Genomic DNA, 220,956 nt, shown 5'->3' with positions numbered 1-220,956 from the left:
GCGATGGGCGTCACGGTGGTCTTTAATACCAACCGCGCCGCCGCCAACGCCGAGCAGACCGAAGCGGCGCTGACCTTCGCGGGACTGGGCCCGGCGAAATATGGCGAGACGCTGTTCCTCAAGGGCGATGTCGACGGCAAGTCGGGCAAGGACGGCCGCCGCAATGCGATCGCCCAGCGCTGGTGCGTGGTGGCGATGGGCGGCGACCAGCTCGGCGACTTCACCGACCTGTTCGCCGGCCTGACCCCGCCCGAGCGGCGCGCGGCGGCGGCGAGCCCGGCGCTCGCCGCGCTCTGGGGGCATGGCTGGTTCGTGCTGCCCAACCCCGTCTACGGAACCGGGCTCGGTTCCACCTATGACCAAACCTTCCCGTCGGCGACGCGCTGGACGGATCCGCAGGAGAAGCACTGATGGCCTGGACCCGCGACGACATGGCGGCGCGCGCCGCGAAGGAGCTGCAGGACGGCTTCTACGTCAATCTGGGCATCGGCATCCCGACGCTGGTGGCGAACCACATCCCGGCGGGCGTCGAGGTGACGCTCCAGTCCGAGAACGGCATGCTCGGCATCGGCCCCTTCCCGCTGGAAGGCGACGAGGATCCGGACCTGATCAACGCCGGCAAGCAGACGATCAGCGAGCTGCCCAGCTCGGTCTATTTCAGCTCGGCCGACAGCTTCGCGATGATCCGCGGCGGGCATATCGACCTGACCGTGCTCGGCGCGATGGAAGTGAGCCAAAGCGGCGACATCGCCAACTGGATGATCCCGGGCAAGATGATCAAGGGCATGGGCGGCGCGATGGACCTGGTCGCCGGCGTGAAGAAGATCATCGTGGTGATGGAGCACAACGCCAAGGACGGCAGCCCCAAGTTCATCCCCGACTGCACCCTGCCGCTGACGGGGAAGAATGTGGTGGACATGATCATCACCGACCTCGCGGTGTTTTCGCGCGCGGATCATGGCTCGCCGTTCCGGCTGATAGAGCTGGCACCGGGCGTGACCGCGGAGGAAGTCGCGGCGAAGACCACGGCGCAGTATGAGGTGGCGCTGGCCACGGCGTAAGGGGCGGGGGCGGCGCGCATCGAGAGGCGCTCGCGCCGATTGGTTCGCGACGCCCGCCCAACACCATAGTCATTGCCGCGTAGGCGACAATCCATCTGCCAAGAGGTTGGGGATAGAACCGAAAAGACCAGCGCCAAAGTATCCACGCTTGCGCGGGGATGACGCAGTAGCTGGGCCGGTCGCGATATCCTTACCGAAAGGGGCGTGGCCGCTACTGATGGTTAGCCGACGGCCCGCCTTCGGCGGCCGCCGACCATTAACGGACCTTCTGCGCCGTCCCCTGCCCATTGTGACGAATCATTCCAACGAGCTTTTGAGCGTCGGCACATATATCGGGCCAAGTAGAATGACCGGTGATCGCTTCGCCCCAATCTCCTGAGGTCTCAGCGCCAGCAAGCGCGTGAAGCTTGGCCGCAAGATCGTCAGCGACTAGGCTTTCGTCGGGGAACAGCCATAGGCCTTTTCCCTGACGCGGGTCATCGTATAGTTCGATCTCGTTGAGAAGCGTGCTCGCCGCTTCGCTAACATGTGCGGAAGTCGCTTGAGGATCCGCCAGGGTCGAACAAGCACGATAAAGATCGCGCCGTTCAGGCCACACCCACCGGTCGTCGTGCATATGCTGAACCTGAACCAACGTCCGCTACCAAGCAAGCTGCCAAGTCAATCGAATGACGCATTCTGGGGCGCTTCCGGTCAATTCGCCGGCACACCCCGGCTGTCCCCCACCTCCAGCCAGTAGCCGTCGGGATCCTGCACATAAATCTGCCGTACCCCGTCGAAGCGAAGCTGCATCGTGTGTGGCTCGCCGGTGAAGTTGGTCCAGGCGAGGTGGTGCGCGTCGAGCCACGCCGTCACCGTAGCGAGATCGTCGACATGGAGCGCGAGATGCTCGTCTCGGTTCGACGGCTTGGGGGCGGTGCGGCCGTCGAGGATGTGCAGCGCCATGCCATGGCCGAGATCGAGCCAGCGGCGGTTCTTGAGCGGGGTCGGGATGAGCCGCAGCCCGAATGCTTCGTGGTAGAAGGTCGCGCTGCGATCGATGTCGGCGGCCTGGATCGCGACATGCTCGGCCTGCGCAGGGGCGGGCGCCGCCTGCTGGGGCGGCGCGGCGAGGAGCAGCAGAACGGCATAAGGGTGCATGGGGCGACCTCTCCAATATCGTCGATCCGCGTGTCGCGGTGCGCGGAGCCTGCCAAAGCCGTGCGGGATTGGCCAGCGGCTTCTCCGGCGCCGGCCGGTGCGGCGCGGCAGGATCACCAACGCGCTACGGCGGGCGCGTGTTTGGTTGCGATCGTAACCAATGCGCGGCGTTCCGAACCAATTTTGATATGCGCGTCCGCAAAAGCCGCTTCGCGAGGCAGCCCGACAGGGTGCGAAGAAAGGTGTCGCGATGACGAACAGACCGGGCAACATGACGGCGATCGGGCAGCATTGCTGGCTTCTCGAGAGTCGTGGCGGAAACACCACCGACTATGTGGTGATGGCGCATTCGGCGCAGATCACCGGCAAGACCTTCACCGTCCCGCAGCGGGTCGCCATCCACTATGGCGTCTATGGCGGCAGCGCGCTGACGATGATGGACGGCCCGGTGCGCTTCTTCAGCGATTCGATCGCCAACAACCAACGGCATGTCACCGAGACGCGGCATAGCGAGTATCTCGCGTCCGATCTGGCCCTGGGAAAAGTCCTGGGATCGCACTGGCAGACGGGGACGACGACGGCGAGCGAGGATTATTGGGCGCTCAGCAGGCAGATGGGGAATGATCCTGCCTGGGCGCCGAACCTGGTGCTGGTGCGTAACCGCAACCGGATGATCGGCAGCGAAATCTATCTCAGCTATCTGATCGACCAGATCATGCGCGCGCGCCCGGCGGACTCGTACGCGTTCCACATCTGGGGCTGCCGCGGCATCGAAGCGGAAGCACGCTGGAAGCTCGGCAGCCAACGGTTCCAGACGCAGGCCTGAGGCGGGAGCTCCCCCGCATCTTCTCAGCGTGCGGCCACCTTCGCGTTTCGCTGCGGACCGACCCGAGCGGGCGCACGCGTACACCTTGTTGATCCTTCCGCAGGCCGAAGCGTTCTATGGGCAGGATTCAAAGAGAGGATCGCACATGAAGCCCCAGTTCCTGGCCGCACTCGCAGCGGCATGCCTCGTTTCCAGCCCGTCCCTGGCCGCCGGCTGCGTCAAGGGCGCGGCGGTCGGCGGCGTGGCGGGCCACTTCGTCGGCAAGGGCCATGCCGTCGCCGGTGCGGCGGCAGGCTGCCTCGTCGGGCATCACCAGGCAAAGGTCGCCAAGAAGCGCGCGGCGGCCCAGCACGGCTAATTCAGGCGACAATGAGGGGCGGCATCGTCGCCCCTCGCCCATCGTTCACCGCGCCGCCACCGCCGCGTCGCTGGCCAGCTTGTCGGCGCGCTCGTTGTCCGGGTGGCCGGCATGGCCCTTCACCCATTTCCACTCGACCCGGTGGGGCTTGGCGGCGGCGAGGAGTTCCTGCCAGAGATCGGCATTCTTGACCGGCTTCTTGTCCGCCGTGCGCCAGCCATTCTTCATCCAGCCATGGATCCACTTGGTCAGGCCGTCCATCACATAGCGGCTGTCGGTGGAGAGCGTCACCCGGCACGGACGCTTGAGTGCCTTCAGGCCCTGGATGGCGGCCATCAGCTCCATGCGGTTGTTGGTGGTGTGCGCCTCGCCGCCGGACATTTCCTTCTCGACGTCGCCCATGCGCAGCAGCGCGCCCCAGCCGCCCGGGCCGGGATTGCCCTTGCAAGCGCCGTCGGTCGCGATCTCGACATGCTGGAGTTCGGCGGTCATGCGATCGCCGCCAGTGCCGAGGCGTAGACGTGCGCGCGGCGCCAGAAGGCGAGCGGGTCCTTGCGCGTCACCAGCGCGTCGGCGGGGGTGTTGAGCCAGTCCCAGGCGCGCGACAGGGTGAAGCGGATGCAGGCGCCGGTAGCCAGCAGCGGCAGGATGGCACGCTCGGCTTCGGTCAGTTTGTAGCTGGTCTCATAGCCCTGGAGCAGCGCCTCGGAGACATAGGGATCGAACTTTTCGCCCGTGGAGTCGAACGCCCAGGCGGTGTGCATCACCGCGAGGTCGTAGAGCCGCAGGTCGGTGGAGGCGAAGTAGAAGTCGATTAGGCCGGTCACCCGGTTGCCGAGCATCAGGACATTGTCCGGGAACAGGTCGGCATGGATCGCGCAGGTGTCGAAGCCTTCGCGCGGCCACGCCTTGGTCACGCGGTCCAGCGCCTGGCCGATCTCGTCGTACAGGCCCGGCGCGATCTGGTTGAGGCTGGTGCCGCAGCGCTCGAACAGCGGGCGCCAGGTGTCGACGCCCATCGAATTGGGCCGATCCTGCGGGAAGTCGGCGACTGCCTTGTGCATCTTGCCCATCGCTTCGGCCGCCGCGCGGGCCTGCGCGGGTGTGGGGTGCGAGACCGAGACGCCCGACAGGAACTGGATCAGGCACGCCCGGCGGCCCTCCAGCGTGTGGATCAGCGTGCCGTCGCGATCTGGCACCGCCGGGGGCACCGGCAGCCCGCGATCGGCGCAGTGATCGAGCAGGCTCATGAAATAGGGCAGGTCACCCTGGTCGACGCGCTTCTCGTAGAGGGTCAGGATGAAGCGGCTCTTGGTTGTGTCGACGAGATAGTTGCTGTTCTCCACCCCCTCGGCGATGCCCTTGGCGGAGACGAGTTCACCGACGTCGAAGCGCTCGAGAAACGCGGACAGCGCCTCGGCCGAAACCTGCGTGTAGACGGCCATTACGCAGCCTCGAGCCCGCGCGGCAGCTTGAACACGACGCTTTCCTCCACCGTCTCGACCTCGCGCTCGGTCACCGCGAACTGCGTGCCGATCCGCTCGACCACTTCGCGCACCAGCACTTCGGGCGCCGAGGCGCCGGCGCTGATGCCGACCTTGGTCACGCCGTCGAACCAGGCGAAGTCGATCTCGGCGGCGCGCTGGATCAGCACCGCGCGGGCGCCGCCGCGCTTGGCGACCTCGACCAGCCGCAGCGAGTTGGACGAGTTCGGCGCGCCGATCACCAGCACCAGCTCGGCCTGCTCGGCGATCGCCTTCACCGCGCCCTGGCGGTTGGAGGTGGCGTAGCAGATGTCGTCGGCGCCCGGCGCCAGCATCGTCGGGAAGCGGCGCTTGAGGATGCCCAGCACCGCGGCGGTATCGTCCACCGACAGCGTCGTCTGGGTGAGGAAGGCGAGGTTTTCGGGATCGGGCACCACGACCGACTCGGCGTCCGCCTCGGTCTCGACCAGCGTCATCGATCCTTCCGGCACCTGGCCGAAGGTGCCGATCACCTCGGGGTGGCCCTGGTGTCCGACGAACAGGATGTGGCGCCCAGCCGCGACATGCCGCTCGGCCTGGCGATGGACCTTGGAGACGAGCGGGCAGGTCGCGTCGAGATAGGAAAGGCCGCGCTGCTCGGCCTTGTGCGGCACCGCCTTGGGCACGCCGTGCGCGGAGAAGACCACCGGCACGCCGTCCGGCACATGGTCCAGCGTCTCGACGAACACGGCGCCCTTGGCGCGCAGATTCTCGACGACGAACTTGTTGTGGACGATCTCGTGCCGGACATAGACCGGCGCACCATATTTCTCGATCGCGAGTTCGACGATGCGGATCGCGCGGTCGACGCCGGCGCAGAAGCCGCGGGGCGCTGCGATCAGCAGCTCCAGGGGACGCTTTTCGGTGTTTGCCATCGGGTGGAGCCTCTACGCGATTGCTTGCGCGGGCGGAAGGCGGTTCCTATGGTGCGCGCCGTTCCGGCCCCGGTCCGTGTGAGATGGGGGGCGGCTGTTCGGTTCGAAAGGTTGCCTTCCTTGTCTGTCGCCAAGTTCACCGTTCCCGCCCTGATCCTGCTCGCCGCCGGCGGATGCGCCCGCACCGGCGAAATCACCGAAGGCGGTATCAGCGCGGTCCGCACCGCCTGCCCGACGGTGGCGATTCCGGCCGGCACCGGCGATGTGACGCTGTTCGATCCCGCGACCAGCCGCGAAGCCAGCGCGATCGACGTGGTGGCGACGATCACCAACGTCCAGTCGAGCTGCGACGATGCGAGCGCGCAGGTGGTGACCAGCATCAAGTTCGACGTGCTGGCGCGCCGCCGCGATGCCGGTCCGGCGCGCGACGTTGTGCTGCCCTATTTCCTGACCGTCGTGCGCGGCGGCACCAATGTCGAGGCGAAGCGCATCGCCAACGTCACGCTGCATTTCGATGCCGGGCAGATCCGCGCCAGCGCGGTCGGCCAGGCGACCAGCAGCGTTTCGCACGCCGCCGCGACGCTGCCCGACGACGTCCGCCGCCGCCTGACCGAGAAGCGCAAGGCCGGCGCGGAGTCGGCGGCGACCGATCCGCTGAGCGATCCCAATATCCGCCGCTCGGTGCTCTCGGCGACCTTCGAGGCGCTGGTGGGCTTCCAGCTGACCGACGAGCAGCTCAAGTACAACGCGACGCGGTGACCTTGTGAACCCCCTCCCGCGTGCGGGAGGGGGCAGGGGGGGTGGGCGCTCGCTCTCCTCCAGACAATGCGCTCGCAGTAAAGGGCCTGCCATGCTCTCCTGCGCCGGTGTGCTCGCGGATGGCGGGGCCTACCCCCAGCCCCTCCCGCAAGCGGGAGGGGCGCACGTTCTGCCCAGATTTACCCGCAATCCCGATTGACTCCGACAAGCCGTCCCGCCAAGGCTCCCCGCGTCGATGCCGGGCAACCGGCATGGGCATGCGCGGGAGAGAATCCGGTTCGCCGGATCGCCGAAGGAGCAACCGCCCCGGAATCTCTCAGGCACCGAGGACCGCGCAGGCCACGACACTCTGGAAAGCGAGACGGCCTTCGAGGCTGGGCTCCACCGAAGGGGTAAGCCGGGTCCAAACCCGTGCGAAAGCTCTCAGGTTCCGTGACAGAGGGGGCGATGGTGTGGCGGGGGCCTTGGGCCGACGCGCGCCGTTGAACCCTTGATGCCCGGAGTGCCCCGATGAGCGAAGCCGCCGAAGACACCGCCACCGACCTGCCGATCGAGACGCTGCCGCTCGACGCCTGGCACCGCGCGCGCGGCGGCCGGATGGTGCCGTTCGCGGGCTATTCGATGCCGGTCCAGTATGAAGGCATCATGGCCGAGCATCTCTGGACGCGCGAGCATGCCGGGCTGTTCGACGTCAGCCATATGGGCCAGCTGCTCTTCTCGGGCGTCGAGTTCGACGCCGGTCTCGAAAAGCTGCTGCCGGGCGACGTGAAGGGCCTGGGCGAGGGCAGGATGCGCTATTCGCTGCTGCTCAGCGAAGAAGGCGGCATCCATGACGACCTGATGATGACTCGTCTGCCCGCCGACAACGCCTTCGAGATCGATGGCGGCACGATCTACATGGTCGTCAATGGCGCGACCAAGTGGGACGATCTCGGCGTGTTCCGCGAATTCCTGCCCGACGAAGTGACGATCAACCATCTCGAAGACCAGGCGCTGCTGGCGCTGCAGGGGCCGGAAGCGGTCACCGCGCTCGCCCGCGTGCTTCCGGGTGTCGAGAAGCTGGTGTTCATGACCGCCGCCGCGTTCGAGTGGAACGGCAACCCGCTCTGGGTCAGCCGCTCGGGCTATACCGGCGAGGACGGCTACGAGATCTCGCTGCCGGGCGAGGCTGCGGAAGCATTCGCCGACGCGCTCACTGCGCAGCCGGAAGTCAAGCCGATCGGCCTGGGCGCGCGCGACTCGCTGCGCCTCGAAGCCGGCCTGCCGCTCTACGGCCACGACCTCGACCTGGAGACCACGCCGGTCGCCGCCGATCTCGGCTTCGCCCTGTCGAAGCGCCGCCGCGAGGAGGGTGGCTTTGCCGGTGCCGAGCGCATCCTCGCCGAGCGCGAGCAGGGCAGCGCCATGAAGCGCGTCGGCCTGATCGTCGAGGGCCGCCAGCCGGTGCGCGAGGGCGCGGCGGTGATCGATGCCAGCGGCGCGGAAGTCGGCAAGGTCACCTCGGGCGGGTTCGCGCCGTCGGTGCAGAAGCCGATTGCGATGGCCTATGTGCCCGCGGCCCTTGCAGCGGCCGGCACCAAGATTACGCTTGTCCAGCGGGGCAAGCAGCATTCCGCGGAGGTCGTTGCGATGCCCTTCGTACCCCACCGCTATGTCCGAAAGGGAGCGTGACATGAGCCGTTATTTTACCGAAGACCATGAGTGGATCGAAGTCGACGGCGACGTCGCGACGGTCGGCATCACCGAATATGCCCAGAGCCAGCTCGGCGACATCGTGTTCGTCGAAGTGCCCGACGAGGGCAAGGAACTGAGCAAGGGCGACGATGCCGCCGTTGTCGAGAGCGTGAAGGCGGCTTCGGACGTGTACGCGCCGGTGTCGGGCACCGTCGTCGAGGGCAATGCCGACCTCGCCGAGAACCCCGCGCTGGTGAACGAGGATCCGGAAGGCGAAGGCTGGTTCTTCAAGATGACGCTCAGCGACGAAAGCGAGCTGGAAGGCCTGATGAACGAGGCCAAGTACCAGGCGTTCGTCGAGAAGCTGTGATCTGACCTTTCACCCTCCCGCGTGCGGGAGGGGGCAGGGGGTGGGCCCACGCTCTCCTCCTGACCGGGCGCTCCGTAGATGGCGGGCGCCCACCCCCGGCCCCTCCCGCAAGCGGGAGGGGAGAATCACGGGGGGCACCGAATTTCTCCTCCTCATGCGGGAGGAATGCTGGGGCGGGCCAAATCCGCCCCAAACCGAAAGGCCCGCGGATGGCGGGCGCCCACCCCCAACCCCTCCCGCACGCGGGAGGGGAGTAGGACAGTCGATGCGCTACCTGCCCCTTACCCCGGCCGACCGTCAGGCGATGCTTGGCACGATCGGCGCCCAGTCGATCGACGACCTGTTCGTCGACGTGCCCGAAAGCGCCCGCCTCAGCGGGCCGATCGCCGGCCTGCCGATGCACGCGTCGGAACTCGCGGTCGAACGCCACATGACCGCGCTCGCCCGCAAGAACATTGCCGCCGGTGAGGCGCCGTTCTTCCTGGGGGCAGGGGCCTATCGCCACCATGTGCCGGCCTCGGTCGATCACCTCATCCAGCGCGGCGAGTTCCTCACCGCCTACACGCCCTACCAGCCGGAAATCGCGCAGGGCACGCTGCAGATGATGTTCGAGTTCCAGAGCCAGATCGCACGGCTGCTGGGCTGCGACGTCGCCAACGCCTCGATGTACGACGGCTCGACCGCGTGCTGGGAAGCGATCTCGATGGCGCGGCGCGTCACCAAGCGCGGCAAGGCGATCCTCTCGGGCGGCCTGCACCCGCACTATGTTTCGGTTGCCAAGACGATGGCGCGCTTCACCGGCGACCAGCTGGTCACCGGCGTGCCGACGCTGAGCCCCGAACCCGACACGCTCGACCTGATCAATGCGATCGACGCCGACACCTCGTGCGTCGTCGTCCAGTATCCCGACATTCTCGGCCGCATCGAGGACATGTCGGCGCTGGCCGAGGCGTGCCACGCCAAGAAGGCGCTGCTGATCGCCGTCGTCACCGAGCCGGTGGCGCTGGGCGCGATCAAGGCGCCGGGCGAGATGGGCGCGGACATCGTCGTCGGCGAGGGCCAGTCGCTCGGCGTCGGCCTGCAGTTCGGCGGTCCTTATGTCGGCCTGTTCGCCTGCTCGGAAAAGCTGGTCCGCCAGATGCCGGGCCGCCTCTGCGGCGAGACCGTCGATGCCAGCGGCAAGCGTGGCTTCGTGCTGACGCTCTCCACCCGCGAGCAGCATATCCGCCGCGAAAAGGCGACGTCGAACATCTGCACCAGCTCGGTGCTTTGCGCGCTCGCCATGTCGGTGCACATGACGCTGCTGGGCGAGAAGGGCCTGCGCCAGCTCGCCGAGCTCAACCATGTCGGCGCCAGCGCCGCCGCGGGTCGCCTGGCCGAAGTGGACGGGGTGGAGCTGGTCACCGACCGGTTCTTCAACGAATTCACCCTGAAGCTTTCCAAGGAAGCGCGCCCGGTCGTCCGTCAGCTGGCCGACAAGGGCATCCTGGCCGGCGTGTCGCTCGGTCGCCTCTATCCGGGCGTCGAGGAACTCCAGAACGGCCTCGTCGTCGCGGTCACCGAAACCACCACGGAGGAGGACGTCGAGACGCTTGCCTCCGCACTCGAGGAGCTGCTGGCATGAGCACGATCAACCAGTCGGGCTGGCGCCCCACCACGCCGCAGGCCGGCGAAAGCGACGCCGCCACCTTCACCGGCAACCGCGCGCTGATGCTGGAAGAGGCGCTGATCTTCGAGATCGGCTCCACCGACACCACCGGCGTCGATTTCGGTGAGGCCCCCGCGGGCAAGTCGCGCCTCGCCGGCATGGAGCGCTCGAAGGCGATCGGCCTGCCGGGCCTGTCCGAGCCCGAGACGGTGCGGCATTACACCCGCCTCAGCCGGCAGAACTATGCGATCGACCTCGGCCTGTTCCCGCTGGGCAGCTGCACGATGAAGCACAATCCGCGCCTCAACGAGCGGATGGCGCGCCTGCCGGGCTTCGCCGACATCCACCCGCTGCAGCCGGTCGATACCGTGCAGGGTGCGCTGGAAGCGATCGACCAGCTGGCGCACTGGCTGATCACGCTCACCGGCATGCAGGCGGTGGCGATGAGCCCCAAGGCCGGTGCGCACGGCGAACTCTGCGGCGTGCTGGCGATTCGCGCCGCGCTCGACGCCAAGGGCGAGACCGCGCGCCGCATCATGCTGGTGCCCGAATCCGCACACGGCACCAACCCGGCGACGGCGGCGTTCGCCGGCTTCGCGGTGGAAGATATCCCTGCGACGCCCGAAGGCCGGGTCGACGTGGCGGCGCTCAAGGCGCGGCTGGGACCGGACATTGCCGGCGTGATGATCACCAACCCGAACACCTGCGGGCTGTTCGAGCCGGACCTCAAGGATATTTCCGACGCGGTCCATGCCGCCGGCGGCTATGTCTATTGCGACGGCGCCAACTTCAACGCGATTGTCGGCCGGGTGCGCCCGGGCGACCTCGGCGTCGATGCGATGCACATCAACCTGCACAAGACCTTCTCCACCCCGCATGGCGGCGGTGGTCCGGGTTCGGGTCCGGTGGTGCTGTCGGCGGCGCTGGCGCCCTACGCCCCGCTGCCCTTCGTCGAGAAGACCGCGGACGGCTATCGCATCGTCGAGGAAGAGAATGCCGAGGAGCATCATGCCGGCACCTTCGGCCGCATGACCGCCTTCCACGGCCAGATGGGCATGTTCACCCGCGCGCTGACCTATATTCTCAGCCACGGTGCCGACGGCCTGCGCCAGGTCGCCGAGGATTCGGTGCTCAATGCCAACTATGTGCTGCGCTCGATGGAGGACGTGCTCGACGCGCCCTTCGCCAAGACCGGCCCGTGCATGCATGAGGCGATCTTCAGCGACAAGGGCCTGCCCGAGGGCTTCTCGACCATCGACATCGCCAAGGGGCTGATCGACGAGGGCTATCACCCGATGACGGTGTATTTCCCGCTTGTTGTCCACGGCGCGATGCTGGTCGAGCCGACCGAGACCGAGAGCAAGGCAGCACTCGACCAGTTCATCGGCGCGTTCCGCAACGTCGCGACCAAGGCCAAGCAGGGCGAGGCAGCGCTGAAGAGCGCACCGCACTTCGCGCCTCGCCGCCGCCTCGACGAGACGCTCGCCGCGCGCAAGCCGGTGCTGGCCTACAAGGACGCGGCACCGGCCGAAGCGGCCGAGTAAGCCACCGACCCGTTACCCCCCGAGAGGGTCGCACACGCCGGCTGGAAGCCCCCGCTTCCAGCCGGCGTCTTGCTTTTTGGGGCCTATTGCGGTCGCTGCCGCCGCTCTGCATACAGGGCGGGCCCGCGCGCGCTGCGCCGGGCCCGCGCGGGGGGCCAGCGGCGGAAGGACGCGCCGTAGACCCTCTTCCTTGCGGATGGCCGACTCCACTCCTTCGGAAAGTTGCTCGATGCGCCTGATCGCCTGCTGTCTCCTGGCTTCCCTGACCGCCGGCACCGCGACCGCGCAACAGCGCCCGGTGCTGACCGACGCCGCCTATAGCCGCGCCGCGCACCAGCTGGCGCCGTGGACGGCGCCGCTCGTCGACCATGCGGTGCGCTCGGCACACTGGATCGACGCGCGCCGCTTCTGGTATGTCGACACCGACCATGGCGTCCCGACCATCATGCTGGTCGACGCCGCCAAGCGCACCAAGAAGGCCGCCTTCGAGACCACGGCACTGCTCACGTCGCTCAACGCGGCCGGTCTGCAGGCGCAGGACGCATCGAAGCTAACCATTGGCGACTTCGCGCCGGATCTCGCAAAGAACAGCGCGGTCCTGAGCGTCGGCGGCAAGCGCTACATGTGCGCGATGGTGCAGCCCTATGGCTGCAAGGAGTCGGCGGCACCGAGCGCCGGGCAGATCGCGGGCTATCTGGCGCAGCAGGGCCCGGCGGATGCGGTGCTCTCCCCGGACGGCAAGCGCGCCGCCTTCGTCCGCGACTGGAACCTGTGGGTTCGCGACATGGCGACGGGCGCGGAGCGGCAGCTGACCACCGACGGCGTCAAGGATTTCGGCTACGCGACGGACAATGCGGGCTGGAAGCATTCGGACCAGGCGATCGTGATCTGGTCCCCGGACTCCAGGAAGCTCGCGACCTTCCAGCAGGACCAGCGCGCGGTGGCGGACTTTTCCACCACCACGACGCAGGTCGGGCACTCGCAGGTCGACACGTGGAAATATCCGTTCGTCGGCGACAAGGAGATCATCCAGATCCAGCGCGTCTTCGTCGATGTGGATACGGCCAAGGTTATCCGCCTCAAGATGCCGGCGGAGCCGCATCGCTCCTCGCTTTGCGACGACGTGGTCTGCGGCGAGGGCCCGCAGGACATGCAATGGGCGAAGGACGCGAAGACGCTCGCCTTCGTCTCGACCTCGCGCGACCACAAGGTGGAGACCGTGCGCATCGCCGATGCGGCGAGCGGCGCGGTGCGGGACGTGTTCACCGAGACGGTGCCGACCTGGTTCGACAGCGGCTATAACGACGAAGGGATCAACTGGCGCTATCTCTCCGAGCGCGGCGAGATCCTGTGGTGGTCGCAGCGCGACGACTGGGGCCATTATTATCTGTACAATGCCGGCACCGGCAAGCTCGTGCGGCAGGTGACCCAGGGCCAGTGGAACGTCGACCATCCCATCTACATCGACGAGCGCAGCGGCAAGATGCTGGTGGCGGGCGTCGGGCGCGAGGCCGGCACGGATCCCTATTACCGCAGCGTCTATGCGGTCGACCTGAAGGGTGGAAAGCCCAAGCTGCTGACGCCGGAGAAGCAGGACCATATCGCGTTCCCGTCGAGCGACGGCCGCTATTTCGTCGACATCTACTCGACCCCGCAGGAGCCGCAGACCGCGGTGCTGCGCCGCGCCGACGGAGCGATCGTCCAGCAACTGGCGGAGGGCGACGTGACGCGGCTGAAGGCGGCGGGCTGGCAGGCGCCGGAGAGCATCGCCGTCCAGTGCAGCGACGGCAAGACGCTGTGCCACGGCCTGTTGTTCAAGCCGGCGGGGCTCGATCCCCAGCGCAAATATCCGGTGATCGACTATGTCTATCCGGGCCCGTTCATGGGTACGATCCCCTCGCGGCAGTTCTCCGCATCACAGGGCGACGCGGGCGCGCTGGCGCAGCTGGGTTTCGCCGTGGTCGAGATTGACGCGCTGGGCACGCCGCGCCGCTCCAAGGCCTTCCAGGACTATTACTACCGCGACATGGGCAAGCAGGCGGTGCCCGACCAGAAGAGCGGTATCGAGGATCTGGGCAAGCGCTATGCCTGGCTCGACCTCGACCGCGTCGGCATCTGGGGCCATTCGGGCGGCGGCAATGCGACGGCGACCGCGATGTTCCTCTATCCCGACTTCTTCAAGGTCGGCATCGCCGAGAGCGGCAACCATGACAATCGCAACTATGAGGACGACTTCTACGAGAAGTATCTCGGTCTGCTGACCACCGACGGCAAGACCTCGAACTACGACATCCAGGCCAACCAGGACTTGGCCAAGAACCTGAAGGGCAAGCTGCTGCTGGCGCACGGCCTGCTCGACGACAATGTGCCGGTATCGTCGACGCTGCTGGTGGTCGATGCCCTTGAAAAGGCCAACAAGGACTTCGACCTCGTCCTGTTTCCACGTGCGCATCACGGCTATGGTGACCAGTCCTATTACATGATGCGCCGCCGCTGGGACTATTTCGTCGAGAACCTGATGGGCGCGGCGCCGCCGAAGGAATACAAGATCGAGCGCCCGGGCAACTGACGTCCTGTGTTCGGGCCGCGACAGGCGTCGCGGTCCGGGACAGGGCGTGAAAACCGTGTTTTGACGCCGTCGTGCTTCCCCCTATGCTGCATCGCATCGATTCCCGGGGGAATTCCGCCATGCAGTTCGATACGCCGCACCTGATCCAATATGGAATCACCGCACTCGTCGTGGGGCTGATCCTCGCCTTGCGGATGCGGCGGATGGCGAAGACTCGGCCGCTAACGCTTGAACGACTGTGGATCATCCCGGCGCTCTATGCACTGCTCGTCGCCAGCCTGTTCCTGAGGACGCAGCCAAGCCTCGGCGGCTGGGCGCTGTGCGCCGCAGCGCTGGTGGTGGGCGCCGGGCTCGGGTGGCAGCGGGGCAAGATGATGCGCCTCTCGGTCGATCCGGAGACGCACCAGCTCAACCAGAAGGCGTCGATTGGCGGGCTGTTGTTCATTGTCGTGCTGATTGCGGTTAAGATGATCTGCCAGGCCGAGGGCTCGGCGCTGCACCTCGACCTGATGCTGTTGACCCAGGCGTTCGGCACGATGGCGCTGGGGCTGTTCAGCTTGATGCGCGTCGAGATGTACCTTCGTGGGCGTAGGCTGCTCGCCCAGGCGCGCGCGGCCGCATGAGCGATCGCGAGCGCAGCTGGCTCGCCCCGCCCGAAGGCGTGCGGCGCCATGCCCCCGCGACGCTGCGCAACCGCGCGGCGATCGCGACCATGCTCGGCGACCTGCTCCCCGCCGCTGGTCGCGTACTCGAAGTGGCGAGCGGCAGCGGCGAGCATTGCGCCTATTTCGCCGAGCATTTCCCCAAGCTGGAATGGCATCCGAGCGACCCGGACCCGGACGCGCTCGCCTCGATCGCCGCGTGGTGCGAGGGGCTGGCCAATGTCCGCCCGCCGGTCGCGCTCGATGCGGCGGCGAAGGCGTGGCCGGTCGCCCATGCCGATGCGATCCTGTGCATCAACATGGTCCATATCAGCCCCTGGGACGCGACGCTGGGGCTGATGGCGGGGGCGGGGCGGCTTCTGCCGCCGGGCGCACCGCTGATCCTGTACGGGCCCTATCGCGAGGCCGACGTGCCCACCGCGCCCTCCAATGAAGAGTTCGACCAGTCGCTCCGCGCGCGCGATCCCGCCTGGGGCCTGCGGTTGCTGGGCGATGTCGTGGCGGCGGCGGAAGCGCAGGGGTTGGTGTTCGAGCGGCGGGTGGCGATGCCCGCCAACAACCTCATAGTGGCGTTTCGGCGTAGCTAGCGCGCCCACGCGCCAGCTTCTGCTCGCGATAGACGATGTAGAGCCCGCTGCCGATGATCACCGGCGCGCCGAGCCAGGTCGAGAAGGTCGGGAACACGTCGAACAGCAGCCAGCCGTAAAGCGTCGCCCAGATCAGCCCCGAATAGTCCATCGGCACCACCGCGGAGACGGGGGCGAAGCGCATAGCAGCGGTGAGCGCCAGCTGGCCGACGCCGCCGACGAGCCCGGTGGCGATCAGGATCGCCCAGGTAGCGGGATCATGGGGACGGTAGTTGAAGGCGTAGATCGCGCCCAGCACCGGCACCGAGAGCAGCGAGAACCAGAACACCGTGGTGCCCGCGCTTTCCGTCCGGGTGATCTGGCGCAGCGTGATCGCGACGATCGCGACGAACAGCGCCGCCGTGAGCCCGACCGCCGCACCGAGGATCGGGATCGCCTCGCGCCCCGGCTGCACGACGATCAGCACGCCGATGAAGCCAACGATCACTGCCCCCCAGCGGTGCCACCCGGTCGGCTCGCCGAGGATCAGCGCGCCGAGCAGCGTGGCGAAGATCGGGACGGTGAACTGGAAGGTCTGCGCTTCGGCCAGCGGCAGCAGGATCACCGCGCCGAAGGTGAAGATCATGCCGGTGAGCCCCACCGCGGTGCGCCAGACATGCGCGCCGAAACGCGCGGTCTTGAGCGACTTGAGGCCCGGCCCCATCACCACCCACAAGGTCACCAGCGGCACCGCCCAGAGCTGGCGATGGAACATCGTCTCGATCAGCGAGGCCCCGCGCAGCTCCGACATTTTGATGAGCGCCGACATCGTCGACATGCAGGCGATGGCGAAGAGGCGGAGCGCCAGGCCGGTGGCGATGCGGTCGGGTCGGGCTTCGGACACGGGGCGAGCGTTACGGACAAGCGATTGGCGCGGCAACCCTTTGCACTCGCCTTTCGGTGCGTCGACTTGATTTGCGGGATTTGTTAGGCGGGTCGCGACTGCCCAACCCATGGCTGGAAAAAGGAACCGCAATGGCCTCGTTGAACAAGCTGATCTGGCTGCAACGGCTAATCGTGCGACTTCGCATCCGCTTCTACAATAAATTCTGGGGTATGGACATTCACCCGACCGTTCGGATCTCGAACACGGCGAAGCTCGACAAGACCTTCCCCAAGGGAATCCATATCGACGAATGGTCCTATGTGGCCTTCGGTGCGGCGATTTTGTCGCACGACATGACGCGCAACCTGAAGACCGACACCTATATCGGCAAGAGCTGCTTCATCGGCGCGCGCAGCCTGATTCTGCCGGGCGTGCGCGTGGGCGACGGCTCGATCGTCGCCGCCGGATCGGTGGTGACCAAGGACGTGCCCCCCAAGTCGATCGTTGCCGGCAACCCCGCGGTGGTGGTGCGCTCGGGTATCGAGACCGACATCTGGGGCATCCTGCGCAAGCCGGGGGAACCCTATCTGCGCGATGCGCTGGTCAAATAAGCGGGTCGGCCTTGGCATCGCGCTTGCGCTGGTTGTCGTGACCGCCGGGCTGGGTTGGCGCTTCGTGCCGGCGTTCCGCTGGGGCGGTGCCGCGATGGTCGGCGCGGGGCAGCCGCTCGCCGCGCTCGGCGGCACGCTGGCGGTGCCGCGCGGCGGTACGATAGTGTGCGAGGGCGACAGCCTGACCTATGGCGCGCAGCGCCGGGGCGGCAGCGTGCCCGCGATCAACGGCGCGGGGGCGAAGCGGGTAGCAACTCCGTTTCCCGAGACGCTGGCCAGGGCGCTCGGCGAGCAGGTCCGCGTCGTCAACCATGGCTATCCGGCCGATACTACCGCGATGGGCGTGCGGCGCTGGGCATCCGAGCCCCGCGCCGACCTCGTCGTGCTGATGTACGGCACGAACGACGCCAATCCCCGCGGCTGGCGGCACGCGGTGCCGATCGACGCCTATCGGGCGACGCTGGCGGGGCTGGTGCGCCGGCATGTGACGGCGGGGGCACAGGTGCTCGTCCTCGCGCCGCCGCCGGCAGGTACGGCCTATGCGGCGAAGGCGATCGCGCCCTATCGCGAAGCGGCGCGGGCGGCGGCGGCGGCGGAAGGCGTGGCGTTCGCCGATCCGGCGGCGTTCCTTCAGGGGCTGGCGGTGCCGCTCCAGGCCGACGGGCTGCATCTCCGGGCCGAGGCTGCGGCGCGAATCGGCGAGGGGATCGCGCGGAGGATCACGGTTCGCTGATCGACAGGCTCCGCTTGGCGGAGAACGCGTCACCCATCCAGCCCGCCGTCATCCCGGCGGAAGCCGGGATCCATTGGGGTCTCCGTTCCGACCGCGGCTGAAACCGAGAGGCGACTGGATCCCGGCTTTCGCCGGGATAACGTGTAGGGGCGCGTTCAGCCGAGCAGTCGCGCTACGACGACCGCGAGCGAATCCTGCCACTGCGGCGCGCGATAGCCGAAGGTCTCGGCGAAGCGCGTGCAATCGAGTCGGGAGTTTGCCGGGCGCTGCGCAGGCGTCGGGTAGCCCGAGGTAGGGATGCCGGTAACCTCGGCGGTAGGGCCGCCATGCTTCGCGCTTTCGGCAAAGATCGCACGGGCAAAGTCCGCCCAGTTGGTCTCGCCCGAGCCGGTGAAATGGTAGAGCCCGCTGGTCGTGCCTTCGCGCTGCCAGTGATCGACCACCGTGAGGATGGCCGTTGCAATGTCGAGCGCCGAGCTCGGGCAGCCGCGCTGGTCCTCGACGACGTTCAATGCGTCGCGGGTTTCGGCGAGCCGCAGCATCGTCTTGACGAAATTCGCGCCGAACGGGCTGTAGACCCAGGCCAGTCGCAGCACCGCGTGGGTCGCGCCCGAGGCCTGCACCGCCTGCTCGCCGGCGAGCTTGGTCGCGCCATAGACGCCGAGCGGGCCGGTGGGATCGTCCTCGCGCCAGGGGCGGTCGAGGCTGCCGTCGAACACATAGTCGGTCGACAGATGGATGATCGGCGCGCCGATCTTGGCGCCCGCGCGCGCCAGCACGCCGGGGCCGTCGCCGTTGATCGCCATCGCCAGCTCGGGCTCGCTCTCGGCCTTGTCGACCGCCGTGTAGGCGGCGGCCGAGACGATCAGCTCGGGCTGGATCCGCGCCACCGCCGCCTCGATGGTCTCCGGCTTGGAGAGGTCGAACTCGGGATAGGTGGTGAAGACCAGCTCGTGGCCCTGCGCCTGCTCGGCCAGCGCCTGGGCGACCTGGCCGTCATGCCCGGTTACGAGGATGCGCATCAGGCGGTCTGGCCCAGACGCTCGCCGGCATACTTGCCGGAGCGGATCGGGCCCCACCACCATTCGTTGGCGAGATACCAGTCGATCGTCGCGGCGATGCCGGTGTCGAAATTCTCCTCGGCCTTCCAGCCGAGCTCGGTTTCGAGCTTGGTCGCGTCGATCGCATAGCGGCGGTCATGGCCGGGGCGGTCGGTGACGAAGGTGATCAGCTCGCGGCGCTTGCGGCCGTCGGCCAGCGGAATGCGCTGGTCGAGCAGGTCGCAGATCGTCTCGACCACCTGCAGGTTCGTGCGCTCGTTGCGGCCACCGACATTGTAGCTCTCGCCGACCTTGCCGGTCGTGGCGATGGTCGCCAGCGCCTTGGCGTGGTCGTCCACGTACAGCCAGTCGCGGATGTTCTCGCCCTTGCCGTAGACCGGCAGGGGCTTGCCCTCGAGCGCGTTGAGGATGGTCAGCGGGATCAGCTTCTCGGGGAAGTGGAACGGCCCGTAATTGTTCGAGCAGTTCGACAGCACCACCGGCAGGCCATAGGTGTGGCCCCAGGCGCGGACCAGATGGTCGCTCGCCGCCTTCGACGCCGAATAGGGCGAGGAGGGATCATAGGGCGTCTCTTCGGTGAAGATGCCGCTGTCGAACGGCAGGTCGCCGAACACTTCGTCGGTGGAGATGTGGTGGAAGCGAAACGCGTCGCGCTTCTCGCCTTCCAGCTCGCGCCAATATTGCAGCGCCGACTGGAGCAGCTTGAAGGTGCCGACGACATTGGTCTCGATGAACGCGCCCGGGCCGTCGATCGAGCGATCGACATGGCTCTCGGCGGCGAGGTGCATCACCACATCGACCTGCTCTTCGCGCAGCAGCGGCAGGATCGTCGCGGTGTCGGCGATGTCGGCATGGACGAAGCGGTAGTTGGGCGCGTTCTCGATCGCGGTCAGCGAGGCCGGGTTGCCGGCATAGGTGAGCTTGTCAAGATTGATGACGCGCGCACCCTGGCGAACCAGGTGGCGTACCACCGCCGAGCCGATGAAGCCGGCGCCGCCGGTGACGAGGAAGGTCTGCTGCATGGCTCAGCCCTGATAGAAGAAGGGGGTGTTGAAGTCGGCGAAGGACGGCGCTTCGGCGTCCTTTTCGGACAGCACGGGCGCCACGCCGATGTCCGGCCAGGCGATGGCGAGGTCGGGATCGTCCCAGCGGATCGCCATTTCCTCGTCCTTCGCGTATTTCGCGCTGACCTTATAGAGGATCTCGCAATCCGGAACGAGCGTCATGAAGCCGTGCGCGAAGCCGGCAGGCACCAGCAGCTGGTTCCACTTTTCCGCCGAGAGCTCGACACCGACCCATTTGCCATAGGTGGGCGAGCCACGACGGATGTCGACAGCAACGTCGAAAATCGCGCCGCGCAGCACGCGGACCAGCTTCGCCTGGGCGAAGGGCGGCGCCTGCAGGTGCAGGCCGCGGATCGTGCCGGGCTGCGCCGAGAAGCTCTGATTGTCCTGCACCCAGCGCGCCTCGACGCCCTCGGCATCGAGCACCGACTGCTTGAATACCTCGGAGAAGAAGCCGCGATGATCGCCGTACTTGGGGGGCGTGAACTCGATCACGCCGGACAGCTCGTGGTGATGGACCTGGGTCATGCCGCGGCCGCCACCTTGCGGAGATAGGCGGCATAGCCGGTCTTGCCGAGCCCGGCGGCGCGCTTGACCAGATCCTCGGCGCCGAGCCAGCCAGCCTCGAACGCCACTTCCTCGGGGCATGCGATCTTCACGCCGGTGCGGTGCTCCAGCGTCCGGACGAAGGAGCCGGCATCGTGCAGGCTGTCATGCGTGCCGGTGTCGAGCCAGGCATAGCCGCGGCCCAGCCGGGTGATGTGGAGGTCGCCGCGTTCCATATAGACGCGATTGACGTCGGTGATCTCGAGCTCGCCGCGGGGAGAGGGCTGGATCGACTTTGCGATGTCGACGACATCCTTGTCGTAGAAATAGAGGCCGGTGATCGCCCAATTCGATTTGGGGTTCTCCGGCTTTTCCTCGACGCTCGTGGCGACCCCCGTCTCGGGGTCGAACGCGACGACGCCGTAGCGCTCGGGATCGTCGACATGGTAGGCGAACACATTGGCGCCGCCCTGCGAGGCCTGCTCAGCGGCGGCCTTGCAGCGCTCGCCCATCTTTTCGCCGTGGTAGATATTGTCGCCCAGGATCAGCGCGCTGGGATTGTTGCCGACGAAATCGGCGCCGATCACGAAGGCCTCGGCCAGGCCGTTGGGCGAGGGCTGCTCGGCATAGCTGAGGTTGATGCCGAAGGCCGATCCGTCGCCAAGCAGCGCCTGGAACATCGGCAGGTCGCGGGGCGTGGAGATGATCAGGATGTCGCGGATGCCGGTGAGCATCAGCACCGACAGCGGGTAGAAGATCATCGGCTTGTCATACACGGGAAGCAGCTGCTTCGAGATCGACAGCGTTGCAGGGTAGAGGCGCGTGCCGCTGCCCCCCGCAAGGATGATGCCCTTCATTCAATAATCCCCCATGGCGCGGGCAGGGCCGCAACGACTACGAAACGAGAAACGGAAGCGGGGCCGCTGTCAATCCGTTCGCGGATCGATCGCGCGGCCCCGCGACGTGCGTGGATCAGAATGCGTTGGAGTGCACGATCACCCGCAGCGTCTTGAACAGGATGGTGATGTCGCGCCAGATGTCCCAGCCGTCGATATATTCCATGTCCGCCTGGAGGCGGTTGGTCAGGTCGACGCGGCGATCGGTGGCGCCGCGGAAGCCGCGCACCTGGGCGAGGCCGGTCATGCCCGGCTTGAGCGTGTGGCGGTGCCAGTAGCGCTCGTCGATTTCCCAGAACAGATGGTCGGCAGCGCGCGAGCCCAGCGCGTGCGGGCGGGGGCCCACCACGCTCATGTCGCCGCGGAGTACGTTGAGCAGCTGGGGCAACTCGTCGATGCTGGTCTTGCGGATGAAGCGGCCGACCTTGGTGATGCGATCGTCGTCGCGGCTGGCCGAGACATTGCCGTTCGCGTCGCACAGCGTGACGCGCATCGAACGGAACTTGAGGATCTTGAACAGCCGGTTGCCGCGGCCGACGCGATCCTGCGCGAACAGCACCGGGCCCGGGCTCTCCAGCTTGATCAGGATCGCGACGAGGATCATCAGCGGCGACAGTGCCAGCACCGCAGGTACCGTGATCGCGAGATCCAGCGCGCGCTTCTTGGCGCGGTTCGGCATGCTGAGCGGGCCCTGCGACACGACCAGCGTGTCCTTGCCGTCGTACGAATCCACACCGATCGCGCCGAGCGCGTTGAACTGGGGGACGAGGATCTCGCCCTTGATGTTCATGCCCTTGAGCAGCAGCGCCCAGACCGCGCGATGCTCCTCGGTGCAGGCGACGACCACGCGATCGAAGCCGATCACGGTGGTGCCCAGCCGGTGGAGCATCTGCGGGTCGCGCGGGTTCGGCGACAGGTTGATGATGCGTGCATCAAGCGCGACCGCATCGCCAGCCACGTCGAGCGATACGCCGTCAACGATCACCAGCTCGTCGAGCAGCCGGCCGCCGGTCGCCGCGCGGACGTGGCGACGGAACATCAGCCGGCCGGTGGTGAGCAGGAACAGGGACAGCAGCGTGCCCTCGGCCAGCTGGACGCGCGACAGCGGCAGCTCGGCGGTGAGCAGATAGCTGCCGAGCAGCACGACGAAGACCGAGAAGAAGAACGCCGAGAAGATGTTCTTCACCCCGCTCACCGGGTAGCGCAGGCAGGCCAGCGAATAGGTGCCGCTGGCGAGCGCGGTGCCCAGCGTGATCGGCAGCAGGAAGACGCCGACATTGATGCCGGCGAGCGACAACCAGTTGCCGTCGCGGGTGCAGGCGGCGAGATAAAAGGCGGCAAGGATCGCGATGCTGTCGAGCAAAAGAAGCTCGATATACAGGATCATGCGGAGCGTCGACCGACGCCAGACGGGGGCAACCGAAGGGTCGATCCGGGCATGCGCCCGAAGTTGCTCTTCAAAGGCGCGCTGTGCTTCGAAAGCGTTCATGGCCTCATCGGGCTCCCTCAACGGAATCTGCACGCTGACAGCGGCCGAGTCGGCCTGTTGCACTGCATTATAATGGGACGAATCGCGATCCGAAAGAGTGGGTATCGACCAAATGGTACGTTTTCGGGACCGGGATTCAACAAGATCGCACCCTGGATTGTTGCTGCTGACAGAAGGCTAACCCGCATGAACGCGCGAAGCCCCAGCAAATATCCCTCCGAAACCGACACTATTTGCCATATTTTCAGCGGATCGCGACCTGCAGCGATCTATGCCCAGGAATCGGGCCGGATCAAGGGCGGTCTCACCTTCTACCCCTCCAAAGCAGCCACTTTCTTCGCGCATGCAGCGTGTTTTTCGGCCGAAATTGCTGCGATGCACCCCAAATTTCTCCCGGCCGGTCGCGCGGCCTTTCCGTCGAGGGTGTAGCGGCGATGGCTTAAGGATGGCTGAAAGGGGAACGGCGGGCGGAGCGGAGCCTACGCATAAACCACAGAAACATTTGGCTTAATCGAGTCTTTACCAGCCTTCTTCATCATGGCGTCGACGAGTAGCGCCATGGAGGCAGAGTTCCGGAAATGACACGCGACGAGATGCAGGCCACCCTGCAGAGCGCTTTTGCGAGCCCATCGGCCGCCGAGCGCGAGGCCGAACTGCGCGAATCCGGGCTGGTGGCGCTGTCGCTGCTGCTCGGCGTGCACAACATTGCGATCACGCCAGAACAGCTGCGCCACGCGTTGGGGCATGGCGAATCGCCGACGATCGACGACCTGATCCTGCTCGCCAAGCGCCAGCAGGGCGTCCGCGCCAAGGCGGTCGACGTGCCGCGCGGCGGCCTCGCCCGCCAGCCGCTGCCCGCGATCGCCGACGGCCCCGAGGGCTGGTTCGTGATCGGGGGCCTTACCGAGCATGGCGTGATCATCCAGCGCCCCGGTCGCGCGCCGGAGCAGGTCGACCGCGACGGACTCGATTCGCTCTGGTCCGGCACGCTGGTGCTGCTCACCACGCGCGCGGTGGTGGGTCGGCCGCTGCGCTTCGGCTTTTCCTGGTTCACCGCGCAGTTCAAGCGCTACCGTCGGCTGTTCCTCGAGGTGCTGGGGATCACCTTCGCGCTCAACCTGCTCGGCCTCGCCGCGCCGCTCCTGTTCCAGAGCGTGATCGACAAGGTGCTGATCCACAACAGCATGAGCACGCTGAGCGTGCTCGCCTTCGCCTTCCTGATCGTCTCGGTCTGGGAAGTGGCGCTCGGCTGGATCCGTACCCGGCTGTTCACCGAGACGACGCAGAAGATCGACGTCGAGCTCGGCGCGCGGCTGTTCCACCATCTCCTCGCGCTGCCGCTTTCCTATTTTGAGAAGCGGCGGGTGGGCGACACCGTCACCCGCGTCCGCCAGCTCGAGACGATTCGCGAGTTCCTGACCAACGCCTCGCTCACCGTGCTGGTCGATCCGCTGTTCACGATCGTCTTCCTCGCGGCGATGCTGTTCTATTCGCCGATGCTGTCGGTGATCGTGGTGGCGTCGCTGGTGCTCTACGCCATCGTCTCGTTCGGCATCGCGGGTCCGCTGCGCACGCTGGTCGAGGACAAGTTCGAGAAGAGCTCGGCCAGCAATGCGCTGCTCGTCGAGAGTGTTTCGGGCATCCACACGATCAAGGCGACCGCGGTGGAGCCGCACTGGCAGAATGGCTGGGAGCGCCAGCTCGCCGCCTATACCGGCGCCTCGCAGCGGCTGATCAACACCGCCAATACCGGCAGCCAGGCGATCGAGATGATCTCCAAGCTGAGCTTCGCCGCGATTCTGTTCTTCGGCGCGCAGGCGGTGATCGGCGGCGCGATGAGCGTCGGCGCGCTGGTGGCGTTCAACATGTTCGCGCAGCGCGTGTCGGGACCGGTGATCCGCATGGCGCAGCTGTGGCAGGACTTCCAGCAGGTCCGCATCGCGATCGAACGCCTCGGCGACGTGCTCAACCACCCCGTGGAACCGCGCCCCGCCTCGGCGGCGACGCTGCCGGTGCTGCGCGGTGCGATCCGCTTCGAGAATGTCAGCTTCCGCTATGCCGAGGATCAGCCGCCCGTGCTGAGCGACATCACGCTCGACATTCCGGAGGGAACCTCGCTGGGCATCGTCGGCTCGTCGGGTTCGGGCAAGTCGACGCTGGCCAAGCTGCTCCAGCGGCTCAACCTGCCGAGCAACGGCCGCGTGCTGGTCGACGAGGTCGATGTCGCGCAGCTCGATGCGTCTTGGCTGCGCCGCCAGATCGGCGTGGTGCTGCAGGAGAATCTGCTGTTCAGCCGCACGATCCGCGAGAATATCGCGCTGTCCAACCCCGCCATGCCGTTCGAGCATGTCGTCGCGGCAGCCCAGCTTGCCGGCGCGCACGACTTCATCCTGCGCCAGCCGCGCGGCTATGACACCGAGATCGTCGAGCGCGGCGTCAACCTGTCGGGCGGTCAGCGCCAGCGGCTCGCCATCGCCCGCGCGCTGGTCGGCAATCCGCGCATCCTGGTGTTCGACGAGGCGACCTCGGCGCTCGACGCCGAGAGCGAGGAGCTGATCCAGAACAATCTGCGTGCGATCTCCGCCGGCCGCACGCTGGTGATCATCGCGCATCGCCTCTCGGCCGTTCGCGGCTGCGACCGGATCATCACGCTCGAACAGGGCCGCATCGTCGAAAGCGGCCGCCATGACGAACTGCTGCGCCTGGGCGGCCGCTATGCCGACCTGCACCGCCGCCAAAGCGGCTTCGGGGAGATTGCCGCATGAACGCCGTCGTCACCATGGGTCCCCGCGGCCCGCTCGCCCGGATCCGCGGCACCGTGCTGCCCGCGCGCAGCACCGACTATGACACCACCTTCCTGCCCGCCGCGCTCGAGATCATCGAGCGGCCGGTGTCGCCCACCGCGCGTCTCACCGCCAAGGTGATGGTCGCGGGGCTGGCGATCACCGCCGCCTGGCTGGCGATCGGCAAGGTCGAGGTGGTCGCGCCGACGCAAGGGAGGATCGCGCCGATCGGCGAGACCAAGATCGTCCAGTCGCCCGAATCGGGCATCGTCCGCCGCATTCTGGTGGGCGAGGGGCAGAAGGTGACCAAAGGCCAGGTGCTGGTCACGCTCGACCCGACCATGTCGGCGGCGGAAGCCAATCAGGCCAAGGTGGCACTGCTCAGCGCCCAGCTCGAGGTTGCACGCAACCAGGCGATCGTCGACGCGCTCGACGGCAAGGGCTTCCGCTTCGTCGCGCCCGCCGGGGCCAGCCCTGCCGAGGCGGCGACGCACCGCGACCTCGCCCGCGCACGTCTCGGCCAGATCGAGGCGGCGTACGCCGGCGGTCGGTCGGACAGCGGCGCCGCCGTCTCCGCCGCCGTCGAGGCGCAGGCGCAGGTGCAGAAGCTCGAACAATCGCTGCCGCTGCTCGAACAGCAGGTCGCCGCCAATGAGGCGATGGCCGCCAAGGGCTATGTCTCCAAGCTGCGCGTCGTCGAACTGCGCCGCCAACTGATCTCCGAGCGCCAGGATCTCGCCGCCGCGCGTGCCGGTGTCGCCAAGCTCGGCCAGCAGTCGCACAGCGCGAGCAGCCTTTCGGCCAAGACCCGCGAGGAAGCCCGTGCGCAGGTGCTGCAGGATCTGGTCAAGGCCGAGGGCGAAGTGCGCGGCCGCAGCGAGGACGTCGCCAAGGCGAGCCTGCGCAGCAGCTTCCGCGAACTCCGCGCGCCGGTGAGCGGCACCGTCTCGCAGCTCCAGGTCCATACCGAGGGCGGCGTCGTGGAGGGCGTGAAGCCGCTCCTTTCGATCGTGCCCGACAAGGCGCGGCTCGAGGCCGAGGTGATGATCGACAATAGCGACATCGGCTTCGTCCGCACCGGCATGCCGGTGAAGGTGAAGCTCCAGGCGTTCCCCTATACGCGCTACGGCATGATTCCCGGCACCGTGGTGGGGATCAGCCCCGAGGCGGTGCAAATGAAGGAAGGCCAGCCGCCGGTGTACAAGGCGCGGATCGCGCTCGACCGCAACTATGTCAACGCACACGGCGCCCAGGTGCCGCTGCGCCCGGGCATGATCGCCAGCGCCGACATCGTCACCGGCAAGCGGACGCTGCTCAGCTATCTGGTCGGCCCGGTGCTGGAGACGGGGAGCGACGCGCTGCACGAGCGGTGAGGCGAGGCGGGCATGGTTCCCGCCGCCCTTCCTTTGCATCTAAGATAGAGGGACAGGCCGCCCGCGCTGCTGGCCGGGCGGCCCTCGATCTTGGGGGAAGGCATGTTCAAGTGGCTGGCGAAACGGAACGCGGCGAAGACGGATCGCGCGGGCCCGGAGCTTGATCGTGCCGGGCAGGAAAGCCCGGCCGTCGCCCCGCGCTTCGAGCCGCAGAACGACCTCGAACGCGCATTGATGCGGGCCGGCGGCGACGTCGAATATCGCGAGCACTTCACCGCCATGCTGCTGGAGGCGCCGCTGCTCTTCGCCACGCCCGAAGCCCCCGCTGAATCGGGCACGAGCGTGATCCAGGCGGGAGAAAACCTGTCGATCCTCCGTGCCCAGCGCTTCGACGGCGAAAGCTACCCGGCGCTCTTCACCTCCGAGCTTCGCGTCGCTGAGGCGTTCGGCGCCGGCACCGGCTATGTCCAGTTGCTGGGCAAGACGGCGCTGGAGATCGTCGCGGCGGACGGCGCCTGGCTCAACCCGGCCTCGAGCTACAACGTCGCCTGGCGGTCGCGCGACCTGCGCGCCATCTTGGGCCAGCCGGTCCCATGGACGGTGGAGCAGGAAACCCAGGTCCTGCTCGGAACGCCGCAGGAAACGCCCACCGCGTTGATCGCGCGGATACAGGCGATCGTGCTGCCGGATCCGCGCATCGAAAGCGCATGGCTGGCGCTGGCGCACTGGCCGACGACGAACAGCTTTTCCTGGTATCTCGACGTTCGGACCACGGCGCCGCGGGAGGAGATCGCGCCAGGCTTTGCCGGGGTCTGCGACGGCGGCGTTTCGGCCGGACGCGAGTTGGACATCCAGTTCCAGCCCCCCGGCGGCAACGAGGGCCAGGGCATCCGGATCAAGCCGCAGACGCTGCACGCCTAGCTCCGCGGGCGTTCGGGCCCTGCACCCGACTTTATGCAATCCTAACGCCGCGTGCCCCGCTTCGCTCTCGAAGCTTAATGCGGGCACTGCCTAGCTTGCGGATGCCGGCTCCATCGGGAGGCGGCGCTTGTAGGAGTGCGTTCGGCATGGCGTCCAATCTCGTTGCGGAGCCCGATCCGGCAGCCACCATCCTTTGGGTGGGGCAGGACCGGGAGGGGCATTGGCTGGTCCAGGAAAATCACGGCCTGATGGAGGGCCGCTTCGTCTCGCGCGAGGCGGCATGGCAGTTCGCGCGGGCCGAGCGACACGGCTTTCCCGGTGCCGAATGCGCCGAGGCGGGGCAGCCGCTGGTGCCGTGCATTTCCTTCGCGCCGGCCGGCGCCGATGAACGCGCGCCGCGCGTGGCGGCCTGAGGAGACGGCCATGAATCTCGCTTATGCCTATGCCGTCCCGCCGGTGCGACCCGGCGCCCCGCTTTCCACCATCGTCCGCCAAGCGCTGTGCGATGCCGCCGAGGCCGTCGCCGCGCGCGACCTGCGCTGGCCGGCGGTGCTCGAGCAGTTGAAGATGCTGCGCGCGGCGGGACGGCGGAGCGTCCGCATCGTCGATGCCGCATGCGGCGACGGGGTGCTGCTGCTGCCGGCACTGGGGCGAGCCCGCGCGCTCGGCTTCGTCGCGATTGAGGCGCGGGGGGTGGATGGCGATGTCGAGGCGCTCGCCCGTGCCCGCCGCGCGGCGGCGGCGATGGCCGACGTCGCCATTGCGGTGCAGTTCGATTGCGGCACCGTCGAAGCGGCGCTGCGCGAAGAGGCCGCCTTTCCTGCGGATATCCTGCTCTACGCCGCGGACCGATCGGAGATGGCCCGCTTCGCCGCGCTGGCGCGACGCGCCGGCGACATGGCGCTGGGCGGCCCGGCCCGGGAGGCGGTACGATGAGCCGCCAGGGCGACCGCTTGTGGCGCGGCGTCGGCGCCTTACTGCTGATTGCCGGCGGGCTGGCCGGAACGCTGACCGATATCAGCGGGCCGAAAGGCGCGGGGACGCTGCTGCTGCTCGGCTTCCCGCTCGCGATCCTCGGCCTGGTGCTGGTGGTGCAGGGCAAGCGCGCGCCGCTGGCGATCCGCGTCGAATGCAGCCGCCACCGGCACCTGCCCGAGCGCCTGCAGGCGCGCCGCACCGGCCGCCCGCCGCGCGGCTGACCCCGTCGCGTCCTCAACCAAGGAATTTCCATGTCTTTCCAGATGCGGGACGGCGTGCTCCACGCCGAAGACGTGCCGCTGCCGGTGATCGCCGATGCCGCGGGCACCCCTGCCTATGTCTATTCGGCCTCGGCAGTGCGCACCGCGGCGCGCCGCTTCGTCGAGGCGCTGGCACCGATCGCCCGCAAGCAGCTGCTCTATGCGGTGAAGGCCAATCCGCACCCGGCCATCCTTCAGACGCTGGCGGGGTTCGGCTTCGGCGCCGACATCGTCTCGGGCGGCGAACTGCAGGCGGCGCGCGCCGGCGGCATCGCGCCTGCCGACATCGTCTATTCGGGGGTCGGCAAGACCCGCGACGAGATGGCGGCGGCGCTGGACGCCGGGATCGGCCGGTTCAACATCGAGCATGAACGCGAAGGCGAGGTGTTGTCGGCGCTCGCCTGCGCGCACGGGGTGCGGGCGACGGCGCTGTTGCGGGTGAACCCGCTGGTCGATGCGCAGAGCCATGCCAAGATCAGCACGGCGCTGACCGACAGCAAGTTCGGCATTCCCTATCCGAAGGCCGTCCTGATGTACCGCCGCCTCGCCGCGCTGTCGGGGCTGAACCTTGAGGGCGTTGCGGTGCATATCGGCAGCCAGATCACCGATCTCGCGCCGCTACAGGCCGCGTATCGGCGGATCGGCACGCTCGTCGCGGCGCTGCGGGCGGAGGGGCATCGCCTCAGCCATGTCGATCTCGGGGGCGGGCTGGGTGTTTCCTATCGCGCGGGTGAGCCGGGTGCGGACATCGCCGCCTATGGCGCAATGGTCGGGCGCGAGACGCAGGGCTGGGACGTTAGCCTGTTGTTCGAACCCGGCCGGTTCCTCGTCGCGCAGGCGGGGGTGCTGCTCACCCGGGTATTGTGGGTCAAGCCGGCGCAGCCGCACCCGTTCGTGATCGTCGACGCCGCGATGAACGACCTGGCACGGCCAGCGCTCTACGATGCCTGGCACGAGTTCGTCGCAGTGCGGCCCCGGGGCTCGGAGCGGTTCGTTGCCAATGTCGTGGGGCCGGTATGCGAATCGGGGGACCGCTTCGCCCATGCGCGCGCCGTCGACCGCGTCGAGGAAGGCGACCTCGCAGTGCTGGCTACCGCGGGTGCCTATGGCGCGGCTATGGCCTCGACCTACAATGCCCGCGCGCTGGTGCCCGAGGTGTGGGTCGATGGCGATGGGTTCGACATTGTGTCGGATCGCGTGCCCGCAGCGAGGATCCGTCCGCAGCGATTGCCGCACTGGATGGACGCTCAAGGCCTGCGGGCGGCGGTGGGTCGTTGACAGGAGAAACATCGGGGCGGCACCAACGCCGCCCCAATGCGATCAGGCGCCCGCCTGATGGTGCGGTTCGATCGCCGCGGTCATCTGCGTGCCCAGCAGCGGGCGGAGTACCCGCGGGTCGAGCACCTTGACCAGCTCGCGCGCGAAATCGAGATTCGCCGCCAGCCCTTCCGCCGCCTCACTGTTGACCGTCGAGATGCGCACCAGCACGCCGTCGACGATCCAGCCCGCCATCTGGCTCTTCAGCCGCGCCATCAACTGCTCGTTGCCCGACTGGGGCAGATATTCGCCCACCCGCGCCCAGTAGAGGATCTGTTCGGTGCGGTTATAGTTGGTCGCAGTCAGCGCACGGCCCGGGATCGCCACCTTGTCGGCGATCGGGATCATCTCGGCATGGCTCTCCAGCACGGTGAAGCCGAAGAACGGATAGCAGACTTCGGGCCGGTGCAGCTGGAGCAGATCGGTCTGGGCGTTGCCATAGGCGATCAGCAGCATCACCGTGGTGCCGTCGGGCCGCGAAAAGGCGCGGCTGACCACCTGGTTGTACAGCTTGTCTTCCAGGCTGCCCTCGCGTGGCGGCGCGATCAGCGCGCCGGTATCCTCGGCCTTCCACTGGCCGAACGCCTTGGGCATCAGCGCGTCGAGCTTGGTCGCGCCGAGCAGGTCCATGCGACGACGCGGCTTGAGGCCGAGCGAGGCGCCGGCCGCGGCGAAGCAGCCGCCGCCAATCAGCAGGTCACGCCGGTTGAACATGGGACCTCCGACGCAGGAACAGCTGGGCTTGCTCGACCGCCCAGTCGATCGCGAAGATGCCGAGCAGCGCCACCACGAACATCACCATGCCGGTGGAGACGTGGAGGAAGCTCTGCGCCGCCTCGTCGCCCAGATGGTAGGTGATCAGCACCAGGATGACGATGCGCAGGATATTGGTGAGCACCGCCACCGGGATCACCAGCGCGGCGATGAACAGCGCATAGCGCCAAGACGGCTTGTTCTTGATGTAGATGTACAGCAGCGTCACCACGACGAGGCTGGAGAGCGAGCGCAGGCCCGAACAGGCATCCTCGACCAGCAGCTGATAGGGACCGACGAACAGCGTCACGCCCTGGCGGAGGATCGGATAGTCGAGCCACGACAGGAAGCTGGTCGCGGCATAGGAGACGAACTCCTTGAGCGGCGCGGTCACGCGGTCGACCGCCCAGCCCGGCGGCGGCACCAGGAAGAACAGCCACAGCACCGGAAACCAGGCGGACCGCAGGGCGCGGCCACCGAAATAGAGATAGCCCGCGCTGATCACCGCGCCGACCAGCCCGAAGGTTTCGATGCTGATGAAGTCGAAGACCCGGCCGAGCGAATAGATCGCCAGCGACGCGAGCAGCAGCAGGCCGCCGATCGCGAGATTGCCCGGCGCGCGCAGCGCCTCGATCGAGCCGCGCTGGCGCGCGAGCATCCACGCACCGGTAGCCAGGACGATCGGGCCGTGCACGCCGCCTTCGGCGCTCCACACCTGGCGGCCCAGGGTGATGAAGGTGGGGATAGCCAGCGCCAGCAGGCCGGCGATGGCGAACCAGTAGCCGCCGCCCGTCCTGCCTTGCTGCCGCTCGAGAGCGGTCGCGGTCATATGGTCCAAATCAATATCCGTTCAGCACGCAACCGACGACGTTGGTACGGTCTGCACGCAGGGTACGGGTCAGCGTGTTTACGTCGCGTATATAGCTGTTGTCCTTGCGGGCGACGATCATCGCATAACCGGCAACGTTGGCGACGCGCTGCGCATCGGCGCAGGTATTGGCCGCGGTCGTATCGAAGATGGTGATGTCGAACTCGCGCAGCAACTGCGTGGTCACGTCGCGAAACTGTTCGGACGACAGCAGTTCCTGCGGGCTGTGCTCGACATGGCCCGCCGGGATGATCGACAGCTGGTCGAGCCCCGTCGGATGAATGATCGAGGCGAGCTCGACGTCGCCCGAGGAGAGATAATCGGCCAGGCCCGGCTTGGCCGGATCGATCCCGAAAGCGGCGCCGACGGCGGGCGCACGCAGATTCGCGTCGACCAGCGCTGTCTTGATGCCGATCTGCGCGAGCGCAGTCGCCAGGTTGATCGCGATGAAGCTGCAGCCCGCGCCCTCAGAGGCAGCGCAGAGTGCCAGCGCGCGGCGCCCCTCGCGCAGGTGCTGCGCGATGATGCGGGTGCGCAGCGCGCGGATCGCCTCGGCCTCGATCCCCGTGGGGTCGGACAGGACGAGCTGATATTCGAGCGCAGCGGTGGTGTCCGGCGTCGTCGGAACGGCGCTCGGACGATCGCCTTCGGGCAGCGGTTCGGGCGTGGTCATCGCGTCCATCAGTTTACTGCAGCTCCGTGCGATTCGGCGGTTTCGCCGAGAGTTTCATGTGCGCGGCGAAGACGGGCGGAGAGCGCGGCGCGGCTCTGCACCACGCCCAGCACCGGCGCGTCGACCGCGGTTTCGAGGTCTTCGGGGCTGCGGACGCGGCGGCCGAGCAGCTCGACGAGCAGCGCGATCAGCAGGCCCAGGCCCAGGCCGAAGCCGGCGGCGCCGCCGATGATCATCGGCACCTTGGGATAATAGGGGCTGTCCGGCGCGCTCGCTTCGCTCAGCGTCGACATGCCGGTGTCGTTGCTGCTCGCCTCGAGGCGCAGATCGGCGACGCGCTGTGCGGCCTTCATATACTGGTCCTGCTTCAGCGACACGTCGCGCTGGAGCTGGGCGAGCTGGTCGACATCCTGGCGGTTGCCGAGCACGCGGGCGCGCTGGGCATTGGCCGCGCTCTGGATCGCGCTCTGCGCCGAACCGGCACCGCCGCCGGCCTGGGCGCGCTCCTGCGCCGCCGCCTTGGCATAGACCTCGCGCTGGCGCTGCAGCGCCTGGAAGGCCGGGTGGTTCGGGCCGAGATTGGTTGCGGCCTGCTGGATCTGCTGGTCGATCTGGGCGAGCTGGAGCTGCGCCGGGCCCATGCCGCCCGCCGCCACCACGGGCGCTGCGGGAACCGCTGCCTGGCCGGTCAGCTGCGAGAGCTTCTGGGTGTCGAGATCCGAGCCGGTGTCGGTCAGCACGATGCCCGACTTCTTGACGAAGGCGGTACGCGCCTCGACGGCGGCGAGCAGCGCCTGACGGGCCGATTCGGCCTGCTGGGCATACCAGTCGGCCGACTTGGTGGCCGCGGCGCGCTTGTTCGACAGCGCCTGGGCGAGGAAGGCGGTGCGGACCATGTTGGCGATCCGCTCGGCGCGATCCGGCGAGCTGTCCGAATAGGAGATCTCGAGGATGTTGCTCCCCTCGATGACGTTCGCCGAGGTGTTCTGGATGATCTGCTTGGCGAGCCAGCGACGGATGTCGCCCGTCGCTGCGGCGGGCGAGGCGTTGAACGCGGCGATGTTCGCCGGATCATTCGCCCAGCCAAGCTCGTCGACGACGCGGCCCGCGGTCGCATAGTCCTCGATCAGCTCCGTCTGGGTCTGGACATAGGCGCGCATGAACTGCGAGCTCATCACCTGCCCGGTGACCGGATCCGGCTTGAAGGTGTCGAGCACCAGCCGGGTGGTCGCCTTGTAGCGCTCCGGCAGGAACTGCACCACCAGCGTGGCGGTGGTGACGCAGACGAGGAACGCCGGGAGGATGATCCACCGACGCGCCCAGAGAATGCGGAAAAATTGTACGATATTCACTGGTGCGCCTCGTCAGCTGCCAACATTGCCTAGATCAGAACAACCGCTCGCCGATGACGATCGTGTCGCCGGGCTTGATCGGATCGTCCATCTTCAACTTGATCTCCTGGCCATCGCGCGTGACCTTGATCCGCTTGATCGAGCCGGCCGGTCCAAGACCGCCGCCCTGCGCGACCGCTCGACGGAGAGTCATGTCCGCCCGAATCGGGTATACCCCAGGCGCGTTCACTTGGCCATAAATGTAGAAACGCTCCACTTCGGGCACGAAGACCTTGTCGCCTGCCGTCACCGTGGGATCGTCGGCTGGTCCGCCCTGGGCCAACTTCTTATAGTCGAGCTTGACGCTGCTGCCGTCGGCGCGGGTGAGCATCACGAAATCGGCGGCGTCGGGCTTGAGCCCGCCGGCGCGCGCGATGATCTCCGAGACGTGGTAGCCGCGATCGACCGGCTGGAGCCCTGCCGAGCCGACCTGGCCGAGCACGGTCACATAGTTGCTGACGAAGGTGACGATATCCACGCTGACGATCGGCTTGGCGTAATACCCGCCGGCCTTGAGCAGGTCCTGGACCTTCTTGACCAGCGTGATCGCGGTCTCGCCCTTAGCCTGCACCGCGCCCAGATAGGGCAGGGTGATCGTGCCGTCGGACTGGACGCGGGCGCGGGTCTTGAAGTCGCTCTGGCCGAGCACGTCGACTTCGAGCACGTCATCGACACCGATGAGGTAGCCGGCCGGCGCTGCGCCGGTGGAAACCGGCGCGGTCGGCGTGGTGGTCTGTGCCGTCGCGGCCGGCACCTGTTGCTGCGGCTGGGCAGCGACAGGGCGCGGGCGTGCGGGGGCAGCAGGGCGGGTCGTGGCGATTTGCGCCGCGGCAGGCACCGCAAGTGCGGTCATGCCGGCGAGCGCCGAGACAAACATAAACCTACTCTTCTCGTGCATGGATACGCCCTTGTCAGAGCGCCAGCGACGTCGTGAAATTGACTCGCTTGGCGTGGTATTTGAAAAGCCGGATGCTCGATGTTCGTTCATCATAGCCCGCGCCCAGATTGAAGCGCAGGCGTCGAGTCGCATCGTACGACGCGTTCGCACCCAGGGACAACATGTTGTCGTTGCCCGAAATTGGGGCACCTGCGAACAGCGTGGACGAGTTATAGTCGCGCCACGTCTTGTTCGCGTTGAACGAAATGCGGGTGCGGGTGCTCAGGTCGTGCGAGATCGTGCCCGACAGCGACGTCATGATTTCGTAGCTGACGAAATAGATCGCCGAGGGCTGCGCCGCGCGCGATCCGGCGATCTGCACGGTGAACAGATCGGCATTGTACACCGCCGACAGATCGAAGCCGACGCCCGAGAAGTCGCTGGTGCCCGGCAGCTTCGGATCCACCTTGGTGTAGTTCACCGATCCGCGGAAGTTCAGGCGGGTCGAGACGGCGCGTTCGAGCTGCAGGCCTGCCGCATAGCTCTTGATGCCGTCGCGGCCCAGGCCGCCGCTCAGGCTCGGACGATGAATGTAGATGCTGTTCGAATAGCGGCCGAACAGCGAGATCGTGCCCAGCGAGGGCGATTGCAGGCCCAGCTGCGCGGTGATCGAATCGGTATCCGCATCGGCGTATTTGCGGAAAGCTTGAGTGTTGCGCACCTCGGTGCGCGAATAGGCGAGGGCGGGGCGCAGCCCATAGGGGCCGCCGCAGCCGATGTCGGCACTGTAGCGACGCGATTCCTCGCTGTTCTTGAAGCTGTCCGGCGCATCGAGCACGTACAGCGTCGAGAGATCGCTGATCCGCCGCTGATAGCCGAGCTCGCCATGCACCAGGCACGACGATAGGCGCTGGTCGGCGCCGCCGGTCAGCGAGATGTTCTCGCGGTTCAGCTGGGTGTATTTGTTGTAGAACCGGTATCCGACCGACCCGGCAAGATAAGTGGTGCCGGTCGCGCGCGGCAGCACGACGCTGAGGTCGAGCGATGGGGCGGCGAGCACGTCGCCGCTGTTGCCGCCGCGGCCGCCGCTGATCCGCGGGTCGCTGACCACGGCGTTGTCGTTATATTCGATCAACGCGCTGGCGCGCACGTCGATCTGCCGTCCGGCGGTGGCCGGCCGGGGCGTGAACGACGTCCGCTGTGCCAATGCGGGATGCGCCGATGCTGCAGTCGCGAACAAGGCGACGAGGCGGCAGGATAGGGTGAAACGGCCAGTAAGGCGCGTTTTTTCAGCCTTTTGAATGTCGTGTACTCGCACGATGGTCCCCCCGGGTGCTCGCTTCATTATCAATGGCCTCCAGTACAAGCAACCGGATCAACGCCCTGGCAAAGGCGCCGGAACCTGCCCTGGCCCTGTCCCCCGACCGTTTTCCTTGCGAAAAAACGTCGAGCCAAGCGCAAACTCCCATTTCGAGGCGGTGGTTGCTTAACGGCGTGTTATCACATTCGCGAGCATCTAGCGAGTTGCCGCGCGCGCTGCTAGTGCAGGTGCGAACGACGCCGGGAAGTCATTCGATTCCTGCGGCGAATGGAAAGGACATGCATGCAGACGCCATATGATTGGGTCACCATCGCGATATTCGCCGGCCTGATCGTTATCTTCCTGCAACGTTCCCAGGCCGATTCGGTTGTCCGCGACACGATGATCAGCTATTTACCACCGGCGATAGGCTGCGCTGTTGCGAACTATCTGGGGAACGAGAACTATCATGTGTTCGCGATTCTCACGATTGTACTGGTGCTTGCGTACATCGCGTTCGTGATCAAGCCGTACGAATTCATCAAGCGCCGCTGAAAAAGCGGCCGGCGATTCGCGAAGAGGATGCCCAGAGGCGCGAGCCCGGGTTCGCCCCGACTTTCGGTGGCGAAATTTTTTAAGAGGTGGTCGAGTGGCTTTAGGTTCCGCGCTGAAGTTCTTGTGGCCCTTCGGGCGCCGCGAAACGCCTGAGGACGAAGGCTATTTTCCCATTGCCGCGACCGTCGTGCCGCACCGCGATGCGCATGGTGCCAGCCGGCAGCGGCCTGACTTCCCGACCTTCCGCGCCTCTGCGCTGGATCGGCCGCTGGATCGCCGCCGCGAGGAGCGTCGGGAGATCACCCGTGCCCGCTTCGCGCTGGCGACCTATTTCACGCCGACCCAGCCGGTCGCCGATCGCTCCAGCTTCGCGGGTCGCCTGGGCGTGCTCGCGCGGCTGATCTCGGCGATCGAAAGCCAGCGCAGCCATGTCGTGCTCTATGGCGAGCGCGGCATCGGCAAGACCTCGCTGCTCCACGTGCTCGCGGACGTTGCGCGGGAATCGAGCTATATCGTCAGCTATGCGACGTGCGGCGCCAACGCCAATTTCCCGGACCTTTTCCGCGCGGTGCTGCAGGACGTGCCGCTGCTATTCCACCGCGACGTAGCGCCGAACGCCGGTGAGGCGGAGAGCGGCGGCAGCCTTGCCGATCGCCTGCCCGCGGGCAAGTTCGGTGCGGGCGAACTTGCCGATCTGTGCGCCGACGTGACCGGCACGCGCGTGCTGATCATCCTCGACGAATATGATCGCGTCGAGGATACTGCCTTCCGCCAGCAGGTCGCCGAGCTGATCAAGAACCTGTCGGACCGCGCCGCGCGCGTCCAGCTGGTGATCGCAGGTGTTGCTTCCAACCTTCAGGAACTGATCGGCTATGTGCCGTCGATCCGCCGCAACGTGATCGGCTTGCCGATGCCGCGGCTGGAGGAGAGCGAGGTCCAGGAGATGATCGCGCTGGGCGAAACCGCCTCGGGTGTTCGATTTGATCCGAACCTGACCAGAATCATCCATCTGCTCGCGCTGGGCTCGCCCTATTTCGCGCGGCTGCTTTGCCACCACGCCGCGGTCGAAGCGCTCGACCAAGGCCGTCTCACCGTCGACCAGGGACATCTGCGTCGCGCGCTCGACTCGGCCATCGTCGAGATGGAGGGCCGGATGGCGCCACGCACGGTGCTGGAGATGCGCAAGTTCGTCGGCGGGCGGTACGATCCGCTGCTCGCAGCCCTTGGCGAAGCCTCGCGCTCGGTCGATGGCTGGTTCAGTGGGCGCGCGGTGGTGGAGCTGCTCCCCGGTGCGCCGATCACACCGCAGCAGGTGGAGCAGGAGCTGGCCGGGCTCACCACCCAGCTGGGGCTCGATACCGAGATGCTGGACGGCGAACGCCGCTTCCGCTTCAGCGACGACACGCTGCCGATCTATCTGTGGTTGATGGTCGGTCGTCTGCGGCTCGACAGCGGCACGCTCGAAGACGTGCTGGCTACGGCCTGAAATTGCCGGCGAGGGGGCTTGCTGCTCCCTCGCCGCAACCGCCTCAGATCGGCAGGCCGATTGCCTGCAACAGGCCCGCGCCGCCGCGCCAGAAGCGGAGCGCGATCAGCGTCCCCAGCGCCTTGGCGCGCGCACCCTGGGTTTCGGGCGTGCGCAGGATACGCGCATAGTCGGACGGGATGAACGCCGGCTGCATCGCCGAGCGCGCTACCCAGCGCAGCCGGCCGCGCGGCTGCTCCAGGCTGAGCAGGAACAACTCGCGCTGGATACGGCGCGTCTTTTTGAGCATCGCGTTCCAGTCGGGTCGCGGCGGATGGCCGACCGAGGCGTTGCCGCAATAGTCGATCTTCATCCCCATCCGGATCGCACGGTTGCACCATTCGATATCTTCGGACACCCCGGTGCGGAAGCCGCCGATCCGCTCGAAATCCGCGCGCATCACGAACAGGTTCGCGGTAACGGTGAACTGCGACTTGCGGACATAGCTCTCGTTGTCGAACGCCAGCGCCAGCTCCACCGCGGCGCTGCCGGTGAGCTTACCTTCGGGGGGCAGCACGAACATGTGGCCGCCAAGGAAGGTGCCGGGCCGCACCATCGCCGCGCCAGCCGCCAGCCAGCCCGGCTGGGCGATGCAGTCGCTGTCGATGAAGGCGAGGATCTCGCCGCGCGCCTCCGCCGCCGCGCCGTTGCGGGCGGGGCCGGCCCCCTTTTCGGTGACCGTCACCACCCGCGCCCGGCCCGCGACCACCGTTTCGACCGCGGCGAGGCCGCAGGGCGAGGCGTTGTCGCCGACGATGATCTCGAAGGCGCCGCGCTCGATCGTCTGCCGGTCGAGCGAATCGAGGCAGAGCGCCAGGCCGTGCAGGTCGTTGTAATGCGGCAGGACCACGCTGATCCGGGGCGTGCTCATCGCTTCTTGGCTCCCCAGCCCGCGAGCAGTTCGCGCAGGCGATTGGCCAGCGCGGTCTGATCGGTGGTTGCTAGCTTGGGCTCGCTCGCCTTGGCCGCGGCAACCGCCTCGCCGAGCTTGGTTTCGTCGCGCACCGCCTGGAGCAGGCCGCGATCGGCAAAGGTCTGGGCGATCTCTTCCTGGTGATCGTCATAATGTTCGCCCAGGTCGAAGCGGCGCGGGAAGGCGACGACGCGGCAGCCGGCGCGCAGCGCGGTGACCAGCGATCCGGTGCCGCCATGACAGATCACCATGTCGGCGTCCCGCAGCAGCAGCTGGAGGTCGTCGAAGGGGATGGTACGGCGGATCTCGACGTCGGGAATGCCCGGGTCGGCCAGGTCTTGGTCGCCATATTGCAGCACCAGCTTGCCCGGAAGCCCGCCGGCGCGCTTCAGATCGAGCACCGCCTGCACCAGCCGCGGGAAGGGCAGGGTGGCGCCGACCGTGGCGAAGGTGAGCGCCTGCTTGGGCGGGCGCGGCGTGTCGAGCATCCGGAACGGATCGAACAGCTCCGCATCGGGCCAGGCCTGCTTGAGCGCGGCCGACTGGACGAAGGTGATCGTCGCCACGCCCTTGGCCATCTTACCGAAGGCAGAGGGGTGGTGGAAGCGAGCGAAGCTCTCGATATGGACGAACTTGGCGCCGGAAAGCTTGGCGAGCAGCGCGGTGAAGAACACCGCGCCGGCGCCGGTGGAGATCACCACATCGGGCTTCTGCCGGCGGACGATGCCCAGGCTCTGGCGGAAATTGCGCCACGCGCCGCCCAGCATGTGCAGCGGATGCCCGAGCCTTGCCTGGCCGAGCGCATAATGCTCGACCAATTCTACCGGATGCTTCTCGGCCAGGCTGCGGCCGAGCGCGGTATCTTCGGTGACGAAGAAATAGTCATGTTCCTTCCACACCGATTCCAGATCGAGGATCTGGCGCAGATGGCCGCCCCCGGAGGCGGCGAGGCACATCTTCAGCGGCTTGCCCGCATTTTGTTCCGTTGCGGTCGCGTCTGCCATGCCATTCCCTTCGTACCATGTGTCTCCCGGCGGGAGCCATGCTGCACTGCCAACACTATTGCGGATGCCCGCCCGCCCGAATAGGTTCAAGTAGAAGTTTGTGCCGTGCGCAATTCCGTGCCGGCGGGGAGGTTTTCATGAAGAAATGGTTCCTGGTGACGGCGGCGGCTGCGGCTGCGCTGGCCGTATCCGGTTGCGGCAGCAAGGACGGCAAGCTCGACAAGGGCCAGGTCGTCGCCAGCGTCGACGGCGACGAGATCACCATCTTCGAGCTCAACGCCGAAGTGCAGGCGTCGCAGGTGCCGCCGGGGACCGATCGCAAGCTCGCCGAGCAGCTCGCGCTGCAGCGCATCATCGAACGCAAGATCCTCTCCAAGATCGCGCGCGAGCAGAAGCTCGACAAGACCCCGGCCTTCCTGATCCAGGAGCGCCGCGCCGACGAGCTGATCCTGACGACGATGCTGCGCGACAAGATCGCCGGCGGGATCGCGCAGCCGACCGATGCGGAAATCGCCCAGTACCAGGCCGCGCATCCCGAGCGATTCGCGCAGCGCAAGATCTATAGCGTCGAGCAGATCCTGTTCCCGCCGCCCACTTCGGCCGACAAGTTCAAGCAGTTCGCGCCGCTGAAGACGCTGGACCAGCTGGCCGCCAAGCTGACTGCCGACGGCACCCAGTTCCGCCGCGCGCCGACCCAGATCGACACCGCCGCGCTGCCGCCGGAGATCATCGCCAAGATCGCGGCACTGCCTGCGGCCGAGATGTTCATTCTCCCGACCCAGCAGGGCCTGACCGCCAATGTGATCACCGCGGCGACGGTTCAGCCGCTGCCCGCCGACCAGGCGCGCGAACTGGCGCTGAATGCGCTGCGCAACGAGCGTTTCAGCAAGGCGGCCGATGCCCAACTCAACGAGCGGCTGAAGAAGGCGCGCGCGACCGTGAAGTACCAGCCGGGCTATCAGGCCCCACCGCAGTTGCAGGGTAGCGCTACCCCGCCGGCGGCGAGCCCGGCGGCGCCGGCTGACAACGCCGCGCAGTGAGCAACAAGAGGGGCGGCGCCTGCGGATGCCGCCCCTTTGTATCGGCCGCGGCTCAGCTGCGGCCTTCGTTTCCGGTGCGATAGCCGTACCACCAGCGCTGCCGCTCGCGGACGATCGGCGTCCAGGCGCGGCTCACCGAGGTGAAGCGTTCGCGCTTGCCCGGCATCATCCCCGCCAACAGCTTGCCCAGCGCGGCATATTTGAGTGCGGCGAACCACATCCCCCAGCCGGCCACGATCGCCCCGGTGGGGCTGTAATGCTTGCGGGCATAGTGCATCCGACCGATGGTCATGAACATGATCCGCCCGGCAGAGAGCGAATGGCCGCTGCCGGCGTCGTGCATCACCCGCACGCCAGGATCGACCAGCACGGTATAGCCCTTGTCGCGGATGCGTTTGAACAGGTCGACTTCCTCCGAATAGAGAAAGAAGCTCTCGTCGAAGCCGCCGATCTCGCGCCACACATCGGCGCGGACCATCATGAAGCCGCCGTTGAGCACGTCGACCGGGCCATGCGTGGTCGCTTCCGCGGGCAGGCCGCCGCGACGTAGCCGGCCGGCGGAGACCACCGAGAGCACGAAGTCGCCGGGGGTGGGTAGCGCCAGGAAATTGGCGGCGTCGAGATTGCCGGCGGGGTCGTAGGAGCGGCCGCCCCAGGCGGCAGCGTCCGGGTTCGCCGCTGCGAAGGCGACCAGCCGGTCGATCGCGCCAGGCTGCGGCACCGCATCGGGGTTGACCAGCAGCAGCAGCGGCGCGCGCGCATGGGCGGCGCAGCGATTATTGCCCGCGCCGAAGCCGATATTCCCTTCCGACGGCACGATGCGGACCTCCGGCAGCTCGGCGCGCACCAGCGCCTCGGTATCGCCGCCGCCATTGTCGATCATCAGGATCTCGTGCGGCGTCATCGGTGCTGCCGCGGCGATGCCCGACACGCACTGCCGAATAAAATCGGTCGAGTGATAGGCGACCACCAAGACGGAGACGTGCGGCGTTGCTTCGGTGCTCATGCGCCATGCTCTACCGGCAAAGCGATGCAGCGTCGACCCGCGCCAAGCGCGCACCGTTGTCGCTGCGCCCCCGGAAGGGCCAAGGGGAATAAATCTGCGGAAGGCGACCGTTAAGTATTTTTACACCACGCAATTACACCACTTATTTCATGGCCTTGTGGCAGTTTCTGGATCGAGGGAATCATGTGTCGATTTGGGGTCGACCAGTAACGTAAGGGTAGCACAACATGCCGGTTGTCAATAATCAGGCCGCGCTCGACGCTGCGATCAAGGCCGCCAAGAGCGGCGACGTGATCCTACTTGCGCCGGGTACCTATAGTTCGATCACGATGACGAACATCAATCCTGCGGCGAACATCACGATCCAGTCGCAGGACACGAACAACAAGGCCGTGGTTGGCACGGTGTGGCTCACCAATTCGAGCAACGTTACCCTGAAGGATTTCAACGTCGTCCGCCCGACGGTGCCGGATGACGACTTCGCAATCGCGAATCGCGTGCTGTCGTCGAGCAACATCACGATCAACGGCGTGCGCTTCACGGGCGGCACGGGCGATCCCAGCAACGCCAAGGGCACCGGCCTTTCGATTCGCGGCGGCACCAACAACAAGATCATCAATTCGGAAATCGATCACTTCGTGATCGGCATGGACGTCCGCGCTGTCGACACCATGCTGGTGCAGGGCAACCAGTTTCTCGACAATCGCCGCGACCACAGCAACTATTCCGAGATGAAGAACGTCGTGATCGACGACAACCTGTATAAGGGGTTGTACCCGATCAACGAAGAGCATCCCGACGCGATCCAGTTCATGACGGCTGGCCGTGCCTACGGCAACAGCAACATCACGATCACCAACAACGTTGTCCTGCAGGGCGATGGTCGTGGCACCCAGGGCTTCTTCCTGAACGACGAAACCGAAGTCACGCCGTATCAGAACGTCAAGATCGAGAACAATCTGATCTATCTGAGCGGGATGTATCACGGCATCAACCTGCGCAATGCGCAGGGTGTGTCGGTGAAGAACAACACGGTGCTCTCGGTCGCGGACGAAAAGTCCACCTGGATCCGTCTCGAGAACGTGTCGGGCACGGTGAGCGGCAACGTGACCGACCAGCTCGTCCTGGAAGGCACCAACAGCCTGACGAACACCAAGAATATCGAGCTGCTCAACGATCCTAACACGATGCGGAAGATCGCGGGGCTCAACCTCGGCAGCAAGGCCACGATTACGGGCCTGACGGTGGATGGCTATGGCTATCACACCGGCAAGAACAGCGTGGGCGCGGCCAGCCAGTTTACCAAGCAGGTCGCTGCCGAACTCGCCGCACCGAAGCCGGCGCTTGCACCGAAGCTGCTCCTCGACCTCACCTTCGGCACACAGGGCGTCCTGGATAACTCGGGCTGGAGCACCGACGATCTGGTGAATCCGCTCGGCGCCGGTCAGGTCAACAACGGCATGCTCAACGTCAGCACCGGAACGGGCATGGAACTCGTCCGCGGCACGTCGCGGCAGTTGTACAACCTCTCCGCCTTCACGTTGAACTTCGACCTGAAGCGTGCGGGCGTTACGGCCCCGGTGGGCCAGATCATGGGCATCTACAAGAGCTGGAACATCGCGCTACGTGCCGATGGCGAGCTGGTGTTCACGATGACCAACGATGCCGGCGTCACCTCGACGATGACGACCAGCGGCGCCAAGATCACCGACACCAACCTGCACAAGATCGCGCTCAGCTACCAGGCCGGCGGCACCTCGACGCTGTATGTCGACGGCAAGGCGGTGGGTTCGGCGACGATGTCGGGCAGCACCCGCAAGCAGGAATCCTGGGGTCTGTATGTGGGCAATCCGTTCACCGCGGCGTTCAGCGGATCGGTGGGCGAGATCGAGATGCGCGATACGGCGTTCAACGCGTCGCAGATCCTCGCGCTCAACGCCGGCAGCACCAACACCACCACGCCGGCAACGGCAGCGGACACGCTGAAGATGATGGTGGCGAAGGGCGTGGCAGACACCGCCGCGTCGCTGGCCGGCAGCACCGCCTGGGGCGGCGCAATGGCGTCGCCGGCAACGCTGAGCCTGACGAGCGCCTTCGGCACCAGCACCGCATCGGCGTCGCCGTTGGCGACGGCACTTGCTACCGCAAGTGCGAACGGATCGCTCTACAAGAGCACCTCGCCCTTCTCGATGCTGACCACGCCGCGTCTGGCGTCGCTCGACCTGTACCATAGCTGAGCCGGGCCGCCCCCAGGCGGCTTGCCCCGTGCGATCGCTTGTCTTAAGCGCGGGGCATCTTCTTGGGGGCGCTGGCTTTGAAGTTTGAGAACTTTCATCTGCGCGGCGTGCGCGGCCAGATGGTGATGGGCTTCGGGGTCAAGGGCTTAGGCGCTGCCACCAGCTTCCTCTTCACCTGGCTGCTCGCCCGCACGGCGGGTGCGGCGGGGGTCGGCGCGTTCGGCGCGTCGCTCACCACGGTGCAGATGTGCGTGATCCTGTCGTTGCTCGGGCTCGACGCGATCCTCGTGCGCTCGGTCTCGGTCAACCTCTCGATGGAGAAGACCGGGCGCGCCCGTGCTGCAGCGCGGCATGCGATTCGCATGGGCACTTCGGCGGGGATCGCACTCGCGACGATCATCGTGATCTTCCACTGGCAGATCGCGGTCGACCTCATCGGCAGCCCGGCGATCGCGCAGAGCCTGATGGTGCTCTCGCTGATCATCCCGATCATGGTGTATTGCCGCCTGGTCTCGACGGTGCTGCGCGGGGTGAAGTGGATCGGCCTTTCCCAGTTCATCGACGGCCCGCTGACCACCTCATTCGGCAGTCTGGTGCTCGGCGTGGTGTTCGTGCTGGGTCTGCCGGTAAGCGCGATCTTCCCGTCGCAGCTCTACCTGGTCGGCTGGATCCTTACCGCTGCGGTGGCGACCTTCCTCTATGCTCGCGCCGTGCGCTCCTGGGCACCGCATGAGCCGCTCGACGAATCGCTGCTCAAGCCCGGGTTCCTGATCCTCGTCGCCAATGCCAACAACTTGTTTACCGACTGGTTCGCGACGATCCTGCTCGCGGCGACGCACGGGCCTGCCGAGGCCGGACTGTTCCGCGTCGGCTACCAGATCGCGGCGACGCTCAAGCTGTTCTCGGCGACATCGGAAACCATTTTGCAGCCCGTCTTCGCCGTCGCCTACCGGCAGGGCGACCTCCGGCGGATCGGCCGCATCTTGCGGCTGACCATTCTGGGCCTGCTGCTCGCCTCGGCGCCGCTCGCGATCGGCGTGCTGGTCGTCCCGCAATGGATCATGCGGATCTTCGGCGCGCAGTTCACCGCCGGTGCCACCGCGATGCAGATCATGGTGCTCGGCCAGGTGTTCAGCCTGGTCTTTGCCGCCAGCGGCAGCGTGTTGATGATGGCCAGCCGTGAACGCCTCACCGTCGTGCTGACGACGATCTCGGCGGTGATCGGCACGGTGCTCGCGTTGCTGTTCATTCCGCCTTATGGTGCGTTGGGCGCGGCGGTCGCGATCCTGGGGCCGTTGCTGTTCTTGCGCCTTGCGTCCATGATGGCGGTCCGGCGCCTTGGCGTTCCGATTTTCTAAGGAGGCTTGGTTGGCACGGGCGGTGCGACGTTCAAAGACGATCCTCGGCCTCGGGGCGCTGCGCCTCGACGCGCCGTTCCGGGCGCTGCTGCGTCCGGGCCGCGACGTGCTGCCGGTCTATCATCCGCAGCGCCCCGGCTGGTCGGTCGCATTGCGCAAGGGCGCGCTGCTGGGCCTGATCGTCGTACTCGCCTTCCTCTATGGTGTGATGGCGGCGATCCTCCCGCCGGGGATGCTGGTGGGTGCGGCGGCGCCGCTCGCGCTGCTGGCGCTGCTGGTGGTCTGGGCGCTGCCGGACGCCAAGGCGGCACCGACACGGGCGCTGACCCATGCCTTTACCGCTTTCGTCCTCTTCATGATCCTGTGGCCCAACTATCTGGCGGTCTCCGTCGCCGGGCTGCCCTGGATCTCGATGCGGCGCCTGGTCGGCCTGATCCTCACCGCGCTGCTGATGATCTGCCTGTCGACCTCCAAGCCCTTCCGCCAGGGCATGGCGGACGTGTTCCGCACCTCGCCCTGGCTGTCGCGGCTGCTGATCGGCTTCATCATCATCCAGTTCCTCGCGTCGATCTTCTCGGTGTCGCCGGGCGAGACGATCGGGCGCTGGGTGAACACCACCTTCACCTCTACCGCGGTGTGCTTCACCACCATCTGGCTGTTCGGCCCGGGCGGCAAGACGGTGCCGTGGCTGGTCAACCGCCTCGCCATCGCGGTGTTCGTGCTGATGGTGATCGGCGTGTTCGAGGCGCGCGCGCAGCACGTGCTGTGGCTGGAGCATATCCCGAGCTTCCTGCGCATCGACGATGCCGTGCTGTCGCAGCTGATCCAGCCGCACATCCGCAACTGGTACCGCGTCGTCACCACCTACACGACGCCGCTCGCTTATGGTGAGCTGCTCGCACTGACGACGCCCTTCGTGCTGTACCGCATGGTCAATGCCAAGACCTGGCCGATCCGGCTGTTCTGGCTGGCCTTCGACGTGTTCGTCTTCTACTCGGCAGTGCTGTCGACTGCGCGTCTCGCGCTTGTCGGCTTCCTGGCCGCCCACGCGGTGTTCGGGCTGCTCTGGGGCCTCCACCGCTGGCGCAATGCCCGGGGCGACCTGATCGGCATTTCGGCGACGATGATGTACCCGGCGGTGCTGGTCGCGCTGGCGCTGGCGGTGTTGTTCGTGCCTGCGCTCCACGTCCGCGTGCTGGGCGGCGGTGCGGCGCAGGCCAGCACCGACGCGCGCAGCGCGCAGTTCCACATGGCGATGCCGGTCATCGCGCGGCGCCCGCTGCTCGGCTATGGCCCGGGCGAAGGCGGCGGCGCGATCAACTGGCGTACGCCCGAAGGCATTCTGACCATCGACCTCGGCTTCGTTGCACTTGCCGCCGACGTCGGCGTGTTCGGCTTCCTCGCCTATGTGGGGGTGATCCTGCTGTCGATCATCGGCCTGTTCCGTATCGGGTGGCGCGATTTCGCATCGCCGTTCCCGCCCGAATTCGCGATCGTGGTATCGCTGACGGTGCTGATCTCGACCCGCCTGGTGCTGGCGCAGGGCGACAATGATCCGCTGTTCATGATCCTGTTCGGCCTGTCGCTGGCCATGCTGTACGCGGCGCGGGGAAGGGATGCGGGAAATCGTGTGGTAGGGGGAACCAACGCGATCGGCCGGAGCGCATAACCACCGCTTCCGCCGACCGTCCGGGGGAGAAGCTTGTGATCGATGTCACGCGTAGAGCCGCGATGGGCGGCCTGCTCGCCGGTTCGCTGACGTCCGTCGCCTGTTCGGGCGAGACGCATTCCGAAAGCGCGGGGCGAGCCGGCGGACGCGGCAACGGGCTGCGGCCCGGGCGAACCTGGAACGGCACGGCGGGGAGCGGCGGCACGCCGCCCGCGCAGAGCGATGTTCCGCGCGGCACGCTGGTTCCCGACGAGCGCTTCATCGGCGGCTTCTCGGCCGCGCCGGGCCAGTGGATCCACGGCGAAGGCATCCGCATCACAGCGCTTGGCCTGCCGCCGCAGACTGCCGACGGCAGCGACATCAACTATTTCAAGGAAGCCGTGTTCTACCTGGAAGGGAACACGGCAACCGTCACCGAATGGAGCGTGAACCAGACGCCGGTGCGGCTCTACGACGGGCGGATGGTGCCGCAGGGCTCGATCGGCTTCTCGGTCGAGATCGGGGCCGGCGAGGGGCCGGTGACGGCCGGGGATGCCATCCTCTATTGCTATCTGCGCGGGGAGCACGGTCTGGAGCGGCGGATCGCGCTGCCCTTGGTGATCAATGTCGATCGCAGCCTCGATGCCAAGCGGCCGACGCGCTTCGTCGATCCCGTGGCCGGCGACGATGCCGCGGCCGGCACCCGGGCGGCGCCGTGGAAGACGATCGGCCGGGGACTGTGCGACCGCGGCGTCGGCAGTGGCGGTCTGCTGATCCTCGCCAAGCCGGGGCGCTATGTCGAGGATCTGAACGGCGGACCCGGCATGCGCCAGATCGACAACAGCCGCGTGATCGAAGTGCGGCCAGCCGACGGGCTGCGGAGCGATCAGGTGGTGATCACCCGCACCGACCGTTATCTGCCGGACGCCCGCTGGATCATCAACGCGCGGCGGGTCCATTTCCATGGGGTGACGGTGGACCTTTCCAAGTTCCCGCGGATCATGGGAGCACCCGGCACGCAGATCGGCTTTTTCGGGTGCCAGCTGCTCGACCGCGAGCGCCTCTATGGCGATCGGGATACCAAGAACCGGAGCATCGGGCTGAACATCGGCAACGGCGATCCGCGGCGCCGCGACATCTACCCCGTGCTGCCCTATGCCGGGCACGGCTTCTATCTGCTCGAAACGCTGGTCGACGCGCCCGAGCCGGCCGGTGCGCGCCTGTATCGCAACGTCACGGCTAAGTTGACGACCGACAGCCTGCAGGGCGGCCCCGGCTATGATGATGTCGTGATCGACGGCTATGACGCGGTGATCGGCGAGCCTGCCCCGGCGCGGCTGCATCTGGCGCCGGCGCTCACCGTCGAGGCGGTCGCGCGCGACGGGCAGGGCAATACCGCCATCACCGTGCACGACATGGGCGGCATGGTCGCGATGAAGCGGCAATGGGACCTCAAGGTCCGCGTCCTGTCCGGCGCGGGGACGGGCGCCGAGCCAATGCAGATCGTCCTGTCCGATCCCGGCACCCGACGCATCGTCGTCGAGGGCGATCAGGCGCGGACGGTGTCGCCGGGCGACGAGATCCTCTGCTACCAGATCTTCCATGTCGACTTCATGCAGCAGGGCGGCGTGGCCAAGCCTAATCAGCGCGGCATGCACAATCTGACCATCTTCCGCTATCGCGCCGAAGGGCCCACCGCGCAGCTGTTCCTGACGCAAGGCTTCGTGCCGCTGCTGCCCGGAACGGTGATCAGCACGAGCGGTACGGCGTTCCGCGTGGCGAGTCCCGCCGGTCAGAACGAGATCCTGCCCGACGATCTGCTCCAACTGCAGGGCGGTCCCCAATCCGGCGAGTACCGCGTCGTCAAAAGCTTCGATGCGGCAACCGGCGCGGGTGTGCTGCTGGATCCGTTCAGCGGCGACCAGGCGAACGTCCCCATCGCGCGCTCGAAGGCGATCACCGATTTCGTCATGGCGCTGTCGATCCTGCGCAAGACCGGTACGGGCTGGGAAATGGGCCAGTTCCAGCACGGCCATCGCAACTTCCTGCTCGCGCAGAACAGCTTCCTCAGCGAGCCCTATTGCCTCAGCTTCCGCAACCGGGCGCCGGCGCATGGCCACCGCAACCACGCCCAGCTCTTCAACCTTTGCACCCGCGTCGATGCCGAGACGCCCGAGCTGCCGCGCTGGGGATTGCGGGTCGAGCATGCGCACATGCTGTTGGGCAGCGCGCGCGGCAAGTTCGGGCGGGTGCGCAACGTCGCGCTCCGCTTCGAGGCGCAGCAGCGCTACGCACCCCCGCGCGAGCTGCTGCGAATGGGGCGCAAGCCGCTGATCCCGTTCGACAGCTTCGGCAATCCGGTCGACGCGGAGTCCCCGGTGGGCGCAGTTTCCGTCTAGGCGCCGCGCCCGCCGGCCCTTGCGTCGGCGCGCCCAGGCGCTAAGCGCTGGGGCATGATCAAGCACGCCCTTTCCGTCACGCGCGACGGCGATTTCGCGCAATGGTACCAGACCGTCATCAGCGAAGCCGACATGGCCGAGGATTCGGGCGTGCGCGGCTGCATGGTGATCCGGCCCTGGGGCTATGGCATCTGGGAGCGCATCCAGCGCCTGCTCGACGATCGCATCAAGGCGACGGGGCACGAGAATTGCTATTTCCCGCTGTTCATCCCGCTTTCCTATTTCGAGAAGGAAGCCGAGCATGTCGACGGCTTCGCCAAGGAAATGGCGGTCGTCACGCACCATCGCCTCGTCCAGAAGGACGGCCGGCTGGTGCCCGATCCCGAGGCGAAGCTCGAAGAGCCGCTGGTCGTCCGCCCCACGTCGGAGACGGTGATTGGTGCTGCGATGTCGCGCTGGGTGCAGAGCTGGCGTGACCTGCCGGTGCTGATCAACCAGTGGGCGAACGTCGTCCGCTGGGAAATGCGTACCCGCATGTTCCTGCGCACCGCCGAATTCCTGTGGCAGGAAGGGCATACCGCCCACGCCACGGTGGAAGAGGCGCAAGAAGAGACGCTCAAGATGCTCGAGGTCTATCGCAGCTTCGCCGAGGATTGTCTGGCGATGCCGGTGGTCGCGGGCGAGAAGCCGGAGAATGAGCGCTTCCCAGGCGCGGTGTCGACCTTCTCGATCGAGGCGATGATGCAGGACGGCAAGGCGCTGCAGGCCGGCACCTCGCACTTCCTGGGCACCACCTTCTCCTCGGCGCAGGACATCAAGTTCCAGAACTCGGAAGGCCAGTTCGAGCTGGCGCAGACGACCAGCTGGGGCGTCTCCACCCGCATGATCGGCGGGCTGATCATGGTGCATGGCGACGACGACGGCCTGCGCGTGCCGCCGATGGTGGCGCCGTGGCAGATCGTGATCGTGCCGATGCTGCGCGACCAGCCCGAGGATGCGGCGACGATCGAATACTGCAAGTCGCTCCAGGCCGAGCTGGCCAAGCTGAGCGCGCTGGGCGAGCCGGTGCGCGCGCTGCTCGACCTCAAGGCGGTGAAGGCGCAGACCAAGCGCTGGGGCTGGGTGAAGAAGGGCGCGCCGATCGTGATCGAGGTCGGCGGGCGCGACGTCGCCGGCGGCAACGTCTCGGTGATCCAGCGCAACAATCTGTACCGTGAGGACGGCAAGCTCGATTCGCAGATCATGCCGCGCGGGGATTTCGTGGCGGAAGCCGCGGCGATCCTCGAGAGCATCCAGCAGGGCCTGTATCTCGACGCGCGCGACCGGCTGGACAGCAATATCCGCCGCGACGTCACCGACTTCGACGCACTGACCGCGATGTTCGCCGATTCAGTGAAGTTCCCCGGCTGGGCCGAAGTCAGCTGGGCCAAGCCGACCGGCGCCGAGCTGGACGCGGTGGTGGAGCGGCTCAAGGCGCTCAAGCTCACCTTCCGCAACGTGCCGGGTGGTGCGGCACCGGCCGAAGGCACCTGCCTGTTCACCGGCAAGCCGGCGGTCGAGCGCATCCTGGTCGCGCGGGCGTACTGAGGTAAAGATCCTCCCCGTGCCGGGGAGGATCTCGGTTGACGCGGCGGCTGCCCCCTGCAACGACTCTGCTCCCGACCGGGGGGCGATCGATGCGGGTGGTACTGGCGACGATGAGCACGTTGGGGGACGTGCACCCCTTCATCGCGCTCGCGCTGGGCATGCAGGCGCGCGGGCACGTGCCGGTCTTCGCGGGCGCCGAATCGGTGCGCGGAATCGCCGAGCGGCACGGCATCGAATTCCATCCCATTCGCCCCGACGGCCCGCAGCTGATCGCCGATACCGGCATGGACGAGGGCGCGATCGCGCGGGCGATCGCCACGGATTTCGACTTCATCGTCAACCGCGTGCTGGTGCCCTATGCCGAGGTGACGCTGGCGGACCTGACGCCGGTGGTCGCGGGCGCGGACCTGGTGCTCGCCAGCAGCTTTTCCATCCATGCGCGGATCGCGGCGCAGGCGGCGGGGGTGCGGCTCGCCTCAGCGCTGCTCCAGCCGATCACCTTGCTCTCGGCGGAGGACCCGCCGGTGCTGACCCGCGGCGAAACCGCCTTGGTGACGCTGCGCCGCTGGTTCGGCGCGGGCGCGGTGCGGCCGCTGCTGCGGCTCGCCGAGAGGCGCTACGCCAAAGGGCTCAAGCCGTTCGCTGCACTGCGTGCGGCCGCCGGCGCGCCGCCCTTCGCGGGCAACGAGATGCTGTCCGGGCCGCTGGCGGTGGAGCGGGCGATCGGGCTGTGGTCGTCCGCCTTTTCCCTTGCGCCCGCCGACGCCCCGCTGAGCTTAGTTCAGACCGGCTTTCTCTTCTACGATGGCGGGTTCGCGGGGGAGGGGCTCTCGGCCGAGGTAGAGGCGTTCCTGGCGGCCGGGCCGCCGCCGCTGGTCTTCACGCTGGGCAGCATGGCAGTCTATGCCGAGCACGGCTTCTACGCGGCCAGTGCCGAGGCGGCGCGGCGGCTGGGGCGGCGGGCGGTGCTGCTGGTGGGGGACGATCTGCTCGAGCAGCACCGGCACCTCGCGGGCGATACGGTACTCGTGGCGGGCTATGCGCCGCATTCGCAGATCTTCCCGCGGGCCGTGGCGGTGATCGGCCATGGCGGCATCGGCACCACGGCCCAGGCGATCCGCGCGGGGGTGCCGCAGCTCGTCTGCCCGATCTTCGGCGACCAGTTCGACAATGCCGCGCGCATCGAGCGCGCCGGGCTGGGCTTGTCGCTGCCGAAGCGCCGCTACACCGCCGCGCGTGCATCCGCCGCCATCACGCGGCTGCTGGCGAGCGCCAGCATTGCCGAGCAGGCGCGCGCAGCGGGGGCGGCGATCACCGCGGAAGACGGAGTCGGGCGGGCGCTCGACGCACTGGGACTCGGCAAGCTCGGCTGAGCGAATCGAGTCGCGCAGCTAGGCGGCGCCCATCGATATCGGCTGCTCCGGCGCCGCGCCGGTCCCGTTTCGCCGCGAAGCATGGTTACCGCGGAACCGAATCGTCCCGTTCCGCGTCACTCGGGAAAGCCGATGGCGCGGGAATGGCCCTGATTGATGGTAAACGCGCTTTTCATCATCCAAATCCAACCCCATAACGGCGTAAGAGGGGCCGGTCGGGACGGCCCGATGGAGCAGAGGACGGCTGAGCGGTGACCGCATTATCACGTTTCCCGCGTTTCTTCGTGACCAGCCCGTCGCCCTGCCCGTATCTGCCCGGTCGGCAGGAACGGAAGATCTTCACCGAACTGTCGGGTGACCATGCCGGCGAGCTCAACGATGCGCTGAGCCGCATCGGCTTTCGCCGCAGCCAGTCGGTCGCCTATCGGCCGAGCTGCGCGGGCTGCACCGCCTGCGCCTCGGTGCGGGTGCTGACCAACGGTTTCGAGCCCAACGCCACTCAGCGCAAATTGCTCAAGCGCTATAGCGACCTCGAAGTGACCGCCTGCAAGCCCTGGGCTACCGGCGAGCAATATGAGCTGCTCAAGCGCTACCTCGACTCGCGCCACCCCGGCGGCGGCATGGCGGCGATGGACGAGAGCGACTATGCCGACATGGTCGAGCAGTCGCCGGTCAGCTCCTATGTCATCGAATATCGCGAGCCTTCGGTGGACGGTCAGCGCGGCCGGTTGGTAGGGGCGTGCATCACCGACCAGCAGGGCGACGGCCTGTCGATGATCTACAGCTTCTTCGTCACCGATGACGAGGCGCGGTCCGGCATGGGCAACTACATCATCATGGACCACATCCTGCGCGCCCGCGCCGCCGGGCTGCCCTATGTCTATCTCGGCTATTGGGTGAAGGGCAGCGCTCGGATGGCCTACAAGACGCGCTATCGCCCGATCGAGGTGCTCGGGCCGACGGGCTGGTCGCTTCTGGTGGACGAAGAAGCGGTGGGCGCGATGCCGAATGCGATGGCGGCGGCGCTGGCCTGAGGTGGCTGGTAGACAGTGACAACTGTCATCCCGGCGAAAGCCGGGATCCAGTCGCCTATCGGCAGCCGCAAGAGTCCAGACGTAGACCCCAATGGATCCCGGCTTTCGCCGGGATGACGTTGTTGCGGAAGCCGCGGCGCTACCGCGGCTCGCCTATTCCTCGTTCCCCAGCCGATCGACATGCAGGTCCACCGCGAGCTGTTCCTCGCCATGCCCGATGCGGTGCCCTGCCACCGCCGCGGCCCCTTCGGAATCGAGGCCGACCGCCACCCGCACATAGCCGTCGTCGGGCGACAGCCCGGTGACCGGATCGAACGCCACCCAGCCCAGCCCCTGCACCCAGGCCTCGCACCAGGCATGCGGCGCGCACTGGGCGTCGCCGTCGAGATGATAGCCCGAGACATAGCGTGCCGGCGCCTCCAGCGTGCGCGCGGCGGAGACGAACATCTGCGCCACGTCGCGCGAGGCCTCCGCCTTGCCGGCAAAGGCCTCGGCCGCGGTCAGCCCGGTATCAGGCACGTCGGGCACGCAGCGGAAGCGGGCGTGGAGTGCCTGGTTGAGCCGGTGCAGCCGCTCGATCGGATCGTTGGTGCCGGCGCTCACATCCGCCGCGAACGCCGTCAGCTGCGGGCTCGGCGCAGTGCGCGGCGTCGTCCGCAGGAACAGGGCAGGGGGCAACGGCTCGGGCGTGCCGCGCAGCACCCCGGCATTGTCCTGGGTGAGCACCTCGCCGGTCACCGCGATCTCGATCGCCTCGATCGGGCCCTCGGCGTAGAGCATGGTCACGGCGTTGCCATAGCCGTCGACCGCGTCGCGCAGCCGCGCGTCGCAATCGACGCCGACCATCCAGCTTACCACCGTCTGGTGCTGGGTGTCGCAGGGGGTCAGCCGCAGCATCTGGACGATCCGTGCCTGGGGCTGGGTGAAGCGGTAGACCGAGCGGTGTTCGACGGCGATGCGCATCAGAGGAACCGGAACTGGCGAGCGATCGCGGCATCGAGCAGCGCGTTCTCGGTGATGAAGGTCTCCAGATATTCGTGCAGCCCGCCGACGATGATGTCGGGAGTGCGCGCCTTCTGGACGCGGGCGAGCCGGGCGCGGGCCATGCGATCGGCCTCGCCCTGCAGGCCGGTGCGCTTGGCGAGCTGGCTGAGCAGCGTCACGCTTTCCTCCACACAGGCGGCGACGCTGCGCGGCAGCTCGGTACGGCTGACCAGCAGGTCGATCACATTGTCGGGCCGCAGCCCCTCCGAATAGAGCCAGCGATAGGCAGTGACGGCGGAGACGGTCTGGAGGATGGTCGTCCACTGGTCGCGATCGACCGCGCCTCCGACGCTTTCGCCGGCGGGCAGCAGCAGGTGGTATTTGACGTCGACCAGCCGCGCGGTGTTGTCCGCCCGCTCGATCGCGGCGCCGAGCTGGATCAGCAGCGTCGCCTCGTTGCGCATCATCCGGTGGATCGCGCCTTCGAAGCCACGGGTTTCCCCCTTGACCTGCTCGACCAGGTTCAGCGTCTCGGTGGCGCCGCCGGTAGAGGCGCGGTTGGCGAACAGCCACCAGGCGCGGTTGATCGCGGTCCACGCCTCGCGGGTGAGCGCGGTGCGGACGGCGCGCGCGTTGTTGCGCGCCATTTCCAGGCAGCGGGTGATCGAGCCGGGGTTGTCGGCCTCCAGCGTCAGGAAGCGCGCGACATGCGCCTGGGTGGCGGGGAGGCCGGTCTCGGCGAAGAGCTCGTCGGTATAGCTGACGGTGAGCGCGCTCTGCCATGCGGCCTCGCCGGCGGGCCGGGCGGAGAGTGCATCGAGGCGGATCGTCGCTTCCACCAGCCGCGCGATGAAGTCCGCGCGCTCGACATAGCGGCCAAGCCAGTAGAGCGCCGCGGCGGTGCGGGAGAGCATCATCATGGGCGTGCCTCCCCGGAAAATTCCTCCCCGGCACGGGGAGGGGGACCGCCGGCCGTAGGCCGGTGGTGGAGGGGCCGCGCCGTCAGGCGCGGGGGGTGGGGAAAGCGAAGGCGTACCGCCGCGTGCCGCGGCGGCCCCTCCACCATGTGCTGGCGCACATGGTCCCCCCCCCCGTTCCGGGGAGGAATGTGGGTAGCCCCCCTCATGCCGCGTCCCCCAGCAGCACGAAGCTGTCTTTGGTGCCGCCGCCCTGGCTGGAATTGACGACCAGCGATCCCTCGCGCAGTGCCACGCGGGTCAGCCCGCCGGGGACGACGCGCACCTTGTCGCTGCCGGTCAGCACGAACGGCCGAAAGTCGACATGGCGCGGGGCCAGGCCCTTTTCGGTCAGCGTCGGCACGGTCGACAGCGCCAGCGTCGGCTGCGCGATATAGCGGTGCGGCTCGGCGATCAGTGCGGCGCGGAACGTCTCGATCTGCTCCTTGGTCGCGGTGGGGCCGACCAGCATGCCATAGCCGCCCGACCCGTCGACCAGCTTCACCACCAGCTCTGGCAAATGATCGAGGACATATTTCAGCGCCTGCGGTTCGCGGCAGCGCCAGGTCTCGACATTGGGCAGCTTGGCCTCGCCGCCCGAATAGAAGCGGACGATCTCCGGCATGTAGCTGTAGATCGCCTTGTCGTCGGCGATGCCGTTACCCGGCGCGTTGAGCAGCGCGACGTTGCCCGCGCGATAGGCGGCGATCAGCCCCGGCACGCCGAGCAGCGAGTCCGGGCGAAAGACCAGCGGATCGAGGAAATCGTCGTCGATGCGGCGGTAGATCACGTCCACCCGCACCCGTCCGGCGATCGTCTCCATATAGACCACATCGTCGTCGACCACGAGGTCGGCGGCCTCGACCAGCTCGACGCCCATCGAGTCGGCGAGGAAGCTGTGCTCGTAATAGGCCGAGTTGAAATGGCCCGGTGTCAGCACGACGCAGACCGGCCGCGCGCGGCCCAGCGGCGCCACCGAACGCATCGTCTCCAGCAGCATGTCCGGGTAGCTGTCGACCGGCGCCACGCGGAAATCGCGGAACAGCTCGGGGCACAGCCGGATCATCGCCTCGCGATTCTCCAGCATGTAGGAGACGCCCGAGGGCGTGCGGGCATTGTCTTCCAGCACGTAGAATTCGTCGGCGCCGGTGCGGACCAGGTCGATTCCGCAGATATGCGCCCAAACCCCATGCGGCGGGCGGATGCCGGCGACTTCGGGGCGGAACTGCTCGTTGCGCAGGATCAGCTCGGGCGGAAGGATCCCCTCGTCGAGGATGCGGCGGGCGCCGTAGATGTCCTCCAGGAAGGCGTTGATCGCCTCCACCCGCTGGACCAGGCCCTCGCTCAGTTTCTGCCATTCGCGTTGCAGGAACATGCGGGGGACGATGTCGAAGGGGATGATGCGCTCGGCGGCGTCGCTGTCACCATAGACGGCGAAGGTGATGCCCAGCTGGCGAAACGCGGCTTCGGCCGATTGCTGCCGGCGTTGCAGCTCCTCGGGGGGCGTGTCGGCAATCCATTGCGACAGCGCGGTAAACGCCTCGCGCGGCGCCTCCGGACCGCCATGACCCCAAATCTCGTCGAACGCCCCCAGTGATCCCATCGAAGCTCCCAAACGCCCGTGTGACCGAATGGCTGCATGCTGCAATGCTTCGTTGCGCTGCACAAGCGGCGAATGTGGACGTTTGCGCGTCGGCAGATTTTAACGGCGGGTGTGGCAGAATGCGGGCATGTCGCTCTTCTTGCTCGCGCTCGCCGCCGCCGCGCCGTTCACTATCGCCGAGACGGGGCAGGGCTATCCGACGCTCGCCGCCGCCGTCGCCTCGGTGCGCGACGGCACCGCGACGATCCTGATCGCGCCGGGTACCTACCACGAATGCGTGGTGCAGGCGGGGGGGCGAATCACCTATAAGGCGGTGCAGCCGGGCACAGCAATTTTCGAGCGCACCGTGTGCGAGGACAAGGCGGCGTTCGTGCTGCGCGGGCGCGGCGCGGCGGTGGACGGCCTCGTCTTCCGCAAGTTCCGGGTGCGCGACGGCAACGGCGCGGGCATCCGCATCGAGATGGGGGACTTAACCGTCACCCGCTCGACCTTCCTCGACAGCCAGGAGGGCATCCTCGGCGGCGGGCACCCGACGGTGCGCAGCATCACCATCGATCGCTCCAGCTTCGCCGGGCTCGGCCAATGCGACGAGTCGCCGAACTGTTCGCATTCGGTGTACCTGTCGGTCGACGGGCTGGTGACGATCGCCCATAGCCGCTTCGAGCGCGGCACCGGCGGGCACTATGTGAAGCTGCGTGCGCGGCGCGTGGCGATCACCGGCAACAGCTTCGACGACAGCGCGGGGCGGAAGACCAACTATATGATCGACCTGTCCGAGGGCGGCACCGGCACGATCGCGCAGAACATGTTCGTGCAGGGGTCGGCGAAGGAGAACCGATTGGGGCTGATCGTGGTCGCGGCGGAAGCGCGGACCTATCCGACGGACGGGCTGCGGGTGGAGGACAATATCGCCGGTCTGGCGCCGGGGGCGCCGGCAGCCCCGGCCTTCGTGGCGGACGTGTCCGGCGGGCGGATCACGGTGGCGAACAACCGGCTCACCGGCATGCGCGCGTTCGAGAAGCGGTAAGCCTCTCCACCTGCCCCGGCCCCTCCCGCTTGCGGGAGGGGCCGGGGCAGGGGATGGTTGCCACTCGGGAGGACCTCGCGGCAGGAACCTCCACGTCACACCCTCCCCTAGCCCCTCCCGCAAGCGGGAGGGGAATTTAAGAGGCGTTACTTGCAGCTATCCGCCACGCCCGCATCAGTATCAAGGCACCGCCCGTCGATCTCCACCGGCACCGGCACCTTGATCAGCGCGGCGAGCGTCGGGGCGATGTCGACGGTTTCCACCGACAGCGGCTGTTCGAAGCCGGTCATGCCCTTGCGCCAGAACAGGATCGGCACGCGGCGGTCATAGTCCCAGAAGCTGCCATGCGTCGCGACATAGCCGCCCACCGGATCGAGGATCGGCGTTACCCGCGGCTTGAGCGCGATGACCAGATCGCCCGAACGCTGCGGATCATAGGAGGCGCGGGCGCGCTCCAGCAGGCTCCAGGTCTCGGGGGGCGTGTGGACGATCGGCGTCGCCTCGATCTGGGCGCGGGTGAACACCGCCTGGACCTGCGGATTGGCCGCATAGAGTTTCGCCGCTTCGGCGAGCACTGCGGCGCGCTTCGCCTGCGGCACCGACGGCGTGACATACACGTCGCCGCCCGGACCGCCGACCAGCACCGGGCCGGTCAGCGCCAGCTTGCCCGCGAGCGCGCGGCTGATGCTGGAGGTGGTCACCTCGGGGGTGACGCGCTGCTCGGTCGGCGCGCCATGCTCGCGGTGGCGTTCGGGCAGGTCGTGGCCGCCATGGTCGGCGGTCAGCACCACCTGATAGTCGACGCCCGTGCGGTCGAGCGCCTCGAACAGCCGGCCAAGCGTCTGGTCGAGCGAGAGCAGCTGCAGGCACATCTCGCTGCCTTCGGTGCCATAGCTGTGGCCGACATAGTCAGTGGCCGAGGCGCCCAGGATCAGCAGATCGGTATGGCCCTGCCGGCCGAGCTTCATGTCCGTCGCGAGCTTGGCGCCGAGCGCCAGCACCGCGTCGTCGATCTCGGGCGAGGCGCGGAACGCCTTGGCGTCGCCGGCAGCGCGGGCGAAGCGGCCGTCGCCGACCGTCTTGTTGCCGCCCACGGGAATCGCGCGGCTGCGAGCCTTGCAGAAGCCCGGCAGGTCCAGCGCGGGCTGCGCCTCGGCGATGCGGGCGGAGGTCGCGGCGTTGATCCTCGTCACCGCCTCGGGGGCGGTGCGGCCGGCATAGGACACGAAGGCCTTGCCGTCCCACCACCAGAGCTCGTCGACCTTGTGACCGCCCATCATTACCGCCGCGCGGTCCTTGCCCGCGACCGAGACGACGCGCGACTGCGGGTCGGCCTGTTTCATCCACTCGCCGAGCGTCGGCACCTTCAGATGCTTGTCGGAGACGGTGTAGTGGGTCGAATCCGAGCCCGGCACGGTCTCGTCCTCGGCGCAGTAGACGGTCTTGTCGGCGCGCGGGGCGGCGAAGTCGGTCCAGTCATTGGCGATGATACCGGTGCGCGACGGGTGGTCGCCGGTGAGGATGGTCGAGTGGCCCGGGCAGGTCTCGGTCGCGGCGTGGCTCTGATAGCCCGCCGGGAACACCGCGCCGGTCATCAGCCGGGCGAAGCCGCTGCTGAACTGGCTGCGATATTCCGCGAAGAGATCGGCCGAGAACTGGTCGACCGAGATCACCACCACCAGCTTGGGCGGCGTCGCCGGGGCGGCAGGTGCGGGCGCGCTCTGCTGGGCGAGGGCGGGGGTGGCGGCCAGCGCAAGCGCGGCGAAGGTGGCAAGCAATTTCATTCGGGGCCGGCTCCGGGCACGGGTGGACGTTGGTACACCCAGCTATTGTCGAACGCGGCGAACTGGGCAAGGACGGCGCCATGGCCCAGCTTCGTTTCGCTTTGATGTCGCTCCTGCTCCTCCTTGCGAATGTCGTCCCGGCGGCGGCGCAGGGATTCGCCAAGGGCCCGCATGTCCGCAGCGAGCTGGTGGCGGAGACGGCGACACCGAAGCCGGGGAGCGAAGTCACCCTGGCGCTGGTCTCGACCCCCTATCCCAAATGGCATGCCTATTGGCAGAACCCCGGCGATGCCGGTCTGCCCGCCGAGGCGCACTGGACGCTGCCGGCAGGCGCCACCGCCGATGCATTCCGCTACCCGGTGCCGCAGCGGCTGCTGATCGCCGGGCTGATGAACTATGTCTACGAAGGCACCTTCGTCCGGCTGACCACGCTGCACATCCCCGTCGGTGCGTCGGGCGTGCTGCCGGTGAAGCTCAAGCTCGATTACCTCGTCTGCACCGATACGCTGTGCGTGCCTGAGAAGGCCGAGCTGGAGACCAGCCTCACCATCGGCGACGGCACGATCGACCCTGCGGTGCGGGCGAAGTTCGACGGCTGGCGCGCCAGGCTGCCCAAGCCGCTGAGCACCCCGGCGACCTTCCAGGCGACGGGCGGCACGCTGCGGATCGCGGTGCCCTATCCGGCGGGTGCGGCGGCCAAAGACGTGTATTTCTACCCGCTGACCGCCAACGCGGTCGACTATGCCGCGCCCCAGACCGTCATCCGCGACGGTGACCGGCTGGTGCTGGAGACCAAGGCCCGCACCGCACCGGCGGCGCTGGAGGGTGTGCTGGCGATCGACGGGCAGGGGCTGATCGTCACCGCCAAGCCGGGTACCGTCGCGGCGGCAAAGCCGGCGGCTACGCCGTGGCTGGCCGCGATCGGGGCGTTCTTTGCGGCGGTGCTGGGCGGGCTGATCCTCAACGTGATGCCCTGCGTCTTCCCGATCCTCAGCCTCAAGGCGCTGAGCCTCGCCAAGGCGAACAACGGCGCCGGCAGCCCGCGGGCCGAGGCGCTGGCCTATACCGCCGGCGTGGTGGCGGTGTGCTTGGCGCTGGGCGGGCTGCTGCTCGGGCTGCGGGCGGCGGGGGCGACGGTGGGCTGGGCGTTCCAGCTGCAGGATCCGCGCGTCATCCTGGTGCTGCTGCTGCTGGTCGCCGCGATCGCCTTCAATCTTGCCGGGCTGTTCGAGGTCACCACGCCGGCCTTCGTCAACCGTGCGGCCAGCAACGGGCATGGCGGCGCCTTCGCCACCGGCGCGCTGGCGGCGTTCATCGCCACGCCGTGTACCGGGCCGTTCATGGCCTCGGCGCTGGGCGCGGCGCTGGTGCTGCCCTGGTTCGCGGGGCTGGCGATCTTCGGCGGGCTGGGGCTGGGCATTGCGTTGCCCTTCCTGCTGCTCGGCTTCGTGCCGGCGCTGCGGCGGAAGCTGCCCAAGCCCGGCGCCTGGATGGCGACGATGCGGCACATCCTGTCGGTGCCGATGTTCCTTACCGCGCTGGCGCTCGCCTGGGTGCTGGGCAAGCAGGCGGGCGTCGACGGTATGACCATCGGGCTGGCGGCGACGCTGCTCGCCACGCTCGGCCTGTGGTGGTCCGGGGCTCGGCAGGCCAAGGGACGGAGCCGCGCCTGGCTGCCCGCACTGCCGCTGGTGCTGCTGGCGCTCGGCGGCGTGGCACTGGTGCATCCGGCCGCGGCGGGCGGCGCCCCTGCCGCCATGGCGGGGGCCGAGCCGTTCAGCGAGGCGCGCCTCACCGAGTTGCGGGCGCAGGGGCGGCCGGTCTTTGCCTATTTCACCGCCGACTGGTGCCTCACCTGCAAGGTCAACGAGGAGGCGGTGATCGAGACCGCGGCGGTCGAGCAGGCGCTGGCCGAGGGCAAGGTCGCGGTGCTGGTCGGCGACTGGACCAATGGCGACGCCACCCTCGGCCGCTTCATCGAGGCGCATAACCGGGCGGGGGTGCCGCTCTACCTCTGGTACAAGCCGGGGCAGGACTCGCCCGAGGTGCTGCCGCAGGTGCTGACCCAGGACCTGCTGGCGAGCCGCGCCAGGGGCGGGTGAGCCCTTTCGAATTTCCGTCATCCCGGCGAAAGCCGGGATCCAGTCGCCTCTCGGTCTCAGCAAGTGCCGCGCCGGTGACCCCAACGGATCCCGGCTTTCGCCGGGATGACGCTGGTGAGGGGCGGTCACCCCCTCACCGCAGCGTCTTGATGATCCCCGAGAAATCCAGCCCGGCGCCTTCGCCTTCGACGAACGCCGCGTAGAGCTGCTCGGCGCGCTCGCCCATCGGCACCTGCGCGCCGACGCTGGCCGCGGCTTCCAGCGCCAGCTTCAGGTCCTTGAGCATCAGCGGCGCCGCGAACCCGCCCTGATAGTCGCGATCCGCCGGGGTCTCCGGGCCGACGCCCGGCACCGGGCAATAGCTCGTCATTGACCAGCTCTGGCCCGAGGAGACCGAGGCGATGTCGAAGAAGCGCTGCTCGTCCAGCCCCAATTTCTCGGCCAGCGCGAAGGCCTCGCAGGTCGCGACCATCGTCGCGCCAAGGATCATGTTGTTGCAGATCTTCGCCGCCTGGCCCGCGCCGCTGGCGCCGGCGTGGATGACGGCCTTGCCCATGTCCTCGAGGAAGGGCTCGGCGCGCTCGAACGCCGCCACCGCACCGCCGACCATGAAGGTGAGCGTGCCGGCATTGGCTGCGGCAATTCCGCCCGAGACCGGCGCGTCGACCGCCAGCAGCCCGCGCTGGGTCGCGGCTTCGGCGACGCGGCGGGCGGTGGCGACGTCGATGGTCGAACAGTCGATCAGGATCGCGCCGGCCTCGGCATGGTCGAGCAGCGTCTCGGTGTAGAGCGCCTCGACGTGGCGCCCGGCGGGCAGCATGGTGACGATCGCCTCGGCGCCGGCGATCGCTTCGGCGGCGTTGGCGGCGGGCAGGCAGCCGGCCTTCTTCGCGCGCTCCAGCGCTTCCGGGGACAGATCGAAGGCGCGGACGTCGTGGCCGGCCTTGGCGAGGTTCGCCGCCATCCCGCCGCCCATGTTGCCGAGGCCGATAATCGCTACGCGTGCCATTCAGGTACTCCCCTCCCGCTTGCGGGAGGGGCTGGGGGTGGGCGCTCCCTCTCCACAAGCGATGGTGTCGCGGATGCCGGGGGCCCACCCCCCGGCCCCCTCCCGCACGCGGGAGGGGGAGTGGTTCAGTGCCTCAACGCCCGGTCCAGTTCCCCGGACGCTTCTCGACGAAGGCGGCCATGCCTTCCTTCTGGTCCTCGGTGCCGAACAGCGCGTGGAACAGGCGGCGCTCGAAGTGCACGCCTTGCGCCAAGCTAGTCTCGAACGCGACGTTGACCATTTCCTTGTTCGCCTTCACCGCCAGCGGCGGCATCGCGGCGATCGTCGCGGCGGTCTGCACCGCTTCCTCGACCAGCTCGGCGGCGGGCAGGATGCGGCTGACCAGCCCGGCGCGCTCGGCCTCGGCGGCGTCCATCATCCGGCCGGTGAGGCACATCTCCATCGCCTTGGCCTTGCCGACCGCACGCGTGAGCCGCTGCGAGCCGCCCATGCCCGGCGAGACGCCCAGCTTGATCTCGGGCTGGCCGAACTTCGCCGTATCTGCCGCCAGGATGAAGTCGCACATCATCGCCACTTCGCAGCCGCCGCCCAGCGCATAGCCGGATACCGCCGCGATGATCGGTTTGCGGGTACGGGTGAACGCATCCCAGCCGGCGAAGAAGTCATGGCCGTACATGTCGGCGAAGCCTTGGGCCTGCATCTCCTTGATGTCGGCGCCGGCGGCGAAGGCCTTTTCGCTGCCGGTGAGCACCGCGCAGCCCTGCGACGGATCGGCGTCGAAGGCGCGCATCACGTCGAGCAGCTCGCTCAGCACCTGGCTGTTGAGCGCGTTGAGCGCCTTGGGCCGGTTGAGCGTGATCAGCGTCACCGCGCCGCGCTGCTCGACGAGGAGGGTTTCGTAGGAAGACATGGCGTTCTCCGTTCAGGGCGCCCAGGCCTGCGCGGGCGGCAGGGGGGCGAAGATGGCATCGATCGCGGCGCTGTCGACCGCTTCCGGGGTGGATGGAGACCAATGCGGGGCATTGTCCTTGTCGACGATCACGGCGCGCACGCCCTCGGCGAAATCGGGCAGGCGGCAGACGCGGGTGGCGACGGCATATTCCTGCGCCATCTCGGCGGCGAAATCGGGCATGGTGCGGCCCTCGTGGACGATCCGCAGCGACACCTTGCAGGCTTGCGGCGACTTGGTGCGCAGCGTGGCGAGGGTGGCGGAGGCCCACTCGCTGTCCTCGGCCGCGAGCGCGGCGAAGATCTCTTCCACCGTGTCGCCGGCAAACAGCCGGTCGATGTCCGCATAATGCGCGAGGATCTTGGCGATCGGCGCCTCGATCGACAGATCGTCGAGAATTGCCAAGGCCTTGTCCGGCGCGGTGGTGATCTGCGCCTTGGCGGAGGCCAGCGCCTCGGCGGGCAGATAATGCGTGGCGAGGCCGAGCGCGAGGCATTCGGCGCCGTCGAGCCGGTGACCGGTGAGCGCCAGATACTCGCCCATTCGCCCCGGCAGCCGCGAGAGATACCAGCCCCCGCCCACATCGGGGAACAGGCCGATGCCGGTTTCGGGCATGGCGAACTTGGTGTTCTCGGTCGCGACCCGGTAGCGCGCGGGCTGCGAGATGCCGACCCCGCCGCCCATCACGATGCCGTCGGCGAAGGCGACGATCGGCTTGGGATAGGTGAACAGCCGGTGGTTGAGCCGGTATTCTACGCGGAAGAAGTCCGCCGCTTGCGTGCCGTCGCCCGCGCCGCTCTCCGCGATCATGCGGATGTCGCCGCCGGCGCAGAAGCCGCGGCCCTCGGCATGGTCGAGCAGGACGATGTGGACGGCGTCGTCCTGTTCCCAGGCGTCGAGCGCGTCCAACATCGCCTGGCACATCGCGGTGTTGAGCGCGTGGAGGGCCTTGGGCCGGTTGAGGCGCAGGCGCGCGACCGGGCCCTCGATGGCGGTGAGGATTTCCGTCATGCCACCACCCCCTGAAAGTTCCGAAAGTTCCGGGAAAGCGACATCAACCCGGCTTCCTCCTGAATCCGCGCGGCGGACAGGGGCGAACAAAGCATAAACGCACTGCTGTAGGAAAGCATTTTCCGCCTCAGTCCTTCAGCAGATCGCGGCCGACGATCATCCGCATCACCTGGTTGGTGCCCTCGAGGATCGAGTGGACGCGCAGGTCGCGCCAGAAGCGCTCGATCGGATAGTCCATGAGGTACCCATAGCCGCCGTGGAGCTGCAGCGCGCGGTCGACCACCGCCGAGCCGGTATCGGTCGCCAGCCGCTTGGCCATCGCGGCGAAGCGGGTCTTGTCGGGCGTGCCGGCGGTCACCTTGGCGGCCGCGAGGTAGAGCAGCGCGCGGGCCGCCTCCAGCTCGGTCGCCATGTCGGCGAGCATGAACTGAGTGTTCTGGAAATCGGCGATCGCCTTGCCGAATTGGCGGCGTTCCTGGGTGTAGCGCACCGCCTCGTCGAGGCAGCGCTGCGCCCCGCCGAGCGAGCAGGCGCCGATGTTGAGCCGGCCGCCGTCCAGCCCCATCATCGCGATGCGGAAGCCTTCGCCCTCGCTGCCGATCAGGTTCTCCACCGGCACGCGGACGCTGTCGAAGTTCACCTGCGCGGTGGGCTGCGAATGCCAGCCGAGCTTGCGCTCCTGTGCGCCGAAGCTGACGCCGGGCATGTCCTTCTCGATCACCAGCGCGGAAATGCCCTTGGGGCCGTCCTCGCCGGTGCGGACCATGGTGACATAGAGGTCGTTTGCGCCGCCGCCCGAGATGAACTGCTTGGTGCCGGTGACGACATAATGATCCCCGTCGCGCACCGCGCGGGTCTTGAGCGCCGCCGCGTCCGAGCCCGAGCCGGGCTCGGTGAGGCAGTAGCTGGCCAGCTTGTCCATGGTGACGAGGCTGGGGAGATACTTGCCCTTCACGCCCTGCGCGCCGAACCGGTCGATCATCCACGCGGCCATGTTGTGGATCGAGATGAACGCGCTGGTGGACGGGCAGCCATAGGCCATCGCCTCGAAGATCAGCGCGGATTCGAGCCGGCCGAGGCCGATGCCGCCCGATTCCTCCGAGACATAGATCGCCGCGAAGCCGAGCTCCGCGGCGGCCTTGATCGTGTCGCGCGGGAAGACGTGCTTCTCGTCCCATTCGGCCGCATGCGGAGTGATCGCATCGGTGGTGAACTTCTGCGCCATCTCCTGGATCTGGCGCTGGTCGTCGGTGAGGTCGAACTGGTGGGTCATGATGCCTGTTGTCTCAAGCTGTCATCCCGACGAAAGTCGGGATCCATTGGGGTCGCCGATGCGGCTCTATCTTTTGCCGAGTGGCGAATGGATCCCGGCTTTCGCCGGGATGACGGTGGAGGGTGGGGTGGACAAGCTGCCGTGCGTCTACATGCTCGCGAGCGGGCGCCACGGAACGCTGTATACGGGCGTCACGTCGGATCTGATGGGCCGGATTCACCAGCATCGCGCCGGCAGTTTTCCCGGCTTCACCAAGCACAACAACGTCAAGCGCCTCGTCTGGTACGAGGTCGGCGGCGACATGGCGGCGGCGATCCGGCGTGAGAAGCAGCTCAAGGAATGGAAGCGCGACTGGAAGGTGGCTCTGATCGAGCGCGAGAATCCCTTCTGGGAAGACCTCGCGCTCGGCCTCGGCTTTCCGCCGTTGGACGATCCCGCCCTCTAAGCCGTCATCCCGACGAAAGTCTGGATCCATTCGCCACTCGGGTGCAGCACGAGCCGTGACGGCGACCCCAATGGATCCCGGCTTTCGCCGGGATGACGGAATAGAGGAGAGCGGCGTCCTCAAGCGCGTCACCCCATGGTCGGGATGACGAAGGCGTTGCTGCCGTCGGGGGCGCCGTCGGGCCAGCGCTGGGTGACGGTCTTCACCTTGGTCCAGAAGCGAACGCCTTCCATGCCGTGCTGGTTGACGTCGCCGAACGCCGAGCGCTTCCAGCCGCCGAAGCTGTGATAGGCGACCGGCACCGGGATCGGCACGTTGATGCCGACCATGCCGACATTTACGCGGGCCGCGAATTCGCGTGCGGCATGGCCGTTGCGGGTGAAGATCGCGACGCCGTTGCCGTACTGATGCTCGCTCGGCAGGCGCAGCGCGGTCTCGAAATCGGGGGCGCGGACGATCTGGAGGACCGGGCCGAAGATCTCCTCCTGGTAGCTCTTCATGTCGGGCGTCACGCGGTCGAACAGTGACGGGCCGATGAAGAAGCCCTGCTCGTGCCCCTGCAGCTGGAAGCCGCGGCCGTCGACCACCAGCTCGGCGCCTTCGTCGACGCCGGTCTGGATCCAGTTCTCGACGCGCGCCTTGTGCGCGGCGTTGACCACCGGGCCGTATTGCGCCTCGGCATCGGTCGACACGCCCACCCGCAAGGCCTCGATCGCCGGGATCAGCTTTTCGCGGAGCGCGTCGGCGGTCTTGTCGCCGACCGGCACCACCACGGGGAGGGCCATGCAGCGCTCGCCGGCCGAGCCGAACGCGGCGCCGGAAAGGTCCGCCACGACCTGGTCGAGATCGGCGTCGGGCATGACGATGCCGTGGTTCTTGGCGCCGCCCATCGCCTGGACGCGCTTCCCCGCCTCGACGCCGCGGCGATAGACATAATGCGCGATATCCGACGAGCCGACGAAGCTCACCGCGCTGATCGCCGGATGGTCCAGGATCGCGTCGACCATTTCCTTGTCGCCCTGCACTACCTGGAGGATGCCCTCGGGCGCGCCGGCCTCCAGCATCAGCTCGGCGAGACGGACGGGCACCGAGGGATCGCGCTCGGAAGGCTTGAGTAGGAAGGCGTTGCCGCAGGCGATTGCCACGCCGAACATCCACATCGGGATCATCGCCGGGAAGTTGAACGGGGTGATGCCCGCGCCGATGCCCAGCGGCATCCGCATCGAGTAGACGTCGATGCCGGGGCCGGCGCCCTGGGTGTACTCGCCCTTGAGCGCGTGGGGGATGCCGCAGGCGAATTCGATCACCTCGAGCCCGCGCTGGATGTCGCCCTTCGAATCCGCGATCACCTTGCCGTGCTCGGCGGAGAGCAGGTGCGCGAGCGCGTCCATGTTTGCCTCGACCAGTTCCTTGAAGCGGAACATCACGCGGGCGCGGCGCTGCGGATTGGTCGCGGCCCAGCCGGGCTGGGCGGCCTGTGCGGCGGCGACGGCGCGGTTGAGATCGGCGGCGGTGCCGAGCGCCACCTGCGCCTGCACGGCGCCGCTATTGGGGTCGAAAACGTCCGACCTACGGCCCGCGCCGCCGCCGGAATGGCCGACGATCACATGATCGATAACACGCATCATACTCTCCTGCGGATCGGCTGGACGCCGACTCATGCCTTGTAATTAAGTTGCGCAATGACACAGCGCATCCGGGATGTCACCCCGGACGATAGGGGAGGCTTTCGCGCGTCACCGGCTTTGGTGTACTAGGTCGCTGCAACACGTACAGGAGAGACCCATGCCGCCGATGAGCCCCTGGTCGCACACGCGCCGCGAAGGCTATGCCGACGACATCGATTTCGAGATCAAGGGCCAGGAGCTGCAGTTCGTCGAGATCGAGCTCGATCCCGGCGAAAGCGCGGTGGCCGAGGCCGGCGCGATGGTGTGGAAGGACGCGCCCATCACCATGCAGACCGTGTTCGGCGACGGCAGCAACGCCGGCGGCGGAATCATGGACAAGCTGCTCGGCGCAGGCAAAAGGCTGGTCACCGGCGAGGGTCTGTTCACCACCGTCTTCACCCACCAGGGCAGCGGGAAGGCCCGCGTCTCGTTCGCCTCGCCCGTCCCCGGCGCGATCGTGCCGCTGCGGCTGGCGGACATCGGCGGCACGCTGATCTGCCAGAAGGACGCGTTCCTCGCTGCCGCCAAGGGCGTGCAGATGGGCATCGCCTTTCAGCGCCGGGTGATGACCGGGCTGTTCGGCGGCGAGGGCTTCATCATGCAGCGGCTCGACGGCGACGGCTGGGTGTTCGTCCAGATGGGCGGCGCGATCGTCGAGCGCGAGCTGGCCCCCGGCGAGGAACTCCATGTCGATACCGGCTGCTTGGCCGCCCTGACGCCGTCGGTGGATTTCGACCTGGTCTCGGTGGGCGGCGTGCGCAGCATGCTTTTCGGCGGCGAGGGCGTGTTCTTCGCGCGGCTGCGCGGACCCGGCAAGGTGTGGATCCAGTCGCTGCCCTTCGCTCGACTGGCCGGGCGCATGCTCGCCGCGGCCAATGGCGGCGGCCACAATCGCGGCGAGGGTTCGGTGCTGGGCGGGCTGGGCGACTTCATCGGCGGCAATCGCTGAGATGGCGGACACGCCCGTGCTGGCCACCGCGCGGCTGCGCCTGCGGCCGCGGACGGTGGACGATGCCGAGGCGCTGTTCCCCAGCCTCTCCGACGCCGCGCTGATGACTTGGTGGGCCCATGCGCCCCACCGAGATGTCGCGGAGACGCGTGACAGTTTCGCCGCCAACGGTCCCGGTCGGCGCGTGTGGTCGATCACTCTGGCTGAGAACGATTGCGCCATCGGCTTCATTCCGGTGACCGAGAAACGGCCGAACGTCAGCGAGATCGGCTATCTCCTCGCCCGCGCGCACTGGGGGCAGGGGATCGCCGAGGAAGCGATCGGCGCGGCGCTAGACCAGCTCTTCCTCGCCGAAAACCATCGGCGGGTTTTTGCGGACACGGACCCGGACAATGTGTATTCGCGCCGGCTGCTCGAACGGCTGGGCTTCCGGCTGGAGGGGGTGCTGCGCGCCGAATGGGAGACCCATATCGGCGTCCGCGACACCACGCTCTACGGGCTGCTGAAGGAAGACTGGACATGCCGACCCCGCCGAACCTGAACGATCCTGCCGAGCGCGCCGCCTACAAGGCCGAGCTCAAGCAGATCGCGCGGCCGTTGCGGATGGGGGCCGTGTGGCTGGCGGTGCTCGGCGCGCTGCTCGCGGCGCTGCGGGCGAAGGTCTGGCCGATGCCGATCGCGGTGCCCGCGGCGGTGCTCGGGCTGGCCTTCTTCCTGATGGTACTCGGCATCACCGTGCGGGTGAAATACCACCAGCGGCGGATGCGCGGCGACCTATAGGTAGCGCATCCACCAGGCGTCGCTCCGGCGCTTGCGGTCGCCGAAGGCACGGGTAGCGAACCAGCACGGCACCGCGACGATCGCCGCCAGCAGCCATAGCGCGGTGACGTTGGGCACGCTCACCGGCCCGGCCACGCCCAGCGCCGCACCCGCCGCCAGGTTCAGCGCCCGCAGCAGGTAGAGGTGGAACAGGTAGAAGAATAGCGGCGCGCCGCCCAGCACCGCCAGCAGTGCCGCGGCCCGCGCCGGCAGCCGCTCGAAGGAGGCCAGCACGATCAGCCCCACGCCCAGCGTCGCCAGCACGAAATCGGCCGAGGGCGGATATTTGGTGAGGTTGACGAACTGGAGCACGGTGCCGAGCGCGTCCGCGCCCGCCTGCCAGGGGTGGAGGTCGCCATAGACGTTGGTCGCGCGCAGCAGCACGAACAGCGCCAGCGCCGCGAGGCCCGTCGCCACCAGTTTCTTCTGCCGCGCGGCAGCGTCCACCTCGCGCGCGAACCACGGCCCCAGCGCGTAGCCGAGCGCGATCACCCCGATCCACGGCAGGAGCGGATAGCTGATCCGCAGCCGCCCGCCCCAGGGCAGGTCGAAGATCGTGCGTTCGTGCAGCACCGCCCAGATCGCGTGGCAGGGTTCGCTCGAGACGTGTGAGCCGTCGAACAGATTGTGCCCCAGTACGATCGCCAACCCGAGCGCGATCAACGCGGGACGGGGCAGGTGGACCAGCGCCGCCAGCGCCAGCATCGACAGCCCGATCACCCAGATCACCTGCAGGTAGAGCATCGCTGGCGTGAGATCGAAGCCCCAGGCGAAGTTCACCACGGTCAGTTCCAGCAAGACCAGGAACAGCCCGCGCTTCCACAGAAAGTCCGAAGCCGCCGCGGCCCCACCCCGCGACTGCGCATAGAGCCACGCCGCCAGCCCGGTGAGCAACACGAACACCGGCGCGCAAAAGTGCGCGGTCAGCCGGGTAAGGAACAGCGCGGTCGGCGTCTCCGGCCCCAGCGGGTCGGCGACCGGCACCGTCGAATAGAAGGTCTCGCGGGTGTGATCGACCAGCATCAGCAGCATCACCAGCCCGCGCAGGGCGTCGATCGAGCGGATGCGGGGGAGGGCGGACACGTCCGGGGCGATGGTTGACAAGCGCTGCAACATGCTGCAGCGCAATGATACAACATCACACAAAGGGCAACCCATTTTGCGCGTGACACTCGCCACGGCCTTGCTTTCGCTCGGCGCGATCTTCCCTGCCGCCGCCGAAGCGCACGAACCCGAAACCGATCCCGCCGGCCAGGAAATCGTCGTGCTCGGCACCCGCGAGCAGCATACGGACGGCACGCTATCCGCCGACCCGGCGACCGAGCGCATGTCGCCATCGAGCCGGGTGCTGGAGCGCGACCTGCTCACCGCCGCCGGCAGCTATCGCCTGTCCGACGCGCTGGAGCTGGTCAGCGGCGTGAGCAACCAGAACAACCGCGGCGGCGTGATGGACAATTTCGCGATCCGCGGCTTTCTCGGTACGCCCGACGGCGGCGCCGAATATTATGTCGACGGCTTCCTCGCCAATCGCGGCATGGCCCCGCCGCGCGACCCCGCCACGACCGAGCGGATCGAGCTGCTCAAGGGGCCGATGGGCGCGCTGTTCGGGGATGCCGATCCGGGCGGGCGGGTCAATCTGGTGAGCAAGACGCCGGGAACAGTCGCAACGGGCAGCGCCACGCTCACCTATGGCTCGTTCGACACCAAGCGCGCCGAGCTGGACCTCAACCAGCCGATCACCGCCACGCTGGCGGTGCGGGTCGCGGGCGCGGTGGAGGACAGCGACGGCTGGCGCGACTTCGTGACGCTCAAGCGCCGTACGCTCGCGCCCTCGGTCACCTGGCGACCGTCCGCGGGTGTGCAGTTCACCTATGTCGGCGAGATCACGCGCTTCGATACCCCGTTCGATCGCGGCATGCCCGCCATCGCCGGCGACGCCAACGCGCTGCCGCGCAACCGCTATTTCGGCGAGCCGAGCAACGGCGTCACTCGCTTCCGCAACGAGCGTCACCAGCTGACCGGCGAGGTCGCGCTCGGCGGCGGCTGGGCGCTCAACGGCGGCGTGGCATGGCGCACCGGATCGCTGAACGGCTTCTCCGCCGACCAGTCCCGGCTGGTGGGGAGCAGCCTGTGGCGGCAGCGGCGGCAGCGCGACTATACGGTGGACGACCTTTCTGCCCGGATGGAGCTGACCGGCCGCGTCACCCGCCACCAGCTGAGCGTCGGCCTCAAGGGCACGGTGCTCGACTATCGCGAAGGGCTGCTGCGCCGGAACCCGAGCGCCGCCGCGCCCTATGCGATCGACGTGTTCGCCCCCGTGTATGGCGGCACCGCGCTGCCGCTCACGCCCTTTACCGACAATCGCGAGAAGCGCTGGGCGGCGACCGCCTATCTCCAAGATTTGTGGGAAGTAACCGATCGGCTGACGCTGAGCGGCGCGGTGCGCTACGATCCCTATCGCCAGCGCATCGCCAACAACCGCACCGGTGCAGTGGGCCGGGCGGTGGACGATCCGGTGCACTTCCGCGTCGGCGCACAATATCGGCTCGACCCGCGCTTCGCCCTGCACGCGAACTGGGGCGAGAATTTCGTGCTCAACTCAGGCACCGGCCGCGACGGCAGCGGCTTCGCGCCGGAAACGGGCAAGGGCTATGAGCTGGGCGCCTCCGCGCGGCTGCCGGGAATCGATCTGTCGGCCAGCTGGTTTTCCATCGAGAAGCACAACATCCTGACCAACGATCCGGTGGATCCCAATTTCAACGCGCCCGTCGGCCGGTTGCGCAGCCACGGCATCGAGCTCGACGGATCGGCCCGGCTCGGCCGCCACTGGCAGCTGGTCGCCAACTATGCCTGGACGCATGCCCGCACGCTCGACCGCAGCTTTGCCACCGACCGGGTGCTCGACGTGCCGACCCATGCCGGCACCGTCTTCCTGCTTGGCCGCTTCCTCGATGCGGCCGGGAAGGGCCTCTCGGTGAGCGGCGGCCTCGCTTATGTCGGCGACCGCATCGGCGCGATCGACGGCAGCGGGCTGGTGCTGCCCGGCTACGTCAAGGCCAAGGCCGCGGCGGAATACGCCTTCTCGCGGCGCCTTACCGTGCGGCTGGAGGCGGACAATCTGTTCGACGCGCGCTATGCGATGAGCTCGTACAGCAGCCTCTGGGTCTACCCCGGTGCCCCGCGCACGGTGCGCGGATCGGTGCGGATCGCTTATTGAGGCGGGGCGGCCAGCTCGGCCGCCTTGCCGACCAGCCCGGCGAAGCGGCCTTGCTCGACCTCCTGCGCGGGGTCGTTCCAGCTGGCGGAGAGGACGGTCCAGCCGCCGTCCTTGCCCTGCAGCAGCAGCGTCATCGCGATCACGCCCGGCTCGGACCCGCCCTTGTAGCCGACATAGCTCCATTTGCTGGCGGCCAGCGGCGGGATGCCGGGGTTCTTGGACAGCACCGCGCGCGCGTCCTTGCCCTTGGGGCCTTCGGTGTTGCGACGGATCCAGTCCATCACCCGGACGAGATCGGCGGGCGTTTCGAACCATTCGAGCGTGTCGATCGACAGCGGCTTGCCGGCGGAGAACAGGCCGACATCCACCTTGCTGAGCGGCGTCGCTGCCACCTCGCCGGCGAGCAGCGCCCGCCGCTCGGCCTCGTTTGCGGCGATATAGCGATCGCGCAACGCCGGGATGGTCTTGAGCTTGAAGACCTCGCCGGTGCCGAGGAACGGCCGGTTGCGCGCGGGATCGGCGATGCCGACCACCGGCAGCATCGCCTCGACCTTGGTGCGCCCCAGCGTCTTCAGCAGGATGTCGGTCGCGCTGTTGTCGCTGATCGAGATCATCTGCGTGGCCAGTTCGCGCAGCGAGACCTTGGTGCCGGCCGGCTTGGCTGTGTAGCCGCCGCCGGGCAGTTCGCTGCCGTCGAGCGTGACCATGTCGTCCCAGCTGCGCTCGCCGGCACTGGTTGCGCGGATCAGCTCGGCGAGGATCACCAGCTTGAATTCGGAGCCGATCGCGAAGGCCTGGTCGGCATTATGCTGGCGGAGCAGCTGCGGCTTGCCGTCGCCCAGCTTTGCGAGCGCATAGCCGGTGCGGCCCGGCAGCCCCTTGAGCGCGGCTTCGACCGCGTCGAGCGTCGCCTCGCGCGCGGTGACGCCCTGCACCAGCAGCCCGGTGATGCGGTGGTCGCCGGCAGGATCGACGGAGATCGCCATGCTGACCAGCGCGTCGCGATATTCGACGGTAATCGTGCCTGACCACGGCGTCTTGGCATCGAGATGCTGCAGGTCCGAATAGGGGCCGGCCGATGCCGCGATCTGCTGGCGCACCGTGTCGAACGTGGCCTTGGGCACCTGCGCGCGGAAGGCGTCGGAGAAGGCGGCGTCATAGTCGCCCTTGCCCTGCAACAGGTCGGGCAGCTGGTTGACGCGGTCGCGGAATTCCTTGGCCGCCTGCACCGGCGCGGCGGCGGGTGCCGCGGGCGCCGTCTGGGCCAGGCAAGGCGTCCCGCAGGCCAGCAGCGGCGGGACGATGGCGATGAGACGCATCCGACGTATCCCCCCCCTGTGTTAGGAGGATGGTACACATAGTCCGGCGGCGCGCAAGCCGCGACGCGCTCTCAGGCGTCGATCACCTCTTCGTCGAGCCGTGCCGCATTTTCCTGGATGAAGGCGAAGCGGTGGGCGGGGTTGTTACCCATCAGGCGGTCGACCAAGTCCTTCACCCCCGCGCGCTCCTCATATTCCTGGGGCAGCGTCACGCGCAGCATGCCGCGCGTCTTGGGGTCCATGGTGGTTTCCTTGAGTTGGTTCGGGTTCATCTCGCCGAGGCCCTTGAACCGGCTGACTTCGACCTTCTTGCCCTTGAACGCGGTCTTCTCGATCTCGATACGGTGCGCGTCGTCGCGGGCGTAGAGGCTCTTGGAGCCCACCGTCAGGCGGTAGAGCGGCGGCTGGGCGAGGTAGAGGTGGCCCTTGCGCACCAGGTCCGGCATTTCCTGGAAGAAGAAGGTCATCAGCAGCGTCGCGATATGGGCGCCGTCGACATCGGCGTCGGTCATGATGATGATGCGTTCGTAGCGCAGATGGGCGGCGTCGCAGTCCTTGCGGGTGCCGCAGCCGAGCGCCTGGATCAGGTCGGCGATTTCCTGATTCGCCAGGATCTTGGCCGAGGTCGCGCTGGCGACGTTGAGGATCTTGCCGCGGATCGGCAGGATCGCCTGGGTCTTGCGGTCGCGCGCCTGCTTGGCCGAACCACCGGCCGAATCGCCCTCGACGATGAACAACTCGGTGCCCTCGGGGCTATCGGCCGAACAGTCGGTGAGCTTGCCGGGCAGGCGCAGCTTGCGGCCGCTCGTCGCCGACTTGCGCTTGACCTCGCGCTCCTGCTTGCGGCGCAGGCGATCGTCCATCCGCTCGAGCACATAGCCGAGCAGCGCCTTGCCGCGCTCCATATTGTCGGTGAGGAAATGGTCGAAATGATCGCGCACCGCCTTTTCGACGAGCGCGGTCGCCTCGGGGCTGGTGAGGCGGTCCTTGGTCTGGCTCTGGAACTGCGGCTCGCGGATGAACACCGAGAGCATCACCTCGGAGCCGGTGACGACGTCGTCCGGGTTGAGGTCCTTGGCCTTCTTGTTGCCGACCAAATCGGCGAAGCTGCGCAGGCTCCGTACCAGCGCCTGGCGCAGGCCCTGCTCATGGGTGCCGCCGTCGGGCGTGGGGATGGTGTTGCAATACCAGCTATAGCTGCCGTCGCTCCACAGCGGCCAGGCGACCGCCCACTCGACCCGGCCCTGCGAATCGGGAAACTCCTGGGTGCCCGCGAAGAAATCGGCGGTGGCGCATTCGCGGCTGCCGACCTGTTCCTTCAGGTGATCGGCGAGGCCGCCGGGGAACTGGAACACCGCCTCGGCCGGCGTGTCGTCGGCGATCAGCGACGGATCGCACTTCCAGCGAATCTCGACGCCGGCGAACAGATAGGCCTTGGAGCGGGCGAGCTTGTACAGCCGCGCCGGCTTGAACAGCATCTCGCCGAAGATCTCGGGATCGGGGGTGAAGGCGACGCTGGTACCGCGCCGGTTGGGCGTGCCGCCGATCTTCTCCAGCGGGCCCAGCGTCTGGCCCTGGCTGAAGCGCTGGCGATAGAGCTGCTTGTCGCGCGCGACCTCGACCACCGTGTCGACCGACAGCGCGTTGACCACCGAGATGCCGACGCCGTGCAGGCCGCCCGAGGTGGCATAGGCCTTGCCCGAGAACTTGCCGCCCGAGTGGAGCATCGAGAGAATCACCTCGAGCGCCGACTTGTCCGGAAAGCGGGGGTGCGGATCGACTGGCATGCCGCGGCCATTGTCGACGATGGTGATGCGGTTGGGCGCGGAGAGCGTCACCTCGATGCGGTTGGCGTGCCCCGCAACCGCCTCGTCCATCGCATTGTCGAGGATTTCGGCTGCGAGATGGTGGAGCGCGCGCTCGTCGGTGCCGCCGATATACATGCCCGGGCGGCGCCGTACCGGCTCCAGGCCTTCGAGCACCTCGATCGACGAGGCGTCATAGGTGCCGGCGGGGACGGAGGGCGCAGCGAAGAGGTCTTCGGACATGCGGAACGTATAGGGGGTGCGGGGGTGCCCGCGCAAGGCGGGGTTGTATGTAGGTCCATGACCCCAACGCACGTCATCCCGGCTTTCGCCGGGATGACGGCTGGAAGCGAGAATCTATAGCTTACCGCGGGCGGGGCGTGCCGCCGAAGGGCATGGTCGGCGCCGGGCGACGGTCGCGGCGGGGGAGCTGCGCCTGATACGCGTGGCCGCAGTGATCGACGCAATAGGGGAAGCCCGGATTCACCTTCTCGCCGCAGAAGTGGAAGTCCGGCTCGCCCGGATGGCCGAGCGGCCATTTGCAGATCTTGTCGTTCAGATCGAGCAGCGTCGTCTTGCCCGCGATCGCCTCGCTCGGCTTGGCGGGGACGAGGCGGCGCGGCGGGGCCGGGGTGCTCGGCGGGGCCTGCTCGCCCGGATTCTGGCGGATGAAGCCGCCCGGGCCGACCGAGCGGAGCACCGGCTGGGGTGCGCGCGGTGCTGCGGGCTCGGCCGCGTCGGAGTCGCTGTCGACGTCCGCATCGTCGAAGGGCGCGGGTGCGGCAGGCGCGGGGGGCGCCGGGCGCGGGGCAGGGGCCGGCGCGGCTGCCTGGGGGCGCGGCACGGCGGGTGCCGGCGCAGGCTTGGGCGCGGGTGCCGGCTTAGGCTCGGCCGGCGCTGCTGCGGCAGGCGTCGCGGCGGCAGCGGCCTTGGCTTCGTTGGACTTCACCGGCGACGGACGCGAGGGCAGGCCGAGGCGGTGGGCCTTGCCGATCACCGCGTTGCGCGACACGCCGCCCAGTTCCTCGGCGATCTGCGTCGCGGTCAGGCCGCTGTCCCACATCTTCTTCAGCGTTTCGATACGCTCGTCGGTCCAGCTCACTTCGGTTCCTTCGTCTTGCGGGCGGCGGCGTCAGCGGGTACGCGATCGCGTCATGAGCAGCCACCCCGAAATCGGTTCACAGCTTCCCGAGCCGGGCGTTCCGGTGATTCGCAACGTCAACTGGGGAGGCTTGCGCACCCTCTATATCAAGGAGGTGCGCCGTTTCTTCAAGGTGCAGCTCCAGACGGTGTGGGCACCGGCGGTCACCACCCTGCTATATCTGGTGATCTTCACGGTCGCACTGGGCGGCGGCGGGCGCACCGTCACGCTCGACGGTGTCTCGATTCATTACGCCGATTTCATCGCCCCCGGCCTGATCGTGATGGGGATGCTGCAGAACGCTTTCGCCAATGCCAGCTTCTCGCTGCTCGTCGGCAAGATCCAGGGCACGATCGTCGACTATCTGATGCCGCCGCTCTCCACCGGCGAGATGCTGGCGGCACTGGCCGGCGGATCGGTGACGCGCGCCTTCTGCGTCGGCGGCACGGTGTGGCTGGCGATGGCGCTGTGGGGCGTCCACGTCTTCCCGGCGCATTTCTGGGCGGTGCTGTGGTTCGGCTTCCTCGGCTCGCTGTTCCTCGCGCTGATGGGGGTGCTCACCTCGATCTGGGCGGAGAAGTTCGACCATGCCGCAGCGGTGACCAACTTCGTGGTGGCGCCGCTCGCATTGCTGTCCGGCACCTTCTACTCGGTGGAGAATCTGTCGCCGGTGTTCCGCGCGATCAGCCATGCCAACCCGTTCTTCTACATCATCTCGGGCTTCCGCTACGGCTTCCTCGGCGTGGCCGATTCGCCGATCCTGATCGGCAGCCTGGTGATCCTGACGCTGGACGTGGTGCTGGGGCTGTTCTGCTACGGGCTGCTGCGTCGCGGCTGGAAGATCAAGAGCTGAGCGAAACCCGGTCTTAAGCCGAATCCCGCTATGGCTGCGTCCCCCGATGGACGCCGCCCATGCTGCACTTTGATTCCGCCCATTTCGATGCCCGGTCCGGCGAGACGACGTCGCTGGCCGAGATCCTGGGTGCCTTCTCCTACGCGCTCGACCTGACCGAGGGGCAGCCCGCCGGCCATTCGCTGCGGGCCTGCTGGATCGCCAGCCGGATGGCGGTGGCGCTGCGGTTGTCGGCAGCGGAGCGCCGGACCGTCTATTACGCGACGCTGCTCAAGGACCTGGGCTGCAGCAGCAACGCCGCGCGGATCGCCGAACTCTATCTCGCCGACGATCGCAAGGTGAAGCAGGAGCACAAGCTGCTGGCGGTCGGGCTCGGGCCGACGCTGCGCTATGTCTTCACCCGCACCGGACAGGGCGAGCGGCTGGGGGCGAGGGCCAAGGCGATCCTCGCCATCCTGCGCGATGGCAACGCCATCGTCACCGACCTGATCCAGACTCGCTGCACCCGCGGCGCCGACATCGCCCGCCAGCTCCGCTTCCCTGCGCCGGTGGCGCAGGCGATCGCCGCGCTCGACGAGCATTGGGACGGCAGCGGCAAGCCGCTCGGCCTGCGCGGCGATGCGATCCCGCTGGCGGCGCAGCTGGCGCTGCTCGCGCAGATCGTGGACGTCTTCCACGCCGCAGCCGGTCCGCAGGCGGCGATCGAGGAAGTGGCGGCGCGCTCGGGTAGCTGGTTCGACCCGGCGCTCGCGCGGTGCTTCACGGTGCTCGTCGCGCGCGAGCCGGGCTTCTGGGCGGACCTCGCCGATCCCGCGCTCGAAGCCCGCGTCCGCGCGTTCGAGCCCCGGGAGCAGCGCGTCGCGGTCGACGAGGATTATCTCGACGACATCGCCGCCGCCTTCGGGGCGGTGATCGACGCCAAGAGCCCCTATACCGGCGGCCATTCGGGGCGGGTGGGCGCCTATACCGAAGCGCTGGGGCAGGCGCTGGGCGTCGAGGGCGCCAAGCTGCGCACCCTCAAGCGCAGCGCGATGCTCCACGATGTCGGCAAGCTGGCCGTGAGCAGCCGGGTGCTGGAGAAGCCGGGCAAGCTCGACGAGATCGAATGGGAGGAAATGCGCAGCCATGCCGCGCACACCACCGCGATCCTCTCGCGCATCGCGCCGCTGCGCGACATGGCGGCGGTGGCCGGCGCGCATCACGAGCGGCTGGACGGGCGCGGCTATCCGCTCGGGCTCGACGCGATGCTGATCGCACGCGAGGCGCGGATCATCACCGTCTGCGACTTCTACGACGCGCTCACCGCCGATCGCCCCTATCGCGCGGCCCTGCCCGTCGAGCAGGCGCTGGGCATCATGGCGGGGGAGGTCGGCAAGGCGATCGACGGCGAGGTATTCGCGGCCTTGCGCGAAATCATTACCTAGTAAAACCGGTTATACGGTAAGGTGACATGAAGGGACTCGCGGGGGCGGGTTTCCAATGGGGTGGGGATCACTATGAAGACACTACGTTTTCTGTTCGCAATGGCTGCGGCAGGACTGTCGCTTGCGGGCTGTTCGCAGCCGCGGCCCAAGGCGATCATGGGCTGTAACTACAAGATGGTACCGATCAGCGTCGGTCCGGCATGGCAGGCACGCCAGATGCGGATGGTTGCCGGCGACGCCTTGGCGCGCGTGCCGAGCAGTGCGGAGGAAGAGCTTGGGGCGGCATTGCGCGCGCGCCGCACGCTGCGCCTGCGCACCACGGGGGCACCCGGTGCAACCGCTAGCTTCGTCGAGCCCGATCGCTTCCTCGCGCTCAGCGGCGGCGGCCAGCATGGTGCGTTCGGCGCGGGCTTCTTCTACGGTATGGGCAGACTACCGACCTGGGACATCGTCACCGGCGTGAGCACCGGATCGCTGCAGAGCACCCTGCTGTTCCTCGCCAACCAGAAGGTGCCGGGCGACCGCGACTATGCCGCCTGGGTCGATGGCCCGCTTTCCGGCAAGGAAGGCGATACCGGGTTCGTGGTGCAGCCGGGCACGTCCAATGTCGGCGACCTCGTCCTCGCCTACTCTATCCTGAAGGAAGCCGATCTGCTGCGCGTGCGCGGCGACGGGGCGGGGCTCGGCGCGGTGCTGAAGGGATCGAGCGCGACCTTCGTGCCGCTCCGCGCACGGCTGCTCAAGATCATGAGCCTCGGCACGCTCCACGAAGTGGCGGAGGAAGGAAAGGTCGGCCGCAAGCTGCTGGTCGGCGTGAGCAACCTCGATGATGGCGGGGCCTATGCCGTCGACCTCACCGCGCTCGTCGCACCGCTGCTGGGGAACCCGTCGCCTGCCGATCAGGAGCGGATCCATGGCTGCTATGTCGATGCGCTGCTCGCCTCGTCTTCGGTCCCGCCGGGCGTGCCGCCGGTGACGCTGCAACGGCTGGTCGACGGGCCGCCGGACCAGCCGATCCAGGAGCAGCGCATCCAGATGTACATGGATGGCGGCGCCCGCTTCGGCATGTTCCTCCAGCCCGAGGAGCGGGCGTTCGAGGCGGCGGGGCCGGGGGGCAGGGCCGAGATCACGCTCATGGTCAACACTTCGATGGATCCCGGTACCTGGACCGGTACCGACCAGCCGATGCAGCGCTTCTCGGCGATTTCCGGCGCGCTGCGGGCGGTCGATCTGCTCGAGACGCAGGTGTACAGCTTCTCCGCGGCGCAGGTGGAGGACCTAGGGCTGCGCTATGGCTGGCTGCGGATGGCGTCGCTCACCAGGGCGCCGGGTGGCGAGAAGCCGGAGGATCACGTCTTCAACGGCAAGACCTGCAGCCAGTGGCAGGCGATCGACGCCAAGGCCAAGCCGCTGCAATTCTACCCGTGGTACATGGCTTGCACCGCCGATTACGGCCGCAGCCGCGGTGCCACCCAGCAATGGAACCACCGCGTGCCGGCACAGCCATAGGGACGGGCATAAAGGCAGGTTGACCTGCGGCCCCAAGCGGCCCTAGATATGCGGGAGGGCGGCCCGGATAGGTCGCCCTTTTGCGTTTCTGGAGTTTCCCCAACCCTTTTTTCGTCAAGGAGTATCGTTCCCATGACCATCACCCCGCTCATGCCCGTCTACCCGCGGTGCGGTGTGCGGCCGGTGCGAGGCGAGGGCTGCTACCTGATCGGGGAACGAGGGGAACGCTATCTCGATTTCGCCGCCGGTATCGCCGTCAACGCGCTGGGCCATGGCCACCCGCATCTGGTGAAGGCGATCGCCGACCAGGCGGCCACGCTGATGCACGTCTCGAACCTCTACGGCTCGCCCCAGGGCGAGGCGCTGGCCGAGCGGCTGCTCAAGCACAGCTTCGCCGACACGGTGTTCTTCACCAATTCTGGCGTCGAGGCGATCGAGTGCGCGATCAAGACCGCGCGTCGCTATCACTATGCCAATGGCAATCCGCAGCGGCACAAGCTGATCACCTTCAAGAACGCCTTCCACGGCCGTTCGTTGGGCGCGATCTCGGCGACCGACCAGGGTAAGATGCGCGACGGGTTCGAGCCGCTGCTGCCGGGCTTCGACTATGTGCCGTTCAACGATCTCGAAGGTGCGATCGCCAAGATTGACGACGAGACCGCCGGCTTCCTGGTCGAGACGATCCAGGGTGAGGGCGGCATGACCGCCGGCAACGTCGAATTCATCCAGGGCCTGCGCAAGGCCGCGGACGAGCACGGCCTGCTGCTGATCCTCGACGAGATCCAGTGCGGCTATGGCCGTACCGGCAAGATGTGGGCCTATGAGCATTACGGCATCACGCCCGACATCATGACCTCGGCCAAGGGCATCGGCGCGGGCTTCCCGCTCGGCGCCTGCCTCGCGACCGAAGAGGCAGCCAAGGGCATGGTCGCCGGCACGCACGGCTCCACCTATGGCGGCAACCCGCTGGCGATGGCAGCGGGCATGGCGGTGCTCGACGTGATGGAGGAGCCCGGCTTCCTCGAGCATGTCACCCGCATGGGCGAGCGCCTCCGCCAGGCCTTCGAGCAGTTGATCCCCAACCATGATCATCTGTTCGAGGAGATCCGCGGCAAGGGGCTGATGCTCGGCATCAAGATGAAGGACAGCGTGGTGAGCCGCGACTTCGTCGCCCATCTGCGCGACCATCACGGGCTGCTGACCGTGGCCGCGGGCGAGAACGTGTTCCGCGTGCTGCCGCCGCTGGTGATCGACGAAAGCCACATCGCCGAGGCGGTCGACAAGCTGAGCGCCGGCGCGCGCAGCTTCGCCCCGGCCAACTAAAGCGTTTCCTCCCCCGCGAAGCGGGGGAGGGGGACCATGCGCAGCATGGTGGAGGGGGGCTCCCCCCGCGCGAGGCGTTGGTGGCCCGGGGCATTCCCCCTCCACCACCGGCTTCGCCGGCGGTCCCCCTCCCCCGCTGACGCGAGGGAGGAAACCATGACCCGCCACTTTATCGATCTCACCGATGCCGGCGCCGACGCGATCGCGGCGATGCTGAACGACGCGATGGCGCGCAAGCAGGCCCGTGCCGGCTGGCCCAAGGGCAAGCCCGATGCCGACGCCCCGCTCGCCGGCCATGTGCTGGCGATGATCTTCGAGAAGAACAGCACGCGCACCCGCGTCTCGTTCGACATGGCGATCCGCCAGCTCGGCGGCACCAGCATCGTGATGGACGCGGGCTCGATGCAGCTCGGCCGCGGCGAGAGCATCGCCGATACCGCGCGCGTGCTCTCGGGCTATGTCGACGCCATCATGATCCGTACCGACGACCACCAGAAGGTGCTCGACATGGCGAAGTACGCCAGCGTGCCGGTGATCAACGGCCTCACCGATGCCTCGCATCCCTGCCAGATCATGGCCGACCTGCTGACCATCCTCGAAAGCGGCAAGGCGCTGCCCGGCCTCAAGGTCGCGTGGCTGGGTGACGGCAACAACGTGCTCGCCTCCATCATGGAAGCCGGCGGGCTGATGCAGTTCGACGTCGTGGCCGCCTGCCCGCAGGGCTATCAGCCGAGCGACGCCGATGTGGCGCGTGGGCGTGGCCGCGCCCGCGTGGTCGGCACCGCGCGCGAGGCGGTGGAGGGCGCCGACATCATCGTCACCGATACCTGGATCTCGATGGGCCAGGCCCATGCCGAGACCAAGCTCAAGGCGATGATGCCCTTCCAGGTCGACGAGGCGCTGATGGCCGCCGCCAAGCCCGATGCGCGCTTCCTCCACTGCCTGCCCGCGCATCGCGGCGAGGAAGTGACCGACGCGGTGATCGACGGGCCGCAGTCGCTGATCTGGCCCGAGGCCGAGAACCGGCTGCACGCGCAGAAATCGGTTCTGCGCTGGTGCTTCGGGCAGCTTTGAGGGACGCTTAATCCTCCCCCTGGCGGGGGAGGATAGTGGGTCAGATCCCCGCTAGCGCGCTCACCGCGGCGACATCGGCCATCGGCAGCGCGCCCACGGCCTGCTCGACCGATGCGAGTGCCTGCTCCCCCGATTGCCGCTCGCTGTCGTCGCAGGGCGTGTCGTCGCGATGCTTGTGGTCCTTGCGGCGCAGTGCCGCCTTGAGCTCGCGGGCGAGGGCGCGGGCTTCGTTCTTGAAATCGTCGTCGGCCTTGGCACGCGCGGCATCGGCGGCGCGCTTGTCTTCGGCCGCCTTGTTTGTGCCAAGCGCGGTAGCTTCGGGCTTGGCCGCTTCGCCTTCGGTTGCCGCCTTGTCCTTCTCGGCAGTCTCCGCCGGGGGCGTCGCTTCGCCCGCACCTGCGGCAGGCGCGTCGGCCTTGACCTCGCCCGCGGGTGACGCCGCGCCGGCCGAAGCGTCCCCGCTATCCGCGCCGGCAAGTTCGGCCGTGCTGCCGCCGGCGCTGGTATAGCTCTTCACCGCCGCGGCGAGTTCGCGCGCGATCTGCGCGGCGGCGCGGGCCAGCTTCTTGGGGTCGCCCGCGTAGATCATCTTCAGCGCCTGCAGCCGCGCCTTCAGCTCCTTCACCTTCTGCGCCGCGCGCGCTCTCTGGTCGTCGTCCGTCTTGGTCTTGATCGTCTTGAGGGTGGCGACGGCGTCTTTCGCCTGCTGCAACTTGCGCGCGGCCATCTCCTCCTGCTTGGAAGGTGCTGCGTTCGTCGCGGCGCCGGTGGCGGTGCCGGTGCTGCGCGGCGGCGCCATCGAGGCCAAGGCGGAGAAGGAGACGACAGGGATCTTCATCTTCTCTTCATAGAAAGAGATGTGCGCCGTGGCTCGGATGCCCCGGTAAAACTACGTAAATCTTTCCTGTTGCCGCGCGCCAGACGCCGAGTTGTACGGCGCAGCGACCCGTGTTCGCGCGAACTGCCAAATAATCGACGGGGTTCCGCACAAAATTCGGTACACACCCTAACAATCCCTGTGCGGCACCCCATATGATAAGCGCTGACGTCGCATGCGACGGATATTGGGCCGCTTAGGCTCCTCCCTTTGTCCCTTTCTAGCCTCACCGAAGCCGGGATGCGCCGCTGTTGGCGCATGCCCGTCATGCCTGGGACAAAGGATGCCCATATGATCACCGGAACCGTAAAATTCTTCAATAACGACAAGGGCTATGGCTTCATCGCGCCGGAAACCGGCGGCGGCGACGCCTTCGTCCACATCTCGGCCGTCGAGCGCGCAGGCATGCACACGCTCGATAAGGACCAGCGCGTTACCTACGAGCTGGAGACGGACCGTCGGGGCAAGACCTCGGCCGTCAATCTTCAGTCGGCCTGAAGCACAGCGGATCGGGCGGGCATGCCAATGCCCGCCCGTTTCCATTTGGACCGAGCGGGAACCCCCTGCTTCAGGAAACGGAGGACAGCATGTCCAGAGCAATCAACGTCAGCGCCGCGAAAGAACATGTCGTCGCGACCTGCGCCAAGCGCAGCATCGTCATCAGCGCGATCGAGACGCTGCAGTCCGGCGGAACGCGCGTGGTGATGAACAGCGCCGCCGATACGGCGATCATCGCCAAAGCCTATGGCCGCAAGGTGATCACCGGCGCCGTCGTCCGCGTACCGACGCGCATGGGGAGGCTGTAAGAACATGGTAGCATATACGGCTCCAGGATTTCAGGAACGCGCGAGCGCCTCGGCTACGGCGAAGAGCCGGGCGCTGGCGATGCTGCGGTCACGGCCCGTCGCCGATGCCGATGCCTTGGCAGCGGCCAAGGAGCGTCGCGTGGCGGCCGAAAAGGCCAATGCCGAAAAGCGTGCAGCAGCGCTTGCCGAGCGCGAGGCACTTGCCGCTGCCAAGCGCGAGAGCAAGGCCGAAGCGATCCGTGCGGTAGAAGCCGCAGCGGCCGTCCCGGTACCCACCGAGGCGGATCGCAAGGCGGCACGCGACGCGCGCTACGCGGCTCGCAAGGCCAACAAGCGCGCCCGCTGATCCGATCGCGACCCTAGGGTCGCGACGGCGCAAGCCACAGGAGTAGCCATGGCCAAGGGTCAGAAGAAGTCGAACAAGGAAGCGCGCAAGCCGAAGGCCGAAAAGGCGCCGAAGCAGAATGCGTCCAATCCCAGCACCAAGGGCAAGCCGGTCGAGATGACCACGCTGAAGTCCTGACGAACGGGGGAGCGCGCAGGCGCTCCCCTTGTCGCATGCGGCAAAGGCCTGCCGGTTACGGCCCACATTGTTTCCGGCCGCCAAACCCCTATTTACACCTCCGAACCTAGAAAATGCGTTCGTCGGAACGCGCGGAGTCACCCCGACTTCTCGCGACCGCAAACGAATGCCGGAGACGTATCGTGACTCATCCCGTTCCCGCCGCCGATCTCGATCGCGTGACCGGCTTTGCTATCCCCGAGCGCCATGTCCGCGGCCGCGTTACGCGGCTGGGTCCGGTGCTGAACGAGATTCTCTCGGCCCATGCCTATCCGGCGCCGATCGAGAAGCTGCTGGCCGAGGCGCTGACCCTCACCGCGCTGCTCGGCAGCACGCTCAAGGATGCCGAGGGGCAGATGACGCTGCAGGCGCAGACCCAGCGCGGCATCGTCAGCCTGATGGTGTGCGACTACAAGAATGGCGAGCTGCGCGGCTATGTGCAGTTCGATGCCAAGCGGCTGAGCCAGCTCGGCAAGAACCCGTCGCTCAGCGCGCTGTTCAACGGCGGCTATCTGGCGGTGACCTTCGACCAGGCGCTCACCAACGAACGCTACCAGGGCATCGTGCCGCTGGAGGGTGCCTCCATCGCCGAGGCGGCGCAGAGCTATTTCCTCCAGTCGGAACAGATCCCGACGCTGGTGCGGCTCGGCGTGCACAAGGACAAGACGACCGGCAAGGTGATCGCCGGCGGCCTGTTCCTGCAGCATCTGCCCGAGGGCGAGGTGGGGCGCGAGCGGCTGCACGTGCGGCTGGACCATCCCGAATGGCAGCATGTCGAGGCGCTGGGCGGCACGATGGGCGCCGACGAACTGGCCGATCCGGCGATCCCGCTGGAAGGGCTGGTGTGGCGGCTGTTCAACGAGGAGAGCGAGGTGCGCATGCTCGCCGGGCATGATCTGTCGCGCGGCTGCCGCTGCGGGGCAGACTATATCCAGCAGGTGCTCGCCAAGTTCCCCGAGGAAGAGCGCGCGGCGATGGCCGACGAAGGCGGCGTGATCAAGGTCGATTGCGCCTTCTGCTCGAAGCAGTTCCCGGTGGCGCTCGCCGATTTCGTTCCGCCGTCGTTGTAAAGCCGTAATCCTCCTATGATATGTGAATCGGCGGACGGTGCCGTGGGAGCGGCGCCGTCACCGTTATGGAGGTTGAACGGGTGAACAAGCGGGTGGTGTGGATGGCGGTGGCCGGGCTGGCGCTGGCGGCGACGGGTGCATCGGCGCAGCAGCGGCCGGGTGCGGCGGCGGCACGGCCAGTCGATGTGCCGGCGATCAACCTCATCCAGAAGGGCAAATGGGCGGTACGTGACAGCGAGGGTAGCGAGCGCACGATGTGCGTGCGCGATCCCTATCAGATCCTCCGCCCCGAGAAGATCACCACGCCCTGCCAGAATGTAGTGATGGAAAGCGCTGCCAGCCGCGCGACGGTGCGCAGTGTTTGCACCGGCCATGGCACGATGCTCACCCGCATCACCACCGACACGCCGCGGCAGGTGACCGTGGAGATGCAGGGCGTGATCGACGGCCAGCCTTTCTCCGAAACCTATGACGCAAAGCGCATCGGGGAGTGTTCCTGAGCAGCTTGGTTACCATTCGTTAACCGGTTGGGGATAGAAGGATGAGGTCCCCAGGGAGGTGTCTCTCCCTGGTTTGGTTTTCCCATTTCTATCCTTTCCGGCCGTCCCTTCGGGGGCGGCCATTTTTTTGCCGGCGAAAGCGCCTACATGCCGCCGATGACTCAAAGCATTGCCATCGCCCTGGTCTCGGGCGGACTCGATTCCATGGTCTCCGCCGCGCGTGCCCGCGAGGACGGCCACCGCCTGCTCGCCCTGTCCATCGATTACAACCAGCGCCACAAGGTCGAGCTGGAAGCGGCTGCGAAGATCGCTGCCATGCTGGGTGCCGAGCGCCACGTCGTGCTGCCGCTGGACCTGCGCGCTTTTGGCGGCTCCGCGCTGACTGCCGATATCGACGTGCCCAAGACCGGCGTCGGCAGCGACATCCCCGTGACCTATGTGCCGGCGCGCAACACGATCTTCCTCAGCCTCGCGCTCGGCTGGGCCGAAGCGGCGGGGGCGCGCGACCTGTATATCGGCGTCAACGCGCTCGATTATTCGGGCTATCCCGATTGCCGGCCCGAGTTCATCGCCGGCTTCGAGAAGCTGGCCGAGCTCGCCACCAAGGCGGGCGTGGAGGGCGAGCCCTTCCGCATCCAGGCGCCGCTGCAGAACATGAGCAAGGCCGATATCGTCCGCGAGGCGGCGCGGCTCGGGCTCGACGCCGGGCTCAGCTGGTCCTGCTACGACCCGACGCCGGAGGGGCTGCATTGCGGGCTGTGCGACAGCTGCCGGCTGCGTTCGCGCGGGTTCGAGGAAGCCGGGCTGCCCGATCCGACCCGCTACGCCACCCACCCATGAGCTACGCCGTCAAGGAGATGTTCCTCACCCTGCAGGGGGAGGGCGTCAATGCCGGCGCGCGGGCGGTGTTCGTCCGCTTCGCCGGCTGCAACCTCTGGTCCGGCCGCGAGGAAGACCGGGCGACCGCGGTCTGCCGCTTCTGCGATACCGATTTCGTCGGGATCGACGGGGTGGGCGGTGGCCGGTTCGCCGATGCCGCGACGCTGGTCGACGCGGTGGAGGGGCATTGGGGGCCCGGCCAGGACAAGCGCTTCGTGGTGCTGACCGGGGGCGAGCCGATGCTCCAGATCGACGACGCGCTGGTCGAGGCGCTGCATGCCCGCGGTTTCCGCATCGCGATCGAGAGCAACGGCACGCTGCCGGTCCACCCCGGCATCGACTGGGTGTGCATCAGCCCCAAGGCGGGCAGCGCGGTGGTGCAGCGGCGTGGCGACGAGCTCAAGCTGGTCTGGCCGCAGGCGGGTACGGACATCGAAGCGATCGAGGGTTGGGACTTCGCCCATTTCCTGATCCAGCCGATGGACAGCGCCGAGGCCGAGGCGAACACCCGCGCGGCGATCGCCGTGGCGATGGAGCGGCCGCGCTGGCGGCTGACGCTGCAGACCCACAAGCTGCTGGGCCTGCGCTGAGCAAAAAAGAAGGGGTGGCGCAGCGGCCACCCCTCGTTGTTTCAGCCTTGTGCTTGATTCAGCTCAAGGATCCGCACTTGCGCGCCTGATACTCGCCGTTGCGCCAGCATTTGTCGTTGCCGAACTGCGGCAGCGGGCGCAGGACCGGCCAGACGAAGTTCACCCGGCGGGTGCGGAAATGCTGCTCGCCCCAGGCCTTGAGGCTCTCGCGCAGCTCACGCATCCGCTTCATCGCCACATCGCCCACGGTGCCGCGCGGTGCGAACACCACGTCCTGGCCGATTGAGGCAGTCGTCTGGCAGAAAGACAGCTGACCGGAGACCGTCGAAAAGCTCGAATAGACGCGGGTCGAGAAGACGTCGAGCGCGTTTTGCGCAGCCTTCTTGGTCTTGGTCGTTTTTAGGAAATATTTCTCAAGCGTATCATATGCTTTATTGAACTCTTCCTCATGGTCTTTGCGGGCTGCGACATAGTTGTCGTCCGCCAGCAGAGTCGGCTCAAACTTGCATTGCAGTGCAGCAACGTTGAGCGCGGCGCGCAGGCTCCACACCAACGCCGCCCGATATTCCGCCGGCGTGGCGCCGGGCATCGCCTGGGCGATCATGCCGGGCTCGGCGCCCGTGACGGGCGGACCCGACAAGTCCACGGGTTTGAAGAAGAATTGCGCCGAAGCAGGCGCCGAAACGCACATTGCCGCGAGGGCAGCCATGCCCAAAGTGATACGCCGACCGAGCATCCCATCCTCTTGATACCGCTTAGAGAGATGTTCGTTAGGGCGTTTCGATTCGTCGCCCAAGCCCCTTTTTTCCAAACACGACGATCTGTGGACGCGGGGGAGGGTCGGTCCCGAAACGAGAAGGGCCGCCCGGTCGCCCGGACGGCCCTTTCGTAACGTACGCCGAAGCGCGATGATTACATCGCGTTCGAAGCGTTCATCGTGCCGTTGTCGACCATCGCGCCGTTGTCGACCGGAGCGGCGACGTCAACGTTGGTGACCGAAGCGTCGGTGGTGTTTTCCGGAGCCACGACTTCGGTGGTGTTGTTGACGTTGGTCTCGGTGTTGCTGCTGCAAGCCGAAGCCAGGAGGGCCGCGCCGGCGATCATCGAGCCAGCAACGATCTTCGAAAGGACTGCACGCATGTAATAGCTCCCTAGATAATGGATTTGGACGACGCTTGTACGCCGCTAATACCCAAACCGCGCTGGACATTAGACGGTTCGGGGGACACCCTCAAGACTCGAATTTATCCCGCGCGATCCAGAGCGTCCAAAAATGGCAAAAATGTGGCCTGTAAGGCCTGATCGAAGCGGTCCGTCGCAATCGGTTTGCCCAGCTTGGCGGCGCTGGTGACGGGGAATTCGGCGATTCCGCAGGGCACGATGCCGGTGAAATGGGTCAGATCGGGATCGAGGTTGATCGCGAATCCGTGCAGCGTCACCCATTGGCGGATTCGCACGCCGATCGCGCCGATTTTCGCCTCCACCCCGCGATCGAGCGTCCAGATGCCGATCCGGCCGGGCGCGCGGAACGCCTCGATGTCGCATTCACCCAGCGCCGCGATCACCCAGCCTTCGATGGCATGGACATAGTTGCGCACGTCGCGCAGTCGCTCGCGCAGGTCGAGCACGACATAGCCGATCCGCTGGCCGGGGCCGTGATAGGTATAGCGTCCGCCGCGCCCGGTGCGGTGGACGGGGAAGCGCGGATCGAGCATCTCGGCGGGATCGGCGCTGGTGCCGGCGGTGTAGACGGGCGGATGCTCGAGCAGCCAGACCAGTTCCTGCGCCGTGTGCGCGGTGACGGCGGCGGCGCGCGCCTCCATTGCGGCATGGGCTTCGGCATAGTCGATCGGCCGGGGCTCGACCCGCCATTCGATGGTTTCGTGCATGATCGCCGCCGCTTGCGCCCTTCCTGCGCCCAAGGCAAGCATTGGCAAGGCGGTGCCCCCCGGCTAACACCCCGGGTCCCTCACGCAAGGACTTCGCCGCATGGCAAAAATGAGCATCGTCTGGGATCGGACCACGGCGTTCGTCGGCGAGCATCTCGGCACGCTGGTGCCGCTCGCGCTGGCGGCGTTCGTCGCCCCGGGCGTGATCAACAGCTGCGTCTCGGCGGCGGCGGTGACGGCGGGCCCGGGCGTGCGACTGGCGGTTGGGGCCCTGGTCGTCCTCCTGTCGATCCTGTCCTTCTGGGGTTCGCTCACCGTGATCGCGCTGGCGACGGGCGCGGGCAACCTTGCGGATGCAGGCCGCGTTGCGGCGCGCCGGCTGCCGGCGGCGCTGCTCGTCGCGATCGGTATCGGAATCGCCGCTGCGGTGGCGATGCTGCCGGTGCCGCTGATCCTCGCGACCCGCGGCTATGACCTGATGGCGATCGCCAACGGGCAGGGGGCGAACATCGTCGTCGATCCCCAGACCTCGAGCATGGTCGCGCTGTGGGGGGTGGTGCTGATCGTCGCCGGCCTCTTCCTCTTTACGCGACTGCTCCTCGTCAGCACGGTGGTGCTGCGCGAGGGGGTGCTGTTCGGCGCGATCCGCCGTTCCTGGGCGCTCACCCGCGGGCATGGCTGGCGGATTCTTGGCCTGTTGCTGCTGTTCACGGTGATCGGTGGAGTCGCGCAGCTCGCCGCGCGCATCGTGTTCGGCAGCGTCTTCGCGCTCCTCTTCGGCAACGCGCCGGGGCTGACGACGGCGATGGTGCTTACCACCGTTGTGACCGCGAGCGTGCAGGCGGTGGTGGTGGTGTTGCTCGCCGCGTTCCAGGGCAGGCTCTACGTCGCGCTGACCACCAGCGATTCGGTGTGGCGCGCATGACCTTGCGCCTGGCTGGCCTGTTCGCCGACGCAAAGACCCTGTGGCAGCGCGAGCGCACGCTGGTGCTGCCGGTCGCGGGGCTGTTCTTCCTGCTGCCGAGCCTCGGCATCCTGCTGCTGATGGTGCAGGGCGCCCCCGATCTGGAATCGCTTTCCGACCAGACCGTGCTGCTCGCCTTCTACCAGAAGTTCGTCGAGGCGAACGTCGTGCCGATCGCGCTGGCCTATCTCGCGGTCGACTACGGCATCTTCGCACTGTTCAGCCTCTATCTGCGCGGCCAGGGGCAGACACTGGGGCAGGTGATGAAGGCGGCGCTGCGGCGGCTGTTCCCGTTCCTGGTGCTGGAAGTGGCGGTGAGCATCGGCTTCCAGCTCGGCTTCTCGCTGTTCATCGCGCCGGGACTGTTCATTCTCGCACGGACCTGGCTGGCGGCGCCCGCCTATGCCGCCCGGCCCGAGGCGGGGCTGATCGAGGCGTTCAAGCAGGGCTGGGTGCGCAGCAGCGGCGTGACCGGGCTGCTCTTCCTGCTGGTCGCGGCGATGGTGTTCGTCGGCGGCATCGGGGCGATGGCGGTATCGAGCATCTTTACCGGGCTGATCGCGACGGCGGCGGGCGGCGGCGCGGTGCCCGAGTTCCTCGGCTATCTGCTGCTGTCGATGATCGGCGCAGGGGTTTGGACGGCGCTGGTGGTCCTGCGCGTCGCCGCCTATCGCGCGACCGAGCCGAGGCAGGGGATGTGAGGCGCCGCGTCGGCCGGTAGCACGCCGAGCAGACGCGGATCGGGAAAGGTCTCGATGGTGCGCTTATAGGGCACGAAGCCGTGGCGGCGGTAGAAGCCGAGCGCGGCGGGGTGGTCGAGCGTGCAGGTGTGCACCCAGACGCGGGTCACGTCCCTGCGCCAGGCGAAAGCCAGCGCCTGTGCCATCAGCCATGCGCCATGGCCCTTGCCGGTGATCTCCGGCACCAGCCCGACATAGGAAAGCTCGCAGGTCGCGGGTGTCCGGAAGTCGAGCTCCAGCATGCCCACCTCGACGCCCGCCCGGTCCACCACCGCGTAGACGGCGACCTGCGGATCATCGAGAATCGCCCGCAGCCGCGCCTCGTCCATTACCAGCCGCGAGAACCACAGCCACGGCCCGCCGACGCGGCGGAACAGCGCGCGATACTTCTCGCTCTCGGGCGCGGGCCAATGGACCAGCCGGAACGGGGAGGGCGGCACCGGCCGGGGCCTGGGCCGTTCGCGCATTTCCAGCGCGGTGCCGATGGTGGCGAGGTGATCGTTCGCGACGGGCAACAGGCCCATGGCGTCAGCTCCAGGCGGCCATCGGTGGCAGGCTCATCAGGATCGCGTCGACATTGCCGCCAGTCTTGAGGCCGAACAGCGTGCCGCGATCGTAGATCAGGTTGAACTCGGCATAGCGGCCGCGCCATTCGAGCTGGCGCTGGCGATCGGCATCGTCGAACGGCAGGTGCATGCGCCGCCGCACCAGCTTGGGATAGATGTCGAGGAACGCCCGGCCGACATCCTGGGTCAGGGCGAAGTCCGCCTCCCAATCGCCTTCGAGGTGATCGTAGAAGATGCCGCCCACGCCGCGATGCACCTTGCGGTGGGGGATGTAGAAATAGTCGTCCGCCCACGCCTTGAAGCGCGGATAATAGTCCGGGTCATGCGCGTCGCAGGCGGCCTGCAGCCGGGCGTGGAAGTCGGCAGTGTCCTCCGCATACGGCAGCGGCGGATTGAGATCGGCGCCGCCGCCGAACCAGCGCTTGGTGGTCGTCAGGAAGCGCGTGTTCATATGAACCGCGGGGACATGCGGATTCGCCATGTGCGCGACCAGGCTGATGCCGGTGGCGAAGAAGCTGGGGTCTTCGCCCGCACCGTGGATGGTCTTGGCGAAATCGCCCTCGAACGCGCCGCCGACGGTCGAGACGTTGACACCCACCTTCTCGAACACCCGGCCCTTCATCACCCCGCGCACGCCGCCGCCGCCGGGCGCGCCGCTCGCATCGACGCGGTCCCAGGCGAGATAGTCGAAGGACGCGTCGGAGCCGGCCTCGCGCTCGATCGCCTCGAACTCGGCGCAGATCGAGTCGCGCAGGCCCTCGAACCAGGTGCGGGCGCGCTGCTGCTGTTCGTCGAGCGTGATCACTGGGGGAATCCTTCGGTCTGGCGGAGTGCCTCGGCGAGCCCGATGCCCGTTGCGACGGCGAGGTTCAAGGAGCGCAGCTCGGGCCGGAGCGGTATTCGCGCTGCAGCATCGGCGCGGTCGTGCACGAAATCGGGTACGCCGCTGCTCTCGGCGCCGAATAGCAAGGTGTCGCCGGGCGCGAACCGCGCTTCGGGGAGGCGCGTGCCGCCGCGGGTGGTGAACAGCACCAGCCGGCCGGGCAGCCGCGCCTCGAACGCGTCCCAGTCGGCATGGCGGGTCATATCGGGTTCATAGTCCATCGCCGCGCGCTTGCGGGCACGATCGCCCCAGGGAAAACCCATAGGCTCGATCAGGTCGACCGCCACCCCCATGCACGCCGCCAGCCGCAAGATGGTGCCGACATTTCCTGCAATTTCAGGCTGGAACAAAGCGACGCGAATTGTGGAAGGCGAAGTCATTTTGCAGTGCAACATTAAGGCCTTGGAGACGAGAAGATGAAAAACCCTGTTGGCAAAGCTGCGGTGTGCCGTCTATCAAACTTGTAACGCCACCGGAAATCCGGCCGGCACTGAGCTTCGTTTCGTCCGCGTTCCTCTTTCCGCGGTTTTGGCGCGGAAGAGTTCCCGAAGTGCAAGGGCTAGAGCATGGCAACGTTTGAAGAAGGCGTTACTCCCGATCAGACCATAGGCCCAGGCGGCGAAATCCTCGAGAATCCCCGTCGTCGCGATTATCTGCTGTACGCCGCCCCGGCCGTCGCGGCCGTCGGCGCAGGCGTGGTGGTGCTGCCGCTCGTCAACTCGATGAATCCGTCGGCCGACGTGCTGGCGCAGTCGACCACCGAGGTGAACCTCGCGGCGATCGAGCCGGGGCAGGCGATCAAGGCCAGCTTCCGCAAGCAGCCGCTGTTCGTGCGCAACCTGACGCCGCAGGAGATTGCCCAGGCCGAGGCTGTTCCCGTCTCCAGCCTGCGCGACCCGCAGACGCTGGAACAGCGCACCAAGGAAGGCCACAAGAACTGGCTGATCACGCTGGGCGTGTGCACCCATCTCGGCTGCGTGCCGCTGGGAGCGGGCGAGGGCGAGAGCCGGGGGCCGTTCGGCGGCTATTTCTGCCCGTGCCACGGATCGGCCTATGATACCGCCGGCCGTATCCGCCAGGGTCCGGCACCGAAGAATCTCGAAGTACCAAAATATAATTTCACGTCCGACACTGTCGTCACGGTCGGGTGAGGAGAGACCTGGATGAGCTTTCCCTGGGCGCGCCATTACGAGCCGAAAAACCCGGTGATGAAATGGGTGGACGATCGGCTGCCGCTGCCGCGGTTCGTCTATAACGCGATCGGTGCCGGCTATCCGGTGCCGCGCAACCTGAATTACTTCTGGAATTTCGGCATTCTCGCCGGGCTTTCGCTGGTGATCCAGATCGTCACCGGCATCGTGCTGGCGATGCACTTCCACAGCTCGGCCGCCGGGGCCTTCGATTCGGTCAACGGCACGATCATGCGGGATGTGAACGCGGGCTGGTTCCTGCGCTTCGCCCACGCCAACGGCGCCAGCATGTTCTTCATCGTGGTGTACATCCACATCTTCCGCGGCCTCCACTACGGATCGTACAAGGCGCCGCGCGAGATGGTGTGGCTGCTCGGCGTGGTGATCTTCCTGCTGATGATGGCCACCGCCTTCATGGGCTATGTGCTCCCCTGGGGGCAGATGAGCTTCTGGGGGGCGCAGGTGATTACCGGCTTCTTCTCGGCGATACCGGTGGTCGGCGACTGGATCCGCGTCTGGCTGCTCGGCGGCTATGCGCCGGACGATGCGGCGCTCAACCGCTTCTTCTCGCTCCACTATCTGCTGCCCTTCGTGATCGCGGGCGTGATCATCCTGCACATCTGGGCGCTGCACATTCCGGGCTCGAACAACCCCACCGGCGTGGAGGTGAAGGGCGAGCAGGACACGGTGCCCTTCCACCCGTACTACACCGCCAAGGACGGCTTCGGGGTCGGCATCTTCCTGATCCTGTTCTCGATCCTGATCTTCTTCTATCCGGACTATCTGGGCCACCCGGACAATTACATCCCGGCCAACCCGCTCTCGACCCCTGCGCACATCGTGCCCGAATGGTATTTCTGGCCCTTCTACGCGATCCTGCGCGCCTTCACCGCGGACTTCATCCTGCCGGCGAAGCTGTGGGGCGTGCTGGCGATGTTCGGCTCGATCCTGCTGCTGTTCTTCCTGCCCTGGCTCGATCGCTCGCCGGTGCGCTCGGCCAATTACCGGCCGATGTACCGCGTCGCCTTCTGGGTGCTCGTAGTCGACGTGCTGATCCTCGGCTGGTGCGGCGGTTCGCCCGCGGAGCCGGTCTACGTGATCACCAGCCAGATCGCCGCCGCCTATTATTTCGCGCACTTCCTGATCATCGTGCCGATCATCTCGCGGATCGAGACGCCGCGCCCGCTGCCCAACTCGATCACCGAAGCGGTGCTCGGGAATGAAGGCGGATCGCGCATCACCGCCACCGCGGCGACGGCATAAGGGGGCCGGGAACCATGACGTCGATCTTTTTCCGCTCGATCAAGTTCCTGATCGGTGCCGGCTTCGTCTTCGTGCTGCTGCTCGCCCTGCTGGGCAGCATCACCGGCCTGATCAAGGAACCGCCGAAGCAGACCGCCGAACAGGCGCTGCACAAGCACCCCAAGGAGCTGGACATCGCCTCGAACGGGCCGCTCGGCAAGTTCGACACCGCCCAGCTCCAGCGCGGGTTCAAGGTGTACAAGGAAGTCTGCGCGGCGTGCCACTCGCTGCACATGATCGCCTTCCGCAACCTCAAGGACCTGGGGTACAGCGATGCCCAGGTGAAGAAGATCGCCAAGGAATGGGCGAACAAGCAGCCGGTGTTCGACGAGAAGGCCGGCACCTGGGGCGAGCGCGACAACATCCCCTCCGATCACATCCCCAAGGTCTATTATGCCGGCACCGGCAACCCGCCGGACCTCAGCCTGATCACCAAGGCGCGGCATGACGGCGCGGCCTATGTCCATTCGCTGCTGACCGGCTATGACGAGAAGCCCGATCCCGCCAAGGCGGCGCAGTTCCCGGAGGCGATGAAGACGCCCGAGGGCATGCACTTCAACCCCTATTTCGCCAATCTCAACATCGCGATGCCGCCGCCGCTGACCAGCGAAGGCCAGGTCCAGTATGACGACGGCACCCGCGCCACCGTCGACCAGATGGCGAAGGACGTCTCCGCCTTCCTCGTATGGACCGCCGAGCCGACGCTGCAGACGCGCCACCAGGCGGGCGTGGCGGTCGTGATCTTCTTGCTGTTTGCCACCGTGCTCGCCTATGGCGCGTACCTCACGGTTTGGCGCGGCATGAAGCATTGATGGAAATCCAGCAGAACGAAGACATCCGTAGTCGCATTCGCACGATCCCCGACTTTCCGAAGCCGGGGATCCTGTTTCGCGACATCACCACGCTGCTGCTCGACCCCGAAGGGCTGCGGCTGACCATCGAGAAGATGGCGGCGCAGGTGGACGGCAAGATCGATCTGGTCGCCGGCGTCGAGGCGCGCGGCTTCGTGTTCGGCGCGGCGCTGGCGGTGCGGCTCGGCACCGGCGTGCTGCTGATCCGCAAGGACGGCAAGCTGCCGGGGGCTACGATCGCCGAGGATTACGCCCTCGAATATGGCACCGACCGGATCGCCATCCATGCCGATGCGCTGGTGCCCGGCGCCCGCGTGCTGCTGGTCGACGACCTGATCGCCACCGGCGGGACGGCGCGTGCGGCGGTGCGGCTGCTGCGCAAGGCGGGGGCGGAGGTGGTCCAGGCCTCGTTCGTCGTCGACCTGCCCGACCTCGGGGGTGCCGATGCGCTGCGCAGCGACGGCATCCAGGTCGCGTCGCTCGTCGCGTTCGAAGGACACTGACGGAACCCCAGCGGGCATCCGTGCGCTTCTCCGCTCGAGGGGCGCGGCCAGGGGCATCGCCCCGCCGCGCGCCCCCGGTACAGGAGCGTAACCCATGCACATCGGCTTGAAATCCATCCTCAGCGCGGCGCTTCTCGGCGGGGCGGCGGCACTCGGCGGCTGCATGGACGACGGCTATGGCTATGGCGGATCGCGCGTCGCGGTCGGCTATGGCAGCGGCTACGGTAGCCCGTACTGGGGCTGGTACGACGACTATTATTACCCCGGCACCGGCGCCTATGTGTACGATCGCTATCGCCACCGCCATGCCTGGAACGATGGCCAGCGCGCCTATTGGGAGCAGCGCCGCGGTAGCTGGCGTGGCGAGCAGCGTTGGCGCAACAACTGGCGCGACTTCCGCGGCCGCCCCGGCGGGCCGCGGCGCCGCTGAGCCAGCGGGCGAGCAGGTATCTCCGAGAAAACTGCGGACAATCAGCTGCCGGAACAACGGTACTGTCCGGCGCCCTCGATCCCTGTTAGGTGGAAGTTGCTTTCACTTCTGAAAGTATCATTTGTCGCGACAGCTCTGTCACGGTGATCGAACATCTCACAGTTGCGCATCTATAGGGAGATAGTTGCGAATTCGCAACGAGATGTACCCTGTTCTTAGGTACATTTCCTTGTCCGCTGTTTCGCGCCGGGTCTGTGATCTTCGTCTATGAAGGATTGACGGAGATCAATGACTGGAGGTGGGAATGCAGTGGTTCAAGGCGAATGCGCCGATTCGATTGAAGCTGCTCATCGCCTTCGGGCTTTTCGTTGGCCTGTTGTTGGCCGCGACTTTGGCGGACGCTCTCTTTGTGCCCAGCGTCTCGCTGGGCATCGAGATCACGCTGCTCGCATCGGGTGTACTCAGCGCCTGGTGGCTGCGCGAGGCGATCGCGGTGCCCTATGTCACCACCGTCGTCCGCATGGAGGCGCTGGCAGCGGGGGACCTGAAGAGCCCCATCGCCTATACCGAATTCACCGACTGCGTCGGCCGGCTCACCCGCGCCATGGCCAGCTTCAAGCAGGCCGCCGAGGAGCAGATCGAGCAGAACCAGCTCGCCAAGGAACATGCGGCGGTGGTGCGCGGCATGGCGGTTTATTTCCAGCGCCTGGCGGATGGCGATCTCAGCGCCAAGATCACCGAACACTATCCAGACGAGTTCAGCGACCTCAAGGACGGTTATAACGGCGCGATCGATCGCCTGCGCGACCTGATCGACGCGCTGATGGACAGCACCCAGTCGATCGAGACCGGCAGTCGCGAGATCGCCCAGGCCTCGGGCAATCTCGCCCGCCGTACCGAGCAGGCCTCGGCCGAGCTGAGCCACACCGCGGTCGCGGTCAAGCAGATCACCGGCAGCGTGCGCGAGACCGCCGCGGCGGCGGACCAGTCGCTCGCCGCCAGCCATTCGGCGCGCTCGGCGGTGACCGAAGGCCGCAACCGCACCACTGCCGCCACCGTCGCAATGGATGCGGTGACCGAAAGCTCGGCCGCCATCGACGGCGTGATCGAAGGCCTTGAGAAGATCGCCTTCCAGACACGGGTTCTGGCCATGAACGCCGCCGTTGAGGCGGGCCGTGCTGGCGAGGCGGGGCGCGGCTTTGCGGTTGTCGCCGATCTGGTGAGTGCGCTCGCGCTACGGGCCGAGACGGAGTCGGCGAGCGCCAAGGAACAGCTCACCCGCGCGCGCGACGAAATCGGCACTGCCGTCGCGGCAGTCGGGCTGATCGACGAAGCCTTCCAGACGATCGAAACCTCTACCGAGGACAGCGCGCGGCGTGCCGATGAAATCGCCCGCGCCAGCCGCGAGCAGGCCGATGCCACCAAGGCTGTCTCCGGCGCGCTCAACTCGATCGAGGCGGGCATCCAGCAGAACGCCGCGATGGTCGAGGAAACCTCGGCGGCGACGACGCACCTGCTCCGCGAAGTCGAAGTGCTGAGCGGCCAGACCGGCGCGTTCAAGCTCGAGCGCGGGGCCGCCAAGCGGCGTGCGGCGATGCTGCAGGCCGCTTGAGGCGCGCAACCGGCGACCGATCAGCTGCGAACGTCTCAGGCGACTCAGCGAAGGGTGCCGCTGGGGTCGAAGGTCCCTGCCACGGCACCCCCCAGCACTTCACCGAACGCGTGGCCGCTCGCATTCCCGCGCGGCGCCATTTTGGCGTGGCAAACGGACAATAGATGTAGCGGGAGGTCCAGCACGACCGGTGCCCATTCGAGCGTGCCGGGCTTGATCAGACAGATATGGCCGTAGCTCTCGAATTCGGCCTGTTCCGGGAAATGGTTGATCGCCCAGTCGAAGCGTCGATCGCGACGCCGGATTGCTTCTCCTTCCAGCAGGCCCAGATCGTCGAGGAAGCTGTAATAGCCTGCGGCCGGCCCGCGGTCCGCGGCCCGGAAGGCCCGCACGTCGGGGTTCGGCTCCGGATCGCCCGACACGGGCGAGAATGGCCGTCGCGGCAGCGTCGCTGTCAGCCAAGCGTCGATCGCGTGCGCCGCCGCGGCGCCGTTGGTGGCCGAATCGAGCAGGGGCGCAGCCGTGATGCCCCGCTGGGCGAAATAATCGAGCAGCGCAGCCAGGCGATGTTCCCGCCGACGCAGGAAAGCGGCGAGCGCGGCATCCTCCCGGCCGTCGCGGAACGTCTCGCGATGGACGGTCTGCACGGGCACATGCACGGGATAGGCCGCAAACAGCCGCTGCAGCGCGGTTGCTGCGCCATGCTCTTTGGCGATCCTGCCGCGCAGCTTTTCCCAAAGGCCCGCCATGCCTGAAGACTAGGATCTTGCAGTCCCCCTGTCAGGCACGGCCGCAGCGATCGACCGCGCGGAATGCACCGTGCGTCCACTTGGGCATGCACTGAGCGCGAGGCTAGGCGCAGACGCCGTGATTCTCGTCCGCCGCGGCGCGGATCAGCGCGCGGAACGCCGTTTCGTCCAGCACCGCGTCCTGCCGCAGATCGATTGCCCGGCGGGTGCCCGCGTCGAGGCTGGCATTAAACAGCCCGGCCGGGTCCGGCAGCGCTGCGCCGCGCGCGAAGGTGAGCTTCACCTTGTCCTTGTAGAGCTCGCCGGTGCACAGGATGCCGCCATGCGACCAGACCGGCACGCCGCCCGGATTGCTCGGTTTGCGCCATTTCACCGATTCGACGACCTCGGGCACGGCCTCGTGGATCAGCTGGCGGATGCGGGCCAATAGCGGACCGCGCCAATCGCCGAGCGCGGCGATCTTGGCATCGATTTCGGCGGTGTCGGATGTCACGGCAACGGACATGGTCCCTCTCCCGAGCATGTAGCCGGTCGAACTGCTGCCCGGCGCTGCATGGGAGCGAGCATAGCAGCGAACAGCAAGCGCGTCCTTCGGCTAAGTTGCCAAAGTTCACGCTCGTGAACGATTATCGTGGCGCTCAAACTGGAGCGGAATCGCAAGATGCTTCCGCAACTTTCCCCACCTTGCTGGGCACTGCCGGTACACGAAATCGCCGGGTAGCGCGAAGGGCCACCCGGCGACGTCGATCATGCTATGGCGATGCGATCAGGCATATTCCCAGACGATCACCAGGCCGCCATTGGCGGGGCCGCCGGCGCGCGCTGCCATGTTCGCGATGTTGGAGGCACCGCCGCCGCCGCCGGCTCCGTTGCTGTTCGGGTTGCCGCCACCGGCGCCACCGTTGATGCTCCCTGCGGACGCGCCGTTCAGAGCGCTGTCCCCGCCGCGTCCGCCGACCGAAGACGAAGGGCTAAGCGCCAGCCCGATACCGCCGGCACCGCCGCCGCCGCCGCCCAGATTGGCACCCGTCGGCGGAAGACCGCCGTTCGTCCCCCACGTTGCGGCGGGAGATGACGTCGCGACGCCGGCTGTTCCGCCCAGGCCCCCGGGTGCGACCAGCAGATTGCCGAAGCTCGACGCCTGCCCGTCCGCGCCGGCAGCACCCGGGCTCGTGGCGAATGCGCCGAGGCCGACCGTCACGGTCACGCCAGCAAAGCCCGAGGTGAACCGTGCCCTGCCATAGGATCCTGCAGCGCCGCCGCCGCCTGCGGACGACTGGTTGGATCCGGTTGCCGCGCAGCCGCCCCCACCACCGCCGCCGCCAAACGCTTCGACGATGACGCTCGTCGTACCCGGCGTCGGCGTGTAGACACCGCTTACGGAGAAGCGTTGGACGTTTATCAGACTTCCCGACACGCTCGACGCGCCTTGGCCTGAGAAATCGCGCTCGTCGGTGATGTCTTCGTTCAGGATTTTGGCCTGCGCAGGCCGCAGCTTCACCTGCGCCACTGGCAGGAAGCCCGTGGGAATGGCCGGCGCAACGGGCGTGGCGCTTTCCGTCCCCGCGATCCTGCTCGCGACGCCGGTCTGCGGGTTGAGCACCACGCGATCGATGCGGGTATTCGAGGTTGGGGCAATGAAGCCCGACACGAGCTGTTCGTCATTCTCGATCAGCGTCGTCCCCGCCATCACGTGTCCCGCGTCGACGGCGATGGCGAGGCTGGCGGGGTCCGTTTCATGGGGCGCGTAGGCGGCGGCAATCCGCGCCAATACGGCCAGATTCCCATCGACGATCGACGATGGGAGGCCAAAGGTTGAAACCGTCATGTTTGATTCTCCACCTGTTGCAGACGCGACTTCGCGCGGCCCGATGTCACGCTGACACAGCCAATCTGGGGTACGTCGATGTCGAGAGGCTGGACTGGCCCCGACCGGGGCGAGATTCGTCAGCGTTCCTGTTTTGTTCCATATTATCGTGACGATGTCAAGGGTTTCTCAGAAGTTTGAGTCCCATCGTCCGTCAGAAGAGGCCAACACTGATGGGCGTACTGGGGTGAAATCACCCCGCGGTGCGGCGTGCGATCAGCGCGTTGGCGATGAAGGTGAGCACCGGCTCGTCGTTCTGGTTGAACGTCGTCAGCCGGCTGCGCACGATGCCCATGCCGGGGCGGCTCTGCGAGGCGCGGGCTTCCAGCACTTCGGTTTCGCAGCGGAGCACGTCGCCCGGATAGACCGGCTTCAGCCAGCGCAGCTCGTCGATGCCCGCCGCGCCCAGGCTGGCGATCGGGTTTTCCTCATAGTGCGCGACCAGCATCGCCATCGTCATCGCGTTGGTATGCCAGCCGCTCGCCGCCAGCCGGCCGAAATGGGTCTTGGCCGCCGCCTCGTCCGAGAGGTGGAAGGGCTGAGGATCATATTTGCGGGCGAATTCCAGCACTTCCTCGCGGGTGACGTCGTAGCGGCCGAAGCTGGCGCGGTCGCCGGGCTGGATGTCGTCGAAGAAGCGCATGGCAACGAGTTTCATTGAGAAACCCGTTGCTGGCAAGCGGATTCAGCGGGGCTGGAGCAGGGGGCGGAAGGGCGCGTCGTCGCCGTCGAGACCCGGCTTGGGCGGCAGCCCGAGAAGGTCGCGGAGCAGCGGGGTGACGTCGACATTGTCGAACGCCGGGACCATGCCGTGGCGGAAGGCGGGGCCGGCCGCGACGAACAGCGCGGCCATGTCCGCCGACCGGTTGTCATAGCCGTGCTCGCCGCGGGTATAGGGCGCATCGGGCAGCTTCTCGACGATCATCCAGCGCGGGTCGGCGAGGCAGAAGAGCGCGGCGATGCGCGGGTTGGTGCCGTAGCGGAAGCGCGGGGGGATGTCGGCCTTGCGCCAGCATTGCATGTGCGGATGGGGCCGGAGCAGCGCCTGCTCGACCAGCGCATCCTTGCCGGGCAGGGGGTTGAGCGCGGCGAAGGGGCCGGCCTCGATCAGGTGATAGCTGTCCTTGGGCAGGCCGAGCGGGATCACGCGGGTGTCGCTGGTCTCGGACATGCCATGGTCCGAGACGACGACGAGGTTCGCGGGCTGGTGGAGCGCGGCGAGGCCTTCGAGCAGCGCGCCGATCTGCGCGTCGACGGCGGCAGCGGCCTGGGTGACCTCGGAGGAGTCGGGGCCGTGCTCGTGGCCGACCACGTCGACCCGGTCGAAGTAGAGAGTGACGAAGCGCGGCCGGCTGGCGGCGGGTCGGCGCAGCCAGTCGAGCACGGTGTCGACGCGCTGGGTGTCGTTCACCACCTGGTTGTACTGGAGCCAGTCGTGGGGACGGGTGCCGCCGGCATAGTCGCCGTGATCGGGCCTGGTGACCGTGCTGCCCCAGGCGACGTTGGCGCCGGGCCAGAACACGGTGCCGGTGCGGATGCCGGCCCTCTCCGCCTCGACCCAGATCGGCGCGGCGGCGTTCCACCAATAGGGCGCGTCGCTGGCGGTGGTGAAGGTCTCGTTCGGGTGGGCGGCGTCCTCCATCCGGTTGCCGACGATGCCGTGATGGTCGGGGACCAGGCCGGTGACCAGGGTCCAGTGGTTGGGGAAGGTCTTGCTCGGGAAGCTCGGCCGCATCGGGCCGGTGATGCCCTGCGCGGCGAGGCGGACGAGATTGGGGGTGACGCCGCGCTGGAGGTAATCTGCGCGGAAGCCGTCGATCGAGATCAGGATCGTGACCGGCGCGCGGGCCTCGACCGCCGCGGGCGGCGGGGGCGGGGCCTCGACTGGCGGGGTGGCACAGGCCTGGAGGACCGCGATCAGCGCGGCGGCGGCGATTCTGGTGGTCCAGCGCATGGATGCGCCATGCGCCGGTTTTGTTGCGGGGGGAAGACCTCGGGGTGCCCCCTCCACTACTGCCTCCGGCGGCGGTCCCCCTCCCCCGCTTCGCGGGAGAGGAGACGCTATCCGCAAAGGTGTTTCCTCCACCGCGAAGCGGGGGAGGGGGACCGCGCCGCGTCAGCGGCGTGGTGGAGGGGGCGCCCCCGCGCTTACCGCCCCAACGCAAACCTTGCGAACAGCGTGTAGCTCACCGGCGCCTTGCCGTACGCTGCATCCAGCGCCGACGGCTTGGCATAGGCCGCGACCGATCCGCCCAGCGCCAGCTCGGTCTGGTGCGCGAGCGGGATGCGGTAGGCATAGCCGCCCTCGAACCGCGTCACCCGGAACTTGGTGTCGTGCAGCGGATCGTCATGGTCCGGAAAGAGCTCGTCGTTCGCGACATTCTCCACCCGGCCGAACAGGCTGTGGCGGCTGGTCAGGTCCCAGTTCGCCTCGGCGGTGAACGCGCTCAGCACGGGCCCGGGCAGGCGGTGCTTGGCGGCATAGGCGACCATCGCCGAGAGTTTGCCGCTGCTATAGTGGAGGCTGGCGGTGGTGCGCTGCTCGTCCTCGCCCTGGTGGGTGACCTCGGGGCTTTTGAGGTGCCCGGTCGAGACCTGCGCCACCCAATTGTCCGTCGGCGACCAGCTGGCGCGCACGCTCCAGCTGTCGAGCTTGATCGGATCGATGTCCCAGCGATGCTCGTCGGGCTCGCGGCCGTTGAACCAGGAGCCTTCGAGCTGCACGCGGCCCGCCTGCACCCCGCCGGTGACGACGCCATAGGTGATGTGGCTGCTGTCGAACCAGTGGTGCGCGATCGGCGACAGCGCGAAATAGCGCGCCGAGCGGCGGTGCATGAAGGCGCTGGGGCCGAGCGCGGGCTCCGCGACTGGGCCGCCATAGACGAACAGCTTGGTGCCCGGCGCGACCTGGGTATCGACGCGTGCGGAAAGCTCCATGAACAGGTCGTGCGGATGCTGGCGATCGACCAAAGGCTGGCCGTTCGCGGTCTCGCCGCTGGCGAAGAGGTTGGGATAGCCGCGCTGGCCCATGGCGGGCTCCAGGCTGCCCATCGCGCGGAGCTGCAGCGAGGTACCGCCCCAGTCGCGGCTGGCGCTGAGCATCGCCATCGATTCGACGAAGGCCTCGTCCTTGCCGCGCCTGCCGCCCTGATCGGTATAGACGCCCCAGACATAGCCGTGCGCCATCACCATCCAGTCGCCATGGGTGAGCATCACCCCGCGCATCGGCCCGTCGGCCTGGGGCAGCAGCGCCGTGCCCGAGCCGCCCGTCGCATGGTCCGAGCCGCCCATCCGCATGCTCGGCATCGGCTGGGACATGTCCATATCCGCCATGCTGTGGCCCATCGCCGCATGGTCCTGCGGGGTGGGCTCGGTGGGCATCGACCCCATGTCGTGCATGCTGTGATCCTCCTGCGCCATGGCGGGCAGGGGGGCGAGCAGGGCGAGGGCGGCGAAAGTCGTACGCAAGGGGTCAGACTCCCAGCAGGGGTCGCGCGAGCATCCAGAGGCCCATCGCGATCATCATCAGGTTTTCGGTGAGCGACACGAAGCCCAGCGGCACGTTGCTGTCGCCGCCGACACAGGCGCATTTGAGGTCGCGGCGGTCGACATAGACCGCCTTGAACACCGACACCGCGCCGATCCCGCCGATGAACAGCGCCAGCGGGGCCGAGAACCAGGTCAGCACGTTGGCGGTCATCAGCAGCCCGGCGGTGGCTTCGGCGAAGGGGTAGAGCGTGGCATAGAGCACCCAGCGGCGGGCGAGCAGGTCGTAGCCGAGGAACATCGTCGCGAAGCCGGACACGTCGCGCAGCTTGAGCATCGCCAGCAGGCACATCGAAAAGCTGACGAACCACTCGCCCGCGCGCATCGTGAGCGGGGTCGCAAAGGCGGCCTGGCTGGCGGCGAGCGCCATCAGCGCGGCGATGGCGAACAGCGCGAGTACCGGGCGATAGGTCTTCGCCTTGGGATCGCGGACCTTCAGGCTGAGGAAGCGGCGGAGATCATCATGCCCGCCGATCCGCCGCTCGCCGATGAAGACCTGCGGCGTCGTCGTCACGCCGTAACGGGCCTTGAACGCATCGGTCTCCTCGCGGGTGGTGAGGTGGCGATCATCGACCGTGTAGCCGTGGGTTTTCAGCAGGTGCAGGGCGCGCAGGCCCCAGGGGCAGACATGCGTGCCCATCACCATGCGGTAGAGAATTGCGCTTTTTTCCGAGGCGGATGACATGGGGTTTCCTTCACTCCGCACCCCCTATAGGCTCCGTACCATGGTACGGAGTCAAGCCATGTCGCAACTGACGATCGGAAAGCTGGCGGATGCCGGCGGGGTGGGGGTGGAAACGGTGCGCTATTACCAGCGCCGCGGGCTGCTGCCGACGCCCGAGCGCGGCGGCGGACCCGATGCGGGCGTGCGGCGATACGGTGAGGAAGAGGTGCGACGCCTGCGCTTCATCCGCTCGGCGCAGGCGGCGGGGTTCACGCTGGAGGAGATCGGCGAGCTGCTCGAACTCGACGCCACCGACGACAGGGCCCGGGCGCGCGAACTGGCCCGTGCGCGGATCGCGGCGCTGGACGTGAAGATCGCCGAGCTAATGCAGGCGCGCGAAGGGCTCGCCCGGCTGGCGCTGGAGTGCGGGTCGGGGAGCGCCGGGCCGTGTCCGATCCTGACGGCGTTCGAGGGGTAGGGGGAGCAGGCGAGGGCGAGGCTGCGCCCTTTTCTCCCCTCCCGCAGGCGGGAGGGGGATTTGTAGGAGCGAGCGTCAGCTCAGTACGCCATCTCGAACGCAGGTTCTGCTGCGCCGTGGCCGTACCCAACCAATTCCTCGTTAACCCGGAACGCCTCGGCATTGCCGAGCAGCGTCGCCGCCTCGCGGTCGAGCGAGCGGGCGGCGGCGGAGGTCTGCTCCACCATCGCGGCGTTCTGCTGGGTAGCGGTTTCCATCTCGACCACCGACCGGGTGATGTCCGAAATCGCGCTGGCCTGCGAGCGATTGTCCTCGCGCAGCGCCTGCAGCAGTTCCTGCACGCTGTCGAAATTCTCGACGATCTCGCCGAGTGCCGTGTCCACCGCGCGGACTTCGCTGGCGGCGGTGGCGACGTCGATCTGGGTCTCGTTGATGAGGTCGCGGCCGCGCTTGGCCTCTTCCTCGGCGCGCAGCGCGAGCGCGGAAACCAGGTCGGCAACCACCGCGAAGCCGCGGCCCGCCTCACCGGCACGTCCTGCCTCGACCGCGGCGTTCATCGCCAGCACCCGCGTCTGGAAGGCGATCTTATCGAGCCCTTCGACCACCGTATCGATCGCATTGGCGCGTTCGGAGACGCTGTTCATCGCGGTCGCGGCGCTCTGCGCGGTGGTGCGGCCGGAGTGGACCATTGCGCCCGCTTGTTCGGCGCGCTCCATCGTGGTCTCGGCCGACTGGCTGCTGCTCTTCAGCCGGTTCTCGATCAGCTGGATCGCGGCGCTGGTTTCCTGCAGCGTGTTTGCGGTCATCTCGGTGCGGCGGGCAAGATCCTCCGAGGCGGTGGCGATCTCGCTGGAGCCGGTGCCGATGTTGCGCGCGCTGTGGATCGCGGTGCGCAGCATCGCCGAGAGCGCGCCGGCCGCCCGGTTGAAGCTCAGCCGCACCGGCTCGTAGACGCCGGGGAAGGGGGTGTTGATGCGGTGGCGCAGATCGCCCTTCTCCAGCGCGGCGAGCGCGGCGCCCAGCACCTCGCCGACATTCTCCTGCTCGGCAAGGTGGGCGGCGTCCATCTCGGCGCGGCTGCGCGCGGCGGCGTGGAAGCGGGCGACGGCCTGGGCGATGTCGCCAAGTTCGTCAGTACGATCGCGATAGGGGATCGCGGTGTCCTGACCGCGCGACAGCGTGGTGGTCGCCTGCGCGACCTGGGCCAGCGGCTGGGCGACGCGGCGGGTGAGCCACCAGGCGAACCAGCCGATCGTGCCGAACAGCGCCAGTGCGAGCAGGGTCAACACCCCGATCGAGGCCCAGAGCGACTGCGTCGAGCGGTCGCCGAACGCCGCCTGTTCCTTGGCGGTGGCGCTGACCAGCGCGTCGATTGCCTTGCGGTGCGCGTCATAGGCCTCGGTCAGCACGGCGTAGCGGGCGCGGGCGGTGACCATGTCGTTGGCGGCGATCGCATCTAGAAACGAGCCCTGCGCCTCCTGCCAGAAGCGCATCGCCGGGGTGTGCGTGTCGGCGAGGATCGCGCGCTTGAGGTGCTCGGGCAGCTGGGACTGTTCCCACACCGCGTGGCGTTCGTCATAGGCCTTGCGCAGCTCGGCAAGGCGGGCGCGGGTGGCGTCGATCCGCTCGGGGTGATCGAGCAGCAGCGTCGCCTCGAGATAGGGCTCGATGATATATTCGGGCGGGGGCAGGATGTCCGCGTTGAGATCGGCGATCTCCATGGAGGCGCGGTGCATCGGCCCGCCCATCCGGATGGCGTGGATCCGCCACGCCGAAACGGCGAAGGCGATGGCCAGAAGCAAGATCAGCGCAATCGCGCCGCTGCGAACCCGCGCGGTAATCGTCATGAAGTTCCCCCGAGTGATCTATGCCCCCGTACCGGACCCATTGTAGAAACATTTCTCGCGCGTTGCCGGTCGAAGCGAAGATTTGTTGCGCAGCTGGCGCACCGCCCGCACATCCGGCGTGCAAGATTCACATAGGTTATCGCTGTAGGCGCCCGGATGAACGATTGCGGTGCAGAAACATTGTGCCGCCACCGGGGCTGGCGTGATACGCGGTGTGGAGGAGCATGATGGGCGACGGAGGCTACCCGATCGGTGGGGGGCAGCTCGGGCAGTTGATTCGGGACTTCGACTGGGCGGCAACCTCGATCGGGCCATTGGCGCAATGGCCGCAGAGCCTGAAATCGGTCACCCAGATGCTGCTGCTCTCGCCCGTGCCGATCGTGCTGCTGTGGGGCGAGGACGGCGTGATGATCTACAACGACGCCTATTCGGAATTCGCCGGCAGCCGGCACCCGGCGCTGCTGGGATCGAAGGTGCGCGAAGGCTGGTCGGAGATCGCCGACTTCAACGACAATGTCATGCGGGTGGGGCTGAGCGGGCAGACGCTCGCCTATCGCGACCAGGAGCTGGCGCTGCAGCGTCGAGGGAAGCTGGAGCCGGTCTGGATGGACCTGGATTACTCGCCGGTGCTCGATGAATCGGGCACGCCGGCGGGGGTGATCGCGATCGTGGTCGAAACCACCCAGAAGGTGCTCGCCCAGCGCCAGTTGCGCGAGAGCGAAGGACGATTGCGCGCGTTCGTCGAGGCGACTTCGGACGCGATCTACCGGATGAGCCCGGACTGGTCGGAGCTGCTCCATCTCGACGGGGGCACCTTCCTCGCCCATGCCAGCCAGACTCTGCCCGAATGGGTAGATGCCTATATCCCTGCCGAAGACCGCGCGCGTGTGCAGGCGGCGATCGTCGAGGCGGTGGCGACCCGGCAGCCGCTCGAGCTCGAACACCGCGTCCATCAGGCCGATGGCAGCGTCGGCTGGGTGGCCTCGCGCGCGGTACCGCTCACCGACGAGGCGGACAATCTGGTCGAATGGTTCGGCGCCGCCTCCGACATCACCGAGCAGCGCCGCACCAACGAGCATCTCCGGCTGGTGATCAACGAACTCAACCACCGGGTGAAGAACACGCTGGCGATGGTGCAGGCGATCGCGATGCGCACCTTCCGCGCCGCGCCCGATCTCGCGGTGGCGCAAGAGCAGTTCGCGGCGCGGCTGGTGGCGCTGGCCCAGGCCAACGACCTGCTCACCGGCGAGCGCTGGGCGGGGGCGTCGCTGCGCGAGGCGATCGACCAGGCCGTGCGCCCGCACCAGCATGACCCGGCACGCTGCACGCTGGAGGGCGCCGACGTCCGCATCTCGCCCAAGACCGCACTGGCGCTGGCGCTGGCGATGCACGAGCTTTCCACCAATGCGGTGAAATACGGCGCCTGGTCCAACGAAACGGGGCGCGTGGCGATCGCCTGGTCGGTTGCGAACGGTCAGCTGCGGCTCGAATGGCGTGAGCGCCAAGGCCCGATCGTGGTGGCGCCGGCGCGGCGCGGTTTCGGATCGCGGCTGATCGAACGTGGCCTGGCGGGGGAACTTGGCGGCAAGGTGACGCTTTACTTCGAGCCCGAGGGGCTGCGCTGCACCGTCGAGGCGCCGCTCGCCGCCGTGACCGTAGAGTAGGATTGTTGCCGTGCGTGTCCTGATCGTCGAAGATGAAATGACGATCGCCTTCCTGATCGAGGACATGCTGGAAGATCTCGGCCATGAGGTGGTGGAGATTGCGATGCGGCTGCCCGAGGCCCTGGAGGCGGCGCGGCGGGTCGAGGCCGATCTGGCAATCCTCGACGTCAATCTCGACGGCCATCGGTCGTTCCCGGTGGCGGACATCCTGGCGGAGCGGGCGATCCCCTATGCTTTCGCTACCGGATACGGCGCGCTGGGCCTGGAGGGGGTGTATCGCGAGCGGCCGGTACTGGCCAAGCCCTTCCTGCGCGAGCATCTGGTGGCGCTGATCGCGAAGGCGTGTGGGTAGGCAGGCTATATAAGCCCCTCCCCTTCAGGGGAGGGGTTGGGGTGGGGCTGTGTCTCATCGAGACCACCCCGCGTTCTGGAATCCCTCCACCCCAACCCCTCCTCCAAGGAGGAGGGGCTAATGACAATCCTCAGCTATGCAGGAAGTGCATCACGTCGCCGTCATTGACGACATAGGCCTTGCCTTCCGCGCGCAGCTTGCCGGCCTCGCGTGCCTTGGCTTCGCCGCCGAGCGCCACGAAGTCGTCGTACGCGATCGTCTCTGCGCGGATGAAGCCCTTCTCGAAATCGCTGTGGATCTCGCCCGCCGCGTTCGGCGCGGTGGCGCCGCGATGGACCGTCCAGGCGCGCGCTTCCTTGGGGCCGACGGTGAAGAAGGTCAGCAGGTCGAGCAGCTTGTAGCCGGCGCGGATCACGCGAGCGAGGCCGGTTTCCTCCAGCCCGAGCTCGCCGAGGAACTCGCCGCGCTCCTCCAGGGGCATGGTCGCAATCTCGGCCTCGATCGCGGCCGAGACGACCACCGCCTGCGCACCCTCGGCCGCTGCCTTGGCGAAGACCTTGGCCGAGAGCTCGTTGCCGTTGGCTGCGTCTTCCTCGTTGACGTTGCAGACGTATAGCACCGGCTTGGCGGTGAGCAGCTGGGCGAGGCGCAGGTGGCGGGCCTCGTCCTCGTCCTTGGGCTGGGTCAGCCGCGCGGGCTTGCCGTCGCGCAGCAGGTCGAGCGCCTGGCCGAGCACCGATGCGGCGGCCTTGGCCTCCTTGTCGCCCTGCGCCGCCTTCTTGGCGAGGTTGGGCACCCGCTTCTCGAGGCTTTCGAGGTCGGAGAGCATCAGCTCGGTCTCGACCGTCTCGGCGTCCGCGATGGGGTCGACGCGGTTGTCGACGTGCTGGATGTCGTCATTCTCGAAGCAGCGCAGGACGTGGACGACCGCGTCCACCTCGCGGATGTTGCCGAGGAACTGGTTGCCCAGGCCTTCGCCCTTGCTGGCGCCGCGCACCAGCCCAGCGATGTCGACGAAGCCGAGCTGCGTCTCGATGATCTTCTGCGAGCCGGCGATCTCGGCCAGCTTGTTCAGCCGAGGATCGGGCACCGCGACGTTACCGACGTTCGGCTCGATCGTGCAGAACGGATAATTGGCTGCCTGCGCCGCGGCCGTCTCGGTCAGTGCATTGAAAAGCGTGGACTTGCCGACATTGGGCAGGCCGACGATGCCGCAACGGAAACCCATGGTAGTTCGATCCTGTCGTGAAGGGGCCGGCGGGCGCGCCGGCGATATGGCGGGCTCGATACGCGCAGGCGGCGGGTTTTTCCAGTGTAACGCGCGCGGCCTTGACGCAGGGGCGTTCATCTGGGGTACAGGGGGCCAAGTCTTTTCCTGCGTGCGCCAGGTTCTCGAGGAGTTTTCGTATGATTCGCCGTTATGTCATTCTGGGCAGCGCCGCGGCTGCTGCCGCGCTGGCAAGCTGCAGCGGCGGTGGGGACTCCTCGCCGACCCCGACGCCGACGGCTTCCGGTTCGGCGACGCCCACCCCGACGCCGACCGCGACTTACACCGCTTTCCCGCTGACCGCCGCTACCGAGTTCAGCACGCTGAATGCGACGACCAACTATACCGGCGATCCGGCGACGAGCGCCGTCACGCTGGGCGTGACCGCGACCGAGACCTTCAACAGCCGCGTGAAGCTGGCCGCCACCGCGGACCTCACCAACGGCACCTTCGTGATGGACGAGGCGACCGAGGAATCGCGCTTCACCAGCACCAACGTCACCACGCCGGCGGCGCCGACGGTAACCGAGTTCGTCTACCGCAGCGTCAGCACCGCGACCGGCGCGGCGGCGGGCAATTTCAGCCAGCTGGAAGTGCTCAACAACATCGGTACGCGCACTGCCGGCACGACGACGGGGGTCGTGACGAGCGACAGCCTGCTCAGCCAGCTGACCGTGCTGAGCTACGCCAATTGGTGGCGCGGTGATTCGACCGCAGGCCAGAAGCGCCTGACCTATTCGATCTGGGGCTATCCGACGCTATCCTACGACATGCTGACCACCGGCAGTGCCACCTACACCGCCCGCGTGGTCGGCCGCTCGGTGAGCGTCGCCAACGGCGCGACGACGCTGGTCCGCGTCGGCGGCACCGCGACCGTGACGGTCAACTTTGCCACCGGCCTCGTCACCACCGCGATGAACCTGACGACGCTGCCGAGCGGCGGCGCCGAGACTGCTTATGTGACCCTGAACGCGCAGGGCGCAATCCCGATCGGGCAGAACCAGTTCAGCGGCAGCCTCGTCAGCGGCGGGGCGGCGACCGGCACGATCGCCGGTGCCTTCTATGGCTCGAAGGGCGTGAACATCGGCGTCGTGTTCGGCGCCTCGGGCACGATCAACGGTGCGGACACGCGCATCGTCGGCGAAGTGGTCGGCGTGAAGCAGCAATAAGCGAGATCACCGCTTGCAAACCGAAGGGGCTCGGGAAACCGGGCCCCTTTTCTTTTCTGCGCGGGTGCTGCGTCAGCGGAGCAGGAGCACGAACGGGAGCGCGAGCAGGCCGAGCAGGAGCAGGCAGCCGAACGACGCGAGCCATTCCACCCACCAGGGCCTGCCGCGTCCGATCTGATAGCCGAACACGTCCGCCACGAACGCGGCCGCGGATTCGATCAGCCAGCCCATGCAATTCTTCCGCCTCTGCGCGGAATCGCTTAGCGCACCGGCGCCAGCGCAGGCGAATAATCCGCCATCGTCATGAAGATGCTCTCGACCTTGGTGACGATCTTGCCATTCGCCTCGGATTCGGCGACCACCTTCTGCCATTCGGGATCGGCGCCGAACGCCTTCCAGTCCGCCTCGCGCGCTTCGCGGCTGGGGTAGGAGAGGATGTAGACCACGCGGCCCTCGGGCGCGTCCGCACGGGGCAGTTCGTTCCAATAGGCGACGTTGTGCATGCCGTGCTTGGCGAACAGCTTGAGCGTGTGGTTGCGGAAGCGCGCGTTGAGCGCCTCCGCCTTGCCGGGGGCGGGGTAGTAGATCCGCAGCTCATAGACCGGCTGCGGCGCCGGGGCGGGTGCTGGGGCGGTCTGGGCCGCGGCGGGCGCGGCGAGGGAGAGGAACGCGAGCAGGGCAGGCAGGGCGAGGCGCATCGGGGATCCCTTCCTCGACGGTTGCCGCAGGATGGCACGGGCGGTGCCGCCGTTCCATCGCAACCTCTTTGATTCAAGGTAAGAACCTTGAGCGCCCGGCGCTCAGTCCTGCATCCGCCGCGCAACCTCGTTCATGAAGCGCACATCGTCGCCCGCTGCCAGCCAGGAGGCCTCGGCGGCGATCGCGCCCAGCATGTCGGACAAGGCCTCGATCTCCGCCTTGGCATAGTTGCCCAGCACATAGCCGGTCACCCGGTCCTTGTGCCCGGGATGGCCGATGCCGAGGCGCACGCGGCGGAAATCGGGTCCCAGATGCGCGTCGGTGGAGCGCAGGCCGTTATGCCCGGCGGTGCCGCCGCCGCGCTTCACCTTCACCTTCATCGGCAGCAGGTCGAGTTCGTCGTGGAAGACGGTCACGTCCTCGGGAGCGAGCTTGTAGAAATCCATCGCGGCGCGCACCGCGCGGCCGCTCTCGTTCATGAACGTGCCCGGCTTGAGCAGCACGATCTTCTCGGTGCCGATGCGGCCTTCCTGGGTCCAACCCTGGAACTGCTTCTTGGGCGCGGAAAAGCCGTGCACCTCGGCCAGCGCGTCCAGCGCCATGAACCCGACATTGTGGCGGTGCATCGCATATTGCGGCCCCGGATTGCCGAGACCCACCCATAGCTGCATCACCCACACTCCTAGAAAAGAAAATCGCCCCCGCACCTAGGGTGCGGAGGCGATCTTTTGAACCCGTGAAGGGAAGGCCGATCAGCCCTCGGCCGACTCGGCTTCCGCTTCGCCGTCGGCCGACTTCAGCGCCGACGGCGCGACGACGGTGGCGATGGTGAAGTCGCGGTCGGTGATCGACGGGGTCGCGCCCTTCGGCAGGGTCACGGCCGAGATGTGCAGCGAATCGCCGACTTCGAGGCCCTTGACCGAGATCTCGATCTGGTCGGGGATCTCGGCTGCGTCGACCACCAGCTCCAGCTCGTGGCGGACGACGTTGAGCACGCCGCCGCGCTTCAGGCCGGGGGCCAGCTCCTCGTCGACGAACACGATCGGCACTTCGACGGTGACGGTAGCGTGCTCGGAGATGCGCAGGAAGTCGACGTGCAGCGGACGATCGGTGACGACGTCGAAGGCGACGTCCTTGGCCAGCGTGCGCTCGCCGTTGACCATGATCACCGAGTTGAAGAAGTGGCCGGTGTTCAGCAGCTTCTGCAGCTCACGCTCGTTGACGTGGATGCTGGCGGGATCCTGCTTGTTGCCATAGATCACGGCGGGGACGCGGCCTTCACGACGCAGCGCCCGGGAGGCTCCCTTGCCAGCCCGGTCGCGCGTTTCGGCCGACAGCGTAAGCGTGTCGCTCATGTGTCGATTTCCAATGCGCTAAATGTTTCAACGTGCATGCAGCGACAGGCCTCCAGGGATGACCCTGCCACGGCAAGCGCGCGCCTATAGGCGAAGCGGGGGGAGATCGCAAGGCGGACGTGCGCCGCCAATGAGGGTTTCCTCCACCGCGAAGCGGGGGAGGGGGACCGCCGCCGAAGGCGGTGGTGGAGGGGGCTGTCCGGGCATGCCCCCTCCACCACGCCGCCGGCGCGGCGCGGTCCCCCTCCCCCGGAGCTGCGCTCCGGGGGAGGAAACGCTCTTATTGAAGGCGTTCGACCTTCAATCCGGCCTTGGACAGGAGCGCCAGCACGCTCGCGTCCCCCGCCAGATGCCCAGCGCCGACCGCGACGAACACCGTCCCCGGCGTCTGCATCCGGGCGCGAATCCAGTCCGCCCAGGCGCGGTTGCGGCGGAGCAGCAGCGTCTCGCGCAGTTCGGGATTGCCGGCGAGATCGGCGTTGAGCATCCGTGCCAGCGTGTCCGCATCGCCCTTGCTCCAGGCGGCAACGGCGGCGTCGAGATTGGCGCCGGTCTCGGGCAGCCCGGTCAACGTATCGCCGAGCAGACGGCCCTGCGCGGCAGCGGAGAGATGGTCGAAATAGCCGAACTGCTGTTCGGCGGTCTCGAGCCCCGTTACCTGCTTGCCCGCCTTCTTCGCTGCGGCCTGCAGCACCTGCTCGACCCCATTCGCATCGTCATAGCCGAGCTTCTGAAGCGGCAGCAGCGACAGGGTGAGCGCGGCGAGCCACGGCTCGTCGCGGTCGAGCGCCTGTGGGGGCAGGCCTGCCTGGCGAAGCGCGCCTTCCAGCCTGGCATGTTCGGGTGCGGGCAGGGCGGCGACGGTCGGGTCGCCCGGCGTTCGGCCAAGCTTGTCGAGCAGCGCCTGGGTTTCGGCCTCGGGCGGCATCACCAGTTCGAGGACGAGCGTGTCGCTGGCGTCGAACGCGGTGCGCACCGGCCCTCCGAACCAGCGCAGCTCGGGGCGGAGCAGGTGGACGGTGCCGAACAGATAGACGGTGGTGTCGCCGTCGCGCACCGCCCAGAGCGCGGGCTTGGCCTCGCGGGGCGCGGCGCCGCAGCTGCCGAGGAGGAACAGGGCGGCGAGGAGGAATGCGCGGAACATGGGGTCGGGCTTGGCGGGGCAGGGGCGGCGGAGTCAACGGGGTGCTACGTCTCCCCTAAGCCGTCATCCCGACGAAAGTCGGGATCCATTCGCCACGCCGTTGAAGATGGAGCCGCGCCGGTGCCGCCAATGGATCCCGGCTTTCGCCGGGATGACGACTGGGGGGTGAGGGGCCCCCGGTTGACCCTCTCCGCGCCCTGCGCCAAAGCGCTCCCCAAACCTTACAGGGTGACCAACTTGTCCGAACCTCTCAGCTTCCAGCGCATGATCCTGACGCTCCATGACTATTGGAGCACGCGCGGCTGCCTGATCCTGCAGCCCTATGACATGCGCATGGGCGCCGGTACCTTCCACCCCGCCACCACGCTGCGCGCGCTGGGGCCGGAGCCGTGGAACGCCGCCTTCGTCCAGCCCTGCCGCCGCCCGACCGACGGCCGCTATGGCGAGAACCCCAACCGCCTCCAGCATTATTACCAGTATCAGGTGATCCTGAAGCCGAGCCCGCCCGATCTGCAGGAGCTGTACCTCGGCTCGCTGGCCGCGATCGGCATCGATTTCACCAAGCACGACATCCGCTTCGTCGAGGACGATTGGGAATCGCCGACGCTCGGCGCCTGGGGTCTCGGCTGGGAAGTGTGGTGCGACGGGATGGAAGTCACCCAGTTCACTTATTTCCAGCAAATGGGCGGGTTCGACTGCAAGCCGGTCGCGGGCGAGCTGACCTACGGGCTCGAACGGCTCGCCATGTACATCCAGAACAAGGACAGCGTGTACGACCTCGCTTTCAACGATGCGGGCGTAACGTACGGCGACGTGTTCCTGGAGAATGAGCGCGAGATGTCGAAGTGGAACTTCGAGATCGCCGATACCGACGCGCTGTTCGACCTGTTCCGCAAGGCCGCGGCGGAGTGCGAGCGCTCGCTGGAGGCGAAGCTGCCGATCCCGGCCTATGAGCAGGCGATCGAGGCAAGTCACATCTTCAACCTGCTGAACGCGCGCGGCGTGATCTCGGTGGCGGAGCGCCAGGCCTATATCGGCCGAGTGCGTGATCTGGCGAAGGGCGCCTGTGCGGCGTGGATCGAGAAGAAGACTCCCGAATGGGAAGCTGCGTACCCCGGCTGGTCGGCGTGATGCGCGCCTGCCGTTTCCTTCTCCGTGCACCTGCGCAAGCAGGCGCCCAGGGCCCCAAGCGGCTCGCTCTCCAACACTGGGCACTTGGCAACGCCGGTGCACTTGGAATTGCCCATGACTGACTTTCTTCTCGAACTCCGCTCGGAGGAAATCCCGGCGCGCATGCAGGAAAAGGCGCGGGAGGATCTCTCCCGCCTGTTTGCCGCCGAGCTGGACAAGGCCGGCCTCAAGGCCGCCGAGACGATCAGCTATGCCACGCCGCGCCGGCTGGCGCTGATCCTCAAGGGCCTGCCCGCCGAGACCGCCGCCGTCTCCGAAGAGACCAAGGGCCCGCGCGTCGGCGCGCCGCCCCAGGCGCTGGAAGGCTTCCTGCGCAAGACCGGCCTCACCGCCGATCAGCTGGTCGAGCGTGACGGCGTGCTTTTCGCGGTGGTCGACAAGCCCGGCCGCGCGACGGCAGAAGTGCTGGCGGCTGCGATCCCCGCGGTGATCCGCGCCTTCCCCTGGCCCAAGTCGATGCGCTGGGGCGCGCCGTCGCTCTCCACCGAGAGCCCGCGCTGGGTGCGTCCGCTGCAGGGCATCATCGCGCTGTTCGGCAGCGACGTGGTGCCGTGCGAAATCGCCGGCGTCACCAGCGGTGCGGCGACGGTGGGGCATCGCTTCCACCATCCGGGCGTGATCACGATCGGTTCGGCCGACGACTATGTCGAGAAGCTGCGCGCCTGCCATGTCATCGTCGACGGGGCCGAGCGCCGCAACATCATCGCGCTGGGCGCGAAGATGGCAGCGAAGAAGGCCGGGCTCAGCCTGATCGAGGACGAGGGCCTGCTGTTCGAGAATGCCGGGCTGACTGAATGGCCGATGCCGCTGCTCGGCCGCTTCGACGAGGCGTTCCTGGCGGTGCCGCCCGAGGTGATCCAGCTCACCGCGCGGGTGAACCAGAAATATTTCGTCTGCCGCGATTCCGAGGGCAAGCTCGCCAACGCGTTCGTCTGTGTGGCGAATATCGACGCGGCCGATGGCGGCGAGAAGATCGTCGCGGGCAACCAGAAGGTGCTGGCCGCCCGGCTGAGCGACGCGCGCTTCTTCTACGAGACGGATCTCAAGGTGCCGCTCGCCGATCAGGCTGGGAAGCTCGAGAAGATCGTCTTCCACGAGAAGCTGGGCACGGTGGCCGACAAGGTCGAGCGCGTCGCCAAGCTGGCCGAGTGGCTGGCGACCGAGAAGATCGTGCCGAACTGCGATCCCGCTCTGGCGCGCCGCGCGGCCGAGCTCGCCAAGGCGGACCTCGTCACCGGCATGGTCGGCGAGTTCCCCGAGCTGCAGGGCCTGATGGGCGGCTATTACGCCGCCGCGCAAGGGGAAGACCCGGCGGTCGCCGCGGCGATCCGCGATCACTACAAGCCGGTTGGGCAGGGCGACGACGTCCCCACCGATCCGGTGACGGTGGCGGTGGCGCTGGCGGACAAGCTGGACAGCATCACCCAGTTCTTCGGCGTCGACCTCAAGCCGAGCGGCTCCAAGGACCCGTTCGCATTGCGGCGCTCAGCACTGGGCGTGCTGGCGATCCTGCTCGACAATGGTCTGCGCTTCCCGCTGCTTCTCTCGGTCAGCCAGGACGTGCTCGACTTCTTCGCGGACCGTCTGAAGGTCCAGCAGCGCGAAGCGGGTGTCCGCCACGACCTGATCGATGCGGTGTTCGCGCTCGGCGGCGAGGACGATCTCGTCCGCCTGCTCGCGCGGGTGAAGGCGTTGCAGGCGTTCGTCGGTACCGAGGACGGTGCCAACCTGCTCGCCGGCTACAAGCGTGCGGCGAACATCCTCAAGAAGGAAGGCGTCGGCACTGCCAGTGCTCCTGCGGACGCAGGAGCCCAGGGTAGCGAAGGGCAGAGCAACCCTGGGCCCCTGCTTTCGCAGGGGAACGGGTTTGCCTACGACCCTGAACCCGCCGAGGCCGCACTCGCCGCAGCCCTCGATGCCGCCGAGCCCAAGGCCACCGCCGCGATCGAAGCCGAGCAGTTCGAGGACGCGATGGCCGCGCTCGCGATCCTGCGCGCGCCGATCGACGCCTTCTTCGACCAAGTGACCGTCAACGACACTGATCCGGTCAAGCGCGCCGCGCGCCTGGGCCTGCTCGCTCGGATGCGTGATGCAGTGCACAAGGTGGCGGACTTCGCCAAGATCGAAGGTTGAGGGGCTTAATTGTACGATTAATATCCCGTAAATTGGCCTGAAACTGCCTCGGTCCCGAAATATTCGGATACCGACAACGTAGTCAGCGGTTCCGCCTTCTTCGCACCTGCGGTAGCGCCCTTTCTGTCTTGATAGGGCGCTTCGATCGGAAGGGGATCAGAATGACGCAATATGTGTACCGCTTCGGCGGTGGTGTTTCGGACGGTGGTGCGGGCGACAAGAATCTGCTCGGCGGCAAGGGTGCGAACCTCGCCGAGATGGCCTCGATCGGGCTGCCGGTGCCGCCGGGCTTCACCATCTCCACGGCGATGTGCACGCGTTATTATGAGGAAGGCGAGACCTTCCCCGAGAGCGTGAAGGCGGAGGTCGCGAACGGCATCGCGCACATCGCCGCGATCACCGGCAAGCAGTTCGGCGACGCGGGCGATCCGCTGCTCGTATCGGTCCGCTCGGGCGCGCGCGTCTCGATGCCGGGGATGATGGACACGGTCCTCAACCTCGGCCTCAACGACCAGACCGTGCAGGGGCTGGCCGCCACCAGCGGCGACGATCGCTTCGCCTGGGACAGCTATCGCCGCTTCATCCAGATGTATGCGGACGTGGTGCTGGGCCTCGACCACGGCCGGTTCGAGGAAGCGCTGGAGATCGCCAAGGAAGATCGCGGCTTCACGCTCGATACCGAGCTGTCGGCCACCGACCTCCAGGCGCTGGTCGCCGAGTATAAGAGCATCGTCGAGGAGCTGTGGAACAAGCCGTTCCCGCAGGACGTGCACGACCAGCTGTGGGGCGCGATCGGCGCGGTGTTCGGCTCGTGGCAGTCGGAGCGCGCCAAGGTCTATCGCCGCCTCAACGACATCCCGGCGGACTGGGGCACGGCGGTGAACGTGCAGGCGATGGTGTTCGGCAACATGGGCGACACCTCGGCGACGGGCGTGGCCTTCACCCGCGACCCTTCCACCGGCGAGCGGGCTTATTATGGCGAGTTCCTGATCAACGCGCAGGGCGAGGACGTCGTCGCCGGCATCCGCACGCCGCAATACCTCACCAAGACCGCCCGCGAGGCGGCAGGCGCCAAGCCCGCCTCGATGGAAGAGGCGATGCCCGAGGTTTACGGCGAGCTGGCGGCGGTGTTCGACCGGCTCGAGACCCATTACCGCGACATGCAGGACATCGAGTTCACCGTCGAACGGGCCAAGCTGTGGATGCTGCAGACCCGCAGCGGCAAGCGCACCGCCAAGGCGGCGCTCAAGATCGCGGTCGACATGGCCAATGAGGGGCTGATCACCCGCGAGGAGGCGATCCTGCGCGTGGATCCGCAAGCGCTCGACCAGCTGCTCCACCCGACGCTCGATCCCAAGGCGCCGCGCGACGTGCTGACCAAGGGCCTGCCCGCCTCGCCGGGCGCGGCCTCGGGCCTCGCGGTGTTCGACAGCGACACGGCGGAGAAGCGCGCCAATGCCGGCGACTCGGTGATCCTGATCCGCGTCGAAACCAGCCCCGAGGACATTCACGGCATGCACGCGGCGCGCGGCATCCTCACGGCGCGCGGCGGCATGACTAGCCATGCGGCGGTCGTGGCGCGCGGGATGGGCCGGCCTTGCGTCTCCGGTGCGGGCAGCCTGTCGATCAACGCGCGCGAGAAGGTGATGCGCGTCGGCAGCCGTGAGGTCCGCGAGGGCGACATGGTTACGATCGACGGCGCTACCGGCGAGGTGATGGCCGGGCAGGTGCCGACCGTGCAGCCCGAGCTGTCGGGCGATTTCGGCACGCTGATGACCTGGGCCGACGAAGTCCGCCGCCTCAAGGTCCGCGCCAATGCCGAGACGCCGCTCGATTGCCGCACCGCGCGCGAGTTCGGCGCCGAGGGCGTCGGGCTGTGCCGCACCGAGCACATGTTCTTCGATTCGGCGCGCATCACCGCGGTGCGCCAGATGATCCTCGCCGAGAACGAGGCCGGCCGTCGTGCCGCACTGGAGAAGCTGCTGCCCGAACAGCGCAGCGACTTCCTCGAGATCTTCGAGGTGATGGCGGGGCTGCCGGTGACGATCCGCCTGCTCGATCCGCCGCTGCATGAGTTCCTGCCGCACGAAGAGGCCGAGTTCGCCGAAGTCGCCACGGCGGCGGGTGTGGACGTCGACACGCTGAAGCGCCGTGCGGCCGAGCTGCACGAGTTCAACCCGATGCTCGGCCATCGCGGCTGCCGCCTCGGCGTGACCTATCCCGAAATCTACGAGATGCAGGCGCGCGCGATCTTCGAGGCGGCGATCGCGGTCGCGGAGAAGTCGGGCGCGGCGCCGGTGCCGGAAGTGATGATCCCGCTGGTCGGCACCCGCCGCGAGCTGGAGCTGATGAAGGCGGTGGTCGACAAGGCCGCGCAGGCGGTGTTCGCCGAGAAGGGCCGCACGATCGACTATCTCGTCGGCACGATGATCGAGCTGCCGCGCGCGGCGCTGATGGCGGGCGAGATCGCCGAGGTCGGCGCCTTCTTCTCGTTCGGTACCAACGACCTCACCCAGACGACGCTGGGCGTGAGCCGCGACGATGCCTCGCGCTTCCTCACCACCTATGTTGAGAAGGGCATCTACGCCAAGGATCCGTTCGTCAGCCTCGACGTGGAGGGCGTCGGCCAGCTGATCGCGCTCGCCGCCGAGCGCGGCCGTGCGACCCGGCCCGACATCAAGCTCGGCATTTGCGGCGAGCATGGCGGCGATCCGGCCTCGATCGCGTTCTGCGAGAAGACGGGGCTCGATTATGTCTCGGCTTCGCCCTATCGCGTGCCGATCGCGCGGCTTGCGGCAGCGCAGGCGGCAATTCGAGGAAAGTGATGCTGGTAGTGGCGGTAGCGGTAGCGACGGACGATGCGGCGGCACTCAGCCGCGACCTTCTCGCCAGCCCTACCGCCACCGCCGTGCTGGAGCGGCGCTGCGGCGGCCCGATCCGCGCCGAGGTGGACCGCGCGGCGCACAAGGAGCCGACGCCGGAGCAGCGCAAGCGGCTGGGCGTCGGGCCGGACGAGCGGGTGGTATATCGCAGCGTCGTGCTCAGCTGTGCGGGCGTGGCCTTGTCGGTCGCCGAGAACTGGTACGTGCCGTCGCGCCTTACGCCGGGGATGAACGCCGCGCTGGAGCAGGGTGACACCCCGTTCGGCGCGGTGATCCGGCCGCTCAAGCCGCATCGCAAGCCGCTGGAGCAGGTGCTGACGGGCGTCGCACCCTATGTGCTGCGCCACCGCGCGCTGGTGCTGGACGGCGAGGGGCGGGTGCTGGCCGAGGTGGTGGAGAACTATACCACTGCCGTGCTGAAGACACTGGAGGGGCGTTGAGCAGATGGGCTTCGATACGATCGGCCCCTATTCGCTCCGCCGGCGTGACCTGATAGCGGCGGCGCTGGTGATCTCGTTCGTGACAGGCTCGAAGGCGACGCGCTGGAAATCCTGGGTGATCGTCGCCGTCTGCGTGTCCCTGATTCTGATGGGGATATCGGACAACGACAGCATGAACATAGTGTATGGCATCGGCCTGGCGTTGTTGCTGTTCGTGGTTGCGCCGGGGGTGCGATCGCTCAAACAGGTCAACCCGATCTATCCCTCTTGTAGTCCCGAAGGAATCGTGGCGGAGACGCCGATCCTTAGAACCACCTATAAGTGGTCGACGATCAGCAAGGTGAAGCGGGTCGGTTCACGACTCTTCATCATGATTTCACCAGCGCACGCGCTCGTCGTGTCCGACCACATTACCAGCGCGGACAATATGGCGCGGCTGATCGCCAGTCTGGGCGACCGATCACACGACGGGACCACCTGCTGAGCGCTGCGGGCAGTGCTCGATCAATAGCATCCTGCCGGGCTGGACGAGACTTGCACGACAATCAGGCGCGATAGTCGGCAAAGCCCGCAAGCCAGTCCCTTGAAGGGGGGCGGTGTCTCACCGAGACGGTATCCCCCGATCTGACGCTTTCCGCGGTGGGGGCTGGACCATGCCGCGGCCTCGGTACTTGGCTTCTCCGTCACGCCCCACCCCAACCCCTCCCCTGAAGGGGAGGGGCTTTTTTCTTTTCCACCCCCAGAACGAGAAACGCCCCCCTTCCTTGCGGAAGAGGGGCGCTTCCGGAGATAGCCCAGGGTCCGTCGATCAGAACTTGGTCGTGGCCGACAGGTAGAAGGTGCGACCGGTGCGGCTGGCCATCTGGAAGGTGTCCGCGGTGGTCTGGTAGGCGTCTTCGTGGGTGTTGTTCAGGTTGATGATGCCGCCGGTGAAGCTCAGCCACTTGTTCGGCGTGAAGCCCAGCGCCAGGTCCATCTGGGTGCGCGCGCGCACCGTGTGGATCTCGCCGCCGTTGACGAAGAAGCTGCTGGCGGCGTCCTGCTTGTACGAGCTGCGGTGGTTGACCGAGAAGCGCACGCTGAACATCTCGTTTTCCCAATAGGGCGTGATGTTGGCGGTGAACTTCGACAGGTCGCGCAGGTTGAAGCCGGTGCCCAGCGCGCTCGAGTTGGTGTCGACCAGCGTGACGTTGCCGGTGGCGCCGAAGCCCTTGACCGGCAGGAAGCCATCGAAATTCTCGGTCGCCGAGAATTCCACGCCCTTGATGTGGATCGTCCGGCTGTCGTTCAGCACGCGGCTGAAGCTGTAGTCGCTCTTCAGATCCGCCGACTGGCAGTCCGTGGTCACGCCGTTCAGCGCCACGCCGTTGTACGAGGTCGGGCAGTAGAACTGGGTGAAGGTGCCGTTCTTCACCGCCTTGTAGAAGCCGGCGACGCTGATCGAGTTGCCGCGGCCATGGTAGAATTCCAGGCTGACGTCGAGCTGGTTCGCAGTCAGCGGCTTGAGGCGCGATTCACCCGCCGAGACGCTGGTGAAGGCACGCTTCTGCTGCGAGATGCCGGTGCTGATGGTGTCGGCCATCTGCGTCTGGCTGTTGAGCAGCGGGCGCACCAGCACCTTGGCCGCGGCGAAGCGGGCGACCAGCTTCGGCGTCAGGTCGAGGGCGAAGCTCGCGCTCGGCAGGACGTTGCCGTAATCCTGGACGATGTGCTGCTGGCCGAGCAGCGCGGCGTCGCTGCCGGTGCCGTCGGTCAGGCTGGCGGTGACGTTCTGGTGGGTGTGCTCGTAGCGCACGCCGAGATTGCCGCGCAGCGCCATGCCGCCGACGGTCGTGTCGACATTGGCCATCGCATAGACCGCGGGAACGTAGCGGTCGACGCGGTAGGTGCTGGGCCAGTCGGGCACGTCGGGCACGGTGATGCCCTTGGAGGCGAGCAGGCTCTGCCAGACATCGGCGTTGGTCGACAGGAACGAATGCGGGATCGACATCGCGCCGTCGAGGAAGTTGGTCACCAGCTGGCCGGTGGTGCCCAGGTTCGGGATGTAATTGAACTCGGGGTACTTCACCGGATCGGTGACGTCGCCGTCACGATCGTGGCGATAGGCGTTGGTGGCGAAGCTTTCGTGGTGGAACTTGGCGCCGATCACCAGCGACTGGAGGCCGTGCCAGCCCAGATCCTTGGTCACGTCGACCTGCGCGGCCTTGTCCTTGGCGGTCTGGATGTGCGTCGCGCCGTCGACGAAGGCGAACCAGGTGCGGTTGGCGTTGTTCCAAAGCGAGCCGTCGGTCAGGCTCTGCGTCGTCCACTTGATGTTGTTCGGGTTCGAGATGTCGAGCGTGCCGCCCTGGGCGAACTTCACTTCGTCGATCGACGCCCACTCGTACAGCGCCGCGTCACCCTTGGTATAATGGGCGACGGCGTGGACCTTCCAGGTCTCGCCCGGCTGCCAGTTGATCGTGCCGGTATAGGCCTGCGTCTTCAGGTTGCGCAGCTCGGGCTGAGTGTTGTTGTCGACGTTGAAGTTGCTGATCGTGATGTTGTTGGCGATGCCATCGGCCTTGCTGTTCACCTTGACCGCGCTCGCATCCCAGCGGCCGAATACATATTGGCGCGTGGTGTAGCGGGTGTGGTCGCGCGAATATTCGCCCTGGAGCAGCACTTCGAAATTGTCGCTCGGCTTCCACTGGATCGCGCCGCTTGCCATCAGCTGCTCGGTATCGCGATCGATGCGGCGGTAGCGGAAATTGCCCGGCACGCGCACATCGGGATCGATCACCCCGGCATTGTACCAGTTCTTGATGAAGACATAGTCGCCGCGATCCTTCAGCTTCTGGTAGCTGACATTCGCCATCACGCCCAGCGTGCCGCCGGCGAAGCTGTCGATATAGGCGCCGCTGACCTTGGGCGTGACTTCCTTGCCGCGATATTCGGAATTGTAACCCTTCACGCCGACGATGAAGCGCGGGCCCTTATAGGCAAGCGGCTTGACCGTATCGATGTTGACCGTGCCCGACAGGCCGCCGGTGTCCATGTCCGCGGTGGGCGACTTCACCACCTGGATCGCGCTGGCGAGATCGGTCTGGATGATGTCGTAGCGGAAGCCGTCCTTGAAGTCGGCGCTGGCGAAGGTCTGGCCGTTGATCGTGGTGCGGGCGTACTGCGCGCCGAGGCCGCGGATGCTGATCGTCGAGCCGCGGCCGTTGATGTTGGACATCTGGACGCCGGCAATGCGCTGGATCGCCTCGGTGATGTTCTGCGCCGGGAACTTGCCGATATCCTCGGCCGAGATGCCGTCGGTGATGCGGATGTCCTTGCGCTTCGCGTCGAGCGCGGAAGCGAGGCTGGAGCGGAAGCCGGTAACGACGATGTCGCCGCCGGTATCGTCCTGGCCCTGGGCGGCGGGCGCGGCATCGGTCTGGGCGAAGGCCGGGTCGCCAAGCGCCAAGGCAGCGACGCAACCTGCGGAAAGCAATACCAACTTGGTACCGGAAACGGCGCGACGCGCCCTGATCGTCGAAGGACTCAACATCAAACCACCCCTCATCAAAAAATGGCGAACCCTGCTGCGGTGCTCTGTTTTTCTCTTCCGAGCTTGCTGCTCGTGGTCCGACAAATGTCCTAGAGGCCTGACCAGTTGTCAAGCCAGTCGGCGACAGCGGCATGACCTATTTGAGACGTTCCAATGAAAGGTAGGGGATCGGTTATGGCTTGCGCGGCGATTTTATCAGTGCTCGCGTCTTTTCATTCTTGCAAAGATGAGGCGCTAAAGGGCGGTAAAGCGGGCATTCTCGCGCTTCTCCGCTCAAGTGGCGGCGGAACGCTTTCGCCGGCATGGCACGCACAAAAAAACGCCCGAGCGTTGCGCCCGAGCGACAGTCAACCTCTATTGTAAGACAAGATCAGGCGTGGTGGCCGAACCTGCGGGCATGCTCGTCGGTCTCGCCGGCCCGGAGCAGGGCCGCCTGTTCGCGCCAGCGCTCCTCGACGATCGTGCCGTGTAGCAGGCCGAGTCGTTCTTCCAGCGGCAGCTCGTCGCCGCGGGGCAATTCCTCGATGTCGCGGAAATGCTGGATGCCCAATTGGTTGAGCTGGCGCTCGCGGTGCTCGTCGATGCCGTGGATGCGGGCGAGTACGTCGGTGCCGCCGTAGAACCAGCTGCGGATCGCCGAATCACGCTTGGTGGGGGCGGGGTCGGCAAGCGGCACGGCGGGGCGGCGATCGGCGACGGTGCGCTCCAGCCGTGAATTGGCGGCTTCGAGATCGCGGATCCGGGTGTTGGCGGTGGCGAGTTCCTCGCGCAGCGCCTGATGGGCGTCGCGCTCGGCCTCGTAGCGTTCGCGCCAGCGACGCCCGGCATTGCTGCTCGCCAGGCCGAGCAGCCAGCCGGCGACCAGCGCAAGCGCCAGGCCGATGAACTGCAGGGGGGTGGTGTAGGGCAAGTCGGTCATCAATCGGGCTCCCGGCAACCCGCCAACAACCTGTCACCGCGCCTTCGGTTCCGTAAGCGTCAATGCATCAGTGAATCGTTGATCGAGCAGGCAGCGGGCCCGAGGATCACGATGAACAGCACCGGCAGGATGAACAGAATCAGTGGAACGGTCATGATCGCGGGCAAGCGTGCGGCTTTTTCTTCCGCGCGCATCATGCGTTCATTGCGGAATTCTGCAGATAGGACGCGCAGTGCCGAGGCGAGGGGGGTGCCGTACTTCTCGGTTTGGATCATGGTTGTAACGACACCGCGAATTGCATCCAGATTGATGCGCATCGCCATGTTCTCGAATGCCGCACGTCGATCGGTGAGGAAGCCGAGCTCGATAGCGGTCAGCGAGAATTCCTCACCCAGTTCGGGATAGGCGCGCCCCAGTTCCTTGGCGACGCGGCCGAAGGCGGCATCGACGGTCAGGCCGGCCTCGGCGCAGATCACCAGCAGGTCGAGCGCGTCGGGCAGGCCCTTCCGGATCGCGTCGGTGCGCTTTTGAATCCGGTTCTTGAGGTAGAGGTCGGGCGCCTTGTAGCTGAGGATGAAGCTGCCGGCGACCAGGCCATAGGCCTTGAGCGGGCTCCAGTCGGCGAACATGTCGGTGCCGTAGACGAAGTAGAGCATCGGCCCGCCGAACAGGATCGGCAGTACCAGCCGGCCGAGGATCACCCCCACCGCCCATTCCCGCCTGCGAATGCCGGCCTGGAGCAGCTTGACCTGCGCCGCCTTGACCTGCTCGTCCTGCAGCACCTTGAGCGAGCTGAGGAAGCTGCGGATCCGGTCGGTGGTGTCGCTGCGCTGGACCAGCTTGGCGCGCCGTTTCGACGGCGTGGCGACGATGCCGGCCTTCAGCTGCTCGCGGCGTTCGTTGAGCATCTTCACTCGGCGCGCCATCGGGTTGCGCACCGTGGTCGCGGCATAGATGGCGACGAGCACGGCGAAGGCGGCGATCGCCGACAGGATCGTCGCGACCCAGAGGACGTCGATGCCGAGCAGGGTGGGGCCTTGGCTGGGTTCCATCGCCGTCAGATCTCGAAATTGACCATCTTGGCCATGATGAAGGCGCCCAGCGCCATCCACACCAGCCCGCCGCCGCCGATCACGACCAGCCGCTGATCGGTGAAGAAGTGCATCATATATTCGTTGTTGATCGACCAGATCAGCCCGAAGACGATGAAGGGCAGGGCGCCGACGATGATCGCCGACGCCTTCGCCTCCGACGACATCGCCTTGATCTTCAGCTTCATCTGCGCGCGCTTGCGCAGCACGTCGGACAGATTGCCGAGCGTTTCCGCAAGGTTGCCGCCGGTCTCGCGCTGGATCTGGATGGTGATGGTGAAGAACTGGAACTCGGGCGTGCCGAGCCGGTCGGCGGTTTCCTGCAGCGCCGCGTCGAGCGTGCGGCCGATCTTCATCTTGTCGCTGATCGCGCGGAATTCCTCGCCCACCGGCCCCGGTATCTCGAAGCCGACAACGCCGATCGTCTCGGTGATCGGCAGGCCCGAGCGCAGCCCGCGGACCAGCAGGTCGATCGCATCGGGGAAGGTGGCGGTGAACTTGCCGACGCGGCGCTTGATCAGGAAGCCGACGACGAAATGGGGGAGGCCGAGCCCGAGGAACAGCCCGAACACGATCGAGAGCAGCGGCGGCGCTCCCTTGAGAAACAGCAGCAACGCCACCGCTAGCGTGAGGCCCAGCGTCGCCAGGCCATACTGGCCGAGCGTCCAGTTCTTGCCGGTCATCGCTAGGCGCTTTTCGAGCTGCTCCTGGTTGGGCAACAGCCGCGCGAAGGTGAGGTCGACGCCGCTGGCCTGCGTCGTCGAGATGCGGCGCAGCTGCGCTTCCATCGCGTTGGCGCCGGTGGCGCTTACCATGTGGCGGTCGCGCAGCGAGGTGAGCCGCCGCGCGCTCGCCCGCTGCGCCGAGGGGCCGGACAGCGCCAGCACCAGCAGCACCAGCACCGCGGCGGCACCCAGGCCCAGCATCAGGAGCGGCAGCAGCGGCATCGGCGGCCTACTTCTTCTTGCTCGCCATCAGCGCCTTGAGGTCGCCCAGCTTGCTGAGCAGCGAGCCGCCCTTGGCCGCTTCCTTGCGCTCGCCTTCGGCACCGGCATCGGTAATCTCGAGGATGCGGCCGGCCAGTTCGCCGATCGGCGCCATCGCCCGGTTGGTGCGGCCCACCTCCGCCATCGGCTTGCCGAGCTTGGCGGCCTGGGCGGCGAGCTTGGGCTCGAACGGCACGACGAAGTCGATCGGGCGCTCGATCGAGCCTTCGAATTCCTTGCGGCTGATCTCGAGCAACGCAGGCTGCGGCATCTTGTTGGCGAGGAGGAAGATCTGGGTCTGCGGCGCGTTGGACTTGAACCAGCTGAGGATGCGGATCGTGTCGCGCGCGGCGGCCAGGGTCAGCTCGGTCACCAGCACCGCCACCTGCATGTCGGCGATCAGATGCGGGTGCTGCACCAGCATCTGGCGCGGCAGATCGGTGATCGTGCATTCGAACGCACCGCGAATCTCTTCCTGCAGCTGGTAGAAGGCGGCGCCGTCGCCGGTCATCGGCGCGTTGATCGGCGCCTCGGCCGAAAGCACCGCCAGCCGTTCGGAGGCGCGGACCATCGCGCGTTCGATGAACAGCCCGTCGATGCGGCTGGGGTTTTCGATCGCGTCGGTCAGCCCGCGGCCGGGCTCCAGGTCGAGCGCGAGCGCGCCGGTGCCGAAATGCACGTCGAGGTCGAGCAGCGCGGTGGTGCGGCCCTGCTTTTCTCCCATCAGCCAAGCGAGCGACGTCGCGATGCTGGTCGCGCCGCAGCCGCCGCGGGTGCCGATCACCGCCGCAGCGCAGTGCGGCCGGCCCACGCTCGCATCGCTCTGCTTGGGCGCCGCCAGCGCGGTCTGCGCTTGCAGGAACGCGTCGCGCAGCATGTCCGGGTTGATCGGCTTGAGCAGGTAATCCTGGATGCCGCTGGCGATCAGGTCGCGGTACAGCCGCACGTCGTTCACCGCCCCGGCGGTAAGCACGATCGTGCCGGGCTCGCATACCTCGGCGAGCGCGTTGATGTCGTTGAGCGGGTCGCCCGATTCGGAGAGGTCGACGAACAGCACGTGCGGGCTGGCGGAGACGGCAAGCGTCTGCACGGCGTTGCGCAGCCCGCCCTTGTTGACCTTCTCCGGCGACCAGCCGAGCTCGACGGCGATCGGCCGCATCAAATCGGCCGTGGCCTCGTCGCAGACGAACGCGGTGAACGGATCGCGGCTAGCCGCGCGGCCGGGGGTGAAGGGGGCGTTCACTTCGGCCCTCCGCTTGATTCACTCTTCACTGTCGAGCCGCCGCCGCCGCTGGGCGCGGCCGCGCGATAGGCGCCGATCGCCTTGCTCACCGTCATCGGGTCTGCGGTGGGCGAGCCCGGCGCACCGCGCACCAGATCGGACGGGTCGGCGATCATCGCGGCGAGGTTGGATGCGGTGGCACAGCCGAAGTTGGAGCTGGTGCTGGCATCGGCGGTCGCGCCGCTGAAATGGCGATAATCGGGGCAGCCCGGCACCGCGGCGCTGGTGCGGGTGAGCACCACGCGCACCGTGCCCGGCGAGTCCGGCCGGCCGGTGGCTGGCGCGCGGTCGGCGAGCAGCAGGCCGTAGCGCCCGGCGGCGGCGGCGATGTCGCTGCGGCCGGTACTGCCGTCGGCGCCGTCGTCGATGGCTAGGCGGTCGCCATAGCGCAGGTTCATCGCGCCCATCCATTCGGCGAGGCGCCGGTCTTCGCCGGGGGCGAGCCGTCCGCCGTCTGCCTGGAGATCGAGCGTCAGGTCCTGGCGGCTGACGATCGGCTGGTGCACCGAATCGAGGCCGCCATTATAGCCCGCGCAGCCGGCGAGCAGCAGTGCGGGGGCGAGCAGGGCGAGAGCGGGACGCGGCAACACGGCTGTTCTCCTCGACGGGCGCATCACAGGCCGAAGCCCGGCGCGGCGGCGGCGTTCTTGGATTTGCGGGACGGGCTGGCCGGCGCGACCGGCGCAGGGACCAGCGCACCGGTGGCGGGTGCCGCGCTTTGCGGCGCCATGCTCGGCATCGGCCGTTCGCCGCCCGATTTGCCCTCGCCCAGCGAGCCCAGGAAGATGCGATCGAAATCGTTGGGCGCCTTGTAGCCGTCGGTCGGCAGGCGGATCTGGTTCGCGTTGACCGGGCGCACCAGGTACGGCGTGATCACGATCACCAGCTCGGTCTCGTTGCGCTGGAACGCGTTGGAGCGGAACAGCGCGCCCAGGATCGGCATGTCGCCCAGGCCCGGGGTCTTGGTGATCGAGTTGTTGTGGCTGTTCTGCAGCAGCCCGCCGATCACCATGCTCTCACCCGAGCCCATCTCCACCGTTGTTTCGCTGCGGCGGGTGGTGAGCGCGGGGATGGTGGTGTTGGCCAAGGTCACCGCGCCCGAGGAGGAGAGCTGCGACACTTCGGGGCGGACGTGGAGCGAGATGCGGCCGTCCGCCAGCACGGTGGGGGTGAAGGCGAGGCTGACGCCGTACTGCTTATATTCCACCGTGGTGGTGCCGAGCGCCTGGGCGATCGGGATCGGGATTTCGCCGCCGGCCAGGAAGTTGGCGGTCTCGCCCGACAGCGCGACGAGGCTGGGCGAGGCAAGGGTGGAGACCTGGCCGATCGTCTCGCCGAAATCGAGGCTGGCGAGCAAATCGGTGCCGAGGAAGCGGCCGGCCGCGCCGAGCATGGTGTTGCCGGTGCTGGGCGCGGGGAAGGAGAAGATGCTGGCGCCCGGGGGGGCCCCGGTGGCGGGGTCCGCTGCGGTGCCGGTGTTGGTGGTGATCGTGCCGGCCTTGCCCTGGCTGATGCCGAACAGGAAGCTGCCGCGATCACGGTTGGTCAGGTTGACGTTGAGGTTCTTGACGAAGCTGCGGCTCACCTCGGCGAAGCGGACCTGCAGCTGCACCTGCAGCGGCGTCGCGGTGCGCAGCCGGTTGACCACGCCGATCTTGAGCGACGCATTGGCGTCGTTGACGTTGATGCCGGGGTTGAGCAGCCCGGTGACCAGCCGCTGCGCCTGCTCGCTGTCCTGCGGCGAGCGGACCGTGCCGTTGAGCACTGCGATTTGGCCGACGGTGGTGACGGTGATGTCGGAATCGGGCATCGCCGCCCGCATCATCGCATCGATGCTGCTGATGTTCTGGCTGACGCGGATATTGGCGGAATAGACGACCGCCCCGGCGGCATTGGTGGCGAACACCGTCGCCTCGCCGAATGCCTTGCCGTAAAGGTGGATCTGCCGGGTGCTCGCGACATAGACGTCGGCGACGCCGGGGTTCGAGGTCCACACATTGGCCGCGGCGGCGGGCAGGGTGACCAGTTCGCCTTCGCCGATCGAGAGCACCACGTCGCGCGTCGGGCGCTGGCTGCCGGCGGGCAGTTGCGCCATGCGGGCGACGGGCTTGGCGCTGCGGGTTTGCGCAAGCGCATGCGGGGCGGCGAGCAGCGCGACGAGGGTCGCGGCGCCGAGAGGGAGGGTGCGCTGCATCTCAGTTCTTTCCGCCGACGGGGACGAGGCTGGCATCGCTGCCGCGAACGACGCGCACCACCGGGCCGATGGCTTGTACCACCACCGGCGTGCCGGTGGTCTGGGCCGGCGCGGCCATTCCGGCGGGCGGACCTTCCTTGGCCGGCACGGTGCGGCGCTGGAAGCGCGACACGTCGGCCCCGGTGACATAGGAGTCGCTCTCGTCCTGCGGCCGGCTGGTGGCGCGGGCGAGGAACGCCTTTTCCTTCTTGGGGTCGTCGGGCACGCTCACTGCGCCGCTGGCGATCGCCTCGTCGAGGTCGGTCTGCGTGTCGGCGAGCGAGCGCAGCGACAGCGACAGGGTGCCGACGGTCTGCGCGACGGCGATCTTCTCGGCGATCTTGGGCGTCGCTTCGACCGTCACGGTCGAATAGGCGGTGACCACGGTCTTGCCCTTGTCGTCGGTCTGCTTGTCGGTGCGCTGGTCGGTGGCGAGCACGCGCAGGTTGCGCAGCACCGTCTCCGAAGCGCGCAGCGGCGGGCCTTCGCCGCTCACCGTCTGGGTGAGGATCAGGTCGATATGGTCGCCCGGGAAGACGAAGCCGGCAACCGCGCTCTGAGCGGAGACGGGGACGGTCACCGCGCGCATGCCGGGGCCGAGGGCTGCGGCGAGGAAGCCGCGGTCGCCGGGCTTGACCAGCGCGCCCTGGGTCACCGGCTGGCCGGCGGGCACCGCGAAGCGGACGACGGCGCCCTGCAGCTTGGCGGGCTCGCTCTGGCCGCGGACATAGTATGCGCCCTCGACCAGATCCTTGGGCCAGGGGCGGAATTCGAGCGCGGTGGCGTCGAGGATGGTGCCCACCGGCAGCGCGCGCTTGGCGACCAGCACTTCGGTGGTGTTGACCGGCGCGGCAGCGGAAGCGGCCGGGACGCCCGGCGCCATCGCCCCGGCAGCGGGTGCGGCCGAGCCGAGCACCAGCGTGCGCGCCATGAACGCGGTGATGCCGGCGACCAGCAACGCGCCGACGAGCAGCAATAGCCTACGTGCGTCCATGTGGATTACGCCTTCTCGTATTCTTTGGCCGACCCGGTTGTGGCGGCGTTAATCATCACCCAATCCGGTTAAGAATCGGTTCGTAGAGGACAATTCCGGCGCCCAGCGTGATCGCCACGCCGTACGGCACCTCGATCGCGCCGACGCTGCGGCGGCGCAGCCACTGGGTGAGCAGCATCCCCAGCGTCAGCGCGCCGCCCAGCAGCGACATCAGGACCAGCATCCGCAGCAGCGGCACCAGCGGCAGCCATAGCGCGAGGGCTCCGATCAGCTTGACGTCGCCGCCGCCCATCGCGCCCGCGGCGAACACGCCGATGAACAACACGAAGACGATCGCGGCGCATCCGATCTGGAGCGTGACGTCCGGCCACAGCGCCATGCCGCTCGCCCACCACCAGAGCGGCGCGGCGAGCGCGATGGCTGCGTTCTTGGCATTGGCGATGGTGCGGAAGCGCACGTCCTCCACACCCGCCGATAGCAGGAGCAGCGCCAGCGCGCCGAGCAGACAGGCCTGGAAGATCGCCCCCATGGGCCAAATGGGTAGACGGACCGGCTTACGAAACCGTAACCACGCCGCATGGCAGTTTCCCGGAATTTCGCGCGTGCGATACCCGACGGCGCGGTGATCGACCGCTGGGGCGCTCCCGACGGCTGGCCGCTCCGCCGCTTTCACTGGCCGGCCGAGGGTACCCCGCGCGGCAGCATCCTGTTCCAGACGGGTCGCGGCGATGTGTTCGAGAAGTATCTGGAAAGCTTTGCGCATTGGCACGCAGCAGGCTGGACGATCACCGCCTTCGACTGGCGCGGGCAGGGCGGCTCCGGCCGGCTGACGCCCAAGGGTGATTGCGGCCATATCGATGACTTCGCGACCTATATCGAAGATCTCCGCGCCTTCGCCGTGCAGTGGCAGGCGGAGACGCCGGGGCCGCATGTCGTGATGGGGCATTCGATGGGCGGGCATCTGGTGCTGCGCGGGCTGGGCGAGGGCGCCATCGCGCCGGATGCGGCGGTGCTGATCGCACCGATGCTGGGGGTGCGCAGCGCGCTGGGCAAGCTGGCGCCGCCGCTGGCGCGGGTGCTGGCGCGGCTCGGCGATCCGCGGCGACCGGCGTGGAAGGGCAACGAGAAGCCCTATACGACCGAGACCCGCGCCAACCTGCTCACCCACGACCCCGCCCGCTATGCCGACGAGCTATGGTGGCAGGCCAAGGAGCGCGCGTTGCTGACCGGTCCGCCGAGCTGGCAATGGCTGGTCGCGGCGTTCCGTTCGATGGCGGCGCTGGAGGCGGCGCCGTTGGAGGCGGTCCGCACGCCGCTATTGTTCGTCATCGCCGAGGCAGACGGGCTGGTCGACGCGCGCGCCGCGCTGCGGATCGCGCCGCGGCTGCCGCATGCCGAGGTGCTGCGGTTCGGACCGGAGAGTGCGCACGAGATTTTGCGCGAAGCCGATCCGGTGCGCGATCGTGCGTTGGCCAGGATCGACGGCTTCCTCGATGCGCAGGCGCCGCGCCGATGACGCGGTTCGACGCTGCGATCATCGGGGCCGGTATTGCAGGCGCAAGCCTGGCAGCCGAACTCGCGCCGCATGCGCGCGTGCTGCTGCTCGAAGCCGAGGATCGGCCCGGCTATCACGCGACAGGACGCTCCGCCGCCTTCTGGTCCGAAACCTATGGCGGGCCCGATATCCAGCCGCTCACCACCGCCTCGGGGCCGATGCTGCGCGAGGGCGGCTTCCTCGATCCGCTGGGCGAACTCCATCTGGCGCGGGTCGGCGACCAAGGGCGAGTCGATGCCTTCCTCGCAGCCTTCGAGGGCAGCGGCGTTTCGCTCCACGCGGTCGATCCGCGCAGCATCGTGCCGGGCTTGCGCGAGGATTGGGCGCTCGGCGTCCATGAGCCGGGCTGCGCCTATATCGACGTCGCCGCGCTGCATCAGCATTTCCTCGCCCGCGTCAGGGCGGCAGGCGCGGTGCTGCACTGCTCGGCCGGGCTGACCGGCGCGGTGCGCGAGGGCGGGCTGTGGCGTCTGGAGACTCGAGCCGGCACGTTCGAGGCCGACCTGCTGGTCAACGCCGCGGGCGCTTGGGCCGACAGGGTCGCCGCGCTGGCGGGGGGCGCGCCGATCGGCATTCGCGCCTATCGTCGCACCATGGTCCAGCTGCGCACCGATCCGGCACCGCCTGCCGGCTGCCCGTTGGTCAGCGACCTTGGCGGCAGCTTCTACTTCAAGCCCGAGGCGGGCGGGCGCCTCTGGCTCACGCCGCATGACGAAGTGGACAGCCCACCTTGCGATGCCGCGCCCGAGGAAATCGACATCGCCACCGCCATCCACCGCTTCGAGCAGGTGGTCGATTGGCGCGTGGCCGCACTCGAGCATCGCTGGGCAGGCCTGCGCAGTTTCGCGCCCGATCGTCGACCGGTCTATGGCTTCGATCCGGCGGTGCCGGGCTTCTTCTGGTGCGCAGGGCAGGGGGGCTTCGGCATTCAGACCGCGCCCGCCGCCAGCCGATTGGCCAGCCAGTTGCTGCTTGGTGAGGTGCCCGCGCTAGAGCCCGACCGTTACTTGCCCGATCGGTTTCGGGATTGAGTGGTAAGGCCAAAGGCTTTGCGAAAACCCATCGCTCGCCTATGAGAGTCGGTGATGAAACTGAACCGAAGCAAGCTCTACCAGCGCGTAGCCGCGTCGATCGCCGATGGTATCGAGGGCGGGCGCTGGGCCCCGGGCACCCGCCTGCCCGGCGAACGCGACCTGGCGGAAGAGTATAAGGTCAGCCGGCCAACCATCCGCGAGGCGATGATCGCGCTGGAGATGAAGGGCTGGATCGAGGCGCGCCACGGCTCGGGCCTCTACGTCACCCACCGCGACAGCTCGGGCGGGCTGCGCGAGGACGCGCTCAATCTCGACATCGGCGCATTCGACCTCACCGAGGCACGGATCCTGTTCGAAGGCGAGGCGGCGGCGTTGGCGGCAGTGTCGATCACCGCCGAGCAGCTCGCCGAGCTCGACCAGATCGCAGAGGAGATGGCCGATCCGGCCACCGGCAACGCGACGTTGTTCGATGCCGATCACCGCTTCCACATCGCGGTGGCCAATGCGACCGGCAACGCGGCGATCCGCAGCGTGGTGGAATATCTGTGGGAGCTGCGCACCCGCTCGCCGCTCTGCGCCAACATGTTCGATCGTGCGCGGCGCAACGGCGTCAATCCGCGCTACGACGAGCATCGCCCGATCCTCGACGCGCTCCATGCCCGCGATCCGCACGGCGCCCGCGCGGCGATGCGGCGGCACCTGCGCGGGGTGGTCGACGACCTGCTCGAGGCGACCGAGCTCGAGCTGCTCGAACGTGCCCGCCACGAGCTCGACGCGCGCCGCGACACGCTGGCGAAGCGGCTGGAAATCGGCCCGGCTTGACCGCCTGCCGCTACGGCATCCGCGGCCGCCGCAAGAAGATGTCATGCGGAGCAATTTACTTTGCTGCCGGGTCGCTTGTTGGAACCCACTGGTCTATGATGTCGGGGTGAGCAACGCTGCGATTCCCTTCGAATTCCGGGTCGACGTCGAACAGGACGATATCGACTTCATGGGACATGTGAACAACGCGTCCTATCTGAAGTGGGTGCAGGCGGCGGTGGTCAGCCACTGGCAGGCGCTGGCGCCGGTAGAGGCGGTCGCCGAGCATCTCTGGGTCGCGCTCAAGCACGAGATCACCTATCGCCGCCCGGCCTTCCTGGAGGACGACGTGGTCGCCACCGTCCTGCTGGAAAAGGTGCAGGGCGCCCGCGCCTTCTACGAGACGATCATCCGTCGCGGGTCCGAGGTGCTGGCCGAGGTGAAATCCAGTTGGTGCTGCCTCGATGCCGAGACCAAGCGTCCCGCCCGGCTCGCCAAGGACGTGATCGACCATTTCTTCGTCAAAGGCGTCGATTGACGGAAACATGGCGGACGCATAGCGTCCGGCGATGTTGTCCCCGTTCCGCCGCCGCTATCTCGACCTGCTGGGGTCGATCTACATCTACAACGAGCATCGCGGCTATACGAGCATCGACCGGGTGCTCGAGGCGGTGCGGGCGCGCGCGCCGGACGATCACGCGCTGATCGCCGCGATCGAGAAACATCGTGCCGACGAGCGCAAGCATTACCAGATGTTCAAGCGCTGGTTCGAGCTGCAGGGGCGGATGCCGCTGAAGGTGGACCGGACTTGCGGCCATATCGACCGCTTCGTCGAGATCATGTTCCGCCGCACCATCGATGCGCTCGATACACAGAAGCTGATCGAGGACGACGCCCAGTTCGAGAAGTTGTGTCGGGTGATCTCGCTCACCGAACAGCGCGGCCATCGCCAGGTCCACATCCTGCTCAACCATCCCGCGGTGCTGAGCGACAAGGTGCTGACTCGCATCTTCCGCATCATCGAGAAGGACGAGCCGAGCCATTGGGCCCCCTATGACGGCTGGCTACGCGCGCACGGCAAGCGCGAGCCCCGCTGGTGGGAGCGGGCAGTGGATACCTTCATCCACTCCGAACTGCTGTTCGTGAAGCTGCCCTTCCTGTTCCTGAATCCGTTCGTGAAACGGCGCACCGACTGGGCGGATGCAGGCGAGCCGTTGCACCATATGATAGGCTTGGCTGCGGCCTGAGCGCTTGCACCGTCGTGCAGGCGCGCGCATGGGCACCCGCAGTTTCCATGGTGCGAGTACCCGCATGGCTGCCCTTCGTCGCTGGATCGATCCCTATCTGTTGATGCTGCTCGGCACGGTTGGCCTCGCCGCGCTGTTCCCCGCGCGGGGCATGTGGGCGAGCATCGCCGACGAGGCGGTGACGATCGCGGTGGCGCTGCTGTTCTTCCTCTACGGCGCGCGGCTGGCGCCCTCGGCGATCTGGGCGGGGCTGACCAACTGGCGGCTCCAGCTGACGGTGTTCCTCAGCACCTTCCTGTTCTTCCCCATCCTCGGATTGGGGGCCTATGCGGTAGCCGGGCATGTGCTGCCGGGCGGGATCGCGCTGGGGCTGCTGTTCCTCTGCCTGCTGCCCTCCACCGTCCAGTCCTCGATCGCCTTCACCTCGATCGCGCGTGGCAACGTGCCGGCGGCGCTGTGCAGCGCCTCGCTTTCCAACCTGATCGGCGTTCTCATCACGCCGCTGCTCGTTGCGTTGCTATTGCCTAGCAATAGCGGAGCGGGCTTCTCGCTGTCGCAGCTGGAATCGATCGCAATGCAGATACTGCTGCCCTTTGCCGCCGGGCAGGCGGCTCGGCCGCTGATCGGCGGGTTCATCCTCAAGCACAAGCTGCTGACCATGGTGGTCGATCGCGGCTCGATCCTGCTCGTCGTCTACGCCGCCTTCAGCGAGGGCATGGTGGCGGGCGTGTGGAGCCGCGTGTCGCTCGCCGACCTGGCGCTGGTGCTGGCGTTCAACGCCGTGCTGCTCGGCATCGTCATCGCCACGACGATGTTCGGCAGCCGCAAGCTGGGCTTCAGCAAGGAGGACGAGATCGCCATCGTCTTCTGCGGATCGAAGAAGAGCATGGCCAGCGGCATCCCGATGGCGACGATCCTGTTCCCCGGCGGCGCGGTGAGCCTGATCGTGCTGCCGCTGATGATCTTCCACCAGCTCCAGTTGTTCGTCTGCGCGGTGCTGGCGCGAAAATATGGAGCGCGACCCTGATGCGAATCCTGCTCACCGGATCGTCGGGCTGGCTGGGGCGCTTCCTGGCGCCGATGCTGGGAGGCGCAGGGCACCAGGTCGTCGGGTTGGACGTCGCGCCTGGCGTGGATACCGACGTGCTGGGTTCCGTCGCCGATCGCGCGCTGGTCGAGCAGGTCTTCGCCGAGCATGGCATCGAAGCGGTGATCCATGCCGGCGGGCTGCACAAGCCGGACATCGTGCGGTACCCGGCGCAGGCCTTTGTCGACGTGAACGTCGCGGGCACGCTCAACCTGCTGGAATGCGCGGCGGCGGCGGGACATGACCGGTTCGTCTTCACCTCAACGACGTCGCTGATGATCAGCCAGGCGATCCGCGACGAGGCGGGCGAGTCGGCGGTGTGGCTCGACGATGCGAGCGGCCCACTCGCGCCGCGCAACATCTACGGCGTCACCAAGCTCGCCGCCGAAGGGCTGTGCCGGGTCGCCTGGGCGGAGCAGGGGCTCGCCACGATCGTACTGCGCACCAGCCGCTTCTTCCCCGAGGACGACGACACGCATGCCACGCCGTCGGGCGAGAATCTCAAGGCCAATGAGCTGCTCCATCGCCGGCTGACGGTAGAGGATGCGGCGCGGGCGCATCTGGTGGCGCTGGAGCGGGCGCCGGCGATCGGCCATGGCGTGTTCGTCATCTCGGCGCCGACGCCCTTCGCCCGCGCCGACTGCGCCGCGCTCAAGCAGGATGCCGCTGCGGTGATCGCGCGTGCCTTCCCGGATGCCCCTTCGCTCTACGCGGCACGCGGCTGGACGCTGCCCGCCACCATCGGCCGCGTCTATGATTCGAGCCTCGCCGAACGCGTGCTGGGCTTCCGCTGCGAGACCGATTTCGCCGCGGTGCTGGCGGCACTGCGCGAGGGCGCGGCGCTGCCCTTCGCGCACGACCCCGGCTACGTCTCGCCGAAGGAAATGCTCGGCTGAACGCCCGCGAAGATCGCGCGCCGCTGGTCTGAGTTTTCGATGCCTCCCAAACGGGGCAACCCCATGTACGCGGACTATTGACTTCACCTGCGGTCAACAATAGCGTGGCGATGTTAACGTGAACATAGCTCGATGGGGGCGAAGCCGTGGTGCGCACTAGCGTGTCTCGGGCAAGTCTTTCGCGCGAATTGTAAGATAACCAAGGCGTTGGACTGGAGAGGAGCCGATCGGTAGCCGTGGTGCACTTGTTGCGCCGCGACAGGAATGATGCGTCTTGGCGTTGTCGGCAGGCTCGGCGCGTCCCGCCGCGCATTCGCCGCCGCCTCCCCGCCGGTCCGAACAACGGACGCCGAATCAGGGAGGTGAGGATGTTCTACGACAAGAGGGATCGCCGCCGCGCATTGCTGCGCACCACGTCGCTCGGGCTGATCGTCGCGGGGGCGTGCCTCGCGCCGCTCTCCGCGCTGGCGCAGACCGCGCCCGCGCCGCCGCCGCCAGCGCAGGCGAGCGAGGACACCGTCCCCCAGACCCGCAGCGAAGCGCAGGACAGCGAAATCATCGTCACCGGCTCGCGCATCGCGGTGAGCGGCTTCAACGCGCCGACGCCGACCACGGTGCTGGGCGAGGAGCAGATCGCCGCCAACGCGCAGCCCAACGTCTTCACCACCATCTCGCAACTGCCGTCGCTGCAGGGCTCGTCGGGCACGCAGGTCAACACCTTCAGCACCTCGAGCGGGCAGCAGGGGCTCAGCTCCTTCTCGCTGCGCGGCCTGGGCACCATTCGCACGCTGACCCTGCTCGACGGCCAGCGCGTGGTCGGCGCCAACGTCACCGGCGTGCCCGATGTCAGCCTATTCCCCCAGCTGCTGGTCAAGCGCGTCGATATCGTCAACGGCGGCGCCTCGGCCTCCTATGGCTCGGATGCGGTGGGCGGCGTGGTGAACTTCATCACCGACACGCGCTTCAAAGGCATTCGCGGCAATATCCAGGGCGGCATCACCACCTATGGCGACGATGCGACCGGGCTCGTCCAGCTCGCGGCGGGCACCAGCGCGCTCGGCGACCGGCTCCACCTCGTCGGCAGTGCCGAATATGACAAGGAAGAGGGCATCGGCGGCGGCGCGTTCGGCACCAAGCTCGCCAATGGCCGCGACTGGTTCACGCAGCGCTCGCTGATCGATCGCGGCGTGCTCAATGACGGGTCGCCGCAATATGTCGTGCGCGACTGGGCGCAGTCGATCACCTTCACCAAATATGGCCTGATCACCGCCGGCCCGCTGCAGGGCACGGCCTTCGACCAAAGCGGCCAGCCCTTCCAGTTCCAGTACGGTTCGAACGGCGTTCCCTCGCGCACCGCCAGCGGCGCGGTGATCGGCTGCTTCGCCGGCTTCTGCCAGGGCGGCGATCTTTCGGGCAACATCGACGCCGGCCGCTCGCTCAAATCGGCGATCGAGCGGATCAACGGCTATGCCCGCGCCGGCTTCGACATCGCGCCGGATAACGAGATCTACTTCACCGCCAATATCGGCCAGGTGAAGACCAACAACCAGCCGGTCAACGGCCAGAACCGGCCGGGGCTGACGCTGCAATGCGCCAATCCGTACGTGCCGGCGCTGGTCCAGCAGGCCTGCGCCGCGGCCGGCATCACCAGCTTCCAGTACGGCACCAGCAACGCGGCGCTCGGCAACACCCGCGTTTATACCGATCGTCGCCAATATCGCTTCGTGCTCGGCGGCAAGGGCAAGGTGGAGGTCGCAGGCACGCCCTGGACCTACGACATCTATGGCGAGCACGGCACCAACTATACCGATATCGACGTCCGCAACATCATGCTGTCACGCCGCTTCAACCAGGCGATCGACGCGACGACGCTGAACGGCACGATCGTCTGCCGCGACGCCACGGCGCGGGCGAACGGCTGCCAGCCGCTCAACATCATCGGCGGCAATCCTTCCGCGGCGGCGCTGGCCTATATCATGCCCGAGCATGGGCCCTACCAGCGTACCCGCCAGACCCAGGACGTGGCCAGCATCAACATCTCGGGCTCGCCGCTCGACCTGTGGGCGGGGCCGCTGTCGATCGCATTCGGCGGCGAGTATCGCCACGAATATTACAGGGTCAGCGCCGATCCCTATGGCGCCGGCTTCGCGGCGACCGCCCCGGGCGGCGACTATCCGGCCGATCCGGTGCTGCTCACCACCGGCAACAACTGGTATGCCGGCAACTACAAGAACGGCACCGGCGCCTATAGCGTCAAGGAGGCGTTCTTCGAGGCGAACCTGCCGCTGCTCAATTCGGACAAGCTGGGCCACGCCAATCTGAACGGCGCGGCGCGGGTGACCGACTATACCACCTCGGGCACGGTCTGGGCGTGGAAGATCGGCGGCACCTGGGAGCTGCCGATCGACGGCCTGCGTATCCGCGGCGTCACCTCGCGCGACGTCCGCGCGCCGAACCTGTCCGAGCTGTTCGCCGCCCCGGTCACGACGACGCTGCCCAACTTCTTCGACCCGTTCAACAAGGTCAACGTGCTGGTCATCCAGAACTCGATCGGTAACACCGCGCTGAAGCCGGAGATCGCGCGCAACACCACCGCCGGCATCACTCTCGCCAATCCCGGCTGGGCGCGCGGGCTGAACCTTTCGTTCGACTGGTACAAGATCAAGATCGACGAGGTGATCTCCAGCCTGGCGGCGACTGACATCGTCAATCTCTGCTTCCAGAAGGTGCTGCTGGAGACGTGCAGCGCGTTCAATCTCAGCAATACCGCCGGGCCTAATTTCATCAACGTCCAGGCGTTCAACCTTGCCTCGATCCGCACCGAGGGCTTCGACATCGAGGCGAGCTATCGCTGGGCGCGGCCGCTGGGGCTGCCGGGCAACTTCACGCTCCGCGCGCTGGCGACGCACGTGATCAACAACATCACCGATACCGGGCTGCCGGGCACCGTGCCCGTCGACAATGCCGGCAACAACCTCGGTGCTACGCCCAAGTGGAAATGGCTGGCGGTGCAGACCTATGACAGCGGCCGCTTCTCGCTGCTGGTGCAGGAGCGCTGGTTCACCTCGGGCACGATCGGCAACCAATATGTCGTCTGCCAGAGCAATTGCCCGGCCTCGACCACGCAGCGGCCGACGATCGACAACAACTATATCCCGGGGTCCTTCTACCTCGACGTCGGCGCGACCTTCGACGTGATCAAGGACGTGACGCTCTACGGCAAGATCGACAATCTGTTCGACCGCGATCCGGCACGCTCGACGATCTTCAACAACCCGGCGCTCTACGACCAGATCGGCCGGGTGTACCGCGCCGGCGTGCGGTTCAAGTTCTGAGCGACGCTGGCGAACGCCACTCCGCTTTGGCATAGCCCTTCTTGTTCCCCTCCCGCGTGCGGGAGGGGGGCTTGGAGCAAGGGGACGGCATGCGGATCTTGGCGCGATTGGGGCTGGGCGTGGCGGCGGTGGCGGTGGTGGCCGTGGCTGGGCTCTACGGCGCGTCCGAATGGGTGATCCGCCGCAGCCATGCCGTCCCGCTTACGCCGATCGCCGTGCCCCGCGATGCTGTCGCGCTGGCGGAGGGATCGCGGCTGGCGACGCTCACCGGCTGCAAGAGCTGTCACGGCGACGGCAAGGGGGCGGTGTGGACGCCGGTCGACTGGCGCGAGGGCCAGGTCGCCCCGCCGCCGATCGCCCGCAGCATCGCGCGCTATTCGGACGCCGAACTCGCCCGGCTGATCCGCCAGGGCGTGACCAGGGAAGGGCGAACGGTCTTCATCATGCCCGCCTGGTCGATGACCTATCTCGCCGACGACGATGTCGGCCGCATCATCGCCTGGGCCCGCAGCCTCAAGCCGGCGCCCGACGATGTGCAGGCGAGCACCTGGTTCGGCCCCGTCGGCCGCTGGAAGATCCTCACCGGCGCGACCCGTCCGAGCTTGGTCGCGGACCCGCACGGCGTGGCGAAGCGTCCAGCGGATCCGGGGCGGTATCTGACGCAGGTCCTCTGCTCCGAATGCCACGCACTCACCGAGCCGCGGGTTCATGACGGCAAAGTGGTACCGCCGCTGGCGCCGATGGCAGCGTCCTATGCACCGGCGGACTTCCAGCGGCTGCTGCACGAGGGCGTCGGGGCAGGGGGTCGCGATGTCGGCTTCATGGGAACGATCGTGAAGGAAAACCTTCACGCACTGCGGCCGGAGGAGGTGGCAGCGGTGCAGCGCTATTTGCGTGGGATTGCGGCGAAGTAACCGGTCCGCGTGGACCCGCCGCTCAGTGGCCGCGCGCGGTGACGAACAGATAGAGGAACATGCCTAGGCCGACCGAGAGCATCAGCGGCGCCGCATGGCGACAATAGGTGATGTCGCGCCGGATCGGCTTTCCCTTGGAGCGCGAATCCACGATGCTTCCGGTCGCCGAGAAGGAGATAAGGCCCGCCAGACCGATCACGAGGAAGGTGATGACCAGCAGCGCCAGCGATCGTCCCGCCACCTTGTCGGTCAGCGCGGCCACGCCGCCCAGCGAAAACAGGCATAGCCCGGTGAGGTGCTTGAAGTAATCGTAGAGCAGCGCGGCGCCGTCGTGATTCGCCGGCATTTCTTCTTCTTCCACTGGCCCGCCCCCGTTCCGATTGCGCGACACGCTATGCAGCCGGTGCGACAGCGGTTGCAAGGGGTGTGCTGGGGTGTTGCCGCCCCTCCTGGTCCGCACGACCTTTCCATGGCGTTTAGACAGTGGCAGCCTCGCTACAGGTCAGCTGAGGCGGCAGCAGAAAATGTCCCCAAAGCTTGCATCTGCGCACGATTCGATTAGAGCGCGAGCATGTCGAGTGAACCGCGCACCCTGTACGAGAAGATCTGGGCCGACCATGTCGTCGAGCGCCGGGACGATGGCACCTGCCTGATCTATATCGATCGGCACCTCGTCCACGAAGTGACCAGCCCGCAGGCCTTTGCCGGCCTCCGTGCGGCCGATCGCAAGGTGCGCCGCCCCGACCTTACCCTCGCGGTGCCCGATCACAATCTGCCGACCACGCCGCGCGTCGATGCCGCCGGCAATCCGCTGCCGATCGCCGACCCTGCCAGCGCCGGCCAGCTCTCGGCATTGCGCGGCAACGTCGCGGAGTTCGGCGTGCCCTATATCGACGCACTCGATGCGCGGCAGGGGATCGTCCATGTCGTCGGGCCCGAACAGGGCTTCACGCTGCCCGGCACCACCCTGGTGTGCGGCGACAGCCACACCTCGGCGCATGGCGCGCTGGGGGCGCTGGCCTTCGGCATCGGCACCAGCGAGGTCGAGCATGTGCTCGCGACGCAAACGCTGCTGCTCAAGCAATCGAAGACGATGGAAGTCCGCGTCGACGGCACGCTCGGCCACGGGGTCAGCGCCAAGGACGTGGTGCTGGCGATCATCGGCAAGATCGGCGCAGCCGGCGGCACCGGCTATGTCATCGAGTTCACCGGCGAGGTGATCCGCGACCTCTCGATCGAGGGGCGGCTGACGATCTCCAACATGTCGATCGAGGGCGGCGCGCGCTCGGGGCTGATCGCGCCGGACGAGAAGACCTTCGCCTATCTCAAGGGCCGCCCGATGGCCCCCACCGGCGAGGCATGGGACCGCGCCGTCGCCTATTGGAAGACGCTGCCGACCGACAAGGGCGCGGTGTACGACAAGGTGGTGACGCTGGACGCGGCGGACATTGCGCCTTCGCTCACCTGGGGCACCAGCCCCGAGGACGTGGTGCCGATCACCGGCGTCGTGCCCGATCCCGAGAGCTTCGCCGATCCCTCCAAGCGCGCCGCCGCGCAGCGCTCGCTCGACTATATGGGCCTCACCCCCGGGACCGCGATGCAGGACATCCCGGTCGAGCACATCTTCATCGGATCGTGCACCAACAGCCGCATCGAGGATCTGCGCGCCGCCGCTGCGGTGGTGCAGGGCCGCAAGGTCGCCGACCGCATCCGCCAGGCGCTGATCGTGCCGGGCTCGGGGCTGGTCAAGCGCCAGGCCGAGAAGGAAGGGCTCGACCGGATCTTCCTGGAAGCGGGCTTCCAGTGGCGCGAGCCGGGCTGCTCGATGTGCCTGGCGATGAACCCGGACAAGGTGCCGGCCGGCGAACGTTGTGCTTCCACTTCGAATCGCAATTTCGTAGGGCGGCAGGGCCCGGGGTCGCGCACCCACCTCGTCTCGCCCGCAATGGCGGCGGCGGCGGCGGTGACCGGGCACCTGACGGACGTTCGCGAGTTGATGGCGAACCAGGCGTAATAGTTAAGGGGAGAGACGCCGTGAAAAAGGCGCTCGTCGCATTGATTGCCGGAACGATCCTGAGCGGTGTCGCCGCTGCCTATGCGGGTGCCTATCCGCGGCCGGAAACGCCGATCAAGACCATACCGGCGCTCGAGCGGACTGTCGTCGCACCGCGCTGACGCGGGCGGCCGATTGCCGGAAATTGGGATGGCCGCCGGCCATTCGTTAGGAAAGCTGTGTCCATGCATCTGAACACCGTGTCGGCGGAGCGCCGCTGATGGAGCCGATCCAACAGGTTTCGGGCCGCGCCTATCCTTGGGGCGCCAAGAACATCGATACGGACATCATCATCCCCGCGCACTGGCTGAAGACCACGACACGCGAGGGGCTGGGCAAGGGCGCCTTCGAAAGCGTGCGCGCGGAGCCGGGCAATCTGTTCGACGATCCGCGCTATGCCGGTGCCCCGATCCTGGTGGCGGGCGAGAATTTCGGTTGCGGCTCCAGCCGCGAGCATGCCGCCTGGGCACTGGCCGATATGGGCATCAAGGCGGTGATCGCGCCGAGCTTTTCGGACATCTTCTCGGGCAACGCCTTCAAGAACGGCATCGTCACCGTGGTGCTGCCGCAGGAGGCGATCGACCGGCTGGTGCAGGTGGCAACCGCCAACAATATCACCGTCGACCTGGAGACGATGACCGTCACCACAGACTTCCAGGATCGCTTCGCCTTCGAGCTCGACCCGTTCCGCCGCGACTGCCTGATGCAGGGGCTGGACGAGATCGGCATGACGCTGGCACAAGATACCGCGATTTCGAAATTCGAATCCGCGGTTGCGCACGAACGCCCGTGGATCGCTGTAGGAGGCGGACATGAAGGCGTTGCTGTCGAAGGCATCGGGCGGACCTGATACTCTAAGCCTGGAAGAGGTGGCCGATCCCGTCGTCGGGAAAGGCCAGGTGCTGGTCGGCGTGCGCGCCTGCGCGATCAACTATCCCGACGTGCTGATCATCGAGGACCGCTACCAGTTCAAACCGCCCCGGCCGTTTGCGCCGGGCGGCGAGATCGCCGGCGTGGTCGAAGCGGTAGGCGAGGGAGTCACCGACTGGGCGCCGGGCGACCGGGTGATCGCGGTGCCGGGCCATGGCGGGCTGGTCGAGAAGCTGCTGCTGAGCCCGGCGCAGCTCTACCGCCTGCCCGAGTGCCGCAGCTTCGAGGACGGTGCGGCGCTGCTGCTCACTTATGCGACGACGATCCATGCGCTGCTCGATCGCGGCAAGCTGAAGGCCGGCCAGACGCTGCTGGTGCTGGGCGCGGCCGGCGGCGTCGGGCTCGCGGCGATCGAGCTGGGCAAGGCGTTCGGCGCGACCGTGGTGGCGGCGGTCTCCTCCGAGGAGAAGGCCGAAGCCGCGCGCGCGGCGGGGGCGGATGCGACTTTGGTCTATCCGCGTGGGCCGCTCGACAAGGAAGCCTCGAAGGCGCTGGCCGAGGCGTTCAAGGCGGCGGTAGGCCCCCAGGGCGCGGACGTGATCTATGATCCGGTCGGCGGCGATTATGCCGAGCCGGCGCTGCGCGCAATCGGCTGGGAAGGCCGCTATCTGGTGGTGGGCTTCCCGGCGGGCATCCCCAAGCTGCCGCTGAACCTGACGCTACTCAAGAGCTGCGACGTGTGCGGCGTATTCTGGGGCGCCTTCGCCGCGCGCGACCCCCAGGCCAACCGCGCGCATGTCGACACGCTGTTCCGGCTGTGGAGCGAAGGCAAGATCGCGCCGCGGGTGACGGAGGTTTTTCCGTTCGCCGAGGGCGGCGCTGCGATCGCCAAGATGGCGGCGCGGGCGGTGATCGGGAAGGTGGTGGTGCGGGTGGCGGGGTGACGGCTTAGGACGTCCGGCAATATGGCGCCGCAGCGACGCCCGGCCTGCGTCCCTCTGCGATCGGCCGCACCGCCAGCAGCGCTGCTAGCGTCCGGCCCTGCTCCTCGAGCATCGGCAGGTGCCCTGAATTCTCGAACCAGCAGAGCATCTTGGCCGGCGCATGCAGGCGCTTGAGCCAATCCGCCGCGATCGAGGAGGGCGTCGTGCTGTCGTAGCGGCCCAGGAACAGCACCATGGGCACGTCCAGGCGCGCAAGCGCGGTGAACGACACGTCGGCAAGGCGCGGCCACATCGTCGTCGCGGTCAGCGCGCTTCCCTTGCCCCAGGCGGCGCGGTCCTGCGGCGTGTAGAGCGGCGAAAGCTTGGTCGAGTCGAAGTAGAAGTCGGCATCCGGTCGCTGCCCGGCCAGCGACCCATAGCGGTTTGCCCATTTGCGCCAGGCATCGGCCTGCTCGATCGTGAACGGCCCGCTGTCCGGATAGGGGCGCAGCGCGGCGATCGCGCGCACGGCCTCGTCGTCGCCGCGGGCGCGGGCAAGCTTGAGCGTGTGCGCCATGCCGACCCGCTCGTTCTCGCGAAAGTCGATCAGCTGGCCCATGCCGATATAGGCGTGGAGCAGATCGGGCCGTTTCTGCGCCACCGCCAGCCCGACGGCCGAGCCGAAGCTGTGGCCGAGCACGAATATCTTCCGCTTCCCCAGCCGGGTGCGGAGCTGCTCGATCAACGCGATCGCGTCGTCCCGATACCGCTCGAAGCTCATCGACGCCGCGATCCGGGCGGGATCGTTGAGCGCATAGGATCGCCCGGCGCCGCGCTGGTCCCATTGCACGACGGTGTAAAAGTCCTCCCACGGCCGCTGGAAGCTCCATGCCATCGGCATCTCGACCGATCCGGGGCCGCCATGGATGTAGAGCAGCACCGGGTTTGCCTTGTCGGCACCACGGATATTCACGACCTGCCGGGCGCCACCGATGTCGAGGGTAAGCGTTTCGTCGATGCCGTTCGGCGTCACGATCTTCTGCACGTCGGCGATGATGGCGCGGGCCTGATCGAGGCCGTCGGGGCGCGGTGTCCCGGCCGATTGCGCGTGGGCATCGGCCGGACTGCCCAAGGCGATTGCCATCAGAAGCGTACGCGCGTTCCCCTTCATGGCGTTACCCTGCTCCCTTCCTCGATCCGGTAACGATGATCGGGACCGTTCTGTCGAGATGCCCGCCCTCCGATACAGTTGCCGGGGTTTGTCCGTACGCATTCAGAAGTGTCCGGAGCCAAGGGTAATTGCAATCCCCAGGATGCGCCTGCAACCTGTGGCGATGGCAGACGTCGTCGAACTCGTATTTCAGTGCTTTTGGGAAGGCTGCGTCGAGTTCCTCTATCGGCGTTGGGGCTGGCCCGGTGCCATCCTGGGAATTGTCGCGCCGTTCGTCATCGCGGGTGGCATGATCGCGCTGTTCTTGCGCGCATGATTGCGGCGGAAGGAGGCGCCCGACCCCGCCATCCGGAACCTCCCCCGTTGCCAGCGCGGCCCCGCCCTCCTATCTCGGGCCCGAGTTTAGCTAAGGGGCATATGATGACCGCATTCGACGATCGCGAACGGGCGTTCGAGGCGAAGTTCGCGCGCGACGAGGATATGGCGTTCCGCATCACCGCGCGTCGCAACAAGCTGCTCGGCCAGTGGGCCGCCGCCAAGATGGGCCTCACGCCCGAAGAGACCGACGCCTATGCCAAGGCGGTCGTCCAGGCCGATTTCGAGGAAGCCGGCGACGAGGACGTGATCCGCAAGCTGCTCGGCGACATGCTCGCCGCCAATGTCGAGATCGACGACGCCACCGTGCGCCGCGCGATCGAGGAGCAGACCGTCGAAGCGCGCCGCCAGCTGATGGAATCCAAGTAACATGCCGATGCCCGCTGCCGAGATCGAGGCGCTGATCCGCGCCGGCATCCCCGATGCGCAGATCGAGATCACCGATCTGGCCGGCGACGGCGACCACTATGCAGCGCGGGTTGTCGCCCCCATGTTCCGGGGCATGCCGCGCGTGCGGCAGCATCAGGCCGTCTATGCGGCGCTGGGTGGACGGATGGGCGGCGTGCTCCACGCGCTGCAGCTGACCACCGAAGCGACGCCCGAGGAGTAAGCAATGACCGACGATACCCAGGCCCGCATCCAGCAGCTGGTCGACGGCAGCGACGTGCTGCTGTTCATGAAGGGCAGCCCGCTGTTCCCCCAGTGCGGCTTTTCCAGCCGCGCCGTGGCGATCCTCAACCATCTCGGCGTCGAGTTCGACAGCGTCGACGTGCTGCAGGACCAGGGCGTCCGCCAGGGCATCAAGGCGTTTTCCGACTGGCCGACCATCCCCCAGCTTTATGTGAAGGGCGAGTTCGTCGGCGGTTCGGACATCATGATGGAAATGTACGAGAGCGGCGAGCTGACCCAACTGATGGCCGACAAGGGCGTCGCGGCTTCGGCCTGAGACGCGGTTCGTACCGATCGACGGAAGGGCTCTCGCCGGTGGCGGGGGCCCTTTTTCGTTTTTGCGCTCGCGCCGAGCGATTGATCCATTTGCGATCCACTCCGACTGGAGTGCGGCCCGCGGCTGCGCCAGGCCACCGATGCAACCGGAGGGGTGGGCGATGGCGATCGAGCGTACCGACGCGACTCTTTGGTCGATCCAGTATCTTCGTGCGGCCGCGGCTGTCGGCGTGATCGTGTTTCACCAGATGCAGATGCGGCACCGGATATTCGGGCTGGGCGAGCATGGGGTGGACCTGTTCTTCGTGATCAGCGGGTTCATCATGGTCGCGCTCACCGACGCGCGGCCGACCAGGCCGCGGACGTTCCTCCTCGATCGCATCGCCCGGATCGTGCCGCCCTACTGGATCGCGACGCTGTGCGCCTTTCTGGTCGCGGCCGTCGATCCGTACTTTTACCATGGTTCGACCGATCCGGGGCTGCTCGCCAAATCCCTGTTTTTCGTGCCCGCGCGCAACGCCTTCGGCGAGATCGAGCCGACGCTGTTTCTTGGCTGGACGCTCAATTACGAGATGTTCTTCTATGCCGTGTTCGCGCTGACGCTGTTCCTGCCGCGCGGCCGGCTGGTGGTGCTCTGTACGCTGTTCGGTGCGCTGGTGGCGATCGGCAGGCCGATGCACCCGACAGGGGCGGCGACGACCATCTATACCGATCCGCTGCTCCTGGAATTCGCGGCGGGCGCAATCCTGGGGCGCGTGTTCGGCGCGGGGGCGGCAGTGCCGGCGAGTCTGCGCCAGGTGCTTGCCGCGCTTGCGGTTGCGCTGGTGCTGACGTTGCTGGCCTTCTGGTCGGGACGCCTCCTCTTCGGTGCTGTCGCGGTGGTGCTGGTTGCCGGCGGGCTGCTGCTGGAGCGTGGCGGAGCGATGCCGCGCCTGCCATGGCTCAAGCTGCTCGGCGACGCGTCGTTCGCCATTTATCTGTTCCAGCAATTCGCCTTCGTGCTGGTGGGCAAGAGCTTGGCCCTGACAGGGCGACTGCTCCACCATGCGGTGCCTCATCTGCTGATAGAAGCGCTGAACATCGTGGCGGCGATCGCGCTGGGCCTGCTGGTGCTGCGGCTGCTCGAACGGCCGTTGACAAAGACGGTCAAAGAGGCGCTGCGTCGGCTGAGCGGCGAGCCGGTTGGGCTGCGCGCGGCGGCTTGAACCGCCTCGAGAGGGTGTGACGCCGGTGCGGGCAGGTCGATGGCCATGCCGGTGAACCATCGACCCGCCCTGAAGCGTCTTTGGGGGACGCTGGAGCATTTTTGGGGAATGCTCCGGGTGCCTCTCACGTTGCAGGGTGCGTGCCAATTCCCGCAACGGACGGTGTTCCGCGGGGTATGATGGTGAAGCGCCGTTAACCGCACCGCGCAGGTGTAAATTTCCCCGACGCTTTGAGCGCGCGTCCTCCGGTTCATCCCGTATTCAGCAGCTTGACTACACACGTAAACGCAGCGATTACATGCGTAGTCAGTGAGGGTGTATGACCGAGCGAATCAGCGAAGCCGAACATGCAGTGATGGAAGTGCTCTGGGAGGAGTCGCCGCTCACTGCGCAGGAGGTGGCCGAACGCGTGCCGGCCGATCGCAGCTGGAGCGGTAATACCGTCAAGACGCTGCTCGGTCGTCTGCTCGCCAAGAACGTGATCGCGCATGAGGAAGAGGGGCGACGCTATCGCTATCGCCCGCTCGTCGCGCGCGGCGATTATGTGGTGGGCGAGTCGCGCAAGCTGATCGACCGGCTGTTCGGCGGCCGGCTGACCCCGCTGGTGGCGCACCTGGCGGAACGCGACGCCATCACCGACCAAGACATCGCCGAAATCGAAGCTCTTCTGAAGGAGCTGAAGCAATGACCGGCTGGTGGATCGAAACCATGCTGGCGAGCACGCTGCTGATGCTGCTCGCGCTCGTCCTGCGCGGGCCCGTGCGCAAGGCGTTCGGGCCGCAGCTCGCCTATGCGCTGTGGGTGCTTCCCGTCGCGCGGATGCTGCTGCCGCCGCTGCCGGGGCAGTGGCATCTCAGCGAGTGGCTCGCCCCGCTTACCCGCAAGGTGGCCGAGGGGCCGAGCATGGCAGTGGGCGTTTTCCAGGGCGACGCCGCGCCCGTCGTCGCCGACAAGGCCGGGGCGATCGAGATCGATATCGGCATGGCGGTGGATGCCGCGCCGGTCGCCGCCGCCAGCCACCATGCGCCGGCGGTGCTGGCCACCCCGACGACGGGGATCGAGGGGCTGAACGTCTCGCTCTCGCTGCTCCTGCTGCTTTGGGCCACCGGCGCGCTGCTGTTCCTCGGCTATCACCTCGTCGCGCATCGCCGCTTCTGCCGGCACCTTCTGTCGCGGGCGCGGGTGGATCGCACCGTCGCGCAGGGCCGGGTGCGGGTGATCGAGACCGATGCCGCGCACGGCCCGCTCGCCTTCGGCATCTTCCGCAAGTACGTCGCCTTCCCGCGCGACTTTTCCGAGCGCTATGACGAGGTCGAACGCGATCTCGCGCTGGCGCACGAACTCGGCCACCATCTGCGCGGCGACCTGATCGCCAACTGGGTCGCGCTGATCGTGCTGGCCGCCCATTGGTTCAATCCGGTCGCATGGCGGGCGTTCCGCGCCTTCCGCGCCGACCAGGAAATGGCCTGCGACGCCCTGGTGCTCGCCGGCCGCGCCCAGGCACTGCGCCATGCTTATGGCCGTGCGATCGTCAAGTCCGCGCATGGGGGCGCGGTCTCGGCGGCTTGTCACCTCCACACCATAAACGACGTCAAAGGGAGATTGCGCATGCTCTCGATCCACCGGAAGCTTTCCCCCATCCGCATCGGCGCGGGGCTGGCCGGGATCACCACCGTTTCGCTCGCCGCGCTGGCGCTGACCGCCTCGGGCAGCCAGGCCGCCGAGCGGATCCGCGACAAGATGACCGCGGCGATCCAAGCGCAGGACGTGCCGGTAGCGCCCGCTGCCCCGGCTGCACCGGCGGCGCCTGCGGGCTCCGCCGCACCCGCTGCTCCGGCAGCGCCCGCTGCGCCGCGGGTCTCGCCCGTGCCGCCGGCGCCGCCTGCACCGCCGGTCGCGGAAGCCGGTGCCGGCAAGCATCAGGTCGTCCGGATCGACCGAACGGCGAGCGACGGCAAGGCGATCAAGAAGATGGTGATCATCCATCGGGACGGCACCCGTCGCGAAGTAGACATGCCCGACATGGCGGCGATCCAGGCGAGCATTCCGGAAATCCGCAGCGGCACCTGCGGCAAGGGTACCGGGCCGACGGTCGAACACCGCCGCGAGGGCAACAAGCAGATCATGATCATTTGCAGCGACCGCATGGCTGCGATGAGCAGCGATGCCGGGCTGATGGCGATGCACAGCAAGGCCATGGCGATGAACACCAAGCAGATGGCGATGAACAGCGCGCTGATGAGCCTGCAGCACGCCCGCCGCACGGTCGAGATCCAGTCGAGCCTCAGCCCCCAGCAGCGTGCCGAAGCGCTGAAGGGGATCGACGAGGCGCTCGCCGAACTGCGCAACGACGCGAACGACGACAGCGACGACTGAGTGTAGCGCGCCGCCGCAACGTCTCACGGCGGCGTGCTCGGCGGGGCCGGCCTACTCCTTCGGGGCCGGTCCCGCTCCCCCTGCACCTTGCTCTGGGGCCCCCAATCCCCAAATGCATCGTCATGACCGACGACGCGCCCACGGGCCTTGCGATGACGCTCGAACCGCTGGTGACGCGGGTGCTGGCGAACAATCCCTCGCCCTTCACCTTCGAGGGTACCCAGACCTATCTGGTGGGTACTACCGACCTGGCGGTGATCGATCCCGGTCCCGACGATGCCGAGCATCTCGCCGCGCTGCTCGCGGCGATCGGTGGGCGGCCGGTGCGCGCGATCCTGTGCACCCATACCCACCGTGACCACAGTCCCGCCGCGCCCGCGCTCAAGGCAGCGACGGGCGCCCCGATCACCGGCTGTGCGCCGCTGGTGCTCGACGATGCCGGCCCCCGCGCCGATGCTTCGTTCGACACCGGCTATGCGCCGGATGCCGTCCTCGCAGATGGAGAGCAGGTGGCGGGGCAAGGCTGGACGCTCACCGCGGTGGCGACGCCGGGCCACACCTCCAACCATCTCTGCTTCGCGCTGGAGGAGAGCGGCGCGCTGTTCACCGGCGACCATGTGATGGGCTGGTCGACCACGGTGGTGGCGCCCCCCGACGGCAACATGGCGGCCTATATGGCCAGCCTGGAGAGATTGATGGCCCGTGCGCAGGACCGGATCTATTATCCGGCGCATGGCGACCCGATCGAGCGGCCGCAGCGCTTCGTGCGCGGACTCGCCGGGCACCGCAAGCAGCGCGAGGGACAGATCCTGCGGCTGCTGGCGGAAGGGGTGGGCGCGGTGACGGACATGGTGGCGCGCATGTATGTCGGGCTCGATCCGCAGCTGCACGGCGCGGCGGGGCGATCGGTGCTCGCCCATCTGCTCGACCTCGAGGCACGCGGACGCGTCGAGGCGCTGGGTGGTTCATGGCGGCTGCTGCCCGAGTAACGATCCAAAACGGGTATAGTAGAATTGCCCGGATTTGCAGAATTGCCAAAGTAGAGCTATACCGAGCCCAAATCGGAGGGGTGAGGAAATGGCAACGATTGCGCAGGCGCCGCTCCGCGTGCGTGCTGGGGACACGCGTTTCTTTCTGGTGATGGCGTTCGTCATGGGCGCGATCGATGTCGCCGGCTTCTCGCTCAACCTGGCGGCAGGCCGCTCCAGCTTCGCGGTGCCGCTGATCTTCCACGTCCACGCCTTCGTCTTTTTCGGCTGGATCGCGCTGTACATCGCGCAGAACGTGCTGGTCGACAGTGGATCGATGGCGCTGCATCGGCGGCTTGGCTGGGTGGCGCTGTTCTGGGTGCCGCTGATGGTTGCTCTCGGCACGTTGATGACGGTGCTCTCGGTCCAGCACGGCGCGCCCTTCTTTTTCGACGTCCGCCAGTTCCTGTTCAGCAATCCGCTGCAGTTGCTGCTGTTTGCCGGCTTCGTCGGCGCGGCGCTGGTCCTGCGGCGGCAGACCAGCTGGCACCGCCGGCTGATGTATTGCGGCATGGCGATCCTTACCGGGCCGGGCCTCGGGCGGTTGCTGCCGATGCCGCTGTTCATGCCCTATGCCTGGTGGGTGACGGTGGTCGCGGTGCTGGTGCTGCCGCTGATCGGCGCGATCGCCGACCAGCGCCGCGCGGGCCGCGTCCACCCTGCCTGGATCTGGGGCATCGGGATGATGCTGGCGGTGCAGCTGACCGCCGACGCCATCGCATTCAGCCCTGCGGGCACCGCCTTCACCCGCAGCATCACCGCCGGCACCGCCGGCAGCCATCGCCCGATCACGCCTGCCTTCCCTTGATCCCGCGGCCCGACCGGGCCATGTGGCGGGCGAACCACGGGAGTTTTGGGAATGGACGCGCGCAACGGCATCGGCGGCAGCCTTAGCGGACTCGATCTCCGCGCCGAGATCGAGCGGCTCCGCAAGGAGCGTAACGCCGTCATTCTGGCGCATTATTACCAGAAGCCCGAATTGCAGGACCTGGCCGATTTCGTCGGCGACAGCCTCGATCTCAGCCGCAAGGCGGCGGAGACCGATGCGGACGTGATCGCCTTTTGCGGCGTGCGCTTCATGGCGGAGACCGCCAAGATCCTCTCGCCCGACAAGATCGTCGTGCTGCCCGACATGGACGCCGGCTGCAGCCTGGAAGACAGCTGCCCGCCAGACCAGTTCGCCGCCTTCCGCGCGCAGCACCCCGATCACATCGCGCTGACCTATATCAACTGCTCGACCGAGGTGAAGGCGCTGAGCGACATCATCGTCACCAGCAGCTCGGCCGAGAAGATCCTCGCGCAGATCCCCGCCGACCAGAAGATCATCTTCGGCCCCGATCGCAACCTGGGCGGCTATCTCCAGCGCAAGACCGGCCGCGAGCTGCTGCTGTGGCCGGGGGTGTGCATCGTCCACGAGGCATTCAGCGAGACCGAATTGCTCAAGCTCAAGGCCGAGCATCCCGGCGCGCCGATCGCCGCGCACCCCGAATGCCCGGCCTATATCCTCGATCACGCCGATTATGTCGGCTCGACCAAGGGCATTCTCGATTTCTCCAAGACGATGCCCGGCGACACGCTGATCGTCGCGACCGAGCCGCACATCATCCACCAGATGCAGAAGGCGATGCCGGAGAAGAACTTCATCGGCGCGCCCGGTGCGGACGGCAACTGCAACTGCAACATCTGCCCCTACATGGCGCTCAACACGATGGAGAAGCTGTACCTCGCGCTGCGTGACCTCAGCCCCAGGATCGAGATCGAGGAAGGGCTGCGCGTGCAGGCGAAGAAGAGCCTCGATCGCATGCTGGAACTGGCGAGCGGCACGGTGGGGCAGGGCGATCTGGGACCGGTGCCCGCCTGATCGTCGAGCGGTCGAGAACCTAGAGCGCCTTCGCCCAAGGTGAAAAAGCTCTAGCCGCGCGCTTCGGAAAACAGCGCGCCTAGTCGCGCTGCGGTGTTCGCAAAGCCGATCGCGTATACCGGCGCCTCGCAGCGATCGAACCGGGCAGACTCGAGCGCGATCAGGTGGTTGCAGTCGATGCAGGTGCGGTCGGCGAGCTGTTCGAGCGACCATCCCAATGCTTCGCGACTATCGCGAAGCGCCGCCGCGGCGACGATCCAACTGTCGGGCCAGCCCCCGGGCCGGCTTCGAGGCCCATTTTCCGGCAGCATTCCCTGTTTCATTTTGATACAGCGACCTCAGCTACGTCGACCAGCCCATTGATCTGGGCTAGTAACGATTCTCTATTTTCGGGTTACTCATTCTGAGTGGGGTGAATGAGGACTTGTGTTATCTTTCCCGCTGGGGCCGATTTTGCCGATGCAGGATATGATCCGATCCGCGCCTGTCCTCGATTGCAAGCACCCGGTGATGCCGCACGGTCGGCTGATCGTGCGGCTGATCGCGGCGCTGGAGACGACGATGGTCGCAGCAGGCGTGCGCGCGCTGGACGGTGATCTCGACCGGTCGATCATCTTCATGGTGGTGGCACGCGCGAGCGAGATGCTGTCGCCCCACGGCGCGGGCCATGCCCGTCGCGACGGACGCGGGGCCAAGGCAATCAGCATCAATGCGCTCGCCGCCTCGCTCGGCCGCCCCTTCGAGACGATGCGGCGGCATATCCATGCGCTGTGCGCGGCGGGCCTGTGCGAGCGCGGCCCTGCCGGTGTGACGGTACCCGAGGCGGTGCATGCACGCCCCGAGATCGTTGCGCTGTTCCGCGGCAACCACGATGCGCTGGTGGCGATGGTCGAGGATATGCGCAGCTTCGGCGTGCCGCTGCCGGAAACGCGCGCGCATGTCTGCTATGACTGGCATACCGGCCTCGCCGCCGCGCATGACGTGCTGCTGACCGGCATCGAATTCCATGCCCACCGCTTCCAGTCTTGGACCGACCTGGTGCTGGCCAATGCGATCCTGTGCGCCAATGCGCGCCCGCTCACCGAAAATCGGGATCTGGCGCTGGCCTATGCCGAGTTCAGCACGTCCCCGCCCGACGGCCTTTGGCAGCCCGTTTCGACCGGATCGGTGGCGCGGGCGCTGGGCCTGCCGCCCTCGACCGCGCATCGCCGGGTGGCCGCGATGATCGAAACCGGCTGCCTCGCCCGCCGTTCGCGCGGCGTGGTGCTCACCGAAAAGGCGCTGACGGACCCGGAGCGAATCGAAGAGAGCCGCACGAGCATGCTCCACGTCCGCCAGATCCTGATCCGCCTCGCTGCCGGCGGCTTCCGCTTCGACCAGCCTGCCGCCAACTATCTCGACGGACGGCCCGCGCCGCTGCAGATCGCGTAGACGCGCGCGGCCGGGGATTCTACAGCCCCGCCATGACCTTCGCGCTTCCCGATTTCGATTGCGACTCGTTCGTCCGCGCCACGCTGGCCGAGGATCTCGGCAGCGGCGGTGACATCACTGCCGCGGCGGTGATCCCTGCCGAGGCGCGTTTCGAAGGCGTGATGGACAGCCGCGACCCGATCACCGTCGCCGGGCTCCCCATTGCCGAGGCGTTCTTCCGCGCACTCGATCCAGAGGTCGAGCTCGAACGGCTGGTCGAGGACGGCGCGCAGGTCGCCCCCGGCACCGCGCTGCTGCGGCTGCGGGGCAGGGCGCGGGCGATGCTCACCGCCGAGCGCTCGGCGCTCAACACCGTCCAGCATCTCAGCGGCATCGCGACGATGACGCGGACCTATGTCGATGCGATCGCCGGCACCGGCGCGACGCTGCTCGATACCCGCAAGACGCTGCCGGGCCTGCGCTTGCTGGAGAAATACGCCACCCGCATGGGCGGCGCGACCAACCATCGCATGGGCCTGTGGGACGCGGCGATGATCAAGGACAACCATGTCGCGGTCGCCGGTTCGGTCGAGGCGGCGGTAGCCCGCGCGGTCGCGGCGGGAATCGAACGGATCATCGTCGAGGTCGATCGGCTCGACCAGATCGAACCCGCGCTCGGCGCTGGCGCGACGCATCTGCTGCTCGACAATATGGGCCCTGCGATGCTGCGCGAGGCGGTGGCGCTGGTGGCCGGCCGGGTGCCGACCGAGGCTTCGGGCGGGGTGCGGCTCGATACGATACGGGCGATCGCCGAGAGCGGCGTCACCTATGTCAGCGTCGGCCGGCTGACCCAGTCGGCCCCGGCGGCCGATATCGGCCTCGATTTCGCGAGCCTGTGAGGGAGATGGGGATGAAGACGATTCTGGGAAGCATGAGCGTCCTCGCGGCGCTGGTGCCCGGCGCGGCGCTCGCGCAGGCGCAGATGTGCATGGCGCCGAACAAGGTCGAGCGGCCGCTGCCCGACCTGCCCAGCGCCAAGGAGCCGCAGCGCATCCTGCCGATCGGCAGCTACACGCTGGCGCTGACCTGGGCGCCGGGCTTCTGCCGCGCGCATGGCGACGAGCCGGGCAAGGCGTTCCAGTGCGGCGGGCAGAATCGCTTCGGCTTCACCCTCCACGGGCTGTGGCCGGACGGGCGCGGCAAGCTGTGGCCGCAATATTGCAAGGCGACGCCGATCTTGCCGCCCGCGCTGATCCGCAAGACGATGTGCGCGACTCCCTCCGAACAGCTGATCCAGCACGAATGGGCCAAGCACGGCACCTGCATGAAAACGACGCCCGAAGCCTATTTCCAGCGCTCCACCAGCATGTACCGGGCGATCCGCTACCCGGACACGGAGGCGCTGTCGCAGGGAACGCTGACGGTGGGCGACTTCAAGCGGGCCTTCGCCGCGAAGAACCGCGCGATCCCGGCGAGCGCGATCCGCGTGACGACGACGCGCGAAGGCTGGCTCGACGAGCTGTGGCTCTGCCTGGATACCCGCTTCCGCTATCGCCGCTGCGAGGCGGGAACGGGCGGTGCGGCGGACGATGCGACGTTGAAGATCTGGCGGGGGCGGTGAGGCTGCGCTTCTAAGCCCCTCCCCTTCAGGGGAAGGGGTTTGGGGTGGGGCTGTGCCTCGCAGAGACCAACCCATGTTCTGGAATCCCTCCACCCCAACCCCTCCTCCAAGGAGGAGGGGCTTATTGCTGCAACCTTACCCCTCTATCACCATGCTCGCGGGGTGGTGCTTGTCGAGGTAGCGCTTGATCAGTCGCACGTTGCGGGTGTTCGAGCGGAAGAAGAAGTCCGGCACCGCGCCGACGAAGGGGATCATCCCCAGCGCCCAGTCGACTCCGATATTGCCCGCCATCCGCGCGATCGTGCGCTTGGGCATGCCGAGATTGCGCGCTTCCCAGGCGAGATACGCGCCCATCGCAGCCGCGATGCTGGGCCCCACCGCCGGCACGAAATCGAGCAGCACGTCCAGTCCCACCTTGCGGCGGGTGCCGGGGATGGTCACCATGCCTTCCAGCAGATGCTCCATTGCCTCGATCCGCTGGCGCACTGCCGCGGCATCGGTGCCGATCGGCAGCCGCTGTGCGAAACCCTCATTGAGCCTAGTCGCCCGTGCCATTCCCTGACCCTCACTGCTTGCGCAGATGGTTCAACGGGTGCCAGGCGCGCGCGTTCCCCTGCCAGTTGGCCAGGCGCAGCGCGACGATCGACCAGCGCAGCGGCTGGGCAATCGGCACGAAGGCGACATCGCTCGCCAGCATCGCATCGGCCTCGGCGATGCGGTGGGTGCGGTTGTAGAGATCGGGTGCGTCGCGCGCCGCGGCGATCAGCGTTGCGGTGTCGTCGGAGCAGGCGCGGCAGGCATTCGCCAGATACCAGCGCCCGCTGTCATAGGGCGCCACTTCGTCGACCAGCGCGAGATCGGCGCGCGGATCGCCGAGGCCCACGCGGTGCGGCGTGATGCCGATAGCGATCAAGGAGGACGCGAGATGTCCCCACAGGAGCGTCGCGCCGGCGCCCGAGGGCAAGGCGAGGGTGATGTCGACGGGTCCGCGATGCACCGCCTGCCATTCGCGCACCCGCTGGCTGGCGAGCGCGCGGCGCTGGTCGGGCGCGACGGTCATCCAGCTGCCGGGGGCGGGGGGCGCAGCCGAGTCCATCTGCGCGGGGAGGATCGTCTCGGCCGGGGACCAGTTCGGGGCGATCGCCTGGGTCAGCGCGCTGCGATCAATCGCCATGGCGATGGCCGCGCGGTTCTGCGGGGTGGAGAGAAAGCCGTCGCGGTGCAGCACCGCCAGCCCAAACAGCCCGACTGCCGCATCGACGCGGATATTTTCCGGCGCGATGCCGGCCGCATCGATGATCGGCCAATCCACCAGCGATCCACCGAGCACGAGATCGGAAGCTCCCGCACGGAACCGGGCGATGGCGGCCGCGGCGCGTTCGCCGCGCAGCCGGACATATTCCTGCGGTGCCGGTGCGGCCTTGGGATCGTCGCCTGGTTCCTCGGCGGGGCGGAGCAGCAGGCCGTCGCGCTTGCCCGCTACGATCCGGAACGGCCCCGAACCGGCGAAATTGCGCCCGCGGAACACCGCCATTTCGGGCTGGGCGAACAGGTTGAGCAGGTCGGGGCGAGGGCTTTTCAGCCGCACCTCGATCACCTGGGGCGTCATTTCGACGATTTCGTCGATCACCGCGAGATAGGGCTGCAGGCGGCTCTTGCTGTTCGCCGCCACGGCACGGCGCAGCACGCGGACGATCTCGCCGGCGGTGACCGGCTGGCCATCGGGCCAGGTCGCCTCGCCCAGGCGGAAGATATAGCTGCGCGCATCGTCGAACACCGCCCAGCGTTCGGCCAGTGCCGGCTCGATCTGTCCGTTGCGATCGAAGCGGACCAACCCCTGCGCGGTTGCCGCCAGCGCGACGGCTTGTGCCGTGTCGATCGCGGTCCCGCTGGGGTCGACCAGCAGCGCATCGCTGCCGATCGCGCTGACTACCACCGGTGTCGTGTCCTTGCGCTGCCCCGTCGGCCCGCCGCACGCGGTGGCGGAGAGCAGCAGGGCGATCACGGGCAGGCGCAGGCGTTGCATCGGCGGGTCCCTGGCGGCGAAACCCAAGCTCTATGGGAGCGGGCCCGTGCTGCCAACCCCGGTGGGTTCCGCGGGCGCGTTCCGGCGCCTATCAGGCTGATATGGCATCGAATCGGCTCCGCTCGCATCCGGCCGTGGCGTCGGCGATCGCGCTGGCGCTACGCGGCTATCTGGCGGTGCGGACGGTCGGCTGGTTCGTCACTCGGCCCCAGACCCGCGGCGTGCGCGCGATCGCGCTGACGCCCGCAGGCCAGGTGATCCTCGTCCGCCACAGCTACATCCAGGGCTGGCATCTGCCGGGCGGCGGCCAGGAGGCAGGCGAGACTGCGGAGGAAGCGGTGCTGCGCGAACTCCGTGAGGAAGCAGGGATGGTGTCGCATGGTGCGGTACGCATCCGCGGCACGCTGCAGCATCGCCCCAATTTCCGTCGCGACACGGTGACGCTAGCGCTCGTCGAGCATGTCGCCTTCGCTTTTCGCCCGTCGCTGGAGATCGTCGAGGCACGGGCTTTCGACCTCGACGCGCTGCCCGATGGCATCGCCGCCGGCACCGCTCGCCGCCTTGCCGAATGGCGCGCAGGGCAGTCGTTGCCCAAGGACTGGTAGCGCAAAGGCCGGCTTGCCACGCCGATGCTGCCTGGTTACCCCCGGCCGCATTCGGTCAAGGACGTCGTTCGAAGCCGAACCATGATCGCGCTGGTGCCCTGAGAGGGGCTTAAAAGGGAACGCGGTGTGGGCGCATGCGCCCGAAGCCGAGGCTGTCCCTGCAACTGTAAGCGGCGAGCGAGATGCGCGGGCTTCCTCCCACGGAAGCAGCCACTGGGCCCTGGCCTGGGAAGGTGCGCACCGAGCGACGACCCGTGAGCCAGGAGACCTGCCAGCGAGAGGTCGCTCTTGCCCTGGCCCAGGGGATGGCCGTGGCACGGTTCTCCGTCTGAGCGACGAACGAGCGGTGGAGGCCGCATCGGTTCGTCTCGTGGCGCTTCTGGGCGTCGGCGCCCGAGGCGTGCCGGCCGTTCGCAAACGGCAGGGCTCCGCCGCGTGTCGCGAGACGCCCGGAGAAGACGATTGAGAACATTGCTATTTTCCGGCCTAGCGGTCGTGTCCGTCGGCCTTGCAGCACCAGCATGCGCACAGGAGGCAGAGGGCGAGGACATCCTCGTCTTCGGCCGCGGCGAGACCAAGATCGGCGTCGCCCAGGCGGCGAGCGAGGGCACGGTCTCCGGCGCCGACCTGCTGGTGCGGCCGCTGCTGCGGGTCGCCGAACTGCTCGAGGCGGTGCCCGGCATGATCGCCGCCCAGCATTCGGGCAGCGGCAAGGCCAACCAGTATTTCCTTCGCGGCTTCAACCTCGACCATGGCACCGATTTCACCACGCTGATCGATGGGGTGCCGATGAACCTGCGCTCGCACGGCCATGGCCAGGGCTATCTGGACCTCAACGGGCTGATACCCGAAATCGTCGGTCGCGAGGACTTCCGCAAAGGGCCCTACCGCGCCGATGGCGGTGACTTCGCGCTGGCGGGTGCTGCCGCCATGACCACGATCGCCGGGTTCGATCGGCCCTGGCTTTCGGTGGAGGGCGGCGCCTATGGCTATCGGCGTATCGCGGCCGGTGGTTCGGCGAAGGGCGTGGGCACAGGCACGCTCACCCTGGTCGGGCAGCTGCGTGCCTATGACGGCCCGTGGCAGCAGCCGGAACATCTCCGTCACGCCTCAGGCTTCGCCAAATACGCCGCGCCGCTGGGCGCAGGCACGATTGCGGCGACACTGCACGCCTACCACGCCAGCTGGCGCCCGACCGAGCAGATCCCCGAGCGGGCCATCGGCACCGCAGCGTGCCCGGACGTGTTCTGCTCGCCCGATCCGAGCGCGCGGGGCCGGACGACACGGCTGATCGGCAATGTTGCGATCCGCCAGCGGGGCTGGGACGGCAATGTCTATGGCCAGTTCTACGACTGGGCGATGTATTCGAACCCAACCTATGCCGATTCCGATGGCACAAGCGCGCAGATCCGCCAGTTCGACAAGCGCTGGATCCTGGGCGGGCGCGGCGAGAAACGCTGGCAGGTCGCACCTGCGCTCGCGCTGTCGGTCGGGGGCGAGGCGCGGTACGATCATGCCGGCAATGTCGGCGTGGCGCGGACGGACGAGCGTACGCCGCTCTTCTCGCTCGGCCGCTATCATGTCGAGGAAAGCTCGGCCGCGCTCTATGGCGAGGCGCGCTGGACGCCGCTGGCCGGGATGCGGCTGATCGGCGGGCTGCGCGGCGATGGCTATCGCTATGCGGTCCGCGCGCGCGATCCCGAGTCGGCGGCGCTCGGCACCGGCGCGGGCAGCGACGGCATCGTCTCCCCCAAGGTCTCGGTCGCCTATGCGCTCACCCCGCATCTGGAGCTTTATGGCAATTGGGGGCGGGGCTTCCATTCGAACGACGTGCGCGGCGCGGTCAATGTCGAGACGCCGGTGCCGGTGCTCGTCCGCGGCACCGGCAAGGAACTGGGTGCGCGATGGCAGCGCGGCGGGCTGACGCTCACCGGTACCTACTGGTGGCTGGCGGTGGGCAGCGAGCTGCGCTTCGTCGGCGATTCCAATGCGGTAGAGCCCACGGGCGCAAGCCGCCGGCATGGCTATGAGCTGGTCGCCTTCTGGCGGCCGGCGCCGTGGCTCGCGATCGACGGCAACGTCACCGCCAGCCATTCGCGCTACGACAATGGCGACCGCATCCCGAACGCATTCGAGAACGCAGCCTCGGCCGGCGTGGCGGTGGTGCGGGCCGGCTGGGAGGCGAGCCTCCGCGTCCGTCACCTCGGCCCTTATCCGTTGATCGAGGACAACAGCGCCCGCGACAAGGGCAGCACCGTGGTCAACCTGCGCGCGGCGCGCACGCTCGGCCGGCTGCAGCTCTATGGCGAGCTGCTCAACCTGTTCGACAGCCGCGACAAGGACATCGCCTATTCCTACGATTCCTACCTGCCAGCCGTCGACCGCGACGGCCCGGTGGGGGGGCGGCTGAGCCGCGTCGTCGAACCGCGCACCCTGCGGCTCGGCGCGCGGGTGCGCTTCTAGGGCCCGGATGCGACAAGGCCCGGATGTCGGCGACGATGCCGATATCCGGGCCTTTTCAGCATGGAATCGATGCCAAGCTGGTGCGGACGGCGGGACTCGAACCCGCACGCCTCGAAAGGCAGAAGATTTTAAGTCTCCGGCGTCTACCGGTTCCGCCACGTCCGCGATGGGCGGCAGGCAAGACGCTGCCGCACGCCGCGTGTCAAGCGCGCATCACATGTTGAGGCGGATGCGCATCTCCTTGCCGGGCTTGAAATAAGGGACGCGCTTGGCGTCCACTTCCACGGACTCGCCCGTCCGCGGATTGCGACCCACGCGCGCATCGCGCGCGCGCGTCGAGAACGCACCGAAGCCGCGCAGCTCTACGCGACCATCTTCACTCAGCCGGCCGACAATCTCGTCGAAGAAGATCGACACGATCTTTTCGACTTCCCGGACCGAAAGTCCCGGGTTTTCCTGTACCAGCAATTGAACCAACTCAGACCGGATCATCCGGGCCCCTCCCTTGGCGAAACGCGCCCCCCAATGGCCGCGCAACGGCTATCCCCAAGGAAACCTTAGCGCTTTTTCCCAATCTGCAGCAACCAGAAGATGTGGTTGATGCGGTCTAAAAATCAAAAAAGAAGGGCTCGGGAACCGCTTGCGCGGCGCCCGAGCCCCTCTTCAGGTCGAAAGATTAGTTGTTCTGGCTGCGGGCCTTGAGGGCCTCACCCAGAATGTCGCCCAGCGACGCGCCCGAGTCGGACGAGCCATACTGCTGCACGGCCTGCTTCTCTTCGGCGATCTGCATCGCCTTGACCGAGAAGGTCGGCTTCTTCGAACGATCGAAGCCGGTGACCATCGCGTCGAACTTCTGGCCGACCTGGAAACGCTCCGGACGCTGCTCGTCGCGGTCGCGGCCGAGATCGGTGCGCTTGATGAAGCCGGTCGCGCCATCGTCGCCAACCTGCACTTCGAGGCCCGCGTCGCGGACTTCGAGGACGGTGACGGTGACGACCGAGTTCTTGCCCAGACGATCGGCACCACCGGTCGAACCGGCAGCGGCGACGCCGCCACGCTCGAGCTGCTTCATGCCGAGCGAGATGCGCTCCTTGTCGGCTTCGACGGCCAGAACGATCGCGGTGACGGTCTCACCCTTGCGGTGCAGCGCCAGCGCGTCTTCACCCGAGATGCCCCAAGCGATGTCGGACATGTGGACCATGCCGTCGACGTCGTTGTCCAGGCCGATGAACAGGCCGAACTCGGTGGCGTTCTTGACTTCGCCCTCGACGGTCGAACCGACCGGGTGCTCTTCGGCGAACTTTTCCCACGGGTTCTGCTGGGCCTGCTTGAGGCCGAGCGAGATGCGGCGCTTTTCCTGATCGACCTCGAGCACGACGACTTCGACTTCCTGCGAGGTCGAGACGATCTTGCCCGGATGGACGTTCTTCTTGGTCCAGCTCATTTCGGACACGTGGACCAGGCCCTCGATGCCGGCTTCCAGCTCGACGAACGCACCGTACTCGGTGATGTTGGTCACGCGGCCCGACAGCTTGGCGCCGACCGGGTACTTCGCGCTCGCGCCATCCCACGGATCGCTCTCGAGCTGCTTCATGCCCAGCGAGATGCGCTGCGTGTCGCGGTTGATGCGGATGATCTGAACGCGGACGGTGTCGCCGATGTTCAGGACTTCCGACGGGTGGTTGACGCGCTTGTAGCTCAGGTCGGTGACGTGCAGCAGGCCGTCGATGCCGCCCAGGTCGACGAACGCACCGTAATCGGTGATGTTCTTGACGACGCCGTCGATCACCTGGCCCTCGGCGAGGCTCTGGATCAGGCCCGAGCGCTGCTCGGCGCGGGTTTCCTCGAGCACCGCGCGACGCGACACGACGATGTTGCCGCGCTTGCGGTCCATCTTGAGGATCTGAAAGGGCTGGGCGATGTCCATCAGCGGGGTGACGTCGCGCACCGGACGGATGTCGACCTGGCTGCCCGGCAGGAAGGCCACGGCGCCGTTGAGGTCGACGGTGAAGCCGCCCTTGACGCGGCCGAAGATGACGCCTTCGACGCGGGTGTTCTGGGCGAATTCCGCCTCGAGCTTGTCCCAGGCGGCTTCGCGGCGGGCGCGGTCGCGGCTGAGCATCGCTTCGCCGTTCGCGTTCTCGACGCGGTCGACATAGACTTCGACTTCGTCGCCGACCTTGAGGTCCGCCTTCTGGCCCGGCGCTGCGAATTCGCGCAGCGGCACGCGGCCTTCGGACTTGAGGCCCACGTCGATGACGGCGAGGTCGTTCTCGATGCCGGTGACGGTGCCGATCACGACGCGGCCTTCAAAGCCGTCCGCCTGACCGAAGGTTTCGTCGAGCAGTGCCGCGAAATCGTCGCGGGATGGGGTTGCCGTAGTGGCCATAGAAAAGAGTTTCCTAACGTTCGTTTTTTCCGGCCAACCGGTTGGATCCGGCGGTCTTGTGGGCCAGAAATGCCGCGGCGGCCGAATGCCGGTCGCGACATCCTTCGCACGGGTTCAGGCAGGGGACGGCCAGACGCGTCGAAACGCGAAAAGGGCGCATGGAAGCAAGGCTCCCAGCGCCATCCCCCACGAGCACCCGCCCGCAGGATGCGCGCGCCTTACTGCGGATGGGGCGCGAAAGCAAGGTTTTCGGGGGCGAGGCACCCGCTAAGCCCCTCCTCCTTGGAGGAGGGGTTGGGGGTGGAGGGATTCCAGAACTTGCGTTGGTCTCTGCGAGACACAGCCCCACCCCAAACCCCGCATCAGGTGAACAGCGCCCCGCGCTGTTCAGGCGCTGCTGGGAGCAGCGCCGACCTGATGCGCCCGAGGGGGAGGGGTTTAAGCTGTCGCCCGCTTCTTCTCGACGATCTCGATCGCGCGCTGCACCGCCGCGTCGATCGAGAGGAAGCTGGTATCCAACGTCACCGCGTCGGGGGCCTGCACCAGCGGCGCCTCGCTGCGCTGCGAGTCGCGCTCGTCGCGGGCGCGGATGTCGGCCAGCACCTTGTCGAGGCTGACGTTAATGCCGTTCTTGCGGAGCTCCAGATGCCGGCGCTGGGCGCGGATCATCGGAGTCGCCTTCACGAACAGCTTCACCTCGGCCTCGGGCGCGATCACCGTGCCGATGTCGCGGCCGTCGAGCAGCGCGCCGCCGGGCTGCTGGGCGAAGCGCTTCTGCCGGGCGAGCAGCGCCGCGCGGACCAGCGGATGCGCCGAGACGATCGAGGCGGTCTGGCCCACCTCGTCGGTGCGCAGGACCGGGTCTGCGAGCAGCGAATCGTCGAAGCCGCAGGCGGCTACCGCATCGGCTTCCTTGCCCGGGTCCAGCCCTTCGCGCAGTACCGTTGCGGCAACGGCACGATAGAGCAGGCCGGTATCAAGATGCGGCAAGTTGTACTGGCGGGCGAGGGCGCGCGCGATGGTGCCCTTGCCCGAAGCTGCCGGGCCGTCGACTGCGATAATCATGCGGTTCCCTTGCGAGACCGGCGCCGCGCGTCAAGGGACTTGCCGTGAACTTGTCGCATCAGCTGTGAGTCAGCGCGTCCAGCGTGGCGAAGAAGTTCGGATAGCTGGTCGCCACCGGCGCGACATCGTCGATCGCGATCGGTTGTTCGGCGGCGAGTGCAGCGACGGTCATGCTCATCGCGATGCGGTGGTCGAGCAGCGTCGCGACCTTGCCGCCGCCGGCGAGCGGTGCGCCGGCCGAGCCTTGGATGGCGAGGCCGTCTTCGAACTCCTCGGTCACCACGCCGCAGGCTTCCAGCGCGGTGCGCATCGCGGCGATCCGGTCCGATTCCTTCACCCGCAGTTCGTGCGCGCCGCGGGCAACGGTGCGGCCCTCGGCCAGCGAGGCGGCCACGAACAGCACCGGATATTCGTCGATCATGCTCGGCGCGAGATCGGCGGGAACCTCGATCGCCTTGAGCGGCGCATGGCGGACGACCAGGTCGGCGACCGGCTCGCCGCCCACCGTACGGGCGTTGGTCTCGGCGATGTCCGCGCCCATCATGCGCAGCGCGGTAATCAGCCCGGTGCGCGTCGGGTTCATGCAGACATTGGCGATGGTGATTTCCGACCCCGGCACGATCGACGCGGCGACCATCCAGAAACCCGCGGAGGAGGGGTCGCCCGGCACGACGATGTGCTGGGGCTTGAGCTCGGCCTCGCCGGTGATCGAGATGATCTTGCCGTCGGGGCCGTCCTCGACGGTCAGCTCGGCACCGAAGCCGCGCAGCATCCGCTCGCTATGGTCGCGGGTGGGGACGGGTTCGATCACGCGGGTGATGCCCGGCGTGTTGAGCCCCGCGAGCAGCACTGCCGACTTCACCTGCGCCGAGGCGACGGGCAGGGTGTATTCGATCGGCACCGCCGGGCACATGCCGCGGAGCATCAGCGGCAGGCGGCCGCCGGGGCTGGCGGTGATCTCGGCGCCCATCTGGCTCAGCGGCTCGATCACCCGGCCCATCGGGCGGCCCGAAAGCGACGCATCGCCGGTGAAGGTGGCGGTGATGCCGTGGCTGGCGACCAGGCCCATCAGCAGGCGGGTCGACGTGCCGCTATTGCCCATGTCGAGCGCCTGGGCCGGCTGCTGCAGCCCGCCGACGCCCACGCCGTGGACGCGCCATACGCCGTCCTCGCCGCGTTCCACCTGCGCACCCATCGCCCGCATCGCGGCGGCGGTGGCGAGCACGTCCTCACCTTCCAGCAGGCCTTCGATCCGGCTTTCACCGACGGCAAGCGCGGAAAACATGATTGCGCGGTGGCTGATCGACTTGTCGCCGGGAACGGTAACGGTGCCGCGCAGCGGACCACGGGCGGCGAGGGTGAGAGGGCGGGGATCGGTGTTCGACATGGGCGCGGCTTTGACAGGCGGCTTGCAGCATGGCAAGGCGCGCCCCACTTTCCGGGATCACATCCCGAAATCTCCGAACACAGCGAAAGGCGAAGAGGCAACACATGGTGAAGCCGGAATGGGGCACCAAGCGCAGCTGCCCGAAGTGCGGTACGCGCTTCTATGATCTGACCAAGGACGAGCCGGTCACCTGCATCAACTGCGGCTTCGCCTGGGAGCCCGAGCCCATCCTGAAGTCGAAGCAGCCGCTGCCGTTCGAGGCAGTGAAGGCCAACACCGACAAGCCGGAAGCCGAGGATTCGGATCTGGTGGGCGATGACGATCTGGACATCGGTGCGGACGACGAGGAGCCCTCGCCGGACGACGACGTCGATCTGGGCGGCGACGACGACCTGGGCGTCGAGACCGTCAGCGACGACGACGAGCAGTAAGTCGGAAAAAATTTGGCAAGCGCGAAAAAGGCGCTTGCCAACCCCGCAAGGCCCTTATAGAGGGGCCGCCTTCCCGGGGAATGGGGCCGTAGCTCAGCTGGGAGAGCGTCGCAATGGCATTGCGAAGGTCAGGGGTTCGATCCCCCTCGGCTCCACCATTTCCCCCTGGAATCCCGGCACTGCCGGGCGCCTGATCGGCGAGATCGATCGCTTCCCCAGAGATGAAGAAACGGCGCTCCGCCTAGCGGAGCTGCTCCTCCAGGCTACGGGTGCGATCGGTCATTTCCGCGCCCGTGTGCAAGGTCGAGGCAGGCTCGATCAGCAGGATCCAGCATTCCTCGTCCGCAACCGGATTGTGCCGCACTCCCTTGGGGACGGTCAGGAACTCGCCCTGGCGGAGGGTCGTCACGCCGTCATCGAACTCGATGCGGAGCGAGCCCTTCACGACATAGAACAGCTCGTCCTCCGCATCGTGTGCGTGCCAGACGAGTTCCCCCTTCAGCTTGGCGGCCTTGAGCAGTTGGTCGTTCACGCGGCCGATCACCTTGGGCGACCAATAGTCGGTCACGCGCTCGAATGCGTCGACGAGATTCGCTGCAGGCAACATGGGTGATTCTTTCTGCCGAACGGGCGGTTTGCGATGTCGGCGGCTTAATCCATCGTCATCTTGGCGCCAATGCCGCCGGCGTAGACGGAGAGGGTGCGGGTGGCAGGCGCGCCACCCGCCGCACGTTTAGGCCGCGTCGAGCGTCGGGTAGTCGGTATAGCCTTCGGCACCGCCGCCTGCGTAGAATAGCGCCGGGCGCCCCTCGTTGAGCGGGGCATCGGCCTTCAACCGTTCGACGAGGTCGGGATTGGCCAGCGCCAGCACGCCCAAGGCTTCGATATCGGCGAGGCCCGCGGCGACATCCGCGCCGATCTGGTCGCGCTGCCGTCCGGGGCGGTTCAGCACCAGCGTGCCGCGGAACAGCCCGCGCAGTTCGGCGAGCAGCGGATCGTCGCCGCGGACGAACAGCAGGTGGAGATAGGCAAGGCCCATCCCGCCGAATTCGGTCGCAAGATAGCGGTAGAGATCGTCATTGCCGCTGCCCTCGGCGATTCCCCCGGTCGGCACGCCCGGCGACAGGCGTATCGCGGTCCGCTCCGGCCCGATCGCTTCCGCCACCGCACGCACCAACTCGATCGCGAAGCGCGCGCGATTCTCCATCAATCCGCCATAGCGGTCGGTGCGCTGGTTGGCATCTTCGGCAAGGAACTGGTGGACCAGATAGCCATTGGCGCCGTGGATCTCGACGCCGTCCGCGCCTGCCTCGATGGCGCGCTTTGCCGCGTGCGCGAAATCGGCGACGGTCTGCTCAACCTCGGCGGTCGACAGTGCGCGCGGGACGGGGACCGGCTGCATGCCGCCCATGGTGAACATGTCCTCGCCCGGCGCGATCGCCGAGGGGGCGACCGGCTGGCGATGGTGCGGCGTGTTGTCCGGATGCGCACGCCGGCCGACATGCATCAGCTGAACGAAGACCCGGCCCCCGGCGGCATGAACCGCATCGGTCACCCTCCGCCAGCCGGCGACATGCGCGTCGGTATAGATGCCGGGGGTGGCGAGATAGCCCTGGCCGTCATCCGAAGGCTGGGTGCCTTCGGTGATCAACAGGCCCATGCTGGCGCGCTGCTCATAGTAGAGCGCGGCGAGATCGCCGGGCGTGCCGTCGGGCTTGGCGCGGCTGCGGGTCATCGGTGCCATGGCGAGCCGGTGGGGGAGCTGCAGTTTGCCGGTGGTCAGCGGGGTCCAGATGTCGGTCATGATTCTTCTCCTGAGACGTGCGAGGATCAGAGGCGGCCTTGGGCCAGCAGTTCGCGGGTGCGCTGGAGCGTGGAGAGCAGGGCGGCCTTGTAGCCGCGTTCGCTGTCGAAACTGGCCTGCTCGGCCTGTTCCTCGGGGCCGCCGGGTGCGTGATCGCGCAGGCCGAGATAGCAATAGAAGCGCAGCTGGAGCGCGCCGGCCGCGTCCTCGAACAGCTCGTTGACGATCGCGCCTTCGCGCGGGCCGGTCGCCTGGAAGAAGGTAACCTTGCGCCCCGGCTCCAGCGTGATGATCTCCCGCAGATCGGCGCCGGCGATGGTCGCCTCGCGGACGAAATGCGTGTCGCTGTCCTCCGTCACGTCGCAGCGGGTGCACAGGCCTTCGGGGAGGAACAGCCGGGCGTCGCGTGCCTTGGCTTCCAGGCCCTTCCAGACCTGGTCGCGGGTGAGCGGGGTTTCGCCGGCGGGGTTCACCGGAACGGTGGCGGTCGAGTAGATCATAGCGGGGCTCCTTGGCTGGCCGTGCTTGGCTGACCCCCAAATTAGTGATCCACAGGCGATCCAATAGCCGCTATATCTGGACGCGCCGTCTCACAGGTGGAACGCAAATGGATCTGCTGGCGCTTGCCGATTTCAACCTCGTCGCCCGGCACGGTGGCTTCGGCAAGGCGGCGCGGGCGACCGGCCGACCCAAGGCGACGCTGTCGCGGCGGGTTGCCGAGCTGGAAGCGGCGTTGGAGCTGCGGCTGTTCGAGCGTGGTACCCGCAACCTCCAGCTGACCGAGGAGGGCAGCGCGTTGTTTGCGCGCACCGGCCAGCTGCTCACCGAACTTGAGGAGACCGCCGCGGCAATTGCCGCCGGTGGCGAGCGTCCACGCGGGCGGCTGCGGATCAGCGCGCCCTTGCTCTTCTCGCAGGCGGCGATGGGCAAGATCGCGGCGGGCTTTGCGCTCGCCTATCCCGAGGTCCGCCCGGAGATCATCGTCGAGGATCGCGCCGTCGATATGATCGAGGAGGCCTATGACCTAGTCATCCGGGTCAATCCGCAGCCGGACGTCGCCCTGGTCGGGCGCGCCTTTCTCCACGACCGGCAGGTGGTGGTCGCTGCACCAGGGCTGGCGCGGCCGGCGGCAGGCGAGGCGGTGCCGGCGCTGGTGCGCGGGGCGCTCGGCGAGGCGGGCGTGTGGAAGCTCGATGCACAGGGCGGGCCCGTGGACCTGCCGGTGGTGCCGGTACTCGCCATGTCATCGAACATGATGCTGCGCGACGCGGTGCGGATGGGCGTCGGCGCAGCGCGGCTGCCGCTGTCGCTGGTGAGCGGCGACATCGCGAGCGGCCGGCTCGTTCATTGGGGCGACCTCGCCGGGGCGACGGTGGCCTTGTGGGCACTCTATCCGTCCAGGCGGCTGCTCAGCGCGCGGGTATCGGCGTTCCTCGACTATCTCAAGGCGGCCTTCCCGAACGGTACGCCCGAAGAACTAGCCGCCTTCTTGGAGGGGTGAATCCAGACCGCGCCGATTAGGCCGTGTCCGCCACCTGTCTCGACCGATCGGTAGCCCTATACCAGCGTGTGGTTTCGCCGTTGTACCGATCCTGCGATGAACGGCGGCAGCCGATCGGGCGCGTACCATGCCCTTGTTGAATTGGCATTGATTCAAAGGAGCGCGGGGATGAGCGGAATCGAGAATATGCTGGGCGTCACGCGCCGCGAATTGCTGGAAGGCGCGCTGGCGGTCGGTGCCGTCGCAGCGCTCGCCCCGGCGGCGCAGGCGATGGCCCAGGGCCATTCACATCATGGAGAAGCGAACATGGCTACCATCACGGTCAAGGACGGCACGACGATCTTCTACAAGGACTGGGGCCCCAAGACTGCCCAGCCGATTGTGTTCCACCATGGCTGGCCGCTCTCGTCGGACGACTGGGACGCGCAGATGCTCTACTTCCTCGAGAAGGGCTTCCGCGTGATCGCGCATGACCGCCGGGGCCATGGCCGTTCGACCCAGACCGACACCGGTAACGACATGGCGACCTATGCGTCGGACGTGCTGGAGCTGGCCGAGGCGCTGGACCTGAAGAACGCCGTGCATATCGGCCACTCGACCGGCGGCGGCGAAGTCGCGGCCTATGTCGCGCGGTCCAAGCCGGGCCGCGTCGCCAAGGCGGTGCTGGTCGGTGCGATCCCGCCGATCATGCTCAAGACCGCCAGCAACCCGGGCGGCCTGCCGATCGAGGTGTTCGACGGCTTCCGTGCCGCGCTCGCCGCGAACCGCGCGCAATTCTACCTCGATGTGCCGTCGGGTCCGTTCTACGGCTTCAACCGTCCGGGTGCGAAGGTCTCGCAGGGCATCATCCAGAATTGGTGGCGCCAGGGCATGATCGGCGGCGCCAAGGCGCAGTATGACTGCATCAAGGCCTTCTCGGAGACCGACCAGACCGAGGATCTGAAGAAGATCCAGGTGCCGGTGCTGTTCATGCACGGCGACGACGATCAGATCGTGCCGATCGCGGATTCGGCGATGCTGGGCGTGAAGCTGGTCAAGAATGGCGAGCTGAAGGTCTACAAGGGCTATCCGCACGGCATGCTGACCACGCACGCCGATGTGCTGAACCCGGATCTGCTGGCGTTCATCCGCAAGTGATGCGCTGACAAAAGGGCCGCGCCTGCTCGATTGGCAGGCGCGGCCCTTTTTTGCAAGTGCGGGCGGTTAAGCATGTTCGGCAACCGCTCGTTTACACCCGGCTGCGACACTGGCGCATCGGAGTAGCGCCATGATCGCCACCAACATTGCCCTTACGGGGGTCCAGGCCAGCGTCGCGCGGATCAACGTCAGCGCGCAGAACGTCGCCAACGCCAATACCACCGGCGAAACCGTCAAGGCGGTGAAGGCGGCGGAGGCGATCGGCAAGACGGTCAACCACGCCTATCAGCCGATCGCGATCTACCAGGCGGCGGCCGCTGCGGGCGGCGTCAACGCCAAGCCGGTGCCGGCGGTGCCGGGAACGGGCCCGCGCTACGACCCGGAATCGCAGGACGCCGATGAAGATGGGAACATCGAAGCGCCCGACGTCGATTTCGCGAGCGAGGATGTCGAGCAGCGCAAGGCGCTCTTTTCGTTCCGCGCGAACCTGTCGGTGATCAAGACCGACAACCAGATGATGGGTTCGCTGCTGGACATGCGGGTCTAGCCGACAAACGAAAACCCTCTTCCGAGGCGGAAGAGGGTTTCGTCACGCTTTGCTTGTCGGGCGCGCCCGATGCCCCCTCCGAAGAGGGGGCAGGGGCCGTCCGCCTTCAGGCCAGCGTCAGGCCGACATTCACGTTGCCGCGGGTCGCGTTCGAATAGGGGCAGGTCTGGTGCGCGGCGTCGACCAGCTTCTGGGCTTCTTCGCGATCCATCCCCGGCAGGTCGATCAGCAGATCGGCGGTGATGCCGAAGCCGCCTTCCGAACGCGGGCCGATACCCACGGTGGCGGTGACCTTCACGTCGGCCGGAACCTTGATCTTCATGCCCGCACCGACGGCCTTGAGCGCGCCGATGAAGCAGGCCGAATAACCGGCTGCGAACAGCTGCTCGGGATTGGTGCCGTCGCCGCCGGCGCCGCCCAGTTCCTTCGGGGTCGAGAGCTTCACTTCCAGAACGCCGTCTTCCGAGCGCGCGCTGCCGTCGCGGCCGCCGGTTGCAGTTGCCTTGGTGGTGTACTTCACATCGACCGACATCGGGTGTCTCCTTGCTTTCTGCGATAATCATTATCGCGATAACGGCTAGATAGGCGAGGCCGAACCCCTTGTCCAGAGGAATCTTTATCGCGATATAGGTTTTATCCCGCCGCTGTCCGGCGGGGAGGAGTTTCTGCCCATGCCCGCCCCGCTTCCGCTCGACGGCCAGCTCTGCTTTTCGCTCTACAGCGCGAGCATGGCGATCACGCGCGTCTACAAGCCTATCCTGGATCGGCTGGGGATTACCTATCCGCAATATCTGGTGCTCCACGCGCTGTGGGAGAAGGACGGCCGCACGGTAGGCGCGATCGGCGAGCGGCTCGCGCTCGAGTCGAGCACGATCACCCCGCTGGTGAAGCGGCTGGAGGCGGCCGGTCTGGTGACACGCAAGCGGAACCCGGAGGACGAGCGCCAGGTGCAGGTGTTCCTGACCGAGCAGGGCCAAGCAATCCGCGAGCAATGCGGCTGCCTGGGCGAGGCGATCCTCGAGAAGACCGACCTCACGCTGGAGCGGCTGGCGGCACTCAACCGCGAGGCGCAGGCACTGCGCGACTCGCTGGCGCGCGACTGAGCGATACGCACCAATCCCCGGTTTGCCGCGCGGGCCCATGCGGCTAAGGGGGGAGCATCCCGCCCCCCACATCTGCTGGAACCCATTTTTCGATGCTGCGCCTGTCCGGACTTTCCCTGCCCCTCGACCATCCCGCCGATGCGCTCGCGCCCGCGATCGCGGCGCGGCTGGGCGTGGCGCCGGCCGAGGTGCGCGGCTTCACCGTGTTCAAGCGCGGCAACGATGCCCGGCGGCGCAATGCGATCCTGCTGGTCTACACGGTCGACGTCGACCTGACCGACGAGGCCGAGGTGCTGGCGCGCCTCGCCGGCGACAAGGATGTGCGGCCTACGCCGGACATGACCTATCGCCCGCCGGTCCATGCGCCGCAGGGCTGGCAAGGTCTGCGCCCGGTGGTGATCGGTGCGGGGCCGTGCGGGCTTTTCGCCGGGCTGATCCTTGCCCAGATGGGCTTCCGCCCGATCATCGTCGATCGCGGCAAGATCGTGCGCGAGCGCACCAAGGACACTTGGGGCCTGTGGCGCCGCTCCGAGCTCAACCCGGACTCCAACGTCCAGTTCGGCGAGGGCGGGGCAGGGACCTTCTCCGACGGCAAGCTCTACTGCCGGGTGAAGGACCCGCGCTTTCTGGGCCGCAAGGTGCTCGAGGAATTCGTGAAGGCCGGCGCGCCCGACGACATCCTGTGGCAGGCGCATCCGCATATCGGCACCTTCCGCCTGGTCTCGATGGTGGAGAGCATGCGCCGCACCATCGAGGAACTGGGCGGCGAATATCGCTGGCAGACCCGCGTCGACGCGATCGAGCTCGACGGCGAGCGCAAGATGCGCGGCCTCCACCTGCACGACGGCAGCTTTCTGGAGGCGGACCATGTCGTGCTCGCAGTGGGCCATAGCGCCCGCCCGACGTTCGAGATGCTCCACCGCATGGGCGTCCACCTGGAGGCCAAGCCCTTTTCGATCGGCGTGCGGATCGAGCATCCGCAAAGCTGGATCGACCAGGCGCGCTTCGGCAACTGCGCCAAGCACCCGGACCTAGGCGCCGCCGCCTATGCGCTGTCGCACCACTGCGCCAATGGCCGCACCGTCTACAGCTTCTGCATGTGCCCGGGCGGGCGGGTGGTGGCGGCGACCTCGGAAGAGGGCCGCGTCGTCACCAACGGCATGAGCCAGTATTCGCGTGCCGAGTTCAACGCCAATTCCGGCCTGGTCGTGGCGATCGATCCCGCGCGGGACTATCCGGGCGGCCCGCTCGCCGGCATCGAGCTCCAGCGGAAATGGGAGGACGCAGCGTTTATCGCCGGCGGCTCGAACTACCATGCGCCGGGCCAGTTGGTCGGCGACCTGCTCGCCGGGCGGCCCTCGACCGCGCTGGGGCAGGTGGTGCCGAGCTACAAGCCGGGGGTGACGCCGACCGATCTCTCCGCCTGCCTGCCTGACTTCGTGATCGAGGCGTTCCGCGAGGCGCTGCCGGTGTTCGGCCGCCAGATCGCCCGCTACGATCATCCCGAAGCGGTGATGACCGGCGTCGAGACGCGCACCTCTTCGCCGCTGCGGATCACCCGCGGGGCGGACCTGCAGAGCCTCAACACGCCGCGGCTGTTCCCGGCGGGCGAGGGCGCGGGCTATGCCGGCGGCATCCTTTCGGCGGCGATCGACGGCATCAAGGTCGCCGAGGCGGTCGCGAAGAGCATCATGGCCGATTAACCACGGCTTTTCAGCGCTGTGCGGAAACGTTCGTTCGCGACGTCTATAATGGACGGCGAAGGGAACGATTGTGCAGGATTACCGGGAAGCGGCGCGACTCGACGCGCTGCATCAGCTGAAGCTGCTCGACACGCCCCCGAGCGAGCATTTCGATCGCATCACGCGCATGGCGGCCCAGATCTTTGGCCTGCCGATCGCCGCCGTGTCGCTGACCGACAAGGACCGGCAATGGTTCAAGTCGCGGGTCGGCGTCGAGCATAGCAGCATCCCGCGCGACAAGGCGCCGTGCTCTGAAGTTGCCGAGACGCGCGACGTCGTGGTGATCGAGGACTTCGCCGCGCACCCCTGCTATTCGGACAGCCTGCTCGCCGAACATGGCACGCGCTTCTATGCCGGTGCGCCGCTGGTGACGCGGGATGGCTATGGGCTGGGCGCGCTGTGCGTGCTGGGTGCCGAGCCGCGCGTTGCGACCCCAGAGGAGCTCACGGCGCTGACCGATCTCGCCGCGATGGTGATGGAGCAGATCGAGCTGCAGCATGCCTTCGGCCGGATCGATCCGGTCAGCGGCCTGCCGACGCGCGCGCAATTCTGCGACGACCTCGCCGACCTGGCGCTCGACTGCCCCGGCCAGGCGCGGATCGCGGTGGTGGCCGATCTCGCCCGCGACGACCAGATCGCCAAGATCGTCGGCGCGATGGGTGCCGTGCGGCTCGATGAATTGGTGCGCGAGGCGGCACACGCCATCCAGAACATCCTGGGGCCGGACCGGACCGCCTATCATGTCGGCACCACCCAGTTCGCTTTCCTGTCGGCACCGGACGTGGAGGTGCAGGCCTATATCGCGCTGCTCGAACGCGGCTTCGAGGTGATCAGGGCAAATTCGAGCGTGCGCTTCGTCACCAGCGTGGCCATCGGCGTGCGCCCGTTCCGGCTGGGCGCGGTGCCGCCCGAGGACGTGCTGCGCGGCGCGGGCAGCGCAGCGCAGGACGCGCGGCGCACCGACGGCGCGATTGCGCTCTATTCGGAAGCGCGCGACTCTGCGATGCGGCGCCATTACGACCTGCTCCAGGATTTCGGCGCGGCGCTGGAGGCGGGCGACCAGCTGCGGCTGGTCTTCCAGCCGCGTGTGGACCTCGCCACGGGGCAGTGCCTGGGGGCGGAGACGCTGCTGCGCTGGCGCCACCCGACGCTGGGCGACATCTCGCCCGCCGAGTTCATCCCGATCATCGAACAGACCGCGCTGGCCCGCCCGACGACGCAGTGGGTGCTGGAGCACGCGCTCGACCAGCTCGTGGCGTGGGGCGCTGCGGGACTGGACCTGACGCTGTCGATCAACATCTCCGCTGCCAACCTGATGGAAGCCGATCTGATCCAGCGCATCCAGCTGGCGCTGATGACGCGCCAGTTGCGGCCGTCGCAGCTGGAGATCGAACTCACCGAAAGCGCGATGATGGCGCAGCCCGAAAAGGCGCTGGCGATGCTGCGCGAACTGGCCGAGGCGGGGGTCGCGCTGGCGATCGACGATTTCGGCACGGGGCACAGCAGCCTGGCCTATCTTCAGCAGGTGCCGGCGCACGTGGTGAAAATCGACCAGGCCTTCGTCCGCGACCTCAGCGCCGCCTGGGGTGCCGATTACGTGCTGGTCGAGACGATGGTCGGCCTGCTCCACAAGCTCGGCCGCCGCGTGGTGGCGGAAGGTGTCGAGACGGCGGATGCCGCCGCGATCCTCGCCGGCATGGGCTGCGAGGAAGCCCAGGGCTATTGGTTCGCGCGGCCGCTGGAAGTGGCGGCGTTCGCCGAGTGGATCGCGTCCCGCCAGGCGATGGCAGCTTAAGCGTTTCCTCCCCCGGCGTGCCGGGGGAGGGGGACCGCGCCGCATCGCGGCGTGGTGGAGGGGGCGCGCCGCCAGGCGCGGCCGGCGGTCGGCCCCCTCCACCACCGCCTTCGGCGGCGGTCCCCCTCCCCGCTTCGCGAGGGAGGAAATGCTTATGGTGTTCGTGGGCTACGCAGCTTCGTTGAACTGCAGCGCCGCGAGCCGGGCGTAGAGTCCGCCCTGCGCCACCAGCTCCGCATGGGTGCCGGTCTCGACGATACGCCCGCCGTCCATCACGATGATCCGTCCCGCCGCGCGCACCGTGGCTAGGCGGTGGGCGATCACCAGCGTGGTGCGACCCTGCATCAAATGCTCTAAAGCATCCTGCACCAGCTTCTCGCTCTCGGCATCCAGCGCGCTGGTCGCCTCGTCGAGCAGCAGGATCGGCGCGTCGCGGAGCAGGGCGCGGGCGATGGAGAGCCGCTGCCGCTGCCCGCCGGAAAGCCGGGCGCCGCCTTCGCCGAGAAAAGTGTCGAGCCCGTCCGGCAGGCTGCGCAGGAACTCCGCGGCGTTGGCGGCCTCGGCGGCGGCCCAGATCGCGTCGTCTCTGGCCTCCCAGGCCCCATATCGGAGATTGTCGCGCGCGCTTGCCGCGAAGATGACCGTCTCCTGCGGGACCATCGCGATACGGGCGCGCACGTCCGTCGGATCCGCCTTGGGGATGGCGACGCCGTCGATGCGGATCTCGCCGCTTTCGGGATCGTAGAAGCGCTGGAGCAGCTGGAACAAGGTCGACTTGCCGGCACCTGAGGGCCCGACCACCGCCACGGTTTCGCCGGGTGCGACGAACAGCGAGAAGTCCTGCAGCGCCGAGACTTCGGGGCGGGTGGGGTAGCGGAAGGTGACGGCGTCGAACGCGATCGCGCCTTCGGCCGGGCTGGGCAGCGCGACTGGGTTGGCAGGCGGGGCGATGTCCGGCTCCTGCTGAAGCAGCTCGGCAAGTCGGCTGGCGGCGCCCGAGGCACGCAGCAGGTCGCCATAGACCTCGGTCAGCGCGCCGAACGAGCCGGTGACGAGGCCCGCGGTGATCACGAACGCCGTGATCGCGCCGCCGCTGATCTGCCCGGCGGCAACGCCCGACACCGCATCCCACATGATCAGCGTGATCGCGGTGAACAGCAGGCCGATGACCAGCGCGGTCATCACCGCGCGCAGGGCGAAGCGCTTCTGCGCGGCGGCAAAGCTGCGCACCACCGCGTCCTGGAAGCGCTGGCTCTCGCGGCGCTCCTGTCCGAAGGCCTGGACGATTCGCATCGCCCCCAGCGTTTCGGAGGCGATCGCGCCGATATCGGCGACGCGGTCCTGGCTGTTGCGCGAATATTGGCGCACGCGGCCGCCCAGCCACACGATCGGCAGCACGGTCAGCGGCATGCCGACGATCAGATACGCGGCGATCTTGGGCGAGAGCACGAACAGATAGATCACGCCGCCGATGCCGGTCAGCAGGTTGCGCAGCGCGATCGACACGGTGGAGCCGACCACCTGCTCGACCAGCGCGGTATCCGAGGTGAGTCGCGAGGCGATCTCCGACGGGCGGTTTTCCTCGAACCATTTCGGCGGCAGGCGCAGCAAATTGCGGTGCACCGCAACGCGAAGATCCGCCACGGTCCGCTCCGCCACCCAGGAGATGAAGAAGAAGCGGATGGCTGTCGCGATCGACAGCACCAGGATCACCGCCAGCAGGCCCTCGAAATAGACCCCGATCCTGCTGGTGTCGGCATCGGCCGAGAAGCCGTTGTCGACGATCTGCTTGAAGGTGCGCGGAATCCACAGCGTCGCGGCGGACGAGGTGAGCAGCGACACCATCGCGACGACGATCTGCAGCGGATAGCGGCGGGTGAACTGCCAGATGACAAGCAGGCTGCTGAGCTTGCGGCGCGGCGCCGGCGGCGGGGTCGTGTCGGCCATGGGACAAGCGACTAGCGCGGTTCGCGGGGCAGGGGAACCACCTCCGTTTCTCTCTGTTCCGCATAGCTACGACGTTGCGACGCACAAGAGCGGCGTCTATATGAGTGGTAAGACAACCCCCGCTGCAGGGATCGGGGCACGGGGAAGGAATTTTATGCTGTACGACGCTTACGAATTCCAACGTTCGATGCTCGCCGGGGCGAGTGCTCTGGCCAATTTTGGCGCGGGGCTGCTCAACAATCCGGCCAATCCGTTTGCCTATTTCGGCGGCGGCCCGGTGATGGCCTCGGCGCTGGAGGTGTTCGCACACGCCTCGGCACCGCGCGGCAAACCGGATTTCGCGCTCGACTTCACCGAGATCGATGGCCGCCGGGTCGAGGTCCACGAGGAGATCGTGCTGCGCAAGCCCTTCGGCCAGCTCAAGCGCTTCGTGCGCGAGGGCGTGGAGGGCGGCCCGAAACTGCTGATCGTCGCGCCGATGTCTGGCCACTATGCCACGCTGCTGCGCGGCACGGTGCAGCGGATGCTGCCGGTGGCGGACGTCTACATCACCGACTGGCGCGACGCCAAGCTGGTGCCGACCAGCGAGGGCCGCTTCGACCTCGACGACTATGTCGACTATGTGATCGATTTCCTCGCGCATATCGGTGCCGAAGGCGCTGCGCGGCCGCACATGCTGGCGGTGTGCCAGCCCTCGGTGCCTTGCTACGCCGCCGCGGCGGTGATGAGCGCGGACAACCATCCCAATCGCCCGGCCACGCTGACGATGATGGGTGGCCCGATCGACACGCGCGAGGCGCCCACCGCGGTCAACACGCTGGCGACCGAGCGCCCCTACAGCTGGTTCGAGCACAACGTCATCGCCACCGTGCCGATGACCTATGCGGGCGCGGGCCGGAAGGTCTATCCCGGCTTCCTGCAGCTCGCCGGCTTCATGACGATGAATCTGGGCAATCACCTCATCTCGCACTGGGAGATGTTCAAGCATCTCGTCCAGGGCGACGACGAGAGCGCCGACGCGACGATGAAGTTCTACGAAGAATATCGCTCGGTCTGTGACATGACGGCGGAATTCTACCTGCAGACGATCGAAGTGGTGTTCCAGACGCACGCGTTGCCCAAGGGGGAGATGCTGCACCGCGGCCGCAAGGTAGATCCGGGCGCGATCAAGGACATCGGCATTCTCGCCATTGAGGGCGAGCGCGACGACATCTCGGGCATCGGCCAGACCAAGGCGGCGTTGACCATCGCGACCAACCTGCCGGAATCGTACAAGCAGTACCATCTGGCCGAAGGCGTCGGCCATTATGGCATCTTCAACGGCTCTAAGTGGCGCAACCGCATCGCGCCGGTCGTCGAGCAGTGGATGGCCACGCACGGCGGATGAGCCTCTTATCCCTCTCCCCACCGGGGAGAGGGAGGGGCCCGCTGCCGAAGGCAGTGGGAGGGAGAGGGGCAGTCCGGCTATCGAACGGCTAGGCAGCGCTTGCGCGCCGCTCACCCTCTCCAAACTTCGCTAGCCGGCAAGCCGCCAAGCTTCGCTATCCTCTCCCTCAAGGGAGAGGATAGATAGGTCCAATCAAATCCCCCCTTCGTCCAGGCTGAGCAGCGTCGCGTTGCCGCCGGCGCTGGTGGTATCCACCGACACCGCCCGCTCCGCGCAGAAGCGGTGCAGATAGTGCGGCCCGCCCGCCTTCGGGCCGGTGCCCGACAGGCCCTCGCCGCCGAAGGGCTGCGAGCCGACCACCGCGCCGATCATCGAACGATTGATGTAGAGATTGCCGACGCGCGCCTCCGCCTCGACCAGCTCGGCCGAACGGGCAATGCGGCTGTGCAGGCCCATGGTCAGGCCGAAGCCCTTGGCGTTGACCCGCGCGACCGTCTCGGCGAGCTGGCCCGCCTTCCAGGTGGCGACGTGCAGGATCGGGCCGAACCATTCGCGGGTCAGGTCCTCGGGGCGATCGATGCGGATCATCGTCGGCGGCACGAACAGGCCGTTGGCGGGGACCGGCACGGTCTTGATCCACTGGGCCTTGGCGCTGTCGCGATAGGCCATCAGCTTGTCATAGGCCGCCTGGTCGATGACAGGGCCGATATCGGTGCGCGGATCGGCGGGGTCGCCGAGGATCAGCAGCTCCATCGCGCCGCGCAGCATCTCGATCACGCCCTCGGCGATCTCCTCCTGCAGCAGCAGCAGGCGCAGCGCCGAGCAGCGCTGGCCGGCCGAGCGGAAAGCCGAGGTGAGCACGTCGGCTACCACCTGCTCGGGCAGCGCGGTGGAATCGACGATCATCGCGTTGATGCCGCCGGTCTCGGCGATCAGCGGCACCAGCGGGCGGTCGTCGCCTTCGAGAAGCGATGCGGCGATCTTCTTGGCGGTCGGGGTCGAGCCGGTGAAGGCCACGCCGGCAATGCGCGGATCGGCGGTAAGGGCTGCGCCCACCTCCGGGCCGCCGGTCACCAGCACCAGCGCGTCTTCCGGTACGCCTGCCTGATGCGCGAGGCGCACCGCGGCGCGGGCGATCTCCGGCGTCTGCGGGGCGGGCTTTGCCACCACCGCGTTGCCGGCGACGAGGGCGGCTGCGGTCTGGCCGAGGAAGATCGCCAGCGGGAAGTTCCACGGCGCGATCGCCGCCCACACGCCGCGGCCTTCCATGCGCAGCTCGTTACGCTCGCCGGTCGGCCCGGGGAGGGTGATCGGCGCCAGGCCGGTGCGGGCCTGGAGGGCATAATAGCGGCAGAAATCGGCGGCCTCGCGGACCTCGCCGAGCGCGTCGGGAATCGTCTTGAAGGCTTCCTTCACCGCGAGCGCCATCAGCTCGATGCGGTTTTCCTCGAGCAGGTCGGCGAGGCGCTCGAGGATTGCGGCGCGGGTGGCGAGCGGGGTGGCTGCCCAGCCGGGGAAGGCGGCCGTCGCACGGTCGATGGCAGCGCGCACGTCGGTGGGCGCACTCGTCTCGGCAGCGGGGAGTGGCTTGGAAGTAATTGCGATTGCCGTTTCCGCCAGGATCGTCCGCTCGGCGAGATCGATGCCGCCGCTATTCTTCCACGCGCCGAACAGCTCGACGGGCAGCGGAATGCTCGGGTGCCGCGTGCCACCCACCGCCGCGATCTTCTCCACCGGATCGGCGAGCAGCTCGGCCTCGCTCAGCTGTTCATCGGCGAGCTGGTGGACGAAGCTCGAGTTCGCGCCATTCTCCAGCAGACGGCGGACCAGGTACGCCAGTAGGTCACGATGCCCGCCCACCGGCGCGTAGATGCGGCAGTGATAGCCCTGCTCGTTGACCAGCCGCTCGTATAGGCCTTCGCCCATGCCGTGGAGGCGCTGGAATTCGAAGTCGCGGCTGTCGCCGGCCCAGTCGAGGATGGTGGCGACGGTCAGCGCATTGTGGCTGGCGAAGGCCGGCACGATGTTCCTGGCCGCGAGCATGTCGCGGGCGCAGGCGAGGTACGACACGTCGGTCGCCGCCTTGCGCGTGAACAGCGGATAGTCCGACAGGCCCTCCACCTGGGTGCGCTTGATCTCGCTGTCCCAATAGGCGCCCTTGACCAGGCGGACATGCATCGGCCGGCCAAGGTCGTCGGCCCAGCCGATCACCGCGCGGGCGCGCTTGCCATAGGCCTGCACTGCCATGCCGAAGCCATTCCAGCCCTTGAGCTCGGGACGGCGTGCGACCGAACCGATGATGTCGAGGCTCATGTCGAGCCGCTCGCTCTCCTCGGCGTCGACGGTGAGCGGGATGCTCTGCGCCGCCGATTCCGAGGCGAGCTGCGCGAGCATGTCGGTCAGCTCGGGCACGCAGCGATCATATTGCGCGACTTCGTAGCGCGGGTGGAGCGCGGAGAGCTTCACCGAGATCGAATGGCCCGCCTTGGGATCGCGGCCGACCGCGCGGATCGCCTCGAAATAGGCCTGGAAATAGCGTTCGGCATCGGCCTTGGTCCGCGCGGCTTCGCCGAGCATGTCGAAGCTGGCGGTGAAGCCCTTGTTCTCGGGCTTCTTCATCCGCTTCATCGCCTCGTCGATGGTGCGGCCCATCACGAAGACCTCGCCCATCCGCTTCATCGCGGCACCTACCGCCTGGCGGACGAAGGGCTCGCCGGCGCGCGAGATCAGGCGGCGGAGCGCGCCCGTCTTCTCGTCGCCGACCAGCGCGCGGCCGAGCATCAGGCCCCAGGTCGCCGAATTGACCAGCACCGAGTTGGACTTGCCCGAATGCGCCTTCCAGTCGGCATCGCCGAGCTTGTCGGCGATCAGCAGGTCGGCGGTTTCGGGATCGGGCACGCGCAGGAACGCTTCAGCCAGGCTGAGCAGCGCGACGCCTTCGGACGAGTTGAGCCGGTATTCCTGGAGGAACTGGTTCACCCAGCCGCGGGTCTGCGCCGCACGAAGGTCCGCCAGCAGCGCCAGCGCATGATCCATCACCCGCTCGCGCGAATCGGGCGTGAGTCGCGCCCGCTCCAGAAGCGGTTTTAGAACATCGGGTTCGGCCGCACGGTGCAGCTTGGCCATCGATTCGCGGTGGTGTGACGGTACGGCAGTCGGCATTTTCCAGTTTCCGGTCGGCTAAAGCTTGCAGGGAGGCCGGTGGCCCCACTAGATATGGCGTGCCTATGAAAGATAATTACGCGAGAGGATAGTCTTGGCGGCGACCGTCACCCCGCACGCGATGGCCGAACGGATCGGCGCCGAGCATGTCTCGGACTGGGTGGAGGTCACCCAGGCGATGATCGACCAGTTCGCGGACGCGACCGGCGATCACCAGTTCATCCATGTCGATCCGGTGCGCGCGGCCGAGACCCCGTTCGGCGGCACGGTCGCGCATGGCTTCCTGTCGCTCTCGCTGATGCCGATGCTCGCTGCGCGTACCGATGCGCCCGCCATTGAGGGCGCGCGGATGGGGGTGAACTATGGGGGGAACAAGGTCCGGTTCCTTACCCCTGTGCGCTCCGGCAAGCGGGTGCGGGGGCGGTTCACGCTCAAGAAGTTCGTCGAGCGCCAGCCCGGCGTCTGGGAACAGGTGCAGGAATATGTGCTCGAGATCGAAGGCGAGGAGAAGCCGGCGGTGATCGCCGAGTGGATCGCGCTGGTGTATGTTTGAGGTTCAAAAAGCCCCTCCCCTTCAGGGAAGGGGTTGGGGGTGGGGGATGACCGATCCACCAGCCCTACGCTGTTAAGAAGTACCCCACCCCAACCCCTCCCCTGAAGGGGAGGGGCTTAAGAATTAGTGAGAGAGGAACCCTATGCGCTCCGCAGTCATCGTTTCCACCGCCCGCACGGGCATCGGCCGGGCCTATCGCGGGGCGTTCAACGCCACGCCGGCGCCGACCCTGGGCGCGCACGCGATCCGCGCCGCGGTCGAGCGGGCAGGCATCGAGCCGGGCCAGGTCGACGACGTCGTGTTCGGCGCCGCGCTCCAGCAGGGCAGCCAGGCGCCCAACATCGCCCGCCTCGCGCTGCTCCGCGCCGGGCTGCCGGTGCAAGTGCCGGGCATGTCGATCGATCGCCAGTGCGCCTCCGGCCTGATGGCGATCGCGACGGCGGCCAAGCAGATCGTCGTCGACAATATGGACATCACCCTCGGCGGCGGCGTGGAGTCGATCAGCATCGTCCAGACCCCGCAGATGCGCGTCGAGCCCGATCGCTCGCTGATTGAACTGCACAACGACACGTACATGCCGATGCTCCAGACCGCCGAAGTGGTCGCCGCCCGCTACGGCATCGGCCGCGACGCGTGCGACGCCTATGCGCTCCAGTCGCAGCAGCGCACCGCCGCCGCGCAGGCCGCGGGCAAGTTCGACGACGAGATCGTGCCGGTCACCGCGACGATGAACCTGGTCAACAAGGAAACCAAGGAAGTCTCGCAGAAGGAAATCACGCTTTCCAAGGATGAGGGCAATCGTCCCGAGACGACGCTGGAGGGCCTGCAGGCGCTGCAGACCGTCCTGCCGAACGGCACCGTCACCGCGGGCAATGCCAGCCAGCTGTCCGACGGCTCCTCGGCCGCGGTGCTGATGGAGGAGAAGCTCGCCGAGAAGCGCGGCCTCACCCCGCTCGGCCGCTATGTCGGCATGGCGGTGGCGGGCACCAAGCCCGACGAGATGGGCATCGGCCCGATCTATGCCATCCCCAAGCTGCTCAAGCGCTTCAACCTGAAGATGGACGATATAGGCCTGTGGGAGCTTAACGAGGCGTTCGCCGTGCAGGTGCTCTACTGCCGCGACAAGCTGGGCATCCCCAACGAGCTGCTCAACGTCAACGGCGGCGCCATCTCGATCGGCCACCCGTACGGCATGTCGGGTGCGCGCATGACCGGCCATGCGCTGATCGAAGGCAAGCGCCGCGGCGCGAAGTATGTCGTGGTGACGATGTGCATCGGCGGCGGCATGGGCGCTGCGGGTCTTTTCGAGACGCTGTAACCACTTGACCGGAGGGTGCGGCGCGCTGCACCCTCCCTTCCATGACAGCAGCCAGCTATCGCGACGGGGTGTCGCTGCGGAACGGCCTCCGCGCCATCGGCCAGAGCTTCGTGTTCCACGGCCGCTCGACACGCAGCGAACTGACCAGCGCGCTGATCCTGATCGCGATCGGCGAACTGCTGCTGTTCCTCGGCTTCCACTTCTTCCATCCGCCGACGCCGCTCAACGTCACGGTCTTCTGGCGCCGCGTCGCGGTGGAGGAGGCGCTGGCGCTGCTGCTGTTCGTGCCGCTGATCGGGCTGATCGTGCGGCGGCTGCACGATGTCGGGCTGCCGGCGATCCCCGGGCTGCTGCTCGCGGCGATCGGCGTGGCGGGAGATCTGGACCGGACCCAGGTGGCGATCGGGCTGCATCCTGGCGTGCCGATGCTGCCCATCGCAGGGCAAGTCGCGCTCGCGATTCTGGCAGTCGCGCTCTACTGGTCGCCGGCCATCGGCGCCAATCGTTTCGGCGCGGACCCGCGAACCGCCTGAAATTCGCGCGAAAACCAAACTAATTGTCGCTTGTTTATTGCTACGGTAACCATTGTTAGCGATATCGCCTGTCCGAGTTTCGCGAAGAAGCCGGCAGGGGAGAGAGGGCTCAATGGAAGATGGCGTGGCGCTGGTGGCCGATATCGGCCGACAATCGGTTCGCTTCGGCCTGACCGGCGGCGGCGACGATGTCGAGCCGCGCGAGATCAAGCGCTTTTCCAACGCCGACCATCAGACCTTCACCAGCGCTCTGGTTGCGTATCTTGCCGGGGTGGGCCTGCGTGATGCTCGGCTGCCGAGCGTGCTGGCGGTGGCAGGCGCGGTGCGCGGCGACCTGATCAACCTGACCGGCAGCCGCTGGTACATCTCACTCGCGGGCGTCGAGGCGGTGCTGCGCGAGAAGCCGGTGGCGCTCAACGAATGCGCCGCCAACGCGCTGGCACTTACGCGACTTCCGGCGACAACGTTTACCGCGCTCCCCGGCGCCGCGCCCAAGCCGATCACGCCTGGCGGCAATTATGCGGTGATCGGGGTCGGCACCGGGCTCGGCGTCGCGGCGCTGATCGGCGCGGACGGACGGCATGTGCCGGTGCAAAGCGAGGCCGGGCATATCGGCTTTGCGCCCCAGAACGGCGACGAGGAGCGGTTCGCCACCTTCTGCAGGGCGCGCGGTGGGCTGGTCGAGGTCGAGACCCTGCTCAGCGCCAATGGGCTGCTGCTCGCCTATGAGGCGCTGTCCGGCGGCAAGCGGCTGCCCGCGCCGGAGGACGTGACCCGCAATATCGGCCGCGATCCCGTCGCGGCCGCGGTGGTGCGGATGTTCGTAGAGCATCTCGGCGCGTTTGTCGGCGACCTCGTCCTGACCTTCGATGCGTGGGACGGGGTGTTTCTCACCGGCGCGATCGCCCGTGCGCTGGAGACGCAGCTCAAGCAGCCCGGCTTCCGTAAACGGATGGAGGCGCGCACCGCCTTTCGCCGCCAGCTCGGCGATACCCCGGTGGCGCTGGTCAACCGCGCCGACCTCGAACTGATCGGCGCCGCCGCCGCGATCCGGAACGCCTGAGCGGACCTGCACGTTACCCGCAGGTATCCAAACTCGGGAGACGATCATGGCCGATACGGTCGAACTGAAGAAGCATTTCTGGTCCAAGCTGGCGGACAGTCCCTTCATGATGGCGGGCCTGCAGGACGGCCAGCACAGCGAGCCGCTGACCGCGCAGCTCGACGAGGACCAGGTCGACACGATCTTCTTCTTCATCGGCAAGGACAACCGCATGGCCAAGGGTGGCCCGGCGATGCTGCAGTTCGTGTCGAAGGGGCATGACTTCTTCGCCTGCCTCTCGGGCACCGCGCGCGTCGACAACGACTTCGCGATGATCGACAAGCTGTGGAACAGCCAGGTCGAAGCCTGGTTTCCGGGCGGCAAGCAGGACCCGAACCTCGCGCTGCTCCGCGTCGACATCGACGATGCCGAGCTGTGGGAAACGGACATGTCGATCACCGGCAAGGTGAAGATGCTGTTCGGCGGCAAGATCAAGTCGGACGAGACCGGCAGCCACGCCAAGGTCGAGACCACGGCCGAGCGCTAACCCGCATTGACCGGCGCACGCGGCTGGGCGATTCAGGGGCATGGGTCCTTCTCTCGCGCACCGCGTCCGCACCGAGGCGCATGCCGTATGGCTCGCCATCCGCGATCCGCGTACGCCCCTAGCTGCGCGGATCGTTGGCATATTGGTCGCGGCCTATGCGCTGTCGCCGATCGACCTGATCCCCGATTTCATTCCCGTGCTCGGGCTGGTGGACGACGCCATCCTGATCCCGCTCGGCGTATGGCTGTTCGAGCGGCTGATCCCCGCCGATCAGTTCGCCGAGCACCGCGCGGCGGCGGAAGAAGCCAGCCATCGGCCGGTCAGCTGGGGCGGGATCGCCATCGTGCTGGGGGTGTGGGCGCTGCTCGCCTGGGGCGTGTGGAGCTGGCTGGTGACGAAGTACGACTGAGCGGGAGCGTCCCCGCCTAGCTTCGTCATCCCGGCAAAAGCCGGCATCCATTGGGGGCGCCGGATCGGTGCGTGCTACGCCGGAGGGGCGAATGGATCCCGGCTTTCGCCGGGATGACGGCTTGGAGGGAGCAGCGCCCTTTCAGCGCTCGCCCTCTTCCTTGTCCACGCGCATCACCGGCTGCACGTCCGGATAGGGCATGATGATCTTGCCGTCGGGCGCCGCGGTATAAGTGGTCTGGGTCGGGTAGGGGATGCTGATGCCCTCTTCTGCCAGCCTGCGCACGATGCCGATCAGGATGCGATCGCGGGTCGGGTGGCCGACATCCCAGCTGCCGGTCGCGACCTCGGCGATCAGCTCGTAATCGATCGAACTATCGCCGAACCCCGAGAAACCGTTGCGCACCGCGGTCGCGCCGTTCGCCTCGACGATCTCCTTGAAGATGTCGTGCAGCCGCTCGAGCTTCTCCGGCGGCGTCTCGTACGCCACGCCGATCTTGAACGGCAGGCGGATGCGCGTGCGATCGGTGAGGTTCTGCAGCTCCTTGTCGAGCAGCTGGCGGTTCGAGATGATGTGCATCTCGCCGTCGAACGAGCGGACGCGGGTGGACTTGAGGCCGATTTCGGCCACCGTGCCGCTGGTCTGGTCGAACTTGATGTTGTCGCCGACACGGAAGGGGCGGGTGAACAGGATAGATAGCGCCGCGATCAGGTCGCCGAAAATGCCCTGCGCGGCAAGACCGATGGCGATGCCGCCGACGCCGAGACCGGCGATGAGGCCTGTGACATTCACCCCGACATTGGCGAGCACCATCACCAGCGCGATGGCGAACAGCGCGATCGAGATCAGCAGGCGGATGATGCCTACCGCGCTCGCGAGACTCTCGCTGGGGTTGTCGCTGCTGGTACGGTGCTCGATCAGCCCGAAGATCACCTCGCGGATCCAAATCGCCACCTGGAAGAAGGCCGCAATCGTGAACAGCAGGGTGATCGTCTTGTCGAGCAATGGCGGCGTCTCTGCGACATTCACCACTAGCCGGATCGCTGTCATCACGATGAAGAAATTGTTGGTCCGCGCAATCGTGCGGCCGAAGATCGTGTACCAATTGGTGCCGCCGCCATTGCTGTTCCGGCACAGCCGCATGCCCCAGCGGCGCAGCGTGTGCAGAACCAGCACGATGACGGCCGCGATGCCGGTGGCGACCAGGATGCTCAGCCAATGGTCGGCGATCCAGTCCGGCGTGTCGCCGATGAATGCTTGGAGCTGGCGTTCGAAATGGGTGGGCTTGGTGCGGGCGGTGATCAGCATCGGGTCTCGTCAGGCTGCCTTGGCGGGCTGTTCGGCCGGATCGGTCTCCAGGAAGACGATCAGGCCGCGTTCGTAGCGGTCGAGGTACTGCGTCGTGCGGGGCAGGCGCAAGCCAGCGCGGAACAGCGCCTGGCTGGGCTTGTCGCGCGCCAGCTCGATCAGCCGCGGATGGACATAGGATTTTCGGGCGATGGCGGGGGTATTGCCCAGCGCTTCGGTGACGGGCTCCAGCAGGGTCTTGAGGCCGATCGGCTCGGGTGCCTCCGCCAGCGTGCGATAGGCGATCACGCTCGCCCCCCAGGTACGGAAATGCTTGGCGCTGAAATGCTCGCCCATCGCCTCGCGGATATAGGCGTTGACGTCGCTGGACGTGACCGGGTGCGCCTCGCCAGCATCGTCGATCCAGCGGAACAGGTTCTGGCCGGGCAAGTCCTGGCAGCGCTTGACGAAGCGGCTGAGCGACTTGTCGGTCACCGTCATCACCCGCAGCTTGCCGGACTTGGCGCGGAACTGGAGCTTGAGCGTGCCGCCCGCGACCTTGACGTGACGCTTGCGCAGCGTGGTGGCGCCGAAGCTCTTATTCTCCTGCGCATAGGTCTCGTTGCCGACGCGGATCGAGCCGAGGTCGAGCAGCCGGACGACGGCGGCCACGGCCTTGTCCTTGCACAGTCCGCGCAAGCGGAGATCGCTCTCCACCTTGCGGCGCAGGCGCGGCAGGCGTTCGCCGAACATGCCGCAGCGATCATATTTCGCCGCCTCCTGCGCCTCGCGGAAGCCATTGTGGTAGCGATATTGCTTCCGGCCCTTAACGTCATAGCCGGTCGCCTGGATATGGCCGTTGGGGTCCGGGCAGAACCACGCATTCTCATAGGCGGGGGGCAAGCCGATGGCGTTCAGCCGGTCGATTTCGTCCCGGTTAGTGATGCGGGTGCCGTCCGCGTCGAAATAGCCCCAGCCGTGGCGCATCTTGCGCCGGGTGATGCCGGGGGCCTGGTCTTCGACATAGACGATCTCGGCGCTGTCCATCGCGGTTCCTTGGGGCAGAGCCTAGGCAAATGCGCCGCAGCAACAATTCGTTCCGGAACAAGGCGCGGGGGCTCCGGGTTGGCCCGGCATATTCAGAACGACTGGAAAGGATGCCCCCATGGCCAATCTGCAGAATGCGCGCGTGCTGATGCTCGCCACCGACGGCTTCGAGGAGTCGGAGCTGTTCGAACCGCGTCAGGCGCTGCTCGATGCCGGCGCGCAGGTGACGCTCGCCTCGATCAAGACCGATCCGATCACCGGCGAAAGCGGCGGCGAGAAGGGCAAGAGCATCACGCCGGACACGACGCTGGACGCGGTCGAGCTTGATCAGTTCGACGCGCTGGTGCTGCCGGGCGGCGTCGGCAATCCGGACAAGCTGCGGATGAACGAGAAGGCAGTCGAGATTGCCCGCAACTTCATGGATTCCAAACGGCTGGTCGCGGCGATCTGCCATGCGCCGTGGCTGCTCGCCGAGGCCGATGTGGTCGCCGGTCGTCGCCTGACCAGCTGGCCGTCGATCCGCACCGATCTGGCCAATGCCGGTGCCGATGTGGTCGACGAGGAAGTGGTGACCGACGGCAACCTTATCACCAGCCGCAAGCCGGACGATATCCCCGCGTTCAACCGGGCGGTGATCGCCGCGCTGGAAGACGTGACCGCCCCGGTCTGAACCCGAGGGCGTTGACCCAGCGCTGCGCGGGGCGCTCCACCCAGTAGTGGAGCGCTACCGACGCGGCGAGGACCAGCAGCAGATACAGCGCCGCGAGCGGCCAGCCGATCGTCGCGGTGCGGACGAAGGCGAGCTTGAAGGCGAACCACAGCAGGAAGTGGCTGAGATAGGTCGCATAGCTGATCTCGCCGAGGCGGTGGAGCAGCGCGCCTTCGAGGGGATTGCCCGGCCGGCCTGCGGTTAGGGCCAGTCCCAACAGCAGCGCCGCAAGGGCCGCGGGAACGGCCAGCGTTTCCGGCGCACCCAATCGCCATGCCATGCCGAACAGCGCGGCTATGCCGAAGCTGGCAAGGACTGCGCGGCGTTCCCGCCAGCGTTGCCAAAGGGCATGGATCAGCGTGCCGGTCGCGAACTCGAGCAGGCAACGCACGACCCCGAGATGCGGGATATCCTGCCCCAATGTATCGGCACCGCGCAGCGCGAACGCTGCGCCCAGCCCCAGCAGCAGCGCCCCGATCGCGCCCAGAAGGGCGGGCGTAGCCCGGCCGCGCCAGTCGATCGCCATCACCCAGAGCGGGAACAGCAGGTACGCCGCCAGTTCGCACGAGATCGACCAGGCAGGATCGTTCCAGCGCAGCGGTTCGGCGAAGCCCCAGGCCTGGACGAGCAGCAGGTGCGCCGGCAGCTCGGCCAGGGGGAATTCGGGCGCAGCGCGCCCGCTGGCGCGAAGGACCAGCAGCAACAGCACCGCAAAGCCGAGCATCACCGCGTGGAGCGGCCAGATCCGCGCGATCCGTCGGCGCAGGAAGTCGGGCACCACGGCGAGGCCCGCCGAGCGGAGGCGCTCGCCGTGGCTGAGCGCCAGCACGAAGCCCGACAGCAGGAAGAAGAAGTCGACGGCGAGATAGCCCTTGGCGAGCACGGCTTCGGCCGTGCCCGGCAGCCCGGCGAGCGATCCGCGCAGATGGTACAGCACCACCCACCACGCCGAGATGCCCCGCACCGAGGTCAGCGCGCGCAACTCGCCTCGATCACTCATGCGGCGACGGCGCGCGCCTTGCGCAGCGGCCGCCAGTCCGCCGCCGCGCGCTTGCGGGCACAATAGGTGTCGAGCCCGATCTGCGCCCCGATCAGCATGTAGATGAAGGGCTGGTAGGCGATCGCCACGAACGCCGCGCCGAGCAGATAGACGATGTGCCCGTTCTGCAGCGCGGCAGCGAGCGGCGCGATCCAGGCCTGCTCGCCCTCGGCGCGCGCATAGCGGCGACGCAGCACTTCCATGCGGAACAGACCGGCAAGGTTGATCGTCAGCCACAGCGCGAGCCCAGGATAGCCCTGTTCGCCGAGCATTTCGAAATAGGCGCTGTGATAGGCCCGCGCCTTGTCGACCTCGAGCGAGCGGTCGACCACCGCCACGCCGCCCTGGTCTTCCACCGCCACCTTTTCGTAGCGGATCTGGTTCTGGCGATAGGCCTCGAACCCGCCGCCCAGCGGGTGCTCGCGGGCAAAGTCCATCGTCCATTGCCATACGGCGAGGCGGGTGGAGGCGGAAGCGTCGCCCTGGTAGGTCTTGATCGTTCCCATCCGCTCGGTGAAGGCGGAAGGCAGGAAGGGCAGGGCGGCCAGGCCCATCGCCGCCACGCAGCCCAGATAGAGCAGCTTCTTCTGGCTATCCCGCAGCATCAGCAGCGCGACCAGCCCGATGCAGAGCAGCCCGGTGCGCGTCGAGGTGCCGATCGGGATCAGCAGGCAGGCGAAGCACAGCGCGTACGCAAAGACCTTCACCCGCCAGTCGGGCGCGAAGATCGTGCCGTGCCGGGTGAACCATAGGATCAGCGGCAGGATGGCGATGGCGACGGTGGAGATGGTGCTGCCCTCGTACAGCCCCGAATTGTTCGAGACCATCAGGTTGAGCTCGCCATAGCCGCCGCCGGAGAGGATGGTCTTGATCGCGCCGACGATGATGATCGAGCTTGCCGACAGCACCATGAACAGCAGCAGCGCCTCGATCCGCAGCCGTGTGCGCAAGGTGAGCGGCAGGAAGGCGGCGAAGGCGAGCGCCTTCCACACCCAGTCCCATTTGTCCTTGGCCTCCACCGGAAAGTCGGCGTGGAGCGTGGTGAACCAGCAATAGCCGATCAGCGCAACGATCAGCAGCTGGCGCGGCGCCACCCGCACGTCGCGCTTGTCGTCGAACAGCAGGAACCCGGCCAGCGCCAGCGCAGCCGCCATCGCCGAGATCGGCAGGGAATTGAGCAGCAGATAGGTCAGCCGCTGGGGCGCAACGATGTCGATATAGGCGTAGACCAGCACGAACAGGAACGGCTTGCGAAAGCCGCTGCCGAAGAACGCCGCCAGGAATAGCACGAAGACATAGTCACGCACCGCGCTTGCCCCAGCGCCCACGTTTCTTCTCCTTGGGCGCGGCGTCCTCGCGATCAAGATCGGGCCGGCGAAGCAGGAGGAAGGCCGCGAGCAGCATCAGCCCATGGGTGAGCGCAAGCGAGAGATTGTCGATCATCGGGCGAGCCGTTCCTTCCGCGCCCTCCCTAGCGCAGGTGCAGTTGACGTGCCGTTAAGCGCGGCATGGCATGCAGGCGTGCATGCGAGTCCTCCACCTTCTGGATCATGGCCTGCCGCTCCACAGCGGCTATGCGTTCCGCACCCGCGCGATCCTGAAGGCCGAGCTGGCGCGCGGCTGGGAGGTGGCGGCGGTCACCGGCCCGCGGCACGGACCTGCACCGGCCGACGAGGAAGTGGTCGACGGCCTGCGCTTCTTCCGCACCCGGCCGGTCGCAGCCAAGCTGGCCGGCCTGAGCGAATGGCGCGAGATCGATGCCTTTGCGCAACGCATTCACCAGGTAGTGAAAAGCTTCCGGCCCGACGTGCTCCACGCCCATTCGCCGGTGCTCTGCGCGCTCGCTGGCCTGCGGGTGCGGCGCTGGAGCGGGGTGCCTTTGCTCTACGAGATCCGTGCTTTCTGGGAGGATGCCGCGGTCGGCAACGGTACCGGACGCGAGGGGAGCCTGCGCTACCGCATCACCAAGGCGCTGGAGACGCATGCGGTCCGCCAAGCCGACGCGGTGGCGGTGATCTGCGACGGGCTGCGCGGCGACCTGATCGCGCGGGGGATCGATTCGGCGAAGATAGCGGTCTCTCCCAACGGGGTCGACATGGCACTGTTCGGCGAGCCCGTGCCGCAGGATGCCGCGCTAACCGCGCAACTGGGCCTGGAAGGCGCGGAGACGATCGGGTTCATCGGCAGCTTCTACGACTATGAGGGGCTCGACGTGCTGATCGCGGCGATGCCGGCGCTGGTCGCGGTGCGCCCCGCGATGCAGCTGCTGCTCGTTGGCGGTGGCCCGGCAGAGCCCGCGCTGCGCGCCCAGGCGGCGGCGTCGCCCGTCGCTGACCGCATCCATTTCCTCGGCCGGGTGCCCCATGAGGCAGTCGAGCGCTACTACAGTCTGATCGACGTGCTGGTCTATCCGCGCAAGAAGATGCGGCTCACCGACCTGGTCACACCGCTCAAGCCGTTGGAAGCAATGGCGCAGCAACGCCTCGTCGCGGCGTCGGATGTCGGCGGGCACCGCGAGCTGATCGAGGACGGTATCACCGGCACATTGTTTCCGGCGGATGACCCGGCGGCGCTCGCAAAAGCGCTTGAAAATCTATTTTGCATGCGCGATCAATGGGATGTTCGCAGAAAACAGGCCCGCGCGTATATCGAGGCCGAGCGCAACTGGTTTGTAAATATTGCCGTCTATGACGGTTTGTATGAAAACCTTGCCATAAAGATGGCATGAGAACCACGTGGTCGCACACGTATCGGGTGAACGCATGAAGCTGCCGCTCGTCCCCTTTGCCGCTCTCTTGCTGGGCGGCGTATCGGCTCTGGCCGTGGCCGCGCTGCCGGCAGCGTCCCTGCATCTTCCGATGATCGAGGCGGCCGGCACGAGGCCGCAGCTCGCCGGTTTGCCCACGCTGTTAGTTGCCGTTGCCGCCGGCGCGATCGGCGCAGGAGTGGGCGCGCTGACCGCACGCTGGTTCGCGCGCCGTGCTCCCGAAAGTGTCGCAGCGGGTGATCTGGATCCGCTGCCGACGCCCATCATCCGCCGTGCCGACGCGCATCCCGACGCACGGCCGCGCCCGCCGCTGCGCGCGGGTCACGAGCTCGACACGCCGCCTTGGGCGCTGCCCAAGGTGCCGGTCGAGCAGGAACCGGCCGCCGCCGAGCGCGACCTGCCCGTCGATCTCGACCAGCCGCTCGCCGCGTTCGACCCCACCGCAATCCCGGCGGTGCCGTTGCCGCCGCCCGTCCCGCCGCGCCGCGAGCGCGCTGCGAGCGCAGGCCAGCGAACGCCGGCGAGCCGCGACCCCGGTGACCGGCTGGTCCACCCCGAAACCGACGCCTCGGTGCACGCGCTGCTCGAACGGCTCGAGCGGGGCGTCGTTCACCGCAATCCGGCGCCGCAGGTGCGCGGCCGCGTGCGGGCCGATCGCGGGCTGGACGACGCGCTCGCCGCGCTGCGCAGCCTGGCCCGCCAGGCCTGAGGGCCGAGTCAGCACTCCTCGACGGTCAGCGCCTCGACCGCGGTGCGCAGCACGCCGTCCACCGTTTCCACCGTCCCCACCTGCAGATCGGCGACCAGGTGCCCGCGGATCGGCAGTTCCAGCTCGGGAAGCGCGACCAGCCAGGCCCGCGCGACGACGCTCGCATCCAGCTCCAGCAGCAGCCGGTGCCGCGCACCGCTGAAGGTGACGCTCGCCCACGGCACCCAGTTCGCCTCCACGATCCGCAGCACGCAGCCCTCCGTCGCCGCCGCGGCGATCAGCGCGCGTTCGAGCCGCGCGCCGATATCGCGCCGCCGCGCCGCCCGGGCTTCCAGGCCGGCGGGGCGGCGAGGAAGGCGCGCAGCCGTGCTGTCAACGCTGGCCCCGGTACGCGGCCCTGCCGCAGATCGCCGACCAGTCGCGGATCGCCCGCTGCCAAGCGTCCGAACCGCGTCGCCGGCATCCGGGTCCGTTCCAGGAACGCTTCGATTTCCCCATGTAAGGACACCCATGTCCTCCTCCTTCGACTCGGATGATCACGATATGTTCTCATCTAAGTCTTGCCTAGGAAAAATCCTATGTGTAGGAAAGAGGGTATGGAAGCTGATGTGCAACGGGCAAATTTTGCGAAGCTGGTGGCCGCCAAAGGGGTGCGTCTCGCCACGTTGTCGCGCGTGCTCGGCCGCAACCCGGCCTATCTGCAGCAATATCTGATGCGCGGTTCGCCGCGCGAATTGCCGGAGCGCGACCGGGCGCGGCTGGCCGAATATCTGGGCGTCGACGAGACGCTGCTGGGCGGCCGGCCGCAGGCGGCCCTGGTAACGGTGCCGCGAATCGATCTTGGCGCGTCGGCGGGGCCCGGTGGCTGGGCCGAAGACGAGACCCTGCAGGCGCCGTTCGCCTTCCCGCCGCTGCTGCTGCGGCAGCTCGGCGTTCGGCCGGAGGCGGCGTCGATGGTGCGCGTGGCGGGCGACTCTATGGCGCCGACGCTGAGCGACGGCGACGAGATACTGGTCGATCGCGATCGCTGCCGGATCGATGCGCGCGGCATCTTCGTGCTGCGGGTGGAGGGGGAACTGCTGGTCAAGCGGCTGCGGCCCGCGGTGGGCGGGGTGGAACTGGTGAGCGACAACCCGGACTATCCGGTGCGGCTGGCACGCGCTGGCCGGTTTCAGCTGATCGGACGCGTCGCCTGGCTCGGGCGCGCGCTGTGAGCGAGGGGGGCGATGTCGCCGCATTCATCCGGGAGCATCTGCCGGTGGTGGCAGTGCCCGGTGTGCCGGAATTGCGGTTGCACAAGGCCGGGCCGGCAAGTGGCGTAGGCCGACTGGGCGAGGCTGCCCCCTATTGGGCCTATTGGTGGGGCGGCGGGCTGGCGCTGGCGCGGTACGTGCTGGACCATCCGGCGCAGGTCGCCGGGCGGCGGGTCCTGGATCTCGGTGCAGGCTCGGGGCTGGTCGGGATCGCCGCCGCGCGGGCGGGCGCAGCCGAGGTCACGGCGTCCGAGATCGACCCCCATGCGCGCGCCGCCATCGCGCTCAATGCGGCGCTGAACGAGGTCCCGCTGGCGGAGATCGTCGGCGACATCACGGACGGGCCGGCGCCCAATGTTGACCTGCTGCTGGTCGGCGACGTGTTCTACGCGCCCGAGGTGGCGGTGCGCGTCACTGCGTTCCTCGACCGATGTGTTGCGGCCGGCACCACGGTGCTGGTCGGCGACCCGTGGCGTTCGCCGCTGCCGGTCGAGCGATTGACGCTGCTGGCGCGCTACGACGTCGCCGAAACCGGCGTGACCAAGTCAGCGGGGGTATTCGCCTATCGCGCCGGGTGAGGCCGGGGGCAGGGCGCCCCCGGCGTTCCCTTACCAGACGTGCACCCGCGCTTCGGGCGCGAGATACAGCGCGTCTCCGGGCTTCACGCCGAACGCCTTGTACCAGGCGTCCATGTTCCGCACGATGCCGTTGACGCGATACTTGTCCGGGCTGTGCGGATCGGAGAGCAGCTGCGCCCGCACCGCGCCTTCGCGCGCCTTGCCCTGCCAGCTGGCGGCATAGGCGAGGAAGAAGCGCTGGTCGCCGGTCAGGCCGTCCAGCACCTTGGGCTCGCCGTGGCGGGCGACATAGCGGCGATAGGCGGCGTAGGCGACTTCCAGCCCGCCGAGATCGGCGAGGTTCTCGCCGAGGGTCAGCTGGCCCTTGATGTGGACGCCGGGGATCGGCTCATAGGCGTCGAACTGCTTGACCAGCGCCTGGGCGTGCGCGGTGTAGCGCTCGGCCGATTGGGCGGTCCACCAGTCGCGCAGCTTGCCGCTGGCATCGAACTGGCGGCCCTCGTCGTCGAAGCCATGGCCCATCTCGTGGCCGATCGTCGCGCCCGTCTCGCCATAGTTGACCGCCGGATCGGCGGCCGGATCGAAGAAGGGCGGCGCCAGCTGGGCGGCGGGGAAGGTCACCTGATTCATCACCGGGTCGTAATAGGCGTTCACCGTCTGCGGGGTCATCTCCCACAGCGTGCGATCCACCGGCTTGCCGAGCCGCGACAGCTGCAGCTTCCACTCGAATTCGTCTGAGGCGAGGTCGTTCGCCAGCGGATCGGTGGCGCTGACCGGCATCGAGGAATAATCGATATACTTCTCCGGATGGCCGATGCGCGGATCGAACGCGGCGAGCTTTGCGAGCGCTTCCTTGCGGGTGGGCGCGTCCATCCAGGCGGCGGCCTTGATCTTGTCCGCATAGGCGGCGCGGAGATCCTCGACGAGCTCCTTCGACAGGGCCTCGGCGGCGGGGCCCCAGTGGCGCTCGGCGTAGATCTTGCCGATCGCCTCGCCCAGCGCGCCGTTGACGACGCGGACGCCGCGCTTCCAGCGCTCCGACTGCGCCTGCACGTCGCGGAGCGTATGGCCGTAGAAATCGAACTGCGCGGCGTCGAACGCCTTGGGCAGCACCGCGGCATGGTCACTGATGAAGCGGAAGCGCAGCCAGTCCTTCCAGGTCGCGAGCGGCACGTCGCCCAGCCGCTTGGCGGCGGCGGTGACGGCGGTCGTCTCGCGCACGATGACGGTGGGCATCTTGCCCAGGCCCTGATGCGCGAGCACCGCATCCCAGTCGAACTCGGGCGCCAGCTTGGCGAGCTGGGCGCGGTCCATCGGGTTGTAGGTCTTCTGCGGATCGCGGCGCGCCTCGGGCGTCCACTGGTCCTTGGCGAGGCTGGTCTCAAGCGCGAGGATCGCATCGGCCTTGGCCTCGGCATCAGGGATGCCGGCCAGCTGCTGGATCTTGACGATATAGGCGCGATAGGCCTTGCGGATCGTTTCGTACTTTTCGCCCGGCAGCAGGTAATAGTCGCGGGTCGGCAGGCCGAGCCCGGCCTGGCCGGCCATCACGGTGTAGCGGGTCGGATCCTTCTCGTCGGCCGAGATGCCGATGCCGATCGGGCTGGCATAGCCATGGTCGGCCATCAGCAGTTCGAGGTCGAGGCGATCCTGGACCGCATCGATGCGGGCAAGATACGGCTTGAGCGGCGCAGTGCCGCGCGCCTCGATGCCGGCCTCGTCCATGAAGGCGTGATAGTAGGTTGCGACCTGGCGCAGCACCGGATCGCTGGGCGAGGGGCCGGCATCCTCGATCAGCTTGCGCACCTCCACCTCGGTCTCGTCGGGCAGATCGTAGTTGTAGCCGATGCGCGCCTTGTCGGCCGGGATCGGCGCATCGCGCAGCCAGCTGCCCAGTGCATAGGCGTAGAAGTCGTTCCCCGGCTTCACGCTGCGATCCATGGTGGTGAGGTCGACGCCCCAGGGGCCGTACTTGGCCGTTGCGGCGGTCTGGGCGAGGGCGGGAGAAGCGAGCAGGGAAGTGCCGAGCAGCAGGGCTGCGAGACGCGGAAGACGCATGGAGGCGGAGTCCTTCTGGGTGATGTAGCGGGCTAGCACGGTGGCAGGTTGCGCTCAATCGTCTCGCCGCACGCGTGGGAGCAAAGAAAAGGGCGCCCGGATCGCTCCGGACGCCCCTTCTTCAGCCGATCCGTATGGGATCAGCTCGAATAGTACATGTCGTACTCGACCGGGCTCGGGGTCATTTCCCAACGGGCCACGTCGGCGCGCTTGATCTCGATATAGGCCTCGATCTGGTCCTTCGAGAACACGTCGCCCTTCAGCAGGAAGTCGAAATCGGCTTCCAGGCTGTCCAGCGCCTCGCGGAGCGAACCGCACACGGTCGGCACTTCGGCCAGCTCGGCCGGGGGCAGATCGTACAGGTTCTTGTCCATCGGGTCGCCCGGGTGGATCTTGTTCTGGATGCCGTCCAGGCCTGCCATCAGCAGCGCCGAATAGCAGAGATACGGGTTGGCCAGCGCGTCCGGGAAGCGGAACTCGACGCGCTTCGCCTTGCTGCCCGTGCCGTACGGGATGCGGCACGAGGCCGAGCGGTTGCGGCTCGAATAGGCGAGCAGCACCGGCGCTTCATAGCCCGGGACCAGGCGCTTGTAGCTGTTGGTCGACGGGTTGGTGAAGGCGTTGAGTGCCTTGGCATGCTTGATCACGCCGCCGATGAAATAGAGGCAGGTCTCGCTGAGGCCAGCATAGCCGTTGCCGGCGAACAGCGGGTTGCCCTTCTCCCAGATCGACATGTGGGTGTGCATGCCCGAGCCGTTATCTTCCTTGATCGGCTTCGGCATGAAGGTCGCGGTCTTGCCATAGGCCTGGGCGACCTGGTGCACGACATACTTGTAGATCTGCATGCGATCGGCGGTGGTCACCAGCGTGCCGAAGGTCAGGCCCAGCTCGTGCTGCGCGGCGGCGACTTCGTGGTGGTGCTTGTCGCAGGGCAGGCCCATTTCGAGCATGGTCGAAACCATCTCGCCGCGGATGTCGACGGCCGAGTCGACCGGCGCGACCGGGAAGTAGCCGCCCTTGGCGCGCGGACGGTGGCCGAGGTTGCCGGCCTCATACTCGCGGCCCGAATTGCCCGGCAGCTCGATGTCGTCGATCTTGTAATAGCTGGTCGAGTAGCTGTTCTCGAACCGCACGTCGTCGAACATGAAGAACTCGGCTTCGGGGCCGACATAGATGGTGTCGCCGATGCCGGTGGTCTTGAGGTACGCCTCGGCGCGCTTCGCGGTCGAGCGCGGGTCGCGGGCATAGAGTTCGCCGGTCGAGGGCTCGACGATGTCGCACACCAGGATCAGCATCGGGGTGGCCGAGAACGGATCGATCCACACCGCGTCCAGATCCGGCTTCAGGATCATGTCGGACTCGTTGATAGCCTTCCAGCCTTCGATCGACGAACCGTCGAACATCAGGCCGTCGGTCAGCTCGTCCTCACCGAGGACCGACGCGACCATGGTCAGGTGCTGCCACTTGCCCTTGGGGTCGGTGAAGCGCAGGTCGATCCATTCGATCTCCTGGTCCTTCACCATCTTCAGGATGTCACTGGCCGAATTCGCCATCGTAATGCCCTTTCGCTCTCTTTCGTGTGCCCGACGAATCGGGCAATAAAATTACTCGTGCGGCGGCCTCATCGCCGCCGCCCCCGCCCACGTCAAACGGCGTTTTCGTTCCGCTCGCCGGTGCGGATGCGCAGCGCGGTCTCGACCGGGATGACGAAGATCTTGCCGTCGCCGATCCGGCCGGTCTGCGCGGCGGCGGCGATCGCCTCCACCACGCGCTCGGCCAGCGTGTCTTCCACCACCACTTCCAGCTTCACCTTGGGCAGGAAGTCCACGACATACTCGGCGCCGCGATAGAGCTCGGTATGCCCCTTCTGGCGGCCGAAGCCCTTGGCTTCGGTGACGGTGATCCCCGAGACGCCCACTTCGTGCAGCGCCTCCTTCACTTCATCCAGCTTGAACGGCTTGATGATGGCTTCGATCTTTTTCACGTTTTCCCCCAGGCAGCGGAAATGCCCGCGACAGGTCTGATTCCTGGGTGTTTAGCAACCTGCATGCCAGAACGGGAATAGCCAGGGTGCCCCATCGCGCCGAACGGATTTCGGCGCAGGAATGTGCCCGATAATCAGGCAATGGCTGCTCAATCGCGCAGCAGATCAGGCGGCGCGGACCTCTAACAGAAAACGGTCGACCTCGCCGGACAGTTCCTCCGCGCCGGTCAGCAGGCCCGCGGACAGATCGGCGATGGCGAGCGCGTTGCCCGAGGCGGCCTGCGCGGCGACGCGGACCTGCTCGATATCGGTCTGGACCGCGCGGGTGCCGGAGACGCTTTCGGCAACGTTGCGGGCGATGCTGCGGGTGGCGTGGTGCTGCTCGCGCACCGCGCATTCGATGCTGGAGGACAGGCCGGCAATGCCGGTGATCGCCTGCTCGACCCGCCCGTGGTTGGCCGTGACGCGGTCCACCACGTTGCGGATGCCGGCCACTTTGGTGCCGACGCTCTGCGCGGCATGGCGGACCTGGCCAGCCAGCGCCTTGATCTCGTTGGCCACCACGGTGAAGCCGCGGCCGGCCTCGCCCGCGCGTGCGGCCTCGATCGCGGCGTTGAGCGCGAGCAGGTTCACTTGGCCCGCGATCTCGCCGATGGTGGCGGTGACCGCGCCGACATTCTCGGCAAAGGCGTCGAGCTCGGCGGTGCCCAACCGGCTGTCGTCGACAAGCGCGACCGCTTCGGCGGCCGAGGCACGCGCGGTGACCGTGTCGCGGCCGATCGCGTCGAGCGTCGCCGCCAGCGCCTCCGATTCCCGGGCGATCGCGGCGAGATTGTCGTGGCTCTGTGCGACGGCTGCGGCGAGCGCGGTCGCCGAGGCGCTGTTGGCGCTCGCCCGCTCGACGGTGGCGGCGGCGCTGGCGCGCAGTGTGCCGGCAAGATCGCGCAACTGCCCGGCCATTGCGCCGACCTCGGCCTCGATCCGTTCGCTTGCCGCCTCGATGCGGCGGGCGCGGGCGGTCTGCTCCGCGGCCTCGCGCACCCGGTCCTCGGCGGCGAGCTGGATGATGCGGCGGTTGCTAATCGCGGCGAACAGCTCCCCGCCGCGCGTAAGGATCATGCCTTCCTGCCCGTCGGCGGCCGAATAGGCATCGACCAGCGCGCGCGGCGACTGGGCGTAATCGGCAACGGGGCAGGGTCGCACCATGGATTCCAGCCGGCGGCCATAGGCCGGGTTGCGCAGCAGCGCATGGCCATAGGGATTGAGGAGCAGCCGGCGCACGTCCTTCTCGAACACCGCGCCCAGCGGCCGGTGACGGGCATCGAGCACCGGCAGCAGTCGCAGCGACGGATCGTCCTGAAAGCAGCGCACCGCCTCGCCGAGCGGCGTCTCCAGCGTCAGCCAGGGCGGCGTGCGCTCGGCCTCGGTAAGCCACGCGAAGAGGAAGCGGAGAGGGGCGGGCATGTCGAGCATCGCCGCCCCCGGTAGGGCATGCCGGTAAACGAGCGATTAGTGTTTGATGACAGGTTTACGACATTCACCCATGAAATCTTCGGACTTTTGCGGCTGAAGCGGGGTGTGAACGTTAACGGCAACGATCACGCACTGAACAGGGGAAGCTTCGATGCGATCGCTGCCGATGAATGCGCCAGCCGAGCTGCGACGGCGGATCGCCGATGGCGTGGCGTCGGCGGGCGCACGCTCGGTGGTGGTCGCGCGAGGCTCGCTGGTGCTGATGGCGCATGGCCTATCGGCGGTGCGGCCCGAACAGCGCGGCGAGTGCTGGATTGAGACCGAAGGCGGGACCCTGACCGCGGACGATACGCTGGCGCTGCTGCGGCACTGGACCACCGGTGCCCCCATGGCACAGAGCGTTTAGGCCCCCGAAGCGCTACTTTCTGGACGCAGCCGGCTTCTGGTGGCAGAGGGCCGCCTTTGTTAATTTCCAATCCCGGTACCGCCATGCGGGCGGCCGGGCCGACCTGAGCGTTACGAGGATCCGCTGTTCATGACCGTCGACACGCGCGCGCCCGCGCTGCTTCCCGAACATCCCGCCTTCGCCACCGCCAAGGTGCTGTGGGTCCGTCACTGGAACGAGCATCTGTTCAGCTTCGCGATCGAGCGGCCGGCGAGCTTCCGCTTCCGCTCGGGCGAGTTCGTGATGATCGGGCTCGAAGGCGAGGGCGGCAAGCCGCTGATGCGCGCCTATTCGGTCGCCAGCCCGTCCTGGGCGGAGGAGCTCGAATTCCTCTCCATCAAGGTGCAGGACGGTCCGCTGACCTCGAAGCTGCAGAAGATCGTGCCGGGCGACGACATCTATCTCGGCAAGAAGTCGACCGGCACGCTGGTCGCCGATGCGCTGCTGCCGGGCCGCCGCCTGTTCCTGCTCTCGACCGGCACCGGCCTGGCGCCGTTCCTCAGCGTCGCGCGCGATCCCGAGATCTACGAGCGGTTCGAGCAGGTGATCACGGTGCACAGCGTGCGCCGGGTGAGCGACCTTGCCTATCATGACGAACTCGCCGCCAAGCTTGCCGACGATCCCTTGATCGGCGAGCAGGCCGCGCACCAGTTCCACTATGTGCCGACCGTCACCCGCGAGCCGTTCCACACCAGCGAGCGGATCGGTGCGCTGCTCGAGAACGGCAAGCTGTTCGAAGGCGTGCCGGGCGATGCGGTGCTCCACCCGGAGACCGACCGCGTGATGCTGTGCGGATCGATGGACATGATCCGCGATTTCGCCACGCTGCTCGAAGGCAAGGGCTTCAAGGAAGGCTCGAACAACGCGCCGGGCGATTTCGTGATCGAGCGCGCCTTCGTCGGCTAAACTGGCGTCGCCACCCAACCGGCGTTTCCTCTCCCGCGAAGCGGGGGAGGGGGACCGCCGCCGAAGGCGGTGGTGGAGGGGGAAATCCTCCGCCGCCGGCAAGCCCCCTCCACCATTTGCTTACGCAAATGGTCCCCCTCCCCCGGAGCTGCGCTCCGAGGGAGGAAACACTTAGGCGGCGAGTGCCGTGGCTCCGCTCACCGCGCGAATGTCGGCGGCAAGCTGGTCCACCCGCGCCGGATCGGCATCCCAGGCGAACATGAACCGCGCCCCGCCGCCGATGAAGGTATAGAAGCGCCAGCCGCGCGCGCGCAGGCCCTCCAGCACCGGCTCCGGGGCCCGGACGAAGACGCCATTGGCTTCCACCGGGAACATCAGCTCGATCCCCGGCAACCCTTCGATCTGCCCCGCCAGCCGCTGCGCGCAGGCATTGGCATGGCGCGCGTTGCGCAGCCACGCGCCATTCTCCAGCATGCCGACCCAGGGCGCCGCCAGGAATCGCATCTTGGATGCCAGCTGCCCGGCCTGCTTGCAGCGATAGTCAAAGTCCTGCGCCAGCGCGCGATCGAAGAACAGGACCGCTTCGCCGACCGCCATGCCGTTCTTGGTGCCGCCGAAGCAGAGCACGTCGACGCCAGCGCGCCAGGTGATCTCGGCGGGGTCGCAGCCGAGCGTCGCGCAGGCATGGGCAAAGCGTGCGCCGTCCATGTGCAGCTTGAGGCCAAGCTCGCGGCAGACCGCCGAGAGTGCCTTCACCTCGTCCACCGTGTAGACCTGCCCGGTCTCGGTCGGCTGGGTGATCGTCACCACACGCGGCTTGGGAAAGTGGATGTCGGAACGGCTGGTCGCTACCGCGCGCACCGCCTCCGGCGTCAGCTTGCCGTCCTCGCTCTGCGCGACGAGCAGCTTGGAGCCGTTCGAGAAGAACTCCGGCGCGCCGCACTCATCGGTCTCGACATGCGCCGCCGCCGAGCAGATCACGCTGTGATAGGATTGGCAGAGCGCTGCCAGCGCGAGCGAATTGGCCGCGGTGCCGTTGAAGGCGAAGAACACCTCGCAATCGGTCTCGAACAGCGTGCGGAAGGCATCGGCGGCGGTGTGGGTCCAGCGATCGTCGCCATAGGCCGGTGCGTGGCCCTGGTTGGCGGCTTCCATCGCTGCCCATGCCTCGGGGCAGATTCCGGCATAATTGTCGCTGGCGAATTGCTGGGCTTCGGTCGTCACGCTGTACTGCCTTCTTCCTGTTCCAGGAGGCGGGCTGACGACAGGAAATGTGGCGTGGACACCGTGTTGCCGGGTTCGGCCACATCCCTCCACTTTGCCATGGAGGCACCACCTTGCACGGGGCAGGTTGGTGCCGGGCGTCGGCCCGACTCTTGATGCTGCAGCAGCGAATAACGGAAGTTGCGAGGGGGCGCAAGATTGTTGCGGCATTCCCCTCCCGCTTACGGGAGGGGAGCGCAGTAGGGCAGGTTCGATCTTCGCTCAGTACGGCGGCTGGTGCAGGCCCTTGGGGCTGGTCGTGAAGATCTCGCAGCCGGTCTCGGTGATGCCGATCGAATGCTCGAACTGCGCCGAAAGCGAGCGGTCGCGGGTCACTGCCGTCCAGCCATCGTCGAGCAGCTTCACGTCGGGACGGCCGATGTTGATCATCGGCTCGATCGTGAAGAACATGCCCGGACGCAGTTCGGGCCCGGTGCCGGGGCGCCCGACATGGACCACCTCGGGCGCGTCGTGGAACACTTGGCCGAGGCCATGCCCGCAGAAATCGCGGACCACGCCGTAGCGATGCTTCTCGGCATGGCGCTGGATCGCGTGGCTGATGTCGCCCAGATGATTGCCCGGCTTGGCCTGCTCGATGCCGAGCATCAGGCACTCATAGGTCACGTCGACCAGCCGGCGTGCCTTGATTGGCACGTCACCGACCAGATACATGCGGCTTGTGTCGCCGTGCCAGCCGCCGAGCAGCGGGGTCACGTCGATATTGACGATGTCGCCGTCCTTGAGGACGCGGTCGCCCGGAATCCCGTGGCAGACGACATGGTTGATCGAGATGCAGCAGCTATGCGTGTAGCCGCGATAGCCGAGCGTCGCGGGCACCGCGCCGGCGGCAACCGTCATCTGCCGGACGATGTCGTCCAGCTCCTGGGTCGTCACGCCGGGCACGACATGCGGCACCAGCGCGTCGAGGATCTCGGCGGCGAGGCGGCCGGCCTTGCGCATGCCTTCGAAGCCTTCGGGGCCATGGAGCTTGATCGCATGGCTGCGCGCCTGCGGCATGTCCGCCGTCACGTTCACATATTCGGTCATGCTTGCGATATAGGAGACCCGGGCGCAAAGGGCGAGGGGGCTTTGGAGGTTGCGGATGCAGGAATCGAGCGCGGCGTGGCTGGAAGGCGGATGTGCCTGCGGCGAGGTGCGCTACCGCGTCGCCGCCGATCCGATCCTCGTCAACAACTGCTACTGCACGCGCTGCCAGCGCCAGACCGGCTCGACCAGCGTGGTCAACCTGTTCATCGAGAGCGAGAAGCTGGAGCTGCTCACGGGCGAGACCAGCAGCCATGTCGTCAAGGCAGGGTCGGGTGGCCCACACGAGATCGTCCGATGCGCGACCTGCGGCACCGCGTTGTGGAGCTTCTACCCGCGGCTGGGCCGGCTGGGCGCCGGGGTGCGCGTAACGACCCTCGACGAACCGGCCCGTATCCGTCCGAATGCGGCCATCTACACCGCCGATCGCATGCCCTGGGTGACGCTGCCCGAAGGCGTGCCGCAGTTCGAAGCCGCCTATGATCCGGCCGCGGTACTGCCGCCGGATCGGCTGGCCCGGATGCGCGCGCTGGCCGAGCGCAAGCGGGCGGCGGCGCTCTGATGGCCGCGCGGATCTGGACCGCCGGCCTGGTGGTGATCGGCGACGAAATCCTGTCGGGCCGCACCCAAGACAAGAATATCGCGCAGCTCGCCACCTGGCTGAACGCGCAGGGCATCCGTCTCGCCGAGGTGCGGGTGGTGCCGGACCAGCAGGCGGCGATCGTCGAGGCGGTGAACACGCTGCGGGCACGCAACGACTATTGCTTCACCACCGGCGGGATCGGCCCCACGCATGACGACATCACCGTCGACGCCATTGCCGCGGCGCTGGGTGTGCCCGTGGTGGTGCACGCGGAAGCGCGCGCGGCGCTGGCCGACTATTATGCCAGCAAGGGCGGGCTTACCGAGGCGCGGTTGCGGATGGCGCGGGTGCCCGAGGGCGCCGAGCTGATCGTCAACCGCATGTCGGGCGCGCCGGGGATCCGCTGGGGCAATATCTTCATCCTTGCGGGCGTGCCCCACATCGCCGCGGGCATGCTCGATGCGCTCACCGGTACGCTGGAGGGCGGACTGCCAGTCGTATCGCGCACGGTCGGCTGCTGGGTAGCGGAAAGCGAGATTGCAGACCTGCTCGGCGAGACCGAACGGGCGCACGAAGGCGTATCGATCGGCAGCTACCCCTTCTTCCGCGATGGGCGCGTGGGCGCCAACTTCGTGGTGCGCGCAACCGATGCGGCGCTCGTCGACCGCGTCATCGCGATCCTCGCCGACGGGCTGGAAGCGCGCGGCTTCGAGGCGGTCGACGGCGGCATCTGATTCCCGGCTGCGGTACGCGCGGCGCCTCGATCACCGACAAACGCCAAAAAAAAGAGCGGCACTCCGAAGAGTGCCGCTCCCATTCCATCATCCCTTAGGGGATTGATCAGAACTTGAAGGTCGCGCCCACGTACAGCATGCGGCCGTACAGGTCGTACGTATCCGCCACCGTCTGCGTGCCCGGCCAGGTGACCTGGTTGGTGTCGCCGAAGACGGGCGGCTTGGTGTCGAGCAGGTTGTTCACGCCCGCATACAGCTCCATCTGCTGCTTCTCGCCGACCATCACCTTGCCCTGCAGGTTGTGGTAGAAATAGGCCGAGATACGCTGCGCATCGGGATCGCCGAGGTTGTCGGTCAGCGGGCCCATATAGTCGATGCGGTAGTTCAGCTGGAACTTGGGCGCGCTGAACGTGATGTTGGCAACGCCCTTGTCCTTGAAGCCCGAACCGAGGCGACCGCAGCTGTAGCAATCGGCCTGACCAAGCTCGTTCTGGACCGGACCGCCCGGGAACGGCGTCTGCTGCTGCTTGAAGCGATGGTTGTACATCACGTCGAAGTCAAAGCGCGATGCGCCGACCGGCACCGCATAGCGCGCCTCGACGTCGATGCCCGACACGAGGAACGAACCGGTATTCAGGTTGAGCGCGTTGACGCGGGTGATGAAGCCGTTGCTGTCGCGGATGACGTTGTTGCAGAACAGCGGGTTCCCCGATGCGATGCATTCGTCGATCGAGACCTGCTGGCCGATGATGCCGATCGCGTTCTTCACCTTGATGGTGTAATAGTCGACGGTCATGCTGAAGTTCTTGAAGAACGTCGGCGTGATCACCGCACCGGCGGTGAAGGTGTCGGCGGTTTCCTCGCGCAGGTTGCGATTGCCGCCGAGCAGGCCGTCGATCGTCTGGATCTGTGCCGTGCTGTAGGCGAACGCACCGCGGGTTGCGACCGTGTTCGCGATACCCGGGATGTTGGCGCACGCAGGATTCAGCGCGCCGATCGGAGCGCCGTCACCGTCGCCGCCACGCTGGTCGCACCGGTCGGTCACTGCCGGGAACGTCTGGCTGATCGAAGCGAACAGTTCGCCGATGTTCGGTGCGCGGGTCGCGCGCGAATAAACGCCGCGGAAGCGGATGTCCGAGGTCGGTGCAAAGGTGGCGCCGCCCTTGAAGCTCCACACGCCGCCGACGGTCGAATAGTCGGCATAGCGCGCCGCGCCCTCAAGGCCGAGATACTTGATGCCCGGACGGTCTTCGACGATCGGCGCGACGACTTCGACGAAGCCTTCCTTGACGTTGAAGCTGCCCTGCGTGTTCGTGATCTGGTTGCCCGCGCTCAGGCCCGCCTGGGTGAACGGATCGAACACCTCGGAGCTCTTCTCGTGGCGATATTCGCCGCCGAATGAGATCGCGACCGGACCGCCCCACAGCGAGAACAGGTCGCCGTTGATGCTGCCGGACACGACGTCCTGGTTCACCTTCGCCAGATAATCGAAGGCAACGTTGCTGCCGTTGACCAGCTGCACGGTGCCGCCGTCGATCAGGGTCACGGTGCGCGTCGGGCCGGTATAGGTCTGCAGGAACTTCGAGGCTGCCGCCGAGACGGTATTGGCGCCGAAGATGTTCATCGGCACGCAGCCCGCTGCACGCGCCGCCGCATCCGAGCAGCGAACCTGGCCGTCGGGGCCGATCTCGTTGCTCAGCGCCGCACCGTAGTTGGGCGTGTAGATCGACTGCGCGGTGGTGTGATCGCGGCTTTCCGAGTGCTCGTAATAGATATCGTACGACCAGTTGGTGCCGGCGGTGAACTGACCCTTCGCACCGATCACGCCGCGATAGAAATCACGCTCGTTCTTGTTGCTGCGGCTGAAGATGTCGTTCGAGCGGCGACGGAACTGGACGACGTCCACGCCGTTGGCGACCGCGGCTGCGCGGATCGCGTCCGGCACGTACGGGCTGCTGATCGGGATGCCGGCATAGGCCGAACCGTCGAAGTTCAGCGCTGCGCCCGCGCCCGTGTTGGCGATGGCCGACGGCTCGAGCGAAGCGTTCGAGTTGGTGCGGCTGTACTGGCCCTGCGCGTAGAGCTTGAACGCATCCGAGAAATCGTAATGGGCGAGGACCGCACCCTGGTAGCGCTCGACCGGCACCGACAGCAGGCGATCGCCGTTGCGGTTGTACCCATCGACGTTCGCGCCCTGATAGCCCTTCAGGGCGTTGTTCGGACCGAAGGTGAAGGTGCTGGGGTTACCGGCAGTGAAGCCATCGGTATCCGGGCCGCTGACGTCGAACACACCCTGCGAAGCGTAGGAGCTGCGGTTCGGCAGGTCGCGCGACGAGAAGGCGCGGTCGCGCGAATACAGGCCGTGATCATTGTCATAGCTGAAGTTCGCGGTCACGTTGCCGCGGCCGCCGCCGAAGTTCTGGCCGCCGGTGATCGTGACATACTGGCGCGGCGAGTCGCCCTTGTCCGAGAGGGTGTTCTGCGCGCGGACGCGCAGGCCCTGGAAGTCGTTCTTGAGGACGAAGTTGACCACGCCCGCGATCGCTTCCGAACCATAGACCGCCGAGGCGCCGCCGGTGACGACTTCGACGCGCTGGACCAGATCGGTCGGGATGTTGTTGACGTCGACGGCCGAGCTGCCGGCGATGCCCAGCGTACGACGGCCGTCGATCAGCACCAGGGTGCGCGACGAGCCGAGGTTGCGCAGGTTCACCGTCGCGGTGCCGTTGCCGGTGTTCGAGAAGTTCGAGCTGGTGCGGCTGATATTCTGGCCAACCGACGGCAGCGTGGCGAGCACGTCCTGGATATTCGACGCACCGGTCTGCTCGATGCGCTCGGCGCTGACGACGGCGACAGGGGTCGACGACTGGAGATCGGGGCGCGCGATGCGCGAGCCGGTCACGACGATTTCGGTGCCGGCGCCCTGCTGCGCGGCGTCAGTCGCGCCATTCTGGTCCTGGGCAAATGCGGGCGCGGCGAACAACGCCACGGCGCCCATTCCTGCCAGCGCCGTGCCGGCGCGGAGGGCATACGCGATACGAGACATAACCTACTATCTTCCTTTGCTGCGCGCGCCGGCGTTCCAGACGGAGGGGCGCGCGCTCTCCCTAGATCGTGTCGGCAGCTAGGCTGGCGACGACACTGCGGCGGGGCATGAGCCGCTGTAACCATGGTGTAAAGTAGCCTCCGCCACCCCTAGCGGCTTTGTCTCGGCCATGTGGCTTCCAGAACACAGTTAAGGAGCAAAGATATGGCTCGAGAGAAACAAATATATAAACGCCACTGCTGATTGGCATCAATATTTCACTGTTACAATTTGGCAACAAATGGTGACTATCGGCAACATTGTCACGGCCACGCCATCGGGCGCGAAGGCGTCCGGGCGGGCGGCAATGTTGTTTTTTAGGAAGGCAGTATGGCGAGCGTTAGGGCTGCTGGGAGAGCAGCTGCCGCGCCTGCGCTGCGTCCAGATTCATCTGAACGGTAAGCGCATCGAGGCTGTCGAACTTCGCCTCGGGGCGGAGATAGTCGATCAGCGCGACCTCCAGCGTCTGGCCGTACAGGTCGCCGCTGAAATCGAAGAAGAAGCTCTCGAGCAGTTCGATCGGCGGATCGAAGCTGGGCCGGATGCCGAGATTGGCAACGCCGTCCAGCACGCGCCCGTCGGGCAGGCGTCCGCGCACGGCGTAGATGCCGTATTTCGGGCGGAGATAGGTGCCGAGCCGCATGTTCGCGGTGGGGTAGCCAAGCTGGCGGCCCAGCTTCGCGCCGCCTTCCACTTCCGCCGCGATCGCGAAGGGGCGGGTGAGCAGCGCCGTGGCACCACGGGGTTCGCCAGCCTTGAGATGCTCGCGGATGCGGCTGGAGGAGACGATCTGGCCCTCCGTCGCCACCGCGCCTACCGTTTCGGCGGTAAAGCCGAGCTCGACGCCCAGCGCAGCCAGTGTCGCGACATTGCCCTCGCGGCCCTTGCCGAAGGTAAAATCCTCGCCGGTAACCACCCCGGCGGCACCGACCGTTTCGACCAGCTGCTCGGCGAACTGGCGTGCGGTCAGGCGCGCGAGGGTGGCGTCGAAGTGGAAGACCAGCATGCCGCAGGCACCCGCGCCGGCGAACAGCCGCTCGCGCTGGTCGAGCGTGGTCAGCCGGAAGGGCGGGGCGTCGGGCTGGAAGAAGCGGCGCGGGTGCGGATCGAAAGTCGCGACGATCGCCGGGCGGCCCTCGGCGCGGGCACGCGCCACCGCGCGGCCGACGACCGCCTGGTGCCCAAGATGGAAGCCATCGAAATTCCCGAGCGCGACGATCGCGCCCCGGAGAGGAAGCGGAACCGCCGAGCCGCCGTCCAGCCGCTGCATGCGGTGGCTATAGGGATTGGCCGGCGCGATGCCAATGGGGGAGCGGGAGCGCGCAAACACTTAAGCCCCTCCTCCTCGGAGGAGGGGTTGGGGTGGAGGGATTCCAGAACATCTGTTGGTCTCTGTGAGACACTGCCCCACCCCAACCCCTCCCCTGAAGGGGAGGGGCTTAGGCTATCCCCGCTCCATTCCCGCCTTCAGCACGCGCAGCACATTCCCGCCCATCACCTTGGCGATTTCCTGCTCGGAAAAACCGCGATCGACCAGCGCCTGGGTCACCACCGCCAGCTGCGATGCATCGAACCCGGTGGTCACCGCGCCGTCGAAGTCCGAGCCGAGCCCGACATGGTCGATTCCAACCAGGTCCCGCACATGCACGATTGCCGCCGCTACAGCCTCGGGGCTGGTCGAGCAGACCGCCGCCTCCCAATAGCCGATCCCGACAACCCCGCCGGTGCGGGCGATGCCGCGGATCTCCTCGTCGGTGAGGTTGCGGTTGACCTTGCAGGTCGCCTGCACGCCGCCATGGCTGGAGACGACCGGCCGCCGCGCCATCGCAATGATATCCGCCACCGCCGCATGGCTGGCATGGGCGATGTCGACCACCATGCCGAGCGCCTCCATCCGCCGCAGCACCTGCCGGCCGAGCGGCGTCAGCCCGCCCTTGGCCTGCCCATGCATCGAGCCCGCCGCTTCGTTGTCGGAGAAATGGGCGAAGCCGGCCATGCGGAACCCAGCCGCATAAAGCCGGTCGAGATTGGCCGGATTGCCCTCCAGATCCTGCAGCCCCTCGATCGACAGCAGCCCGCCGGTGACCTTGCGCCCGGCCGCGCGATCGGCGAGCAGTTGGTCGAGCGCGGCGGGGGTGCGGATCACCCGCAGCGCACCGCCCGAGGCGGCGGCCGCGCGGTCCAGCTTCTCCGCGTGCCAGAGCGAGCGCTGGAGCAGCGAGCCCCAGGTGCGCGGCGGCTGCGCTTGCGCGATGGCGAGCAGCGTGATGTTGTCGCTGTCCGAGCCATTGGCGTCGTAATTCTGGTGTCGCGGCGTCTTGGTGACCGAGGAGAAGACCTGCAGCGCGACATTGCCCGCCTGCAGCCGCGGCAGGTCGACCTGGCCGCGATTGGCGCGATCGAGCAGGTTGCGGCGCCACAGCAGCGTGTCCGCGTGCATGTCGGCGATGGCGAGGCTGGCGTGCAGCGCGCGGGTCTGCGGCGTGACATGGGGCAGGGGCACCGGTACGACGCGGTTCATCCCTGCCTCCACCGCCGCCGGCGCGATCCCGAAAAAGCCGAACGCTGCGATGGCCAGCACCGCCGCGACGCCGATCAGGATCGGGCGCTTCATCGCCGCCGAAGGAGCGTCACGAAATCATAGGCGGGGCGATCGCCGTCCGCTGGATGCGGCTCGCGCGCGGTCTCTTCCCAATTGTCGGGGTCGAAGGCGGGGACGTGCGCGTCGCCAACAGCATCGAGATGCACTTCGGTCAGCTCGATCCGATCGGCGCGGTCGAGGAACAGCGCGAACACCTCCGCGCCGCCGATCACCGCCACGTCCTCGCCCGCCAGCGCCAGCGCTTGGTCGACGTCATGCGCCACCTCGGCGCCCTCGGCCTGCCAGCCGGTGTCGCGGGTGAGCACGATATGGCGCCGGCCGGGCAGGGGGGCGGGAAAGGATTCGAAGGTCTTGCGCCCCATGATCATCGGCCGCCCCAGCGTCTGCGCCTTGAAGCGCTTGAGATCGGCGGGCAGCCGCCAGGGAAGCTGGCCGTCACGGCCGATCACGCCATTGTCCGCGCGGGCGAGGTGGAAGCTGATCATACCGCCACGGGCGCCTTGATGTGCGGCTGCGCGACATAATCGTGGATTGCGAAATCCTCATACTCATAGGCGTCGATCGACGGCGCGTTGCGGAGGATCTCCAGCCGCGGGAGCGGGCCGGGCGTGCGGCTGAGCTGCTCCTGCGCCTGCTCGAGATGGTTGAGATAGAGGTGGCAGTCGCCGCCGGTCCAGATGAAGTCGCCGACCTCGAGCCCGGCCTGCTGCGCCAGCAGATGGGTGAGCAGCGCATAGCTGGCGATGTTGAACGGCACGCCGAGGAAGATGTCGGCGGAGCGCTGGTAGAGCTGCAGGCTCAGCCGGCCGTTCGCGACATGGCACTGGAACAAGCAGTGGCACGGCGCCAGCGCCATCGCGCCCAGCTCGCCCGGATTCCAGGCGGAAACGACCATCCGGCGCGAGGCAGGATTGGTCTTCAGCGTTTCGAGCAGCTCGGCGATCTGGTCGATATGGCGGCCGTCGGCAGCCTCCCAGTCGCGCCACTGCTTGCCATAGACCGGGCCGAGATCGCCGTTTTCGTCGGCCCACTCGTCCCAGATGCTCACCTTGCGCTCCTGCAGCCAGCGGACATTGGTGTCGCCGCGCAGGAACCACAGCAGCTCGATCAGGATCGAGCGGAGGTGGAGCTTCTTGGTGGTGAGCAAGGGGAAGCCCTTGCGCAGGTCGAAGCGCATCTGTGCGCCGAACACGCTGCGCGTGCCGGTGCCGGTGCGGTCCATCACCTCCACGCCATCGTTCAGCGCGCGGGCCATCAGGTCGAGATACTGGTGCATGGCCGGAACCTAGCGGCGCGCGCCACGCGAGTCATCCGGCTTCGCGCCATTTCGGAGGTCCGGATCGGATCGGGTTGCGGTTCGTGCGGCCGGCGCAGGGTGGCATGCCGGGACATGGTACTCGTGTCTCCGGACCCGTATATTCTAGACTTTCCCGCCGCGCGTGCGCTGTTCGGCAGGCTTGCCGAGGCGCGTACCGAGATCGCCGCCTTCGCCTATCTGGCGCGCGATGGCCGATTGCTCGGCATGCGACACCTGCGCGGGGAGCATGCCGCCATGGTCGATATTCCCGTGCGCTGGGTAGTCGCCGACGCATTGACGTTCGACGCCGCCGCGGTGGTGATGGCGCACAACCATCCGAGCGGCGACCCCACCCCCAGCGCCGCCGACCGGGCGGCGACCCGTCGGCTGCTGGTGGCGCTCGAACCGATCGAGGTGCGGCTGATCGATCATCTCGTGCTCGCCCGCGACGGCACGGCGAGCTTCCACGCGCTGGGCTGGCTCTAGCGCGCGAGCGCGGTCAGCACGCTGCGATAATAGGTGATCGAGGGCGCGATCTCGCTGAGCGGAGACTTTTCGTTCAGCCCATGGGCGAAGCTTTCGCCGGGCGTGGTGAACATCGGGCTGACGCCGTAGCTCGGCACGCCCTTGGCGCGGAACCACATCGAATCGCTGGCGCCCGTGCTCATGCCCGGCACCACCGCGACGCCGGGGAAGCGGGCATGGATCGCGCTGGTCACCGCGGCGATCAGATCGGGACGCAGCGGCGAGGCGGGACTCGCGACCGAGCCGCTGTCGAGCGTGCGGATGGTGAGCGCCGGGTCGGCCGCGGCCGTGGCGAGCGTCTGCCGCACCTGCTCCACCGGCGTGCCGGGGAAGATGCGGCAATTGATGTTGGCAGTCGCGCGCTGGGGTAGGGCGTTGGTCGCGTGGCCGCCGTTGATCATGGTGGCGACGCAGGTGGTGCCCGTCTGCCCGACCAGGCTGGGCTCCGCTCGCAGCGCCGCCAGTGCCTCGCCATCGTTCGGGTTGGCGAGGAAGCGGCGGATCATCGCGGCGCGGGCGGGCTCGGCCTTGGCGGCCTCGGCTTCCCAGCTGCCGCGGGTGATCTCGTTGATCTGGCCCGGAAAGGCGTGCGCCTCGATGCGGGTGAGGGCATGGGCGAGCGTGTAGATCGCATTTTCGCGGCGCGGCGCGCTCGAATGGCCGCCGGGATTGGTGACCGTCAGCTCGAAATCGGCATAGGTCTTCTCGGCGCCGTCGATGCCGAAATAGGTGGGCTTGCCGCCGGCATCGAGCGCGCCGCCGCCGCCATCGACGTTGAGCAGCAGCTCGGCATCTGGGAAGCGGTCGGCCATCAGTGCGGTGGTCTTCATTGCCGTCTCCTCGTCGCCGGAGAGCAGCAGCACGATGTCGCGCGCGGGCCGGAAGCCGCTGCGCTTGAGGTCGATCAGCGTCGCGACCATCGTCGACAGATCATATTTCATGTCGGCGGCGCCGCGGCCGTAGATGAAGCCGTTCTCGATCACCGGGGTGAAC

General features: G+C 67.5%; 218 protein-coding genes, 2 tRNA genes and 3 riboswitches (2 of these 223 only partly in view). Of the genes, 122 read left to right on the top strand and 98 right to left on the bottom strand.

Annotated features, from left to right (window positions below; all coding sequences use genetic code 11):
- On the top strand, window positions 1-411 hold the final stretch of the coding sequence (locus ABIC35_RS10060) for a 5'-nucleotidase, lipoprotein e(P4) family (protein WP_121074483.1). 471 nt of this gene lie to the left of the window's left edge; the window shows 411 of its 882 coding nt (coding positions 472-882); the start codon falls outside the window, past its left edge; its stop codon occupies window positions 409-411.
- Window positions 411-1,061: a CoA transferase subunit B gene (locus ABIC35_RS10055; protein WP_121074486.1), complete on the top strand. Its 651-nt coding sequence runs from the start codon at window positions 411-413 to the stop codon at window positions 1,059-1,061. Before ABIC35_RS10060 ends, ABIC35_RS10055 begins: the two co-directional genes overlap by 1 nt.
- A 256-nt stretch (window positions 1,062-1,317) precedes the next feature.
- On the opposite strand, the gene ABIC35_RS10050 is transcribed toward ABIC35_RS10055, so the two are convergent.
- Together ABIC35_RS10050 and ABIC35_RS10045 are read right to left on the bottom strand one after the other, a co-directional pair.
- Complete coding sequence (locus ABIC35_RS10050) at window positions 1,318-1,677, bottom strand: hypothetical protein (RefSeq protein WP_147425831.1); 360 nt, start codon at window positions 1,675-1,677, stop codon at window positions 1,318-1,320.
- A 77-nt stretch (window positions 1,678-1,754) separates the two neighbouring features.
- A complete protein-coding gene (locus tag ABIC35_RS10045; RefSeq protein WP_183049320.1) occupies window positions 1,755-2,201 on the bottom strand; it encodes a VOC family protein in 447 nt (148 codons plus the stop codon).
- A 250-nt stretch (window positions 2,202-2,451) separates the two neighbouring features.
- Here ABIC35_RS10045 and ABIC35_RS10040 point away from each other — a divergent pair, with 250 nt between their 5' ends.
- Complete coding sequence (locus tag ABIC35_RS10040) at window positions 2,452-3,027, top strand: hypothetical protein (RefSeq protein WP_147425832.1); 576 nt, start codon at window positions 2,452-2,454, stop codon at window positions 3,025-3,027.
- Window positions 3,028-3,172: 145 nt separating this feature from the next.
- Window positions 3,173-3,385, top strand: coding sequence for a hypothetical protein (locus ABIC35_RS10035; protein WP_093294162.1), 213 nt, complete (start codon window positions 3,173-3,175; stop codon window positions 3,383-3,385).
- Window positions 3,386-3,430: 45 nt separating this feature from the next.
- Here ABIC35_RS10035 and rnhA read toward each other — a convergent pair whose 3' ends face one another.
- The 3 genes from rnhA to ispH are packed head-to-tail and all read right to left on the bottom strand — an operon-like array spanning window position 3,431 to window position 5,783.
- A complete protein-coding gene (rnhA, locus tag ABIC35_RS10030) occupies window positions 3,431-3,877 on the bottom strand; it encodes a ribonuclease HI (protein ID WP_121074495.1) in 447 nt (148 codons plus the stop codon).
- Window positions 3,874-4,830 carry a homoserine kinase gene (gene thrB, locus ABIC35_RS10025; RefSeq protein ID WP_121074498.1) on the bottom strand — a complete coding sequence of 319 codons (957 nt, stop codon included), beginning with the start codon at window positions 4,828-4,830 and terminating at the stop codon, window positions 3,874-3,876. Before thrB ends, rnhA begins: the two co-directional genes overlap by 4 nt.
- The gene (gene ispH / locus ABIC35_RS10020; protein ID WP_121074501.1) at window positions 4,830-5,783 is read right to left on the bottom strand and encodes a 4-hydroxy-3-methylbut-2-enyl diphosphate reductase; all 954 of its coding nucleotides are present in this window, start codon (window positions 5,781-5,783) and stop codon (window positions 4,830-4,832) included. The genes thrB and ispH overlap by 1 nt, the downstream gene beginning before the upstream one ends.
- A 120-nt stretch (window positions 5,784-5,903) precedes the next feature.
- Here ispH and ABIC35_RS10015 point away from each other — a divergent pair, with 120 nt between their 5' ends.
- From ABIC35_RS10015 to ABIC35_RS09980, 8 genes are all read left to right on the top strand, one after another.
- Window positions 5,904-6,542: a hypothetical protein gene (locus tag ABIC35_RS10015; protein WP_121074504.1), complete on the top strand. Its 639-nt coding sequence runs from the start codon at window positions 5,904-5,906 to the stop codon at window positions 6,540-6,542.
- Between the two features lie 252 nt (window positions 6,543-6,794).
- A riboswitch (glycine riboswitch) is annotated at window positions 6,795-6,885 on the top strand.
- A 167-nt stretch (window positions 6,886-7,052) separates the two neighbouring features.
- Window positions 7,053-8,213 carry a glycine cleavage system aminomethyltransferase GcvT gene (gene gcvT / locus ABIC35_RS10010; protein WP_121074507.1) on the top strand — a complete coding sequence of 387 codons (1,161 nt, stop codon included), beginning with the start codon at window positions 7,053-7,055 and terminating at the stop codon, window positions 8,211-8,213.
- A 1-nt stretch (window position 8,214) separates the two neighbouring features.
- Window positions 8,215-8,586 (top strand): glycine cleavage system protein GcvH, encoded by a 372-nt coding sequence (gene gcvH / locus ABIC35_RS10005; protein WP_121074511.1) that lies wholly within the window; start codon window positions 8,215-8,217, stop codon window positions 8,584-8,586.
- A gap of 265 nt (window positions 8,587-8,851) precedes the next feature.
- A complete protein-coding gene (gene gcvPA, locus ABIC35_RS10000; protein WP_121074514.1) occupies window positions 8,852-10,210 on the top strand; it encodes an aminomethyl-transferring glycine dehydrogenase subunit GcvPA in 1,359 nt (452 codons plus the stop codon).
- Window positions 10,207-11,778 carry an aminomethyl-transferring glycine dehydrogenase subunit GcvPB gene (gene gcvPB, locus ABIC35_RS09995; RefSeq protein WP_121074518.1) on the top strand — a complete coding sequence of 524 codons (1,572 nt, stop codon included), beginning with the start codon at window positions 10,207-10,209 and terminating at the stop codon, window positions 11,776-11,778. Before gcvPA ends, gcvPB begins: the two co-directional genes overlap by 4 nt.
- 229 nt (window positions 11,779-12,007) lie before the next feature.
- Window positions 12,008-14,347 (top strand): S9 family peptidase, encoded by a 2,340-nt coding sequence (locus ABIC35_RS09990; RefSeq protein WP_121074521.1) that lies wholly within the window; start codon window positions 12,008-12,010, stop codon window positions 14,345-14,347.
- 119 nt (window positions 14,348-14,466) lie between these two features.
- Window positions 14,467-14,970 (top strand): CcdC protein domain-containing protein, encoded by a 504-nt coding sequence (locus ABIC35_RS09985; RefSeq protein WP_121079168.1) that lies wholly within the window; start codon window positions 14,467-14,469, stop codon window positions 14,968-14,970.
- Entirely contained in the window at window positions 14,967-15,596 is a 630-nt protein-coding gene (locus ABIC35_RS09980) for a DUF938 domain-containing protein (protein ID WP_121074524.1), read from the top strand. The genes ABIC35_RS09985 and ABIC35_RS09980 overlap by 4 nt, the downstream gene beginning before the upstream one ends.
- Here the strand turns inward: ABIC35_RS09980 and ABIC35_RS09975 are convergent.
- Entirely contained in the window at window positions 15,571-16,479 is a 909-nt protein-coding gene (locus ABIC35_RS09975; RefSeq protein ID WP_121074527.1) for a DMT family transporter, read from the bottom strand. The genes ABIC35_RS09980 and ABIC35_RS09975 overlap by 26 nt on opposite strands.
- A 131-nt stretch (window positions 16,480-16,610) precedes the next feature.
- Between ABIC35_RS09975 and ABIC35_RS09970 the strand changes: the two genes are divergently transcribed.
- Window positions 16,611-17,072 carry an acyltransferase gene (locus ABIC35_RS09970; protein WP_121074530.1) on the top strand — a complete coding sequence of 154 codons (462 nt, stop codon included), beginning with the start codon at window positions 16,611-16,613 and terminating at the stop codon, window positions 17,070-17,072.
- Window positions 17,056-17,805 (top strand): SGNH/GDSL hydrolase family protein, encoded by a 750-nt coding sequence (locus tag ABIC35_RS09965; protein WP_121074533.1) that lies wholly within the window; start codon window positions 17,056-17,058, stop codon window positions 17,803-17,805. Before ABIC35_RS09970 ends, ABIC35_RS09965 begins: the two co-directional genes overlap by 17 nt.
- 155 nt (window positions 17,806-17,960) lie before the next feature.
- On the opposite strand, the gene rfbD is transcribed toward ABIC35_RS09965, so the two are convergent.
- The 5 genes from rfbD to ABIC35_RS09940 form a co-directional block, all read right to left on the bottom strand.
- On the bottom strand, window positions 17,961-18,827 hold the full coding sequence (gene rfbD, locus ABIC35_RS09960; protein WP_121074536.1) for a dTDP-4-dehydrorhamnose reductase: 867 nt from the start codon (window positions 18,825-18,827) through the stop codon (window positions 17,961-17,963).
- On the bottom strand, window positions 18,827-19,888 hold the full coding sequence (gene rfbB, locus ABIC35_RS09955; RefSeq protein WP_121074539.1) for a dTDP-glucose 4,6-dehydratase: 1,062 nt from the start codon (window positions 19,886-19,888) through the stop codon (window positions 18,827-18,829). The genes rfbD and rfbB overlap by 1 nt, the downstream gene beginning before the upstream one ends.
- 3 nt (window positions 19,889-19,891) lie before the next feature.
- Window positions 19,892-20,458, bottom strand: coding sequence for a dTDP-4-dehydrorhamnose 3,5-epimerase (gene rfbC, locus ABIC35_RS09950; RefSeq protein WP_121074542.1), 567 nt, complete (start codon window positions 20,456-20,458; stop codon window positions 19,892-19,894).
- Window positions 20,455-21,333: a glucose-1-phosphate thymidylyltransferase RfbA gene (rfbA, locus tag ABIC35_RS09945; protein ID WP_121074545.1), complete on the bottom strand. Its 879-nt coding sequence runs from the start codon at window positions 21,331-21,333 to the stop codon at window positions 20,455-20,457. Before rfbA ends, rfbC begins: the two co-directional genes overlap by 4 nt.
- Window positions 21,334-21,448: 115 nt before the next feature.
- Window positions 21,449-22,861: an exopolysaccharide biosynthesis polyprenyl glycosylphosphotransferase gene (locus tag ABIC35_RS09940; protein WP_121074548.1), complete on the bottom strand. Its 1,413-nt coding sequence runs from the start codon at window positions 22,859-22,861 to the stop codon at window positions 21,449-21,451.
- 186 nt (window positions 22,862-23,047) lie between these two features.
- On the opposite strand from ABIC35_RS09940, the gene ABIC35_RS09935 reads away from it, so the two are divergent.
- The 8 genes from ABIC35_RS09935 (at window position 23,048) to lysA (ending at window position 30,454) form a co-directional block, all read left to right on the top strand.
- A complete protein-coding gene (locus ABIC35_RS09935; protein WP_147425833.1) occupies window positions 23,048-23,290 on the top strand; it encodes a hypothetical protein in 243 nt (80 codons plus the stop codon).
- A 149-nt stretch (window positions 23,291-23,439) separates the two neighbouring features.
- Window positions 23,440-25,626: a type I secretion system permease/ATPase gene (locus ABIC35_RS09930; RefSeq protein ID WP_121074551.1), complete on the top strand. Its 2,187-nt coding sequence runs from the start codon at window positions 23,440-23,442 to the stop codon at window positions 25,624-25,626.
- Entirely contained in the window at window positions 25,623-27,017 is a 1,395-nt protein-coding gene (locus ABIC35_RS09925; protein ID WP_121074554.1) for an HlyD family type I secretion periplasmic adaptor subunit, read from the top strand. Before ABIC35_RS09930 ends, ABIC35_RS09925 begins: the two co-directional genes overlap by 4 nt.
- Before the next feature lie 102 nt (window positions 27,018-27,119).
- A complete protein-coding gene (locus tag ABIC35_RS09920) occupies window positions 27,120-27,938 on the top strand; it encodes an enhanced serine sensitivity protein SseB C-terminal domain-containing protein (RefSeq protein ID WP_121074557.1) in 819 nt (272 codons plus the stop codon).
- 146 nt (window positions 27,939-28,084) lie between these two features.
- Window positions 28,085-28,351, top strand: a complete 267-nt coding sequence (locus ABIC35_RS09915; RefSeq protein ID WP_121074560.1) for a hypothetical protein — start codon at window positions 28,085-28,087, stop codon at window positions 28,349-28,351.
- A 10-nt stretch (window positions 28,352-28,361) separates the two neighbouring features.
- Window positions 28,362-28,874, top strand: coding sequence for an SAM-dependent methyltransferase (locus ABIC35_RS09910; RefSeq protein WP_147425834.1), 513 nt, complete (start codon window positions 28,362-28,364; stop codon window positions 28,872-28,874).
- Window positions 28,871-29,137, top strand: coding sequence for a hypothetical protein (locus ABIC35_RS09905; protein ID WP_121074566.1), 267 nt, complete (start codon window positions 28,871-28,873; stop codon window positions 29,135-29,137). The genes ABIC35_RS09910 and ABIC35_RS09905 overlap by 4 nt, the downstream gene beginning before the upstream one ends.
- Window positions 29,138-29,167: 30 nt before the next feature.
- Window positions 29,168-30,454 (top strand): diaminopimelate decarboxylase, encoded by a 1,287-nt coding sequence (gene lysA, locus ABIC35_RS09900; RefSeq protein WP_121074569.1) that lies wholly within the window; start codon window positions 29,168-29,170, stop codon window positions 30,452-30,454.
- Window positions 30,455-30,496: 42 nt separating this feature from the next.
- Here the strand turns inward: lysA and epsI are convergent, their stop codons facing one another.
- The 6 genes from epsI to ABIC35_RS09870 are packed head-to-tail and all read right to left on the bottom strand — an operon-like array spanning window position 30,497 to window position 36,262.
- Window positions 30,497-31,207: an exosortase-associated protein EpsI, V-type gene (gene epsI / locus ABIC35_RS09895; RefSeq protein WP_121074572.1), complete on the bottom strand. Its 711-nt coding sequence runs from the start codon at window positions 31,205-31,207 to the stop codon at window positions 30,497-30,499.
- Window positions 31,191-32,075, bottom strand: coding sequence for an exosortase V (xrtV, locus tag ABIC35_RS09890; RefSeq protein WP_121079170.1), 885 nt, complete (start codon window positions 32,073-32,075; stop codon window positions 31,191-31,193). The genes epsI and xrtV overlap by 17 nt, the downstream gene beginning before the upstream one ends.
- Before the next feature lie 10 nt (window positions 32,076-32,085).
- Window positions 32,086-32,796 (bottom strand): CpsD/CapB family tyrosine-protein kinase, encoded by a 711-nt coding sequence (locus tag ABIC35_RS09885; protein ID WP_121074574.1) that lies wholly within the window; start codon window positions 32,794-32,796, stop codon window positions 32,086-32,088.
- Entirely contained in the window at window positions 32,796-34,139 is a 1,344-nt protein-coding gene (locus ABIC35_RS09880; protein ID WP_121074577.1) for a Wzz/FepE/Etk N-terminal domain-containing protein, read from the bottom strand. The genes ABIC35_RS09885 and ABIC35_RS09880 overlap by 1 nt, the downstream gene beginning before the upstream one ends.
- A 34-nt stretch (window positions 34,140-34,173) precedes the next feature.
- Window positions 34,174-35,055 carry an SLBB domain-containing protein gene (locus ABIC35_RS09875; protein WP_354278426.1) on the bottom strand — a complete coding sequence of 294 codons (882 nt, stop codon included), beginning with the start codon at window positions 35,053-35,055 and terminating at the stop codon, window positions 34,174-34,176.
- 34 nt (window positions 35,056-35,089) lie between these two features.
- Window positions 35,090-36,262, bottom strand: coding sequence for an outer membrane beta-barrel protein (locus tag ABIC35_RS09870; RefSeq protein ID WP_121074583.1), 1,173 nt, complete (start codon window positions 36,260-36,262; stop codon window positions 35,090-35,092).
- 396 nt (window positions 36,263-36,658) lie between these two features.
- On the opposite strand from ABIC35_RS09870, the gene ABIC35_RS09865 reads away from it, so the two are divergent.
- Complete coding sequence (locus ABIC35_RS09865) at window positions 36,659-36,910, top strand: XrtV sorting system accessory protein (RefSeq protein ID WP_093294116.1); 252 nt, start codon at window positions 36,659-36,661, stop codon at window positions 36,908-36,910.
- 94 nt (window positions 36,911-37,004) lie between these two features.
- Window positions 37,005-38,396, top strand: a complete 1,392-nt coding sequence (locus ABIC35_RS09860) for an AAA family ATPase (RefSeq protein ID WP_121074586.1) — start codon at window positions 37,005-37,007, stop codon at window positions 38,394-38,396.
- Between the two features lie 43 nt (window positions 38,397-38,439).
- Here ABIC35_RS09860 and ABIC35_RS09855 read toward each other — a convergent pair whose 3' ends face one another.
- Window positions 38,440-39,306 (bottom strand): glycosyltransferase family 2 protein, encoded by an 867-nt coding sequence (locus tag ABIC35_RS09855; RefSeq protein ID WP_121074589.1) that lies wholly within the window; start codon window positions 39,304-39,306, stop codon window positions 38,440-38,442.
- Window positions 39,303-40,352 (bottom strand): beta-1,4-glucuronosyltransferase WelK, encoded by a 1,050-nt coding sequence (gene welK, locus ABIC35_RS09850; RefSeq protein WP_183049321.1) that lies wholly within the window; start codon window positions 40,350-40,352, stop codon window positions 39,303-39,305. The genes ABIC35_RS09855 and welK overlap by 4 nt, the downstream gene beginning before the upstream one ends.
- A 137-nt stretch (window positions 40,353-40,489) precedes the next feature.
- Here welK and ABIC35_RS09845 point away from each other — a divergent pair, with 137 nt between their 5' ends.
- Window positions 40,490-41,392 (top strand): EpsD family peptidyl-prolyl cis-trans isomerase, encoded by a 903-nt coding sequence (locus ABIC35_RS09845; RefSeq protein ID WP_121074595.1) that lies wholly within the window; start codon window positions 40,490-40,492, stop codon window positions 41,390-41,392.
- Between the two features lie 52 nt (window positions 41,393-41,444).
- On the opposite strand, the gene ABIC35_RS09840 is transcribed toward ABIC35_RS09845, so the two are convergent.
- On the bottom strand, window positions 41,445-42,398 hold the full coding sequence (locus tag ABIC35_RS09840; RefSeq protein ID WP_121074598.1) for a glycosyltransferase family 2 protein: 954 nt from the start codon (window positions 42,396-42,398) through the stop codon (window positions 41,445-41,447).
- 227 nt (window positions 42,399-42,625) lie between these two features.
- Between ABIC35_RS09840 and ABIC35_RS09835 the strand changes: the two genes are divergently transcribed.
- The 7 genes from ABIC35_RS09835 (at window position 42,626) to ABIC35_RS09805 (ending at window position 54,034) form a co-directional block, all read left to right on the top strand.
- The gene (locus tag ABIC35_RS09835) at window positions 42,626-44,635 is read left to right on the top strand and encodes a LamG-like jellyroll fold domain-containing protein (RefSeq protein WP_121074601.1); all 2,010 of its coding nucleotides are present in this window, start codon (window positions 42,626-42,628) and stop codon (window positions 44,633-44,635) included.
- 77 nt (window positions 44,636-44,712) lie between these two features.
- A complete protein-coding gene (locus ABIC35_RS09830; RefSeq protein WP_354278425.1) occupies window positions 44,713-45,993 on the top strand; it encodes an MATE family efflux transporter in 1,281 nt (426 codons plus the stop codon).
- A 22-nt stretch (window positions 45,994-46,015) separates the two neighbouring features.
- Window positions 46,016-47,662 carry an O-antigen ligase family protein gene (locus ABIC35_RS09825; protein WP_121074604.1) on the top strand — a complete coding sequence of 549 codons (1,647 nt, stop codon included), beginning with the start codon at window positions 46,016-46,018 and terminating at the stop codon, window positions 47,660-47,662.
- A 35-nt stretch (window positions 47,663-47,697) separates the two neighbouring features.
- Window positions 47,698-50,040 carry a hypothetical protein gene (locus ABIC35_RS09820; RefSeq protein ID WP_147425835.1) on the top strand — a complete coding sequence of 781 codons (2,343 nt, stop codon included), beginning with the start codon at window positions 47,698-47,700 and terminating at the stop codon, window positions 50,038-50,040.
- Window positions 50,041-50,094: 54 nt separating this feature from the next.
- Window positions 50,095-51,627 carry an aminoacyl--tRNA ligase-related protein gene (locus ABIC35_RS09815; RefSeq protein ID WP_121074610.1) on the top strand — a complete coding sequence of 511 codons (1,533 nt, stop codon included), beginning with the start codon at window positions 50,095-50,097 and terminating at the stop codon, window positions 51,625-51,627.
- 89 nt (window positions 51,628-51,716) lie between these two features.
- Complete coding sequence (locus ABIC35_RS09810) at window positions 51,717-53,000, top strand: glycosyltransferase (RefSeq protein WP_121074613.1); 1,284 nt, start codon at window positions 51,717-51,719, stop codon at window positions 52,998-53,000.
- A 251-nt stretch (window positions 53,001-53,251) separates the two neighbouring features.
- On the top strand, window positions 53,252-54,034 hold the full coding sequence (locus tag ABIC35_RS09805) for an arginyltransferase (RefSeq protein WP_121074615.1): 783 nt from the start codon (window positions 53,252-53,254) through the stop codon (window positions 54,032-54,034).
- Between the two features lie 153 nt (window positions 54,035-54,187).
- Here ABIC35_RS09805 and ABIC35_RS09800 read toward each other — a convergent pair whose 3' ends face one another.
- From ABIC35_RS09800 to ABIC35_RS09790, 3 genes are all read right to left on the bottom strand, one after another.
- Entirely contained in the window at window positions 54,188-54,997 is an 810-nt protein-coding gene (locus tag ABIC35_RS09800; RefSeq protein WP_121074617.1) for a transglutaminase family protein, read from the bottom strand.
- Window positions 54,997-55,932, bottom strand: a complete 936-nt coding sequence (locus ABIC35_RS09795; RefSeq protein ID WP_183049478.1) for an alpha-E domain-containing protein — start codon at window positions 55,930-55,932, stop codon at window positions 54,997-54,999. Before ABIC35_RS09795 ends, ABIC35_RS09800 begins: the two co-directional genes overlap by 1 nt.
- Window positions 55,933-56,140: 208 nt before the next feature.
- Window positions 56,141-57,577, bottom strand: a complete 1,437-nt coding sequence (locus tag ABIC35_RS09790; RefSeq protein ID WP_121074622.1) for a circularly permuted type 2 ATP-grasp protein — start codon at window positions 57,575-57,577, stop codon at window positions 56,141-56,143.
- Between the two features lie 127 nt (window positions 57,578-57,704).
- Between ABIC35_RS09790 and ABIC35_RS09785 the strand changes: the two genes are divergently transcribed.
- Entirely contained in the window at window positions 57,705-58,604 is a 900-nt protein-coding gene (locus tag ABIC35_RS09785; protein WP_121079174.1) for a right-handed parallel beta-helix repeat-containing protein, read from the top strand.
- Between the two features lie 146 nt (window positions 58,605-58,750).
- Here ABIC35_RS09785 and ABIC35_RS09780 read toward each other — a convergent pair whose 3' ends face one another.
- Window positions 58,751-60,388, bottom strand: coding sequence for an alkaline phosphatase family protein (locus ABIC35_RS09780; protein ID WP_121074625.1), 1,638 nt, complete (start codon window positions 60,386-60,388; stop codon window positions 58,751-58,753).
- Window positions 60,389-60,468: 80 nt separating this feature from the next.
- Here ABIC35_RS09780 and ABIC35_RS09775 point away from each other — a divergent pair, with 80 nt between their 5' ends.
- Window positions 60,469-62,490, top strand: coding sequence for a protein-disulfide reductase DsbD family protein (locus tag ABIC35_RS09775; protein ID WP_121074628.1), 2,022 nt, complete (start codon window positions 60,469-60,471; stop codon window positions 62,488-62,490).
- A gap of 133 nt (window positions 62,491-62,623) precedes the next feature.
- Here ABIC35_RS09775 and mmsB read toward each other — a convergent pair whose 3' ends face one another.
- The 4 genes from mmsB to ABIC35_RS09755 all read right to left on the bottom strand — a co-directional run bounded on the left by mmsB (window position 62,624) and on the right by ABIC35_RS09755 (window position 66,732).
- Window positions 62,624-63,499 (bottom strand): 3-hydroxyisobutyrate dehydrogenase, encoded by an 876-nt coding sequence (gene mmsB, locus ABIC35_RS09770; RefSeq protein ID WP_121074631.1) that lies wholly within the window; start codon window positions 63,497-63,499, stop codon window positions 62,624-62,626.
- 133 nt (window positions 63,500-63,632) lie between these two features.
- Window positions 63,633-64,409, bottom strand: a complete 777-nt coding sequence (locus ABIC35_RS09765) for an enoyl-CoA hydratase (protein WP_121074634.1) — start codon at window positions 64,407-64,409, stop codon at window positions 63,633-63,635.
- A gap of 12 nt (window positions 64,410-64,421) precedes the next feature.
- Window positions 64,422-65,459 (bottom strand): enoyl-CoA hydratase/isomerase family protein, encoded by a 1,038-nt coding sequence (locus ABIC35_RS09760; protein WP_121074637.1) that lies wholly within the window; start codon window positions 65,457-65,459, stop codon window positions 64,422-64,424.
- A 127-nt stretch (window positions 65,460-65,586) separates the two neighbouring features.
- Complete coding sequence (locus ABIC35_RS09755; protein ID WP_121074640.1) at window positions 65,587-66,732, bottom strand: acyl-CoA dehydrogenase family protein; 1,146 nt, start codon at window positions 66,730-66,732, stop codon at window positions 65,587-65,589.
- A gap of 109 nt (window positions 66,733-66,841) precedes the next feature.
- Here ABIC35_RS09755 and ABIC35_RS09750 point away from each other — a divergent pair, with 109 nt between their 5' ends.
- Complete coding sequence (locus tag ABIC35_RS09750) at window positions 66,842-67,177, top strand: GIY-YIG nuclease family protein (RefSeq protein WP_121079176.1); 336 nt, start codon at window positions 66,842-66,844, stop codon at window positions 67,175-67,177.
- 128 nt (window positions 67,178-67,305) lie between these two features.
- Here ABIC35_RS09750 and ABIC35_RS09745 read toward each other — a convergent pair whose 3' ends face one another.
- On the bottom strand, window positions 67,306-68,802 hold the full coding sequence (locus ABIC35_RS09745; RefSeq protein WP_121079178.1) for a CoA-acylating methylmalonate-semialdehyde dehydrogenase: 1,497 nt from the start codon (window positions 68,800-68,802) through the stop codon (window positions 67,306-67,308).
- Window positions 68,803-68,962: 160 nt separating this feature from the next.
- Here ABIC35_RS09745 and ABIC35_RS09740 point away from each other — a divergent pair, with 160 nt between their 5' ends.
- The 3 genes from ABIC35_RS09740 to ABIC35_RS09730 are packed head-to-tail and all read left to right on the top strand — an operon-like array spanning window position 68,963 to window position 70,573.
- Window positions 68,963-69,793, top strand: a complete 831-nt coding sequence (locus ABIC35_RS09740; RefSeq protein WP_121074643.1) for a TIGR00266 family protein — start codon at window positions 68,963-68,965, stop codon at window positions 69,791-69,793.
- A gap of 1 nt (window position 69,794) precedes the next feature.
- Window positions 69,795-70,334 carry a GNAT family N-acetyltransferase gene (locus tag ABIC35_RS09735; protein ID WP_121074646.1) on the top strand — a complete coding sequence of 180 codons (540 nt, stop codon included), beginning with the start codon at window positions 69,795-69,797 and terminating at the stop codon, window positions 70,332-70,334.
- Window positions 70,313-70,573: a hypothetical protein gene (locus ABIC35_RS09730; protein WP_121074649.1), complete on the top strand. Its 261-nt coding sequence runs from the start codon at window positions 70,313-70,315 to the stop codon at window positions 70,571-70,573. The genes ABIC35_RS09735 and ABIC35_RS09730 overlap by 22 nt, the downstream gene beginning before the upstream one ends.
- On the opposite strand, the gene ABIC35_RS09725 is transcribed toward ABIC35_RS09730, so the two are convergent.
- The gene (locus ABIC35_RS09725) at window positions 70,568-71,728 is read right to left on the bottom strand and encodes a DUF1624 domain-containing protein (protein ID WP_121074652.1); all 1,161 of its coding nucleotides are present in this window, start codon (window positions 71,726-71,728) and stop codon (window positions 70,568-70,570) included. The genes ABIC35_RS09730 and ABIC35_RS09725 overlap by 6 nt on opposite strands.
- A 49-nt stretch (window positions 71,729-71,777) precedes the next feature.
- Between ABIC35_RS09725 and ABIC35_RS09720 the strand changes: the two genes are divergently transcribed.
- Window positions 71,778-73,829: a TonB-dependent siderophore receptor gene (locus ABIC35_RS09720; RefSeq protein ID WP_354278424.1), complete on the top strand. Its 2,052-nt coding sequence runs from the start codon at window positions 71,778-71,780 to the stop codon at window positions 73,827-73,829.
- On the opposite strand, the gene ABIC35_RS09715 is transcribed toward ABIC35_RS09720, so the two are convergent.
- The 3 genes from ABIC35_RS09715 to ABIC35_RS09705 form a co-directional block, all read right to left on the bottom strand.
- Window positions 73,823-75,148: a serine hydrolase gene (locus tag ABIC35_RS09715; protein WP_121074658.1), complete on the bottom strand. Its 1,326-nt coding sequence runs from the start codon at window positions 75,146-75,148 to the stop codon at window positions 73,823-73,825. The genes ABIC35_RS09720 and ABIC35_RS09715 overlap by 7 nt on opposite strands.
- A gap of 71 nt (window positions 75,149-75,219) precedes the next feature.
- Window positions 75,220-77,196 carry a DNA topoisomerase IV subunit B gene (parE, locus tag ABIC35_RS09710; protein ID WP_121074661.1) on the bottom strand — a complete coding sequence of 659 codons (1,977 nt, stop codon included), beginning with the start codon at window positions 77,194-77,196 and terminating at the stop codon, window positions 75,220-75,222.
- Window positions 77,197-77,317: 121 nt separating this feature from the next.
- Window positions 77,318-78,055 (bottom strand): GcrA family cell cycle regulator, encoded by a 738-nt coding sequence (locus ABIC35_RS09705; protein WP_121074664.1) that lies wholly within the window; start codon window positions 78,053-78,055, stop codon window positions 77,318-77,320.
- Window positions 78,056-78,107: 52 nt separating this feature from the next.
- Here ABIC35_RS09705 and ABIC35_RS09700 point away from each other — a divergent pair, with 52 nt between their 5' ends.
- The 5 genes from ABIC35_RS09700 (at window position 78,108) to argF (ending at window position 84,277) form a co-directional block, all read left to right on the top strand.
- Complete coding sequence (locus ABIC35_RS09700) at window positions 78,108-78,947, top strand: ABC transporter permease (protein WP_121074667.1); 840 nt, start codon at window positions 78,108-78,110, stop codon at window positions 78,945-78,947.
- Window positions 78,948-79,006: 59 nt separating this feature from the next.
- On the top strand, window positions 79,007-80,371 hold the full coding sequence (locus ABIC35_RS09695) for an HD-GYP domain-containing protein (protein WP_121074670.1): 1,365 nt from the start codon (window positions 79,007-79,009) through the stop codon (window positions 80,369-80,371).
- Between the two features lie 72 nt (window positions 80,372-80,443).
- Complete coding sequence (locus tag ABIC35_RS09690; protein WP_121074673.1) at window positions 80,444-81,880, top strand: patatin-like phospholipase family protein; 1,437 nt, start codon at window positions 80,444-80,446, stop codon at window positions 81,878-81,880.
- A 132-nt stretch (window positions 81,881-82,012) separates the two neighbouring features.
- A complete protein-coding gene (locus ABIC35_RS09685; RefSeq protein WP_121074676.1) occupies window positions 82,013-83,203 on the top strand; it encodes an aspartate aminotransferase family protein in 1,191 nt (396 codons plus the stop codon).
- A 156-nt stretch (window positions 83,204-83,359) separates the two neighbouring features.
- A complete protein-coding gene (gene argF / locus ABIC35_RS09680; protein ID WP_121074679.1) occupies window positions 83,360-84,277 on the top strand; it encodes an ornithine carbamoyltransferase in 918 nt (305 codons plus the stop codon).
- A 40-nt stretch (window positions 84,278-84,317) separates the two neighbouring features.
- On the opposite strand, the gene ABIC35_RS09675 is transcribed toward argF, so the two are convergent.
- Complete coding sequence (locus tag ABIC35_RS09675) at window positions 84,318-85,115, bottom strand: hypothetical protein (RefSeq protein WP_121074681.1); 798 nt, start codon at window positions 85,113-85,115, stop codon at window positions 84,318-84,320.
- A 330-nt stretch (window positions 85,116-85,445) separates the two neighbouring features.
- Here ABIC35_RS09675 and ABIC35_RS09670 point away from each other — a divergent pair, with 330 nt between their 5' ends.
- The 8 genes from ABIC35_RS09670 to queE all read left to right on the top strand — a co-directional run bounded on the left by ABIC35_RS09670 (window position 85,446) and on the right by queE (window position 89,561).
- A complete protein-coding gene (locus ABIC35_RS09670) occupies window positions 85,446-85,652 on the top strand; it encodes a cold-shock protein (RefSeq protein ID WP_121074684.1) in 207 nt (68 codons plus the stop codon).
- Window positions 85,653-85,741: 89 nt separating this feature from the next.
- The gene (locus ABIC35_RS09665; RefSeq protein WP_121074687.1) at window positions 85,742-85,960 is read left to right on the top strand and encodes a hypothetical protein; all 219 of its coding nucleotides are present in this window, start codon (window positions 85,742-85,744) and stop codon (window positions 85,958-85,960) included.
- Between the two features lie 4 nt (window positions 85,961-85,964).
- Entirely contained in the window at window positions 85,965-86,306 is a 342-nt protein-coding gene (locus ABIC35_RS09660) for a DUF6481 family protein (RefSeq protein WP_121074690.1), read from the top strand.
- Between the two features lie 48 nt (window positions 86,307-86,354).
- Window positions 86,355-86,483 carry a hypothetical protein gene (locus ABIC35_RS09655; RefSeq protein WP_294334755.1) on the top strand — a complete coding sequence of 43 codons (129 nt, stop codon included), beginning with the start codon at window positions 86,355-86,357 and terminating at the stop codon, window positions 86,481-86,483.
- A 182-nt stretch (window positions 86,484-86,665) separates the two neighbouring features.
- A complete protein-coding gene (locus ABIC35_RS09650) occupies window positions 86,666-87,592 on the top strand; it encodes an Hsp33 family molecular chaperone HslO (RefSeq protein WP_121074693.1) in 927 nt (308 codons plus the stop codon).
- A gap of 80 nt (window positions 87,593-87,672) precedes the next feature.
- Window positions 87,673-88,092, top strand: a complete 420-nt coding sequence (locus tag ABIC35_RS09645; protein WP_354278423.1) for a DUF3617 family protein — start codon at window positions 87,673-87,675, stop codon at window positions 88,090-88,092.
- A 147-nt stretch (window positions 88,093-88,239) separates the two neighbouring features.
- On the top strand, window positions 88,240-88,932 hold the full coding sequence (gene queC, locus ABIC35_RS09640; protein ID WP_121074696.1) for a 7-cyano-7-deazaguanine synthase QueC: 693 nt from the start codon (window positions 88,240-88,242) through the stop codon (window positions 88,930-88,932).
- The gene (gene queE, locus ABIC35_RS09635) at window positions 88,929-89,561 is read left to right on the top strand and encodes a 7-carboxy-7-deazaguanine synthase (protein ID WP_121074699.1); all 633 of its coding nucleotides are present in this window, start codon (window positions 88,929-88,931) and stop codon (window positions 89,559-89,561) included. The genes queC and queE overlap by 4 nt, the downstream gene beginning before the upstream one ends.
- Before the next feature lie 58 nt (window positions 89,562-89,619).
- Here the strand turns inward: queE and ABIC35_RS09630 are convergent, their stop codons facing one another.
- The 3 genes from ABIC35_RS09630 to lipB form a co-directional block, all read right to left on the bottom strand.
- Window positions 89,620-90,357, bottom strand: coding sequence for a hypothetical protein (locus tag ABIC35_RS09630; protein ID WP_354278422.1), 738 nt, complete (start codon window positions 90,355-90,357; stop codon window positions 89,620-89,622).
- A gap of 116 nt (window positions 90,358-90,473) precedes the next feature.
- The gene (locus ABIC35_RS09625) at window positions 90,474-90,701 is read right to left on the bottom strand and encodes a hypothetical protein (protein WP_121074704.1); all 228 of its coding nucleotides are present in this window, start codon (window positions 90,699-90,701) and stop codon (window positions 90,474-90,476) included.
- Between the two features lie 104 nt (window positions 90,702-90,805).
- Entirely contained in the window at window positions 90,806-91,450 is a 645-nt protein-coding gene (gene lipB / locus ABIC35_RS09620) for a lipoyl(octanoyl) transferase LipB (RefSeq protein ID WP_121074707.1), read from the bottom strand.
- A 100-nt stretch (window positions 91,451-91,550) separates the two neighbouring features.
- On the opposite strand from lipB, the gene ABIC35_RS09615 reads away from it, so the two are divergent.
- Window positions 91,551-92,375, top strand: coding sequence for a hypothetical protein (locus tag ABIC35_RS09615; protein ID WP_147425836.1), 825 nt, complete (start codon window positions 91,551-91,553; stop codon window positions 92,373-92,375).
- Window positions 92,372-93,115, top strand: a complete 744-nt coding sequence (locus ABIC35_RS09610; RefSeq protein ID WP_121079182.1) for a hypothetical protein — start codon at window positions 92,372-92,374, stop codon at window positions 93,113-93,115. Before ABIC35_RS09615 ends, ABIC35_RS09610 begins: the two co-directional genes overlap by 4 nt.
- Here the strand turns inward: ABIC35_RS09610 and ABIC35_RS09605 are convergent.
- From ABIC35_RS09605 to ABIC35_RS09595, 3 genes are read right to left on the bottom strand one after another with little or no spacing between them, the layout of a single operon-like run.
- On the bottom strand, window positions 93,082-93,678 hold the full coding sequence (locus ABIC35_RS09605) for a GNAT family N-acetyltransferase (protein WP_121074713.1): 597 nt from the start codon (window positions 93,676-93,678) through the stop codon (window positions 93,082-93,084). The genes ABIC35_RS09610 and ABIC35_RS09605 overlap by 34 nt on opposite strands.
- Before the next feature lie 4 nt (window positions 93,679-93,682).
- Window positions 93,683-94,525: an oxygen-dependent coproporphyrinogen oxidase gene (gene hemF / locus ABIC35_RS09600; protein WP_121074716.1), complete on the bottom strand. Its 843-nt coding sequence runs from the start codon at window positions 94,523-94,525 to the stop codon at window positions 93,683-93,685.
- On the bottom strand, window positions 94,522-94,965 hold the full coding sequence (locus tag ABIC35_RS09595) for a tRNA (cytidine(34)-2'-O)-methyltransferase (RefSeq protein ID WP_121079184.1): 444 nt from the start codon (window positions 94,963-94,965) through the stop codon (window positions 94,522-94,524). The genes hemF and ABIC35_RS09595 overlap by 4 nt, the downstream gene beginning before the upstream one ends.
- A gap of 204 nt (window positions 94,966-95,169) precedes the next feature.
- Here ABIC35_RS09595 and petA point away from each other — a divergent pair, with 204 nt between their 5' ends.
- The 6 genes from petA (at window position 95,170) to ABIC35_RS09565 (ending at window position 100,491) form a co-directional block, all read left to right on the top strand.
- Window positions 95,170-95,754 (top strand): ubiquinol-cytochrome c reductase iron-sulfur subunit, encoded by a 585-nt coding sequence (gene petA, locus ABIC35_RS09590; protein ID WP_183049322.1) that lies wholly within the window; start codon window positions 95,170-95,172, stop codon window positions 95,752-95,754.
- A 12-nt stretch (window positions 95,755-95,766) separates the two neighbouring features.
- Window positions 95,767-97,056, top strand: coding sequence for a cytochrome b (locus tag ABIC35_RS09585; RefSeq protein WP_121074719.1), 1,290 nt, complete (start codon window positions 95,767-95,769; stop codon window positions 97,054-97,056).
- Window positions 97,057-97,070: 14 nt separating this feature from the next.
- Complete coding sequence (locus ABIC35_RS09580) at window positions 97,071-97,907, top strand: cytochrome c1 (protein WP_121074722.1); 837 nt, start codon at window positions 97,071-97,073, stop codon at window positions 97,905-97,907.
- A complete protein-coding gene (locus ABIC35_RS09575) occupies window positions 97,907-98,449 on the top strand; it encodes an adenine phosphoribosyltransferase (protein ID WP_121074725.1) in 543 nt (180 codons plus the stop codon). Before ABIC35_RS09580 ends, ABIC35_RS09575 begins: the two co-directional genes overlap by 1 nt.
- A 94-nt stretch (window positions 98,450-98,543) precedes the next feature.
- Window positions 98,544-98,879, top strand: coding sequence for a hypothetical protein (locus tag ABIC35_RS09570; RefSeq protein WP_121074728.1), 336 nt, complete (start codon window positions 98,544-98,546; stop codon window positions 98,877-98,879).
- A gap of 304 nt (window positions 98,880-99,183) precedes the next feature.
- Window positions 99,184-100,491 carry a methyl-accepting chemotaxis protein gene (locus ABIC35_RS09565; protein WP_121074731.1) on the top strand — a complete coding sequence of 436 codons (1,308 nt, stop codon included), beginning with the start codon at window positions 99,184-99,186 and terminating at the stop codon, window positions 100,489-100,491.
- Window positions 100,492-100,535: 44 nt separating this feature from the next.
- On the opposite strand, the gene ABIC35_RS09560 is transcribed toward ABIC35_RS09565, so the two are convergent.
- From ABIC35_RS09560 to ABIC35_RS09530, 7 genes are all read right to left on the bottom strand, one after another.
- Window positions 100,536-101,240, bottom strand: a complete 705-nt coding sequence (locus ABIC35_RS09560) for a hypothetical protein (RefSeq protein WP_121074734.1) — start codon at window positions 101,238-101,240, stop codon at window positions 100,536-100,538.
- A 103-nt stretch (window positions 101,241-101,343) separates the two neighbouring features.
- Complete coding sequence (locus ABIC35_RS09555) at window positions 101,344-101,745, bottom strand: DUF1801 domain-containing protein (protein ID WP_121074738.1); 402 nt, start codon at window positions 101,743-101,745, stop codon at window positions 101,344-101,346.
- A 261-nt stretch (window positions 101,746-102,006) separates the two neighbouring features.
- Window positions 102,007-103,068: a hypothetical protein gene (locus ABIC35_RS09550; RefSeq protein WP_147425837.1), complete on the bottom strand. Its 1,062-nt coding sequence runs from the start codon at window positions 103,066-103,068 to the stop codon at window positions 102,007-102,009.
- Window positions 103,069-103,300: 232 nt separating this feature from the next.
- A complete protein-coding gene (locus ABIC35_RS09545) occupies window positions 103,301-103,750 on the bottom strand; it encodes a MaoC family dehydratase (RefSeq protein ID WP_121079188.1) in 450 nt (149 codons plus the stop codon).
- A gap of 42 nt (window positions 103,751-103,792) precedes the next feature.
- Entirely contained in the window at window positions 103,793-105,061 is a 1,269-nt protein-coding gene (locus ABIC35_RS09540) for an ectonucleotide pyrophosphatase/phosphodiesterase (RefSeq protein ID WP_121074744.1), read from the bottom strand.
- 194 nt (window positions 105,062-105,255) lie between these two features.
- A complete protein-coding gene (locus ABIC35_RS09535) occupies window positions 105,256-106,575 on the bottom strand; it encodes a hypothetical protein (protein ID WP_354278421.1) in 1,320 nt (439 codons plus the stop codon).
- A gap of 4 nt (window positions 106,576-106,579) precedes the next feature.
- Window positions 106,580-107,338 carry a MauE/DoxX family redox-associated membrane protein gene (locus ABIC35_RS09530; protein ID WP_183049323.1) on the bottom strand — a complete coding sequence of 253 codons (759 nt, stop codon included), beginning with the start codon at window positions 107,336-107,338 and terminating at the stop codon, window positions 106,580-106,582.
- 58 nt (window positions 107,339-107,396) lie between these two features.
- On the opposite strand from ABIC35_RS09530, the gene ABIC35_RS09525 reads away from it, so the two are divergent.
- Window positions 107,397-107,795 carry a MerR family DNA-binding protein gene (locus ABIC35_RS09525; RefSeq protein WP_121074750.1) on the top strand — a complete coding sequence of 133 codons (399 nt, stop codon included), beginning with the start codon at window positions 107,397-107,399 and terminating at the stop codon, window positions 107,793-107,795.
- An 80-nt stretch (window positions 107,796-107,875) separates the two neighbouring features.
- Here ABIC35_RS09525 and ABIC35_RS09520 read toward each other — a convergent pair whose 3' ends face one another.
- A complete protein-coding gene (locus ABIC35_RS09520) occupies window positions 107,876-109,642 on the bottom strand; it encodes a methyl-accepting chemotaxis protein (RefSeq protein ID WP_121074753.1) in 1,767 nt (588 codons plus the stop codon).
- Window positions 109,643-109,869: 227 nt separating this feature from the next.
- Between ABIC35_RS09520 and ABIC35_RS09515 the strand changes: the two genes are divergently transcribed.
- Both ABIC35_RS09515 and ABIC35_RS09510 read left to right on the top strand, forming a co-directional pair.
- Complete coding sequence (locus tag ABIC35_RS09515; protein ID WP_121079192.1) at window positions 109,870-111,306, top strand: sensor histidine kinase; 1,437 nt, start codon at window positions 109,870-109,872, stop codon at window positions 111,304-111,306.
- A gap of 10 nt (window positions 111,307-111,316) precedes the next feature.
- On the top strand, window positions 111,317-111,658 hold the full coding sequence (locus ABIC35_RS09510; protein WP_121074756.1) for a response regulator: 342 nt from the start codon (window positions 111,317-111,319) through the stop codon (window positions 111,656-111,658).
- Window positions 111,659-111,788: 130 nt separating this feature from the next.
- Here the strand turns inward: ABIC35_RS09510 and ychF are convergent, their stop codons facing one another.
- Window positions 111,789-112,886, bottom strand: coding sequence for a redox-regulated ATPase YchF (gene ychF / locus ABIC35_RS09505; protein WP_121074759.1), 1,098 nt, complete (start codon window positions 112,884-112,886; stop codon window positions 111,789-111,791).
- Window positions 112,887-113,065: 179 nt separating this feature from the next.
- On the opposite strand from ychF, the gene ABIC35_RS09500 reads away from it, so the two are divergent.
- Window positions 113,066-114,094: a transferrin-binding protein-like solute binding protein gene (locus tag ABIC35_RS09500; protein ID WP_121074762.1), complete on the top strand. Its 1,029-nt coding sequence runs from the start codon at window positions 113,066-113,068 to the stop codon at window positions 114,092-114,094.
- Window positions 114,095-114,166: 72 nt separating this feature from the next.
- On the opposite strand, the gene ABIC35_RS09495 is transcribed toward ABIC35_RS09500, so the two are convergent.
- From ABIC35_RS09495 to ABIC35_RS09475, 5 genes are all read right to left on the bottom strand, one after another.
- Complete coding sequence (locus ABIC35_RS09495; RefSeq protein WP_183049324.1) at window positions 114,167-114,325, bottom strand: hypothetical protein; 159 nt, start codon at window positions 114,323-114,325, stop codon at window positions 114,167-114,169.
- Between the two features lie 29 nt (window positions 114,326-114,354).
- Window positions 114,355-114,792 (bottom strand): NIPSNAP family protein, encoded by a 438-nt coding sequence (locus ABIC35_RS09490; protein WP_121074765.1) that lies wholly within the window; start codon window positions 114,790-114,792, stop codon window positions 114,355-114,357.
- Window positions 114,793-114,894: 102 nt separating this feature from the next.
- Window positions 114,895-115,464 carry an aminoacyl-tRNA hydrolase gene (gene pth / locus ABIC35_RS09485; protein WP_121074768.1) on the bottom strand — a complete coding sequence of 190 codons (570 nt, stop codon included), beginning with the start codon at window positions 115,462-115,464 and terminating at the stop codon, window positions 114,895-114,897.
- A gap of 81 nt (window positions 115,465-115,545) precedes the next feature.
- Window positions 115,546-116,148, bottom strand: coding sequence for a 50S ribosomal protein L25/general stress protein Ctc (locus ABIC35_RS09480; protein WP_121074771.1), 603 nt, complete (start codon window positions 116,146-116,148; stop codon window positions 115,546-115,548).
- A gap of 280 nt (window positions 116,149-116,428) precedes the next feature.
- Entirely contained in the window at window positions 116,429-117,292 is an 864-nt protein-coding gene (locus ABIC35_RS09475; protein WP_121074774.1) for a TraB/GumN family protein, read from the bottom strand.
- A gap of 264 nt (window positions 117,293-117,556) precedes the next feature.
- On the opposite strand from ABIC35_RS09475, the gene ABIC35_RS09470 reads away from it, so the two are divergent.
- The 5 genes from ABIC35_RS09470 (at window position 117,557) to ABIC35_RS09450 (ending at window position 124,422) form a co-directional block, all read left to right on the top strand.
- Complete coding sequence (locus ABIC35_RS09470) at window positions 117,557-118,423, top strand: glycine--tRNA ligase subunit alpha (RefSeq protein ID WP_121074777.1); 867 nt, start codon at window positions 117,557-117,559, stop codon at window positions 118,421-118,423.
- A gap of 114 nt (window positions 118,424-118,537) precedes the next feature.
- A complete protein-coding gene (glyS, locus tag ABIC35_RS09465) occupies window positions 118,538-120,616 on the top strand; it encodes a glycine--tRNA ligase subunit beta (protein ID WP_121074780.1) in 2,079 nt (692 codons plus the stop codon).
- A 161-nt stretch (window positions 120,617-120,777) separates the two neighbouring features.
- Window positions 120,778-123,441 carry a pyruvate, phosphate dikinase gene (gene ppdK, locus ABIC35_RS09460; protein WP_121074782.1) on the top strand — a complete coding sequence of 888 codons (2,664 nt, stop codon included), beginning with the start codon at window positions 120,778-120,780 and terminating at the stop codon, window positions 123,439-123,441.
- A complete protein-coding gene (locus ABIC35_RS09455; protein ID WP_121074785.1) occupies window positions 123,441-123,938 on the top strand; it encodes a chorismate--pyruvate lyase family protein in 498 nt (165 codons plus the stop codon). Before ppdK ends, ABIC35_RS09455 begins: the two co-directional genes overlap by 1 nt.
- Before the next feature lie 4 nt (window positions 123,939-123,942).
- A complete protein-coding gene (locus ABIC35_RS09450) occupies window positions 123,943-124,422 on the top strand; it encodes a YcxB family protein (protein WP_121074788.1) in 480 nt (159 codons plus the stop codon).
- A 324-nt stretch (window positions 124,423-124,746) separates the two neighbouring features.
- Here the strand turns inward: ABIC35_RS09450 and ABIC35_RS09445 are convergent, their stop codons facing one another.
- The 9 genes from ABIC35_RS09445 to ABIC35_RS09405 form a co-directional block, all read right to left on the bottom strand.
- Window positions 124,747-127,386 carry a TonB-dependent receptor gene (locus ABIC35_RS09445; RefSeq protein ID WP_183049325.1) on the bottom strand — a complete coding sequence of 880 codons (2,640 nt, stop codon included), beginning with the start codon at window positions 127,384-127,386 and terminating at the stop codon, window positions 124,747-124,749.
- Between the two features lie 454 nt (window positions 127,387-127,840).
- Window positions 127,841-128,389 carry a hypothetical protein gene (locus tag ABIC35_RS09440; protein WP_121074794.1) on the bottom strand — a complete coding sequence of 183 codons (549 nt, stop codon included), beginning with the start codon at window positions 128,387-128,389 and terminating at the stop codon, window positions 127,841-127,843.
- Window positions 128,390-128,448: 59 nt separating this feature from the next.
- A complete protein-coding gene (locus ABIC35_RS09435; RefSeq protein ID WP_121074797.1) occupies window positions 128,449-129,441 on the bottom strand; it encodes a type II secretion system F family protein in 993 nt (330 codons plus the stop codon).
- A 5-nt stretch (window positions 129,442-129,446) separates the two neighbouring features.
- Window positions 129,447-130,427, bottom strand: a complete 981-nt coding sequence (locus ABIC35_RS09430) for a type II secretion system F family protein (RefSeq protein WP_121074800.1) — start codon at window positions 130,425-130,427, stop codon at window positions 129,447-129,449.
- A gap of 7 nt (window positions 130,428-130,434) precedes the next feature.
- Window positions 130,435-131,709 (bottom strand): AAA family ATPase, encoded by a 1,275-nt coding sequence (locus ABIC35_RS09425; RefSeq protein WP_121074803.1) that lies wholly within the window; start codon window positions 131,707-131,709, stop codon window positions 130,435-130,437.
- Window positions 131,706-132,338 (bottom strand): CpaD family pilus assembly lipoprotein, encoded by a 633-nt coding sequence (locus ABIC35_RS09420; RefSeq protein ID WP_354278420.1) that lies wholly within the window; start codon window positions 132,336-132,338, stop codon window positions 131,706-131,708. Before ABIC35_RS09420 ends, ABIC35_RS09425 begins: the two co-directional genes overlap by 4 nt.
- A 23-nt stretch (window positions 132,339-132,361) precedes the next feature.
- Window positions 132,362-133,942: a type II and III secretion system protein family protein gene (locus ABIC35_RS09415; RefSeq protein WP_121074809.1), complete on the bottom strand. Its 1,581-nt coding sequence runs from the start codon at window positions 133,940-133,942 to the stop codon at window positions 132,362-132,364.
- Window position 133,943: 1 nt separating this feature from the next.
- Window positions 133,944-134,975: a Flp pilus assembly protein CpaB gene (gene cpaB / locus ABIC35_RS09410; RefSeq protein ID WP_121074812.1), complete on the bottom strand. Its 1,032-nt coding sequence runs from the start codon at window positions 134,973-134,975 to the stop codon at window positions 133,944-133,946.
- A gap of 55 nt (window positions 134,976-135,030) precedes the next feature.
- Window positions 135,031-135,504: an A24 family peptidase gene (locus ABIC35_RS09405; RefSeq protein WP_121074815.1), complete on the bottom strand. Its 474-nt coding sequence runs from the start codon at window positions 135,502-135,504 to the stop codon at window positions 135,031-135,033.
- Window positions 135,505-135,552: 48 nt separating this feature from the next.
- On the opposite strand from ABIC35_RS09405, the gene ABIC35_RS09400 reads away from it, so the two are divergent.
- The 9 genes from ABIC35_RS09400 to ABIC35_RS09360 all read left to right on the top strand — a co-directional run bounded on the left by ABIC35_RS09400 (window position 135,553) and on the right by ABIC35_RS09360 (window position 145,844).
- The gene (locus tag ABIC35_RS09400; RefSeq protein WP_121074818.1) at window positions 135,553-136,491 is read left to right on the top strand and encodes an alpha/beta fold hydrolase; all 939 of its coding nucleotides are present in this window, start codon (window positions 135,553-135,555) and stop codon (window positions 136,489-136,491) included.
- Entirely contained in the window at window positions 136,488-137,561 is a 1,074-nt protein-coding gene (locus ABIC35_RS09395; protein ID WP_121074820.1) for an NAD(P)/FAD-dependent oxidoreductase, read from the top strand. The genes ABIC35_RS09400 and ABIC35_RS09395 overlap by 4 nt, the downstream gene beginning before the upstream one ends.
- 54 nt (window positions 137,562-137,615) lie before the next feature.
- Window positions 137,616-138,386, top strand: coding sequence for a FadR/GntR family transcriptional regulator (locus ABIC35_RS09390; protein WP_121074823.1), 771 nt, complete (start codon window positions 137,616-137,618; stop codon window positions 138,384-138,386).
- An 88-nt stretch (window positions 138,387-138,474) separates the two neighbouring features.
- Complete coding sequence (locus ABIC35_RS09385; RefSeq protein ID WP_183049479.1) at window positions 138,475-138,903, top strand: acyl-CoA thioesterase; 429 nt, start codon at window positions 138,475-138,477, stop codon at window positions 138,901-138,903.
- Window positions 138,904-138,934: 31 nt separating this feature from the next.
- Window positions 138,935-139,612, top strand: coding sequence for a ferritin-like domain-containing protein (locus tag ABIC35_RS09380; RefSeq protein WP_121074829.1), 678 nt, complete (start codon window positions 138,935-138,937; stop codon window positions 139,610-139,612).
- A gap of 64 nt (window positions 139,613-139,676) precedes the next feature.
- Complete coding sequence (locus tag ABIC35_RS09375) at window positions 139,677-140,639, top strand: bile acid:sodium symporter family protein (RefSeq protein ID WP_121074831.1); 963 nt, start codon at window positions 139,677-139,679, stop codon at window positions 140,637-140,639.
- Window positions 140,639-141,595: an NAD-dependent epimerase/dehydratase family protein gene (locus tag ABIC35_RS09370; RefSeq protein WP_121074834.1), complete on the top strand. Its 957-nt coding sequence runs from the start codon at window positions 140,639-140,641 to the stop codon at window positions 141,593-141,595. The genes ABIC35_RS09375 and ABIC35_RS09370 overlap by 1 nt, the downstream gene beginning before the upstream one ends.
- 368 nt (window positions 141,596-141,963) lie before the next feature.
- Window positions 141,964-144,930, top strand: a complete 2,967-nt coding sequence (locus tag ABIC35_RS09365) for a TonB-dependent receptor plug domain-containing protein (protein ID WP_121074837.1) — start codon at window positions 141,964-141,966, stop codon at window positions 144,928-144,930.
- A gap of 89 nt (window positions 144,931-145,019) precedes the next feature.
- Window positions 145,020-145,844 carry a c-type cytochrome gene (locus ABIC35_RS09360; RefSeq protein ID WP_121074840.1) on the top strand — a complete coding sequence of 275 codons (825 nt, stop codon included), beginning with the start codon at window positions 145,020-145,022 and terminating at the stop codon, window positions 145,842-145,844.
- A gap of 22 nt (window positions 145,845-145,866) precedes the next feature.
- Here ABIC35_RS09360 and ABIC35_RS09355 read toward each other — a convergent pair whose 3' ends face one another.
- Window positions 145,867-146,190, bottom strand: a complete 324-nt coding sequence (locus tag ABIC35_RS09355) for a hypothetical protein (RefSeq protein WP_121074843.1) — start codon at window positions 146,188-146,190, stop codon at window positions 145,867-145,869.
- 225 nt (window positions 146,191-146,415) lie between these two features.
- On the opposite strand from ABIC35_RS09355, the gene leuC reads away from it, so the two are divergent.
- From leuC to ABIC35_RS09335, 4 genes are all read left to right on the top strand, one after another.
- Window positions 146,416-147,858 carry a 3-isopropylmalate dehydratase large subunit gene (gene leuC / locus ABIC35_RS09350; protein WP_121074846.1) on the top strand — a complete coding sequence of 481 codons (1,443 nt, stop codon included), beginning with the start codon at window positions 146,416-146,418 and terminating at the stop codon, window positions 147,856-147,858.
- Between the two features lie 20 nt (window positions 147,859-147,878).
- Entirely contained in the window at window positions 147,879-148,019 is a 141-nt protein-coding gene (locus ABIC35_RS09345; protein WP_157105662.1) for a hypothetical protein, read from the top strand.
- 98 nt (window positions 148,020-148,117) lie between these two features.
- Window positions 148,118-148,747: a 3-isopropylmalate dehydratase small subunit gene (gene leuD, locus ABIC35_RS09340; protein ID WP_121074849.1), complete on the top strand. Its 630-nt coding sequence runs from the start codon at window positions 148,118-148,120 to the stop codon at window positions 148,745-148,747.
- Window positions 148,710-149,711: an NADPH:quinone oxidoreductase family protein gene (locus ABIC35_RS09335; RefSeq protein WP_183049326.1), complete on the top strand. Its 1,002-nt coding sequence runs from the start codon at window positions 148,710-148,712 to the stop codon at window positions 149,709-149,711. The genes leuD and ABIC35_RS09335 overlap by 38 nt, the downstream gene beginning before the upstream one ends.
- Before the next feature lie 4 nt (window positions 149,712-149,715).
- Here the strand turns inward: ABIC35_RS09335 and ABIC35_RS09330 are convergent, their stop codons facing one another.
- Entirely contained in the window at window positions 149,716-150,834 is a 1,119-nt protein-coding gene (locus ABIC35_RS09330; RefSeq protein WP_121079196.1) for an alpha/beta fold hydrolase, read from the bottom strand.
- Between the two features lie 190 nt (window positions 150,835-151,024).
- Between ABIC35_RS09330 and ABIC35_RS09325 the strand changes: the two genes are divergently transcribed.
- From ABIC35_RS09325 to nadA, 10 genes are all read left to right on the top strand, one after another.
- Window positions 151,025-151,177: a hypothetical protein gene (locus tag ABIC35_RS09325; protein ID WP_183049327.1), complete on the top strand. Its 153-nt coding sequence runs from the start codon at window positions 151,025-151,027 to the stop codon at window positions 151,175-151,177.
- 104 nt (window positions 151,178-151,281) lie between these two features.
- Window positions 151,282-151,605, top strand: coding sequence for a DUF1476 domain-containing protein (locus ABIC35_RS09320; protein WP_116470848.1), 324 nt, complete (start codon window positions 151,282-151,284; stop codon window positions 151,603-151,605).
- A gap of 1 nt (window position 151,606) precedes the next feature.
- Complete coding sequence (locus tag ABIC35_RS09315) at window positions 151,607-151,846, top strand: BolA family protein (protein ID WP_064313164.1); 240 nt, start codon at window positions 151,607-151,609, stop codon at window positions 151,844-151,846.
- Between the two features lie 3 nt (window positions 151,847-151,849).
- The gene (grxD, locus tag ABIC35_RS09310; RefSeq protein WP_084582175.1) at window positions 151,850-152,182 is read left to right on the top strand and encodes a Grx4 family monothiol glutaredoxin; all 333 of its coding nucleotides are present in this window, start codon (window positions 151,850-151,852) and stop codon (window positions 152,180-152,182) included.
- A 160-nt stretch (window positions 152,183-152,342) separates the two neighbouring features.
- Window positions 152,343-153,386, top strand: coding sequence for an acyltransferase family protein (locus tag ABIC35_RS09305; RefSeq protein WP_183049328.1), 1,044 nt, complete (start codon window positions 152,343-152,345; stop codon window positions 153,384-153,386).
- Window positions 153,387-153,705: 319 nt separating this feature from the next.
- On the top strand, window positions 153,706-154,074 hold the full coding sequence (locus ABIC35_RS09300) for a BlaI/MecI/CopY family transcriptional regulator (RefSeq protein ID WP_121074855.1): 369 nt from the start codon (window positions 153,706-153,708) through the stop codon (window positions 154,072-154,074).
- Window positions 154,071-155,762 carry a M56 family metallopeptidase gene (locus ABIC35_RS09295; RefSeq protein ID WP_121074858.1) on the top strand — a complete coding sequence of 564 codons (1,692 nt, stop codon included), beginning with the start codon at window positions 154,071-154,073 and terminating at the stop codon, window positions 155,760-155,762. The genes ABIC35_RS09300 and ABIC35_RS09295 overlap by 4 nt, the downstream gene beginning before the upstream one ends.
- A 122-nt stretch (window positions 155,763-155,884) precedes the next feature.
- Window positions 155,885-156,751, top strand: a complete 867-nt coding sequence (locus ABIC35_RS09290; RefSeq protein ID WP_121074861.1) for an MBL fold metallo-hydrolase — start codon at window positions 155,885-155,887, stop codon at window positions 156,749-156,751.
- Between the two features lie 88 nt (window positions 156,752-156,839).
- Window positions 156,840-157,598, top strand: a complete 759-nt coding sequence (locus tag ABIC35_RS09285) for a hypothetical protein (RefSeq protein ID WP_354278418.1) — start codon at window positions 156,840-156,842, stop codon at window positions 157,596-157,598.
- 51 nt (window positions 157,599-157,649) lie between these two features.
- Window positions 157,650-158,651, top strand: a complete 1,002-nt coding sequence (nadA, locus tag ABIC35_RS09280; protein WP_121074864.1) for a quinolinate synthase NadA — start codon at window positions 157,650-157,652, stop codon at window positions 158,649-158,651.
- A gap of 50 nt (window positions 158,652-158,701) precedes the next feature.
- Here the strand turns inward: nadA and ABIC35_RS09275 are convergent, their stop codons facing one another.
- Window positions 158,702-158,962, bottom strand: coding sequence for a helix-turn-helix domain-containing protein (locus ABIC35_RS09275; protein WP_220667335.1), 261 nt, complete (start codon window positions 158,960-158,962; stop codon window positions 158,702-158,704).
- 157 nt (window positions 158,963-159,119) lie between these two features.
- Between ABIC35_RS09275 and ABIC35_RS09270 the strand changes: the two genes are divergently transcribed.
- The 3 genes from ABIC35_RS09270 to ABIC35_RS09260 are packed head-to-tail and all read left to right on the top strand — an operon-like array spanning window position 159,120 to window position 161,682.
- Window positions 159,120-160,082, top strand: coding sequence for a helix-turn-helix domain-containing protein (locus tag ABIC35_RS09270; RefSeq protein ID WP_354278417.1), 963 nt, complete (start codon window positions 159,120-159,122; stop codon window positions 160,080-160,082).
- A gap of 32 nt (window positions 160,083-160,114) precedes the next feature.
- On the top strand, window positions 160,115-160,960 hold the full coding sequence (gene nadC, locus ABIC35_RS09265) for a carboxylating nicotinate-nucleotide diphosphorylase (protein WP_121074873.1): 846 nt from the start codon (window positions 160,115-160,117) through the stop codon (window positions 160,958-160,960).
- A gap of 11 nt (window positions 160,961-160,971) precedes the next feature.
- Window positions 160,972-161,682, top strand: coding sequence for a ribonuclease T2 family protein (locus ABIC35_RS09260; protein WP_121074876.1), 711 nt, complete (start codon window positions 160,972-160,974; stop codon window positions 161,680-161,682).
- A gap of 135 nt (window positions 161,683-161,817) precedes the next feature.
- On the opposite strand, the gene ABIC35_RS09255 is transcribed toward ABIC35_RS09260, so the two are convergent.
- Window positions 161,818-162,237 carry a DUF4112 domain-containing protein gene (locus ABIC35_RS09255; RefSeq protein WP_121074879.1) on the bottom strand — a complete coding sequence of 140 codons (420 nt, stop codon included), beginning with the start codon at window positions 162,235-162,237 and terminating at the stop codon, window positions 161,818-161,820.
- A 10-nt stretch (window positions 162,238-162,247) separates the two neighbouring features.
- Window positions 162,248-163,708 (bottom strand): ABC transporter substrate-binding protein, encoded by a 1,461-nt coding sequence (locus tag ABIC35_RS09250; protein ID WP_121074882.1) that lies wholly within the window; start codon window positions 163,706-163,708, stop codon window positions 162,248-162,250.
- Window positions 163,709-163,809: 101 nt separating this feature from the next.
- Here ABIC35_RS09250 and ABIC35_RS09245 point away from each other — a divergent pair, with 101 nt between their 5' ends.
- On the top strand, window positions 163,810-164,313 hold the full coding sequence (locus ABIC35_RS09245) for an NUDIX domain-containing protein (RefSeq protein ID WP_121074885.1): 504 nt from the start codon (window positions 163,810-163,812) through the stop codon (window positions 164,311-164,313).
- 74 nt (window positions 164,314-164,387) lie between these two features.
- Window positions 164,388-164,603: riboswitch (cobalamin riboswitch) on the top strand.
- Window positions 164,604-164,808: 205 nt separating this feature from the next.
- A complete protein-coding gene (locus tag ABIC35_RS09240; protein WP_354278416.1) occupies window positions 164,809-166,776 on the top strand; it encodes a TonB-dependent receptor in 1,968 nt (655 codons plus the stop codon).
- A 78-nt stretch (window positions 166,777-166,854) separates the two neighbouring features.
- Here ABIC35_RS09240 and ABIC35_RS09235 read toward each other — a convergent pair.
- From ABIC35_RS09235 to aroA, 5 genes are all read right to left on the bottom strand, one after another.
- A tRNA-Leu gene (locus ABIC35_RS09235) sits at window positions 166,855-166,941 on the bottom strand.
- A 48-nt stretch (window positions 166,942-166,989) separates the two neighbouring features.
- Window positions 166,990-167,268 carry an integration host factor subunit beta gene (locus ABIC35_RS09230; protein WP_066719245.1) on the bottom strand — a complete coding sequence of 93 codons (279 nt, stop codon included), beginning with the start codon at window positions 167,266-167,268 and terminating at the stop codon, window positions 166,990-166,992.
- A gap of 184 nt (window positions 167,269-167,452) precedes the next feature.
- The gene (gene rpsA / locus ABIC35_RS09225; protein WP_121074891.1) at window positions 167,453-169,165 is read right to left on the bottom strand and encodes a 30S ribosomal protein S1; all 1,713 of its coding nucleotides are present in this window, start codon (window positions 169,163-169,165) and stop codon (window positions 167,453-167,455) included.
- Window positions 169,166-169,603: 438 nt separating this feature from the next.
- Window positions 169,604-170,230 (bottom strand): (d)CMP kinase, encoded by a 627-nt coding sequence (gene cmk / locus ABIC35_RS09220; protein ID WP_121074895.1) that lies wholly within the window; start codon window positions 170,228-170,230, stop codon window positions 169,604-169,606.
- A gap of 58 nt (window positions 170,231-170,288) precedes the next feature.
- Window positions 170,289-171,617 carry a 3-phosphoshikimate 1-carboxyvinyltransferase gene (gene aroA / locus ABIC35_RS09215; RefSeq protein ID WP_121074898.1) on the bottom strand — a complete coding sequence of 443 codons (1,329 nt, stop codon included), beginning with the start codon at window positions 171,615-171,617 and terminating at the stop codon, window positions 170,289-170,291.
- 104 nt (window positions 171,618-171,721) lie between these two features.
- Here aroA and ABIC35_RS09210 point away from each other — a divergent pair, with 104 nt between their 5' ends.
- Together ABIC35_RS09210 and ABIC35_RS09205 are read left to right on the top strand one after the other, a co-directional pair.
- Complete coding sequence (locus ABIC35_RS09210; protein WP_121074901.1) at window positions 171,722-172,048, top strand: TIGR02300 family protein; 327 nt, start codon at window positions 171,722-171,724, stop codon at window positions 172,046-172,048.
- Between the two features lie 82 nt (window positions 172,049-172,130).
- Window positions 172,131-172,206, top strand: a tRNA-Ala gene (locus ABIC35_RS09205).
- Between the two features lie 83 nt (window positions 172,207-172,289).
- Here the strand turns inward: ABIC35_RS09205 and ABIC35_RS09200 are convergent.
- The 3 genes from ABIC35_RS09200 to ABIC35_RS09190 all read right to left on the bottom strand — a co-directional run bounded on the left by ABIC35_RS09200 (window position 172,290) and on the right by ABIC35_RS09190 (window position 174,352).
- The gene (locus ABIC35_RS09200; RefSeq protein WP_121074906.1) at window positions 172,290-172,655 is read right to left on the bottom strand and encodes a cupin domain-containing protein; all 366 of its coding nucleotides are present in this window, start codon (window positions 172,653-172,655) and stop codon (window positions 172,290-172,292) included.
- Window positions 172,656-172,781: 126 nt separating this feature from the next.
- Complete coding sequence (locus ABIC35_RS09195; protein ID WP_121074909.1) at window positions 172,782-173,852, bottom strand: alkene reductase; 1,071 nt, start codon at window positions 173,850-173,852, stop codon at window positions 172,782-172,784.
- A 26-nt stretch (window positions 173,853-173,878) separates the two neighbouring features.
- Window positions 173,879-174,352: an AtaL-like protein gene (locus ABIC35_RS09190; RefSeq protein WP_121074912.1), complete on the bottom strand. Its 474-nt coding sequence runs from the start codon at window positions 174,350-174,352 to the stop codon at window positions 173,879-173,881.
- A gap of 107 nt (window positions 174,353-174,459) precedes the next feature.
- Between ABIC35_RS09190 and ABIC35_RS09185 the strand changes: the two genes are divergently transcribed.
- The 3 genes from ABIC35_RS09185 to ABIC35_RS09175 all read left to right on the top strand — a co-directional run bounded on the left by ABIC35_RS09185 (window position 174,460) and on the right by ABIC35_RS09175 (window position 177,037).
- Window positions 174,460-175,353, top strand: coding sequence for a LysR family transcriptional regulator (locus ABIC35_RS09185; protein WP_121074915.1), 894 nt, complete (start codon window positions 174,460-174,462; stop codon window positions 175,351-175,353).
- 306 nt (window positions 175,354-175,659) lie between these two features.
- Window positions 175,660-176,490: an alpha/beta fold hydrolase gene (locus tag ABIC35_RS09180; RefSeq protein ID WP_121079201.1), complete on the top strand. Its 831-nt coding sequence runs from the start codon at window positions 175,660-175,662 to the stop codon at window positions 176,488-176,490.
- Window positions 176,491-176,620: 130 nt separating this feature from the next.
- Window positions 176,621-177,037 carry a flagellar basal body rod protein FlgC gene (locus ABIC35_RS09175; protein WP_121074918.1) on the top strand — a complete coding sequence of 139 codons (417 nt, stop codon included), beginning with the start codon at window positions 176,621-176,623 and terminating at the stop codon, window positions 177,035-177,037.
- Window positions 177,038-177,143: 106 nt separating this feature from the next.
- On the opposite strand, the gene ABIC35_RS09170 is transcribed toward ABIC35_RS09175, so the two are convergent.
- Window positions 177,144-177,569, bottom strand: a complete 426-nt coding sequence (locus tag ABIC35_RS09170; RefSeq protein WP_121074921.1) for an organic hydroperoxide resistance protein — start codon at window positions 177,567-177,569, stop codon at window positions 177,144-177,146.
- Window positions 177,570-177,708: 139 nt separating this feature from the next.
- Here ABIC35_RS09170 and ABIC35_RS09165 point away from each other — a divergent pair, with 139 nt between their 5' ends.
- The 3 genes from ABIC35_RS09165 to ABIC35_RS09155 all read left to right on the top strand — a co-directional run bounded on the left by ABIC35_RS09165 (window position 177,709) and on the right by ABIC35_RS09155 (window position 181,677).
- Window positions 177,709-178,140 (top strand): MarR family winged helix-turn-helix transcriptional regulator, encoded by a 432-nt coding sequence (locus tag ABIC35_RS09165; protein WP_121074924.1) that lies wholly within the window; start codon window positions 177,709-177,711, stop codon window positions 178,138-178,140.
- Window positions 178,141-178,232: 92 nt separating this feature from the next.
- Window positions 178,233-179,843, top strand: coding sequence for an NAD(P)/FAD-dependent oxidoreductase (locus tag ABIC35_RS09160; protein ID WP_121074927.1), 1,611 nt, complete (start codon window positions 178,233-178,235; stop codon window positions 179,841-179,843).
- Between the two features lie 70 nt (window positions 179,844-179,913).
- A complete protein-coding gene (locus ABIC35_RS09155; protein ID WP_121074930.1) occupies window positions 179,914-181,677 on the top strand; it encodes a putative bifunctional diguanylate cyclase/phosphodiesterase in 1,764 nt (587 codons plus the stop codon).
- Window positions 181,678-181,845: 168 nt separating this feature from the next.
- Here the strand turns inward: ABIC35_RS09155 and ABIC35_RS09150 are convergent, their stop codons facing one another.
- On the bottom strand, window positions 181,846-183,624 hold the full coding sequence (locus ABIC35_RS09150) for an ABC transporter transmembrane domain-containing protein (RefSeq protein ID WP_121074933.1): 1,779 nt from the start codon (window positions 183,622-183,624) through the stop codon (window positions 181,846-181,848).
- Window positions 183,625-183,778: 154 nt separating this feature from the next.
- Between ABIC35_RS09150 and ABIC35_RS09145 the strand changes: the two genes are divergently transcribed.
- Window positions 183,779-185,011: a polyhydroxyalkanoate depolymerase gene (locus ABIC35_RS09145; RefSeq protein WP_121074936.1), complete on the top strand. Its 1,233-nt coding sequence runs from the start codon at window positions 183,779-183,781 to the stop codon at window positions 185,009-185,011.
- Window positions 185,012-185,203: 192 nt separating this feature from the next.
- Here ABIC35_RS09145 and ABIC35_RS09140 read toward each other — a convergent pair whose 3' ends face one another.
- Entirely contained in the window at window positions 185,204-188,137 is a 2,934-nt protein-coding gene (locus ABIC35_RS09140) for an L-glutamate gamma-semialdehyde dehydrogenase (protein WP_121074939.1), read from the bottom strand.
- Between the two features lie 157 nt (window positions 188,138-188,294).
- Between ABIC35_RS09140 and ABIC35_RS09135 the strand changes: the two genes are divergently transcribed.
- The 6 genes from ABIC35_RS09135 to ABIC35_RS09110 all read left to right on the top strand — a co-directional run bounded on the left by ABIC35_RS09135 (window position 188,295) and on the right by ABIC35_RS09110 (window position 192,575).
- A complete protein-coding gene (locus ABIC35_RS09135; protein WP_121079203.1) occupies window positions 188,295-188,726 on the top strand; it encodes a MaoC family dehydratase in 432 nt (143 codons plus the stop codon).
- A gap of 142 nt (window positions 188,727-188,868) precedes the next feature.
- Window positions 188,869-190,044 (top strand): acetyl-CoA C-acyltransferase, encoded by a 1,176-nt coding sequence (locus ABIC35_RS09130; protein ID WP_121074942.1) that lies wholly within the window; start codon window positions 188,869-188,871, stop codon window positions 190,042-190,044.
- Window positions 190,045-190,085: 41 nt separating this feature from the next.
- Window positions 190,086-190,577, top strand: coding sequence for a DUF805 domain-containing protein (locus tag ABIC35_RS09125; RefSeq protein ID WP_121074945.1), 492 nt, complete (start codon window positions 190,086-190,088; stop codon window positions 190,575-190,577).
- 112 nt (window positions 190,578-190,689) lie between these two features.
- Window positions 190,690-191,640 (top strand): glucokinase, encoded by a 951-nt coding sequence (locus ABIC35_RS09120; protein WP_121074948.1) that lies wholly within the window; start codon window positions 190,690-190,692, stop codon window positions 191,638-191,640.
- A gap of 46 nt (window positions 191,641-191,686) precedes the next feature.
- Window positions 191,687-192,166, top strand: a complete 480-nt coding sequence (locus ABIC35_RS09115) for a pyridoxamine 5'-phosphate oxidase family protein (protein ID WP_121074951.1) — start codon at window positions 191,687-191,689, stop codon at window positions 192,164-192,166.
- A 40-nt stretch (window positions 192,167-192,206) separates the two neighbouring features.
- Complete coding sequence (locus ABIC35_RS09110) at window positions 192,207-192,575, top strand: YkvA family protein (protein ID WP_121074954.1); 369 nt, start codon at window positions 192,207-192,209, stop codon at window positions 192,573-192,575.
- A 141-nt stretch (window positions 192,576-192,716) separates the two neighbouring features.
- Here the strand turns inward: ABIC35_RS09110 and ABIC35_RS09105 are convergent, their stop codons facing one another.
- A complete protein-coding gene (locus ABIC35_RS09105) occupies window positions 192,717-193,883 on the bottom strand; it encodes a mechanosensitive ion channel family protein (RefSeq protein WP_121074957.1) in 1,167 nt (388 codons plus the stop codon).
- Between the two features lie 9 nt (window positions 193,884-193,892).
- Complete coding sequence (locus ABIC35_RS09100) at window positions 193,893-194,909, bottom strand: DNA topoisomerase IB (protein ID WP_121074960.1); 1,017 nt, start codon at window positions 194,907-194,909, stop codon at window positions 193,893-193,895.
- A gap of 118 nt (window positions 194,910-195,027) precedes the next feature.
- Between ABIC35_RS09100 and ABIC35_RS09095 the strand changes: the two genes are divergently transcribed.
- A complete protein-coding gene (locus tag ABIC35_RS09095; protein ID WP_121074963.1) occupies window positions 195,028-195,579 on the top strand; it encodes a type 1 glutamine amidotransferase domain-containing protein in 552 nt (183 codons plus the stop codon).
- Here the strand turns inward: ABIC35_RS09095 and ABIC35_RS09090 are convergent.
- Genes ABIC35_RS09090 through ABIC35_RS09080 form a run of 3 tightly spaced genes read right to left on the bottom strand, consistent with a single transcriptional unit; the run spans window position 195,530 to window position 198,100 of the window.
- Window positions 195,530-196,618, bottom strand: coding sequence for an acyltransferase family protein (locus ABIC35_RS09090; protein ID WP_121079205.1), 1,089 nt, complete (start codon window positions 196,616-196,618; stop codon window positions 195,530-195,532). The two genes, ABIC35_RS09095 and ABIC35_RS09090, sit on opposite strands and share 50 nt — an antisense overlap.
- The gene (locus ABIC35_RS09085) at window positions 196,615-197,964 is read right to left on the bottom strand and encodes a putative O-glycosylation ligase, exosortase A system-associated (RefSeq protein WP_121074966.1); all 1,350 of its coding nucleotides are present in this window, start codon (window positions 197,962-197,964) and stop codon (window positions 196,615-196,617) included. Before ABIC35_RS09085 ends, ABIC35_RS09090 begins: the two co-directional genes overlap by 4 nt.
- Entirely contained in the window at window positions 197,957-198,100 is a 144-nt protein-coding gene (locus ABIC35_RS09080) for a hypothetical protein (RefSeq protein ID WP_183049330.1), read from the bottom strand. The genes ABIC35_RS09085 and ABIC35_RS09080 overlap by 8 nt, the downstream gene beginning before the upstream one ends.
- An 82-nt stretch (window positions 198,101-198,182) precedes the next feature.
- On the opposite strand from ABIC35_RS09080, the gene ABIC35_RS09075 reads away from it, so the two are divergent.
- On the top strand, window positions 198,183-199,385 hold the full coding sequence (locus ABIC35_RS09075; protein ID WP_121079206.1) for a TIGR04063 family PEP-CTERM/XrtA system glycosyltransferase: 1,203 nt from the start codon (window positions 198,183-198,185) through the stop codon (window positions 199,383-199,385).
- A 7-nt stretch (window positions 199,386-199,392) separates the two neighbouring features.
- A complete protein-coding gene (locus ABIC35_RS09070) occupies window positions 199,393-200,133 on the top strand; it encodes a hypothetical protein (RefSeq protein WP_147425838.1) in 741 nt (246 codons plus the stop codon).
- 8 nt (window positions 200,134-200,141) lie between these two features.
- Here the strand turns inward: ABIC35_RS09070 and ABIC35_RS09065 are convergent, their stop codons facing one another.
- Both ABIC35_RS09065 and ABIC35_RS09060 read right to left on the bottom strand, forming a co-directional pair.
- Window positions 200,142-200,384, bottom strand: coding sequence for a hypothetical protein (locus tag ABIC35_RS09065; protein WP_121074972.1), 243 nt, complete (start codon window positions 200,382-200,384; stop codon window positions 200,142-200,144).
- A 26-nt stretch (window positions 200,385-200,410) separates the two neighbouring features.
- Entirely contained in the window at window positions 200,411-200,641 is a 231-nt protein-coding gene (locus ABIC35_RS09060) for a hypothetical protein (RefSeq protein ID WP_354278415.1), read from the bottom strand.
- Between the two features lie 100 nt (window positions 200,642-200,741).
- On the opposite strand from ABIC35_RS09060, the gene ABIC35_RS09055 reads away from it, so the two are divergent.
- On the top strand, window positions 200,742-201,347 hold the full coding sequence (locus ABIC35_RS09055; protein WP_354278414.1) for a S24 family peptidase: 606 nt from the start codon (window positions 200,742-200,744) through the stop codon (window positions 201,345-201,347).
- Complete coding sequence (locus ABIC35_RS09050) at window positions 201,344-201,964, top strand: class I SAM-dependent methyltransferase (RefSeq protein WP_121074982.1); 621 nt, start codon at window positions 201,344-201,346, stop codon at window positions 201,962-201,964. The genes ABIC35_RS09055 and ABIC35_RS09050 overlap by 4 nt, the downstream gene beginning before the upstream one ends.
- A gap of 30 nt (window positions 201,965-201,994) precedes the next feature.
- Here ABIC35_RS09050 and ABIC35_RS09045 read toward each other — a convergent pair whose 3' ends face one another.
- The 4 genes from ABIC35_RS09045 to ABIC35_RS09030 form a co-directional block, all read right to left on the bottom strand.
- On the bottom strand, window positions 201,995-204,022 hold the full coding sequence (locus tag ABIC35_RS09045) for a M13 family metallopeptidase (protein WP_121074985.1): 2,028 nt from the start codon (window positions 204,020-204,022) through the stop codon (window positions 201,995-201,997).
- A 140-nt stretch (window positions 204,023-204,162) separates the two neighbouring features.
- On the bottom strand, window positions 204,163-205,575 hold the full coding sequence (glnA, locus tag ABIC35_RS09040) for a type I glutamate--ammonia ligase (RefSeq protein ID WP_121074988.1): 1,413 nt from the start codon (window positions 205,573-205,575) through the stop codon (window positions 204,163-204,165).
- A 92-nt stretch (window positions 205,576-205,667) separates the two neighbouring features.
- On the bottom strand, window positions 205,668-206,006 hold the full coding sequence (locus ABIC35_RS09035) for a P-II family nitrogen regulator (protein ID WP_010544265.1): 339 nt from the start codon (window positions 206,004-206,006) through the stop codon (window positions 205,668-205,670).
- Between the two features lie 165 nt (window positions 206,007-206,171).
- Window positions 206,172-207,470: a methyl-accepting chemotaxis protein gene (locus ABIC35_RS09030; protein WP_354278413.1), complete on the bottom strand. Its 1,299-nt coding sequence runs from the start codon at window positions 207,468-207,470 to the stop codon at window positions 206,172-206,174.
- Between the two features lie 160 nt (window positions 207,471-207,630).
- On the opposite strand from ABIC35_RS09030, the gene ABIC35_RS09025 reads away from it, so the two are divergent.
- Complete coding sequence (locus ABIC35_RS09025; protein ID WP_121074994.1) at window positions 207,631-207,885, top strand: hypothetical protein; 255 nt, start codon at window positions 207,631-207,633, stop codon at window positions 207,883-207,885.
- 129 nt (window positions 207,886-208,014) lie between these two features.
- The gene (locus ABIC35_RS09020) at window positions 208,015-208,830 is read left to right on the top strand and encodes a ferredoxin--NADP reductase (RefSeq protein ID WP_121074997.1); all 816 of its coding nucleotides are present in this window, start codon (window positions 208,015-208,017) and stop codon (window positions 208,828-208,830) included.
- Between the two features lie 171 nt (window positions 208,831-209,001).
- Here the strand turns inward: ABIC35_RS09020 and ABIC35_RS09015 are convergent, their stop codons facing one another.
- The gene (locus ABIC35_RS09015; protein WP_121075000.1) at window positions 209,002-210,054 is read right to left on the bottom strand and encodes a threonine aldolase family protein; all 1,053 of its coding nucleotides are present in this window, start codon (window positions 210,052-210,054) and stop codon (window positions 209,002-209,004) included.
- A gap of 52 nt (window positions 210,055-210,106) precedes the next feature.
- A riboswitch (SAM-I-IV-variant riboswitch) is annotated at window positions 210,107-210,218 on the bottom strand.
- 97 nt (window positions 210,219-210,315) lie between these two features.
- Entirely contained in the window at window positions 210,316-211,140 is an 825-nt protein-coding gene (gene map / locus ABIC35_RS09010; RefSeq protein WP_121075003.1) for a type I methionyl aminopeptidase, read from the bottom strand.
- 55 nt (window positions 211,141-211,195) lie between these two features.
- Between map and ABIC35_RS09005 the strand changes: the two genes are divergently transcribed.
- Window positions 211,196-211,699 carry a GFA family protein gene (locus tag ABIC35_RS09005; RefSeq protein WP_121075006.1) on the top strand — a complete coding sequence of 168 codons (504 nt, stop codon included), beginning with the start codon at window positions 211,196-211,198 and terminating at the stop codon, window positions 211,697-211,699.
- A complete protein-coding gene (locus tag ABIC35_RS09000; RefSeq protein WP_121075009.1) occupies window positions 211,699-212,454 on the top strand; it encodes a competence/damage-inducible protein A in 756 nt (251 codons plus the stop codon). The genes ABIC35_RS09005 and ABIC35_RS09000 overlap by 1 nt, the downstream gene beginning before the upstream one ends.
- A gap of 106 nt (window positions 212,455-212,560) precedes the next feature.
- Here the strand turns inward: ABIC35_RS09000 and ABIC35_RS08995 are convergent, their stop codons facing one another.
- The 5 genes from ABIC35_RS08995 to ABIC35_RS08975 all read right to left on the bottom strand — a co-directional run bounded on the left by ABIC35_RS08995 (window position 212,561) and on the right by ABIC35_RS08975 (window position 219,417).
- Window positions 212,561-215,500 carry a TonB-dependent receptor plug domain-containing protein gene (locus tag ABIC35_RS08995; RefSeq protein WP_354278412.1) on the bottom strand — a complete coding sequence of 980 codons (2,940 nt, stop codon included), beginning with the start codon at window positions 215,498-215,500 and terminating at the stop codon, window positions 212,561-212,563.
- Window positions 215,501-215,879: 379 nt separating this feature from the next.
- Window positions 215,880-216,809, bottom strand: a complete 930-nt coding sequence (locus tag ABIC35_RS08990) for a bifunctional riboflavin kinase/FAD synthetase (RefSeq protein ID WP_121075015.1) — start codon at window positions 216,807-216,809, stop codon at window positions 215,880-215,882.
- A 174-nt stretch (window positions 216,810-216,983) separates the two neighbouring features.
- Complete coding sequence (locus ABIC35_RS08985) at window positions 216,984-218,153, bottom strand: dipeptidase (RefSeq protein ID WP_121075018.1); 1,170 nt, start codon at window positions 218,151-218,153, stop codon at window positions 216,984-216,986.
- The gene (locus tag ABIC35_RS08980; RefSeq protein WP_121075021.1) at window positions 218,150-218,626 is read right to left on the bottom strand and encodes a dihydrofolate reductase; all 477 of its coding nucleotides are present in this window, start codon (window positions 218,624-218,626) and stop codon (window positions 218,150-218,152) included. The genes ABIC35_RS08985 and ABIC35_RS08980 overlap by 4 nt, the downstream gene beginning before the upstream one ends.
- Window positions 218,623-219,417 carry a thymidylate synthase gene (locus ABIC35_RS08975; protein ID WP_121075024.1) on the bottom strand — a complete coding sequence of 265 codons (795 nt, stop codon included), beginning with the start codon at window positions 219,415-219,417 and terminating at the stop codon, window positions 218,623-218,625. The genes ABIC35_RS08980 and ABIC35_RS08975 overlap by 4 nt, the downstream gene beginning before the upstream one ends.
- Before the next feature lie 114 nt (window positions 219,418-219,531).
- On the opposite strand from ABIC35_RS08975, the gene ABIC35_RS08970 reads away from it, so the two are divergent.
- Window positions 219,532-219,924 carry a JAB domain-containing protein gene (locus ABIC35_RS08970; RefSeq protein ID WP_121075027.1) on the top strand — a complete coding sequence of 131 codons (393 nt, stop codon included), beginning with the start codon at window positions 219,532-219,534 and terminating at the stop codon, window positions 219,922-219,924.
- Here the strand turns inward: ABIC35_RS08970 and ABIC35_RS08965 are convergent.
- Window positions 219,921-220,956, bottom strand: partial view of a M20/M25/M40 family metallo-hydrolase gene (locus tag ABIC35_RS08965; RefSeq protein ID WP_121075029.1) — the 3' portion only. It continues 365 nt past the right edge of the window; 1,036 of the gene's 1,401 nt are visible here — the last part of the coding sequence; the start codon falls outside the window, past its right edge; it ends in the stop codon at window positions 219,921-219,923. The genes ABIC35_RS08970 and ABIC35_RS08965 overlap by 4 nt on opposite strands.

The organism is Sphingomonas trueperi (genome assembly GCF_040545965.1).
GTDB lineage: Bacteria > Pseudomonadota > Alphaproteobacteria > Sphingomonadales > Sphingomonadaceae > Sphingomonas > Sphingomonas trueperi_C.
The sequence above is the reverse complement of the archived record's forward strand: the minus strand, read 5'-3'. Positions and strand labels throughout refer to the sequence as shown.

What these genes read in the sequence shown, in the direction of transcription:
- ABIC35_RS10055 (WP_121074486.1), top strand. Translation starts at nt 411, where the DNA reads ATGGCCTGGACCCGCGACGACATGGCGGCGCGCGCCGCGAAGGAGCTG.
- ABIC35_RS10050 (WP_147425831.1), bottom strand. Translation starts at nt 1,677, where the DNA reads ATGCACGACGACCGGTGGGTGTGGCCTGAACGGCGCGATCTTTATCGT.
- ABIC35_RS10045 (WP_183049320.1), bottom strand. Translation starts at nt 2,201, where the DNA reads ATGCACCCTTATGCCGTTCTGCTGCTCCTCGCCGCGCCGCCCCAGCAG.
- ABIC35_RS10040 (WP_147425832.1), top strand. Translation starts at nt 2,452, where the DNA reads ATGACGAACAGACCGGGCAACATGACGGCGATCGGGCAGCATTGCTGG.
- ABIC35_RS10035 (WP_093294162.1), top strand. Translation starts at nt 3,173, where the DNA reads ATGAAGCCCCAGTTCCTGGCCGCACTCGCAGCGGCATGCCTCGTTTCC.
- rnhA (WP_121074495.1), bottom strand. Translation starts at nt 3,877, where the DNA reads ATGACCGCCGAACTCCAGCATGTCGAGATCGCGACCGACGGCGCTTGC.
- thrB (WP_121074498.1), bottom strand. Translation starts at nt 4,830, where the DNA reads ATGGCCGTCTACACGCAGGTTTCGGCCGAGGCGCTGTCCGCGTTTCTC.
- ispH (WP_121074501.1), bottom strand. Translation starts at nt 5,783, where the DNA reads ATGGCAAACACCGAAAAGCGTCCCCTGGAGCTGCTGATCGCAGCGCCC.
- gcvT (WP_121074507.1), top strand. Translation starts at nt 7,053, where the DNA reads ATGAGCGAAGCCGCCGAAGACACCGCCACCGACCTGCCGATCGAGACG.
- gcvH (WP_121074511.1), top strand. Translation starts at nt 8,215, where the DNA reads ATGAGCCGTTATTTTACCGAAGACCATGAGTGGATCGAAGTCGACGGC.
- gcvPA (WP_121074514.1), top strand. Translation starts at nt 8,852, where the DNA reads ATGCGCTACCTGCCCCTTACCCCGGCCGACCGTCAGGCGATGCTTGGC.
- gcvPB (WP_121074518.1), top strand. Translation starts at nt 10,207, where the DNA reads ATGAGCACGATCAACCAGTCGGGCTGGCGCCCCACCACGCCGCAGGCC.
- ABIC35_RS09990 (WP_121074521.1), top strand. Translation starts at nt 12,008, where the DNA reads ATGCGCCTGATCGCCTGCTGTCTCCTGGCTTCCCTGACCGCCGGCACC.
- ABIC35_RS09985 (WP_121079168.1), top strand. Translation starts at nt 14,467, where the DNA reads ATGCAGTTCGATACGCCGCACCTGATCCAATATGGAATCACCGCACTC.
- ABIC35_RS09980 (WP_121074524.1), top strand. Translation starts at nt 14,967, where the DNA reads ATGAGCGATCGCGAGCGCAGCTGGCTCGCCCCGCCCGAAGGCGTGCGG.
- ABIC35_RS09970 (WP_121074530.1), top strand. Translation starts at nt 16,611, where the DNA reads ATGGCCTCGTTGAACAAGCTGATCTGGCTGCAACGGCTAATCGTGCGA.
- ABIC35_RS09965 (WP_121074533.1), top strand. Translation starts at nt 17,056, where the DNA reads ATGCGCTGGTCAAATAAGCGGGTCGGCCTTGGCATCGCGCTTGCGCTG.
- rfbD (WP_121074536.1), bottom strand. Translation starts at nt 18,827, where the DNA reads ATGCGCATCCTCGTAACCGGGCATGACGGCCAGGTCGCCCAGGCGCTG.
- rfbB (WP_121074539.1), bottom strand. Translation starts at nt 19,888, where the DNA reads ATGCAGCAGACCTTCCTCGTCACCGGCGGCGCCGGCTTCATCGGCTCG.
- rfbC (WP_121074542.1), bottom strand. Translation starts at nt 20,458, where the DNA reads ATGACCCAGGTCCATCACCACGAGCTGTCCGGCGTGATCGAGTTCACG.
- rfbA (WP_121074545.1), bottom strand. Translation starts at nt 21,333, where the DNA reads ATGAAGGGCATCATCCTTGCGGGGGGCAGCGGCACGCGCCTCTACCCT.
- ABIC35_RS09940 (WP_121074548.1), bottom strand. Translation starts at nt 22,861, where the DNA reads ATGAACGCTTTCGAAGCACAGCGCGCCTTTGAAGAGCAACTTCGGGCG.
- ABIC35_RS09935 (WP_147425833.1), top strand. Translation starts at nt 23,048, where the DNA reads ATGAACGCGCGAAGCCCCAGCAAATATCCCTCCGAAACCGACACTATT.
- ABIC35_RS09930 (WP_121074551.1), top strand. Translation starts at nt 23,440, where the DNA reads ATGACACGCGACGAGATGCAGGCCACCCTGCAGAGCGCTTTTGCGAGC.
- ABIC35_RS09925 (WP_121074554.1), top strand. Translation starts at nt 25,623, where the DNA reads ATGAACGCCGTCGTCACCATGGGTCCCCGCGGCCCGCTCGCCCGGATC.
- ABIC35_RS09920 (WP_121074557.1), top strand. Translation starts at nt 27,120, where the DNA reads ATGTTCAAGTGGCTGGCGAAACGGAACGCGGCGAAGACGGATCGCGCG.
- ABIC35_RS09915 (WP_121074560.1), top strand. Translation starts at nt 28,085, where the DNA reads ATGGCGTCCAATCTCGTTGCGGAGCCCGATCCGGCAGCCACCATCCTT.
- ABIC35_RS09910 (WP_147425834.1), top strand. Translation starts at nt 28,362, where the DNA reads ATGAATCTCGCTTATGCCTATGCCGTCCCGCCGGTGCGACCCGGCGCC.
- ABIC35_RS09905 (WP_121074566.1), top strand. Translation starts at nt 28,871, where the DNA reads ATGAGCCGCCAGGGCGACCGCTTGTGGCGCGGCGTCGGCGCCTTACTG.
- lysA (WP_121074569.1), top strand. Translation starts at nt 29,168, where the DNA reads ATGTCTTTCCAGATGCGGGACGGCGTGCTCCACGCCGAAGACGTGCCG.
- epsI (WP_121074572.1), bottom strand. Translation starts at nt 31,207, where the DNA reads ATGTTCAACCGGCGTGACCTGCTGATTGGCGGCGGCTGCTTCGCCGCG.
- xrtV (WP_121079170.1), bottom strand. Translation starts at nt 32,075, where the DNA reads ATGACCGCGACCGCTCTCGAGCGGCAGCAAGGCAGGACGGGCGGCGGC.
- ABIC35_RS09885 (WP_121074574.1), bottom strand. Translation starts at nt 32,796, where the DNA reads ATGGACGCGATGACCACGCCCGAACCGCTGCCCGAAGGCGATCGTCCG.
- ABIC35_RS09875 (WP_354278426.1), bottom strand. Translation starts at nt 35,055, where the DNA reads ATGTTTGTCTCGGCGCTCGCCGGCATGACCGCACTTGCGGTGCCTGCC.
- ABIC35_RS09865 (WP_093294116.1), top strand. Translation starts at nt 36,659, where the DNA reads ATGCAGACGCCATATGATTGGGTCACCATCGCGATATTCGCCGGCCTG.
- ABIC35_RS09855 (WP_121074589.1), bottom strand. Translation starts at nt 39,306, where the DNA reads ATGAGCACGCCCCGGATCAGCGTGGTCCTGCCGCATTACAACGACCTG.
- welK (WP_183049321.1), bottom strand. Translation starts at nt 40,352, where the DNA reads ATGGCAGACGCGACCGCAACGGAACAAAATGCGGGCAAGCCGCTGAAG.
- ABIC35_RS09845 (WP_121074595.1), top strand. Translation starts at nt 40,490, where the DNA reads ATGAAGAAATGGTTCCTGGTGACGGCGGCGGCTGCGGCTGCGCTGGCC.
- ABIC35_RS09840 (WP_121074598.1), bottom strand. Translation starts at nt 42,398, where the DNA reads ATGAGCACCGAAGCAACGCCGCACGTCTCCGTCTTGGTGGTCGCCTAT.
- ABIC35_RS09835 (WP_121074601.1), top strand. Translation starts at nt 42,626, where the DNA reads ATGCCGGTTGTCAATAATCAGGCCGCGCTCGACGCTGCGATCAAGGCC.
- ABIC35_RS09815 (WP_121074610.1), top strand. Translation starts at nt 50,095, where the DNA reads ATGATCAAGCACGCCCTTTCCGTCACGCGCGACGGCGATTTCGCGCAA.
- ABIC35_RS09810 (WP_121074613.1), top strand. Translation starts at nt 51,717, where the DNA reads ATGCGGGTGGTACTGGCGACGATGAGCACGTTGGGGGACGTGCACCCC.
- ABIC35_RS09800 (WP_121074617.1), bottom strand. Translation starts at nt 54,997, where the DNA reads ATGCGCATCGCCGTCGAACACCGCTCGGTCTACCGCTTCACCCAGCCC.
- ABIC35_RS09795 (WP_183049478.1), bottom strand. Translation starts at nt 55,932, where the DNA reads ATGCTCTCCCGCACCGCCGCGGCGCTCTACTGGCTTGGCCGCTATGTC.
- ABIC35_RS09790 (WP_121074622.1), bottom strand. Translation starts at nt 57,577, where the DNA reads ATGGGATCACTGGGGGCGTTCGACGAGATTTGGGGTCATGGCGGTCCG.
- ABIC35_RS09785 (WP_121079174.1), top strand. Translation starts at nt 57,705, where the DNA reads ATGTCGCTCTTCTTGCTCGCGCTCGCCGCCGCCGCGCCGTTCACTATC.
- ABIC35_RS09780 (WP_121074625.1), bottom strand. Translation starts at nt 60,388, where the DNA reads ATGAAATTGCTTGCCACCTTCGCCGCGCTTGCGCTGGCCGCCACCCCC.
- ABIC35_RS09775 (WP_121074628.1), top strand. Translation starts at nt 60,469, where the DNA reads ATGGCCCAGCTTCGTTTCGCTTTGATGTCGCTCCTGCTCCTCCTTGCG.
- mmsB (WP_121074631.1), bottom strand. Translation starts at nt 63,499, where the DNA reads ATGGCACGCGTAGCGATTATCGGCCTCGGCAACATGGGCGGCGGGATG.
- ABIC35_RS09765 (WP_121074634.1), bottom strand. Translation starts at nt 64,409, where the DNA reads ATGTCTTCCTACGAAACCCTCCTCGTCGAGCAGCGCGGCGCGGTGACG.
- ABIC35_RS09760 (WP_121074637.1), bottom strand. Translation starts at nt 65,459, where the DNA reads ATGACGGAAATCCTCACCGCCATCGAGGGCCCGGTCGCGCGCCTGCGC.
- ABIC35_RS09755 (WP_121074640.1), bottom strand. Translation starts at nt 66,732, where the DNA reads ATGACCCACCAGTTCGACCTCACCGACGACCAGCGCCAGATCCAGGAG.
- ABIC35_RS09750 (WP_121079176.1), top strand. Translation starts at nt 66,842, where the DNA reads ATGACGGTGGAGGGTGGGGTGGACAAGCTGCCGTGCGTCTACATGCTC.
- ABIC35_RS09745 (WP_121079178.1), bottom strand. Translation starts at nt 68,802, where the DNA reads ATGCGTGTTATCGATCATGTGATCGTCGGCCATTCCGGCGGCGGCGCG.
- ABIC35_RS09740 (WP_121074643.1), top strand. Translation starts at nt 68,963, where the DNA reads ATGCCGCCGATGAGCCCCTGGTCGCACACGCGCCGCGAAGGCTATGCC.
- ABIC35_RS09735 (WP_121074646.1), top strand. Translation starts at nt 69,795, where the DNA reads ATGGCGGACACGCCCGTGCTGGCCACCGCGCGGCTGCGCCTGCGGCCG.
- ABIC35_RS09730 (WP_121074649.1), top strand. Translation starts at nt 70,313, where the DNA reads ATGCCGACCCCGCCGAACCTGAACGATCCTGCCGAGCGCGCCGCCTAC.
- ABIC35_RS09725 (WP_121074652.1), bottom strand. Translation starts at nt 71,728, where the DNA reads ATGTTGCAGCGCTTGTCAACCATCGCCCCGGACGTGTCCGCCCTCCCC.
- ABIC35_RS09715 (WP_121074658.1), bottom strand. Translation starts at nt 75,148, where the DNA reads ATGCGTCTCATCGCCATCGTCCCGCCGCTGCTGGCCTGCGGGACGCCT.
- parE (WP_121074661.1), bottom strand. Translation starts at nt 77,196, where the DNA reads ATGTCCGAAGACCTCTTCGCTGCGCCCTCCGTCCCCGCCGGCACCTAT.
- ABIC35_RS09700 (WP_121074667.1), top strand. Translation starts at nt 78,108, where the DNA reads ATGAGCAGCCACCCCGAAATCGGTTCACAGCTTCCCGAGCCGGGCGTT.
- ABIC35_RS09695 (WP_121074670.1), top strand. Translation starts at nt 79,007, where the DNA reads ATGCTGCACTTTGATTCCGCCCATTTCGATGCCCGGTCCGGCGAGACG.
- ABIC35_RS09690 (WP_121074673.1), top strand. Translation starts at nt 80,444, where the DNA reads ATGAAGACACTACGTTTTCTGTTCGCAATGGCTGCGGCAGGACTGTCG.
- ABIC35_RS09685 (WP_121074676.1), top strand. Translation starts at nt 82,013, where the DNA reads ATGACCATCACCCCGCTCATGCCCGTCTACCCGCGGTGCGGTGTGCGG.
- argF (WP_121074679.1), top strand. Translation starts at nt 83,360, where the DNA reads ATGACCCGCCACTTTATCGATCTCACCGATGCCGGCGCCGACGCGATC.
- ABIC35_RS09675 (WP_121074681.1), bottom strand. Translation starts at nt 85,115, where the DNA reads ATGAAGATCCCTGTCGTCTCCTTCTCCGCCTTGGCCTCGATGGCGCCG.
- ABIC35_RS09670 (WP_121074684.1), top strand. Translation starts at nt 85,446, where the DNA reads ATGATCACCGGAACCGTAAAATTCTTCAATAACGACAAGGGCTATGGC.
- ABIC35_RS09665 (WP_121074687.1), top strand. Translation starts at nt 85,742, where the DNA reads ATGTCCAGAGCAATCAACGTCAGCGCCGCGAAAGAACATGTCGTCGCG.
- ABIC35_RS09660 (WP_121074690.1), top strand. Translation starts at nt 85,965, where the DNA reads ATGGTAGCATATACGGCTCCAGGATTTCAGGAACGCGCGAGCGCCTCG.
- ABIC35_RS09655 (WP_294334755.1), top strand. Translation starts at nt 86,355, where the DNA reads ATGGCCAAGGGTCAGAAGAAGTCGAACAAGGAAGCGCGCAAGCCGAAG.
- queC (WP_121074696.1), top strand. Translation starts at nt 88,240, where the DNA reads ATGCCGCCGATGACTCAAAGCATTGCCATCGCCCTGGTCTCGGGCGGA.
- queE (WP_121074699.1), top strand. Translation starts at nt 88,929, where the DNA reads ATGAGCTACGCCGTCAAGGAGATGTTCCTCACCCTGCAGGGGGAGGGC.
- ABIC35_RS09625 (WP_121074704.1), bottom strand. Translation starts at nt 90,701, where the DNA reads ATGCGTGCAGTCCTTTCGAAGATCGTTGCTGGCTCGATGATCGCCGGC.
- lipB (WP_121074707.1), bottom strand. Translation starts at nt 91,450, where the DNA reads ATGCACGAAACCATCGAATGGCGGGTCGAGCCCCGGCCGATCGACTAT.
- ABIC35_RS09615 (WP_147425836.1), top strand. Translation starts at nt 91,551, where the DNA reads ATGGCAAAAATGAGCATCGTCTGGGATCGGACCACGGCGTTCGTCGGC.
- ABIC35_RS09610 (WP_121079182.1), top strand. Translation starts at nt 92,372, where the DNA reads ATGACCTTGCGCCTGGCTGGCCTGTTCGCCGACGCAAAGACCCTGTGG.
- ABIC35_RS09605 (WP_121074713.1), bottom strand. Translation starts at nt 93,678, where the DNA reads ATGGGCCTGTTGCCCGTCGCGAACGATCACCTCGCCACCATCGGCACC.
- petA (WP_183049322.1), top strand. Translation starts at nt 95,170, where the DNA reads ATGGCAACGTTTGAAGAAGGCGTTACTCCCGATCAGACCATAGGCCCA.
- ABIC35_RS09585 (WP_121074719.1), top strand. Translation starts at nt 95,767, where the DNA reads ATGAGCTTTCCCTGGGCGCGCCATTACGAGCCGAAAAACCCGGTGATG.
- ABIC35_RS09580 (WP_121074722.1), top strand. Translation starts at nt 97,071, where the DNA reads ATGACGTCGATCTTTTTCCGCTCGATCAAGTTCCTGATCGGTGCCGGC.
- ABIC35_RS09575 (WP_121074725.1), top strand. Translation starts at nt 97,907, where the DNA reads ATGGAAATCCAGCAGAACGAAGACATCCGTAGTCGCATTCGCACGATC.
- ABIC35_RS09570 (WP_121074728.1), top strand. Translation starts at nt 98,544, where the DNA reads ATGCACATCGGCTTGAAATCCATCCTCAGCGCGGCGCTTCTCGGCGGG.
- ABIC35_RS09565 (WP_121074731.1), top strand. Translation starts at nt 99,184, where the DNA reads ATGCAGTGGTTCAAGGCGAATGCGCCGATTCGATTGAAGCTGCTCATC.
- ABIC35_RS09560 (WP_121074734.1), bottom strand. Translation starts at nt 101,240, where the DNA reads ATGGCGGGCCTTTGGGAAAAGCTGCGCGGCAGGATCGCCAAAGAGCAT.
- ABIC35_RS09555 (WP_121074738.1), bottom strand. Translation starts at nt 101,745, where the DNA reads ATGTCCGTTGCCGTGACATCCGACACCGCCGAAATCGATGCCAAGATC.
- ABIC35_RS09550 (WP_147425837.1), bottom strand. Translation starts at nt 103,068, where the DNA reads ATGACGGTTTCAACCTTTGGCCTCCCATCGTCGATCGTCGATGGGAAT.
- ABIC35_RS09545 (WP_121079188.1), bottom strand. Translation starts at nt 103,750, where the DNA reads ATGCGCTTCTTCGACGACATCCAGCCCGGCGACCGCGCCAGCTTCGGC.
- ABIC35_RS09540 (WP_121074744.1), bottom strand. Translation starts at nt 105,061, where the DNA reads ATGCGCTGGACCACCAGAATCGCCGCCGCCGCGCTGATCGCGGTCCTC.
- ABIC35_RS09530 (WP_183049323.1), bottom strand. Translation starts at nt 107,338, where the DNA reads ATGTCATCCGCCTCGGAAAAAAGCGCAATTCTCTACCGCATGGTGATG.
- ABIC35_RS09525 (WP_121074750.1), top strand. Translation starts at nt 107,397, where the DNA reads ATGTCGCAACTGACGATCGGAAAGCTGGCGGATGCCGGCGGGGTGGGG.
- ABIC35_RS09520 (WP_121074753.1), bottom strand. Translation starts at nt 109,642, where the DNA reads ATGACGATTACCGCGCGGGTTCGCAGCGGCGCGATTGCGCTGATCTTG.
- ABIC35_RS09515 (WP_121079192.1), top strand. Translation starts at nt 109,870, where the DNA reads ATGGGCGACGGAGGCTACCCGATCGGTGGGGGGCAGCTCGGGCAGTTG.
- ychF (WP_121074759.1), bottom strand. Translation starts at nt 112,886, where the DNA reads ATGGGTTTCCGTTGCGGCATCGTCGGCCTGCCCAATGTCGGCAAGTCC.
- ABIC35_RS09500 (WP_121074762.1), top strand. Translation starts at nt 113,066, where the DNA reads ATGATTCGCCGTTATGTCATTCTGGGCAGCGCCGCGGCTGCTGCCGCG.
- ABIC35_RS09495 (WP_183049324.1), bottom strand. Translation starts at nt 114,325, where the DNA reads ATGGGCTGGCTGATCGAATCCGCGGCCGCGTTCGTGGCGGACGTGTTC.
- ABIC35_RS09490 (WP_121074765.1), bottom strand. Translation starts at nt 114,792, where the DNA reads ATGCGCCTCGCCCTGCCTGCCCTGCTCGCGTTCCTCTCCCTCGCCGCG.
- pth (WP_121074768.1), bottom strand. Translation starts at nt 115,464, where the DNA reads ATGCAGCTATGGGTGGGTCTCGGCAATCCGGGGCCGCAATATGCGATG.
- ABIC35_RS09480 (WP_121074771.1), bottom strand. Translation starts at nt 116,148, where the DNA reads ATGAGCGACACGCTTACGCTGTCGGCCGAAACGCGCGACCGGGCTGGC.
- ABIC35_RS09475 (WP_121074774.1), bottom strand. Translation starts at nt 117,292, where the DNA reads ATGTTCCGCGCATTCCTCCTCGCCGCCCTGTTCCTCCTCGGCAGCTGC.
- ABIC35_RS09470 (WP_121074777.1), top strand. Translation starts at nt 117,557, where the DNA reads ATGATCCTGACGCTCCATGACTATTGGAGCACGCGCGGCTGCCTGATC.
- glyS (WP_121074780.1), top strand. Translation starts at nt 118,538, where the DNA reads ATGACTGACTTTCTTCTCGAACTCCGCTCGGAGGAAATCCCGGCGCGC.
- ppdK (WP_121074782.1), top strand. Translation starts at nt 120,778, where the DNA reads ATGACGCAATATGTGTACCGCTTCGGCGGTGGTGTTTCGGACGGTGGT.
- ABIC35_RS09455 (WP_121074785.1), top strand. Translation starts at nt 123,441, where the DNA reads ATGCTGGTAGTGGCGGTAGCGGTAGCGACGGACGATGCGGCGGCACTC.
- ABIC35_RS09450 (WP_121074788.1), top strand. Translation starts at nt 123,943, where the DNA reads ATGGGCTTCGATACGATCGGCCCCTATTCGCTCCGCCGGCGTGACCTG.
- ABIC35_RS09440 (WP_121074794.1), bottom strand. Translation starts at nt 128,389, where the DNA reads ATGACCGACTTGCCCTACACCACCCCCCTGCAGTTCATCGGCCTGGCG.
- ABIC35_RS09435 (WP_121074797.1), bottom strand. Translation starts at nt 129,441, where the DNA reads ATGGAACCCAGCCAAGGCCCCACCCTGCTCGGCATCGACGTCCTCTGG.
- ABIC35_RS09430 (WP_121074800.1), bottom strand. Translation starts at nt 130,427, where the DNA reads ATGCCGCTGCTGCCGCTCCTGATGCTGGGCCTGGGTGCCGCCGCGGTG.
- ABIC35_RS09415 (WP_121074809.1), bottom strand. Translation starts at nt 133,942, where the DNA reads ATGCAGCGCACCCTCCCTCTCGGCGCCGCGACCCTCGTCGCGCTGCTC.
- cpaB (WP_121074812.1), bottom strand. Translation starts at nt 134,975, where the DNA reads ATGGACGCACGTAGGCTATTGCTGCTCGTCGGCGCGTTGCTGGTCGCC.
- ABIC35_RS09405 (WP_121074815.1), bottom strand. Translation starts at nt 135,504, where the DNA reads ATGGGGGCGATCTTCCAGGCCTGTCTGCTCGGCGCGCTGGCGCTGCTC.
- ABIC35_RS09400 (WP_121074818.1), top strand. Translation starts at nt 135,553, where the DNA reads ATGGCAGTTTCCCGGAATTTCGCGCGTGCGATACCCGACGGCGCGGTG.
- ABIC35_RS09395 (WP_121074820.1), top strand. Translation starts at nt 136,488, where the DNA reads ATGACGCGGTTCGACGCTGCGATCATCGGGGCCGGTATTGCAGGCGCA.
- ABIC35_RS09390 (WP_121074823.1), top strand. Translation starts at nt 137,616, where the DNA reads ATGAAACTGAACCGAAGCAAGCTCTACCAGCGCGTAGCCGCGTCGATC.
- ABIC35_RS09380 (WP_121074829.1), top strand. Translation starts at nt 138,935, where the DNA reads ATGTTGTCCCCGTTCCGCCGCCGCTATCTCGACCTGCTGGGGTCGATC.
- ABIC35_RS09375 (WP_121074831.1), top strand. Translation starts at nt 139,677, where the DNA reads ATGGCTGCCCTTCGTCGCTGGATCGATCCCTATCTGTTGATGCTGCTC.
- ABIC35_RS09370 (WP_121074834.1), top strand. Translation starts at nt 140,639, where the DNA reads ATGCGAATCCTGCTCACCGGATCGTCGGGCTGGCTGGGGCGCTTCCTG.
- ABIC35_RS09365 (WP_121074837.1), top strand. Translation starts at nt 141,964, where the DNA reads ATGTTCTACGACAAGAGGGATCGCCGCCGCGCATTGCTGCGCACCACG.
- ABIC35_RS09360 (WP_121074840.1), top strand. Translation starts at nt 145,020, where the DNA reads ATGCGGATCTTGGCGCGATTGGGGCTGGGCGTGGCGGCGGTGGCGGTG.
- ABIC35_RS09355 (WP_121074843.1), bottom strand. Translation starts at nt 146,190, where the DNA reads ATGCCGGCGAATCACGACGGCGCCGCGCTGCTCTACGATTACTTCAAG.
- leuC (WP_121074846.1), top strand. Translation starts at nt 146,416, where the DNA reads ATGTCGAGTGAACCGCGCACCCTGTACGAGAAGATCTGGGCCGACCAT.
- leuD (WP_121074849.1), top strand. Translation starts at nt 148,118, where the DNA reads ATGGAGCCGATCCAACAGGTTTCGGGCCGCGCCTATCCTTGGGGCGCC.
- ABIC35_RS09335 (WP_183049326.1), top strand. Translation starts at nt 148,710, where the DNA reads ATGAAGGCGTTGCTGTCGAAGGCATCGGGCGGACCTGATACTCTAAGC.
- ABIC35_RS09330 (WP_121079196.1), bottom strand. Translation starts at nt 150,834, where the DNA reads ATGGCAATCGCCTTGGGCAGTCCGGCCGATGCCCACGCGCAATCGGCC.
- ABIC35_RS09325 (WP_183049327.1), top strand. Translation starts at nt 151,025, where the DNA reads ATGGCAGACGTCGTCGAACTCGTATTTCAGTGCTTTTGGGAAGGCTGC.
- ABIC35_RS09320 (WP_116470848.1), top strand. Translation starts at nt 151,282, where the DNA reads ATGACCGCATTCGACGATCGCGAACGGGCGTTCGAGGCGAAGTTCGCG.
- ABIC35_RS09315 (WP_064313164.1), top strand. Translation starts at nt 151,607, where the DNA reads ATGCCGATGCCCGCTGCCGAGATCGAGGCGCTGATCCGCGCCGGCATC.
- grxD (WP_084582175.1), top strand. Translation starts at nt 151,850, where the DNA reads ATGACCGACGATACCCAGGCCCGCATCCAGCAGCTGGTCGACGGCAGC.
- ABIC35_RS09305 (WP_183049328.1), top strand. Translation starts at nt 152,343, where the DNA reads ATGGCGATCGAGCGTACCGACGCGACTCTTTGGTCGATCCAGTATCTT.
- ABIC35_RS09300 (WP_121074855.1), top strand. Translation starts at nt 153,706, where the DNA reads ATGACCGAGCGAATCAGCGAAGCCGAACATGCAGTGATGGAAGTGCTC.
- ABIC35_RS09295 (WP_121074858.1), top strand. Translation starts at nt 154,071, where the DNA reads ATGACCGGCTGGTGGATCGAAACCATGCTGGCGAGCACGCTGCTGATG.
- ABIC35_RS09290 (WP_121074861.1), top strand. Translation starts at nt 155,885, where the DNA reads ATGACCGACGACGCGCCCACGGGCCTTGCGATGACGCTCGAACCGCTG.
- ABIC35_RS09285 (WP_354278418.1), top strand. Translation starts at nt 156,840, where the DNA reads ATGGCAACGATTGCGCAGGCGCCGCTCCGCGTGCGTGCTGGGGACACG.
- nadA (WP_121074864.1), top strand. Translation starts at nt 157,650, where the DNA reads ATGGACGCGCGCAACGGCATCGGCGGCAGCCTTAGCGGACTCGATCTC.
- ABIC35_RS09275 (WP_220667335.1), bottom strand. Translation starts at nt 158,962, where the DNA reads ATGCTGCCGGAAAATGGGCCTCGAAGCCGGCCCGGGGGCTGGCCCGAC.
- ABIC35_RS09270 (WP_354278417.1), top strand. Translation starts at nt 159,120, where the DNA reads ATGATCCGATCCGCGCCTGTCCTCGATTGCAAGCACCCGGTGATGCCG.
- nadC (WP_121074873.1), top strand. Translation starts at nt 160,115, where the DNA reads ATGACCTTCGCGCTTCCCGATTTCGATTGCGACTCGTTCGTCCGCGCC.
- ABIC35_RS09260 (WP_121074876.1), top strand. Translation starts at nt 160,972, where the DNA reads ATGAAGACGATTCTGGGAAGCATGAGCGTCCTCGCGGCGCTGGTGCCC.
- ABIC35_RS09255 (WP_121074879.1), bottom strand. Translation starts at nt 162,237, where the DNA reads ATGGCACGGGCGACTAGGCTCAATGAGGGTTTCGCACAGCGGCTGCCG.
- ABIC35_RS09250 (WP_121074882.1), bottom strand. Translation starts at nt 163,708, where the DNA reads ATGCAACGCCTGCGCCTGCCCGTGATCGCCCTGCTGCTCTCCGCCACC.
- ABIC35_RS09245 (WP_121074885.1), top strand. Translation starts at nt 163,810, where the DNA reads ATGGCATCGAATCGGCTCCGCTCGCATCCGGCCGTGGCGTCGGCGATC.
- ABIC35_RS09230 (WP_066719245.1), bottom strand. Translation starts at nt 167,268, where the DNA reads ATGATCCGGTCTGAGTTGGTTCAATTGCTGGTACAGGAAAACCCGGGA.
- rpsA (WP_121074891.1), bottom strand. Translation starts at nt 169,165, where the DNA reads ATGGCCACTACGGCAACCCCATCCCGCGACGATTTCGCGGCACTGCTC.
- cmk (WP_121074895.1), bottom strand. Translation starts at nt 170,230, where the DNA reads ATGATTATCGCAGTCGACGGCCCGGCAGCTTCGGGCAAGGGCACCATC.
- aroA (WP_121074898.1), bottom strand. Translation starts at nt 171,617, where the DNA reads ATGTCGAACACCGATCCCCGCCCTCTCACCCTCGCCGCCCGTGGTCCG.
- ABIC35_RS09210 (WP_121074901.1), top strand. Translation starts at nt 171,722, where the DNA reads ATGGTGAAGCCGGAATGGGGCACCAAGCGCAGCTGCCCGAAGTGCGGT.
- ABIC35_RS09200 (WP_121074906.1), bottom strand. Translation starts at nt 172,655, where the DNA reads ATGTTGCCTGCAGCGAATCTCGTCGACGCATTCGAGCGCGTGACCGAC.
- ABIC35_RS09195 (WP_121074909.1), bottom strand. Translation starts at nt 173,852, where the DNA reads ATGACCGACATCTGGACCCCGCTGACCACCGGCAAACTGCAGCTCCCC.
- ABIC35_RS09190 (WP_121074912.1), bottom strand. Translation starts at nt 174,352, where the DNA reads ATGATCTACTCGACCGCCACCGTTCCGGTGAACCCCGCCGGCGAAACC.
- ABIC35_RS09185 (WP_121074915.1), top strand. Translation starts at nt 174,460, where the DNA reads ATGGATCTGCTGGCGCTTGCCGATTTCAACCTCGTCGCCCGGCACGGT.
- ABIC35_RS09180 (WP_121079201.1), top strand. Translation starts at nt 175,660, where the DNA reads ATGGCTACCATCACGGTCAAGGACGGCACGACGATCTTCTACAAGGAC.
- ABIC35_RS09175 (WP_121074918.1), top strand. Translation starts at nt 176,621, where the DNA reads ATGATCGCCACCAACATTGCCCTTACGGGGGTCCAGGCCAGCGTCGCG.
- ABIC35_RS09170 (WP_121074921.1), bottom strand. Translation starts at nt 177,569, where the DNA reads ATGTCGGTCGATGTGAAGTACACCACCAAGGCAACTGCAACCGGCGGC.
- ABIC35_RS09165 (WP_121074924.1), top strand. Translation starts at nt 177,709, where the DNA reads ATGCCCGCCCCGCTTCCGCTCGACGGCCAGCTCTGCTTTTCGCTCTAC.
- ABIC35_RS09160 (WP_121074927.1), top strand. Translation starts at nt 178,233, where the DNA reads ATGCTGCGCCTGTCCGGACTTTCCCTGCCCCTCGACCATCCCGCCGAT.
- ABIC35_RS09150 (WP_121074933.1), bottom strand. Translation starts at nt 183,624, where the DNA reads ATGGCCGACACGACCCCGCCGCCGGCGCCGCGCCGCAAGCTCAGCAGC.
- ABIC35_RS09145 (WP_121074936.1), top strand. Translation starts at nt 183,779, where the DNA reads ATGCTGTACGACGCTTACGAATTCCAACGTTCGATGCTCGCCGGGGCG.
- ABIC35_RS09140 (WP_121074939.1), bottom strand. Translation starts at nt 188,137, where the DNA reads ATGGCCAAGCTGCACCGTGCGGCCGAACCCGATGTTCTAAAACCGCTT.
- ABIC35_RS09135 (WP_121079203.1), top strand. Translation starts at nt 188,295, where the DNA reads ATGGCCGAACGGATCGGCGCCGAGCATGTCTCGGACTGGGTGGAGGTC.
- ABIC35_RS09130 (WP_121074942.1), top strand. Translation starts at nt 188,869, where the DNA reads ATGCGCTCCGCAGTCATCGTTTCCACCGCCCGCACGGGCATCGGCCGG.
- ABIC35_RS09125 (WP_121074945.1), top strand. Translation starts at nt 190,086, where the DNA reads ATGACAGCAGCCAGCTATCGCGACGGGGTGTCGCTGCGGAACGGCCTC.
- ABIC35_RS09120 (WP_121074948.1), top strand. Translation starts at nt 190,690, where the DNA reads ATGGAAGATGGCGTGGCGCTGGTGGCCGATATCGGCCGACAATCGGTT.
- ABIC35_RS09115 (WP_121074951.1), top strand. Translation starts at nt 191,687, where the DNA reads ATGGCCGATACGGTCGAACTGAAGAAGCATTTCTGGTCCAAGCTGGCG.
- ABIC35_RS09110 (WP_121074954.1), top strand. Translation starts at nt 192,207, where the DNA reads ATGGGTCCTTCTCTCGCGCACCGCGTCCGCACCGAGGCGCATGCCGTA.
- ABIC35_RS09105 (WP_121074957.1), bottom strand. Translation starts at nt 193,883, where the DNA reads ATGCTGATCACCGCCCGCACCAAGCCCACCCATTTCGAACGCCAGCTC.
- ABIC35_RS09100 (WP_121074960.1), bottom strand. Translation starts at nt 194,909, where the DNA reads ATGGACAGCGCCGAGATCGTCTATGTCGAAGACCAGGCCCCCGGCATC.
- ABIC35_RS09095 (WP_121074963.1), top strand. Translation starts at nt 195,028, where the DNA reads ATGGCCAATCTGCAGAATGCGCGCGTGCTGATGCTCGCCACCGACGGC.
- ABIC35_RS09090 (WP_121079205.1), bottom strand. Translation starts at nt 196,618, where the DNA reads ATGAGTGATCGAGGCGAGTTGCGCGCGCTGACCTCGGTGCGGGGCATC.
- ABIC35_RS09080 (WP_183049330.1), bottom strand. Translation starts at nt 198,100, where the DNA reads ATGATCGACAATCTCTCGCTTGCGCTCACCCATGGGCTGATGCTGCTC.
- ABIC35_RS09075 (WP_121079206.1), top strand. Translation starts at nt 198,183, where the DNA reads ATGCGAGTCCTCCACCTTCTGGATCATGGCCTGCCGCTCCACAGCGGC.
- ABIC35_RS09045 (WP_121074985.1), bottom strand. Translation starts at nt 204,022, where the DNA reads ATGCGTCTTCCGCGTCTCGCAGCCCTGCTGCTCGGCACTTCCCTGCTC.
- glnA (WP_121074988.1), bottom strand. Translation starts at nt 205,575, where the DNA reads ATGGCGAATTCGGCCAGTGACATCCTGAAGATGGTGAAGGACCAGGAG.
- ABIC35_RS09030 (WP_354278413.1), bottom strand. Translation starts at nt 207,470, where the DNA reads ATGCCCGCCCCTCTCCGCTTCCTCTTCGCGTGGCTTACCGAGGCCGAG.
- ABIC35_RS09025 (WP_121074994.1), top strand. Translation starts at nt 207,631, where the DNA reads ATGCGATCGCTGCCGATGAATGCGCCAGCCGAGCTGCGACGGCGGATC.
- ABIC35_RS09020 (WP_121074997.1), top strand. Translation starts at nt 208,015, where the DNA reads ATGACCGTCGACACGCGCGCGCCCGCGCTGCTTCCCGAACATCCCGCC.
- map (WP_121075003.1), bottom strand. Translation starts at nt 211,140, where the DNA reads ATGACCGAATATGTGAACGTGACGGCGGACATGCCGCAGGCGCGCAGC.
- ABIC35_RS09005 (WP_121075006.1), top strand. Translation starts at nt 211,196, where the DNA reads ATGCAGGAATCGAGCGCGGCGTGGCTGGAAGGCGGATGTGCCTGCGGC.
- ABIC35_RS09000 (WP_121075009.1), top strand. Translation starts at nt 211,699, where the DNA reads ATGGCCGCGCGGATCTGGACCGCCGGCCTGGTGGTGATCGGCGACGAA.
- ABIC35_RS08995 (WP_354278412.1), bottom strand. Translation starts at nt 215,500, where the DNA reads ATGTCTCGTATCGCGTATGCCCTCCGCGCCGGCACGGCGCTGGCAGGA.
- ABIC35_RS08990 (WP_121075015.1), bottom strand. Translation starts at nt 216,809, where the DNA reads ATGCAGCGGCTGGACGGCGGCTCGGCGGTTCCGCTTCCTCTCCGGGGC.
- ABIC35_RS08985 (WP_121075018.1), bottom strand. Translation starts at nt 218,153, where the DNA reads ATGAAGCGCCCGATCCTGATCGGCGTCGCGGCGGTGCTGGCCATCGCA.
- ABIC35_RS08980 (WP_121075021.1), bottom strand. Translation starts at nt 218,626, where the DNA reads ATGATCAGCTTCCACCTCGCCCGCGCGGACAATGGCGTGATCGGCCGT.
- ABIC35_RS08975 (WP_121075024.1), bottom strand. Translation starts at nt 219,417, where the DNA reads ATGCACCAGTATCTCGACCTGATGGCCCGCGCGCTGAACGATGGCGTG.
- ABIC35_RS08970 (WP_121075027.1), top strand. Translation starts at nt 219,532, where the DNA reads ATGGTACTCGTGTCTCCGGACCCGTATATTCTAGACTTTCCCGCCGCG.